Raw genomic sequence first — 216,713 nt, forward strand, 5'->3', positions numbered from 1 at the left:
CTGGTCAGCCGTTCGACGCGCAAGCTGCAACTGACGCCGGAGGGGGCGGCGTTCTTCGACAGCGGCGTGCGCGTCCTTGCCGACATGGCGGCGGCCGAGCGCGAGGCAGCGGCGGGTGCCGCGCCGCGTGGCCGGCTGCGGATCAACAGCTACGTGCCTTTCGGGCAGCATCGGCTGATCCCGCTTTTGCCGCGTTTCCTGGAGCGCTACCCCGAAATCTCGGTCGATCTGGTGTTGACCGATGATGTCATCGACCTGATGGAGGAGCGCGCTGACGTCGCGATCCGCGCCGGGCCGCTCGGCGAATCACGGCTGGTGGCGCGCAAGCTTGGGCAGAGCCGGGTGGTCGTCGTTGCGGCGCCATCGTATCTCGAAGCGCGTGGCACGCCCAAGACGCCCGCCGATCTCGATCGTCACAACCGGATGGGCTTCCGTTTCGTTCGTCACCTCGAGGGCTGGCCTTTTATCGACGCGGCCGGCAAGCCGATCACCCTGTCGATCATAGGAAATACGCTGGTCAGCGACGGCGAGGCGATGCGGCTGATGGCGCTCTCGGGGGCGGGCATCGCCCGGCTGGCACGCTGGCATGTGGAGGCCGACATTGCCGCCGGCCGGCTTCTGCCGCTGCTGGAAGATTTCAACCCCGGCGACGAGGAACTCACCCACGCCGTCTATGTCGGCCAAGGCAAGCATCTGCCGGCGCGGGTGCGGGCGTTTTTGGACTTTTTGGTCGAGACTGTCCGGCTGACCTGAGCCAAAAAAATCGGGAGCCTGCTGGCTCCCGAAGCATCGAATCGAAGGTAAATTGAACTACTTGTTCGGCACGAAGGGCGCCGGACGCCGGCCGGCCGCCTGACGCTCCAGCATCCAGCCGGGGTATTCGGCGGGCAGGGCACTGACTTCGTCGAGGCGAACAAGATCATCGGCATCGAGCTGCAACTCGGTGGCTGCAAGGTTCTGTTCCAGCTGCTCCATGCGGCTGGCGCCGATGATGACGCTCATCACGAATGGCTTGGCCAGGACATAGCCGAGCGCCACCGTGGCGACGCTGACGCCGTGCTTGACGGCGATCTCGCGCATGACAGCGACCGCTGCCCAGGCACGGTCCTCATTGACCGGCGGGAAATTGAAGCTGGCGCGGCGGCCCTCGCCATTGCCGGGGGCGCCCGGTCCGTATTTGCCGGAGAGCAGGCCGCCAGCCATCGGCGACCAGACCATCAGCCCGAGTTTCTCCTCGTTGAGCAGCGGCACGATTTCGCGCTCGAGATCGCGGCCGGCGATCGAATAATACGACTGCACGGTCTCGAAGCGGGCAAAGCCTTTGCGCTCCGCAATACCCAGCGCCTTGGCGATGCGCCAGGCCTGCCAGTTCGAGACGCCGACATAGCGGACCTTGCCGGCGGCAACCAGGTCGTCGAGCGCCCGCAGCGTTTCGTCGATCGGCGTCACCGTGTCGGTGCCGTGCAGCTGGTAGAGATCGATGTGATCGAGCTGTAGCCGCTCGAGGCTGCTCTCGACCGAATCCATGATGTGGCCGCGCGAGGAACCGCGCTGGTTCGGGCCGCCGCCCATGGCGCCATGAACCTTGGTGGCGATGATCACGTCCTGACGGTTGACGCCAAGGTTCCTGAGCGACTGGCCGAGAAGCCGTTCCGAGGCGCCGAAGGAATAGACATCCGCCGTGTCGAAGAAATTGACGCCGGCGGCGAGGGAGCGGGCAACGATCTCGTCGACGCCCTTCTGGGAGAGGCTGGCGATCAGGCCCCATTGGGCATTCTCGCCGGCCGCGCCGAACGTCATCGTGCCGAGGCAAAGTTCGGAGACGAACATCCCCGTATTTCCAAGTTGATTGTAACGCATGGTGGCTCCAGACGGGTTGAGAATAACTCGACCCATATAGGAACGAAACGTTCCGTTTCTATACGCTGGCTTAGTCAATGTCAGCCTGTGGCCTAAGGTCGGCTGCGCCTCATCTGGCGCCGAAAATCGCCGATCCAACCCTGACACTGGTCGCGCCGAAGGCGATCGCGGTTTCGTAGTCGCCGGACATGCCCATGGAGAGCTTGTCGACGCAGGCCTCGAGCCCAAGCTTTTCCAGCAGCGCGAAATGCGGACCGGGGTTCTCGTCGGCCGGCGGAATGCACATCAGCCCTTCGATGGCGAGGGCGTGAACCGAGCGGCAGCGGGCGACGAAGGCGACAGCCTCGCGTGGCTCGATGCCGGCCTTTTGCGGCTCGGAGCCGGTGTTGACCTGGACATAGAGCCTTGGCGTCCTGCCCTGCCTGGCGATTTCCTTGGCCAGCTCTGCGGCGATCTTTTCACGGTCGATGGTTTCGATGACGTCGAACAATGCCACCGCTTCCTTGGCCTTGTTCGATTGCAGCGGACCGATCAGATGCAGCTCGACGTCGGGAAACGCCGTCCGCAGTGCCGGCCATTTGGCTTGTGCTTCCTGGACGCGGTTTTCGCCGAAGACGCGCTGGCCGGCCTCGATGACGGGGCGGATATCGGCGGCGTCGAAGGTTTTCGAGACCGCGACCAGCGTCACCGCTCCGGCCTCACGGCCTGCCTCGCGCTCGGCGGCAGCGATCCTTGCCTTGACCGTGAAAAGCTGTTCGGCGGCGCTCGCCATGCCTATATCCTGCCTGTGTTTGGCTTTTCGCCGGATCGCCGCAGTTGACGGGTCCGGCAATCCATGGTGAACACCGCGACGACATTTCCTGAGCCGCCCGGGCATTGTCCGGCGGCTCGCGCATGCTTTTAAGTGAAAAACACCCGATGGCAACCGAACGATACAATCCGCGCGCGTCAGAGCCCAAATGGCAGAAGGCCTGGGACGCCAAGAAGCTGTTCGAAGCCGACAATGACGACCCGCGCCCGAAATACTACGTGCTGGAGATGTTCCCCTATCCGTCGGGGCGCATCCATATCGGCCATACCCGCAACTATACGATGGGCGATGTGGTGGCGCGCTACAAGCGGGCCAAGGGTTTCAATGTGCTGCACCCGATGGGCTGGGACGCCTTTGGCATGCCAGCCGAAAACGCGGCGATGCAGAACAAGGTCCATCCCAAGGACTGGACCTATCAGAACATCGCCGCCATGCGCGAGCAGCTCAAGGTCATGGGCCTGTCGCTCGATTGGGCGCGCGAGTTCGCCACCTGCGATGTCGACTACTATCACCGCCAGCAGATGCTGTTCCTCGATTTCGTCGAGAAGGGGCTGGTGACGCGCAAATCCTCCAAGGTCAACTGGGATCCGGAGGACATGACGGTGCTTGCCAACGAGCAGGTCATCGACGGACGCGGCTGGCGCTCAGGCGCGCTGGTGGAACAGCGCGAGCTGACGCAGTGGTTCTTCAAGATCACCGATTATGCGCAGGATCTGCTGGATTCGCTCGATCAGCTCGACGACTGGCCGGAAAAAGTGAAGCTGATGCAGGCGAACTGGATCGGCCGTTCAGAAGGGCTGCTGATCCGCTGGCCGCTGGTCAAGCCAATCGCCGGCGAGCATGAGCTCGAAGTCTATACGACAAGGCCCGACACGATCTTCGGCGCGTCCTTCATGGCGATTGCGGCCGACCATCCGCTGGCCAAAAAGGCCGCCGAAGACAATCCGGCACTGGCAAAGTTCATCGACGAAGTCCGCCATATGGGCACTTCGGCGGCGGCCTTGGAGACGGCCGAGAAGAAGGGTTTCGATACCGGCACTCGCGTCGTCCATCCGTTCGACGAGAGGTGGACGCTACCCGTCTACGTCGCCAATTTCGTGCTGATGGACTATGGCACCGGCGCCATCTTCGGCTGCCCGGCACATGACCAGCGCGACCTCGACTTCGCCAACAGATACGGCCTTCCGGTCATTCCGGTGGTGATGCCGGAAGGCGAGAATCAAGGAAGCTTCCAGGTCATCGACGAGGCTTACGTCGATGATGGCGCGATGATCAATTCGCGCTTCCTCGACGGCATGAAGCCGGATCAGGCATTCGACGAGGTGGCGAAGCTGCTGGAACAAAGGACCATCGGCAACCGGCCGATGGCAGAGCGCAAGGTGAATTTCCGCCTGCGCGACTGGGGCATTTCGCGCCAGCGCTATTGGGGCTGCCCGATCCCGATGATCCATTGCGAGGATTGCGGCGTGGTGCCGGTGCCGAAAGCCGACCTGCCGGTCAAGCTGCCGGACGACATCGAGTTCGACCGGCCGGGCAATCCGCTCGATCGCCATCCGACATGGCGGCACGTCAAATGCCCGCGTTGCGGCAAGGATGCGCGGCGCGAAACCGACACGATGGACACATTTGTCGATTCTTCGTGGTATTTCGCTCGCTTCACCGCGCCGTGGGCAAACGATCCGACCGATCCCGAGGCCGCGACTGAATGGCTGCCGGTCGACCAGTATATTGGCGGTATTGAGCATGCGATCCTGCATTTGCTCTATTCGCGCTTTTTCACCCGCGCCATGCGCGAGACCGGCCATGTCGATCTCGCCGAGCCGTTCAGGGGCCTGTTCACGCAAGGCATGGTGGTGCACGAGACCTATCGGGTTGGTGGCGCCTCGAACGGCCGCTGGCTTGCGCCAAGCGAGGTCAGGCTGGAAGACGCCGACGGCAAGCGCCGCGCCTTCGAAATCGCCACCGGCGAAGAGGCGGTGATCGGTCCGCTCGAAAAAATGTCGAAGTCGAAGAAGAATACGGTGAGTCCGGAAGAGATCACCGACGGCTACGGCGCCGATACGGCGCGCTGGTTCATGCTGTCGGACTCGCCGCCCGAGCGCGATGTCGAATGGACCGACGAGGGTGCGGCCGGCGCGCACCGCTTCATCCAGCGCATCTGGCGCCTGGTGTCGACGGCTGCCGAATCGCTCGCCGGAGTCCGGCCAGAGGCGGCGAAGGACGGCGAGGCCGGGACAGTGTCCAAGGCCGCGCACAAGATCCTGAAATCGGTCGGTGAGGATATCGAAAAGCTCGCCTTCAACCGCGCCATCGCCCGCATCTATGAGCTCGCCAATGCCTTGACTGTACCGCTCAACGAGGCGGCAGAGGGCAAGGCCGGTCCGGCGCTGCAAGCGGCCTGCCGTGAGGCCGTCGAGATCCTGGTGCACCTGATCGCGCCGGTCATGCCGCATCTGGCCGAGGAGTGCTGGCAGACGCTCGGCGGCACCGACCTTGTCGCCGAACGGCCCTGGCCGGTCTACGATCCCTCGCTTGTCGTCGACGCCGAGATCGTGCTGCCGGTGCAGGTCAACGGCAAGAAGCGCGGCGATTTGACAATTGCCCGCGACGCGGACCAAGGTGCGGTCGAAAAAGCGGTTCTGGCCCTCGACTTCGTGCAGAGAGCGCTCGAAGGTAAGGCGCCGCGCAAGGTGATCATCGTGCCGCAGAGGATCGTTAATGTCGTTGCCTGATCCGCGAAAGACAGAGCTGACGCTGCGCCGCGTCGTGCTTTGCGGGCTGCTCGCCTCGGTGGCGCTGGTTTCCGCCTGCACGGTGCGGCCGCTCTATTCGAGCGCGCCGCTGATCGCCGGCTCGCAGGTCGGCGCTGCTGCCGAGCTGGCATCGATCTCGGTCAAGCCGGTCAAGACCCGCTACGCCCAGCAGGTCCGCAACAATTTGATCTTCGCGCTCGGCCGGGGCGCCGGCGAGCCGGCTTCGCCGGTCTATTCGCTTGATCTCGGCGTCTCCGAACTCGTCGAATCGGCGGCAATCGAGCAGGTCACGACAGACGAGGACGAGCCGACCGCCGGCACTGTAACGCTGACCGCCAACTATGTGCTCAGCGATGCCAAGACGGGCACGGTCATAGCGAGGGGCAAGCGCTCGATTCCGTCGTCATACGACAGGCCGCGCCAGGAATTCGCGTCATACCGAGCCCAGATCGACGCCGAGAACCGTGCGGCGCGCGAGCTGGCAGATGTGCTGCGGCTGTCGATCGCTCAGGATCTGATCAAGCACGGCAAGCCGGCGGCAAGCTAGGTCTTTCCGGAGTGCGCAATCTGCAAAAAAAGGCCGATTGCTCGGCCTTTTTTTGTTCGTAGGATAATCGCTTCAGCCGATCTTCTGCCCGGTCTTTGCCCAGTCGGCGAGGAACAGTTCCAGGCCCTTGTCGGTCAGCGGGTGTTTGACCAGTGCCTTGAGCGTCGCCGGCGGCGCGGTGATGACATCGGCACCGATCAGCGCCGCCTGCTTGACATGGTTCACGGTGCGCACAGAAGCGGTCAGGATCTCGGTCTGGAAGTCATAATTGTCGTAGATGGTGCGGATATCGGCAATCAGCTCCATGCCGTCCCAGCCGCTGTCGTCGATGCGGCCGACGAAGGGCGAGATGAAGGAGGCGCCGGCCTTGGCGGCGAGCAGCGCCTGGGTGGCCGAGAAGCACAGCGTGACGTTGACCATGCGGCCGTCCGACCGGATGTCCTTGCAGGCTCTCAGGCCATCGAGCGTCAGCGGCACCTTGATGCAGACATTGTCGGCGATCCTGGCCAGGATCTTGGCCTCCGCCATCATGTCCTTGTATTCGGTGGCGACGACTTCGGCCGAGACCGGGCCCTTGACGATCTCGCAGATCTCCCTTGTGACGTCGGCGATCTTGCCGCCGGATTTCAGGATCAGCGACGGATTGGTGGTTACGCCGTCGAGCAGCCCCAAATCGTTCAGCTCGCGGATTTCCTTGACATCGGCGGTGTCGACAAAAAATTTCATGGCGGTCTCCTGAAGATTTTTCATGTGCACGTCATGCACATTTGGGGTCGGACTTTGATCTAGACCAAAGTCGGGGCAAGGTCACGCCTCATGATGGAAGATTCGCCCTTTGTCGCGGCCGCACCGGTGCTGGTGCCGATGCCCGCCGAGCGCCCCTACACCTATGCCGTGCCGGCTGGCATGCGCGTGGTGCCGGGCTCGATCGTGCGCGTTCCGCTTGGGCCTCGCCAGGTCGCCGGCATCGTCTGGGACGGCGCCGTCGAAAAGGTCGACGCGAAGAAATTGCGGCCGATCGAGCAGGTTTTCGACTGCCCGCCGATCGACCGCGCGATGCGGCGTTTTGTCGATTGGGTGGCGCAGTACACGCTGTCGCCGCCCGGCATGGTGGCGCGCATGCTGCTCAGGGCGCCGGAGGCGTTCGATCCGGAGCCGTGGATCGAAGGGCTGCAGCGCACCTTCGCCAAGCCCGACCGGATGACGGAGGCGAGGATGCGCGTGCTGGAGACAGCCGAAGGCGGACTTGCCTGGACGCGATCCGGCCTGGCGCATGCGGCAGGCGTGTCGTCGACGGTGGTGGACGGGCTGCGGGCGCAGGGCGTATTCGAGACGGTGATGATCCCGCCGCGGCCGGTGGTCGCAGCACCCGATCCCGGCTACGCCGTGCCTTCACTGATGCCGGACCAGAGCGAAGCAGCCGAGACGCTGCGCACCAACGTCGCGACCGGCACATTCGGCGTCACCCTGCTCGATGGTGTAACCGGATCCGGCAAGACGGAGGTCTATTTCGAGGCGGTTGCGGCCGCGCTCGATCGCGGCAAGCAGGTGCTGATCCTGCTGCCGGAAATTGCGCTGACCCACGCTTTTCTCGAACGCTTCCAGGAGCGGTTCGGTGCCAAGCCGGCGGAATGGCACTCGGATCTGCCGCCAAGGATGCGCGAAAAGGTCTGGCGGCAGGTGGCGGAAGGCGGCGCGCGGGTCGTCGCCGGCGCGCGCTCGGCGCTGTTCCTGCCGTTCAGGGAGCTTGGACTGATCGTCGTCGACGAAGAGCACGACCCCGCCTACAAGCAGGAGGATCGCGTCTTTTACAACGCGCGCGACATGGCCGTGGTGCGCGGCCATATCGGCGGTTTTCCGGTCGTGCTCGCTTCGGCGACACCGTCGGTCGAAAGCCGGGTCAATGCCAGCCAGGGCCGCTACAGCAGGGCGGTGCTTTCGGCGCGCTTTGCCGAGGCGGCACTTCCCGATCTCAAGGCGGTCGACATGCGCCGCGCGCCGCCGGCACGCGGCGGCTTCCTGTCGCCGGTGCTGCTCGGCCATATGCGGCAGACGCTGGAAAGAAAGGAACAGTCGCTGCTGTTCCTCAACCGGCGCGGCTATGCGCCGCTGACGCTCTGCCGGGTCTGCGGCCACCGCTTCGGCTGTCCGGTCTGCTCGGCCTGGCTGGTCGAGCACCGCTTTCGCGGCCAGCTCGTCTGCCACCACTGCGGGCACAATGAACGCCGGCCCGAAGCCTGTCCGGAATGCGGCACGCTCGATCATCTGGTCGCCTGCGGGCCAGGCGTCGAGCGCATCGCCGAGGAGGTCGTCGCGCATTTCCCCGATGCCCGCACCATCGTCTTGTCGTCGGACCTGATGGGCGGCGTGCGGCGGCTGCGGCTCGAGCTTGAAGCCATCGCCAATGGCGAGGCCGACATCGTCATCGGCACGCAACTCGTCGCCAAGGGCCACAACTTCCCCAATATGACGCTGGTCGGTGTGGTCGATGCCGATCTCGGCCTTGCCAATGGCGACCCGCGCGCCGCCGAGCGCACCTTCCAACTGCTCAGCCAGGTGACCGGCCGCGCCGGTCGCACCGGCAAGAAAAGCCTCGGCCTGCTGCAGACCTTCCAACCCGACCACCCGGTGATGCGCGCGATCGTCTCAGGCGATGCCGAGGCCTTCTACGAGCGCGAGATCGCCGAGCGTGAGCGGGCGGGGCTGCCGCCCTTCGGCAGGCTCGCCGGCGTCATCGTCAGCGCGGTGACACGGGCCGAAGCCGAAGGGCACGCCCGTGGCCTGCGTCGCGCCGCGCCGCAAGCCACCGACCTGTTCGTGCTCGGCCCGGCCGAGGCGCCGCTGTCATTGATCGGCGGCCGCCATCGCTTTCGCCTGCTGATCCAAGGCGAACGGCGCGCCGACATGCAAGGGTTCATTCGCACCATGCTGGCTGAGGGACCGAGGATAAGGGGCTCGGTGCGAGTCCAGGTCGACATCGACCCGCAGAGCTTTTTGTAAGCTGTCGAATTACCCTTTCGAGGCGCGTTCGGTGAATGGGTTCAGGTAAGGCACGTCGAGAATCGCAAAATGCCGGGTGTTGGCCGTCAAAACTGACAGGCCGTGCAAACGGGCAGTAGCTGCGATCAGAACGTCCGCCAGACCCGGATTGGCGCCTCTGGCGATAGTGGCGTCTTCCAGTTTTCCGGCTTCTCGCGCGATTGCTAAATCGATGGGAAGGATGCGCTGGTTGAACTCTAGAAGCAACCTTTCGAACCACTCATTGATGCGCTCTGCCTTCATATGCCCGCCCGCCCGCTTCAGTTTCGCGATTCCTCGTTCCACCTCCAAGATGACGATCGACGAGAGCTGCCAAGAGCCGCGTTCTCCTTGTTCGGCAACCCAGTTCTGCACGTGTGCCGGAAGCAGAGGCCGACCAGGTGCAAATGCCGAGAGAAAAGACGTATCAAGCAGATAGCCGGTCAAAACTCCACTTCCCGCGACGGCGATTCGTTTCGCTCAAGCTCGATGCCGCCTGGATACTGAAGCAGGAAATCCACGAAGTCTTTTTGGCTGTTCTGCGGATAAAGTTTCCGTCCCTCACCGATTGGCACCACCATGACTGCGGGCTTGCCGTGCTTGGTGATAACCGTGGGCTCACCGTTCTCAGCAGCCTCCACGAGCGCGGAAAGGCTGGCCTTTGCCTCTCGTAGTTGCATCGTCTTCATGCGCGGAACCTCTTGTGGTCTCATGTAGTCACAATATAGGAATTGTGCAGAAAAAAACAGCCCGTTGTGTAACGTCCTGTTAGCCCGGTCGATACAACGGCGCTCGCGTTGGGCTGACGCCCCGTAAATTGCGACGGCCCATCTGGCGCATGTCTCTTGCTTCGCTAGAATGCCCGAAAATTTTGAATATCCATTTACGAGGGGACAAGGATGGAATTTGCGTTTCCATGGCCGATGAGCCAGGGCGAGTGGCTGGCATGGTCAAGCGCCGTCGTGACCTTGCTTTTCGGGCTGCTGCTGTTCCTGGCGCCAGGGCTGGCCTTCCGGATTCTCAGGCTGCAGGTCAAGCCCGAGAAGGCGGCGGCGATCGCCGAAGGTCGCGGCAGGATGTCGGGCTTCTATCTCGGTGTCAGCCTGTGCTGCATCCTCTTGGCGCAGCCGCTGCTCTATATGGCGCTCGGCTTCTCCTGGCTGTTCACCGCCTTCGGCCGGCTGCTATCGATGATGTCGGACGGCGCCAACACGCCGTTCAACTGGGCTTCCATCGTCGTCGAGCTGGTGCTGGCGGCGCTGCCGCTTGCCTTCGCCTTCGGCTTTTTGCCCTGAATCAGGGATCAATCCGGGGTTGGTTGCTGAACTCGCCCGGCGGATGCGACAATAGTGCCTGAAAACCATGCCGGACGACGCATTGCGGTCTGAAAATGCCTGTGCTAGACGGCAATCGACTTTCGACCGGGGATAGCGGAAGCCGCGCCTCCGTGCTTGGAAAAATGCAGTAAGGTCAAAGATTTAGCCAGAGTTTTTGCTCGCGCCAACAATCTGCGGCCTGTCAGACAAGAGAAAAGACGGTCCGTGGCCCAATCGTCATCGCCAACCTCAGGTGTCGCAGAACGCTATGCGGGTTCGCTGTTCGAACTCGCGCTGCAGGCCAATTCGGTCGCCAGCGTCGAGGCCGACCTCAACAGGTTCGAAACGATGCTCGAAGGCAGCGCTGACCTTTCGCGGCTGATCAGGAGCCCTGTCTTCTCCAGCGAGGACCAGGCCAAGGCGATCGCCGCGATCGCCGACAGAGCAGGGATTACCGGCCTCACCGGCAATTTCCTGCGCGTCGTTGCCCAGAATCGCCGGCTGTTCGCCGTGCCCGGCATGATCAAGGCGTTCCGCCGGATCGCCGCCGAACACCGCGGCGAGACCGCTGCCGAGGTCACCTCGGCGCATGCGCTGACGCCTGCCCAGGAAACCGAGCTGAAAGCAGCGCTGAAAAGCGTCGCCGGCAAAGACGTGGCGATCACGGTCACCGTCGATCCGTCGCTGCTCGGCGGACTGGTGGTCAAGATCGGCTCGCGCCAGATCGATACGTCGCTCAAAACCAAACTCAATTCGCTCAAGCTTGCACTGAAAGAGGTCGGCTGATGGACATCCGCGCCGCGGAAATTTCCGCAATTCTGAAAGACCAGATCAAGAATTTCGGCAAGGAGGCCGAGGTCTCCGAAGTCGGCCAGGTGCTGTCCGTCGGTGACGGTATCGCCCGCGTCTACGGCCTCGACAATGTCCAGGCCGGCGAGATGGTCGAGTTCCCCGGCGGCATCCGCGGCATGGCGCTCAACCTCGAAGCCGACAATGTCGGCGTTGTCATCTTCGGCGCCGACCGCGACATCAAGGAAGGCGACACCGTCAAGCGCACCGGCGCCATCGTCGATGCACCCGTCGGCATGGGTCTGCTCGGCCGCGTCGTCGACGCGCTCGGCAACCCGATCGACGGCAAAGGCCCGATCCAGGCCACCGAACGCAAGCGCGTCGACGTCAAAGCGCCCGGCATCATCCCGCGCAAATCGGTGAACGAGCCAATGTCGACCGGCCTCAAGGCCATCGACGCGCTGATCCCGGTCGGCCGCGGCCAGCGCGAGCTGGTCATCGGCGACCGCCAGACCGGCAAGACCGCGATCATCCTCGACACCATGCTCAACCAGAAATCGGTGCACGACAACGGCCCTGAGAAGGAAAAGCTGTACTGCGTCTATGTCGCCGTCGGCCAGAAGCGCTCGACCGTGGCGCAGTTCGTCAAGGTCCTGGAAGAGCGCGGCGCGCTCGACTATTCGATCATCATCGCCGCGACCGCCTCCGATCCGGCGCCGATGCAGTTCCTGGCGCCGTTCACCGCCTGCACCATGGGCGAATATTTCCGCGACAACGGCATGCACGCGCTGATCAGCTACGACGATCTGTCGAAGCAGGCCGTCGCCTATCGCCAGATGTCGCTGCTGCTGCGCCGTCCTCCGGGCCGCGAGGCCTATCCCGGCGACGTCTTCTACCTGCACTCGCGCCTGCTCGAGCGCGCTGCCAAGCTCAACGACGAAAACGGCGGCGGGTCTCTGACGGCGCTGCCGATCATCGAAACGCAGGCCAACGACGTTTCGGCCTATATCCCGACCAACGTCATCTCGATCACCGACGGCCAGATCTTCCTGGAAACCAATCTGTTCTTCCAGGGCGTGCGCCCGGCGGTCAATGTCGGCCTGTCGGTGTCGCGCGTCGGCTCCTCGGCGCAGATCAAGGCGATGAAGCAGGTTGCCGGGTCAATCAAGGGCGAGCTCGCGCAGTACCGCGAAATGGCTGCTTTCGCGCAGTTCGGCTCCGACCTCGATGCCGCCACGCAACGCCTGCTCAACCGCGGCTCGCGCCTGACCGAGCTGTTGAAGCAGCCGCAATTCTCGCCGCTCAAGGTCGAGGAGCAGGTCGCGGTGATCTTCGCCGGCGTCAACGGCTATCTCGACAAGCTGACGATCAACCAGGTCGGCAAGTTCGAGCATGGCCTGTTGTCGCATATGCGCTCGGCCGGCAAGGACGTGCTCGACGGCATCCGCAAGGAGAAGGCGCTGTCCGACGATCTGCGCGCCAGGCTGAAGGCAGAAATCGACGCCTTCGCCAAGACCTTTGCTTGAGCAGGACGGACGGGATCAGGTTTGAAGCATGCCTTCGTTAAAAGACCTTCGTAACCGTATCGCCTCGGTCAAGGCGACGCAGAAGATCACCAAGGCGATGCAGATGGTCGCCGCGGCGAAGCTGCGTCGCGCGCAGGAAGCGGCGGAAGCGGCGCGTCCCTATTCGGAGCGCATGGGCGCGGTGCTGGCCAATATCACCCAGGCGATCGGCGGCGGCGGCGATGCCCCGGCACTGATGACCGGCACCGGCAAGGACGACGTGCATCTGCTTGTCGTCTGCACGGCCGAACGCGGTCTGTGCGGCGGCTTCAATTCGCAGATCGCCCGCTTTGCCCGCGACCACATCCGTAAGCTTCTGGCAGACGGCAAGCAGGTCAAGATCATCTGCGTCGGCAAGAAGGGGTTCGACATATTGCGCCGCGACTACGGGGCGCTGATCATCGAGCGTGTCGACCTGCGCGAGGTCAAGACGCTGGGCTTCGTCAATGCCGATGCCATCGCCAAGAAGGTGATCCACCTGTTCAACGAAGGCGGCTTCGATATCTGCACGCTGTTCTATTCGCAGTTCAAGTCGGTGATCAGCCAGATCCCGACGGCGCAGCAAATTATCCCGGCGGGCGCGCCTGCGGCTGGCGCGGAAGTGAGGGATGGCGGCAGCGCCGTCTACGAATACGAGCCGGAGCCGGGCGAGATCCTCTCCGATCTCATCCCGCGCAACATTTCCGTGCAGGTTTTTCGCGCGCTGCTCGAGAATGCTGCCGGCGAGATGGGCGCCAAGATGAGCGCCATGGACAATGCGACGCGCAACGCCGGCGACATGATCAACAAATTGTCGATCACCTACAACCGCCAGCGGCAGGCGCAGATCACCAAGGAATTGATCGAAATCATTTCGGGCGCCGAGGCGCTCTAGGCACGCCCACAAGGAGGTCATCGACCTCAAGCGTGTGAGAAACAAAGAGACGAAAAGGGTAAGGACGATGGCGAAAGCAGCGACCCCGAAGACGGCAGCCCCTAAGGCCGCGGCACCAGCGAAGGCTCCGGCAGCAGCAAAGGCCGCTCCGGCCAAGAAGGCGGCAGCAACCAAGGCCGCCGCTGTAAATGCGCCGGCCGCCACCATCAAGAAAACCGGCCTGGCAGGCAAGGTTCGCCAGGTCATCGGCGCCGTTGTCGACGTCCAGTTCGGCGAACATCTGCCGGCGATCCTGAACGCGCTTGAGACGATCAATGTCGGCAATCGCCTCGTGCTCGAAGTGGCCCAGCATCTGGGCGAAAACACCGTGCGCTGCATCGCCATGGACTCGACCGAAGGTCTGGTCCGCGGCCAGGACGTCTATGACACCGGTGCACCGATTACCGTGCCGGTCGGCCCGGGCATGCTCGGCCGCATCATCAACGTCATCGGCGAGCCGGTCGACGAGGCAGGCCCGGTCGACGGCATCGAGATGCGCTCGATCCACCAGCCGGCGCCGACCTATGTCGAGCAGTCGACGGAAGCGCAGATCCTGGTCACCGGCATCAAGGTGCTCGACCTGCTGGCCCCCTATGCCCGCGGCGGCAAGATCGGCCTGTTCGGCGGCGCCGGCGTCGGCAAAACGGTGCTAATCCAGGAACTGATCAACAACGTCGCCAAGGCGCATGGCGGCTTCTCGGTGTTCGCCGGCGTCGGCGAGCGCACCCGCGAAGGCAACGATCTCTATCATGAGTTCATCGAGTCCGGCGTCAACAAGAAGGGCGGCGGCGAAGGCTCCAAGGCAGCGCTCGTCTATGGCCAGATGAACGAGCCGCCGGGCGCGCGTGCCCGCGTCGGCCTGACCGGGCTGACGGTTGCCGAATATTTCCGCGACCAGGGCCAGGACGTGCTGTTCTTCGTAGACAACATCTTCCGCTTCACGCAGGCGGGCTCGGAAGTGTCGGCGCTGCTCGGCCGCATTCCTTCGGCCGTGGGCTACCAGCCGACGCTGGCTACCGACATGGGCGCGCTGCAGGAGCGTATCACCACGACGACCAAGGGTTCGATCACCTCGGTGCAGGCGATCTATGTGCCGGCCGACGACCTGACCGACCCGGCACCGGCGACCTCGTTCGCCCACCTCGACGCGACGACCGTGCTCAACCGCGCGATTTCGGAAAAGGGCATCTATCCGGCGGTCGATCCGCTCGATTCGACCTCGCGCATGCTCGACCCGATGGTTGTCGGCGAAGAGCATTACCAGGTCGCCCGCCAGGTGCAGTCGATCCTTCAGCGCTACAAGTCGCTGCAGGACATCATCGCCATCCTGGGCATGGACGAGCTGTCGGAAGAGGATAAGCAGACGGTGGCCCGCGCCCGCAAGATCGAGCGCTTCCTGTCGCAGCCCTTCTTCGTCGCCGAAGTGTTCACCGGCGCACCGGGCAAGCTGGTCGACCTCGCCGACACCATCAAGGGCTTCAAGGGCCTTTGCAACGGCGACTACGACCATCTGCCAGAAGCCGCCTTCTACATGGTCGGCGGCATCGAGGAAGCGGTCGAGAAGGCACAGCGCCTGGCCGCTGAAGCGGCCTGATGGTGAATGGTCAATAGTGAATTGTGAATGGGGAGTAGCGGATAGGAAATCGGGGCTGAGTGAAGGTCATTCTTTCTGACCGTTCACCATTCACCATTCACCAGTCGCTAGATTGATCATGCCTGAAGCTTTCAAATTCGAACTGGTCTCGCCGGAGCGCCTCTTGGTTTCCGAGCAGGTCGAATCCGTCGTCATCCCGGGCGCCGAAGGCGAGATGACTGTCATGGCGCATCACGCACCGGTCATGACCACAATCAAGCCGGGCGTCGTTACGCTGAAGACCGCGCAAGGCAAGGAAGAGCGCTATGTGGTGTTCGGCGGCTTTGCCGACATCGTTCCGGCCGGCTGCACGCTGCTCGCCGAATCGGCTGTGGCCGTCGGCGACATCGACCGCGCCGACCTTGCCCGCCGCATCCAGGAGGCGAGGGAAGACGCCGCCGACGCCAAGGACGACCAGACCCGCAGCAAGGCCGAGCAGTTCCTCAACCAGCTCACCACGCTCGAAGGCGCCATCCTGCCGGCTTGAGGTTCGCTCAAATGACTAACTGAAAAAGCGGGCTTGCCCCGCTTTTTTGTTTGGTGGACAGTCTGGCTGCCTTGGCGTGGGGGGTGGCCGATGACAAAACAAGCAGTGCAACAAGAAACTATCTCGCGATCCAGATGGTCGACGGCCCTGGTGTCGGCCTTTGGCGGCCCGTTTGGCGGGTTCCTCTGGATCGGCAGCGGCAAACTGGCGGTCGCTAGCCTGGTGGTGATCAGCGCCGTCGTTTTCGCGCTTGTTTACATTGGCTTTCCGGTATTGCCTGGCGTCGATCTTGCTTGGTGGGCCAATTTTTCAGGGATCGGTTTGATGGCCCTGTGGGCAGCGATCGTTGTTCCCTTCGCGCACCGGTTCAAGCCGGACAGATGGTACGCGCGTGGGCTTTCGGTGCTGGTGCTCGTCTTTCTGACTTCGTATCCGGCTGCATTCGCAATACGCGCGTTCCTGCTCCAGCCTTTTTCGATTCCCTCCAGCAGCATGGTGCCGACGTTGCAGGGAGGCGACTATCTCTTCGTCTCCAAAATGGCATACGGCTACAGCCGCTACAGCGTGCCGTTCAACTTGCTTCCCGTTGATGGACGTATATTCGGCGCGGAACCCAAAAGGGGAGATCTGGTTGTCTTCAAGTTCCCGCCCGATCCGAGCGTGGACTACATCCAGCGGATCGTCGGCCTTCCCGGCGAGAAGATCCAGATCATCGGCGGGGTGCTTCACATCAACGATGTCGCAGTGGGACTCGACGATATCGGCACTTTTTCGTCCGACGAGTTCTCGAAAGCCAAACTTCAACGCGAAACTCTGCCGGGGGGCGTCACCACCCATTCCGTCCTCAACCTTACCGACAACTCGATCGGCGACAATACGCGTGTGTTTGAGGTGCCCGAAGGCCACTACTTCGTGCTTGGTGACAATCGCGACAATGCCTCCGACAGCCGGTTCAGTGTCGGGTTTGTTCCCTATGAAAATCTGGTCGGCAAGGCCGTGCGGCTGTTCTGGAATTCCAAAGGTACCGATTATTCGTCTCGACAGACGCTGAACGGCCAGGCGAGCAAGTAGCTCAAACTGTCAGTGCCTCTACTGCGCGCATGACGCCGCGCAGTTCGGCGAGGCCCTTCAGGCGGCCGATGCAGGAATAACCGGGGTTCACCTTCTTGCCGATGTCGTCGACGATGGCGTGGCCATGGTCCGGACGCATCGGCACCTGCCAGTCCGCCCTGCCTGCCGCCTTGCGCCGCCGCTCTTCGCCAATCAGCGCCGACACGACCGCCACCATGTCGGTGTCGCCGTCGAGGTGCTCGGCTTCGTGGAAAGAGCCGTCTGGCTCCTTGGTGACGTTGCGCAGATGGGCGAAATGGATGTTTTCGGCGAAGGCCTTTGCCATTGCCGGCAGATCGTTCTGCGCGCCCGCGCCATAGGAGCCGGTGCACAGTGTCAGCCCGTTGGCTGGCGAAGCGACGGCGTCGAGCAGCGCGCGGGCATCGGCTGCCTTGGAAACGATTCGCGGCAGGCCGAACAGCGAAAAGGGCGGATCGTCGGGGTGGATCGCCATCCTGAGGCCGGCCTCTTCGGCCACCGGCACGATCTCGCGCAGGAAGGCAAACAGGTTTTCGCGCAGGCCTTCGGTGGAGACGTCCTTGTAGAGGTCGAGGGCGCGGCGGAAGCTTGCCCGATCGAAGATGAATTCGCGCGCAGGGACCCAGCCGATCAGGTTGCGCTCCAGCCTTGCCTTGTCGCTGTCGCTCATCCCTTGCAGTCGCACACGCGCGGCCTCGACGCGGGCCGGTGGGTGATCGGCCTCCGCCCCTTCTCGCTCAAGGATGAAGACGTCATAGGCGCAGAGCTCGACGACATCGAAGCGCAGCGCCGTGCCGCCATGCGGCATCGGGTAATCGAGGTCGGTGCGCGTCCAGTCGGTGATCGCCATGAAATTATAGCAGACGGTGTTGATACCGGCGGCGGCGACGGCGCGGATCGAGGCCTTGTAATTGTCGATCAGGCTGCGCCAGTCGCCGCTGCGGGTCTTGATGTCCTCGTGCACGACGATGCTCTCGACCACGTCCCAGGTCAGCCCTGCTGCCTCGATCTCGGCCTTGCGCCTGGCGATCTCGTCTGCCGGCCAGGCGCGGCCGTCGTTGAGGTGGTGCAGCGCGCTGACGATGCCGACGGCGCCGGCCTGACGGACATGGGCAAGCGTCACCGGATCGTCTGGCCCGAACCAGCGCCAGGTCTGTCTCATGGCTTCTCACTCCCTATGCCAAGCGCCGCGAAGGCAGCGGCAGGTCCGCCCCGCCGCAGGCGCTCGAGATGGGCTGCCGTCAGATCGATCAGTGTCATGCGGTGGGAATGGTCCTTGGCGAAGCCGGCGAGATCGAATATCGCTGTCACCGTTTCATCAGCCGGCCGGCTGCCGAGCGCCGTAAGCCGAGTGTCGATCGGATCGGTAAAATGGGCTTCCGGCAAGGTTTTGCCGCGCGCCTCGCAAGCGGCGATCCAGGCCGCCACCACCAGCATGAGATGCGCGGGCGGGTCGCCGGCGCCCAGTCGATCGAGGGCCGAGGCGACGATGCGCTGCGGCAGCTTCTGGCTGCCGTCATTGGCGATCTGCGCCGTGCGATGGGCGAGCGCGGTGTTCGAATAGCGTTCGGCGAGCTGGGCCGTGTAGCCGGCCGTATCGAGCCCGGCGTCCTGCGGCAGCGTCGGGATGGCCTCGGCCCATAGTCCGTCCACGAATTGCCGGATCGCCGGATTGGCAAAGGCGCGGTCGACCGTGTCGTAGCCGCTGAGCAGGCCGAGATAGGCGATTGCCGAATGCGAGCCGTTGAGCAGCCGCAGCTTCATGTCCTCGAAGGGCCCGACGTCGCCGACCATGGTGACGCCGAACTTTTCCCAGGCCGGCCTGCCTGCCGGGAAATCATCCTCGACCACCCATTGGCAGAACGGCTCGGTCATCACCGGCCAGGCATCCTCGACGCCGAGCTCGACGGCGATACGCGCCCGGTCGGCATCGGTGGTCGCCGGCACGATGCGGTCGACCATGCTCGACGGGAAGGCGACGCCGTCGGCGATGTGTGCGGCGAGCCTGGCATCGCCCGAAGTGGCGAGCCTGGCATCGCGCAGTGCGGCGAATTCGACCAGCAGGCGGTGCAGCGTGGCACCATTGGCCGGAAGGTTGTCGCAGCAGAGCACGGTGAAAGGCTGGATGCCGGCGGCACGGCGGCGCGACAGCGCCTCGGTCAGGAAACCATGCGCCGTCCGTGGCATTTGCGGGTTGGCCAGATCATGGACGATGTCGGGGTGGGTATTGTCGAGGCCGCCGCCGGCTGCCCTCAAATAGGCCTTTTCGGTGATCGTCAGCGTGACGATGCGGGTGCGCGGATCGGTCAGGGCGGCGAGCACCGCAGCCGGATCTTCCGGCGCCACCAGCAGCGACAGGATCGAGCCGACGACGCGCAGCTCTTCGCCGACGCTGCTCCTGATCGCCAGCGTGTAGTGGCCATCCTGCGGCGCCAGTGCGTCGCGCGTGTCTGGACTGCGCAAGGACACGCCGACAATGCCCCAGTCCGCCTCGCCCGCCGCCAGGCAGTCGTCGACATAGGCCGCCTGGTGGGCGCGATGGAAGGCACCGACGCCGAGATGGACGATGCCCGGTGCAATAGCGCCGCGGGCGTAGCGCGGGACCGCGACCGAAGCCGGCAGTGCCTTCAGCGTGCTGTTGGAAAGGCGTCTATTGGTCATTGCGCCACGTGTCTGATCGAGATTGTTGGGTCACTGCTGGCAGGCGGCGTAACACCCGATGCCGTCACGCACAATGGGCAATGGCCGACGAAAAGTCATCATACAACAACCCAGTTTTTGTATGTTGACATTATTTCTTTCCAACCCTACCGATGTCCGGATTGGGAGGATTCACGTGGCCGCATTGACGGATCCGGACTTGCTGTTTGCCGCCGAGGCGCGGCCGCGTTCGCTGGCCCGCGATCTCTACGCCGCGGTCAAGGACCTGCCGATCGTCAGCCCGCACGGCCACACCGATCCGCGCTGGTATGCGCTCAACGAGGCGTTTCCCGATCCGGCGCAGTTGCTGATCGTGCCGGACCACTACATTTTCCGCATGCTGTTCAGCCAGGGCGTTCGGCTTGAGGAGCTTGGTGTGCCGACGCTTGACGGCTCGCCGGTGGAAACCGACGGCAGAACGATCTGGCGGCGCTTTGCCGAGCATTATTACCTGTTCCGGGGCACGCCGACCCGGCTGTGGTTCGACCACGTGCTTGCCCACCTGTTCGGCATCGACGAGCCGTTGACGGCCGCAACCGCCGACCGCCATTACGACATGATCTCGACCTTGCTGCAGTGGGAGAATTTTCGCCCGCGAGCGCTGTTCGAGCGCTTCAACATTGAAGTCATCGCAACGACCGAAGGCGCGCTCGACGATCTCCGATGGCACCAGATGATCCGCGACAGCGGCTGGGAGGGCCGCGTCGTCACCGCCTATCGGCCGGATGCGATCGTCGATCCCGACTTCGAAGGCTTTTCGGCCAATCTCGACCGGCTTGGCGAGATCACCGGCTGCGACACCGGCAATTGGGCCGGCTATCTCGATGCGCATCGCCAGCGGCGCGCCTTCTTCAAGAGCTTTGGCGCGACTTCCTCCGATCACGGCCATCCGACGGCCGAAACCGCCAATCTCTCGGATGCCGCCGCGCAGGAGCTGTTCAACCGCATCCGCCGGGGCTCGGACGACGAGCGCGAGCGAAAGCTGTTCCGCGCCCAGATGCTGACCGAGATGGCCAAGATGAGCCGCGACGACGGGCTGGTCCTGCAGATACATCCTGGCTCCTGGCGCAATCATTCGCCTTCTATCTTTCACAAGTTCGGCAGGGACAAAGGCTTCGATATCCCGACCCGCACGGATTATGTGACGGCGCTGAAGCCACTGCTCGACTGTGTCGGGCTGGAGCGCGACCTCACCATCATCCTCTTCACCCTCGACGAGACCAGCTATGCGCGCGAGCTGGCGCCGCTCGCCGGCGTCTATCCGGCATTGAAGCTCGGGCCGGCCTGGTGGTTCCACGACAGCCCCGAAGGCATGCGCCGGTTCCGTGAGATGACCACCGAAACCGCCGGTTTCTACAACACCGTCGGTTTCAACGACGACACCCGCGCCTTTCCATCCATACCGGCCCGCCATGATGTGGCGCGCCGGGTCGATTGCGCATATCTGGCGCGTCTCGTCGCCGAGCATCGGCTCGCCGAGCACGAGGCGCACGAGTTGGCGCAGGAACTTGCCTATACGCTCGCGAAAAAGGCGTACCGGCTCTAACGGCGCTTGCCGCCATCGTTCAAAAAGGGAGGAAACCAATGCTGCATTTTTCGAGACTGGCGGGAGCTACGCTACTTGCCGCCGCACTGCTGGCCGGATCGGCAAGCGCCCAGACGGTCCTGCGCTCGTCCGACACCCACCCGGATGGCTATCCGACGGTCGAGGCGGTCAAATATTTCGGCGAGCTGGTGAAGGAGCGCACGGCCGGCCGCTATGTGGTCGAGATCTATCCTTCCGCGCAACTCGGCGAGGAAAAGGACACGATCGAGCAGGTGCGCACCGGCGTGATCGATCTCAACCGCGTCTCGATGGCGCCGTTCAACGGGCTCATCCCGGAGACCACCGTGCCCTCGCTGCCCTACATCTTCCGTTCGGAAGAGCATATGCACAAGGTCATGGACGGGGCGATCGGCGACCAGATCGCGGCGGCGTTCGACCAGGTCGGGCTGGTGCTGCTCGCCTTTTACGACGGCGGCTCGCGCTCCTTCTACAATTCGAAGAAGCCGATCAACACCGTGGCCGACATGGCCGGCATGAAGTTCCGCGTCATCCAGTCCGACATCTTCGTCGACATGGTGGCGGCACTCGGCGCCAATGCGACGCCGATGCCGTATGGCGAGGTGTATTCGGCGATCGAGACCGGGGTGATCGACGGCGCGGAGAACAATTTTCCGAGCTACGACACCGCCAAGCATGCGGAAGTCGCCAAGTACTATTCACTCGACGAGCACACGATGGTGCCGGAAGCCTTCGTCATGGCGAAGTCGAGCTGGGACAAGCTGACGCCGGAAGACCAGGCGATCTTCAAGGCGGCCGCCAAGGAAAGCGTCGCCAAGCAGCGCGAGCTGTGGACCGCCAAGGTCAAGGAATCGCGCGCCAAGGTCGAGGCGGCCGGTTCGCAGATCACGACGCCGGACAAGCAGCCCTTCATCGACGCGATGGGGCCGGTCTACGAGAAGCACGTCAAGGACGGCAAGCTGAAGGCCATGGTCGAAGCCATCAAGGCCGTGCAGTGATCAAGCGGCGGCGCGGACATTCCGTGCCGCCATCCTCCTGGGGAGAAAACCGGTGACTTCCAGCCCAAAACCAACACCGCTCCTGTCCGGCGTCGCGCAAGTGATGTCGCGCGTCAGCACGGCGGCGCTGTCGATCGCCGGCATCGGGCTGGTGCTGATGACCGCCTTCGTCGCCTGGCAGGTGTTCGGCCGCTATGTTCTGAACCGCTCGCCGAGCTGGACCGAGCCCGGCTCGGTGATGCTGATGAGCTGGTTCATTTTCCTCGGCGCTGCCGTCGGTGTGCGCGAGAACTACCATCTTGGCTTCGACGTACTGCTCTACGTGCTGCCGAAAGGCGGCAAGCGCTGGCTGCGGATGATTTCGGACCTCGTCGCGCTCGCCTTCGGCATCGGCATGATCTGGTATGGCAGCCAGCTGGTCGCATTGACCTGGGGCTCCGTCTTGCCGTCACTCGGCATATCGGGGGGCTGGGACTATGTCCCGCTTGTCGCGGGAGGCGCGCTCATCGTGCTCTTCACGCTGGAGCGCATCGTGCTTCGCCTCTCCGGCGCGCCGATCGACGATGCCCTCGATGAACTGCCGCCGGCCGAAGTCGCGGCCGAACTCGACACCGCCAACGTGAAGGTCTGACGCCATGGAACTGTGGATTCTCTTCGGCGTCTTCACCCTGCTGATGCTTATCGGCACGCCGATCGCTTTCTGCCTGGGCGTCGCAAGCCTCGCCACCGTCCTCTATATGGGCCTGCCGCCGCTCATCGTGTTCCAGCGCCTGAATTCCGGCATGAGCGTCTTTTCGCTGCTGGCCATTCCGTTTTTCATCTACGCCGGCGACTTGATGGTGCGCGGCGGCATCGCCAGCAAGATCGTTGCCTTCGCCGGCTCGCTCGTCGGCCATTTGCGCGGCGGCCTCGGGCAGGTCAACATTGCAACCGCTACACTGTTCGGCGGCATTTCCGGCTCAGCGGTGGCGGAGGCAGCGGCGGTAGGCGGCCTGATGATCCCGCAGATGAAGGCGCGTGGATATGGAGCGGACTACGCCGTCAACGTCACGTCGATGGCGGCACTGATCGCGCTGCTGCTGCCGCCGTCGCACAACATGATCATCTACTCGATCTCGGCAGGCGGAAAGATCTCCATCGCCGATTTGTTCACGGCCGGCATCATCCCGGGCCTGCTGCTGGCCCTGTCGCTGATGGTCACCGCCTATATCGTGGCGCGCTCCCGCGGCTATCCGACCGAGGCGTTTCCGGGCTTCACCGCGGTCGCGCATCTTTTCGCCGTCGCCGTGCCCGGCCTGCTGCTGATCGCGATCATCTTCGGCGGCGTGCGATCGGGCGTCTTCACCGCCACCGAGAGTTCCTGTATCGCCGTCATCTATGCGCTGCTCGTGACCGTCTTCGTTTACCGGCAGATGACCTGGGAAGGGTTCGTTCATGCCACCCATGGCGCCGTGCGCACCACGGCCATGGTGCTGCTCATCATCGGCATGGCGGCGGCGTTCTCGTGGCTGATGGCCTTCCTGAAAGTGCCGGCAGCGTTGATAGCCTCCATGAACGCGATCTCGGACGATCCGCTGGTTGTGCTTCTCCTGCTCAACCTCCTGATGCTGTTCCTCGGCACGTTCATGGACATGGGGCCGACGATCATCATTTGCACGCCGATCTTCCTGCCCGTGGCGCAGGCCTACGGCGTCGATCCGGTGCATTTCGGCGTCATCATGATCCTCAATTTCGGCATTGGGCTGAACACGCCGCCGGTGGGCGCAGTTCAGTTCGTGGCATGCGCAGTGGGCAAGATATCCGTCTGGGAATCGATGCGCTCGATCTGGCCATTCTATGGCGCAGGCCTCGTGGTGCTGGCGCTCGTCACTTACATTCCGGCCATTTCGCTATGGCTGCCGAGCGTCTTCAAATAGGGGGTGCGAAATGGCATCGGACACTGCCGTCGGGCTCCGCGTCGAACGAAGACCGAAGCTTTCGGAAACCGTCGTCGCGGCGATCCGCAAGCAGCTGCAGGCGGGCGAGATCCAGCCTGGGCAAAAGCTGCCGACCGAGGGCCAGCTGACGGAAACCTTCGGGGTCAGCCGCACCGTGATACGCGAGGCGCTGGCCAAGCTTGCCGCGGACGGCCTGGTCGAGCCGCGCCAAGGCGCCGGCGTTTTCGTCACCGAACATATCTCGACAGCGTTCGGTGCTCTGGCAGCGGAGATGGGCAGCAAGGATTCGATTGCCCTCAACGTGCTCGAAGTCAGGTTGGCGATCGAGATCGAATCCGCCGGGCTCGCCGCCATCCGGCGCAATGCCGCGCAGGAAGCGGCAATCCAGGAAGCGTTCTTCGAGTTCGAACGGCTGCTCCTCAACAGCGAGCCGACTGGACCGGCCGACCTTGCCTTCCACCGCGCAATCGCCAGCGCCACCAACAATCCGTTCTATGTCGAGATGCTCGACGTGCTCGGCCGGCGCGCTATTCCTTGCGATGTGACCTCGCCCTGGTCGACCGAGTTCGCGCAGTCCGACACCTACCAGCGCGGCCTGCAGCGCGAACACCTGATGATCCTCAACGCCATCTCGGCAGGCGATGCCGAGGCGGCGCGGGAGGCGATGCGCGCGCATCTCGGTGCCAGCCAGCAGCGCTATCGCGAGCGTCTGCACGCGCGCCAGGTTTTTTATGCCGACTCGGTCAAGGCCGCGGCAACCGAATGAGCAATAAGGCAGCCCCATGGGACAGCAATGAATCACACTGACAATCACACGGATTTTACCTCGCGCTTCGCCATCGATCCTGTTTCTGCTGCGGCTATGGGCACAGACGAACTGCGTCACAATTTCCTCATCGAGGACTTGTTCCAGCCCGGCCGCATCGGCCTGACCTACACCCATTACGACCGCATGATCGTCGGCGGCGCCATGCCCGCCGGCGCACCCCTGCCGCTGCAGGCGATCAAGCCGACCGGGACCAAGAATTTTCTCGACCGCCGTGAGATGATCATCGTCAACATTGCCGGTGCCGGCATCGTGAAAGCCGGCGGTCAATCCTACGAGCTGCAGGCGCGCGACATGCTCTATCTCGGCATGGGCACGGATGAGGTATCGTTCGCTGCGAGCAATCCGGCTGAGCCGGCTAAGTTCTACCTGCTCAGCGCGCCGGCGCATCAGAGCCATCCCAACCGGCTGATCCGCATCGGCGATGCCAAGCGGCTCGATCTCGGCAGCCAGGCAACCTCCAACGAGCGCTCGATCTTCCAGTTCATCCATGCCGATGGGGTAAAGACCTGTCAGCTTGTCGTCGGCATGACGCAGCTTGCCTCCGGTTCGGTCTGGAACACCATGCCATGCCATGTGCATGACCGGCGCATGGAAGCCTATCTTTATTTCGATCTGCCGGAGGCGGCGCGGGTGTTTCATTTCATGGGCGAGCCGGACGAAACGCGCCATCTCGTCATGCGCAACGAGGAGGCGGTGCTGTCGCCGGGATGGTCGATCCATTCGGGCGCCGGCACCTCCAACTACGCCTTCATCTGGGCGATGGCCGGCGATAATGTCGACTATACCGATGTCGACCTGGTGGCGATGGAGGAGCTCAAGTGAGCGATCTCTCGGCCTTCAGCCTTGCCGGCAAGCGCATCCTCGTCACCGGCGCCAATACCGGCATCGGCCAAGGCATCGCCGTGTCGATCGCGCGCGCAGGCGGCGCGGTCGTCGGCGTCGGCCGGTCGGCGATGGACGAGACGGCGGAGAAGATTGCGGCTGTCGGCGGCCGCTTCGAGGCGGTCCTCTGCGACCTTGGCGACGATGCCGCCGCCCAGGCGATGCTTGACCGCGTCTGGGCGGATACGGGGCCGCTCGATGGCCTGGTCAACAATGCCGGCATCATCCGGCGTGCCGACGCGGTCGACCTCACCGAAGCCGACTGGGACGACGTCATGGGCGTCAATCTGAAGACGGTGTTCTTCCTCAGCCAGAGTTTTGCCAGGCGCGTGCTTGCCGAGCCGGGACGGCGCGGCAAGATCGTCAACATCGCTTCGGTGCTGAGCTTTCAGGGCGGCATTCGCGTCGCCTCCTACACCGCCTCCAAACACGGCGTGCTCGGCATTACCCGGCTGCTGGCATGCGAGTGGGCGGCAAAGGGCATCAACGTCAATGGCATTGCGCCAGGCTATATCGAGACCAACAACACCGAGGCGCTGCGCGCCGATCCCGACCGCAGCGCCTCGATCCTGGCGCGCATTCCGGCGGGGCGCTGGGGCGCGCCGGAAGACATCGGCGACGCAGCCGTCTTCCTGCTGGCGCCGGCGTCGAACTATATGCATGGCGCGGTGATGCCGGTGGACGGCGGCTGGCTGGCGCGATGAACAGCGACGATGAGAGTCTGACGATGACCGGAACCAAAATCTTCTCGCATGCCGGCGAGGGTGCGTGGACGCCGACGCCGGATGGCAACCGCAGGCGCGTTCTCCTGCACACCGATGAACTGATGATGGTCGAGTTTGCCTTCGACAAGGGCGGCGTCGGTGCATTGCACTCGCACCCGCATGTCCAGGCGAGCTACGTCGCCGAAGGCCGCTTCGAAGTCACCATCGACGGCAGGACCGAGATCCTGGAAACCGGCAGCAGCTTCATCGTTCCTTCCAACCTTGTCCATGGCGTCAAGGCGCTGCAGGCGGGACGGCTGGTCGACAGCTTCACGCCGCACCGCGCCGATTTCCTCGACTGAGCTGCGGGCCCGAAGATCAGGCAGCCGGTTCTCAGAAAAAAACCCGCGCCTCCGGAGAGACGCGGGCGTGTTGCCTGGGCGCTTGTGGCGCCGCGGTACTCAAAACATCACCGCAGAACCTGAACCTGCCGAATGATGGTGAAGATAGGATTAACCGCTCCGAGGCGGTGCAATATTCACAGCCAAAGCGAATAGGGGCTGGAACGACGGTCTGATATCGGCCAATGAGAGAGAAGTTCGCCTCAGGCGGTGCCGCGGACAGGACCAGAGGGGTCGATAAATGTTCGAATCTGCTGTCCAGGCAATCACCTGGCGATTCGCCGGGGAATTTCGGCAGGTCGTATCCCCGAAAGTTCTGTAATGCAGGTAGCAGCGAGCATCCCGGCAGAGGATTCCAAGCGGCGCGTCCTCAGGGATGTATTCGGTTTCGATGATTTTCGTCCCGGCCAGGCGCCTGTTATGGAGGCGCTGCTGGCCAGGCGCCATGTGCTGGCCGTCATGCCGACCGGCGCCGGCAAATCGCTCTGCTACCAGGTCCCGGCGCTGGTGCTGGGCGGGCTCACCATTGTCGTTTCGCCGCTGGTGGCCCTGATGCAGGATCAGGTCGCCGCATTGCGCCTTGCCGGCGTGGCGGCCGATACGATCAATTCCTCGCTCGACCGCGATGCCAATGTCGCTGGATGGCGCCGTGTCGCGGCAGGCCAGACGCGCCTGCTCTATCTTGCACCGGAGCGGCTAATGACCGTGCGAATGCTCGAGGCGTTGACCAAGCTCGATGTCCGGCTGATCGCCATCGACGAGGCGCATTGCATCTCGCAATGGGGACCGGCGTTCCGGCGCGAATACGAAGAATTGTCGAGACTACGTGATATCTTCCCGAAAGTGCCGATTATTGCGCTGACGGCTACGGCGGACGAGACCACGCGCACCGACATTGCCGCGCAGCTGTTCGACGGGCGCGTCGATACCGTGGTGCTCGGCTTCGACCGGCCGAACATCAAGCTAGGCATTGAGCCCAAGCAGGACAGCAAGCGCCAATTGCTAAACTTCGTGCAGCGCCATGTGGGCCGCAGCGGGATCGTCTATTGCCTGTCGCGCAAAAAGACCGAAGAGATGGCGGCGTTCCTCGAGCGCAGCGGCGTACGCGCGCTCGCCTATCATGCCGGCATGAGCAAGGACGCGCGTGAAGCGAATCAAAACGCTTTCATGACCTTGTCCGGCGTGGTGATGGTGGCGACCATCGCCTTCGGCATGGGGATCGACAAGCCGGACGTCGCCTATGTCTTCCACACCGACCTGCCGGGCAGCTTGGAGGCTTATTACCAGGAAATCGGGCGCGCGGGCCGCGACGGGCGGGCGGCCGAGGCACATATGCTGTTCGGTCTCGGCGATATCCGCATGCGCCGGCTTTTCATCGAAGACGAGGACGCACCGGCTGAGCACAAAAGGCGCGCGCATGGCCGGCTCGAAACGCTGATCGGTTATTGCGAGACGACGCAGTGCCGGCGCCAGATCCTGCTTGGCTATTTCGGCGAAAGTGCTTCGCCTTGCGGCAATTGCGACAACTGCCTCGACCAGGCGCCGCATGCGGATGGTGAGGCGGAGGCACGGCTCATCCTGGCGGCGATCGCACAGACCGGCGAGCGCTTCGGCGCCGCCCATGTCGTCGATGTCCTGCTCGGCCATGAGACCGAGAAGGTCCTGGACAGGAACCACCACAGGCTTGCCAGCTTCGGCACCGGTGTGGCGCATAAGAAGAATCTCTTGCTGTCGCTGCTCCGCCAACTCGTCGCGGGAGGGTTCCTGACATTGGACTCAGCCGGCCATGGCGGCCTCGCCATTGCCGAGAAGGGCCGTGCGCTGGCTCGGGGCGAGGCTTCATTCCGGTATCGCTTCGACGCGCGCCAGTCATCGCGAGGCAAGATACGTCCTGAGGATACCGCAGCAGGCACGGAAGGTCTGGATTCGGCGCTGCTGGCGGCGCTCAAGGCTGTACGGCTGCGTCTTGCCCGGGAACGCCAGGTGCCGGCCTTCGTGATCTTTTCGGATCGTACACTGATCGATATGGCCGAACGCTGCCCGCGTGATCTGGACGCCTTCGCCGCGGTCAACGGCGTCGGCGCCGCCAAGCTCAAGGATTTCGGCGAGATATTCCTCGGCGCGATCGCTGCGCATCAATCCGGGGTGGCGGGCTGAAGACCCACTTCAGTGACGCAATCAGCACCGGCTTCGTCTCGCCGCGGCAATCGCAGCCTCCTGCTGCCGCAAGCGCTCGATCTTCGCACTCTGGCGGGCAGCCACGGTCGAGGCGACACGCTGCCCTCCCAACAGCCAGCCCGGAATGTTGGTGTGGACGACTTTGCCACGAGCGATGGCTGTCGCCGACATTTCGTCGGCGACCGCGCCTATCGCCACGTTGAGCTCGACGCAACTCATCTTGTCGTATTTCGCAGCATCAAAGGATGCCGGCAAAGGCGATGCGCAACTTCCGACAAACATGAGGCTGCATATCAGAGGCGTGGCCGTGGAGATCGCCTTCATTCCCTTATCAAGCACGTTGATGCCGGACGGGCGGATTTTCGGAGGGTTCTCGATCTCAGGCCGCGAAGCGCTCCCGAGGTTCCGCGTAACTGAAGCATGTGACCTCTACAATACTCTGTGCTGACCGACCTGTTTGTCGTCAAAGAATTCCGAGAGAGCCGCTGCCGTCTTGTCGGGGTGCTCTTCCGGGAAAAAGTGCCCGCCTTGGACAGCGCGTCCTGCCACTCTGTCGGCCCATTTCCTCCAGATGGCCAGCGGCCCGCCTTCTTGCGCATACCAGTTCTCCAGGGCGCCTTCGCCACTCCATAGCGCCAGTAGCGGACTGTCGATGCGACGACCGTTTGCGCGGTCCAACGCGTCATGTTCACGATCGATCGTCGCAGCGGCGCGATACTCTTCGCAGATGGCATGAATATGCGCGGGATCGCGAAGCGCATCAACATAGGCGTTCCTGACCTCTTTGGAGACCATTTTCGCCGACGATCCCCACTGCGTTATTGCATCGTCGACGACGGCATCGGGAGCCGCGCCGATCAGACGCTCCGGCAGGGGCTCCGGCTGGGCAAGAAGGCTCCAGGGCCAGAAGCCAAGCACCAGTCTGGCATCCGCCCGATCCCATGTTGCGGCGGTGGGGATGATGTCGAGGACGGCGATTTTGAGCACGTTGTCGGGATGGTCCAGCGCCAGGCGATAGGCAACCCGCCCGCCACGATCATGCCCGGCAACCATGAACCGCTCAAACCCCATTTGCTTCATGGCCTGAACCATGTCGCCGGCCATGGCGCGTTTGGCGTATGGGCTATGATCGGCAGAGGAAACCGGACATCCGCTTTGCCCATAGCCTCGAAGGTCGGCGGCGACCACCGTGAAGCGGAGCGCCAAGGCTGCGGCGATATCCCTCCACATCAGATGCGTTTCTGGAAAACCGTGAAGAAGCAGCAGCGGCGGACCGGTGCCTCCGACCCTTGCGAAAATCGTCGTATCGTCCAGTCGTAGGCTGGTGGCTCTGAAACCTGCAAACACCGTCAGCTTCCTCCGCGCCCTTAGGAAAGCTGCCTAAGGGCGCTAACGGCCGCCTGAGGCGAAAACCCCGGCCGCGATGGCCAGGGTTCAAGCCGGCCAGTTGCTAAAATCGAAACCAGACCCAGACGCGCCTGCGGAAGCACCGCCTGCGCCGATAGCCGTTTCGCCAGTAAACGCGACAGACCCTTCTCCAAGCGCGCCGGCGGCGCCGGCGCGGCATGTGCCACCGGCGATGATAGACTGGTTGCAACTCTGCTTGAGTTTCATCGTCGTCGAAGGTCTCGACATCCGGCGCCTCGAGTTCATCGAGAATGCCGCTTCTGGCAGTTGGAACGCCGGCCACTGCGTTGATTGGCCGAACCGTGCTTGCAAGGGCCGCGGCCCCGGCAATGCCAAACATTCCTGTCAAAAATAGTCGCCGATCCATGGAAACCTCCCAGTCTTCAACCAGCGATAGAACAAGCTAACGATGGGGAGATAGCGCAGTCGGTGCAGACGCCTAGTGCCGCACGGCTATTAGCGGTGGTCCGGTCGGCCGGAGGGTGTTGCCTCGTCCTCGAAGTGGGATGGCTACCTCGATCGACAAACACCCGGAGCTTTTTGAATTGATGGAGGGCCGAAAACAATGAAGATCGAATGAGGTCTACGCCATCGCCACGCAATTCACGCTACTCGCGGTGCAAGGAGGCTTGACTGCCATCCTACCAGAAGGTAGGTAAAAGCATGAGCAACTTGTCTACCACCTCTGACGACATCCTGGCTTGTGCACGTTCACTGATCGTGGCTGGCGGCTACAACGGTTTCAGTTATGCCGACATTGCTGAAGTGGTCGGGATCCGTAAGGCGAGCATTCATCACCATTTCCCAAGCAAGGTCGATCTGGTTCGGACGCTGGTTGCGCGGTATCGCGAAGAAACTGAAGCGGGGATGGCAAATGTCGAACTTCACGAATCCGATCCGCTCGAACAGTTGCGGATCTATGCCGGGTATTGGGAAGCCTGCATCGCGAACGCCAGCGCCCCGTTTTGTATCTGCGCGCTGTTGGCAAGCGAGCTCCCCGTGCTGCCCGAGGAAGTTAGCCTTGAGGTCCGGGCGCATTTCCGCTCGCTGTCAGGGTGGCTTACATCGGTGATGGAGCGCGGCGTGCGGCACGGCCAATTTCGACTGATGAGCACCCCTCGTGCCGAGGCTGAAGCGTTCATGGCGACCGTTCACGGCGCGATGCTTTCAGCACGGGCCTATGGCGATCCGAAGATATTCGGCGTCGTGACAGGCCCACTCCTGGAGCGGCTCGCTCTGCGTTCCCTCCAAATACGACCCTAAGACCTCAACTAACCATAGCCGTAACGACTCTGCGACATTCGTCGAGAGCCCTACCTACTAGTCGAAAGGATGATCCAATGACGATTCACGATGGCGATCTTTCCCGCGCCAGCCAGGAACAATGGCTCAAGCTCTATTACTTCGCTCGGACGGCATTCTCGGCTGTCTGGGTGGCGGCTGCCTTTACGGTGGGACAGCATTCCGGGGTGGTCGCGGCGGTTTTGCTCGTGGCTTATCCTGCATGGGATGCCCTGGCCAATTTTGTCGACGCATCGCGCAGCGGAGGATTGGGACAGAATCGCACCCAGACCATCAACGTCGTGGTCAGTGTGGCGACAACGCTCGCGGTCATTGTTGCGCTGAAGATGAGCATGAATTGGGTGCTCGGCGTGTTCGGCCTATGGGCGATCCTGTCCGGCCTGCTTCAACTCGGCACCGCCGTCCGCCGTTGGAAGAGCTCTGGTGCGCAGTGGGCGATGATCCTGAGCGGAGGGCAATCAGCACTGGCAGGCACGTTTTTCATCGCGCAGACGCGGATGCCGATGCCGCCATCGATCTCCAACGTGGCCGGCTATGCCGCAGTAGGCGCCCTGTATTTCCTGGTTTCGGCGGTGTGGCTGAGCGTGAGCCAGCGGCGGAAGGCTGCATAGCGTGCCATCTTAAGCCATTACCGGCGCGATGAGAGATGCTGTTACCTATGGGTCCGGAATGGACACATTCCGAAGTGGCGGAGAGGGAGGGATTCGAACCCCCGATGGGCTTGCACCCATGCCGCATTTCGAGTGCGGTGCATTCGACCACTCTGCCACCTCTCCGCGGTCATGGTCCGCCGTTGCCGGCGCGGCGCACTAGATAACGGCTGGACAGGCAGGTTACAAGGGCCAATCTGCCCCGGCGCCGCAGCTTCTGTCCATGCTTCTTCGAGGCTCCGGTGGCCGTTGCTCGATATTTGCAAGGTCTGGGCTTAACCCATTCGCAGCTTGCCCGCGGCGCTTGCCTTGACTCAAGCCGAACCTTCGGTTAGGGACAGCGCGCAATCGGCGTGGAGGGGTCTTCCGCGCCGCTTGTTTTTTGAACCCGCAGACTGACAAAAAGACGGCCGAACCGCCTGAAGCGGTTCATCAAGGCCGACCGAACAGCGAAAGGCAAAAAATGTTCGCAGTCATCAAAACGGGCGGCAAGCAGTATCGCGTTGCCGCCAACGATCTCCTGAAGATCGAAAAACTCGAAGCCAATGTCGGCGACATCGTCGAGATCGGTAATGTGCTCGCGCATGGCGAAGGCGAAAACGTCACGTTCGGTGCGCCGTTCGTGGATGGTGCGATGGTCACCGCCGAAGTCGTCGAGCAAGGCAAGAACCGCACCGTCATCGCCTTCAAGAAGCGCCGTCGGCAGAATTCGCGCCGCAAGATCGGCCATCGCCAGCTTTTGACCACCGTCAGGATCGCCGAGATCCTGCTGGGTGGCGCCAAGCCGGCGAAGAAGGCCGCCGCCAAGACCGAAGCGAAGGCCGAGGTCGCCGCCAAGACCGAGGCGAAGGCTGAAGCCGCGCCGAAGGCCGAGGCGAAGGCTGAAGCCGCGCCGAAGGCCGAAGCGAAGGCAGAGGCTGCGCCGAAGAAGGAAGCCAAGGCCGAGACGACCGAGGACAAGGCTGCCGAAGCCGCTGCGCCGTTGTTCAAGGCGCCGAAGGGCGAGCCGAACGACCTGACCGTGATCAAGGGCATCGGCCCGGTCGCGGCCGGCCAGCTCAACGAACAGGGCATCGCCACCTTTGCCCAGATCGCCAAGCTGTCCGACAAGGATGTCGCCAAGATCGACGAGCACATGCCGTTCAGCGCCGACCAGATCAAGGACTGGCGCGAGCAGGCCAAGGAATTGGCGAAGAAGTAGAACGAACCGGCGCAATCGTCGCCGGATCGGACTTGAAACGGAACGCGAACGCGTTCATAAGATCGTTTAGGCGCCTCGCGGCGCATCGGAGTAGTTAGATGGCACACAAGAAAGCTGGCGGATCGTCGCGCAATGGTCGCGACTCCCATTCCAAGCGGCTCGGCGTGAAGAAGTTCGGCGGCGAAGCCGTGATTCCGGGCAACATCATCATTCGTCAGCGTGGCACGACGTGGCATCCCGGCACCAATGTCGGCATTGGCACGGACCACACGCTGTTTGCGCTCGAAGCTGGCGCAGTCACCTTCAACAAAAAAGCCAATGGCCGAACCTACGTATCGGTGAACCCGATGACGAAGGCAGCGGAGTAGCCGGTTCCGCACGAGAACACCGGCACCCATCTCGGGAACCGGTGTCTGGCCAAGCCAGGAAATGGATCAGGGGAGATGGGTTTCCATCTCCCCTTTTTCTTGTGCCTGGAGGACTTTGATATGGTTGCCGAAGCGGAAGCGACAGACGACGAAAGTTACACGATAGATTGCCCGGTCCTGGTCACCGAGCGGCTGGTTATGCGTGCCCCGCGTGAGAGCGACATCGAGCAATTGGTGGCGCTCGCCGACAACCGCCATGTCGCGGAAATGCTGGCTCGCATGCCGCATCCCTATGGCGAGGCGGAGGCACGCGCTTTCCTGGCCATGACTGCATCGCGCCGGGCCGGAATCGCCTATGCGTTGACGCTGGCCGGCACCGAGACCTTCGTCGGCTGTGCCGGGCTCAACACCACGGATCGTGGGCTGGAGCTCGGCTACTGGATCGGCGAGCCGTACTGGAAACGCGGCTACGCGACGGAGGCAGCGCACGCACTGGTCGACCTTGCCTTCCAGAGAACCACGATCCAGGTGCTGCACGCCTCGACGCGGGTTATCAATCCGGCCTCGCGCCGGGTCATCCACAAATGCGGCTTCCAGTATGCCGGCCAGGGCATGCTGAACTCGATCGTTGCCGGTCAGGTTCCGGTCGAGCGCTACCGTCTCGATCGCAAGACCTGGACCAGCCTGCGGAACTGGGTGCATTTTTGATGGATGCGGCTCACGTCATCTCGAGCCAGACCGGCAAGTGATCCGAACCGGCCGCTTGCCGGTCGACCCACAGGCGCCTCAGCGATTTGGCAAGCGAGGCGCTGGTGAAGACGTAGTCGATGCGCTTGTAGCGGCTGGTATCGCCCGGCCGCTTGGGGTCGACCCAGGTGACGAGATCGGCGCCGGCGGCGCCGAGGCGCGTGGCAGCATCGATGGCGAGGTCGGCGGTCACCGGCATGCCGAATTCATGGTCAGGCTGGCCGGCGAGTTCGACATGTTCCGGCGATCCAGCCAGCATGTTGAAGTCGCCCATGACGACGAAGGCGTCGGGACAAGGCAGGTCCGGCAAGCCGATCTCGGCGACGCCGGAGAGCCCGCCGCCCTCGAGCGGGTATTTCAACAGACGCTGGCGCAGAAAGCGGATCTGGCTCAGGCGTTCAACCGGGCTGCGGTGGTCGAGATGGGTGGAATAGAAGCGGATCGGACCAAGCGGCGTTTCGATCAGCGCCTCCAGCGCGCCGCGCTGGAAGTTCATCGCCTCGACACTGCGGCTGCGCGGCAAAAGGAGATTGCGCGACAGATGGATCGGCGTCCTCGACAGCACCATGTTGCCGAGCTGGAAGGTGGTCGTGATGGCGCGGCCGTTCTCCAGGCGCGAGCCGGCGTCGGCTTCGAAATTGCTGCCGTAGACGGCAAAATAGTCGGGCAGCGCCTCGCCGAGGTCGGCCACCATGTCGCGGCCGCCATTCTTCGGGTTAGCGCGGGTGACCTCCTGCAGCGCGATCACGTCGGCGCCGCGCACGGCATCGGCGATACGGCCGATATCATAGCGGGCGTCGAGGCCGACGCCGTAGTGGATATTGTAAGTTACCAGCTTCATTCCGACATCTCGCGCTTGGAAAGCCGAGGATCGATTTTTCGGCAAGGGTCAACCAAATGGTACGCGTCCAGAGCTACGCGCGACGTTACAGTAGCAAAAACGGCCCTCGCCCTTCGACCCGCCTTGGTTTAGAGCAATCCCGCAAAGCCAATAGCAGAAACCATACAATCCGATGAAATTTCTCGATCAAGCCAAGGTCTACATCCGCTCCGGCGACGGCGGCGCCGGTTCGGTGTCGTTCCGGCGCGAAAAGTTCATCGAGTTCGGCGGCCCGGACGGCGGCGACGGCGGTCGCGGCGGCGATGTCTGGGTCGAGGCGGTCGATGGGCTGAACACGCTGATCGACTATCGCTACCAGCAGCATTTCAAGGCCAAGACCGGGACGCACGGCATGGGCCGCAACATGACCGGCGCCAAGGGTGCCGACGTAACGCTGAAAGTGCCGGCCGGAACACAGGTCTTTGCCGAGGACAATGAGACGCTGATCTGCGATCTGACGGTCGTCGGCCAGCGCTTTCTTTTGGCCAAGGGCGGCAATGGCGGCTTCGGCAACCAGCACTTCAAGACCTCGACCAACCAGGCGCCGCGCCGCGCCAATCCCGGACTGCCGGGCGAAGAGCTCAACATCTGGCTCAGGCTGAAGCTGATCGCCGATGCCGGCCTCGTCGGGCTGCCCAACGCCGGCAAGTCGACCTTCCTGGCGGCGGTCACCGCGGCCAAGCCGAAGATCGCCGACTATCCCTTCACCACGCTGCATCCCGGCCTTGGCGTGGCCCGCATCGACGGTCGCGAATTCGTCATTGCCGATATCCCGGGCCTGATCGAAGGCGCGCATGAAGGTGTCGGCATCGGCGACCGCTTCCTTGGCCATGTCGAGCGCACGCGTGTCCTTCTGCATCTTGTCTCGGCGCAGGAAGAAAATCCGGGCAATGCCTACAAGACCGTGCGTGCCGAGCTCGAAGCCTACGGCAATGGGCTGACCGACAAGGTCGAAATCGTCGCGCTTTCCCAGGTCGACATACTCGATGCCGACGCACGCAAGAAAAAGACCGCCTCGCTGAAACGTGCGGCCGGCCGCGCGCCGATGCTGCTTTCGGCGGTCACCGGCGAAGGCGTCGAGGCGGTGTTGCGCGCGCTGATGGCAGTGGTGGCCGATGCACGCGAGGCTGTCGCTGCGCCGGTCGAGACGCGCTGGAACACATAGCCATGGCCGCGCAATCGCTGAAAAATTATCGGCGCATTGCCGTCAAGATCGGCTCGGCGCTGCTTGTCGACCGCACGACGGGCCTGAAGCGCGACTGGCTGGCCTCGCTTGCCGACGACATCGCCGTGCTGGCCAGTGGCGGCGCCGAAATTCTCGTCGTGTCTTCCGGGGCGATTGCACTCGGCCGCACCATCCTCGGCCTCGGCAAGCGGGCGCTGAAGCTCGAGGAGAGCCAGGCGGCGGCCGCCGTCGGGCAAATCGCGCTGGCCGGCGCCTGGTCGGATGCACTCGGCAAGAATGGCTTGAAATCGGGCCAGATCCTGCTGACGCTCGGCGACACCGAAGAGCGCCGCCGCTATCTCAACGCGCGGGCGACGATCTCGACACTGCTCAAGATGAAGGCGGTGCCGGTCATCAACGAGAATGATACGGTAGCCACCTCCGAAATCCGCTATGGCGATAACGACCGGCTGGCGGCGCGTGTCGCCACCATGATGGGCGCCGACCTTTTGGTGCTGCTCTCCGACGTTGACGGGCTCTACACGGCACCGCCGGCGCGTGACCCGCAAGCTCGATTCATTCAGGTCGTCGACCGCATCACTCCCGACATCGAAGCGATGGCGGGTGCCGCTGCTTCGGAATTGTCGCGCGGCGGCATGCGCACCAAGCTCGACGCCGGCAAGATCGCGACCGCCGCCGGCACCGCCATGATCATCACATCGGGCACGCGGCTGTCGCCGCTGCTGGCAATCGAGCGCGGCGAGCGTGCCACCTTCTTCCGGCCGAGCGCCAATCCGGTCAAGGGCTACAAGACCTGGATCGCCGGGCAGCTCGAACCTGCAGGACGGCTGACCGTCGATGCCGGCGCCATCGGCGCGCTGCTCTCCGGCAAGTCGCTGCTGCCGGCCGGCGTCAAACTGGTCAGCGGCAATTTTGCGCGTGGCGACACGGTGGCGATCCTGTCGCCGGAGGGCCGCGAGATCGCGCGCGGGCTGGTTGCCTATGATGCCGCCGATGCCGTAAGGATCGCTGGCCTGAAGACGGCCGAGATCGAAACCGTGCTCGGCTACGAGGCGCGTTCGGCGATGATCCACCGCGACGATCTTGTGGTGAGCCATGCCGGTGGCGAGCAAGTAGTCGGTGACCAGGTTACATAGCGGAGGATGAGCCATGCTGACGCTGCATGAAAAATCCCGGGATGATACCGTGGCGCTGATGGCCGATATCGGCCGCCGCGCGCGTGCCGCGGCCCGCCCGCTGGCCATAGCTGCGGCCGAGCGCAAGCACGCGGCGCTGTTCGGCATGGCTCAGGCGATCCTTCGGCATGAGCAGGACATCCTCGACGCCAATGCCATCGACATCAGAAATGGCAGGGAGGCTGGCCTATCGGCAGCGTCGATGGATCGGCTGAAGCTCGATCCCGCCCGCATCCGCGCCATGGCAGACGGTATCAGCGAGATCGCCGGGTTACGCGATCCGGTCGGCGATGTCATTGCCGCATGGGACCGGCCGAACGGGTTGCATATCGAACGGGTGCGCACGCCGCTCGGCGTCGTCGGCGTCATCTATGAGAGCCGGCCTAACGTGACCGCCGATGCCGGCGCGCTCTGCCTCAAGGCGGGCAATCCGGTGATCCTGCGCGGCGGCTCGGATTCGGCGAATTCTTCCGCCGCTATCCATGCCTGCCTGGTCGAGGGGCTGAAGGCAGCCGGGCTGCCGGAGGATGCCATACAATTGGTGCCGACCACCGATCGCGCCGCCGTCGGCGAAATGCTGAAAGGACTTTCCGGCAATCTCGAGGTCATCATTCCACGCGGCGGCCGCAGCCTGGTCGAGCGTGTGCAGAACGAGGCGCGGGTGCCGGTCTTCGCGCATCTCGAGGGCATCTGCCATCTCTATATCGACCGATCGGCCGATCTCGACATGGCGGTCAAGATCGCGGTCAATGCCAAGATGCGGCGCACCGGGGTGTGCGGTGCTGCCGAGACGCTGCTGGTCGACCGTGCCGCCGCCGGCACGCACCTGGTGCCGATCCTCGAGGCCTTGCGGGCGGCAGGCTGCGAGATCCATGCCGATGCCGAGGCGCTGAGGCTTTATGCCGATGCCCAGCCCGCGACCGATGCAGACTGGGTGACCGAGTATCTCGATGCCATCATTGCGGTGAAGCTGGTCGACGGCATTGGCGGCGCCATCGAGCATATCGAGACGTTTTCCTCGCATCACACCGAGGCGATCATCGCCGAGGACGCCACAGCAGTCGACCGGTTCTTCAACGAGGTCGATTCGGCGATCCTTCTGCACAACGCCTCGACCCAGTTTGCCGATGGCGGCGAGTTCGGCATGGGCGCCGAGATCGGCATCGCCACCGGCAAGATGCATGCACGCGGGCCGGTCGGCGTCGAGCAACTGACCTCGTTCAAATACCGCGTACGCGGGTCGGGACAGGTGAGGCCTTGAGCGCCGGTCTTACCCTCCCCCTTGTGGGGAGGGTGGCGAGCATCGCGAGCCGGGTGGGGGTGCGACGCTGAACTCTGCAACACCCCCACCCCGCTCCGCTTCGCGGATCGACCCTCCCCACAAGGGGGAGGGTAAGGAATCCGTATCCTCCCACTATCTGCACATGCCGCATGCCGGGAAAGGCGTGGCGGTCGGGCTGTTCGGCGGTTCATTCAACCCACCGCATGCCGGCCATGCGCTGGTCGCCGAGATCGCGCTCAGACGGCTTGCGCTCGATCAGTTGTGGTGGATGGTGACGCCGGGCAACCCGCTCAAGAATGCCGGTGACCTGGCGCCGCTGGCCGAGCGGCTGCAGCTATCCGAAAAGATCGCCAAGAACCCGAAGATCAAGGTCACCGCCTTCGAGGCGGCCCACCGCGTCCGCTTCACCGCCGACACGCTGGCGCTGGTCAAGGCGCGGAACCCGGGCGTCGATTTCGTCTGGATCATGGGCGCCGACTCGCTTCGCGACTTCCACCGCTGGCAGCGCTGGCGCCGCATCGTGATGACGTTTCCGATCGCGGTGGTCGACCGGCCGGGTGCGACGCTGTCGTTCCTGTCGTCGGTGGTCGCCAAGACCTTCGACTATGCCCGCGTCGACGAAGGCGACGCACCGCGGCTCGCCCGCATGACGGCGCCGGCCTGGACCTTCATCCACGGCCCGCGTTCGTCGCTGTCGTCGAGCGCGATCCGCAAGGTGGCAAAGGGCTGAACCGGCGCGGAAGGCAAGTCCGGTGATGTCGCTTTTGCCGCTGCCTTGACCTGCTTGATGGGCGATCCTCGGTCATGACGATTCTCGAGCGCGACCAGGACAAGAACGGTCTAGGGCAGCCGGCGCCGTCAATCGCCATTGCCAGCATCCTCTTGTCGATGGCGCTGATCGCCGTCGGCAATGGGCTGATGTTCGCCTATATCCCAGTCCGGCTCGGCGCCGAGGGCTTCGATCCGACATGGGCGGGGCTGATCGTCACCGGCCTTTCGGCTGGCGGCCTTGCCGGCTGCATCCTGACCGGGCCGCTGGTGCGGCGTGTCGGCCATGCCCGCGTGTTCATGGTGCTGTCGGCACTGATCGTGCTGTCCAACGCCGCGGTCGGCGCCGGGCCGCACCCCTTGCCATGGATCGCTGCACGGGCACTCTACGGCTTTGCCATATGCGGCCTGTTCATTGTCGCGCAGAGCTGGCTGAACGATGTCGTCGCCAACGCCATCCGCGGCCGGGTCATGGCTATCTTCTACGTTGCCTATGTCGCCGGGCTCGGCGTCGGCTACTCGACGCTGGCGTTGATCGATATCCGCGCGGCCGACGCGCCGCTGATCGGCATTGCCTTCACCGCGCTGTCGATCCTTCCCGTCGGGCTGACGCGGCTTGCGCAGCCGCCGGCGCCGCAAGCGGCGTCCGTGGCGCTCGGCCGCGCCTGGCGGATCTCCCCGGTCGGAGTTGCCGGCATGCTTGCCGTCGGCGGCCTGTCGATGACGATCTCGGGTTTTGCGCCGATCCATGCCACGGCCAAGGGCTACAGCCAGGCCGACGTCGCCTTGCTGCTTTCGGCAATGCCGGTCGGCACGCTGATCCTGCAGATTCCGCTCGGCTGGATTTCCGACCGCACCGACCGGCGCTTTGTGCTGATCGCGGCGTCGGCGCTTGCCGCCGCGGCGGGCCTGTTTGCCCTCGGTTTCGACGGCGGCGCGCTGGCGGCGCTGCTCGTCATCTATGTGGTCTGGGACGGCGCCTCGGAATCGATCTATTCGCTTGCCAGCGCCCATGCCGGCGACCGCGCCGGCAAGGACGACATGGTGGCGTTGTCGAGCTCGCTTTTGTTTGCCTGGTCGCTGTCCGGCTTCGTCGTACCCGGCATTGTGACCGGACTTTCCGCCGTCTACGGCACGCAGGCCTTCATCTATGTGGCAATCGTCATTGCCACCGCCTACTGCCTGTTCGTTCTCTGGCGCGTCGTCATGGTTCGGCCGGTGCCCGCCACCGAGACCGGGAGTTTCGCGCCAATGACGGCGCAGGCGCCGTTGCCTGTCGATCTCGCCTTCGCGCCCGAAGATCAGCGCGGGCGCGGAGGACTTTGAACACCCTCCAGCTGGTTTCAAATCCTCTATTGCCGCGTGGCTGAGGCATCCGGCTGAGGCGCTTTCGGTGCCGGCGCCGGGACCGAAAGGCCTTCGGCATCGAACGCCTGCTTGACCCCTTTGGTGAGGTCGATCTGGGCGGCGAAGAAATCGGCAGCCGCCGTCCAGTAGCGCAAGCTGATGGCGACGGTGCTGTCGCCGACGGTCGCGACAAAGGCGATCGGCGCAGGCTGCCGCCTGACGCGCCGGTCGGCGGCGGCAACGCCAAGCATGGTCTTCTGCGCAAAATCGATGTCGTTCCAGGAGCCGATGCTGAGCGTGATGTCGCCGCGACGCACACCGTTGCGGGTGAAGTTGCGGACCGGCTGGTTCCACAGGGTCGAGTTGGGTGCAAGCACGTAGACGCCTTCGACCGTCCTCAGCGTTGTGGCAAACAGCCCGATCTCCTCGACGGTGCCGGATATCGCGCCGACTTCGACATATTCGCCGATGCGGAACGGCCGCAGCGCCAGCAGCATGATGCCGGCGGCAATGTTCTGCAGCGTGCCTTGCAGCGCCAGGCCGATGGCCAGGCCGGCGGCACCGATAGCGGCAATGATCGAAGCCGTCTGCACGCCGAACTGGCCGAGAACCATGATCACGACCAGTCCCAGGATGGCGTAGCGGACGACCTGCGAGAAGAAATGGCGGAGCGTTTCGTCGAAGCCGCTGATATGGCCGAGGCCGGCATAGATCGAACGCTCGGCGAGGCCGGCGACGATGTAGCCGATGACCAGCAGGATGACGGCGCCGACCGCCGAAAGCGAGTAGGAGACGATCAGCGTGCTGAGTTGCGCAAGGCCGGATTGCACGGTGAGGAGGGCGTTCTGGGGATCGATCTGCATGTCGGGATTCCGGTTCGTGGATGAGCCGATAACCGCTGCGGGACGAGGCGGTTCCGAATTTCTGGTCCGGAAAAGCCGCAAATTCGGCCGTTACCGGGTGCCTGCTTGCGAGCGGTGTCTTGAAACTGCAACCTAACTCTGCCTATCTAAGCAGTGTCACCTGATTTCAGAGGTGATTTGGTTGTTCTTGCTGCGAAAGGAAATACACTGAGAACAGCACTGCGGAAGAAGGCCGACATCGTGCCTTCGCCGGCCGGGATCAGCGTAAACGACGCCGTGTCCCGCGCCATCAAGACAGTCCTTGCCAGTCTGGAAGACTCCAAGGCCGATAACATCGTCTCAATCGACATTCAGGGGAAATCGAGCCTCGGCGACTACATGGTCGTCGCGTCTGGCCGATCGCACCGTCATGTCTCGGCTGTTGCCGATCATCTCCTTAAGGCGCTCAAGGATGCCGGGCTCGGCACTGCGCGCGTCGAGGGGCTGGCTGGCGCCGACTGGGTCCTGATCGATTCGGGCGACATCATCGTCCATGTCTTCCGTCCCGAGGTCCGCGACTTCTACAATCTCGAAAAGATGTGGCAGGCGCCCGATCTCGAGGAGGAGACCCTCCACTGAGCCGTATTCGTCTTGATGCATGTCGTTGTCAGACATGCATCAGCGGCTCTTCGAGGCAGGGATGAAGATTACGGTTCATGCCGTGGGCCGAATGAAAGCCGGCCCCGAGAAGCAGTTGGCCGACCGCTATTTCGAGCGTTTTGCCAGGAGCGGTCCTGCCGTAGGCCTCGAATTCGCTGGGATCGTCGAGATTGCCGAAGGTCGCGCGCAGACGGCCAATGAGCGCCGGCGCGAGGAAGGCCAGAAGCTGCAGACGCACTTGCAACCGGGCACGGCGCTGATGCTGCTCGATGAGCGCGGCAAGAACCTTTCCTCCGAGGATTTCGCCGGCCGCATAGGTTCGCTGCGCGATGGCGGGCGCAAGGCGCTGGTGATCGCCATTGGCGGCGCCGACGGCCATGACCAGTCACTGCGCGACCTGGCTGATCTGACGGTGTCGCTCGGCGCGCTGACCTGGCCGCATCAGCTGGTCCGCGTGATGCTGGGCGAGCAGCTTTACCGGGCGGCCACGATCCTTTCCGGTCACCCCTACCATCGTTCATGAACTCGGCTCCGTCGGCGAATTGATGCCAGCCGCCCGGATTTTTGCCCCAATGCTCATCGACAGTTTGGGCTCATGGGGTTTGTCGATGACGGCCGGGGCTCGAACATGGTTGATGGTTCGTTAACGAAGCCGCGCATAGAGTTGAGCTTCAATGTCTGAAGACTGGAAATCACGAACGGGCTCCTGGCGCGTGCGCTACGGCATCGCCGTGGCGACGATCGCGCTTTCGCTCGGCGTCGCGCGGGCCGAGAACACGCTCGACCTGGCGCCCGACCCGGACCAGAGCCGCGCCGAATACGAAAAAGTATCGAAAGAGATCACGCTGTCGTCCGAGCGGCTGGCCAAGCTCGCCGCCGACATAGCGGCTGTCAAGAAGGACCACGCCTCGATCACCGCGGCGCTGATCCAGTCGGCGATGACCGAGCAGAAGCTCGGCCAGGACATCGAGGACATTGGCGGCAAGCTGGAAGGGCTGAAGGCGCAGGGGCAGAAGATCCGCGCCTCACTGGCCGCCAGACGCGACGTTCTGGCCGAAGTGCTCGGCGCGCTGCAGCGCATGGGGCTCAATCCGCCGCCGGCGATCCTGGTCAAGCCGGAGGACGCATTGTCGTCGGTGCGCAGCGCCATCCTGCTCGGTGCCGTGGTGCCGGAACTGCGCCAGCAGACCGACATGTTGCTGGCCGACCTCAAGGAGCAGTCGCGGGTGACGGCCTCGATCGAGGCCGAGCGGGCGCGGCTGACGGCAGCTGTCGGCGAGCAGGCGGCGGAAAAAAAGCGGCTCGGCATGCTGCTCGAAGCCAAGCAGAAGCTCGCCGCCGATACGCAAACCGCGCTGGCCGTCGAAAAGCAGCGGTCCGCGACGCTGGCGGCCAAGGCCGGCAGCCTGAAAGAACTGATCGCCTCGCTCGAGGCCGACAGAGCCCGCAAGGCGGCGGATGCGGCCAAGGCAGCCGAGCAAAAGACGGCCGACGCCGACAAGGGCCCGGTATCGGCTGCGGCGCCGACGGAATTGGCCTCGCTGCCGGTGCCGGAGAGCAACAGGCTCACCGCTGCCGCGCCGTTTTCCGCGCTTCAAGGGCAGATCGCGCTGCCGGTCACCGGCAGGATCAAGCGGCGCTTCGGGGCCGACGACGGTAACGGCGCGATGATGCTCGGTGACATGGTTGCGACACAATCGGGAGCCATCGTCACAGCGCCGGCGGATGGAAATGTGCTTTATGCGGGGCCTTTCCGCTCTTACGGTCAACTCTTGATCCTGAATGCGGGTGACGGCTATCATGTCGTCCTGGCGGGGATGAGCAGAATCAGCGTCGCGTCTGGCCAGTCGGTGCTCGCAGGTGAGCCGGTCGGCGCGATGGGAGAGGCCCGGGTGGCGAGCACCTCGGCATCGAAGAATGGAAATGCCACGCCGGAGCTCTATGTCGAGTTCCGCAAGGATGGAAAACCCGTCGATCCGGCCCCATGGTGGGCGGACCGTTTTTCTGGAAGGACGTGAATGATGCGGAAACTGTCGCTTCTGTTTGCCGGTGCGCTGATGGGTGCATCGGCGATGAGCCTGGTCTATGGCGCGCCCGGCTCGACAGCGAAAGCTGCGGGCTCCGAGACCTATAAGCAACTGGCGATCTTCGGCGATATCTTCGAACGGGTACGGGCGAATTATGTGACGCCGCCCGACGACAAGTCGCTGGTTGAAAATGCCATCAACGGCATGCTGTCGTCGCTCGACCCGCACTCCTCCTACATGAATGCCGAAGAAGCGCAGGACATGCGCGTGCAGACCAAGGGCGAATTCGGCGGCCTCGGCATCGAGGTCACCATGGAGAACGACCTGGTCAAGGTGATCACGCCGATCGACGATACGCCGGCCGCCAAGGCAGGCGTGCTCGCCGGCGACTATATCGCCAAGATCGACGGCGAGGAGGTCCGCGGTCTGACGCTCAACGACGCCGTCGAGAAGATGCGCGGGCTGGTCAATACGCCGATCAAGCTCACCATCTTGCGCCAGGGCGCCGACAAGCCGATCGAACTGACCGTCGTGCGCGATATCATCAAGGTCAAGGCGGTCAAGTTCCGGGTCGAAAACGACATCGGCTACATGAAGATCACCTCCTTTACCGAAAAAACCTATGACGACCTCGAGAATGCCATCGACACCATCAAGAAGCAGGTGCCGAACGACAAGCTCAAGGGCTACGTGCTCGACCTGCGTCTCAATCCGGGCGGTTTGCTCGACCAGGCGGTGAGCGTGTCGGATGCCTTCCTCGACCGTGGCGAGATCGTCTCGACGCGCGGCCGCGACCCGAAGGACGTCACCCGCTTCGACGCGCGGGCCGGCGACGACATCGGCGGCAAGCCGCTGATCGTGCTCGTCAATGGCGGCTCGGCCAGTGCCTCGGAAATCGTCGCCGGCGCGCTGCAGGATCTGCGCCGCGCCACGGTGGTCGGCACGCAGTCCTTCGGCAAGGGTTCAGTGCAGACCATCATTCCGCTTGGCGAGAACGGGGCGCTGCGGCTGACGACGGCGCTCTATTACACGCCGTCCGGCAAGTCGATCCAGGGCAAGGGCATCACGCCCGACATCAAGGTCGACCAGCCGCTGCCGGCCGAACTGCAGGGCAGGGACCTGACGCGCGGCGAATCGGACCTCAAGGGCCATATCAAGGGCGCCGACGAAAGCACGACCGGTTCGGGTTCGGCAGCCTATGTGCCGCCGGAACCGAAGGACGATTTGCAGCTCATCTATGCCGAGCAGCTGCTGCGCGGCCAGAAGACCGATCCGGCGTTCCCGCCGAATCCGCAAAAGGCCGTGTTGAACCAGTAAGGGCAGGCAAGCCGGGCCAAACAGGTCTGGCTGCCTGAGCGAAGCGATGCGATGCTGCCGGGGCCGCGAGGCTCCGGCAGTTTGATTCGGGGGCCGCGGCCGGCATGCTGCGCGTCCAGTGATGCAAGGGGACGCGCCGACATTTTGGATTTTGCGCCTCCGGAGAAGGTTTACTTCGGGGATGCACGCCGGAGGGTGCGGGCTTGGCTGATATCGGCAAGGACATAGAACGACCTCTCGGACAGGCGATTCGGCTGCCGCGCTCAGGCAGCCAGATCAGCGCCGGTACGGTCGCGGCCGCGCTTGTCGTGCTGTCCGTGGTCGGCGTCTCCAGCGCGATCGCCTTGCGAGACAAGCCGTTCCGGAAGCTGCAAGAAGTAGCCGTTTCGACGCCGAAGACGCCGGCGGCGGATACCGCCGCCGCGCCCGCCAAGGCGACGCCCGAAATGGCTGCGCAAAGCAACGCAAGCGGGGCCAACATAAGCGGGCCGAAGACGGGCGGTCCGCAGATCATCCATGTCCAGACCGAGGGGGGCGCCGCTCCACCCGATGCGGCCATAGTCATTCGCGACCCTTCGACGATCGGCCAGAACCTCAGGATCGCGCATATTCCCGACAAGGCGCTGGTCGAGGCCAGCGAAACCGGTCCGTTGCCGATCCGCGCCGCCGACGGCAGGCGCCCGTTCGATGTCTATGCGCGGCCGTGGTCCGGGGCTCGCGGTGCACGCGTGGCGCTCGTCATCGGCGGGCTTGCCGTGTCGCAGACCGGCACGCAGGCAGCCATCGCCAAGCTGCCGGCGGAAGTGACGCTGGCCTTCGCGCCGCAAGGCAACAGCATCGGCCGCTGGATGCAGGTGGCGCGGCAGAGCGGCCATGAGGTCATCATGCAGGTACCGCTTGAGCCGTTCGACTATCCGAACGTCAATCCCGGCCGTAACACGCTGACCGTGGCTGCAACGCCGGACGAGAATTTGAAGAATTTACGCTGGGCGCTGTCGCGAACGACCAACTACACCGGCGTCATGAACTATATGGGCGCCCGCTTTTCGGCCGACGCGACGGCGATGGGGCCGTTGATGGCCGAGCTTGGCAAGCGTGGTCTGGCCTATGTCGACGACGGTTCGTCGGCGCGCAGCCTGGCACCCGAACTGGCGCTGAAGGACGGCGTGCCGTTCGTCGGCGGCGATACGGCGATCGATGCGGTGCAGGACCGCGGCGCCATATTGAAGAAACTGGATGGGCTGGAAGCGACGGCACGGGCGAAAGGCTTTGCCGTCGGCATCGGCTCGGCTTTCGACCTGACGGTGGATACGGTGTCTTCCTGGGTGACCGAGGCCAAGAAGCGTGGCATCGAGATCGTGCCGGTTTCGGCGGTGGCCATAGATCCGGAAAAAGGCTGAGATGGCAAAGAACAAGCTCGTTGAGCCCGAGACGCTGCCCTACCGGCCCTGCGTAGGGGTGATGGTCCTCAATGAAGCCGGCCTGGTTTGGGTCGGCCGTCGCATTGCCGAGCCGGACAGCGAATTCGCTGGAACGACGCAGCTCTGGCAGATGCCGCAGGGCGGCATCGATGATGGCGAGGAGCCGCTGCCCGCGGCGGCGCGTGAACTTTACGAAGAGACCGGCATGCGCTCGGTGTCGCTGCTGGCCGAGGCGCCGCGCTGGATCAAATACGACCTGCCGGCGCATCTGGTCGGCGTCGCCTTCAAGGGACGATATCGCGGCCAGACGCAGAAATGGTTTGCCTTCCGTTTCCATGGTGACGAAACCGAGATCGCGATCAATCCGCCGCCGGGTGGCCACAAGGCCGAGTTCGACCGGTGGGCGTGGCGGCCGATGCTGGAACTGCCGGGCCTGATCGTGCCGTTCAAGCGCAAGGTCTACGAAGACGTGGTGGCGGCGTTCCGGCACCTGGTGGCGTAGCCGCCGGCCTTCCGTTAAAACAGGTCGGCATGAACGACATCTCCAGCAAATCTCTTCCGCCGACCGTCACCCTGGGCGAACCGATCAGCGAAGCCGCGGCAGGGGCGATCCTGACCATCGATCTCGGCGCCGTCCGTGAGAACTACCGGCGGCTGAAGGCGCGGCTGGGCGGCGTCGGCTGTGCTGGAGTGGTCAAGGCCGACGGCTATGGGATTGGCGCGGCGCCGGTGGCGGCGGCGCTGATGGGTGAGGGCTGTAATACTTTCTTTGTTGCGCATTTGGCCGGCGGCATCTTGCTGCGCAAGGCGCTCGGCTCAGACCCGGCCATTTATGTGCTGAACGGCATTCCGCCGGGTGCGGAAACGGAAGCGGTTGCGGCAGGGCTTTGCACCGTACTCAACAGCGCCAGCCAACTCGCGGCATGGCGCGAGATGGCCGGGCGGGTGGGCCGTAAGTTGCCGGCCGCCCTCCAGGTCGACAGCGGCATGTCGCGGCTCGGCATGACGCCATCCGAGGTGAAGGCAGTCGCGCAGGATCCGCAGGCTTTCGACGGTGTCGAACTGACGTTCGTGATGAGCCATCTCGCCTGCGCCGATGAACCCGAGCAGCCGGCCAACGAGCGGCAGCGGCTGGAATTCGAACGGCTGCGCCGGATGCTGCCGGGAGCGCCGGCTTCGTTTGCCAACTCATCAGGCATTTTTCTCGGACAGCGCTATCACTACGACCTCGTTCGTCCGGGTGCCGCTCTCTATGGCATCAATCCGACGCCGGCGAAGGAAAACCCGATGCTGCCGGTGGTGCGATTGCAGGCCAAGGTCATCCAGACGCGGATATTGGAGGCCGGCGCCGGTGTCGGCTACGGTCACACTTTCCACGCCAAGGCCCCGCTTGCTGCGGCGACGATTTCGCTCGGCTACGGCGATGGCTGGCATCGTCGCGCCGCTTCCGCCGCCTGGCTCGAAAATGTGCGGCTGCCCTTCGTCGGCCGGGTTTCGATGGATACGATCATCCTCGACATTTCCGCACTGCCGCCCGGCAGGCTGAAGGCCGGCGACCTCGTCGAACTGATCGGACCGTCGTCGCAGACGGTGGATCAGGTAGCCGGCCAGGCCGGCACCATCGGCTATGAGGTCTTGACCAGCCTCGGCCACCGTTTCCACCGGCGCTATGTGAATGGCTAGGACGCAAGGTTGTTGTCCTCACGCATGTCTTTTCCCTAAGCATCGGCACTTGGCTGACGCCACAGAATCCGGCAGACATGAGGCGGCGATGATCCCGGTCTCGAATCCCGACGAGATGCCGCCGCGGAGAACCAAACGATGAAGATCTTCGTGCTGGGCGGCGGCGTAATCGGGGTCACCACCGCCTATTTTCTTGCCGAGGCCGGTCATCAGGTGACGGTGATCGATCGCCAGAAAGGCCCGGCGCTGGAAACCAGCTTTGCCAATGCCGGCGAGATCTCGCCCGGCTATGCCTCGCCCTGGGCCGGGCCCGGCGTTCCGCTGAAGGCCATCAAATGGCTTTTGATGAAGCACGGTCCACTGGTGGTGCGACCGGCCCTCGATCCGCATATGTGGATATGGCTGGTCAAGATGCTGCGCAATTGCACGGCTGAACGCTACGCGCTGAACAAGGCGCGCATGGTGCCGCTGGCCGAATACAGCCGCGACACGCTGAAGGCGCTGCGCGAGGCGACCGGCATCGCCTATGACGAGCGCGCCAAGGGCACGCTGCAGCTCTTCCGAACGCAAAAGCAGCTCGACGGCGTCGGCGGCGATGTCGAGGTGCTGAAGGCCTATGGCGTCCCCTACGAGGTCCTCGACCCCGACGGCTGCATTGCGGCCGAGCCTGGGCTGGCCGGCGTGCGCGAAAAATTCGTCGGTGGCCTGCGGTTGCCCGGCGACGAAACAGGCGACTGCAAGATGTTCACCGACAGGCTTGCCGAGCTTTGCGCGGCACGCGGCGTCACCTTCGAATACGACACGGAGATACGGCGCGTCGTCAAGAAGCGCGATCGCATCACCAACATCAGCACCAGCAAGGGCTTGATGGTCGCCGATGCCTATGTGATGGCGATGGGCAGCTATTCGGCACGGTTCATGCGCATGCTGAAGCGGCCCATCCCGGTCTACCCGGTCAAGGGCTATTCGATCACCCTGCCGATCAAGGACGCCGCCGCTGCACCGGTCTCGACCGTGATGGACGAGAGCTACAAAGTAGCGATTACCCGGCTCGGCGACCGTATCCGGGTCGGCGGCACGGCGGAGATTTCCGGCTTCGACCTGCGGCTGCATGAATCGCGGCGCCGCACGCTCGAACATTCGGTCGGCGACCTGTTTCCGGGCAGCGGCGACATGCGATCGGCGACCTTCTGGTGCGGCCTGCGGCCGATGACACCGGATGGGCCGCCGCTGATCGGCCGCACCGATTTCTCCAATCTCTATCTCAACACCGGCCATGGCACACTCGGCTGGACCATGGCCTGCGGCTCGGCCAAAGTTCTGGCCGACATCATCTCCAGCCGGGTGCCCGACATCGACGTCGGCGATCTCGGGCCCGGACGATACGCCAAGTAAGACGCCCACCAGCTAAGACAGCCAGCGGCCGGCAGGCTCACGCGAACAAACCCCTGTCCCGTTCGACGGCCTTGGTAATGAAGCTCGCGACGACCTGGACGCGGCGCAGCGGCCTGACCGATTCATGATAGACCAGCCAGTAGGCGCGGCGGATGGGTGCGACGATATCGAGAGGCACTAGCTCCGGCATCGAGCGGGCAACGAAGGTGTGCAGGATGCCGATGCCGGCGCCGGAACGCACCGCTTCGGCCTGGCCGAGCGCGGAGGAAATGGCGAAGCTGGTGCGCCAGTCGGGGCTGAATTCGGCCGCGTAGTCGAGCGAGGGACTGACGATCAGGTCCGGCACGTAGCCGATCAGCGTATGCTGGCCTAGCTCGGCGGCGGTTCCGGGCAGGCCTTGGGTGTCGGCGTAGGCACGCGACGCGAACAGGCCGAGCGTGTAGTCGACCAGCTTTCCCGCCACTAGGCGGCCTTCCGTCGGCCGTTCGACGGTGATGGCAATGTCGGCCTCGCGCCGGGACAAAGAGAAGGAGCGTGGCACCGGCACCAGCTGGATGGTGAGCTCACGGTGCAGAGCGGTCAGCGCGCCGAGGCGCCTGGCCAGGAAGGCGACGCCAAAGCCGTCCGGCGCGCCGATGCGCACAGTGCCCGAGATGTCGTCGCCTTCGCCTGAAACGGTCGAGCGCGCGGCGATCATGTCGCCCTCCATGCGTTCGGCAATCTCGAGGAAACGCTCGCCCGCCGGCGTCAGCTCGCTGCCGGTGGTAAGCCGGCGAAACAGTTTTGTCCTGAGCGCTGCCTCGAGGGCGGCAATGCGGCGCGAGACGGTCGCGTGATTAAGCTCCAGCCGCCTGGCGGCGCCGAGGATCTGGCCGGCCCGCGCTACGGCAAGGAAGATACGGGCATCATCCCAGTTCATGAGGGTCCTGGCGATAACGATCAAAACCGCGTTCCTTCGCGCCCCCCTCTGTCCTGCCGGACATCTCCCCCTCAAGGGGGGAGATTGGCAGTTTCGCCGCAGGCGTCTTTCTTGCCGCGGTGAAGATTTCCGAAGGCGGGCGTGACAGCCAATCTCCCCCCTTGAGGGGGAGATGTCCGGCAGGACAGAGGGGGGCGGTGAAGGAACTCAATCTCAATCCTTGCTGCTGGGGACCTGCATTCTTCCTATTTGCGAGAATTGATGCTCTGCCGTCAACCGCTATCTATTTTCTGCACAACGGTTGCGTTTTCGCTCGCGTTGCCATCGCTCCCGCAAAGGCGGACAATGCCTCATCACGAACCAGGGAGAGAGACCATGATCGAATACGGTCATTTCATCGGCGGCAAGCGCGTCGCCGGAACCAGCGGCCGCAAGCAGGACGTCATGCAGCCGATGGACGGCACGGTGCGCGGCACGGTGGCGCTGGCTTCGCAGGCGGAATTGCGTGCGGCGGTCGAAAACGCCAAGGCCGCACAGCCCGGCTGGGCGGCGACCAATCCGCAGCGGCGCGTACGCGTCCTGATGCGGTTCCTCGAGCTGGTCGCCAAGGAGTATGACGCGCTGGCCGAGATATTGGCGCGCGAACACGGCAAGACCATCGCCGACGCCAAGGGTGACATCCAGCGCGGCCTCGAAGTGGTCGAGGTCTGCATCGGTGCGCCGCATATGATGAAGGGCGAGTTCACCGATGGCGCCGGCCCCGGCATCGACGTCTATTCGATGCGCCAGCCGCTCGGCGTCGTCGCCGGCATCACGCCGTTCAATTTTCCGGCGATGATCCCGCTGTGGAAGATCGCGCCGGCCATCGCCTGCGGCAATGCCTTCATTCTCAAGCCGTCCGAACGCGACCCGGGCGTGCCGATGCGCATTGCCGAACTGTTTATCGAGGCCGGTCTGCCGGCGGGCATCCTCAATGTCGTCAATGGCGACAAGGAAGTGGTCGACGCCATCCTCGACGATGCTGACATCAAGGCCATCGGTTTCGTCGGCTCGACACCGATCGCCCAGTACATCTATTCGCGCGGCTGCGCGGCCGGCAAGCGCGTGCAGTGCTTCGGCGGTGCCAAGAATCACATGATCATCATGCCGGATGCCGACATGGACCAGACCGTCGACGCGCTGATCGGCGCCGGCTACGGCTCGGCCGGCGAGCGCTGCATGGCGATCTCGGTGGCCGTCCCGGTCGGCAACGACACCGCCAACCGGCTGATGGAAAGACTGGTGCCGCGCGTCGAGAGCCTGAAGGTCGGTCCGTCGACGGATTCTTCCGCCGATTTTGGCCCGCTGGTCACGGCGCAGGCGTTGGAACGGGTCAAGTCCTATGTCGACACCGGCGTCAAGGAAGGCGCCAAGCTGGTCGTCGACGGCCGCGGCTTCTCCATGCAGGGCTACGAGAACGGCTACTATATGGGTGGCTGCCTGTTCGACAACGTGACCGCCGACATGCGTATCTACAAGGAAGAGATCTTCGGGCCGGTGCTGTCGGTGGTGCGCGCACCGACCTACGAGAACGCCATCAAGCTCGCCAACGAGCACGAGATGGGCAATGGCGTCGCCATCTTCACCCGCGACGGCGACGCGGCGCGCGACTTCGCCTCGCGGGTTCAGGTCGGCATGGTCGGGATCAACGTGCCGATCCCGGTGCCGATCGCCTACTACACCTTTGGCGGCTGGAAGGCGTCCTCCTTCGGCGACCTCAACCAGCACGGGCCGGACGCGTTCCGCTTCTACACCAAGACCAAGACGGTAACGTCGCGCTGGCCGTCCGGCGTGAAGGACGGTGCCGAGTTCGTCATCCCGACGATGAACTGACCGAACGGTTTCCTGTCAGCGCGTCCTCGCCTTCGGCTTGGGGCGCGCGGGCCGGCGTGAAGGATGGCGCCGAATTCGTCACCCCGACGATGAACTGATCCAAATCGCAGAAAGCAAGAAAAGGCCCGGGCACCAAGCTCGGGCCTTTTTGCCGCGGTCTTCATCGGCATGAACACTAATGTGATGGAACCAAGAAGGCAGCAATCTTCTTAGGTTGCAGTCCTGCCGCGAAGGAGATGCTGGCAGATCAACCAACGGCGCTGGTGACGGCTCCGGGGGATATCGTCCGGCGCAAAGGAGGTGTCAGATGGCACGTCTCATGGCGACTATAGCTTGCGCTGCGATGGCCCTTTCCGCCGTCCCGGCAATGGCTGCCGAGCAATGTGCGGCACGCGCCGATATGGTCAAGGCGCTCGGCGAGAAGTTTCATGAAAACCCGAGCGCGGTCGGCGTCGTCAATCCGAATGTGGTGCTTGAAGTCTTCGTTTCCGACAAGGGCACATGGACCATCCTCGCCAGCGACACAAAAGGTCAAAGCTGCGTGATTTCAGTCGGCGAAGGCTGGGAGAGCGCGATGACGAAAGCGGCGCTGCCAGGCACCTGAACGATTTATCACGGGTCTGCGCGCCTCGGCATGGCCGCGCGGCCTGTGGCTCATTCTTTCGGCGACAGCCGTAAAACGGATCTGCAGGCGCCCGCTTGGGCGCCTGCTTGCGCTTTTCCATTATCGATACCATATATCGAGAACATAATGGGAACATCTGAAATCGTTCCCACCAATGGCAGACCGGAACACAGAAAGGAACGACGCGATGATGATGACGTCGGAACCGGCCTGGATCGCTCCGACAAAATGAGGCCGTCAAACCCCTCCTTTGCCGGAACGTGATGGCAAAGGAGGTGCCCTATGGCACGCAAATCGCTGTTGAGATGGGTGAAAACCCTGGTTCTTGCTGGCGCATTGGCGGTGGGTACGAACACCGCAGGCGCGCAATATCAACACTGCGTTGAACATGGCGAGCTCGTCGCCCATTTGAGCGAGAAGTTCCAGGAAAGGCAGTTTGCTTTGGGGCTGATCGGTCATGAGGCGGTCATGGAAGTCTTTGTCGCCGAGACCGGAACCTGGACCATCGTCGTCACCGATATCGCCGGCAGAAGCTGCATCGTCGCGGCCGGCGACAATTGGGAAAACGTGATGGCCCTGCCCGGCCAGGGGGCATGACGAAATGGCAGGCTCAGCGTGTGGCAGCTGCCTCGGCATGGCCGCGCAAAAGCGCCATCAGGCGCTTGGCGTCCTTGGCCGCGGCATCTTCGTCGCCGGCGAGGATCGAACGGATCAGTGCGACATGATGCTCGGCGGATTCGGCCAAGCCGGTATCGGCCTTGTAGCGGAACCAGAAGCGACGGCTATGGGTTTGCAAGGGTGCCGCCAGGCGCGCGGCGAACGGGTTGTCGGCAGCCAGCGCCAGCGCCTCGTCGAGCGCCTTGTCGGCCTGGATAAAGTAGAACACATTTTCCGAAATCACCGCCTTTTGCATGGCAAGGGCAGCGTCATGGAACAGGTCGGCGGCCTCGCGGGTGACGAAGCGGGCGGCCGAGCGGGCAAGCACCACCTCGACGCCACGGCGGGCGTCGAGGACACGCAGCCAGTCGCCGGGGTGAAGCGGCGCGATGGCGATGCCGGCGCGCGGCCGGACCTCGAGCAGGCCCTCCCAGGCCAGCCGCTGGATTGCTTCGCGAACCGGGGTGCGGCCGAGGCCGAGCCTGTCAATCAGCGCCCCCTCGGTGATGAAGCTCGCCGGCGCCAGTTCGAGAGTTACGATCATGTGCTCGAGCCTGCGGTAGGCCTTCGCAGTTGCCGGCTCGGAGCCCCGGCTGTCATATACCAATGCGGCATCTCCTGATATATTGTTGATATATCATATCAGATTCAACGTTGACAGCCGGCTTCTTAAGAAATATACGACTGATATATCAGATGGAGCGATCGACATGTGGGCCGGAGTCTTCCCCGCCGTTACGACCAAATTCACCGAGGACGACGGCCTCGACCATGCCGAGATGGAGCGCTGCTTTGCGCTGCAGATGGAGGCCGGCTGTGACGGCATCATCGTCTGCGGGTCGCTCGGCGAAGGCCCGATGCTGTCGCACGACGAGAAGATCGCGGTGCTGAAGACCGCGCAGAAGATCGCCGGCAAGAAACCGGTGCTGTTGACGGTCAACGAGGCCGGTACACGCGAGGCGGCGGCGATCGCGCGCCGCGCCGCCAAGGAAGGCGCCGACGGTTTGATGGTGGTGCCGAGCCCGATCTACCATACCAATGCCGAGGAGACGGTCGCGGCACTCAGCGCCGTCGCCGCGGCCGGCGACCTGCCGGTGATGATCTACTCCAACCGGCTTGCCTACCGCGTCGACGTCACCGTCGACCAGATGGAGGAGTTGGCGAAGGACCAACGCTTCGTCGCCATAAAAGAGTCCTCCGACGACATCCGCCGCTCGACCGAGATCATCAACCGCCTCGGCGACCGCTACGACCTGTTCACCGGCGTAGACAATCTCGCCTTCGAGGCGCTGTCGGTCGGCGCCATCGGCTGGGTGGCGGGCCTGGTCACCGCGTTCCCGCGCGAGACCGTCGCCATCTACCAGCTGATGCGACAGGGCCGCCGCGAGGAGGCGTTGAAGATCTACCGCTGGTTCCGGCCGCTGCTCGACCTCGACGTTTCGACCTATCTGGTGCAGAACATCAAGCTTGCCGAAGTGCTGGCGATCAACACCAACGACCGCGTGCGCATGCCGCGCCAGCCATTGTCGGGCGAGCGGCGCAAGGCAGTCGAAAAGATCGTCAGGGATGCGCTGGCGGTGCGGCCAGAGCTGCCGACATTCTGATCCAGTCGCTTTGAAGGCATTTGCAGATGTGCAGCGCGGCGCACGGCAATGAATGATAATGCTACGCTCGATGTCGCCATCATTGGTGGCGGCATCATCGGCATCTGCGCCGCCGCCTTTCTGGCAGAGGCGGGGCGAAACGTGACGATCTTCGATCGGACGGGGATCTGTGAGGAAACCAGTTCCGGCAATGCCGCTGCCTTTGCCTTCTCCGATGTGCTGCCGCTCGCCCACAAGGGCATGATCAAGCAGTTGCCGAAATGGCTCGCCGACCCGCTCGGCCCGCTCAGCATCCCACCCGCGTATCTGCCGAAGCTGCTGCCCTGGCTGGTCCGCTTCTGGCGCGCCGGCAGAAGCGACCGCTATGAAGGCGGCCTTGCCGCGCAGGCCGGGATGATGAAGCTCGCCGAGGCGGAATGGATGGGCTTGCTCGACCGTTCCGGCACACGGCCGATGCTGCGTGAGGACGGCTCGCTCGAACTCTACGACAGCGGGACCGAGTTCAAGGCTTCACTGCCCGGCTGGGCGGCAAGGCAGCGCTTCGGCATCGGCTTCAGCCATGTCGAGGGGAGCGCTCTCACAGCCCTGCAGCCCGGTCTGTCGCCGCGCTTCGTCAAGGGAACGTTCGTGCCGGGGTGGAAAACCGTTGCCGATCCCAAGCTGCTTGGAAAGGCCTTGTGGGCCTATGCCGAGAGGTTGGGCGCCGGGTTCGAAAGGGCCCGGATCGAGCGTGTCGAGGCGGGACAGGACGGCGCGATCCTGACCACGGCCGACGGCACGCGGCGACGGGCGAAGCACGTCGTCATCGCTGCCGGGGCCTGGTCGCATCTGCTGGCGAGACATCTCGGCGACGGAATCCCGCTGGAGACCGAGCGTGGCTACAACACGACGTTGCCGAAGACTGCCTTCGACGTAAAGCGGCAATTGATCTTCTCCGGACATGGCTTCGTCATCACGCCGCTCGAGACGGGCCTGCGCGTCGGCGGCGCGGTCGAACTCGGCGGCCTTGAGAGGCTGCCCAATTATGCGCGCTCGAAAGCGCTGCTCGAAAAGGCGCAGAAATTCCTGCCGGGACTGGATCCGGCCAATGGACGCGAATGGATGGGGTTCCGGCCGTCGCTGCCGGATTCGCTGCCGGTGATCGGGCGGTCGCAACAAACGCCGTCGGTGGTGTATGGTTTCGGCCACGGTCACCTCGGCCTGACCCAGGCCGCGGTGACCGGGCGCTTGATCCGCGAGCTCGTTCTCGGGCAGAATCCATCGCTCGATCTCGGCCCGTTCAGCCCGCAACGGTTTTGAGTTCGAAGACAGTCAGTTGGGAGCCGGCATGGCCAAGAATTCCTTCTTCTGCATAGACGGCCACACCTGCGGCAATCCGGTGCGGCTGGTCGCCGGCGGCGGGCCTTTGCTCAAGGGCTCGACGATGATGGAGCGGCGAGCGCATTTCCTGGCCGAATATGACTGGATCCGCACCGGGCTGATGTTCGAGCCGCGCGGCCATGACGTGATGTCCGGCTCGATCCTCTATCCGCCGACGCGTGAAGATTGCGACATCGCCATCCTGTTCATCGAAACCTCGGGCTGCTTGCCGATGTGCGGCCACGGCACCATCGGCACGGTAACTTTTGCCGTCGAGCATGGGCTGATCAAGCCGAAGACACCGGGCGTGCTCAGGCTGGATACGCCGGCGGGCTTGGTCGTAGCGGAGTACAGCCAAGTCGGCGACTATGTCGAGGAGGTGCGCATCACCAATGTGCCTTCCTTCCTCTATGCCGAGGCTCTGACGGTCGAATGCCCCGGGCTCGGCGAGATCAGCGTCGATGTCGCCTATGGCGGCAATTTCTACGCCATCGTCGAACCGCAAAAAACCTATCGCGACATGGCCGACCATTCGGCCGGCGAACTGATCGCCTGGAGCCCGGTGATGCGGCAGCGGCTCAACGAGAAATATTCCTTCGTCCACCCGGAGAATCCCGGCATCGATAAGCTGTCGCACATATTGTGGACCGGGGCGCCGACCAACCCGCAAGCCGATGCCCGCAACGCCGTCTTCTACGGCGACAAGGCAATCGACCGCTCGCCCTGCGGCACCGGCACCTCGGCGCGGATGGCGCAGCTTCACGCCAAGGGCAAGCTTGGGGTCGGCAACGACTTCGTCCACGAATCGATCATCGGGTCGCTGTTCAAGGGCAGGGTGGAGAAAGAGGTCACCGTCGCCGGCAAGCCGGCAATCATTCCGTCGATCGGCGGGTGGGCGCGGATGACCGGATTGAACACGATCTTCATCGACGACCGCGACCCGTTCGCGCACGGCTTCGTCGTCAAATAGAGAAAACGCTGACGCAAGCGAAAGAAAGAGAGCGCAAACGGATTGCCTTCGACGGCGCAACGATCCCGCTCATCAACTTATTTTGACGGCGATTTCTTCGAAATGGGTCGCATGCTGCGATTGAATCGTCAAAGACATTGCGTTAGGCCAATGGTAGGGTCCGCGATGGTCCAGGGGGCGGACGGGAACAAAACGGGCAATCGGACGACGTGCGGCGAAAACACGCGTAATGATCGAAAAATCACGTTGCAATCCGGGCTCGAAACTTTACGACTAGGGAAAATACGAAAAGGAATGCGTCTGCATGGGCGACATTCCAGGGGAGCCACGACAGCATGCAGTATTTTGTCCAGCAGCTTATCAACGGGCTGACGCTGGGATCGATCTATGGGCTGATAGCGATCGGCTATACGATGGTCTACGGCATCATCGGCATGATAAATTTCGCCCATGGCGACATTTTCATGATCGGCGCTTTCACCGCGCTCATCGTTTTCCTTATCCTCGGTGCATTGTTCTATTCGCTGCCGATCGTCGTTGCGCTGCTGATCATGATGATCGTCGCGATGCTGCTGACCAGCCTGTATAACTGGACAATCGAGAAGGTGGCCTACCGGCCTTTGCGCGGTTCATTCCGGCTGGCGCCGCTGATCACCGCGATTGGCATGTCGATTGCGCTGTCCAATTTCGTCCAGGTGACGCAAGGGCCGCGCAACAAGCCGGTCCCGCCAATGGTGTCCAAGGTCTACAACATCGAAGGCATCAGCGTCTCGCTGAAGCAGATCATCATCGTCCTGGTCACCATAGTCCTGCTGGCGCTGTTCTGGTACCTGGTCAACAAGACCTCGCTCGGCCGGGCACAGCGCGCCTGCGAGCAGGATCGCAAGATGGCCGCACTGCTCGGCGTCGACGTCGATCGCACCATCTCGATCACCTTCATCATGGGCGCCGCCCTTGCCGCCGTCGCCGGCACGTTGTTCCTGATGTATTACGGCGTTGTGGTGTTTTCCGACGGCTTTACGCCCGGTGTGAAGGCGTTTACTGCCGCGGTGCTCGGCGGCATCGGCTCACTGCCCGGCGCCGTGCTCGGCGGGCTGATGATTGGCTTCATCGAAAGCATGTGGTCGGCTTATTTCTCGATCGACTACAAGGACGTCGCCGCCTTCTCCATCCTGGCGATCGTGCTGATCTTCCTGCCTTCCGGCATTCTCGGCCGGCCAGAAGTCGAAAAGGTCTGAGATCATGGCGGTTACCGTGTCTCCGGAAAGCACCGTCGTCGCCACCCCGGTCCAGCGCGCTTTTCGCGAAGCGCTCTATGCCGGCGCCATCTCGCTTGGCCTGTTCGTGCTGTTCATCGGCCTGAAAACCGACCAGAATATCTCCAACGAACTGATCCTGGTGCAACGCTGGGGCTTGCTCGCCGGCGTCGTGATCGCCACCATGGCAGGACGCTTCCTCTATGTCGCCTATGGCCAGCCCTTCCTGGCGAACCAGAAGATCGTCGACGTCGCCACCGGCCTGCTGCCGGTCAGCCTGGCTTCGCGATTCTTCCGCCTTCCCGCGTTCATCGTGGCGCTCGCCGTCGCCGTTATTCTGCTCGCGCTCAGCGGCTTTCTGACCGAGGCCTTAGGGCCGGAACTTTCCGATTTTGTGCGGTTCCTGCGGGCGCTCGCAATCATCTATGCGCTGGCTTGGCTGATATATCGGTTCCGGGCCTTCATTCACGCTCATTTCTCGGCATTGGGCATAACCGCACTGGCGCTCTACCCGATTATCGTGGTGTTGGTGCTGGCTCTATATGCCGGGTCGATGGCCGCCGGTTTCCAGGGCTCGCTGAAATATGTCGACAATTACGGCATCCAGATCCTGATCTACGTGATGCTGGCTTGGGGGCTGAATATCGTTATCGGCTTGGCCGGCTTGCTCGATCTCGGCTATGTCGCCTTCTACGCCGTCGGTGCCTACGCCTATGCGCTGCTCGGCACGCATTTCGGCCTCTCCTTCTGGATCCTGCTGCCCGCCGCTGGCCTGATGGCTGCGTTCTGGGGCGTGATGCTCGGCTTCCCGGTGCTGCGCCTGCGCGGTGACTATCTGGCGATCGTGACGCTCGCCTTCGGCGAAATCATAAGGCTGGTGATCATCAACTGGCGCGAGGTGACCAACGGCTCGGCCGGCATTTCCGGCATCCCGAAGGTGTCTTTCTTCGGCCTGATGTCGTTCAACGTCTCCGATCCGAACTACATCTCGAAGGTGCTCGGCATCGCCCAATCGGGTGCCTACTACAAGATATTCCTCTACTATTTGATCCTTGGGCTCTGTCTGCTGACGGCCTTCGTCACCGTGAGGCTCAGGCGTCTGCCGGTCGGCCGCGCCTGGGAAGCGCTGCGCGAGGACGAGATCGCCTGCCGCTCGCTCGGTATCAACACCACCACCACCAAGCTCACGGCCTTTGCCACGGGCGCGATGTTTGGCGGCTTCGCCGGCTCGTTCTTTGCCGCGCGGCAAGGCTTCGTCAGCCCGGAATCCTTCGTCTTCCTGGAATCCGCGATCATCCTTGCCATCGTCGTGCTTGGCGGCATGGGCTCGCTGGTCGGCATTGCCGTCGCCGCGATGGTGATGATCGGCGGCACCGAAATCCTGCGCGAACTGGATTTCCTCAAGACCGGCCTGAGTTGGGGCAACATCAAGGTTATACCCGGGTTCGGCCCCGACTTCACGCCGGAGCTTTATCGCATGCTGTTGTTCGGCATGGCCATGGTCATCGTCATGCTGTGGAAGCCGCGCGGCTTCGTCGGCAGCCGCGAGCCGACAGCCTTCCTCAAGGTGCGCAGGGCGGTGTCGGGGTCCTTCACCAAGGAGGGACACGGCTGATGAACGCGAGCCCCTCCGTGAACGATGCCATCCTGCAGGTCGATCATTTGTCGATGAAGTTCGGCGGTCTCGTCGCCATCGGCGACCTGTCGTTCCGGGCCAAACGCGGCGAGATCACCGCGCTGATCGGTCCCAACGGCGCCGGCAAGACCACCGTGTTCAATTGCATCACCGGTTTCTACAAACCGTCGGAAGGCATGATCACGCTCAATCGGCGCGACGGCTCGACCTTCCTGCTCGAACGTTTGCCGAACCATGAAATCCCGGCGCGGGCCAAGGTGGCGCGCACCTTCCAGAACATCCGCCTGTTCTCGGGCATGACGCTGCTGGAGAACCTGCTGGTGGCCCAGCACAACAAGCTGATGAAGGCGTCCGGCTATACCATTCTCGGCCTGTTCGGTTATAGCGGATACAGACAGGCTTCGGCGGAATCGGTTGAACTGGCCGAGCACTGGCTGGAAAAGGCCGATCTCGTCGACCGCGCCGACGATCCTGCCGGCGATCTGCCATATGGCGCGCAGCGACGGCTCGAAATTGCTCGCGCCATGTGCACCGGCCCTGAGCTTCTGTGCCTCGACGAGCCGGCCGCCGGCCTTAATCCGAAGGAATCGGCGGCGCTCAATGCACTGCTGATGGACATCAAGGACAACACCGGCACGTCGATCCTTTTGATCGAGCATGATATGGCGGTGGTTATGCAGATTTCGGACCATGTCGTCGTGCTCGAATACGGGCGCAAGATCTCCGACGGCAACCCGCAATCGGTGCGGACCGACCCGCGCGTCATCGCTGCCTACCTCGGCGTCGAAGACGAGGACGTCGAGACGGTGCTGACCGAAGTCGGCGACGAAGACGTCATCGAGCAATTGGATACGGGTCCGGATGCGGCCCATGGCCCAGGCACATCGTCTTCGTATCTCGCCGGACCGGTTGTCGACACGGTTGGCCACAGCGAGGGCGAACGCGTCACCGTGTCAAAGGGCGCTTCGAAAGCCGGGCAGATCGATGCAAGGTCGAGTGCCGCGGCAAAGTCCGGATCGCCGGCCAAAGCCAAATCGGCCGCGAAATCTTCTGCCGCAAAATCTTCCACTGCAAAGCCGGCCTCCAAGGCTCCGGTGAAGTCAAAAACTCCCGGCACCTCTAATCGGCGTGGAGGGCGGAAATAATGGCCGGCACAACGCTGCTCGATATCAAGGGCGTCCAGACCTACTACGGCAACATCAGGGCGCTGAACGGCGTCGATGTCACGGTCAAGCAAGGTGAGATCGTAGCGCTGATCGGTGCCAACGGCGCCGGCAAGTCGACGCTGATGATGACCATCTTCGGTGCTCCCCGCGCCCGCGCGGGTACCATCACATTCGCCGGTACCGACATCACCCAGATGCCGACCCACGAGATCGCGCGCATGCGCATCGCCCAGTCGCCGGAAGGGCGCCGCATTTTCCCGCGCATGACGGTGATGGAAAACCTGCAAATGGGCGCCAGCCTCGACAACCTCGAGCATTATGACGAGGACGTCGAGAAGGTGTTCACGCTGTTTCCACGCCTGAAGGAACGCATTGCCCAGCGTGGTGGCACGCTGTCCGGCGGCGAGCAGCAGATGCTGTCGATCGGGCGCGCGCTGATGGCGCGGCCGAAGCTGCTTTTGCTCGACGAGCCGTCGCTTGGCCTGGCGCCGCTGATCGTCAAGCAGATATTCGACGCTATCCGCGAGCTGAACCGCACGCAGGGACTGACCGTGTTCCTGGTCGAGCAAAACGCCTTCGGCGCTCTGAAGCTCGCCACGCGCGGCTATGTCATGGTCAACGGCAATGTGACGATGAGCGGCACCGGCAAGGAGTTGCTCGCCAATCCGGAGGTGCGCGCCGCCTATCTCGAAGGCGGCCATCACTGAGTTTCAGGAGACATCAATCATGCAGGGCATTGTCTATGAGGAACCCTCGATCTGGCAGTTCTTCTTCGTCACCTGCCTGCTCGGCGGCTGGGCGGCGTGGATGACGGGCAAGGCATGTGCGCAGACGTGGCGCAGCTTCGCCCAGTTGTTCGCCTACATGCTGGGGCTCGGCATCGGCGTAAGATTCATCCATCATGCGCTGTTCGGCGGAACGATGTTTTCGCTGCATTACTACGTGGTCGACACCATCGTGCTGATGATATTGGGCTTCATTGGCTACCAATACACGCGCACCAACCAGATGGTAACGCAGTATAATTGGCTTTACGAAAGAGCCTCTCTTTTGAGCTGGAAACCAAAAGGTTGACATTTATCATTAACGGCGCTTCAGGGATGAATCGGCGTGACAAGTGCCTGAAAATCGGCAAAGTACTCTTTCTGCGAGCAAGAGTGGGCATCGCATGAAAGCAACATCCACGCCCACTCGGTAAATGGGAGCGTTTCAATGAAAAAGTCACTTTTGTCCGCCGTCGCCCTGACCGCGCTTGTCGCGTTCAGCGGCAGCGCGTGGGCTGACATCCTGATCGGCGTTGCCGGTCCGATCACTGGCCCGAACGCAGCATTCGGCGCGCAGTTGCAGAAGGGCGCCGAACAGGCTGCCGCCGATATCAACGCGGCTGGCGGCATTAACGGCGAGCAGATCAAGATCAAGGTCGGCGACGACGTGTCGGATCCGAAGCAGGGCATCTCGGTCGCCAACAAGTTTGTCGCCGATGGCGTCAAATATGTCGTCGGCCACTTCAATTCGGGCGTCACCATTCCGGCGTCAGAGGTCTATGCCGAGAACGGCATTCTCGTCATCACGCCTTCCGCGACCAACCCGAAGCTGACCGAGCGGGGCCTGTGGAACACGTTCCGTACCTGCGGACGCGACGATCAGCAGGGCAAGGTTGCCGGCGACTACCTCGCCGCGCACTTTAAGGACGGCAAGATCGCCGTCGTCCACGACAAGACGCCTTACGGCCAGGGTCTCGCCGACGAAACCAAGAAGGCACTCAATGCTGATGGCGTGACCGAAGCCATGTATGAGGGCATCAATGTCGGCGACAAGGACTTCTCGGCGTTGATCGCCAAGATGAAGGATGCCGGCGTCAACGTCGTCTACTATGGCGGCCTGCACACCGAGGCCGGCCTGATTATGCGCCAGCTCGCCGATCAGGGTCTCAAGGCCCAGTTCATGTCCGGCGACGGCATCGTGTCGAACGAATTGGCCTCCATCGCCGGCGATGCCGTCGACGGCACGCTGATGACGTTCGCTCCCGATCCGCGCAAGAACCCGAACGCCAAGGAACTCGTGGAGAAGTTCCGCGCCGCCGGTTTCGAGCCTGAAGCCTATACGCTCTACTCCTACGCCGCGCTGCAGATCGTCGCCGCCGCCGCCAACAAGGTCGGCTCTTCCGACGACGCGCAGAAGGTTGCGGAAGAGATCAAGAAGAGTGGCCCGTGGAAGACCGCCATCGGCGACATCGGCTATGACGCAAAGGGCGACATCACCCGTCCCGACTACGTCATCTACACTTGGAAGAAGGGTGACGACGGCAAGTACACCTACTTCGAACAATAAGCCGGCAACGCCTGCAGCCCAAAAAATGCCCGGCGCCTCGCGCCGGGCATTTTTCATTTGTCTTTTGCTTCATCGCATAGGCGCAAGGATTTAAATCGGTTTAGCCGACCTCTCCATTTTTGTTTGCACTGCAGCATTTTCGCGCTAATCATGTCCGGCAGTTCCCTTTCCCGCGTCCGGAGCCCTGTCCTTGGCAATCTCGAAGATCCTTGTCGCCAACCGCTCCGAAATAGCCATCCGCGTCTTCCGCGCGGCCAATGAGCTCGGCCTCAAAACCGTGGCGATCTGGGCAGAGGAGGACAAATACTCCCTGCATCGCTTCAAGGCCGACGAAAGCTACCAGGTCGGGCGCGGGCCGCATTTGGCCAGGGACATGGGGCCGATCGAAAGCTATCTGTCGATCGAGGAGGTTATCCGTGTCGCCAGGCTTTCGGGCGCCGACGCCATCCATCCAGGCTACGGCCTGCTGTCGGAAAGCCCGGAATTCGCCGAGGCCTGCGCCGCGGCCGGCATCATCTTCATCGGGCCAAAGCCGGATACGATGCGCAGGCTAGGCAACAAGGTCGCCGCTCGCAACCTCGCGATCGAAGTCGGCGTGCCGGTAATTCCCGCCACCGATCCCTTGCCGGACGACATGGCGGCGGTAAAGGAACTCGCCAAGACGATCGGCTACCCGGTGATGCTCAAGGCATCCTGGGGCGGCGGCGGCCGCGGCATGCGCGCCATCCGCTCCGAGGCCGATCTCGCGCGCGAGGTCATGGAAGGCAAGCGTGAGGCGAAGGCGGCTTTCGGCAAGGACGAGGTCTATCTCGAAAAGCTGATCGAGCGCGCACGCCATGTCGAGGTGCAGGTGCTGGGCGACACTCATGGCAACGCCGTGCACCTGTTCGAGCGCGATTGTTCGATCCAGCGCCGCAACCAGAAAGTGGTCGAGCGGGCGCCGGCGCCCTACCTCGAAATGTCACAGCGCGAGGAGCTTTGCGGCTACGCGCTGAGGATCGCGCGCGAAACCAGCTATATCGGCGCCGGCACGGTCGAGTTCCTGCAGGATGCCGATACCGGAAAATTCTACTTCATCGAGGTCAATCCGCGTATCCAGGTCGAGCACACGGTCACCGAACAGGTGACCGGCATCGACATCGTCAAGGCGCAGATCCATATCCTCGACGGCTTTGCCATCGGCACGGCGGAATCGGGCGTTCCGGCGCAGAAGGACATCAGGCTCAACGGCCACGCGCTGCAGTGCCGCATCACCACGGAAGATCCCGAGCATAATTTCATCCCCGACTATGGCCGCATCACCGCCTATCGCGGTGCCACCGGCTTCGGTATCCGCCTTGATGGCGGCACCGCCTATTCGGGCGCGGTCATCACCCGCTTCTACGATCCGCTGCTGGAAAAGGTAACGGCGTGGGCGCCGACGCCGGCCGAGACCATCGCCCGCATGAACCGGGCGCTGCGCGAATTCCGCATCCGCGGCGTGGCGACCAACCTCACGTTCCTCGAGGCGATCATCAATCACCCGAGCTTCGCCGACAATTCCTACACCACCAAGTTCATCGACACGACGCCGGAACTGTTCGCCAGTGTGAAGCGGCAGGACCGCGCGACCAAGCTGCTCAACTACCTTGCCGACGTTTCGGTCAATGGTCATCCCGAGACGCGCGGCCGGCCGCAGCCAAAGGCCGATGCGGCGCCACCGGTAGTGCCATATCTCAACGGCAATGTGCCTCAAGGCAGCAAGCAGAAGCTCGACGTGCTCGGGCCGGAGAAATTCGCCGCGTGGATGCGCGAGCAAAAAGAGGTGCTGGTCACCGACACGACAATGCGCGACGGGCATCAATCCTTGCTCGCGACGCGTGTGCGCACCTATGACATTGCCGGAATTGCCGGCACCTATGCGCGTGCTCTGCCGCAGCTTTTGTCGCTCGAATGCTGGGGCGGCGCCACATTCGACGTCGCCATGCGCTTTCTCACCGAAGACCCATGGGAGCGGCTGTCGCTGGTGCGCGAGGCAGCACCCAACCTTCTGCTGCAGATGCTCCTGCGCGGTGCCAACGGCGTCGGCTATACCAACTATCCCGACAATGTCGTCCAGCATTTCGTCCGCCAGGCCGCTGCCGGCGGCATCGACCTGTTCCGGGTCTTCGACTGCCTGAACTGGGTCGAGAACATGCGCGTGGCCATGGATGCGGTCGGCGCCGAGGGCAGACTGATCGAAGCGGCGATCTGTTATACCGGCGACATACTCGATCCGGCGCGGGCGAAATACGATCTGAAATACTATGTCGGCCTGGCCAGGGAATTGCAGGCGGCAGGCGCCCACATCATCGCCGTCAAGGACATGGCTGGGCTTCTAAAGCCGAGCGCTGCCCGCGCGCTGTTCAAGGCACTGCGCGAGGCGACGGACCTGCCGATCCACTTCCACACCCACGACACATCCGGCCTGTCGGCGGCAACCGTGCTGGCGGCGGTGGAGAGCGGCGTCGACGCCATCGACGCGGCGATGGATTCGCTATCGGGCAACACCTCGCAGCCGTGCCTGGGTTCGATCGTGGAGGCGCTGAAGGGCACCGAGCGCGATCCGGGCCTCGACCCGCAGTGGATCAGGAACATCTCGTTCTACTGGGAGGCGGTGCGCAACCAGTATTCAGCCTTCGAAAGCGACCTGAAGGGGCCGGCATCGGAGGTCTATCTGCACGAAATGCCGGGCGGTCAGTTCACCAACCTCAAGGAACAGGCGCGCTCGCTCGGGCTGGAGACACGCTGGCACGAAGTGGCGCAGACCTATCACGACGTCAATCTGATGTTCGGCGACATCGTCAAGGTGACGCCGTCGTCCAAGGTCGTCGGCGACATGGCGCTGATGATGGTGAGCCAGGACCTGACCGTCGCCGACGTCGAGAATCCGGCGAGGGACATCGCCTTCCCGGATTCGGTGGTGTCGATGTTGCGCGGCGATCTCGGCCAGTCGCCGGGCGGCTGGCCAAAGCCATTGCAGAAGAAGGTGCTGAAGGGCGAAAAGCCGATCACGGTGCGGCCGGGTTCGCTGCTCAAACCGGCGGACCTCAAGGCCAGTCGCGCGGAGGTCGAGGAAAAGCTCGAGCGCAAGCTCAGCGAGTTCGAGTTCGCGTCGTGGCTGATGTATCCGAAGGTGTTTTCCGATTTTGCCGCCGCGCAGGAGACCTACGGGCCGGTCAGCGTGCTGCCGACGCCGACCTATTTCTACGGCATGAAGCCGGAAGACGAGATTTTCGTCGACATCGAAAAAGGCAAGACGCTGGTGGTGCGCTGCCTTGCCATCGGCGATGTCGACGAAAAGGGCATGGTCACCGTGTTCTTCGAGCTCAACGGGCAGCCGCGCCGGGTGAAGGTGCCGGACCGGGCGCATGGCGCGTCCGCTGCCAAGGCACGGCGCAAGGCGGAGCCGGGCAATGAGGCGCATGTCGGCGCGCCGATGCCTGGCGTCGTCTCGGCGCTTGCGGTCGCTGCCGGCCAGGCGGTGAAGGCCGGCGACGTGCTGCTGTCGATCGAAGCGATGAAGATGGAAACGGCGTTGCATGCCGAACGCGACGGCACCATAGCCGAGGTGCTGGTCAAGGCCGGCGACCAGATCGATGCCAAGGATCTGCTGATCGCGTTCGGGTGAAACAGGCCGGCATCAGAGAGACTTGTCGGCGCCTGGCAGCAGCCCTTCATGCCGCATCGATAGTACCTTGACCCGCCGCGCCCGGTCGGGCATCGAACCGCTGCAATTCGCCGCTCGGGTCACCCCGAGTCGCGGCGAGAAACGACGCGGAGAGAAGAATATGGCCGACGACATCACCGAGACCAGCCAGACTGTTGCCGCCGGCCAGCTGCGCGCCTTCATCGAACGAATCGAGCGGCTCGAGGAAGAGAAGAAGACGATTGCCGACGACATCAAGGAAGTGTTCGCCGAGGCCAAGGGCACTGGCTTCGACACCAAGGCGATGCGGTCGATCATCCGGCTGCGCAAGAAGGACCAGGCCGAGCGGCAGGAAGAGGAGTCCATCCTCGATCTGTACAAGGCTGCGCTCGGCATGGTGTAAAGGCCGGCCTCGGCGCCGGAGACGATCGCGGGAGAAGCGGTTCTGACCATGGAATCCAGCCATGAGTGAATTCGACTTCGGCGCCCGCCGCGCCTCTGAATTCCGCCAACGCAGCTTCTGGACGCTGTTCGCGGAACGGCATCCGGATGAAAGGGCTCTGTTGGCGAGGCGCGGACCGTGGTTCTGGCAGCGTGGGCTGCCCGATTTCGCATTGGTCCTTTCCATGTATGTCGCGCCTGCGCACAATCATGTCGGCGTCTTCTTCGGCCGCAACGAGAAGTTCGGTGCCACGCAAGCCTGGTCGCGGTTGAAGCCGTTCCAGCCGGCCATCGAAGACAGGCTGAAGCTCAGGCCAGAACAAAGTTGCGACGGCCTCGGCATCAATTCGATGTGGCGGGTGAATTGTTTTGCCGAGGACAATTGGCCGGCGATGACCGACTGGCTGGTGACGGAAGCCTCACGTTTCGAGCGCGCGATTGCCGACGTTCTGGGTCAGGAATAAAGCAGGGTTTCCAGACGCAATCCTTGTGGAAGGGTTGCTCTGGTGAGCAGCCAGGGAGCCGGTCGATCGATGACGATCATGTCGCGCGTTGCCGCTTTCTTCCGCTCACGCTGGTTCGGCGGCGTGCCGCTCGATCGGCTGTTCTGGCGCGACCTGGTCGTTGTCGGCACAGCGATCAACGTCGCGTCGTCGGTGGCGGCGCTCATTCTGCTAGGATTGAAGCTGCCGCTTGCGCTCGTCCTGGCGGTGCATTTCGCGCCGGTTCCCTACAATATCTTCCTGACCTTTGCCGTTTGGCGAACTGCCGGAAAATCGAGTGGCGTCATGGCCTCGCTGATGACTCTTGGCGCCACGTTGTGGCTGATCCTGGTGGTTGTGGCCTGACGATCAGGCGGCCGGCTCGAATTTGAGCGCCACGCCGTTGATGCAATAGCGCAGACCGGTCGGTGGCGGGCCGTCCTCGAAGACATGGCCGAGATGGCTGCCGCAGCGGGCGCAATGGCATTCGGTGCGGACCATGCCGTAGCTGCGGTCGACGGTGGTCTCGACCGAACCCGGCACTGGGTCGTTGAAGCTCGGCCAGCCGGTGCCGCTCTCGAATTTCAGCTTGGATTCAAACAAGGGCTGGTCGCAGCCGACGCAGGAGAAGGTGCCGGCGCGCTTCTCGTGCAGCAGGGCGCAGCTTCCCGGCCGCTCGGTGCCGTGGTTGCGCATCACCGCATATTGCTCAGGCGTCAGCCGGGCGCGCCATTCGGCATCGGTGCGGGTAACGGGGTAGGTGTGGCTGTCCATTTTTTCCTCTTAGCTTATGTCGCTATTTGGGTTGCCTTCGCAACTTCGCCTGAAATAGGCATTTGTTACGGCGTTTGCTCGTATTTCCTGTCCTGCTGCGAAGAATCCCTCAGGCGATGGCCGCGAGATAGCGCGCAACCGATGCTGAAAATGCTGCCTTTGCATCTCCGATGACGTTCTGGTTCCACCATGCGCCGTAGATATGGTCGAACGCGAAAGGCTCCAGCGCGGCCTTGATGCCGAGCACTTTCGTCGCGTTGAGCGGGATATAGTTCGGATAGCTGTACATAAAGCTGACACGACGGCGGGTCGGCGTCACCTGCAGGATGTCGCCGGCCAGGATGGCATTGCCGCGGTCGCGCTTCCAGTGCAGTACCTGGCCACCGGCAAAGTGGCCGCCGCAGCGGATGAGCGTCAGCGACGGGTTTATGGCGTGCATCTCGCCTTCCCAGCTGATGATTGCCGGATGCGGCCGCATGATCCACTGACGATCATCGGCGTGCAGATAAATCGGCACGCCGCCAAACGCCGCGCTCCACTCGACCATCACCGAATAGTAATGGCAGTGCGAAATGGCGATGGCGGCCAGGCCGCCCCGGCGGTGGATCTCGGCCACCGCCTCGTCGCTGACCATCGAGATGCAGTCCCACAGCACATTGCCGTGCGGCGTTTGCGCCAGCAATGCGCGCTGGCCGATAGCGAAGCGTGGCTCGATGCCGAAGGCGAGCACGCCGGCATCATCCTTGATCACGACCCGATGGCCGGCGGCGAGCTCTTCCGGCGTGGTCCAGGCCTGACCTTCCCAGCGCACATATTGCCGCTCGTCCTCGCAGATCGGGCAATGTCGCGGCGGCGTCGCTGTCGCCGCGAACTGGACACCGCATTGCAGGCAAAGGAAACAGGTCGACCGTCCTGTATTGCGTGGATCCATTCAGTGCTTCCTTGAAAGTTGCTTCGTCGCGGCTTCGAGGCCGGCGAGCGTCAGCGGAAACATGCGGCCGCCAAAAATATCGCGGATCATGGCAATCGAATGGGTAAAACCCCAGTTCTTCGCGTCTTCCGGATTGAGCCAAATGGCGTTCGGCCATTGCTGCAGCAGCCTGCCGAGCCAGACGGCGCCGGCCTCCTTGTTCCAATGCTCGACCGAGCCGCCGGGTTGAGCGATCTCATAGGGGCTCATCGAGGCGTCGCCGACGACGATCACCTTGTAGTCGGGGCCATATTTATGGAGGAGATCGAAGGTCGGAATCACCTCGGCATGGCGGCGGCGATTGTCCTTCCACACGCCCTCGTAGAGGCAGTTGTGGAAATAGAAATATTCGAGCTGGCGGAACTCGGCGCGGGCGGCCGAAAACAGCTCCTCGACACTCCTGACATGGTCGTCCATCGAGCCGCCGACATCGAAGAACATCAGCAGCTTCACGGCATTGCGACGTTCGGGTTGTGTCTTAACGTCAAGATAACCGTGCTCGGCGGTGGCGTGGATGGTGCCGGGCAGGTCGAATTCCTGTTCGGCGCCTTCGCGCACCCAGCGGCGCAAGCGCTTCAGCGCGACCTTGATGTTGCGGGTGCCGAGTTCGACGGCGTCATCGAAATTCCTGAACTCGCGTTTGTCCCAGACTTTTACCGCGCGGCGGTTGCGGCTTTCGTGCTGGCCGATGCGCACGCCTTCGGGATTGTAGCCATAGGCGCCGAAGGGCGAGGTGCCGCCGGTGCCGATCCATTTCGAACCGCCCTGATGCCGGCCGTTTTGCTCCTCCAACCGCTTCTTCAGCGTCTCCATCAGCTTTCCGAAGCCGCCCAGCGCCTCGATCAGCTTCTTCTCCTCGTCGGTCAGGTGCTTTTCGGCGAGCCTCCGCAGCCATTCCTCCGGGATGTTTGCGACATCGACCGCGTTTTCGCCAGCTTGCGCCTCGACACCTTTGAAGATGTGCGAAAAGACCTGGTCGAAGCGGTCGATGTGGCGCTCGTCCTTCACCAGAGCGGCGCGGGCGAGATAGTAAAAGCCCTCGACATCATAGTCGACCAGCCCGGCCTCCAGCCCCTCCAGCAGCGACAGATATTCGCGGAGCGAGACCGGAACCCGCGCTGCCTTCAGTTCGAGGAAGAAGGGGATGAACATGGTCCGACTTTATCTGTGTCCCTCGATCTTCTCCCGTGCGGCGCTGGCGATAAAGGCGGAACGCGTCAGACCACGCCGACCCGCTTCTTCGTCGATTGCCGCCAAAAGACCTGCGTCGAGCGACAGATTGGCCCGGACAGGCCGTCCGGAATCGATCAGCACAGGGATCATCACGGCGGATTCACCGGCAGCGCTATCGACTTCGCCCAGTCGGAGCAGATCTGCCACAGTGCGCGCCGCGGGCAAGGGCAAGTTCTTCGCCATTCGTGTCTCTGCCCATTCGCGAACGGCAGAAGTCGCATCGGCTATCGCCTCTTCGGGACTTGCGCCACCGCCGTGACATCCGGGAAGATCAGGCACCCGCACTCCCCAGACTTCATCTGCGCCGTCAAGAATTCCGACATAGTGCGTCATGATTCGTCCTTAAATCCATCCAGCAAGCCGGGCGATCGACCGCGCAACACCCAGAGATTGTTCGCGATGCCGCGGCACGATAATCATGATCTCCGGCCTTTCCGGATGCTCGTACTTCTCGTGTTTGCCGCCGCCTACGTTCACCCAGCCGTCACGTAAAAGCCTCGTGACAATCTTGCGCGTGTTGGTCTCGATCAGCGGCACTGTCGCCCCTGATCATGCGCAATATATTGCGCACAGGTGATTATTTCAATCGTTGGCCTCATCATAGCAGATTGTATTCGATGAAGCCGGTCCTGCGCGCCACGTGGTCGTAGAGCTTGCGCGCGGTGGTGTTGGTTTCGTGGGTCATCCAGTAGACGTTCTTGACGCCGATCTTGCCGGCTTCCTGCTTGACCGCTTCGATCAGGGCGGCGCCGACGCCCTTGCCGCGTACATCGGGGTCGGCGAACAGGTCCTGCAGGTAACAGTTGTTTATCTGCGACCAGCAGGAGCGATGGTAGAGATAGTGCGTCAGGCCGACGGCCTTGCCGTCGAGGGTGGCGATGAAGCCTTTCGGCTCGAACTCGCCCGCCGTGAACAGCCGCTTCCAGGTGACGGCGTAAACCTCTTCCGGCAGCTTGGTTTCGTAGAAGGTGAGATAGGCGGTCCAAAGACGCCGCCAATCGGCGTGGTCGGATTGCACAAGCGGGCGGACGGTGATCTCGGTCATTTCATTTCCCTCTGAAGTCGGCAACCCGAAGCTGCCTTCACGCCTCGCCGGCGGCAACGGTCCAGCGACGGGAAAGCGCTGTCCGGCGGCTTTCGTCGGCCCCTCACCCCTGCCGTCTCGCCATGAAGGCCAGGCGCTCGAACAGATGCACGTCCTGTTCGTTCTTCAGCAAGGCGCCGTGCAGTTTCGGCAGCGCGTTCTTCGGGTCGGCGCGCAGGTCCTCGGGCGCGATCTCGTCGGCGACCAGCAGGCGGATCCAGTCGAGTGCCTCGGAGGTCGACGGCTTCTTCTTGAGGCCCGGCACGTCACGGATTTCATAGAATTGCGTGAGTGCGGCGCGCACCAGGTTCTGCTTGATGCCGGGATAATGCACGTCGACGATTTTGTGCAGCGTCTCGACGTCGGGAAAGCGGATGTAGTGGAAGAAGCAGCGGCGCAGGAAGGCGTCCGGCAGCTCTTTTTCGTTGTTGGAGGTGATGATGACGATCGGCCGGACGGTGGCACGGATGGTCTCGCCGGTCTCGTAGACGAAGAACTCCATCCGATCCAGTTCCTGCAACAGATCGTTGGGGAACTCGATATCGGCCTTGTCGATCTCGTCGATCAGAAGCACGACTTTCTTGCCGGCAGCAAAGGCGTCCCACAGCTTGCCGCGCTTGATGTAATTGCGGATGTCGTTGAAGCGCTCGTCGCCGAGCTGGCTGTCGCGCAGCCGCGAGACGGCATCATATTCATAGAGGCCCTGCTGCGCCCGCGTGGTCGATTTGACATGCCATTCGATCAGATCGAGGCCGAGCGCCGCCGCCACCTGGCGGGCAAGTTCGGTCTTGCCGGTACCGGGCTCGCCCTTGACCAGCAACGGCCGCTCGAGCGCGATCGCCGCGTTGACCGCCACCATCAGATCCTTGTCGGCGACATAGGCTGCCGTGCCTTCAAAACGCATTTTTGCTCCCGGGTTCATCGCGCGACCCTAAGGAGGCGGCCTTCGCTGTGCAAGGCGCTGCTGGCAAAGCGGGGATCTTGCCGGCGCGACCCTCGTCGAGCGGTTCCGCGTCGATTTAAGACTCGAAACATGTCGTCTCTCTGGCGCTTGGTCTGCCGTCTGCCTATATTGGCGAAGACGGTCTGCGCTTCCCGGCAGGAGAACATTTTCCCCGGGGCCTTAATGATCCCTAGGGAGCTGTCCCTGGGAAGACCCGTGGGTTTTCTCATACGGCGCCCACCTACTTTGTAGGTTCCCGGGATCGCTCTCTCCACCGGTTGTGTGGATCGTCACCTATCGAAACGGCCATGTCTGGCGATCTTGTCGTCGCGCCGCTTTGTGCGGTGCTCTCACGAACGAAAAGTTCGCCCCGCTCCTCCAAAACGTCGCTCGTAAAACGCCATCCAAATCTGATCTTTTCTACCGTCGGCGCATGAACTCCTCGAAAGACCTGAAAAAGAATCTCCGCAACCAAGCCCTCGGCCGCCGCGATGCGCTCGATTCGTTCTGGCGGGTGGAGGCAGCACTCGAAATGGCCGAGACGGCGCGCGACCGGATCACCGTCGCGCCGGGCCAGATCGTCTCAGGCTTCTGGCCGATGCGCTCGGAAGTCGACGTCCGGCCGCTGATGTTTGCCTTGCGCGAAAAGGGGGCAAGGCTCTGCCTGCCGGCCATTCTCGACAAAACCATCATCGTCTTTCGCGAACTGGTGCGCGGCGCGCCGATGGTCGACATGGGCTTCGGCACCGTCGGGCCACACGAGGAAGCCGAGGTGCTCGATCCCCAAATGATGCTGGTGCCGCTTGCCGCCTTCGATGCGCGCGGCCACCGCATCGGCTACGGCGCCGGCTATTATGACCGGGCGATCGCGCGGCTGGCCGACAAGGGGCAGCAGCCGCGGCTGATCGGCATTGCCTTCGACTGCCAGGAGGTGGCCGTGGTGCCTGACGAGCCGCATGACGTGATCATTCCGGAAATACTCACCGAGAGCGGGTTGCGTCGCTTCGCGCCGAAATTGTAGATAAGTTCCTGGACGCATGGTCTTTTCCGAAAGTCATGCAGCTTTTTGCTTCGCTGACCTTCGGTTCGGGATCACGCTTATATGAGACTTCTCTTCCTCGGCGACATGGTCGGCAAGACAGGACGTACGGCGGTGTGGGAACAACTGCCCGGCCTGATCTCGGATTTCAAGCTCGACTTCGTCATCGTCAATGGCGAGAACGCCGCCGGCGGCTTCGGCATCACCGAGGAAATTTTTCGCGAGACGATCTCGGCCGGCGCCGATGTCGTCACCACCGGCAACCATGTCTGGGACCAGCGCGATGCGCTGATTTTCGCGCCGCGCGAAGAGCGCTTCCTGCGTCCGTCCAATTTCCCCAAGGGTACGCCGGGGCGCGGCTCAGGCGTCTACATCGCCAGGAACGGCGCGCGCGTGCTGGTCGCCAACATCATGGGCCGGGTGTTCATGCATCCCGAGCTCGACGATCCGTTCCAGGCCGGCGAGCGCGAACTTGCCGCTTGTCCACTTGGTGAGCAGGCCGATGCAATCGTCATCGATTTCCATGCCGAGGCGACCTCGGAAAAAATGTGTTTCGCCCACTTCGTCGACGGCCGTGCCAGCCTTGTTGTCGGCACCCATACGCATCAGCCGACCGGCGATCACCAGATCCTCAATGGCGGCACCGGTTATATTTCCGATGCCGGCATGTGCGGCGATTACGATTCCTCGCTCGGCATGGACAAGGAGGAGCCGCTCAACCGGTTCTTGTCCAAGGTGCCGAAAGGCCGCTTCGAGGCGTCGACCGGACCGGCGACATTGTGCGGCGTCGGCGTCGACATTTCCGACCGTAGCGGCCTGACCGAACGGATCGCGCCGTTTCGCCGCGGCCCGCGGCTGGAGGAAACGGCGCCATCCTTCTGGTCGTGACATTGATATGGACGCTTGCAATACCCAATTGCCGGCGAAACTGCTCTAGATCGTAGAGGGGACGACCTCCATGCAGCTAGTCGAATTCCTGGCGCCGCATTTCGCCTTTGTCTCCGACCCGACGGCATGGGTCGCGCTGCTGACTCTGGTCGTGCTGGAGGTCGTGCTCGGCATCGACAATCTGATCTTCATCTCGATTTTGACCAACAAATTGCCGGTAGCGCAGCGGGCCCGCGCCCGGCGGCTCGGCATATCCGCCGCGCTGGTGATGCGGCTGATCCTGCTGGCCACCATCTCGATCATCGTCCAACTGACGACACCGATATTCACCGCCTTCGGCCACGGGTTTTCATGGCGCGACCTGATCCTGATCGCAGGCGGCCTGTTTCTCGTCTGGAAGGCGACCAAGGAGATCCACCACACGGTTGATCTCGATGATCACCAGGACACCATGATGGGCGAGACGCTGCAGCTTTCGCTGGCCGGCGCGATTTTCCAGATATTGCTGCTCGACCTCGTCTTCTCGATCGACTCGATCATCACCGCCGTCGGCATGACCGACGAAATCGCGATCATGTACATCGCGGTGATCGTGGCGGTGAGCGTGATGATGCTGGCGGCCGGGCCGCTGGCCGACTTTATCGCCAGGAACCCCAGCATCGTCATGCTGGCCCTCGGCTTCCTGCTGATGATCGGCACGACGCTGATCGCCGACGGCATGGGTTACCACGTGCCGAAAGGCTACATCTACGCCGCCATGGGTTTTTCGGCACTGGTCGAAGGGCTCAACATGCTGGCGCGGCGGCGGAAGAAGGCAAAAGGCGGCGGGCACTGAGGATGGCCCACCGCGGCTGACCTAATTCCCCGGCACGCCCTTCGGATGACGGTCGCCGATCAGGCCAAGCGTCAGGCCTTGCTCCAGCCACGCCTTGGCGCCGGCGAGCACCAGCGCAAAGCCATCGGTCGAGCCGCCTGCTTGACCTGCTCATCGGGGCTGCCGACAAAGCCGAAATTGCGGACCTCGACAAAGGTCGTGCCGCCCGGCATCTCGGCGAAAGTCCACACTACGGTGGTCGGCGGATCGCTCCATTGCATGACGATCTTCTTGTTATCGACGATCTCACTGACATTGACCGCCGTCGAGGCGCCATACATGCGCCATTCCCAACTGATTTCCTTGCCGCTGTCCAACCTGTCGCTGCCATGGGTGAGCCAGAATTTCGTCGTGATCGCCGGATCGACGAAGGCGTCGAATACGTCGGCGACCGGCCGCCTTATCAGCATGCCGGCCTCGGCGGTCGGTGTTTCGCGGATTTCCATTTCGTCCTCCTTTCCACGGCGCCGCCCTGTTCACCAGGCATCGGGTTCGCGCACCAGGTGAATGATGCCGGCCGGGTTGGTGATCCAGCCGCCGCGAAAGCCTTCACCCAGTGCCTCGATGGCATCGCAGCGCACGACACCGGCCTCGGCGAGACGCTCCGCAGCGGCCGGAAAATCATCGGTGAACAGTTCCAGCCAGATCTCGGCCTGGCTCATCATCGGCGCCTCGTCGATCCACAGTCGATTGGGACCGAGTTCGAAGCCGACGGCCGGCGGCTTGGCCGTGAATGGCTTCAGGCCGATGACGTCGCGATAGAAGGCGACCGTTGCCTGGTATTGATGCGGCGGGACCTTCATGGCGATGTTGATGCCGCCGGTGATCTTCGCGGTCATTCTTACTCCATTTGCTCTCAGATGTTGTTCTCGTTGGCCGGCTCGCCCTTCATCTCGCTGCGGTAATAGCCGTCGCGCAGATTGATGCCGTATTCGACATAGGCCTTCATGCAGGCCAGCATCTGCGACCAGCCCTCGCAATTGAGGTAGGATTTCTTCAGGCCGACCGCGTCCTCGTGCCAGCCGGTTTCGGCGATGGTGACGAAGGTGCCGCCATCGTCGAGCGGCTCGAAATTCATCTCGATGCGAGTCTTGTAGGCTGGCTTGCCGTCGGCGTCGGTGGCATCCCAGCGCAGCACGATGCGGCTGTCTTTCTTCACCTCGTCGACCTCGACGGGAACCTTGCCCCACCAGATGACGGTGGCGCCCGCCACCAGCAGTGCGCTGGCGCCGCCGATCGTGGTGAAGTAGCCGCTAAGTTTCTTCGGATTGACGACCGCATCGAAGACTTCGGCGACGGGTTTGCCGATGCGGCCAGAAACCCTGAATCCAAGAGACATATCCACAGCTCCTTCCTTGAATGGCTCAATGATATGTTATAGAAATATAACATGTCAAGCCAATCGCGGGACGACAATGTTTTCAAGGCGCTGGCGCATCCGCGCCGGCGTGCGTTGCTGGACCGGCTGAAAGATGCGCCGCAGACCACCGGCATGTTGTGCGATGCCTTCCCCGACATGGACCGTTGCACGGTCATGCTGCACCTGAAGGTGCTGGAGGAGGCCGACCTGGTCGTGGCGCGGCGCGAGGGGCGCGAACGCTGGAACCATCTCAACGCGCTGCCGATCAAACACATCCACGACCGCTGGATCAGTCAATATGCCACGCACGCGATCGGCATCCTCGACCGGCTGAAATCCGATCTTGAGGGATGAAAGGTTTGCCGAAGCCTGCCGATTTTCGGATCTTGAAAGCCTTGCGTGCCGGCAGCAATGGCGCGGCTGGACGAATTGAGCCGATTTATCTATAAGCCGGCCATTCCGACAGCGAGCGCCGTCCGTCCGTCAGGGACGCAGCAGGACGTTCTGAAATTTTGAATTCGAGCATTTTGCAAGATTCCGGGTGGTTCACCAGGCGGCAGATGCTCTAGCCGAGAAGATGACAGGGGTGCCATGGCTGGCCATTCACAGTTCAAGAACATCATGCACCGCAAGGGCCGCCAGGATGCGGTGCGGTCGAAAATGTTTTCCAAGCTGGCGCGCGAAATCACCGTCGCCGCCAAGAGCGGCACGCCCGATCCATCGATGAACCCGCGCCTGCGCCTTGCGGTGCAGAACGCCAAGGCGGTGTCGATGCCGAAGGACAATATCCAGCGCGCCATCAACAAGGCGTCGATGGGCGATGCCGAGACCTACGAAGCCGTGCGCTACGAGGGTTACGGGCCAGGCGGCGTCGCGCTGATCATCGAGGCGCTGACCGACAACCGCAACCGCTCGGCGTCGAATGTGCGCGCTGCCTTCACCAAGGCGGGCGGGGCGATGGGCGAGACCGGCTCGGTATCGTTCATGTGGGACCGCGTCGGCGAGATCTACTATCCGGCATCGGCCGGCAGCGCCGAGAAGGTGATGGATGCGGCGATCGAGGCCGGCGCCGACGACGTCCAGTCGGACGAGGACGGCCACACGATCTACTGCGCCTTCGAGAATCTCGGCGAGGTGTCGAAGGCGCTGGAAGGCGCGCTCGGCGAGGCTGAATCAGTGAAGCCGATCTGGAAGCCGCAGACCAATATCGCGGTCGACGAGGAGCGGGCACAATCGCTGATGAAGCTGGTTGCGACGCTCGAGGACGACGACGACGTGCAGAGCGTCTACGCCAATTTCGAGGTCGACGAGGAGACCTTGGCAAAGCTCAGCGCGGCGTAAGTTCAGAACGCCGCGCACCGATCACGTATCTTTCTTCTAGAGCTGTCAGTTACTGATGGGGGACGGATGACTGACACTGATGAGGCTCGTTTTGCTGACGCGATGTCCTGGCCTCGCCAGGGTGGCATATGGCGCCGGCTGTTCGCTTCGATCATCGACTATCTTATCGTCCTGATACCTCTTTACGCACTGGTAGCGGGTTTGTTTCTGCTGACTGACGGCGGAGTCAAAGGCAGCTTTTGGTTGAACTGGAGAATATGTCAGGCGGCTTCGTTAAACGGAGCAAGTGATCCATCACTTGCCCGTTACGATTGGCAGGTATGCAGAACGTCGCTGTTCGGTTTGACGGTCGCCGAATGGGCCCTGGGAACGGCTTCGGTCTCACAGTCTGAAGGAAATCCTTCCATCTCATTTGATTTGGATTCGCAGGGCAATTTCCGACCGGCAGCGTTGGATTTGGGTTTCCTCGAACTGATCGTTCTCGCGTCTTATCTCCTTGTCATGGAGTTGACCTCCGGCCAGCCAATCGGCAAGCGCTTCGCGGCGCTCATAGTGCATGACCAGGATGACAAAAACAGAATCGGACTACCCGTACGAAAGGCTGTTCGGCGGCAGGGAATGAAATTTCTCGGCGCTTTGCCTATAATGCTCACAGGAGGGTGGTATGCTTTTCAGGCTTGGGGCAGCGCTCCTGGGGTCGCGCAGGACTTCTCCCAGCTGGAGATTGTCGGTGCATACGCCGCGTTGGTCTTGGTTATGGTCTGGCCGATCTGGATTGCAATATCCATAGCCCTTGGCAACGACCCGATACACGATCGATTTGCCGTAACCACAGTCCGCGCAGATGAGACCGAGACATGAGCGAACAGGCGCCCACCGTCCGCATCACCTATTGCATCCAGTGCCAGTGGCTGCTCAGGGCCGGCTGGATGGCGCAGGAGCTGCTGTCCACCTTCGGCACCGATCTGGGCGAAGTGACGCTGGTGCCCGGCACCGGCGGCATCTTCACCATCTCCTGCAATGATACGCTGGTCTGGGACCGCAAGCGTGACGGCGGTTTTCCCGACGCCGCAAAGCTCAAGCAACTGGTTCGCGACGTCATCGATCCGGATCGCGATCTGGGCCATGCCGACCGCAAGGGCCATAAGTCAAAAGACCCTGCCTGACGGCCTTTTAGGACTTCCGTCCTGCATTCACCGCCATGCGAAGATGAAGCAGCCCAGCGCCACGATGGCGGTGATGGTGCGGACATGGTTCCACATCACCCAGTCCCTGAGATAGGTGGCCCATACCGCGGCGCCGTTGGCGCTTGCCGGATCGACCGCGGCCAGGGCGTTGTTAAGCGGCACGTTGAACATCATCGTCACGATTGGGTTGCCGACGAGGTAGATCAGGGCGCCGGCGAGGAGCCAGAACGAACCCGGTTGGCTCCAGCCGATAAGAGCGCCGGCGGCAAGGACAAGACAGACCAGCCCGGTGCCGAAAAGCGCGGTCATGAATGCCGGCGTAATCACGGTGATGTTGATCGAATTCATGGCGGCGATGCCGCCTCCGGCAGGCAAGCGGGCGAGCGCCGGCATGATAAAGTTGGAGAAGGCGAAGAAAACGCCGCCGGCAACGCCTGAGCCAATGGCAGCGACGAAGGTGAGGGTGGGAAGCAGTTTCATGATCATGTCAGTTCCTCCGGTTTCGGGGTTCGAGCAATTTGATTGGCACGCCCACCAAATGTGAATAATCCTCATGTTTGCAAAACGTGATAAACCCTCGTATTTTGCGAGTCAAGGCAATTTGTCGATTGTTCGTCTGGAGACAGTGATGGGAGGCTCTGCCGTATCGGATTCACAGAACGGCCAGATCGCATCGCCGCGCCGGGCGCCGAGCCAGCAGCGCAGCCGCGAGCGGGTCGAGCGCATGCTGGCCGCCGCCTCGGCGTTGATCGCCGAGCAAGGCAGCGACGCCATGCGCATGGGCGAGGTGGCCGAGAGGGCCGGCGTGTCGATTGGCTCGCTCTACCAGTTCTTCCCCGACAAGAGGGCGATCATCTGGGCGCTGGCCGAACGCTACACCGCCGAAAGCCAGGCCTGCATTGCGGCAGCGCTAGCCGAGGTCAATGACGCCGAAGGCCTGCGCCGGGCATTTTCGGAACTGGTGGATATCTACTACGGAATGTTCCTGGCGGAGCCGGTGATGCGCGACATCTGGTCGGGCACGCAGGCCGACAAGGCGCTGCGCGAACTCGAGCTTGCCGACAGCCGGGCCAACGCCGAATTCCTTACAGCCGTGCTGAAACGGCTGCGGCCATCCGCCGATCCGGAAGCGCTCGAAACGACGGCGTTTCTCATCTGGCAGATGGGCGAGGCCGCAATGCGGCTGGCGATCTCGGTCGGGCGGCAAGAAGGCGACAGGCTGGTCGCGGCCTACAAGCGGATGGCCCTGCGCGAGTTGCTCGGCGAGTAGGGCCGTATTTTCCCAACAAAAAACCCGCCACGAAGGCGGGTTTCTCGATCTGCGAAATGCCAATGCGGCTTAGAGGCCGAAGCCTTCGAAACGCTTCTTGAACTTCGACAGGCGGCCACCGCGGTCGAGCAGGGTCTGCTGGCCGCCGGTCCAGGCCGGATGGGTGGTGGGGTCGATATCGAGGTTCATCGTATCGCCTTCCTTGCCCCAGGTCGAACGGGTCATGTATTCGGTGCCGTCGGTCATGACGACCTTGATGGTGTGGTAGTCGGGATGGATATCGGTCTTCATGGGTCTGTTCCTGGCTTGCCGGGTGCTGCCGACGGGCTGAAGCCTGCGTCGATGCGCCCCTTTTTAAAACTCGAAGCCGCAGCTATTGAGGAGCCACGGCTTCTAAAACGGTCGGCGAGCCTATACATCAGCCGGAATTGAATCACAAGGCCGCGGCAAGCGCATATTGATGGCGCAAGCCTCAAAGGGCCAAAGGAAACGGTCATGGCGAACATCAGCGGCGATGCAGACGAGCGCAGGCGCTCGCTGAGGCCGCTGCAGCGCCTGTTTCCCTACATTACGCATTACCGCAAAATGGTCATCGGCGCGATCGTCTCGCTGGCCGTCGCTGCGGCGACGACGCTGGCGCTGCCGCTGGCCGTGCGGCGGATGATCGACCACGGTTTTTCCGCTTCCGATTCCAGCTTCATTGCCGAATATTTCGCCATGCTGGTGGTGATGGCCGCCGTTCTGGCGGCGGCGTCGGCCAGCCGCTACTATTTCGTCATCACGCTCGGCGAGCGCGTCGTTGCCGATATCCGCCGCGATGTCTTTGCCCACGTCACAACACTGTCGCCATCCTTTTTCGACACGGCCCAGTCGGGCGAGATCGTCTCGCGGCTCGCCGCCGACACGACACAGGTCAAATCGGCCGTTGGTGCCACCGCCTCGGTGGCTTTGCGCAACGTCATCCTCGGCCTTGGCGCCGTGGCGATGATGGTCTTCACCAGCCCAAAACTGTCCGGCTTGGTCATCGCGGCCATTCCGCTAATCGTGCTGCCGCTGGTCGCCTTCGGCCGCTCGGTGCGGCGCAAGTCACGGCTGGCGCAGGATACTCTGGCCAATGCCACCGCCTACGCCAGCGAGCAGATCGGCGCGGTGCGCACCCTGCAGGCCTTCACCAACGAGAAGCTTGTAACCGGGTATTTTTCATCCGCCGTGGAAGCAGCGTTCGAAGCGGCGCGGGCCTCGATCTTTGCCCGCTCCTTTCTGACCTTCTTTGCCATCTTCATGATCTTTTCCTCGGTCGTGGCGGTGCTGTGGTTCGGTTCGCGCGACGTGCTCGACGGCACGCTGTCGCCAGGCACGCTTGGCCAATTCCTGCTCTATTCGGTGTTCGCCGCCGGCGCGCTCGGCGCCCTGTCGGAGGTCTGGGGCGAACTGTCCCAGGCAGCGGGCGCTGCCGAACGGCTGACCGAGATCCTGGCCGAGAAACCCGCGATCCAGGCGCCCGCCGATCCGAAGCCGCTGCCGGCAAAGGCGAGAGGTGCGATCAGCTTCGACGATGTCTCCTTCTCCTATCCGGCCCGGCCCGACCGCGCCGCCGTCCATGGCCTGAGCTTTCAGGTCAAACCCGGCGAGACGGTGGCGATCGTCGGGCCCTCGGGCGCCGGCAAGAGCACCGTGTTTTCGCTGCTTCTGCGCTTCTACGATCCGGAGGCCGGCAGGATCGTCATCGACGGGGTCGATCTGCGCGAGGCCGATCCGGCGGCGATCCGCGCGCGCATCGCCATCGTGCCGCAGGACGTCACCATCTTTGCCGCAAGCGCGCGCGACAATATCGGCTTTGGCCGGCCTGGCGCCAGCCAGGCCGAGATCGAGGCGGCGGCGAAGGACGCGCTTGCCGACGAGTTCATCCTGAAACTCGAAAAGGGCTATGACAGCCAGGTCGGCGAGCGCGGCGTGACGCTGTCGGGCGGCCAGCGCCAGCGCGTGGCGATCGCCCGCGCTATTTTGCGCGATGCGCCCATCCTGCTGCTCGACGAGGCGACCTCGGCGCTAGATGCCGAAAGCGAGACGCTGGTGCAGACAGCGCTGGACCGGCTGATGAAGGGCCGCACCACGATCGTCATCGCCCATCGGCTGGCAACCGTGCTGAAGGCCGATCGCATCCTGGTCATGGATGGCGGCCGCATCGTCGAGGAAGGCACGCATCAGAGCCTGGTCGCCAAGGGCGGCATCTATGCGCGGCTGGCCAAGCTGCAGTTCGACACCGGGGCGAGTGCTTTCAGGGGCGCGGCCGAGTAGCATCGCTCCATCCCGAAGAAATCGGGATAAGGCTCCATCTTCTTGTTTGACCATGATCTTTTCCGAAAACCGGCATCCACTTTTCGGGATCATGGTGCCCCGCGGCGGCCGAGATTCTTCAGCTACCGAAAGCTCGGCGTTTGCCGCGTCGATAGGCGATGAACAGGGGAACGCCGACAAGCAACGACAACAAAAGCATGCTGGCGACGGTCTGTCGCTGCTCCTTTGCCGGATCGCTGAGCTGCACATCGGCAGGCGGCTCTTCATAGGTAAAATCGTACTGCCAGCGAACCTGGTCTGCGAGGTCATCGACGGTTTTCAGATAATCGGCAATCGCCTTGGCCGGTACTTCAGTCGCCAGTGTCTGAAAGTTCCATTCAACTTGAAATTCGGTAGGCGTGTTGGACCAGGATGCCTTGAGAGACAGATAGGGCGTCACGACGTTTTTCATCGACTCGCCGGAAAACCTCGCCTTGAGGTTGCGCACGGTCACCTTGTGGCGGCGGTAGAACTGGGGGCCGAGGGAGACGGGCCCGGTTCGGTCGACGATTGTCGGGGTTGGAAGAGAGTTGTTGCCGAGATCGGCCGCGCGGATCGGGAAATTCTTTGCCAGATCGTTGGCCGTCAGCGCTTCCGCCGGCAAGCGATAACTTTCCTTCACGCTCACTATGTTGCCGTCGCGGCGATCCACGATTTCCGGCTTGGCGATGGTTTGGATGCCCGGATATTGCTTGTTGTAGTATTTCAGGTAGGCGTCCGACACCTCGCTCAGCGACCGGCTGGCGAAATTGCCGCGCATCCAATCGGCATCGGCGTCCTCATATGTCGAGAAGACCGTCAGCACGAGGGGATCGCCCGGTTTCCGCGGAAAGTCGAATTCCTCGGCGATCTGGATTGATGGGCTGGTAAGCACAGGGCTCGGCATCTTCTCCAACCCGCCGGTGCTGGAAAGCGGCAGCGCGAAGCCGTAGTCGGGCTGTGCGAGATTGTGCGCCCCGCCGCCCTGAAGATAGTTCGTGGCGTCCAGCCAATATGTCTTTGCTCCGATCCTTGCCTTGACGATGGCATGGTCGAAATCGCGGAGCGCCGGCAGATGCTGGTCCAGGGCCCGTCCCTCGTCGAGATCGGCCAAGGCGACCTCGGCAGCAATGCCAAGCCGCACAAGCGACGAAACCAGCAGCAGGGCCTTGTCCTTGCAGTCACCGAACCCGCTCAGGATGACCGTCGCGGGATCACGCGGAACGTAGGAACCGGCACCCATCGACAGGCTTACATAGCGGATCTGGTCCTGCACCAGCCGCATTGCCTCGACCATCCGGTCTTCGGGCACCGGATGCCGCAGAGCGATGTCGTCGAGCTTTGCGGCAAAAGCCGGGGGAAAAACGGTCGCTGGCTTGTAATAGGGCGCAACGGCATCGACCACACTTTGCCAATTCGCGGTAGACGCGACATCGATGGAGCCCCAGCCTGGATAGGTCACGGGCAGGTTGTCCTCGACATTGACCGGTTTCGGATTTGGAATCTCCCATAGATAGGTGGTGTCCGGTCCAGTCGGGGAGATTGAGGGCTTGAGTCGGGTTCCCCGTGTCTTGATCTGGAGCGGCTGGTCCGAAGGCCAAATGATGCTTGTGCGGATAAGCGCTACCGGCTCTTCCCATTCGGTGGAGAAATTCTTGAAGAAAAGGTCCTTGCCGACCAGCGGCGTTATCTCATAGGTCGACCCGTAGTCGACGATGTCGCCGGTGCGCACATCATCGATGTTGACATGTGCTGTCAGCCAGCCGTCGAAGACACCCTTCTCGGCGTCTCTTTCCCTGCGGAAGATGTCGAATTCGACACCTTCCAGCCGGTCCAGAACGGCGCCATCGCGGATGATGTGAAGATGGTTGAGCGTGACCTTGTGCCGGGACGGATCGAACTGCAGATCGATACTCGCGCCACGATCCAGGCCGGGACGGTCGACGATTTTATAGACGGTGCGCGAGTACTCGACATAGCCGCCGGCGCGATGCGTGATCTGGTCGTCCGAGAGCAGCCATGAAACGCCATTCTTGATTTGATCCGATCGGGTGGGATCGGCAGCCGGAATATCAAGCTGCTTTACCCAGCTTTCTGCCGGCCCCTTGAGAACCATGTCGTCGGCCATGGCCGGAGAACTCAGGCCGATCAATAAGATGAAAAATACCAAGCGGGGCCAGAAAGACTTCATCCTATGAAAACTGTAACAGACAGACATCTACGCTCGCCCAACTTGGAAGAACTCCTTTTTCAGAGGCTTTCCCACCAAAGTAAAGGCCAGTTTCGCGGATTTCTGCAGTCACCGCGGCAAGAACCTAGAATAGACGAAGCGGCTCAGTTCCCGTACCGCTTCTTCAGGTGATCGGTGAAATGCACGGCATTGAGCTTTTCGCCGGTAGCGCGTTCGAGCAGTTCTGGCGTCGACCAGCGCGAGCCTTGCGACCAGATCCTTTTGCGGCGCCAGTCGTTGATCGCGGCGAAATCTCCCTTGGCGAGGTCTTCGTCGGCTGAAGGATGATCCCTGGTCAGCGCCGCCCATTGCTGCGCCGCCATCATGGCGCCCAGCGTGTAGGAGGGGAAATAGCCGAAGGCGGCACCCGGCCAGTGGACGTCCTGCATCGGACCGTCAGCCGGATTGTCTGATGTCGACAGGCCGAGATAATCGCACATCTTGGCATCCCAGGCTTCGGGCAGGTCGGCTGCTTCCAGCCGTCCCGAGACAAGCTCCTGCTCCAGCTCGTAGCGCAGGATGACGTGCAGCGGATAGGTGACCTCGTCGGCATCGACGCGGATCAGGCCGCGCTCGACCCGGTGCACATGCGGCAGGATGTCGTCGATCGTCCAGCGCTCGCCGAGGTGTCTTTCGACCACCGGCAGCGCCCAGCGCCAGAATTCTGGATTGCGGCCGATCTGCTTTTCGACGAACAGGCTCTGGCTTTCATGCACCGCCATGCCGCGCGCTCTGCCCAGAGGCCAGTGCGCCCACGCCTTCGGCAGGTTCTGCTCGTACAGCGCATGGCCGGTCTCGTGCAGCACGCCCATCAGCGCCGACAGGAAATCCGAGGTCTTGTAGCGGGTGGTGATGCGCACGTCGCTCGGCACGCCGCCGCAGAAGGGATGGTGCGAAACCGACAGCGAGCCGTGGGTGAGGTCGAAGCCGACTGCCGCCATCATGGCGAGGCCGAGCTCGCGCTGCTTGTCCAAGGGGTAGCTGCCGGAAAGCGGCTTCAGCGGATGTTTCGCCAGCCGCTCTTCCTGCACGGCCAGTGCCTCCGGCACGAAGCCTTTCAGGAAGGTCTTCAACTCGACAAACACAGGCGTGATGTCGGCGGTGCGATTGCCCGGATCATATTGCTCCATCAGCGCGTCGTAAGGCTCGAGCCCGAGCACCTCGGCGCGAAGGGCCGCCTCCTCGCGGACCAGCGCCACGACGCCTTCCAGCGCCGGCAGGAAGCCGGCCCAGTCGTTCTTGGCGCGCAGGTCGCGCCACAGCTGCTCGGAGCGCATGCGCGCGGTCGTCTGGCGCTCGACGAACTCGACCGGCAGGCAGGTCAGGTTGGTATATTGCCGGCGGAATTCCCTGACCGCGGCCTGCTGCTCTTCGTTCAGCGCCTCCTGCTCGGCCGCCGCGATCCAGTCGGCAATCTCCGGCGCAGTCGCCCGGGCATGGTGCATGCCGGCAAGCACCGACATTGCCTCTGCGCGCTTCTCGCCGCCGCCGACCGCCATATGGGTCGCCTCGTCGGCGCCGAGGATGGCGAGGGCGTGTTCCAGTGCTTCGAGCTTGTGGCCGAGGTCGTCGAGTTTTTGAAAGGACATTGTGGGTTCCGCTGATTTGACGGCGGGAAAAGATACCAATGCAAAACTGTTGGCAACCCCTGAAGACCGTCCGCGACCGATGCATCGACTGCCGGCCGCAACGGTCGAAAGGCACCTCGCGGAAGCGGTGGCGTGCGTGATCAATGTCGTCCGGCGGCGGCAGACCGCGATGGGGGAGACGAAACGTGATCGCCAATGTGCTGGTCGGGCTGGTGGCCGTGATCCACCTCTGCATCGCCTATCTGGAGATGGTGCTGTGGGACACGCCGCGCGGCCATATGGTATTCAGGCTGACGCCGGAATTCGCCAGTGCCTCGAAAGTCCTCGCGGCCAATCAGGGCTTTACGACGGCTTTCTCGCAGCCGGCCTGACCTGGGGCTTTACCTCGGCGAAGCCGGTTTTCAGTAGTCTTCTTCTTGCTCTGCGTCGCCGTCGCCGGCCTTTACGGCGGCAACGGCGGGCGCAAAATCCCTGTTCATCGAGACAGTGCCGGCAGTACTGGCGCTGATTGCGCTGGCGTTGGACTAGCGCATGATCCCTGAACCGAAAGCTGGAAAAGGATCATGGGCAAAATCAATTGCCACAGCGCCCGGCACTGCGGCCGATTTCAGCCGCCTGGATAAGTTGGGCCATAGCCGTTGGGATAGTATCCGCCATCGGCGCCGTTGCCGATGAGGAAGGCACTGCCGGTGTCAGCGCGCAGCTTTTGGCTGATATCGTCGAGCTGCGCCATCAACTGCTGATATTGCGTGCTCGGCATCGTTCCACGGCGAGCGGCCCTCTGGGCGGCCCGATCGAGTTGAGCGACCTGCGTGCGCAAGTCACGTGCCTCGCCCGGCTCGAGCTTGTTCGCCCGGATGGCGCCCTGGATACCCGTCTCCACACTCTGGATCTGATTGATCAAGGCCGTCTCACGCGGGCCGGCGTAAGCGCCAGCAAATGGAACGGCGAGGAAAAGTGTGGCGAGCGTAGCAGTCCTGAGATTCCTGGGAGCGAAGAAGCGCATGGTTGCGTCTCCTTTACTGGGGAAGGCGGTGGTTGGGAGGGTCCTGCCTTCCGGCCGCGGGCCGTCAGGTTCCGTCGCGTCGCGATGAGCGGTTCCACCGCCGGCGGTTCTCGGCCCATGACCAAGGCTAAAGGCCACGGCGGCAAAGTGTAATTAAAAAATGGTAATTTTTTCAGCTCTTGCCGCTGCCGCACCAGTGCCTAAATGCCGCCGACTTGAGCCGGCTCGAGCCGGCCCGACCTGGCGCATGATACAAGCCAAAGGCTTGCAGATCACCGCTCGGTCAGCTTCAACTCGATGCGGCGGTTCTTGTTGCGCGCCTCTTCGGTATCGGCGGGGTCGAGCGGCTGGAATTCGCCGAAGCCGGCCGCGACCAGCCGGTTGGCCGGCACGCCGTTCTCGATCAGGAACTTGACCACCGATGTCGAGCGCGCCGTCGACAATTCCCAATTGTCGCGGTAGCGGCCGGTGCCGGAGAGCGGCTTGTTGTCGGTGTGGCCGTCGACGCGCAGCACCCAGCTGATCTCCGGCGGGATTTCCTTTTGCAATTCGATGATGGCATCGGCAAGCTTCTTCATCTCGAGCTTGCCGGCATCGTTGATCACCTCGGAGCCGGTCGGGAAAAGCACTTCCGACTGGAAGACGAAGCGGTCGCCGACGATGCGGATGTTCTCGCGGTCGGCAAGAATTTCACGCAAGCGGCCGAAGAAATCGGAGCGGTAGCGGTTTAGCTCCTGCACGCGTTGCGCCAGTGCGACGTTGAGGCGGCGGCCGAGATCGGCGATCTTGGTGTTGGATTCGCGGTCGCGCGTTTCGGACACGTCGAGCGCTTGTTCGAGCGCTGCGATCTGCCTGCGCAGCGCCGAAATCTGCTGGTTGAGGATCTCGACCTGGCTCAGCGCCTGCTGGCTGATCTGGCGCTGGCTGTCGAGTTCGCCGGAAAGTGCCGTCGCGCGCTGGTTGGCGGCATCGCCGGCACCAGCGCCTTGCGCCAGCAATTGCTCGAGCCGGCTCTTTTCCGCCTCCGATGCGGACAGCGATGCCTGCAAATTGGCAAGGGTGTCCTCCTTGTCCTGCGTCGTCGAGCGTTCCAGCGCCAGAAGCTGGGTCAACTCGTTGATCTGCGAATTGAGGCGGTTGAGCACCGTGTCCTTGCCGGAGATCTCGCGGCCGAGCAGGAACTGCGCCAGCACGAAAACCGTCAGCAGGAACATGATCGCCAACAGCAGCGTCGACAGCGCATCGACGAAGCCCGGCCAGTAATCGATGCGGCGGTCGGAGCGCCGGCCTCGTGCCAACGCCACGTCAATGCACTCCAGGCTTCTTCAAGGCGTCGGCGATCTTCTCCAGGGTGTTGCGCATCGCCTTCTGCTCGTCCGACTGGGCCTCGACCCAGTCGCGCATGATCTGCTGTTCCGAGCGCATGTTCTTGACCAGGCCGGAAATGCCGTCGGCGAGATTGGCCATGGCGGTGGCGACGCGCGGATTGGAGCCGCCGCCATTCTCCTGCAGAGTGCGCAGCTTTTCCGACAACAGCCGGATTTCCTCGGAGGGTTCGGTCTTGGCCGTGTCGGCAACGACGATGTCGGAGGACAGGTCGGTGACCGAGGACAGCCAGTTTTCGAGTTCGGTATAGAAGCGCGTCTGGGCGCGGCCGGCCTGCAGGTCGAGGAAGCCGAGCACCAGCGAGCCGGAGAGGCCGAACAGCGAGGACGAGAAGGCGGTGCCCATGCCGGCCAACGGAGCGGAAAGCCCCTGCTTCAGGGATTCGAGCACGGCCGCGGCATCGCCGGTGCCGGGATCGAGCGACTCGATGGTTTCGCGGATCGAGCCGATCGTGTTGAGCAGGCCCCAGAAGGTGCCGAGCAGGCCGAGGAACACCAGCAGTCCGACAAGGTAGCGCGACGTGTCGCGGCTTTCGTCGAGCCGGGTGGCGATCGAATCCAGCATGGTGCGCATCGAACTGGTCGAGAAGGCAATCCTCGAGGAGCGGCCGATCATCGCCTTCATCGGCGCCAGCAGCACCGGTTCGGTGGTTTCGGAACCGGCGCGGAACGAGTTGACCCAGCGCACCTCGCGGAACAGCCGGCCGACCTGGACGAAGGCCAGCAGGATGCCGACCGCCAGCACGCCGATGATCAGGCCGTTGAGGCCGGGATTGGTGACGAAGGCGGTCGAGATCTGGCGGGTCAGGATGGCGGCTATGAAGGCCACGATGAACAGGAAGATCACCATGGTCAGCAGAAACACCTGCGGGCTCGACAATTTGTGCGGGTCGTAGATCAGAACGTCGGAGCGCCTGCCCATGCCGAAGGATCTGAGAAGAGTCATCCGTGCCCCGTTTCCGATGCCGTCGCCGCCGATCAATTTGTGTTTGCGACTCTAAACGGAATTGTGACGAAATTGAATGGCGCTTGGCAATATTGCCACTGTCCGCGACCGGAGGTCAAAGCCGGTTGATGACCAGGCAGTCGACCATGGCGGCCAGATGCAGGCCGGCGCCGATGACGACAAAGCCATGCCACAGCGCATTGTGGAAACGCAGGCCCTTCCAGGCGAAGAAGATCACGCCACAGGAGTAGACGATGCCGCCGGCAACGATGAGCGCGATCGATGTCGCCGGCAGCGTCCGCACGAGCGGCTCCACCAGAACGATGCCGCTCCAGCCGATGGCTAGGTAGAAGACGATCGCCAGCCGGTCGAAACGGCCGGGAAGAAAGACCTTGATGGCGATGCCGACCGCCGCGGCGGTCCAGACCAGGACGATCATGGAAACGGCCAGCGGCGAGCCGCCGAGCTGGGCCAGGAAAGGCGTGTAGGTGGCAGCGATCAGCAGATAGATCGCGGCATGGTCGAAGCGCCGCAATATCCATTTTGCCGGCGACGACACCGGCCAGACATTATAGGCCAGCGAAACCGACAGCACGGTGAGCAGCGAGACTACATAGAAGGCGGCGGCGACGTATTCGCCGGGGCCGGTTCGATAGGCGGCCAGTGCCAGCAGCGTCGAGCCGGCAGCGATCGCCAGCACGATGCCCACGGCGTGGACAATGCCGTCGGCGATGATCTCGGCGCGCGAGTAATGCCAGCGCCCCATGAAGGGAATGTCGAGCTGGGAGAGTTCGCTCTGGGGTTGGGGCCGGCTGTTCGTCATCGATGATCCTGCGCCACCTTATCTGGGCGGCCGCGGGACAGTATTTCAAGCTTTGGTTGCGGTTTTGCGACTGCGGCGGTTCAGCGCGGCGTGCCTCTATCAGCCGGCTGAGAGTGGCCTTTTGATAGTCTTCAACAGCGCGCGCTGGATGAGTTCGTTGCCGGCGACCAGTGAACCGGCGTTCAGCACATCCTGTCCCCCGGCGAAATCGGAGACGAACCCGCCCGCCTCGCGGATCAGCAAAATGCCGGCGGCGACATCCCAGGCCGACAGGCCGGTTTCCCAGAACCCGTCCATGCGGCCAGCGGCGACGTAGGCGAGATCGAGCGAGGCGGAGCCGAGACGGCGGACGCCAGAGACCTCGGCCATGACATTGCGCAACTCGATGAGGAAATTGCCGTGCTGGCCACGCCCGAGATGCGGCATGCCGCAGCCGATCACCGCATCGACCAGCTTGGTGCGGCCGGCGACGCGCAGCCGGCGGTCGTTCATGAAAGCGCCGCCGCCGCGCTCGGCGGTATAGAGCTCATCCATCGCCGGATTGTAGACAACGCCGGCGACGATCTGGCCCTGGCGCTCCAGCGCGATCGAAACGGCAAAGAGCGGAATGCCGTGCAGGAAATTGGTGGTGCCGTCGAGCGGGTCGACGATCCAGCGGTGCTGGCCGTCGTCGCCCTCGATCACGCCGCGTTCCTCCATCAGGAAGGCGTAGCCGGGCCGCGCCTTGGAGAGTTCGGCAAAGACGATGTCTTCGGCCTTGCGGTCGGCCTGGCTGACATAGTCGCCCGGCCCCTTCATCGAGACCTGCAGGTTCTGCACTTCGCCGAAGTCACGCGACAGCGAGCGGCCGGCCTTCATTGCGGCCTGGACCATGACATTGAGGATCGCGGAACGCGCCATTGCTGTTCTTCCTGTCGCTGCGCCTATCTGCCTTGACGCATGATCTTATCCAAAGAGTCTGCAACTCTTTGGGATCACGCCTCAGTCGGCGCGGCGCACGTAAGTGATTTCGTTGGTATCGACGATGATGCGCTCGCCCGAGCCGATGAACGGCGGCACCAGCACGCGGATGCCGTTTTCGAGTATCGCCGGCTTGTAGGACGAGGCTGCCGTCTGGCCCCTCACCACCGGGTCGGCCTCGGTGATGGTCAGCGTCACCTGGTCGGGCAGCGAAATACCGATCGGCCTTTCGTCATAGAGCTGGACCGTCACCATCATGCCGTCCTGCAGGAAGGCGGCGCGATCGCCGACGAACTCCTTTTGCAATTCGAGCTGCTCGTAGCTTTCGGTGTCCATGAACACCAGCGCGTCGCCCTGCTCGTAGAGGAAAGAAAAATCCTTCAGATCGAGCCGGATCTGCTCGACCGTCTCGGCCGAACGGAAGCGCTCGTTGAGCTTGGTGCCGTTGATCAGGTTCTTGAGTTCGACCTGGTTGTAGGCGCCGCCCTTGCCCGGCTTGACGGTGTTGGTCCTGACCGCCACCCAAAGGCCGCCATCGTGCTCGATGACGTTGCCGGGACGGATTTCGTTGCCATTGATCTTGGCCATGGTGAGGTGATCCGGAAATGAGATGATCGCCGCAAAGGGCAATTTGGCGCCTCCAAGACCACAAATCGCCAGCAGAGGCAAGGAGCGCCTTCCGATGAAGCGGGAACGAAGCTGGCCCGGCAGCGCGGCGTGGCGGCCTCAGTCCGTCCTGACAGTCGCGGTGACGGCCTCGGTCACTGCGTCGGCGACCTCTCTCAAAAGATGCAGGTGCGGCGAACGCAGGACGACAATTCGCAGCGACAGCTCGAGGCCGGGAGCGTCGACCAGGGCAATGCCCTGCGGCAGCTTTTCCCGCAGCAGCCGCGTGGGCAGCAGGCCAAGGCCTTGGCCTCGACGAACCCAGTCGATCTGCAGCGCGCTGTCCTGAATCTCGGCGCCGACCATCAACCTGTGGCCGCCCTCGGCCAGGGCAGCCGCCAGCCGCCGGCGCGCGTCGCAGGGTTCAGGGCTGAGGACCCAGGGCATGGTCTTGACGTCGGCTTGCCGACTGGTGTTTTCGGCAGCGATGATGCCGAGGGGCTCGGTTCCGACAACGCCGTCTCCAGTTTTGGAATTGCTGCCGTCCAGGATGAAGGCGAGGTCGAGCTGTCCGCGCTTGTGCTGGTCGGCCAGCTCAAGACTCCAGCCGCTCTTCAGACGCAGCGAAACCTTCGGAAACCGCGCCACGGCATCAGCAATGGCGGCGGCCACGGCTTTGTCGCAAAGTCCATGCGCGAGGCCGAGCCGCAGCAGGCCTTCCGGCTCGTTGCCCTTGGCGAATGATCTCAGCGCGTCGACGGCGGCGAGAATTTCCTTGCCGCGTGCCAGCACCTCTACGCCGGCCGGGGTCAGTCGCGACGGCTTTAGCCGGCGGTCGAGCAATTCCGTGCCGAGCACCTCCTCCAGCCGCTGGATCTGGCGGGTGACGGCCGGCTGCGTCAACGGCAGGCGTCGAGCCACCTTCTGAATCGAACCCTCCTCGGCAAAGAGGGCCAGTGTTTTCAGTTCTTCAAGCACGACACACCCGAACATGTCACATAAGCATAATTATGCTGAACATTATGAATTTGAAATCCGGTGGATGGCAAGCGATTTTCCTCTGGCAGGACCCAGCTGAAAAGGAACGACGATGAAAGCGATCGAATTGCAGAGCCCGGGCGGCCTCGAGAACCTCAGAATGGTCGAGCGGCCGATGCCTGAGCCAGGGCGCCAGGAGATGATTGTGAAGGTCAAGGCGACGGCGCTGAATTACCGCGATGCCGAGATCGTCCGCGGCGGCTATCACACGAAGTTTGCATTGCCGCAGGCGGCGACGCTGCCATGCGCCGGCGTGACGGCATGGCACGCGCTGTTTACGGAAGGCAGCGTCAAACCCGGCGACACCGTGCTTTGCCTCGGCACCGGCGGCGTTTCGCTGTTTGCGGTGCAGTTCGCCGCCGCTGCCGGGGCGCGCGTCATCGTGACGTCGAGCAGCGATGAGAAGCTTGCGCGGGCAAAGCAACTTGGCGCGCAGGATGGCGTGAACTATCGCAGCGTCCCCGATTGGGCATCGGCCGTGCTGGGATTGACGGATGGCCGCGGCGCCGACCATATCATCGAGGTTGGCGGACCGCAGAGTTTTGCACAATCGCTGAGGGCAGCGGCGCGCGGCGCCCAGATCAACGTCATCGGCTATCTCGGCGGCAGTGACGGCGCCATCAACCCGCTCGACATCTTCCGCCGGCAGGTCAGGGCGCGAGGCATACCGGTCGGCTCACGCGAATCCTTCGAGGCGATGAACCGAGCCATTGTCGTCAACCGGTTGAGACCGGTGATCGACCGGGTCGTGCCATGGAGCCGGGCCGCCGAAGCCTTTCGGTACCTTGAACACGGCTCGCCCTTCGGCAAGGTCGTGCTCGATCATACCCAATGAGCCCGCCTGACGAGCCCGGTGCGATGAGTCTCGAGACCGCGGTCAGGGCAGGCGGTTGGCCCGTTGCAGCGCCTGCTGCGTCTGGTCGTCGGTCAGGCCCTGCAGGAAATCGTCCATCTCTTGGTCGATCAGCCCGGCGCGGCGGGCGACAACATACCAGGCGCCGGCGAGGATCAGATCCGGGTCGGTGCCGATGCCGTTCATGTAGAGCTTGGCGAGACGGTTCTGGGCGGCGACATTGCCGCCCTCGGCGGCCTGCTTCATCCAGTTGAAGCCGGATTTCAGGTCGCGGGCGCCGCCGCGCCCCTCGATCATCCAGGTTGCGAGATCGATCTGTGCCGTGTCGTAGTTCTGCCGCGCGGCCTGTGCCAGCAGGCTGCGGGCGCGGACATCGTCGCGCGGCTTGCCGCCGGCGCCATTGGCGTAGACCTGTGCCATCGCATATTGTGCGTCGGCAAGCCCGGTCGCGGCAGCGCGCTCGTAATAGGATACGGCTTTGGCAATACCGGCATCGCCGGGCTCCTGTTCGACCATCAGCTGCGCAAAATTGAACTGCGCCAGGCGGTTGCCGGCCTCGGCGGCGGCCTGCATCAGCGCATAGGCCTCCTTCTCGTCCTTTTTGACGTAGCGGCCGTCGAGCAGCATCAGCGCATACTGGAATTGCGATTCCGGGACGCCCTGCTCGGCGGCAAGCGCATACCACTTCGCCGCCCCTGCCGCGTCGACCGGCACGCCGAGGCCGCGCGACAATATCTCGGCCACCAGCGTCTGTGCCGCCGGATCGCCGTTTTGAGCGCGCGAAAGCGCAAGGTTGTAGGCCGTCTTGTAGAGCCCGCGCTGAAAGGCGCCGTAGGCAGCATCGGACGGCTTTGCGCCGAAGCGGTCGGGGTTGATGGTATCGGCCGACGGCAACGGGGCGGTGGTGGCGGGCTGCGGCAATTGTGCGGCGATCGGCTTGTCGGCGGGTTCGCTGGAATCCGGCCTGGGCTGCGGCAGCGGAACGGGTTCCGCCGCTATCGCCTGCGTCACGGCCGTTGCGAGAAAGGCGCTGAAAAGGATTTTCCGCGAGAGCACGTCAGTCCTCGAAGCGCGGCGCGGTTTCGTCGAGCAGCGCGTTGGCGGCGGCGACCGCCATCTTCGGATCGACGCCGTCGGCGAAAACGGCGCTGGACAGTGCCACGAATTCAGCGCCGGTGGCGGCGACCGCTTCCACCGAGGCAAGATCCGATCCGGCCATGACGATGCAGGGGATCTGGATGACGTCCGCCCACCATTGCCCGAGCGACAGGTTGCGGGGGTGCGGCTCAGGCTTGTTGTCGTAACCGAAACGGCCGAAGAAAATGTAATCAGGCCTGACCTCGCCGAGTTCCAGCGCATCGTCGCGGGTCTTGGCGCCGCCGGTGCCGACCATCATCCTGGCCTGGAAGTGTTCGATCGTTTCGGCGAGCTCGTCCTTGCCGACCTCGACATGAATGCCGTCGGCCTGGACGCGGCCGGCGATGCGGGTGTCGCCGGCAATGATGACCGCAATGCCGGCCGCTTGCGCCACCGGCACGATCTGTTCGGCAAAGGCTTGGAAAGAGGCCTCGTCCATACCGTTTTCCGGCAGGATAAGCGAGGCGACGTCACCGCCGTCGAAGGCCGCGGCGATGCGCTCGGCCGGCACGTTCGGCGGCGCGATCAGCACGATGCGGCAGCGGTTGGGCGGCGTTGCGTCATTCATTGGTGTTCGGTCCCGGTTATCGCCTATGCCGGGCGAAGATGGTTGCATTGCGGCATAGAGCAAAGTGCGGGAGTTGAACAGGCGGCAGGGGGATCACGTTTGCCGTCAACGATTTTATGGGGCTCGGCGCATGGCTGCCGTTGGCCGAAATTCTCCCCGCCGGTCGCTTGCGGCCCCTACGCAGGCACCTTCGATTTCCACAGCGACCAGCCGAGATTCATGCCGGCGGCGGCGACCAGGATGGCGGCGGCGCCGACGATCTGCGCCGGCTGCAGCCGATGGCCGAAGGCGACGACATCGACGAGGATGGCGACGACTGGGTAGATGAAGGACAGCGACCCCTGCAGATGCGTCGGCAGCTTCTGGATGGCACCGTACATGAGGATGTACATCAGGCCGGTATGGACGATGCCGAGTGTCGCCAGCATGACCCAGCTCCGCGCATCGGCGGGAAGGTGGGTGAGATTGGCGACGGGTGCCAGCATGAGAACGCCGACGCAGACCTGGATCAGGGCGATCAGGTGCGGCGGCGTGCCTTTGAGCTTCTTGGTGACGATAGCCGCAACGGCCCAGAAGAAAGCCGCGGCCAGCGCCATCGCAATGCCGGTAAAGTAATCCGTACCATGATCGCCTGCATCGGGCGCGGCCTGCACGATCAGCAGCATGCCGGCGAAGGCGATGCCGAGCCAGGTCAGCTTGGTCACCGTCAGCCGTTCGGAGAAGAAGAGCGCGCCAAAACCCACCAGCATGAAGGGCTGCGTGTTGTAAACGGCCGTGGCGATCGAGATCGACGCGCGGGAAAACGCGCTGAACAGCAACAGCCAGTTGATAACGATGGCAGCACCGCCGAGAGCCGCGATCGCGACGATGCGAAGCGACAGCCTGCCACGCAGCAGTCCCAGCGCCGCGCAGATGATCAGCAGCGTTACCGCCCCGAAAGCACAGCGCCAGAACACCACGTCCATGATGGGCTGGCCGGAAAGGACGACGAACCAGCCGATCGTGCCGAGGATCGCCATCGCCGCCGTCATTTCGATCGTGCCGCGTACCGTGTTGTCCATGGATGCTCCTGAAACCCGTTGAGATTTTATAATCCCACAGCGGATCGGGTCTTTCCATGGCTTCTAGCTGGTGATATGCAGGACGAACCTCATTAAATTAGGTAAACATCGGCTTTTTCTTGGAATTGTAAAATGCTGGACGAGCTCGACAGAAAGCTCCTCGATATCCTGGTCAAGGATTCACGGACCTCGCTGAAGGAACTGGCGCTGCAGGTCGGGCTGTCGTCACCAAGCGTTTCGGAGCGGCTTCGCCGGCTTGAGGATCGCGGCGTCATCCGCGCGTTCACCATCGACATCGATCCGCAGGCGCTCGGCTACGCCTTGCAGGCGATCGTTCGCATCCGGCCATTGCCGGGCAAGCTGCACATCGTCCAGAAGCTGATCGAGGAAATCCCGGAATTCGGCGAATGCGACAAGGTGACGGGCGATGACTGCTTCGTTGCCCGGCTGTTCGTCCGCTCGATCGGCGAGCTCGACGGGATTCTCGATCGCATCGCCGACAAGGCCGAAACCAGCACCGCCATTATCAAGGCGCAGCCGATCCGGAGACGCCCGCCGCCGCTCGACATGCCAAACATGTGACGGGTGCGGGTGGCGTGGCCCACATATTTGCGGTCGCGGTCTGGCCATTTCTGGTCTATTCCAGAGTTCAACTTTCCCTCCAGCGTCCCTTCCCCATGTCAGGCCTGCTCGTCGATCCCTGGTTCTATGCCGCGGCCATTCCGGCCGTCATCCTCGTCGGCCTGTCGAAAGGCGGCTTCGGCGGCGCCGTCGGCTTTGTCGGCGTGCCGTTGATGGCGCTGACCATGCCGCCGGTTCAGGCTGCCGCAATCCTTCTGCCAATTCTGTGCCTGATGGACATTGTCTCGGTGTGGACATGGTGGGGCATCTTCGACCGCAAGATGCTGGCCGACATGATGCCGGGCGCCGTGATCGGCATCGCCCTTGGCTGGCTGACGGCGGCACTTGTAACCGAAGAGATGGTGCGGCTGATCGTCGGCGCGGTTGCCCTGATCTTCGTGCTGCGCTGGCTCTATTTGCAACTCCGCCACGGTGCCGGCCACGCGGCGGAGCCCAACCGCGTCGCCGCCGGCTTCTGGGGTACTGTTGCCGGGTTCACCAGCTTCGTCGCCCATGTCGGTGGGCCGCCTTTTCAGTTCTATGCGCTGCCGATCAGGCTCGATCCGAAGGTGCTGTCGGGCACCGCGGCGATCTTCTTCGCCGTCACCAACGCTCTGAAGCTCATCCCTTATTTCGCGCTCGGCCAGTTCGACACCACCAATTTGACCGCGTCGGCGGTGCTGATGCCGCTGGCGCCGCTGTCGACCATCGCCGGCGCCTGGCTGGTGCGGCGGATGCGGCCGGAGCTGTTCTATCCCTTCACCTATGCGACCGTGGCGGTCGTCGCGGTCAAGCTTCTGTGGGACGGCATCGCCGGCCTCCTGTAAGACGGCGGCCCCATTCGGCCGCCGCCGGATTCCTTACACCTCAGGCGGCACTCGGCAGCAACTGCCGCGTCCTGCCAAGCGCCAGGGCAATGCCGGTTGCCAGTACGAGCGCCATGCAGCCCAGAATGGTGATGTCGTGCAGCGTCGGCTTCAGCACCATGTCCGCGATGATCACCAGCATCACCGAATAGTCGAAGCGCGCGGCGCTGAGGACGCGCTGGCCCTGGGCAAGCACCGCCGGCGTCACACCATCCTTGGCGATCATGCCTGCCATGCGGTCGGCAGTCGGCTTGAAGACGAACATGCCGATGCAGAAGGTCGTCGCATAACCGGCAAGGCCGATCAGCACCCACAGATCGGAAAAGCCGACCCAGAAGCCGCACATGATGAGGCCGAAGAGCAATGTCAGTATCGACATCGGCGCGAAGAACCGGTTGCCGAGCTCGCCGGTGGCGCGCATCGCCTGCAGCATGCCTTCGACGTTCCCAGCGCGGTCGGCGCGTACCGCGAGCAGCATCAGCGTGAAGCCGCCGCCGACCCAGAGGATCGCCGAGACGATGTGCAGAAATTTAACGGCCGAGTACCAGTCCATTATTCGCTCCTTGAGAGATTTGATGATTTGCCGGAGCGCAAGGTTTGCTCCGCCTCGTTGCGAGGAACGGGCGTTTAGCGCGGCGCCTGTTTCGGAACGATGTCGCGCGCAGTGCCGTTTTGTTTCGGTAAGTCGGTCACCATTTGGAGGAAACCATGGCGCAAGCGTCGCCCCTACTTTCCAGCCGGTGGTGTGAACGGGTGCCGTGGCCAGTCAGCTGTGCTGTTACGGCACAGATGCTGGGCGCTTGATCAAAAAATATGCCCTGCGTTAAGGGTTCGTTAAGCTTTACAGGCGTTTACTATGTCCATCCAGTGATCTGGATTCTTACCGAGTGGTTGGAGCCACTTTGTTTGACGCCTCCCTGTTAAACTCCTGAGAGCCGCCTTATCCGCGGCTCTTTTTTTGTGCGCCGGCATGGGCGTCCTTCCGGCTAAATGCGGCCGTTAACCGTTTGTTAAACATGTGCTTGCCTTCGCTGGCAGCGAAGCGCATTTTCAAGCTTCAGTCGTTTAGGCTGCCGGATATGGCGGCCAAGAGCCGAATCGGCCGGCTGTCAGGCAAGTGCAGGGGCGTAGCGATGAACGAGCCTTCGAAGGCGAGCGCGAAAACCATCAAGCTGGCGGAGCGCCGGGTTTTCTCCCAATCCTTCAAGCCGCTCTATCAGGAAGGCATGGGCCTGGTCGAGCAGGCGGCCGAATATCTCGACGGCAAGGGCCGCGCCGAGGCCAAGAGGCTTTCCAGATTGGCGGCGACGCTTTATGCGGCCGAATCGATGCGACTGACCACCAGGCTGATGCAGGTCGCCTCGTGGCTGCTTTTGCAGCGGGCGGCGAATTCCGGCGAGATGACCCGCGATCAGGTGGCCTCAGAAAAATCCAAGGTGCGTCTCGACACTGCCTCGGCGCATGACGAGGCGCCCGGCTGGGCCGAGCTGCCGACGGATTTCATCGATCTCGTCAACCGCTCGCTGCGGCTGCAGGCGCTGGTGCGCCGGATGGACGAGGAGATCTATGGCGGCCTTGCCGAGGTGCCGCCGTCGAGCCGTCGCCTCAATCCGGTCTCCGACCAGATCACGCTGCTCAACACGGCTTTCGCCCGCGGCTGAGAGAACGTTTCATAATTCTACTCCGGCGGCCATCTAGACTAACCGCGAAGGGATGGGCCCGCGATCATCAGGCGGGGAGAATCACGCAGCAGCAGGCGCGATCCGACCTCCACGATAGACCTGATCGCTGGGAGCAGCTCCTGCCCCAATGACGTCAGCTCATACTCCACGGTCGGCGGCGATGTCGGCATCACGTGGCGTGCGAGGACGCCACGCTCCTCGAGATCGCGCAACCTGCCGGTCAGCACCTTCGCCGAAATGGCTGGGATATCGCGGCGCAATTCGGAGAACCGGCGCGGGCCGTCGCTCAAGGACCAGAGCACCTCGGGTGTCCAGCACCCGCCAAGCAGCGCCATGCACCTCGACATGGGGCAGCCGGGAAGCGCCTTCACCTTCGTTCGCATCCTGAGGACCATGGCGCATCTTCCATGAGAGTTTCCAGTTGGTTACCGGAAAATGATGGTAACTACAAGATACGTGGTTTCCGATGGTAACGAGAGCCGCTATCTGAGGCTCTCAATCCATCCAACCACGAAATGGACAGAACGATGTACGCAATAACTGGAGCAACAGGACAGCTTGGCCGTCTCGTGATCGACGCACTGCTGAAGACAGTTCCGGCCAGCCGGATCGTTGCGGCGGTTCGTGATCCGGCAAAGGCCAGCGATCTTGTCCAACGCGGCGTAGTCGTGCGGGAGGCGGACTATGATCGTCCCGACACGCTCCCGATGGCGCTGGCCGGCGTCGATAGACTGCTGCTGATTTCCTCGACCGAAGTCAGCGGCCGCTTGCCGCAGCATCGGTCAGTGATCAAGGCCGCCCAACGGGTGGGGGTTTCGCTGATCGCTTACACAAGCATGCTGCATGCGGACACGTCTCCCGCGAGGCTCGCGGTCGAACATCGGCAGACGGAGGAGGTCATCGCGGCCTCCGGCCTACCCGCCGTCATCCTGCGCAACGGCTGGTACATCGAGAACCATCTGATGGCGCTCCCGGCGGCTCTGGAGCACGGCGCCTTCATCGGCGCCGCAAATGAGGGGCGCTTCTCGTCCGCGGCGCGGCAGGATTATGCCGAGGCCGCGGCCGTGGTGCTGACGAGCGAGGATCAAGCAGGGAGGACTTACGAGCTCGCCGCGGACCAAGCCTTCACGCTCGCCGAGCTTGCGGCGAAGGTCTCGCGGCAATCGGGCAAAGCGATCGCCTACAACGATCTTGCCGGGGCGGCCTATGAGGGTGTGTTGACAGGCGCCGGGCTGCCCGCCGATCTCGCCGCTATCCTGGCCGATGCCGACATTGCAGCCTCACGCGGAGCGTTGTTCGATGACGGCGGCGCCATGAGCCGGCTGATCGGTCGACCGACAACGCCACTGGAGAGCGTCGTTGCGGCAGCATTGCGCGGCTGAAACCGAGATGGCTGTCACATCCGCCAAAGGATCAGAGGACCGTCTGTCGCTCGCGCCAACAGTTATTCAAACGACTAGACTAGCGCAGCTTTCTGCGCTTCCGGTGCTCGCGTACTTATGTACGCTCCGCTCCGGTTCTCGAAAACCACGCTATCTGTCTCGCCAGAGCGATTCTCAAACATTCTCTAAACAGACTCGGCTTGCTGTTTCTGGTTTGTTCACATTTCGCTGGCATCGCTGTCCCCCGAAGGTAGACTTGACGGATGGGAGAAGCGATTCGCATCATCGGCATCGATCCGGGGCTGAGGCGCACCGGCTGGGGCATCGTCGAGAGCCTCGGCAATTCGCTGCGCTTCGTCGCTTCCGGCACGGTGCGGTCCGACGACAAGGCCGCCCTGGCGGTGCGTCTTTGCCAGTTGCATGACGGGCTCGCCGAGGTCCTGCATGCCGCGATGCCGCAGGAGGCGGCGGTCGAGCAAACTTTCGTCAACAAGGACGCCGCAGCGACGCTGAAACTCGGCCAGGCACGCGGCATCGCCATGCTGGTGCCGGCGCGTGCCGGCCTTGTCGTTGCCGAATATGCGCCAAACGCCGTCAAAAAGGCGGTGATCGGCGTCGGCCATGGCGACAAGAAGCAGATCCACATGATGGTCAAGGTGCTGATGCCGAAGGCGACTTTCGACAGCGATGACGCCGCCGACGCGCTGGCCATCGCCATCTGTCACGCGCATCACCGGCAGAGCATCGCCTACAGGATGGCGGCGCTGGCCGGATAAGGTTGTTCTTGACTTGTTCTCCAGCGGTCAATAAGTAATACCAACGAGGTATTACCATGCGCGTTACCACCAAGGGCCAAGTGACCATCCCGAAGGAAATACGGGATCATCTGGGTATCGGCCCGGGCTCGGAGGTGGAGTTCGTCCCCACCGAGGACGGGGCTCATGTCATAGCCGTCGACAAAAACATGTCGGAGGAGGAAGCCTCGCGCAGATTCAGCCAGATGCTCGATCGTATGGCCGGTACGCTGGATCTGGGAGGCATGACGACGGATGAATATGTGGAATGGCTGAGGGGCCCACGTGAAGATCTCGACATTGATTGACACAAATGTCCTGATCGACGTTTGGGGTCCTGCCGGACGGGAGACGAAATGGTCGGCATCCGCGATTGCCGCATGCCGGCGCGACGGCGCACTCGTAATCAATGCAATCGTCTGGTCCGAACTCGCGCCGTTGATTGCGACCGAACAGGCCCTTCGCCAAGCAGTCGACATGCTCAAGATGGATCGCGAATTCCTGCCGTGGGAAGCAGCCTTCCTCGCTGGTGTCACGCATTCCCGCTATCGCCGCGCCGGCGGCATTGGCGAACGAACCTTGCCGGATTTCTTTATCGGCGCCCATGCGGTTGTCGCCGGGCATCGCCTGCTGACGCGCAATGCTGCGCGCTATCGCGGCTATTTCCCGAACCTCGATATCATCTCTCCGGAAACCCACCCGGCATGATCGGCACGCTCAAATGATCGGCAAGCTAAAAGGCACGCTGGATGAGATCGACGAGGATTTCTGCATCGTCGACGTGCATGGCGTCGGCTATGTCGCCTACTGCTCGGCGCGCACGCTGGCGGCATTGCCGCGGCCGGGCGAGGCGGTCGTGCTGTTCATCGAGACCTATGTGCGCGAGGACATGCTGCGGCTCTATGGGTTCCAGTCGGTGCTGGAGCGCGAATGGTTCCGGCTGTTGATGAACAATGTGCAAGGCGTCGGCGCCAAGGTGGCGCTGGCCATCCTGTCGACTCTGGCGCCGGCCGATCTCGCCAATGCGATTGCGTTGCGCGATATCGCCATGGTCAGCCGTGCGCCGGGCGTCGGCAAGAAGGTGGCGGAGCGCATCGTCACCGAATTGAAGAACAAGGCGCCTGCCTATGCGGGCACTGCCTCCGGCACCATCGGCCTGAAGCAGGAGCTCGGCGAGGGCGTCGCCTCGGCGCCGATCACCGACGCCGTCTCGGCGCTGGTCAATCTCGGCTATTCGCGCGACACCGCCGCCAATGCGGTGGCGGCGGCGCTGAAGACGGCAGGCGAGGAGGCGGACGCCTCGAAGCTGATCCGCTTCGGCCTGAAGGAGCTGGCACGGTGAGACGTTGCTTGTCCGGTCCCTTGCCATATGCAAGGAAGGCGGCATGAGCCTTTCGCCACGCCTCATTGCTCCCGACAGACGCGGCGAGGACGCCGAGCAGACCTTGCGACCGCAGACGCTCGGCGACTTCGTCGGCCAGGCGGCGGTGCGGGCCAATCTCAAAGTGTTCATCGAAGCCGCCAAGGGGCGTAGCGAAGCGCTCGACCATGTGCTGTTCGTCGGGCCGCCCGGCCTCGGCAAAACGACGCTGGCGCAGATCATGGCGCGCGAGCTTGGCGTGAATTTCCGCTCGACCTCGGGTCCGGTCATCGCCAAGGCCGGTGATCTCGCGGCGCTGCTCACCAACCTCGAAGACCGCGACGTGCTGTTCATCGACGAGATCCACCGGCTCAACCCGGCGGTCGAGGAAATCCTCTATCCGGCGATGGAGGATTTCCAGCTCGACCTGATCATCGGCGAGGGGCCGGCGGCGCGCTCGGTCAAGATCGACCTTGCCCGCTTCACGCTTGTCGCCGCCACCACCCGGCTCGGCCTGTTGACCAACCCGCTGCGCGACCGCTTCGGCATTCCGGTGCGGCTCAATTTCTACTCGGTCGAGGAACTCGAGCAGATCGTGCGGCGTGGCGCCCGCATCCTTGCCATGCCGCTCGGCGACGACGGTGCCTTGGAGATCGCCCGGCGGGCGCGCGGCACGCCGCGCATCGCCGGCCGGCTGTTGCGCCGGGTGCGCGACTTCGCCAGCGTTGCCGGCGACGGTCATGTCGACCGCAAGGTCGCCGACGAGGCGCTGACGCGGCTGGAGGTCGACGGGCTCGGCCTCGACGCGCTCGACCGCCGTTATCTGTCGATGATCGCCCGGAATTTCGGCGGCGGGCCGGTCGGCATCGAGACAATCGCTGCCGGGCTTTCCGAGCCACGCGATGCCATCGAGGACATCATCGAACCCTTTCTGATCCAGCAAGGCTTCATCATGCGTACCCCGCGCGGCCGCGTGCTGGCGGCCAATGCCTGGCGGCATCTCGGCCTCGACGCCCCGAAGGACCTGGCGCAGCAGCAGATCAGCCTGTTCCAGGAAGAACCGTAAAGTTCCGCTGCTTATGGCTTCGGTGCTGGCAGTCCCCGGCCCAGCCCTCCAGGTCTTGATCATCGCCGGTCTATGCGCAAAACAGGTGTTGCTTGAAACAGGGCCTGTCGGGCCAAAAGGACAGCGCAATGGACGATCACGGTGAATCGGCATTGTCCGCGGGACTTTCCGGCGCGCTGACGGAATTCGGCCATCGACTGATGGCGCGGGTCTATTATGCAGACACCGATTTTTCCGGCGTCGTCTACCACGCGCGCTATCTCGAATTCTTCGAGCGCGGCCGTTCCGACTATCTGCGGCTGACCGGCGTCCACCACACCGAGCTTGCCGACGGCAAGCATGGCGAGAAAATAGTCTGGGTGGTGCGGCGCATGGAGATCGATTTCCGCGGTTCGGCCCGCATGGACGACATCCTGACCATCGACACGCGCACCGACGAGATTTCCGGCGCCCGCATCGTCATGGCGCAGCAATTGAAGCGCGGCAGCGAAGTGCTGGTCGAGGCGCGTGTCGAAGCGGCGATCGTCGGCGAGAATGGACGGCCGCGGCGCTTTCCCAAGGACTGGATCGCAGCCTTCATGCCCAGAACGCGCAAATAAAGGTTCAGAGGCAACGATCCCGGAGCTCCCGTCCGGGCCAGCATCACCGGGCGGCTCGTCGGGGCGCGGCAATGCGCCGCGCTGTACGTCCTAACCCATCCTTAACCATAACGGTCCATGAAGGGATTGGTTAAGATTGGAAGAATCCAAGCGCCTTCCTTTCACCAATATTTGCCCCGAAAAGGCCGCCAACGGTGCATTTGGGGTTATTCCGCAAGCTTAACGCGAACGGACCACAAGGGATGCCCATGGGCCAGCCGCCAGCCACGCCCGGAAAATCTTTAAGGACGTAACATGGAAAACATCGCTCTCGCCGACCCGGGCGCGCATTTATCGATTTGGGCCTTGTTCATGCAGGCCGGTTGGGTGGTCAAGCTGGTCATGATCGGGCTGCTTGGTGCCTCGATCTGGACCTGGGCGATCATCGTCGACAAGCTCGTCGCCTATGCCCGCATGCGGCTGGCGCTCAATCGCTTCGAACAGGTGTTCTGGTCGGGGCAGTCGCTGGAAGAGCTTTACCGCACGCTCGCCGACCGCAAGACGACCGGCATGAGCGCGATCTTCGTCGCCGCCATGCGCGAATGGAAGAAAAGCTTCGAGAAGGGCGCGAAATCGCCGCTCGGCCTGCAGACCCGCATCGACAAGGCTATGGATCTGGCGTTGACCCGCGAGATGGAAAAACTTGAAGGGCGGCTCGGCTTCCTCGCCACCACCGGCTCGGCGGCGCCCTTCATCGGCCTGTTCGGCACCGTGATCGGCATCATGACCTCGTTCCAGGCGATCGCCGCTTCGAAGAACACCAGCCTGTCGGTGGTCGCGCCCGGCATCGCCGAAGCGCTGCTGGCGACGGCCATCGGCCTGCTCGCCGCCATCCCGGCCGTCATCGCCTATAACAAGCTGTCGTCCGACGCGAGCAAGATCGCGGTGCGCATGGAAGGGTTCGCGGATGAGTTCTCCGCCATACTCTCGCGCCAAATCGATGAAAAAGTCGCGCAGAAGGCCTGAGGGACGATCATGGGAATGTCCGTAAGCGCAGGTGGCGGAGGACGCGGCGGGCGCGGCCACAGGCGGCGCGGCCGCCATCACGCCTTGATATCGGAGATCAACGTCACGCCGATGGTCGACGTGATGCTGGTGCTGCTGATCATCTTCATGGTCGCGGCGCCGTTGCTGACGGTCGGCGTGCCGATCGACCTGCCGGATACCCAGGCCAAAGCGATGAACGCCGATACGCAGCCTATAACCGTGTCCATCAACTCGGCCGGTCAGATCTACCTCCAGGAAACCGAGATCCCGATCGAGGAGCTGGTGGCAAAGCTGCAGGCGATCTCGAAGACCGGCTATGACGAGCGCATTTTCATCAGGGGTGACAAGTCCACCGACTATGGCACTGCCATGAAGGTGATGGCCCGCATCTCGGCTGCTGGCTACAAGAATATCGGCCTGGTTTCACTGCAGGAACAGGATCAGTAGACGCAAGATGAGGACCGGCCTCACCACATCGGTGATCTTGCATACGGTGGCGATCGCCTTCGGGCTGTTCACGTTGTCCTCGCCGCCCGCGATGCCTGCGTCCGATGCGGAATCGGTGTCGGTCGAGATCGTGCCGATGGAAGCGACGGCACAGGTCCTGCAAGGCGACAAGAAAGCTGTAATGCACGACAAGCCGGCGCCGGTACCGACGCAGCGTCCCGACATCGTTCCCGATGCCCAGAAAGTCGGCGATAACAGCGTCGACACCGACAAGCCGCCGACACCTGAGCCCAAGCCCCAGCCAGTCGACATGACGGCGGCTCCGCCACCCGCGCCGACGCCGGTCGAAAAGCCCAAGCCCGAGGACGTGCCGAAGCCGAAGGAAGAGCCGAAGCCTATTCCTGCTACGGAGGTGGCGCCGGTGCCGCAGCCGAAGGAAGAGGTCAAGCCCGAACCTGTCAAGCAGACCGAGCCCAAGCCGACGCCGGCCAAGGAGCCGACGCCCACGCCGCCGCAGGACAAGACTGCCGCGATCGATCCGCAGCCCGAGGTCAAGCCGGATGCCGTCGCCGAGGCGATTGCCAAGCAACCGCCAACCGAGGAGGCGCAGCTTCCCGACTCGGCGCCGGCACCCGAGGCTCGGCCAAAGCCGCAGCCGGCCCAGGCCGAGAGCGCGAAGGCACCGGAGCGCAAGGACGCCGACAAGCCGGTCAAGGAAGCCTCATCCAGGCCGAAATCGGACGACAAGCAATTCAACGCCGACGAGATTTCGGCTCTGCTTGACAAGCGGAAGCCGTCCGGCGGCGGCGCCAAGCGCTCGACCCAGCAGGCATCGCTCGGCGGCGAGAAGGATCAGGGCCAGAAGCTTTCGAAATCGGAGCAGGGGGCATTGGAGGCCCAGCTTGGTGGTTGCTGGACGCTTCCGGCAGGGCTCGAGGGTTCGGAGAATTTCGTCGTCGTGGTCCGGTTTAATCTGGACGCCTCCGGCAAGCTGGATGGCCGGCCGAGCGTTGAAAAGTCGAGCGGAAACCGCCCGTTTGACGAAAGTGCAGTGCGCGCGGTTCAGAAATGCGATGTGGCCGGCTTGCAGGTTCCGGCGGGCAAGCAAGACATCTGGTCCGACGTTCGGGTCACTTTTGACCCCAGGGAGATGCTCGGTCTTTAGGCCTGGCGCTCACAGAATCAGCGAAAGAAGCGAGAAGACATGAAATCCATCCTCAAGCCGCTCCTGACGATCGCAGCGATGGCGCTGGGTATGACCGTTGCTGTCACCCTGCCGGCGCGGGCGCTCGTTGAGCTCAACGTCAATAAGGGCAATGTCGAGCCGTTGCCGATCGCCATCACGGACTTCCAGGGCGGCGATGCGCTCGGCGCCGAGATTTCTGGCATCGTCAGTGCCGACCTGAAACGCTCCGGCCTGTTCGCGCCGATCGACAAAAGCGCTTTCATCGAAAAGATCTCGAACCCGGATGCCACGCCGCGCTTCGAAGACTGGAAGGTGATCAATGCGCAGGCGCTGGTCACCGGCAGTGTCGGCAAGGAGGCTGACGGCCGCATTCGCGCCCAGTATCGGTTGTGGGACACGTTTGCCGGCCAGCAGATGTCGGGCGAGCAGTTCTTCGCCAACGACGCCAATACCAGGCGCGTCGCCCATATCATCGCCGATGCGATCTACGAGCGGCTGACCGGCGAGAAGGGCTATTTCGACACGCGCGTCGTCTTCATCGACGAGTCCGGTGCCAAGAATGCGCGCAAGAAGCGGCTAGCCATCATGGACCAGGACGGCGCCAACGTCCGCTATCTCTCGAACGGCAAATCGATCGTGCTGACGCCGCGCTTCTCGCCGAACCGGCAGGAAATCACCTACATGTCCTATGAAAGCGGTCAGCCGCGGGTGTACCTGCTGCAGATCGAGACGGGGCAGCGCGAGCTGGTCGGCAATTTCCCCGGCATGACGTTTGCGCCGCGCTTTTCGCCGGACGGCCAGAAGGTGATCATGAGCCTGCTGCGCGATGACGGCAATTCCAACATCTTCGCCATGGATCTGAGAAGCCGCTCGACGACCAGGCTCACCAATTCGACCGCCATCGACACCTCACCGTCCTACTCGCCTGACGGCAGCAAGGTGGTGTTCACCTCGGATCGCGGCGGCCGCGCGCAGATCTATGTGATGGGCGCCGACGGCTCGGGCCAGACCCGCATCTCGTTCGGCGACGGCGTCTATTCGACGCCGGTGTGGTCGCCGCGCGGCGATCTCATCGCCTTCACCAAGCAGACCGGCGGCGAATTCCAGATCGGCGTCATGCGCACCGACGGTTCGGGTGAGCGCATCCTGTCCACCGGCTTTCAGCAGGAAGGGCCGACCTGGGCGCCCAACGGCCGGGTGCTGATGTTCTTCCGCGATTCCAATGGCGGACCAAAACTTGTTTCGGTCGATCTCACCGGCCGCAACGAACAGTCGATCCCGACGGCGAACTTCGCCTCGGATCCGGCCTGGTCGCCGCTGCTGGAGTGATGGAAGAAGAACTGAGGAATTGAAGAACTGAAGAACTGAGGAGTTGAAGAACTGAAGAGTTGAAGAACTGAAGAATGGAGAAGGCAGGGGTCTACATCGAGCACGCGAGGGATTTAGAAGTCTATAAGCGTGCCTATGCGGTTTCCCTTGGGGTACACAGAGCCACGCTTGCTTTTCCGAAAATGGAGCAATACGCGCTCGCCGATCAACTACGTCGTTCCAGCAAGGCGATCTGCGCCAATTTGGCCGAAGGCTTTGCCAAACAGACTCACTCCAAGCCCGAATTCGCACGCTTCATTTCGATGGCCATAGGATCATGCAGTGAGGTGGAGACCTGGATTTCGTATGCGTTCGACCTCGAGTACATCACACAGGCGCAACGCGACGATTGGTTGCAATCCTATGCCCGCATCTACGGAATGCTGGTCAATCTCAGAGAGAAGCTGAGGTGATCTCTTTCCTCAATTCCTCAGTTCTTCAGTTCCTCAATTCTCTCTTTTTCATGTTTTGGCCGCATTTCCGCCTACGGTCCGCGCTCATTGTCGCCCCTCGGCAGAACGGTTGCGGACGGCAGCCGAAAACCAAATTTTAACCGTGTTTCTTGAGCGTCGGTTAACCCAAACGTGGTTACTGGACGATCAATGAAATCACTCGAATTGCGAAGGAGAGGCGGCATGGGCCGTATCGCAGCACTTACCACAAACCCGGTCATGATCGCGCTGGTCGCTATGCTCGCGATCACCGGTTGCGCCTCGAAGAAGACGCCGAACAGCGCCGCCGATCTTGGCCTCAACGGCGCCGGCGCGGCAACGCCAGGGTCGGCCCAGGACTTTACCGTCAATATCGGCGACCGCATCTTCTTCGATACCGATTCGTCCTCGATCCGCGCCGATGCGCAGACGACGCTGTCGCGCCAGGCGCAGTGGCTGAACCAGTACAAGCAGTATGCCATCGTCATCGAAGGCCATGCCGACGAGCGCGGGACGCGCGAATACAATCTGGCGCTCGGCGCCCGCCGTGCTGCCGCCACACGCGACTTCCTGGTCGCCAAGGGTGTTTCGGCGCAGCGCCTGAAGACCATTTCCTACGGCAAGGAGCGTCCGGTCGCGGTTTGCGACGACATCTCCTGCTGGTCGCAGAACCGCCGCGCCGTAACCACGCTGGGCGGCGCCGGTTCTTGATCGGCATAAATGCAACACTTGGTGTGAAAGGCGGCCAAAAGGCCGCCTTTTTCATATCTGCCCGCTCCAAACAAAATTTGGCCGAAGTCTCACGTCCTGTTAAGAGCCGAGAGCGTCTGGCTAGTCCCCAGTTGACTGGTCTACTTCGAATGAGAGGCGCGCAACAATGGTTTCACGGCGAGAGGCACATGCATTTCAGATCGGTCTTGAGCGGCACGCTTGCGCTGCTGCTCGTATCAAGTATCGCGGCACTTGCTGACGGGGCAAACGGCACCGGGCCGTCATCGGAAAGCGGTTTTTCCTTCCACCTGCCGACGATCAAACTGCCCGGCATTTTCGGCGAAAAGAAAAAGCCGGATCAGGTTCAATTCGCGCAACAGGATGGCACCGGCACTCCGGCGCTGGAGGAACAGCTCCGGCAGATGAATGGCAAGATCGAGGAACTCAATTTCCAGGTCCTGCAGATGCAGGAGCAGATCCGCAAGCAGCAGGAAGACAACGAATTCCGCTTCCAGCAGTTGGAAGGCGGTCCGCAAGGCGCGCAGCAGCCGGCCGAGCAGAAGAAGTCCGAGGCGGCGCCTAGCAGCGACAGCCCCAACGGCGACAGTAACGTGGCGGAGGCGCCGGGGACGCCGGCTCCGGCCGATGCGGGCAAGGCCGCAGACGGCGACAAGAGCGTCGAGGACGTCATCGTCGAATCGCCCAACGGCGATCCCGGCAAGCTGATCCCCGGCGCGCCGCCCAAGACGTTCGGCACCATCACCGTCGACAAAAACGGCAATGTCGTCGAAGCCGACGGCAATGCCCAAGCGAATGCGCCGCAGCAGAATACGGCCCCAGCCAACGGCGCCAGCGCAGCCGGCAACAAGGCCGGTAAATCCGATGATACGGTGGTCGCGGCACTCCCGTCGACCAACGATCCGGAAGAGCTTTACCGCAATTCTTACCAGTTCATCCTGTCGGGCGACTACAGCACCGCCGAACAGGGCTTCCGCGACCATATCGCCCGTTTTCCCAAGGACGCCAAAGCGGCGGACGCGCATTACTGGCTTGGTGAATCGCTGCTCGGCCAGCAGAAATACCGCGATGCGGCCGAGACTTTCCTCGCTGCCAGCAAGGACTATCCCAAGGCCAAGAAAGCGCCAGACATGCTGCTGAAGCTCGGCGTTTCACTTGTCGGGCTGAAGCAGCGCGACGTGGCCTGTGCCACCTTCAGCGAGATCGGCAAGCGCTACCCCGATATTTCCGGCGCGCTCAAGGAGCGGGTCAAGCAGGAAAGGGCGCTCGCGGCGTGCTAGTTTTTCTGTTGCATGTCGTAGCCCCAAAACCGGGTCCACTTTTGGACGACATGCATGACGCTCGACACCGAGCCTGACCTTTCGGATTTTTCGCAGATCGACTTTTCCAACGGCGCTGTTGCGGCCGTGTCCGGCGGCAGCGACTCGACCGCCCTTCTCCTCCTCCTCAAAGCCCATCTCGACCGTAACGCCCCGGCAACGAAATTGCTGGCGGTAACGATCGATCATCAATTGCGGCCGCAAGCGGCAGCGGAAGCGCAAGCCGTGGCCAGGCTGTGCGCGGCGCGCGGCATTGCCCATCGCATCCTCGCCTGGTCGGGGCACAAACCATCGACCGGCCTGCCCGCCGCCGCGCGCGAGGCGCGCTACCGGCTGCTCGCCGAGGCCGCCGAAGCGGCAGGCATCGGCCTGATCCTGACCGGCCACACCGCCGACGACCAGGCCGAGACCGTGCTGATGAGGCAAGCACGTGACGACGGGCCAGGTGAGGAGAGGCCGCGCGAGGAAGGGCGGGGCCTTGCCGGCATGGCGCCGGCAACCCTCTACGAGTGGCGGCACTGGATCGTGCGGCCGCTGCTCGGCGTAAGGCGTGCTGAGCTGCGCGAATTCCTGCGGCGTGAACAGGTTGTCTGGATCGAAGATCCGACCAATGCCGACACCGCTTTCGAGCGGCCGCGCGTCCGCGCAGCACTTGTTGAAGGCGACGATGCGCCTCGCATGGCTGAAGCTATGGCGCTGGCCAGAAAGGCGGCGGTCGAGCGTGAGCAGCTGGGACATCGCGCGGCCATGCTGATCCGCAGCTTGGCCTCCAGGCCGGCCGCCGGCCTCGTCCGGCTCGATCGGGATTTTGCGACGGCCGCCGACAGCCGGTCGGCCATTTATGCGCTGCGCATCCTGCTGGCGGCGACCGGCGGCACCGCCTTCCTTCCCGACCAGGCCCGCAGCGAAGCCCTTTTCGGCCGGTTCCGCACCGGGCCGCTTTGTGCCACATTGTCGCGGACCGTGGTCGATGCCCGGCGTACCGGCATCTTTCTGCACCGCGAATTGCGCGATCTGCCGCCCGCTGTTGCGGTTTCCGGCAATGCCCTGTGGGACGGCCGCAGACGGATCACATTGGGCGACAGCCCAGGTGCATTGTTGATCGCGCCGCTGTTGGTAGCACCGCTCGGGGCGGCTCTTGCCGCAAAGCGGGCAATTGAAGGGCATGGCACGCCGGCAAGCCTTGTGCGTGCCGCCTTGGCCGCCGAGCCGGCGCTCTGGCGGGACGGCGAATGCCTCGGTTTGCTCGGGGAAGGCCGGGGTTTGCCCGGGGAAGGCCCGATGCCGGCGGCTGTCGCCGCATATCCGGCAGTCGCGCCCTTCGCCCGTTTCCTGCCGTCCTTCGATCTGGCGCCGGCCGATGCCGTCGCCGCGTTGCTTGGCGCGGCGCCCGTTCCAGCCGTGCCGTTCGGCGGCCACAATGCCGGCCTACCACGGGCGAAAGCTTAACCGAGACCTGCTGTTATGCTTGGCAATGGGAGACGCTCTCCCTATGTTAGGGCCAAGTTTCCTCTCACGACGCGTGTCCGCCCAGCGGGCGCCAACGGGACAATTGATGAATCCGAATTATCGCAACCTCGCGCTCTGGGCGATCATAGCGGTCCTGCTCATCGCTCTCTTCAATCTTTTCCAGACGCCGCAGACGCGTGGAGCCTCGAGCGATGTTCCCTATTCGCAGTTCCTGCAGGAAGTCGCGGCGGGACGGATCAAGTCGGTGACCATCGCCGGCGCCCGTATCTCCGGCAACTACACTGACAGTTCCAACGGCTTCCAGACCTATTCGCCTGGGGATCCGTCGCTGGTTTCGCGGCTGCAGGACAAGAACGTCACCATCAATGCGCGTCCTGAATCCGACGGCTCCAATTCGCTGTTCGGCACCCTGATCTCCTGGCTGCCGATGATCCTCATCCTCGGCGTCTGGATATTCTTCATGCGCCAGATGCAGTCCGGTTCCGGCCGCGCCATGGGCTTCGGCAAGTCGAAGGCCAAGCTTTTGACCGAAGCACATGGCCGCGTCACCTTCCAGGACGTCGCCGGCGTCGACGAAGCCAAGGAAGATCTGGAAGAAATCGTCGAGTTCCTGCGCGACCCGCAGAAATTCCAGCGGCTCGGCGGCAAGATCCCGCGCGGTGTGCTGCTCGTAGGTCCTCCCGGAACCGGCAAGACGCTGCTCGCCCGCTCGGTCGCGGGTGAAGCCAACGTGCCGTTCTTCACCATTTCGGGCTCGGACTTCGTCGAGATGTTCGTCGGCGTCGGCGCAAGCCGCGTCCGCGACATGTTCGACCAGGCCAAGAAGAACGCGCCTTGCATCATCTTCATCGACGAAATCGACGCGGTCGGCCGCCATCGCGGCGCCGGCCTGGGCGGCGGCAATGATGAACGCGAGCAGACGCTGAACCAGTTGCTGGTCGAGATGGATGGCTTCGAATCCAACGAAAGCATCATCCTGATCGCCGCCACCAACCGGCCAGACGTGCTCGATCCGGCGCTGCTGAGGCCGGGCCGCTTCGACCGCCAGGTGGTGGTGCCGAACCCCGACATCGTCGGCCGCGAGAAGATCCTGAAAGTGCATGTGCGCAACGTGCCGCTGGCGCCCAATGTCGACCTCAAGGTGATCGCGCGCGGCACGCCGGGCTTTTCCGGCGCCGATCTGATGAACCTGGTCAACGAATCCGCCCTGATGGCGGCGCGGCGCAACAAGCGCCTCGTCACCATGGCCGAATTCGAGGACGCCAAGGACAAGATCATGATGGGCGCCGAGCGCCGCTCGTCGGCGATGACACAGGCCGAGAAGGAGCTGACCGCCTATCACGAGGCCGGTCATGCCATCCTGGCGCTCAACGTGCCGTCGGCCGATCCGCTGCATAAGGCGACCATCATTCCGCGCGGCCGGGCACTCGGCATGGTCATGCAGCTGCCGGAAGGCGACCGCTATTCGATGAGCTACAAATACATGATCTCGCGCCTCGCCATCATGATGGGCGGCCGTGTCGCCGAGGAGTTCAAGTTCGGCAAGGAGAACATCACCTCCGGCGCCTCCTCCGATATCGAGCAGGCGACCAAGCTGGCGCGTGCCATGGTGACGCGCTGGGGCTTCTCCGACAAGCTCGGCCATGTCGCCTATGGCGACAACCAGGAGGAGGTGTTCCTCGGCCATTCGGTGGCGCGCACGCAGAACATCTCGGAAGAGACGGCGCAGATCATCGACGCCGAAGTGCGCCGGCTGATCGACGAGGCCTATTCGACGGCAAGGTCCATCCTGACCAAGAAAAAGAAGGAATGGATCGCGCTGGCGCAGGGCCTGCTCGAATACGAGACGCTGTCCGGCGAGGAGATCAAGCAGCTGATCGCCGGCAATAAGCCCGCGCGCGACCTTGGCGACGACACGCCGCCGAGCCGCGGCTCGGCCGTGCCGAAGTCCGGCCGCCGCAAGAAAGGCCCCGAGCCCGAAGGCGGCATGGAACCTCAGCCGTCAAGCTAGGCTCCGGCCCGGCACAGATCGACTTCGAAACGCCGCGGCTCTAACCGCGGCGTTTTCTCTTGGGGAATGCGACCCTTCCTGCATCGCTGGAAATTGGCGAAAGTGACGATGACGGCCAATCTCCCGCCTCGTGGGGGACATGTCCGGCAGGACAGAGAGGAGCGCGAAGGGAATGGGGCCTTCTATCATCCTCGTTGACGATTTCGGGAAGATCGACAAGGCGCGCCGGAGAATGAAGCTCGCATTTTTTGCCGGCGGCGCCACATTTTGTTCTTGCTTTGTGCCGGCAGCTATGCTACTAATCTGAGTATGGTGCCAATTGGCGCTGATGACCCGCCCGCCGAGGCGGGTTTTCTGCTTCTGGCTGTGAAAGTTCGCGGTGGTGCCGAGATCGATGTCGGCCGGACAGAGCCAAAAAACGCGATCTGACAGTTGGTTCGACCTCGGAAGGCCCTCTCACTTGTTCGGCAATAACAAAAAGCCCGCGAACCTTGCGGCTCGCGGGCTCATGTCGTCGGATGGTGGCGCCGGTCAGCTCTTCAGCTTGGCGTTGCAGAGGCTGTAGAAGCCGCCGCCCTTCTGGATCCACCTGAGGCCGCCCAGCGTGTTGGCGTCCTTGTTGGCGTAATAGAGGTCGAGGCAGGTGTGCATGCGGCCCTTGGCCGGGGTCTCGGTTGCATACTTCTTGGAGATCGCCGTCGGGAATTTCACGCCCTGGGGGGCGGTGATGGTCGGCGGTTGCGGATCACCGGTGTATTTGGCATCGGGAGCCGGGAGGGTGTCGTCGTCGGCTGCGCCGGCGCCGCATTGGCTCTTGCGGAAGTCGTTCCACTTCATGCCATTCAGCGTGTTGCCGGCCTTGGCAGCCTGATATTTGGCGCTGCAATCCGCCATGCTGAGGCCTTTGCCGGTATCGGTCGCGGCGGCTGTCGTCGCCTTGGCAGGTGCCGCGGCGGGTTGTGCAGCTGCACTTGCGCCGGCGGCGCATTCACTCTTGCGGAAGTCGTTCCATTTCATGCCGTTGAGCGTGCCGGCAGCCTTGGCGGCCTGATATTTGGTGCTGCACTCCTTGGCCGTCAGCCCAGGCGCTGCGTCATCGCTGCTGGCCGCCGCTGCTTTGGTCGTGGCGGCGGGTTGTGCGGCTGCCGTCGCGCCGGCGGCGCACTGGGTCTTGCGGAAGTCGTTCCACTTCATGCCGTTGAGCGTGCCGGCAGCCTTGGCGGCCTGGTATTTGGTGCTGCACTCCTTCGCCGTCAGGCCCGGCGCCGCATCGTCGGCGGCGGCTGCCTTGGTCGTGTCGGCGGCCTTGGCCGTGGCTTTGGCTGGCGCGGGTTCGGTTGCAGCGGCGGAAGCATCGGTGCCGCATTGGGCCTTGCGGAACTGGTTCCAGTTCTGCCCGCCAAGCGTTCCCGCGTCCTTGGCCGCATTATACTTGGTGCTGCACTCGGCCATGGTCAGCGCGCTGGCAGGCGCCGCCAGGAATAAGGTCGCGACGGCAAGACCCGTCAAAGTGGCAAGTCGGTGGATGAGCATGCGTTTTCTCCCTGCGGCGGTTCATGATATGTCCCAGTGCAGCAATAGCGCTCAACGGCTGGTTGCGCCAGATGCTAAGTAGCGTAGAGACAAATTTAGAAGTGCATTCTTTTCTTTAAGGTGATGAATTCGTTGCCGGGACCGTCTCCCCGCCAAGTTCGTCCGGGTGCATTGCACGGAGCGCGCGCCTATGGCTGGTTCCCAGCGAGGACACTGCGTCGAATGACAGCCAGTCAAATCGGCGGCTGCGGCGGACCTGAGCCACCGCTGTCTGGAGCAGCACGATGCGGATTCGGGTTCAAGGCCACACTGCCACAGCCAAAAGGATCCAGATGAGGTTTGAGTTGACGTTTCTGATGCTGCTGCCGCAACAAGGGCTCGGAACTTGAAAATCAACACACTAGCGTGACGTAAAACACACAAAACAACAATTTTCTAAGGATTGGTCGTCCATAATCATACAATGTGATGACGGGGCTTGGGCCATTTTATGGCATGAGATGCTCGGAAAGAACCATCGGGAAGCTGGCGAACATGGCAGGACATTATTTCGGTACGGACGGCATTCGTGGGCGCGCCAACAAGTTTCCAATGACGGCGGAGGTCGCCATGCGGGTCGGCATGGCCGCCGGCCTCTCGTTCCAGCGCGGCAGCCACCGCCACCGCGTCGTGCTCGGCAAGGATACCAGGCTTTCCGGCTACATGATCGAGAACGCCATGGTGTCCGGCCTGTGCGCCGCCGGCATGGATGTCTTCCTGCTCGGCCCGATCCCGACGCCGGCTGTTGCCATGCTGGTGCGCTCGCTGCGCGCCGATATCGGCGTGATGATCTCTGCCTCGCACAACCCCTATTACGACAACGGCATCAAGCTGTTCGGCCCCGATGGCTACAAGCTGTCCGATGAGATCGAGGAGCGTATCGAGGGGATGCTCGACAAGGATATCGAACTGGCGCTCGCCGATTCCGATGGGCTCGGCCGCGCCAAACGCGTCGACGGCGTGCATGACCGCTATATCGAATTCGCCAAGCGCACGCTGCCGCGCTCGATGTCGCTGTCGGGCCTGCGCATCGTCGTCGATTGCGCCAATGGCGCCGCCTACAAGGTGGCGCCCGACGCGCTGTGGGAACTCGGCGCCGAGGTCGTTGCCATCAATGTCGAGCCGAACGGCTTCAACATCAACAAGGAATGCGGCTCGACTCATCCGGCCGGTCTGCAAAAGAAGGTGCACGAGGTGCGCGCCGATATCGGCATTGCGCTCGACGGCGATGCCGACCGTGTCGTCATTGTCGACGAGAACGGAGCGATCGTCGATGGCGACCAGATCATGGCGCTGATCGCCGAATCCTGGCAGCAGAGCGGACGGCTGGCCGGCGGCGGCGTCGTCTCGACGGTGATGTCTAATCTCGGCCTCGAACGCTTCCTCGGCGACATGAACCTGCAGTTGCATCGCACCAAGGTCGGTGACCGCTATGTCGTCGAGCACATGCGTGCCCATGGACTCAATGTCGGCGGCGAACAGTCGGGCCACATCGTGCTGTCCGATTTCTCGACCACCGGCGACGGCCTCGTCTCGGCGCTCCAAGTGCTCGCCTGCATCAAGCGGCATAACCGACCGGTCAGCGAACTGTCGAAGAAATTCGAGCCGGTGCCGCAGCTTTTGAAGAATGTGCATATTTCCGGCGGCAAGCCGCTGGAGGAGGCGCCGGTCAAGGCGGCGATCGAAGATGCGCGCAATCGCCTCGGCAAGGCCGGGCGCCTGGTCATCCGGCCATCCGGCACGGAGCCGCTCATCCGCGTCATGGCGGAGGGCGACGACCCGCAGCTTGTCGAGTCCGTGGTCAACGACATCGTCGAGGTCATTTCGGAAACGCGCAGCGCCGCCTGATCTCCCTCCAACATCGGTTCAAAAGCCCGCCTTGCCGGCGGGCTTTTTTATTGGGTCGCGGCCAGCTCCGCCTGCAGCAACGGCCGCCAGATTGCTCGACTTTTAGAGATTCGTGGTTAATCAATACGGTTAAACGCCTTTTAACCTTTCCGATTCATTATCCACAACTGAGGTCAATCACATTTCGGGCGCGTTCGCCGTTCGAGGGTTCTCAGGGGTGATAAGCATGTTCAACACAGCTAGAATGGCTCTTCTGGCCGCGCTGTTTGCCGGCGTCGGACCGGCATTCGCCGCCGATTTCGTCGAGCCGCCCGTCGTCGAGGAGGCACCGCCACCGGTTGCCTATGAGCAGCCGGCCGAATTCGGCGGCTGGTATATCCGCGGCGACATCGACTATCACTGGTCGAGGTTTCGTGGTGGCGACTACATCACCTACGGTGTGGCGCCCCAGAATCCCGGCAAGTTCGATACAGGCAAGCTGGATGGCGCCTTCTCGGCCGGCGGCGGTGTTGGTTACCAGATCGACGAGCATTTCCGCACCGATCTCACCCTGGACTGGATGAGCAAGTCCAAATTCCGCGGCTCGACCAACGGCTTCTGCGGCCCACAGCAAACGCCTTGCACGTCCGTCGATACCTCGTCCTATTCGGCGCTGCTGCTCTTGGCCAACGCCTATGTCGATATCGGCACCTGGCATGGGATCACGCCTTACGTCGGCGCCGGCATCGGCGGTGCCTGGGTCAAGTGGGATGAACTGCACAACGTGGACAGCGACGGTTCATTTGATCATGCCGGTGGCAAGGGCTGGCGGTTTGCCTATGCTGCCATGGCGGGCGCATCCTACTGCTTGACTGACCGCGTCAAACTAGATGTCGGCTACCGCTTCAGCCACATCAACGGCGGTAAGATGTTCGACTATGCCTCCCTCCCCAATGTCGGCCCCGGCTATGACAAAGGTATCAACGTTCACGAAGTGCGCGGCGGCCTGCGCTACCAGTTCGGCAGGTCGGACTGCGCGCCGCCGGAGCCTTACGTCCCGGAACCCGAGCCGGTCTACACGAAGTAGTCGCTTCGAAATCGAGGAATTCGTCGACCGCCCGGCTGATGCCGGGCGGTTTCGTTTGGCTGCCTAAAGATGCTGCGTTGCCTTGTAACACCGTCCGGCTCGAGGAGCGAAAACGGATCAAATCAATTGCTAACGCCTTGTTATCCTTAACCCGCACTTAACCACTATGGTTAACAATGCTGTCTGAAACGGCGCGCGCGATCGCGAATGCGCCAAGTTCGGGAGCCGGGACCATGACATCCAAATCGCCTGTAGTGCTGGCGCTTGCAGCAATCGTCCTGATGCCGCTGACGCCGGCACTTGCCGCCGACTACGATCCGCCGGTCTATGTCGACCAGGCGCCCGACTATGTACCGGTCGAGGTTGGCTCGGGATGGTATCTGCGCGGCGATGTCTCCTATCTGGTGCAGAAGAGCTTCAAGGATGAGGATTTCGCCTTCACACCCGCGAGCTTCGACGAAAAGGAAGATCCCATCTTTGCCAGCATTGGCTTCGGCTACCATTTCAACGACTATCTGCGCGCCGATCTCAATGTCGGCTATCTTCCCGGCAACAAGATCGACGTCGGCTATAACGACGGAACGACCGTGGCATCGGCGACCCCGAAGAACTATGCCTTCTCAGGCATACTCAACGGCTATGTCGACCTTGGCACCTATGTCGGAATCACACCTTATCTCGGCGCCGGTGTCGGTATCCTGCAGAGCAAGCGTCGCCTGTCGGCGAGCTACTTCACCGACAACGCCGACCCCACCGACGATTTCGTCCGGCATGACAACAAGACCCAGTACTCCTTCGCCTACACGCTGAATGCCGGGCTTGCGTACCAAGTGTCCAAGAACGTCTCGGTCGATCTGGGCTATCAGTATTTTTCCGCGCCAGACGCCGAATATGTGACTGCCGAGAGTCTGACTTCTTTTCCGATCCGCAAAGGGATCAACAATCATCAAGTCAAAGTCGGACTACGCTACGATCTCTGGTAGGCTCGATCGAAGCCGAGGCGTTGACAATGGCGGGTCGCAGGCCCGCCGTTTGCGTTTCGCCCCCGGCAATATCCTGACAGCGACAAAAACTTTCCCCTTGACGCCGAAAGTCTGAACGCATATCGCCATCCGTGGGCCACCCCTCCCCAACGAGGGGCCACTATCTGGAAGGATAGACCACGATGACCACGCATGCGAAGCCCGGATTCCGTCCGGCAAATCCCAATTTTTCCTCAGGTCCCTGTGCAAAACGCCCCGGCTGGTCGGTCGAGGCGCTCAAAAATGCCGCGCTCGGGCGCTCGCACCGCGCCAAGATCGGCAAGACCAAGCTCGAACAAGCGATCGAGCTGACCCGGGAAATCCTCCAGGTTCCGGCGGATTACCGCATCGGCATCGTGCCGGCCTCGGATACCGGCGCGGTCGAAATGGCGCTGTGGTCGCTGCTCGGCGAACGCGGCGTCGACATGGTCGCCTGGGAGAGCTTCGGCTCCGGCTGGGTCACCGATGTGGTCAAGCAGCTGAGGCTCGCCGATGTTCGCAGGTTAGAGGCGGACTACGGCGCACTGCCGGACCTGACCAAAATCGACTTCGACCGCGACGTGGTCTTCACCTGGAACGGCACGACGTCGGGTGTGCGCGTGCCGAACGGCGATTTCATCCCGGCCACCCGCAAGGGCCTGACCATCTGCGACGCGACTTCGGCGGCCTTTGCGCAACAGCTCGATTTCAGGAAGCTCGACGTCGTCACCTTCTCCTGGCAGAAGGTGCTGGGCGGTGAGGGCGCGCACGGAATGCTGATCCTCAGCCCGCGCGCCGTCGAACGCCTGGAAAGCTACAAGCCGGCCTGGCCGTTGCCGAAAATCTTCCGCCTCACCTCGGGCGGCAAGCTGATCGAAGGCATATTCAAGGGCGAGACCATCAACACGCCGTCGATGCTGTGCGTCGAGGACTATCTCGACGCGCTGCGTTGGGCGAAGTCGATCGGCGGCCTCGACGCGCTGGTCACCAGAGCGGATGCCAATGCCGCCGTTCTCGATCGCTTTGTCGGAAAATCTTCCTGGCTCGGCCATCTTGCCGTAGACCCGGCGACGCGTTCGAACACATCGGTCTGCCTTTCCTTCACCGACCGGCAAGTCGCTGCACTCGACGCCGATGGACAGGCTGCGTTCGCCAAGGCAATTGTCTCGGTGCTCGACAAGGAAGGCGTCGCCTACGACATCGGCGCCTACCGCGATGCACCGCCCGGCCTGCGCATCTGGTGCGGCGCGACAGTCGAGACCTCCGATCTCGAAGCGCTGCTGCCCTGGCTCGACTGGGCCTTTGCGGCGCAAAAGGCGTCGCTCAAAGCGGCGGCCTGACTCCCTCCCCCTCGAGGGGAGGGTGGCCCGAAGGGCCAGGTGGGGTCGCCTCCACCCGCTCAACGATCCGCCATCCAGAAAGAAAAAGATTTGGCCGCATCCGGCCGCAACGACCCCACCCCGGCGCTTCGCGCCGACCCTCCCCTCAAGGGGGAGGGACGCCAATCGCAAAGGACCAAGCCAATGCCCCGCGTTCTCGTCTCAGACAAACTTTCCACCACCGCCGTGCAGATCTTCAGGGATCGCGGCATCGAGGTCGACTATTTGCCGGATCTCGGCAAGGACAAGGAAAAACTGCTCGAAGTGATCGGCCAGTATGATGGGCTGGCCATCCGCTCGGCGACAAAGGTCACGGAGAAGCTGATCAATGCCGCGACCAGGCTGAAGGTCGTGGGCCGCGCCGGCATCGGCGTCGACAATGTCGACATCCCGGCGGCGAGCCGCAAGGGCATCATCGTGATGAACACGCCCTTCGGCAATTCGATCACCACCGCCGAGCATGCCGTCGCCATGATCTTCGCGCTGGCCCGCCAGATACCGGAGGCCAACGCCTCGACCCACGCCGGCAAATGGGAAAAGAACCGCTTCATGGGTGTCGAGATCACCGGCAAGACGCTGGGCATCATCGGCTGCGGCAATATCGGTTCGATTGTCGCTACGCGCGGCGTCGGCCTGAAGATGCATGTCATCGCCTTCGATCCATTCCTGTCGGACAGCCGCGCCGAGGAGCTCGGCGTCGAAAAGGTCGAGCTCGACGAACTGTTCGCCCGCGCCGACTTCATCACGCTGCACACACCGCTTACCGACAAGACGCGCAACATCATCGACGCCGCGGCGATCGCCAAGATGAAGACCGGCGTGCGTATCATCAACTGCGCCCGTGGCGGGCTGATCGTGGAGGCCGACCTGATCGCGGCGCTGAAGAGCGGCAAGGTGGCCGGCGCCGGCATCGACGTGTTCGAGGTCGAACCGGCGGACAACAACGCACTGTTCGGCATGGAGAATGTCGTGGCGACGCCGCATCTCGGCGCGTCGACCACCGAAGCGCAGGAGAATGTCGCCCTGCATGTCGCCGAGCAGATGTCCGACTATTTGATCAAGGGCGCCGTTTCCAACGCCATCAACATGCCGTCGATCACCGCCGAAGAGGCGCCGCGGCTGAAACCTTTCGTCAAGCTTGCCGAAGTGCTCGGCGCCTTTGTCGGCCAGGTCACCGAGGATCCGATCAAGGAGGTCGAGATACTGTTCGACGGCTCGACCGCGACGATGAACACGCGCGCGCTGATCAGTGCCACCCTTGCCGGGCTGATCCGGCCGCAGGTCTCCGACGTCAACATGGTGTCGGCGCCGATCATGGTGAAGGAGCGCGGCATCATCGTCGCCGAGGTCAAGCGCGACAAGTCGGGCGTGTTCGACGGCTATATCAAGCTGACGGTCAAGACCGAGCACAGGACGCGCTCAATCGCCGGCACCTGTTTCTCGGACGGCAAGCCGCGCTTCATCCAGATCAAGGGCATCAATCTCGACGCAGAGGTCGGGCAGCACATGCTCTACACGACCAATGCCGACGCGCCCGGCATCATCGGTCTGCTCGGCACGGTGTGCGGCGAGAACGGCGTCAACATCGCCAACTTCCAGCTCGGCCGCAACCGGCCGGGCGGCGATGCCATCGCATTGCTCTATCTCGATGCGCCGTTCCCGGAAAACGTGTTGGCGCAGGTGCGCTCGCACAAGTCGATCGACTCCGCCAAGCGGCTGCATTTCGATGTGGGGATAGCCTGAAATTCGGTCGCCCCGTGTGCAGCAGCACGCGGGGCGGCGGAACGTCGCGGCAAGCGACTTCATTCAGCAGCGGATGCCGCCATCTTCCGTCCGCTGTATTCGGCGAGGCTGATGCCACCGAGCACCAGCGCGAGAGCCAGCGCCTGATAGAGCTGGAATGTCTCACCGACAATCAGCACCGATAGCAGCGTACCGAAGATCGGCACCAGATTGATGAACAGGCCGGCGCGGTTGGCGCCGATCAGCTCGTTGCCCCTGATGTAGAAGATTTGCGAGATGACCGAAGCACCGATGGCGGTATAGAACGCGACCGCCCAGCCGCGGGCATCGGGGACGATGACTTCGCCGGCGGCAATCTCCCACAGGAAGAAAGGCAGCGATGTGACGAGTGCGGCAACCGACAGCGCCAGCATCAGGCTCTGCCAGCGGATGACCGGCTTCAGCCGCAACCCCACCGAATAGAAGGAGTAGCAAAGCACGGCGACCAGCATGATCGCGTCGCCAAAGTTGAGATCCAGCTTGAGAAGCTGGCGCAGGTCGCCATGGCTCGCCGTCACCGCGACGCCAATGATGGTCAGCACGACGCCAGCGATCTGCACCCGGTTCACCCGCAGGCGAAACAGCACGAAATTGGCGATGATGATCACGATCGGTATCGCCGCCTGCTCGATCGAGACGTTGATCGCCGTGGTGTAGTTGAGCGCCGTGTAGAAGATCGCATTGAAAAAGGCGAAGCCGCAAGCGCCGAGCCCGCCAAGCAGCAACCAGTGCCTGCGCACCACCGGCCAGTCTTGGCGTAGCGTTCCCCAGCCGATCGGCAGCAGAATCAGAACCGCCAGCAGCCAACGCAGGAAGACCAGCGTCATCGGCGAGATATGACCGACCGCCAGCTTTCCCGCCACAGAGTTGCCGCCCCACAGCAAGGTGGTGAACAGCAGGAACAGATAGGCGGCTCGATGCATCGTGAGCTCCCGGCCAGGCAGAGGGAATTTGACGGTCGGTGTGGGCGTATTGCGACCGCCAGCCCAAGTAAATGATGTCAAAGGCGAAAATTGTTGTGCCTCGGAGCGTTTTGGGCGGCAAAGAGTGGTCGCGCTCGCCGGGTCTTGACGCTATAGAACGACGTGCGTGCAATTGGACGCTACAAAGTACGCGTCGGAAGGCTTTAATCCTCGCGTCGTGCTTTCCGAAAATCGATTCCGATTTTGGGGGCCGATGCGATAGAGGCCCGTCGTTTCGAACTGTTTCAAGCTGCTCGTGCGGCGTCTCAAGGGAAAAGAAATATGGCCAATGTGGTGGTCGTCGGCTCGCAATGGGGCGATGAGGGCAAAGGCAAGATCGTAGACTGGCTGTCGGAGCGCGCCGATGTTGTCGTGCGCTTCCAGGGCGGCCACAATGCCGGCCATACGCTGGTCGTCGACGGCAAGGTCTACAAGCTGTCGCTGCTGCCGTCCGGCGTGGTGCGGCAGGGCAAGCTGTCCATCATCGGCAATGGCGTCGTCTTCGATCCGCACGCTTTCGTCGCGGAGGTTGCGAAATTGAAGGCACAGGGCGTCGAGGTGACGCCAGACCGCCTGAAAATAGCCGAAAACACCGCGCTTATCCTGTCCTTGCACCGGGAGCTGGACGGATTTCGCGAGGACGCCGCTTCCAATTCCGGAACGAAGATCGGCACGACCCGTCGCGGCATCGGTCCCGCCTATGAAGACAAGGTGGGCCGGCGCGCGGTCAGGGTGATGGATTTGGCGGATTTGGAAACGCTGCCCTTGAAGGTCGACAGGCTGCTGACGCACCACAATGCGCTGCGGCGCGGGCTCGGCCATGCCGAGGTCACGCATGAGGCGATCATGAGCGAGCTGATCTCGGTGGCCGACGAGATCCTGCCCTATATGGACCGCGTCTGGAAAATCCTCGACGACAAGCGCCGCGCCGGCGAGCGCATCCTGTTCGAGGGCGCGCAAGGCACGTTGCTCGACATCGATCACGGCACCTATCCGTTCGTCACCTCGTCCAATACGGTTGCCGGTCAGGCCGCCGCAGGCTCCGGTGTCGGCCCGGGCGCCATCGGCTATGTGCTCGGCATCACCAAGGCCTATACGACGCGCGTCGGCGAAGGCCCGTTTCCAACCGAACAGAAGAACGAGATCGGCGAGTTCCTGGGCGCGCGCGGCCATGAATTCGGCGTCGTCACCGGCCGTAAGCGCCGCTGCGGCTGGTTCGATGCCGTGCTGGTCCGCCAGGCCGTCGCCGTCAACGGCATCAAGGGCATTGCGCTGACCAAGCTCGATGTGCTCGATGGGCTGGACGAGATCAAGGTCTGTACCGGCTACCGACTCGACGGCGAGGCGATCGATTACCTGCCGGCCAGCCAGGGTGCGCAGGCCCGCGTCGAACCGGTCTACGAGACGCTGGAGGGGTGGAAAGGCACCACTGCCGGCGCACGCAGCTGGAACGACCTGCCGGCCCAGGCGGTGAAGTACGTCCGCTACATCGAGGAGCTGATCGGCGCGCCGGTCGCACTCCTTTCCACCAGCCCTGAACGGGACGACACGATACTTGTGACCGATCCGTTTCAAGACTAGTTTCTCAGCCTTTCCGGGCATTGCGGCTGATTTGCGGGGGCCGGCCCAGAAACAAATGCAGGTCGACTGACGTATGGTAGATTTTGTTCCTATTCTGAAAAAGGCGCTCGATAAACTCGGTGAGCCGTCGGCGGAAGTGCGCGCCAAGGTCTATGACAGGGCCCGTTCGTCAATCGCGAAACAACTCGCAGAGAAGGCCACGATGACGCCTTCCGATGTCGACCGGCAGATGCGTGCACTGGAAGACGCCATCGCCAAAGTCGAGCGGGACTATGCCAAGCCTGCGCCGCCACCCGACCCGCTGGCGGAACTGGAGGACATCTTCTCCTCCATCGACCGCAACAAGAACCAGTCCAGCCATATCCGACAGCCGGCAAAGACGGAGCCGGCATGGCAGCCGGCCAAGACCGAGCCGGCAAAGACGGAGCCAGCAAAGACTGGGCCGGCCTGGCAGCCCACGCCCGCCAAGGCGGCGCCGAACTGGCAAAAGCCGCAGCCCGTCGCTCTTTCTCAGGAGCGCGCTGGTCCGCCGCCGTCCGATATGGAACTTCCGACGGCTGACGGCCAAGACGGCGTTTTTCCGGGCGACGACTTTTCCAACGACGGCGGCCCCGCGGAGGACAGGTTCCAGCGGCTCTATCCTGCGGAGCGCAGGCGCAGCTATGGCGGTGTGATCGCCGCCGCCATTGCTTTGCTCGTCATTGCCGGTGGTGGCTATGGCATCTGGCTGAACAAGGATGCGTTCGGCAGCATGCTCGGCCTCGACTCGACCACAGCCGTCGCCACCGAACCGCTGGTAAAACCAGCCCCGGCCAAGCCGGTGGCCGATGCGGCCGTACCGGCCGCCGCGCCTCCGACGGATTCCGGCGAGGGCGCGAAGTTCACGCAGCGCCTGACGCCCGAGGGCCACGAAGTCGATCCCGGCCCCGCGGCCGGGCAGGCGGGCATCGGCGAAGGCGAATCCGTCGCCGCACTGACCACGCCGCCATCGGCCGCACAAGCGCCGACCACCCCGGCACCGGCCGCGCCGGCTCCGGCCGCACCCGCCGACACGCAAGCCACGGCCAATGCTCCAGCAGTCGATGGGTCAGCTGCACCAACTCCCGCAACGCCGCCCGCCAACGGGGCAGCAGCGCCTGCAGCGGCCGCCCCGCCGCCAGCACCGGCAGCGGCACCAACGGCAGTTCCGCCGCAAGCCACGTTGGCCGTCGGCCAGAAGGCGATCTTCTACGAGGAGCGCACCAGCACCGCTCAAGGCTCGGCCGAGCCCGGCAATATCGTCTGGTCGCTGGTGCAGGAATCGCCCGGCGGCGACTTGCCGCCCGAGCCGGCGATCCGCGCCGAGGCGACCATTCCAGGCAAGGATATCCAGTTGCGCATGACGATCCGTCGCAACACCGACCAGACGCTGCCGGCCAGCCATATTATCGAGATGATCTTCCTGACGCCTGACGGCTTCGAGGGCGGCGGCGTCGACAACATCCTGCGTGTCGCCATGAAGGGCTCCGAGCAGGATGCCGGAAGCCCGCTGATCGGCATCCCGGCCAAGATCGCCGACGGTTTCTTCCTGGTTGCGCTCAACGATACCAAGGCGGATGAAGACGCCAATCTGACCTTGCTCAGAGGTCAGGACTGGATCGACGTGCCGGTCGTCTACAAGACCGGGCGGCGGGCGCTGCTCACCATGGAAAAGGGCATTCCAGGCGAGAAGGTGTTTGACGAGGCGCTAAAGGCCTGGCAGACAAAGACGGCGGGGTGAGGTCGGCTCACCAGCCCAACGCCTCTCTGGCTCAGAAGCCCTGGAACAGCATATCGAGCGCGGCCACGATCTCGTCGTGATGCCTCGTCAGATTCAGTCGGCTCTCGCCCAGTTCCGTCGCCGCAACCGTGGCGATCAAATGGGTGGCCATGACCAATTTCCGACCATTGATCTCGAAAATCGGATGGAGCTTTCGCATTGGTGATGGCGCCATCGCAGCCGGCAGAAGCGGGACGACCACCCGGGTCTTGAAATGGTCTAGCAGATCGGCCTGGACGTCGAGGAGATAGCCGCCTTCGATGCTACCCGCGAAGACGTCGTAGCGCGCCATCAGAATTGCCGATGTTCTGCCAGCGGAATACCGTGTTTTTCGACATATTCGTTCCACGCATCTATCGTCGCGCGGTTCTCAAGCTTCCACAGCCGCGTCTTTTCGGCGGCCACGGCCTCGGCGATGCCGGCTTCAGCGGCGCGCGAGACATTCACATCGAGCCCCTTGGCTTCCTTCATGAGCTTTGAGTCGATCGACAGATTTGCCGGCTGGCGAACCGCATTCACAGCTATCTTGCGCATGATCACCTCCACAGTATGCGCATAACATATGCGCATTCCTCTCTAGTCGCAATGACAAGGTGCTTGAACTCGCGAATTACCCCTCCATCTCCTCGCGCAGCATTTCCAGTTCCAGCCATTCCTCCTCGAGCGCTGCCAGTGTGACGCGCTCCTTGTCGAGCGCGGCAATCGTCTTCTGGAACGAGGCCGGGTCGCGCTCGTAATAGGCCGGATCGGCGATGTTGTTCTCCAGCCGCGAGATCGAGGCCGACACCGCCTCGATCTTCTTGGGTAAGGTTTCCAGCGCGAATTTCTGCTTGAACGACAGTTTCTTGGCCGGGCCCTTCGGTGCGGCCGCTTCGTTCCTGCTTGCCGCCGTCGCGTCGCCCGTCTCGGCCTTTGGTCGCGCCTTGCGGTCGTCCAGCCTGGTGCCGCCGCGCTGCGCCAGCATGTCGGAATAGCCGCCGGCAAATTCGATCCAGCGGCCGTCACCATCCGGCGCGATGATGCTGGTCACGGTGCGATCGAGGAAATCGCGATCGTGGCTGACCAGGATCACCGTGCCGGCAAAGCCGGCGACCAATTCCTGCAGCAGCTCCAGCGTCTCCATGTCGAGGTCGTTGGTCGGCTCGTCGAGCACAAGCAGGTTTGCCGGCCGCGCCAAAACGCGGGCGAGGATCAGCCGCGCCCGCTCGCCGCCCGAAAGCTCGCGCACCGGCGTGCGCGCCTGTTCCGGCTTGAACAGGAAGTCTTTCATGTAAGAGACGACGTGGCGCTGCTCGCCATTGATGACGAGGTTCTCGCCGCGCCCGTCGGTGAGATACTGCGCCAATGTCTCCTGCGGGTCGACGGCTTCGCGCTTCTGGTCGAGCGTGGCGATCTCCAGATTTGTGCCGAGCCGCACCGTGCCCGCGTCCGGCTTCAATTCGCCGGTCAGCATCTTCAACAGCGTCGTCTTGCCGGCGCCGTTCGGCCCGACCAGACCGACGCGATCGCCGCGCTGGATTCGGGTCGAGAATCCCTTGACCACGGTCAGATCGCCAAAGGTCTTCTCGATGTTCCTGGCTTCGATCACCAGCTTGCCGGATTCGGCGGCGTCGCTGGCTGTCATCGTCGCCGCACCCTCGGCGCCGCGATGACCACGAAAGCGCTGGCGCATGGTCTGCAACTCACCGAGCCGGCGCATGTTGCGCTTGCGCCGCGCTGTCACGCCATAGCGCAGCCAGTGCTCCTCGCGCACGATCTGGCGACCGAGCTTGTGCTGCTCGCGCTCTTCCTCCTCCAGCACCGTGTCGCGCCATTCCTCGAAATAGCCAAAGCCCTTGTCGAGACGGCGGGTCTGGCCGCGGTCGAGCCAGATTGTGGCGCGTGACACGCGCTCGAGAAAACGGCGGTCATGCGAGATGACGACCAGTGCCGAGGAGGTGCGGGCAAGCTCCTCCTCCAGCCATTCGATGACCGAAAGGTCAAGATGATTGGTCGGCTCATCGAGGAGGAGAATGTCGGGCTCCGGCGCCATGACGCGGGCGAGGGCGGCGCGCCGCGCCTCGCCGCCGGAGAGGTCGTTCGGCCGTTCCTCGCCGGTCAGGCCGAGATGCTCCATCAGATAGGTGGCGCGGTAGGGATCGTCGGCCGGCCCGAGCCCCGCCTCGACATAGGCGCGGACAGTCGCAAAGCCGTCCATGTCGGGCATTTGCGGCAAGTAGCGCACGGTCGCCGAAGGCTGGCGGAAGACTTCGCCGTCCTGCGGTTCAATCAGCCCGGCGGCGATCTTGAGGAGCGTCGACTTGCCAGAGCCGTTGCGGCCAACCAGGGCGATCTTGTCGCCAGCAGAGGCCGTCAGGGCGGCACCGTCGAGCAGCGGCGTGCCGCCAAAGGTCAGCTTTATCCCGTCGAGATTGAGAAGCGGCGGCGCCATGTCAGCTTTCTGGGCTCAGCTTTCCGGAAGAGGGTAGGGATGCGCGAGCAGCAGCGCGCGGCCGCTGGCCAGCGCGATTTCGAGCCGGCCATTGACCTCGTTGGAAATGGTCAGCGACGAGCCGAACGCAACCTCGACATGGTCGAGCGGCCATTTGGCGCCGGTGACGCTCAGGCCGGCGAGATCGGAGAAGCCGAGCACCGAAAACAGCGTGCCGTCGGCATAGTCGAAGCCAGTCTTTCCCGGCAGCAAGGGAATGCCTTCCTGTACGCCACTGGTCAAAAGCACTTTCGTCCCGCCTTCCGCCAGCCGGACGCTCAGCGCCAGATGCAGGAAGATGTGGTCGGTACGTTTGCCGCCGAAGGCGCCTGCGAGCACAAGGCTGGTCGCACCGCGTTCGAGCGCGGCGGCGATAGCGAGTTCACCGTCGGTCTTGTCTTTTTCGGCAGGAAACACCTGCCGTGGCACGGCGGCCAGATCCTCCGGCAACTCGGCAGGCACGGAATCGAAATCGCCGACCCAGAGTTCCGGCCTCAGGCCCAGCATACGGGCATGGCCGATGCCGGCGTCGGCGGCGATGACGCGCGAGCCTTCGACCTGGCGGTCGAGCAGCGGTGTGCGGATGAGATCGCCGCCAAGCAGGATGGTGAATGTGCTCATATCTCGTGGCCCTTACCAGCCCTGCCCCGGAAACGGAAGATGAAACGGCAGACGAAACGGAAGGCTGGGCTTTGGATGCCCGGCAAACTTCCGCTTGCGCAGCACTTCGGCCGGGCCTATGTGTCGCAACGCTCTAACGGGGTGCCGGACGCGATTTTCGCGGACCGGCTGAGAGGCAAGACTGCCAACCCGCTGAACCTGATCCGGTTTGTACCGGCGGAGGGATTAGACGTTTCGGACAGCCCGACGCCTCAATTCCTTTCAACGCGAACGAAGGAGGCGCCGATGCGCAGTTTTTTCCACTCTCTTGTCTCAATTGTCCTGCTTGCGGCATCCGCGGTCGCCCTGCCGGGGCAGGCATCGGCACAGGATAGACTGACGGTCTATACCTATGAAAGCTTCACCGCCGATTGGGGTCCGGGACCGGCGGTGAAGAAGGCCTTCGAGGTCGAATGCAGCTGCGTCGTCGAATTCGTCTCGGTCGCCGACGGCGTGGCGCTGCTCAACCGTGTGAAGCTGGAAGGCGCCGCGACCAAGGCCGATATCGTACTTGGCCTCGATACCAACTTAACCGCCGACGCCAAGGCAACCGGCCTGTTTTCGCCGCACGGCGCCGTCTCGGGCGTCAATGTACCGGGCGGCTGGAGCGACGATATTTTCGTGCCGTTCGACTATGGCTATTTCGCCGTCGTCTACGACACCGAAAAACTGAAGAGCCCGCCGAAGAGCCTCAGGGAATTGGTCGAGGGCGATGCCGGAGAGAAGATCGTCATCCAGGATCCGCGCACCTCGACGCCGGGCCTTGGCCTGCTGCTGTGGGTCAAGTCGGTCTATGGCGACAAGGCGCCGGAAGCCTGGGCCAAACTCAAGGCGAAGGTGCTGACGGTAACGCCGGGCTGGAGCGAGGCCTACGGCCTGTTCACCAAGGGCGAGGCGCCGATGGTGCTGTCCTACACGACCTCGCCGGCCTACCACATGGTCGCCGAAAACACCGAGCGCTACCAGGCGGCGTCCTTCGAGGAGGGCGAATATCTGCAGATCGAGGTTGCGGGGATCACCACCAAGGGCGCGAAGAACCCGCTGGCGGAAAAGTTCATTGCCTTCATGACCGGACCGAAATTCCAGGATGTCATTCCCGAAACCAACTGGATGTTCCCGGCCGGCAAAACCGACAAGCCGCTCAACCCGGCGTTCGACAAGCTGGTCAAGCCGACCAAGACCTTGCTGTTCAGCCCGGAAGACGTCGCGGCCAACCGCAAGGCCTGGGTCGATGAGTGGCTTGCGGCGATGAGCAGGTAGGGCTCAAGCCTCGTCGGATGTTTGCGCCAAGCCACCCCCCTCCGGCCTGCCGGCCATCTCCCCCTCAAGGGCACGGCTATCGCAGATGGAACGCCGAGGCTTTCGCTCTACGACGTACCCCCACCCCTAACCCCTCCCCACAAGGGGGAGGGAGACTTCCGTTGGCACTGACCTCGGCAAATTGTCTGCCTTTCGGCGCCAAAAGGGGAAGTAAGGGCATGCGGCAGCGTTCCCTCCCCCTTGTGGGGAGGGTTAGGGTGGGGGTCCAACTTCGTAAGAATCCAAATGCGATAGCCCTGCCCTCAAGGGGGAGATCGGCAGCTTTGTCGCCTCTCCTCGTCCTGCCACTTGTGAGATTGGCGAAGGCGGCTGAGTGCGCAATCTCCCCCCTTGAGGGGGAGATGGCCGGCAGGCCAGAGAGGGGTGGGCTCGGCCTTTGCCAGGTATTTCCTTCGATCTACGCCTGTCGTAGTGTCGGGTAGCGCGACATGCCTACGCGTCATCCGGCCGATCCCCGCGTCACTGCCGGCATCGTCGCGCTCGCCGCCATCGCGCTGCTGATCGGCGGTGCATTCGCCGGGCTCGTCGTCGAAGCCACACGCGACCTGTCCGGCGCCGCCTCCGCTTTCGATTCCTATCTCTTGCGCGTCGTCCGTTTCACGCTCTGGCAGGCTCTGCTGTCGACCCTGCTCTCCGTCGCACCGGCGCTGTTCGTCGCGCGCGCCCTGTCGCGGCATCCGCGTTTTTTCGGGCGAGGCTTCATCCTCCAGCTTTTCGCCGTGCCGCTGGCGCTGCCGGCCATTGTTGCCGCACTCGGTGTCTTGGCGCTCTATGGCCGCGCCGGCTATTTTGCCGGCACGCTCGGCGCGCTAGGCGGCCAGAGCTGGCCCGGCATCTATGGCCTGTCGGGCATACTCGTCGCCCATGTCTTCTTCAACCTGCCGCTGGCGGCGCGGCTGTTCCTGGAGGCGTTGCAGACCGTGCCGGCTAACCAATGGCGGCTGGCGAGCCAGCTTGGCATGGGTGCTGCGCCGGCCTTCCGGCTGATCGAATGGCCGCCGCTGCGTGCGGCCTTGCCGGGCGTTGCCGGGCTCGTTTTCATGCTGTGCATCACCTCCTTCACCATCGTGCTTACGCTCGGCGGCGGGCCGCGCGCGACGACGCTCGAGGTTGCCATCTACCAGGCGCTGCGTTTCGACTTCGACCCGGCGCGGGCGGTGACGCTGACCCTGCTGCAGATTGCCCTGACCTTCGTCGTCGTGCTGGCCTTGACGCGGCTTGGCGCCAATATGACCGGCGACGCCAATCTGCCGGTGGCGCCGCGCCGGTATTTTTCAGCCGGTGCGGCCGAGACCGTGCTGAACGCATTGGCGATCGGGCTCGCACTGCTATTTGTCGCCGGGCCGATGGCGGCCACGCTGGCGGCCGGGCTTGGCGCCGATCTCGGCCGCCTGGCCGGCGAGAGCGCGGTGCGGCAAGCGACGGCGACCAGTGCCGTGCTCTCCCTCCTGTCGGCGCTGCTCTCTGTGGCGTTGTCGCTGTCGCTGGTGATGGCGCGCCGGGCGCTGGCGCTCACCCGGCGGAGCGGCAGGAGGACGCTGCTCGAACACCTGGCCGACACCGGTGCGGGGTTCGTCCTGGTGGTGCCGCCCATCGTCATCGGTGCCGGCTGGTTCTTGCTCCTGCGCACCGTCGGCGATGTCTTTGCGATCGCCCCTGTCATGGTCGTTGCGGTCAATGCAGTGATGGCGATGCCGTTCGCCATCCGCGCCATCCGCCCTGCCTATGACGCGGCGAGCGAACGCCACGAACGGCTCTGCGCACAGCTTGGCATCTCGGGCTGGAACCGGTTGCGGCTGGTCGACTGGCCGTCGCTGCGGCGGCCGCTCGCCACCGGCTTCGCGTTCGCCATGGCGCTGTCGCTCGGCGATCTCGGCGTCATTGCGCTGTTCGGCAGCGATTCCGTGCAGACCTTGCCCTATCTGCTGCTGGCGCGCATGGGCAGTTACCGCACCGAGGATGCCGCCGGCCTGGCGCTGCTGCTCGGCCTTGTCTGCCTGGCGCTGGTGTTGGCCGCGGACTGGCTGGGAAGGAGGGAGAAATCATGATGCCGATCAGCCCGGAACGGTCCATTTCGGTGGAAAAAGGCGCGGCCGTGCGGCTCGATAATGTCTCGTTCAGCTATGGTGAAACGCCGCTTATATTCGATGTCGATTTCCCGGTGTCGGAAATCACCGCCATCATGGGGCCGAGCGGTTCGGGAAAGTCGACGCTGCTCAATCTGGTGGCCGGGTTCGAGACGCCGCGGTCGGGCCGCGTGCTGATCGGCGGCGCCGACGTCAGCACTGCGCCGCCATCAGCGCGGCCGGTATCGATGGTGTTCCAGGAAAACAACCTGTTTGCCCATCTGTCCCTCGAGCAGAATGTCGGGCTCGGCCGCTCGCCTTCGCTCAGGCTGAGCGAGGCTGACCGCGCCGCAATCGCCGCAGCGCTGAAGCGCGTCGGTCTTGCCGGCAAGGAAAGCCGGCTGCCGCGCGAACTCTCCGGCGGCGAGCGGCAGCGCGTCGCGCTCGCCCGGGTCCTGGTGCGCGACCGGCCGGTGCTGTTGCTCGACGAGCCGTTCGCTTCGCTCGGACCGGCACTGCGCGACGACATGCTCGACCTGGTGGCCGACGTCCATTCGGAGCAGCGCATGACGGTGCTATTCGTCACGCACCAGCCGGACGATGCGCGCCGTATCGGCCAAAACATGGTTTTCCTGGATGGTGGCACGGTTGCCGCGACGGGCACCGCGGCCGATTTTTTCGTCGGGTCTGGACCGGAGGCATTCCGACGCTATATCGGCTCGGGTCCGTTTGCGGCTGGATCACGAGATGTTGCCCGGAAGCGGACATAATTTATGGTCAAACCGGCGGAAGGCGAAGCGGCGCTTGCTTGCCATGGTCGAGGTAGTGTGGCTAGGTCCGCCAGGAGCTGGTCCGGCTTAGACCGTGATTTGCCCTTGCTGCCTCGTATCTGTCGGACGCACGAAGGACGCCATAGCACTTGACTTTGCGCGTGATGCTTTTCGGAAATCGCGCCCGATTTTCGCGGTCACGTGCCAGGACTTGAAAGGAAGCCGATCTGCCGACCGGCATCGACAATCGGAGGGTGAAACCGCTGGCGCGCTTTCTGGCGCTGGCCGGTCTTGCCGTGGCGCTGGCAAGCTGCCAGATGTTCACGCCTCCCGACGTGCAGGAATCGGGCTTCCAGCCCTCCGACAAGCCGATCACGGTCGACAATGTCGCCGCCAACAGCAAGCTCGCCCAACTGGCGAAGGCGCAGCACCCGCGCATCCTCGCCACCTATGGCGGCGAGTATTCCGACCCCAAGCTCGAGCGCATGGTGGCCAAGGTCGTCGGCAGACTGACCGTGGTGTCGGCCAACCCGACCCAGACCTACCGCATCACCATCCTCAACTCGCCCAACGTCAATGCCTTCGCGCTGCCGGGCGGTTATCTCTACATCACCCGCGGGCTGCTGGCGCTGGCCAACGATTCCGCCGAGCTGGCCGCCGTCATTGCGCATGAGATGGGCCACGTTACAGCCAACCACGGCCTGCAGCGCCAGCAGCTGGAAGCCGAGGAGGGGTTGGCGACCAAGGTTGTTTCGGATGTGCTCGGCGACAACCCGACGGCCAAGGCGGCGCTGATCCGCGGCAAGCTGAGGCTGGCCCAGTTCTCGCGCAATCAGGAGCTGGAGGCGGACGCCATCGGCATCAAGTCGATCGGCGAAGCCGGTTTCGACCCCTACGCCGCCGGCCGCTTCCTGCAGTCGATGTCGGCCTATACCGATTTCCGCTCGATCAGCGGCGCCACCGACGCCAGCCTCGACTTCCTGGCGACGCACCCCAACACGCCGCAGCGTATCGATCTCGCGCAGCGCCACGCCCGCCAGTTCGGCGCGCCCGGTGTCGGGTCGCGCGACCGCGATTCATTCCTTGCCGGCGTGGACGGGCTGCTTTACGGCGACACGCCGGAGGAAGGCTATGTGCGCGGCGAAACCTTCCTGCATCCTGGCCTCGGCGTGTCGTTCTCGGTGCCCAACGGCTTCATCATCGACAATTCGGCGGCGGCGGTGACGGCCACAGGCCCGGGCGACATGGCGATCCGCTTCGACGGCGTTTCGATCGACAAGAACCGCTCGCTGACCGACTACATCCGCAGCGGTTGGGTTGCCGGCCTCGACGACAGCAGCGTGCGCCAGGAGACGATCAACGGCAACGAAGCGGCAACCGCGCATGCCGGCGCCGATGGCTGGCAATTCGACATTGCGGTGATCCGCGCCGGCGGCCAGGTCTACCGCTTGCTGACTGCTGCGCCGTCGGCCAGCACCTCGCTGAGCACGGTGGCGCGCTCGGTCAGCGGCTCGTTCCGCATCCTGAGTGCTGCCGAGAAGGCAGCACTGAAGCCACTGCGTATCCGCATCGTCACGGTGCAGCCCGGCCAGACGATGGGCTCCCTGGCCGCACAGATGGTCGGCGTCGACCGCAAGCTGGATTTGTTCAGGGTGCTCAACGCGCTGTCGCCGGGTGCCGCGGTTTCGGCCGGCGACAAGGTGAAGATCGTCACCGACAAATAGCAGGCGACGCGATTCAGGCTGCGAGAAATTCCGGATTCTGCTTTACCAGCGCCGCCTTGAGCTTTTCCATGGCGCGCGCCTCGATCTGCCGGACACGTTCCTTGGAGATGCCGAGCGTCTCGCCGAGCGCTTCGAGCGTCGCGCCCTCGTCGCTCAGCCGGCGTTCCTCGATAATCCTGAGCTCGCGCGCATTGAGAGCGCCGAGTGCCGTCTTCAGCCACACCGAGCGGCGTTCGACGTCGATCGTATCGCCGACGACCTCATCGGGCAGCGGGTCATCCGAAACCAGGAACTCCATCCGCTCGGTTGCGCCCGCATCGTCGGCTAGCGGCGTGTTGAGCGAGCTGTCCGGCGCCGAAAGGCGGGAATCCATCATCGCCACATCGGCCTCCGATACCCCGAGAGCCGCCGACACTTCGCGGTAGAGCGTGGCATTCGACGTCTGCTCGGCGCCGTTTGCCAGGCGGGCGCGCAGACGCCGCAGGTTGAAGAACAGCGCCTTTTGCGCCGAGCTGGTGCCGCCGCGCACGATCGACCAGTTGCGCAGGATATAGTCCTGCATCGAGGCGCGAATCCACCAAGTCGCGTAGGTCGAGAACCGCACCTCGCGCTCGGGTTCGAAACGGGCCGCGGCCTCCAGCAGCCCGACATGGCCTTCCTGGATCAGGTCGCCCAGCGGAAGGCCGTAGTGGCGAAACCGCGACGCCATGGAAATGACCAGCCGCATATGCGCGACGGTGATGCGGTGCAGCGCGTGCTGGTCATTGTTTTCCTTCCAGCGCAGCGCCAGGAGATGCTCTTCGTCACGTTCCAGATAAGGGGCTTTCATCGCCGCGCGAACCATGGTCCGTCCTGCACTGTCTTCCATCATGCCGCGCTCCTGCTTCAGGCGTTGCGGTGCGATCGAATCGTGAGTTGGCGCCGATGGTTGAAATGGCGGCGCCGCGCCCTACAACAGCGAAGAACGTGCCATGCGGGGGAATGTTCCCCCGGACTGTCATGTCGATTGCGCTGTTCCAGGCGATTCGCCACCGGCCTTGACTCAGCCGGATGGCGCCGGAAGATGCTGGTTGAGAATTGGATTTCAAGGGCGCGGGATTTTTGAAATTCAGTTTCTTATTCTGGCATCGCGCATCTGTCATTTTCCGGCACTCGCAATGACGCCGGACACCGGCCAAGGACGGATCACAGAAAAATGAAATGGCTCAAATCGCTCATCATCGCCGGAACGCTGCAGGTTCTGGCCATCGCCGCCGGTCACGCCGGCGCCAATCTCGACCAGATCAAGCAGTCCGGCGTCTTCAAGGTCGGCACAGAAGGAACCTATGCGCCCTTCACCTATCATGATGCTTCCGGCGCGCTGGTCGGCTTCGACGTCGAGATCGCGCGGGCCATCGCCGAGCGCCTCGGCGTCAAAGCCCAGTTCCTCGAAGGCAAATGGGACGGGCTGATCGCCGGTCTCGATGCCAACCGCTACGATGCCGTCATCAACGAGGTCGGCATCACCGAGGCGCGCAAGGCCAAATATGCTTTCTCCGATCCCTACATCGCCTCCAAGGCGGTGCTGATCGTGCGCGGCGACAACACCGACATCAAGGGTTTCGCCGATCTCAAGGGCAAGAAGGCGGCGCAGTCGTTGACTTCGAACTTCGGCAAGCTGGCTGAAACCAACGGCGCCGAACTCGTCGGCACCGACGGCTTCGACCAGTCGATCCAGCTGCTTCTTACCGGCCGCGCCGACGCCACCATCAACGACAGCCTGTCCTTCCTCGACTTCAAGAAGCACAAGCCCGACGCCAATGTGAAGATTGCCGCCCAGGAAGAAAACGCCGACTATTCCGGCGTCATCGTGCGCAAGGGCGATCCGGAACTGGTGGCCGCCATCAATAAGGCGCTGGCCGACATCAAGGCCGACGGCACCTACAAGAAAATCGCCGACACCTATTTCGGCCAGGACGTTTCGAAGTAAAACGGCTTTCTCGTGTGGGCCGAATGCCGGCCCGCGTCGTTCGTATCGCGGCGAGCTGTCTTTCGACGGCCCGCCGCTTTCGCGTGATATGAGCGACGGCAATCTGGCAAGGAGGAGCCTTCGTGCCGCACTGGCTGCAATTGATGCTGGAATCCCTGCCTACGCTGCTGTGGGCTGCACTGATCTTCACCGTGCCGTTGACGCTGCTGTCGTTTGCATTCGGTCTTGTCCTAGGACTGGTTGTAGCGCTTGTCCGGCTGTTCGGTCCCAAACCGCTGGTCGCCGTGGTCCGCTTCTACGTCTGGATATTCCGCGGCACGCCGCTTCTCGTGCAACTGTTCCTTATCTTCTACGGCCTGCCATCGGTCGGCATCCTGCTCGACGCCTTTCCAGCAGCACTGATCGGCTTCACCTTGAACATCGGTGCTTATTCGTCGGAAATCATCCGCGCCGTCATCGGTTCGGTGCCCAAGGGCCAGTGGGAAGCGGCCTATTCGATCGGCATGACCTGGGCCCAGGCAATGCGGCGCACCATTCTTCCACAGGCGGGCCGCGTCGCCGTGCCGCCGCTGTCCAACACCTTCATCTCGCTGGTCAAGGACACTTCGCTCGCCGCCGCCATCACGGTGCCGGAGATGTTCCAGGCAGCGCAGCGCATCGTCGCCACCACCTATGAGCCGCTGATCCTCTATGTCGAGGCAGCGGCCCTCTATCTGATCATGAGCTCCGTGCTGTCGGCCTTGCAGGCGCGGCTGGAAACGCGGCTCAACCGTTATGGCGGCTTCCTGGAGGCGCGCGCATGATCGGCCTCACCAACATCGAAAAGCGTTTCGGCGACAATCTTGTGCTGAAGGGCGTGACCGTCACCATCGAGGAAGGCAGCGTTACGGCGCTTGTCGGACCGTCGGGCGGAGGGAAGAGCACGCTTTTGCGCTGCATCAACCTGCTCGAGCTCCCGACTTCAGGCACGGTACGGATCGGCGACGATGCACTCGAATTCCGCCCCGGCGGCAGGGTCTCGACCAGGGATATCCAGCGGCTGCGGCTGCAGACCGGCATGGTGTTCCAGAATTTCCAGCTGTTTCCGCATCGCACCGCGATCGAGAACATCATGGAGGGGCTGGTGACGGTGCTGAGATGGCCCAAGAAGAGGGCGCGCGAACGGGCGCTGGCCCTGCTCGAAAAGGTCGGCATGGCGCACAAGGCCGATGCCTGGCCGGCGACGCTGTCAGGTGGCCAGCAGCAGCGCGTGGCGATTGCCCGGGCTCTGGCGCCTTCGCCGAAAGTCCTGCTCTGCGACGAGCCGACCTCGGCACTCGATCCGGAACTGGCGCAGGAGGTGGTCGATGTGCTCGGCAAGCTCGCCAGCGAGGGCACGACCATGGTGATGGCGACGCATGATCTGCGGCTCGCCTCCAAGATCGCGCGGGAAGTGGTGTTCCTCGATGCCGGCAACATCGTCGAACAAGGGCCGGCCGCGGTGCTGTTCAGCAATCCGGAGCGCCAGCGGACCAAGCGGTTCATCGCCACGCTGAAGCACGAGGCGGAAAGGGAAGGCGGCGGCGAAGGTTAGATATGCCTCGTCGCCGGTCAGCTAAGACAAAAAAACCCGGCGCAAGGCCGGGTTTTTTGTGAATTCGAAGACGAGAAAAGCTCAGGCGGCTTCTTCCTGCTCGGCTTCCTCGTTGTCGGCCTTGGCGCCGCGCTTGGGACCCTTGTTGAGGTTCACCTCGATGAGGCGGACCGCTTCGGTCTCCGACATTCGGTTGACGGCCGCGATCTCGCGGGCCATGCGGTCGAGGGCCGCCTCGTAGAGCTGGCGCTCGGAATAGGACTGCTCCGGCTGGTTATCGGCGCGGTAAAGGTCGCGCACCACTTCCGAGATCGAGATCAGATCGCCGGAGTTGATCTTGGCATCATATTCCTGGGCACGGCGTGACCACATGGTGCGCTTGACGCGGGCGCGGCCCTGCACGACCTTCAGCGCGCGCTCGACATAATCCTCTTCCGACAGCTTGCGCATGCCGATCGAGGTCGCCTTGGCGACCGGCACCTTGAGGCGCATCTTGTCCTTCTGGAAGTCGATGACGAACAGCTCCAGCTTGTGGCCCGCGACTTCCTGCTCATCAATCGAGACGATCTGGCCGACACCATGCGCCGGATAAACGATGTATTCGCCGGTCTTGAAACCGTGGCGCGCTGCGGTGGACTTCTTCTGCGGGGTGATCGTTGCCATTACGCCCTGAACTCCTTGTTGTGGTACCGGCATCGTGCCGGCCCGAACTCGTGCGACCGGGGTGACCGGTCCTTAGCCACACAACGATGAACTCACCGGAAAGGCCAGGACCGGCAAATCGCAACATTGCGACCGCCTGCCCCAGATCGCTCTGGTCCGGATTGAGAAATTCACCTTTCAGTGATTTGGGGCGTTTGCGCCATAAATCGACGTTGTGTCACCGGCATGTTTGGCTCATATAGCACAAAAAGTCGGAAGAATCAAGGTTTTGCTGCACGCGCGAAGGCCGCGCGCCGTCGCCGCCTGTCAAGGCAGTTAATGTATCACGTCTGTTACGCGGCGTCAGGCCGCCGCAGCCGGCAGGCTCGTCAGTCGCCTTCGCCGGGCTCCGGGGAGAAATATTTCTCGAACTTGCCAGTTTCGCCATCGAAATTTTTAGCGTCGGCCGGCGGCTCCTTCTTGGCGGTGATGTTGGGCCATTTCTCGGCATATTCGGTGTTGATCTGCAGCCATTTGTCGAGACCCGACTCGGTGTCGGGCTTGATTGCGTCGGCCGGGCATTCCGGTTCGCAGACACCGCAATCGATGCACTCGTCCGGGTGGATGACGAGCATGTTCTCACCTTCGTAGAAGCAGTCGACCGGACAGACCTCGATGCAGTCCATGTATTTGCATTTTATGCAATTGTCGGTCACGACATAGGTCATTGGTCGGCTCCGGGACGTCCCATTTTATTGGGCTTTTTTGGTGAGGTAACGCCTTTGTCCGCTGGTGGCAAGGGCGGCCCCTGCCAGCGGTGCCGCGGTTTCCGGAATGGAATTCCGGAAGGCCGGCAAAGCGGGCGTTCGACCTTGCTCAATCGTCGCCGAGCAGGTGGTCGGTCTGGCGGCGTTCCTTCTTCGTCGGGCGACCGCTGCCGGCCTCGCGCAACGGCGGCACCGCATCCGGAAGCGCCTCGCCCTTGGGCGCGGGGGGCGGCGACATGTCCTCGTAGAGCAGGCGGGCCTCTTCGGCTGGGCCACGCCGTACGCCGGTGCCAAGGACTTTCCAGACGAAGATCCGCCGCTCCAGCGTGATGGTCAAAACGTCGCCCGGCCGGACCGTGTCGGAGGCCTGCGCTGCTTTGTCGCGATTGATGCGGACACGTCCGGCGACGACCAGCCTGGCTCCCAGCGTGCGCGATTTTACCGCGCGCGAGAAGAACAACCACTTGTCGATGCGCTGGCGGGCATCAGTGACCATTGGACGAGCAGCTTACTTCTTCAGCTGGTCGCGCAACGCGGCGAGCTTGGCGAAGGGCGAGTCCGGGTCGAAGCGGACGGGGCGTTCCTCACGCGGCTTTGGCTGGAAGGCGGGTTTTGCGCCTTGGGCGCCGCCTTTGCCGTCCTGCCGGCCAGCCTTCCAGTCGGGCCGGTTTTCGCGCCGGTCCGGGCGTTCACCTTGCGGCTTGCCGGCGCGCTGCTCTGCCGCCTCGCCTTGCGGCCTGGGCTTGAACTTGCTGCGATCGAAGCGTGGCTTGCCGGCGCCGTCGCGCTGGTCGTGGCGCCCCTGACGGGCGGGCCGGTCGCCCGGCGTCGCTTGCCCGCCGGCATCTGTCGGCGCATCGCTGCGGCTGTCCGGCGCAGCTTGACCACTGCGCGCGCGATTGTCCCGATGATTGTCCCGGGGGCGGTTGTCATGCTGGCGATGACGCGGGCGCTGGTCGAAACGACCCTGCCGCCACAACAGGACAGGTTTTGGCTCCTCGGCTTCTGGAGCAGCTTCGCCGGAGACGGCTTCCGTCGTTGCTGCAGGTTCGGCCGGCGATGCTTCCGTAGTTTCGAGAACCGGCGGCTCTGCCGGTGCCGCAGCCTCAGTTTCCGCCCCAGGTTCCGCCGTTGGCTCGGCCGCTGGTTCCGCAGGCGCTTCAGCAGTCGCCTCCGCGGCGGGCCGGGTCTCTAGCGTGACTTCTGCCGCAGCTTCAGGGGCTGGAGCTTCCGCGACAGGCTCTGCCGTCGCTTCGGTCACAGCTTCGGCTGCCGCCTCCGCAACAGGAGCCGCATCCGACACAGGTTCCGAAGCCTCCGCCGGCGGCTCTGCCGCGGCAGATGCTTCCGCCATCCTCGCCTGCTCGACTCGCGCAGCCTCTTCCGCCGCCTGCTTTGCAGCGGCAGCTTCACGCGCGGCATTGTCCTGTGCTTCGAGCCGCGCCTTGACCTCGGCCGCCGGTTTGGCATCGGCGCGATAGCCGAGTCCCTTCAGGATTTCCTCCATGTCGTCGGCGGTGGCGCCGAGAATCGACATCATCGGCGGCGTCACCATGAAGGACTGGCCGTCATAGGCGCCGTCGGGGCGAGGGCCGAGGCCCGGCTTCCAGTTGGTCGCCGGCCGGATCAGGTCGGCCAGCCGTTCGAGAATATCGACGCGTACAGCACGCCGGCCAAGATTGCGGTAGCCGGCAAGCTTGTAGAAGGTCTTGTCGAAGGTCGGATCGATGACCACCGAGGTGCGGCCGGAGGCCAGTGCGTGAACGACATCGCCGAAGCCGGGCTTGTCCTTGCCGTCGTTTCTCAGCGCCCACAGCAGCGTTATCAGCCCGGCCGGCGCCGGTTTGATCAGCGCCGGCACGAAGACATGGTAGGCGCCGAAGCGCACTCCGAGACGGCGAAGCGCCGCGCGGCCTTCCTGGTCGAGCGACTTCATCTCGTCGGCGATGTCGCGACGGTTGATGAGGCCGAAATGCTCGACAAGCTGGAAAGCGATGCCGCGGCCGATGCCGGTGATCTGCTCGGCATTCTTGAGATCGACCAGCGGCTTCAGCAGGGATTCGATCTGGAAGTTGACGAAGCGCTCGGCGCGCGCCGCAACCTTGTCGCGTGCCGGGCCGGTAAGTTGCTCGTCGGCCAGCAGAACCAGACGCGGCTTCAAAGCGTCTTCGCCGGCGACCAGCGTGCCGATCGGCGCGCCGATCCAGCGCAGCGTGCCATCCGAACCCAGCGCGATGTCGCCATTGGCCGAGGCGCCGAAGCGCTCGGCCCGCGCCTCGAACTCGGCGGCAAGCGCCTTCTGCGCCGCCGCCCGCACCGCCTTGGCGTCTTCGCCGCCGGCGCTCTGGTCGGCGGTGAAGCGGAAACCTTGCAACTCGCCGACGTGATGGCCTTCGACGAGGACGGTTCCGGTTGGGCTGATTTCGGCTTCAGGCATCGTGTTTTCTCTAAGGCGCCGCATGAGGACGGAAGTCCTGCGGTCTACAAAACGTTTCGTCAACCGCTCATGCAGCGCATCCGACAATCTGTCTTCGATTTCGCGCGTCTTTTCCTGCCAGTGTGCCCGATCGGCCAGCCAGCCGGGCCGGTTGGAAACGAAGGTCCATGTGCGGATCTGGGCAATCCTGTGCGACAGCGTGTCGATGTCGCCTTCGGTTGTGTCGGCACGGCGCACCTGCTCGGCCATGTAGTTCTCGTCGACATGGCCATGCCTGGCAAGGTCCATGTAGATGGAGGCGATCAAGTCGGCGTGCTGGGCCGGCGCGATCTTCCTGTAGTCGGGCAGCGCGCAGGCTTCCCAAAGCAGCGCCACGCGCCTGGCATCGGTGGTGAGTGCCCGCACGTCCTCGTCGCGCGACAGATGCTCGAGCGCCTGCGCGTCCACGGCCGGCAGCGCGCGCGTCAGGCCTTCGACCGGGGCGTTGGTCTCGATCGAGCGCTTCAGCGCATCGAGGCTGGCGAAATCGAAATGCGCGGTACGCCACTGCAGCACTTTCACCGGATCGAAATCATGCGCCTCGATCTTGTTGACCAGTTCATCATCCAGCGGATCGACCTGGCCGGTGACGCCGAAGGTGCCATCGCGCAGATGCCGGCCGGCGCGGCCGGCAATCTGGCCGAGCTCGGCCGCCGTCAGGTTGCGGTACTGGTAGCCGTCGAATTTGCGGTTCTGGGCGAAGGCGACGTGGTCGAGGTCGAGGTTGAGGCCCATGCCGATGGCGTCGGTGGCGACGAGGTAGTCGACGTCGCCCGACTGGAACAGCGCCACCTGGGCGTTGCGGGTGCGCGGGCTGAGTGCGCCGAGCACGACGGCGGCACCGCCCTGCTGGCGGCGGATCAGCTCGGCGATGGCATAGACCTCGTCGGCCGAAAAGGCGACGATCGCCGTGCGCCGCGGCAGGCGGGTCAGCTTCTTCGAGCCGGCATAGGCAAGATGCGACAGGCGTGGCCGGGTCACCACCGACACGCCCCGCAGCAGGCGCTGCAGGATGCCGTGCATGGTGGCCGCGCCCAGCAGCAGCGTCTCCTGCCGGCCGCGCAGATGCAGGATGCGATCGGTAAAGATGTGGCCGCGTTCGAGATCGCCGGCGAGCTGGACCTCGTCGATGGCAACGAAGGCGGCGTCGGTCTCGCGCGGCATCGCTTCCACGGTGCAGACCGAGTATTTCGCGCCAGCCGGCTGGATCTTTTCCTCGCCGGTGATGAGCGCCACCTTATGGGCGCCGACCTTCTCGCAGACGCGCGTATAGACCTCGCGGGCAAGCAGCCTGAGCGGCAGGCCGATGACGCCGCTTTCGTGCGCCACCATGCGTTCGATGGCGAGATGGGTCTTGCCGGTGTTGGTCGGGCCGAGCACGGCCGTCACGTCTCGACCCGACAGGATCAGCGGTTCAGTGTGTTTCGGATGGATGTTCATCGGCCTGGAAATAAGGCTCTCTGCCTCGCATTGTCGGGAGCGCGCCCATATTGGCCGCGTATGACAGGCGACACATAGGGATTTCGGGCGCGAAGCGAAAGCGGAATATGCCGAGGGCAGGCCGATTGATTGGTTCGAAGCCAGAAAATCTGTTCCCGATTAACAGTTGGAACGAGTCTGGAACGAATCAGCGACGAATCACTGACTCGCGCTGATTCAGGGTTTGTTCACGGCTACATCTGGGTTTTCTGCCGGCGTATCTCACCACATGCTGAATCACGGAAACTGGCCCGATTTATGCAAGCGGCATCCAAGCGAGCACTGCGGTTAACCTTTTGCCGGCGAATGGTCGTGGCCGGCCAATCTGCTTCGCACAACGTTATGAAATTATTGATGTTTCCTAACGCGCTTTAATCATTTCGCGGGTGTTTTCAGCTCTCGCCGTTAACGTTCCGCTCAAAGCCGGAACGAATCGGCGACGAATCAGAGATAGCCGAAGTTTCTTGGTTTGTTCACCGCAACATGTTGTGTTGTGAACAGCTTTTCCACCGAGAATCCACAGGCTGCCGGGCGGCTTTTGCACAAGCTGCGAGTTTGCCGTTAACCTTTGCGTGCCGGATTGGGGCAGCGTGCTGCATCGAGATCTTGCAACGGGAAGACCGCTATAGAAACGGGCCGTTTTGCAGGCCCGTTCGTCCAAGCGCGGATCTGTCTCAACGTAAAGACAAACGATCAGGCGACGTACTGGCCGCCATTGGCTGATATGGTCGAGCCGGTGATGAAACCGGCATCGTCGGAAGCGAGGAAGACGACGCAGCGCGCGATCTCCTCCGGCTCGCCGAGACGGCCGACCGGGATGTGCGGGATGACGCGCTCGTTGAGGACCTTCTCGTCCATTGCCTTGACCATCTCGGTGGCGATGTAGCCGGGGCAAATGACGTTGACGGTGATGCCGGCGCGCGCGCCTTCCTGGGCCAGTGCCTTGGTGAAGCCGATATCGCCGGCCTTCGAGGCCGAATAATTAACCTGGCCGACCTGGCCTTTCTGACCGTTGATCGAGGAGATGGTGATGATGCGACCGAACTTGCGGTCGCGCATGCCGCCCCACAATGGATGCGTCATGTTGAAGACGCCGGAAAGGTTGGTGTCGAGGACCTCTTTCCATTGCTCGCGGGTCATCTTGTGGAACATCGCGTCGCGAGTGATGCCGGCATTGTTGACCAGCACCGAGACGGGACCGAGATCGGCTTCGATCTGTTTGATGCCGGCGGCGCAGGCCTCGTAGTCGGCGACCGACCATTTATAGACCGGGATGCCGGTCGCGGCCTTGAACTTTGCCGCCGCTTCTTCATTGCCGGCGTAGTTTGCGGCGACCGAATAGCCGGCGCTTTTCAAGGCGACCGATATCGCCGCGCCGATGCCGCGCGACCCGCCTGTGACGATTGCTACCTTTGTCATATGTCCTCCCGGGAAATGCAGATGACTGAGCGTTGAAGCGGTGGGGTTTGCCCTCTATTCCCTACTCGCTTTGCGCCAGCATCCTATTCGTATCGCTTATCTCATCACAATGCTTCCACGCACATGGCAACACCCATGCCGCCGCCGATGCACAGCGTGGCAAGGCCTTTCTTGGCACTTCTGCGGCGCATCTCGTAGACCAGCGTGTTGAAGATGCGGGCGCCCGAGGCGCCGACCGGATGGCCGATGGCGATGGCGCCGCCATTGACGTTGACGATGGCCGGATCCCAGCCCATGTCCTTGTTGACGGCGCAGGCCTGCGCGGCAAAGGCTTCGTTGGCTTCGACCAGATCGAGGTCGCCAACCGACCAGCCGGCCTTGGCCAGCGCCTTGCGCGAGGAGGGGATCGGTCCCGTCCCCATGATCTGCGGGTCGACACCGGCGGTCGCCCAGGAAACGATGCGCACCAGCGGTGTGATGCCGCGCCTTGCGGCTTCCGCTTCGGTCATCAGCACCACGGCGGCGGCGCCGTCGTTGATGCCGGAAGCATTGGCAGCAGTTACCGTGCCTTCCTTGTCGAAGGCGGGCCTGAGCTTGGTCATGGCATCGATTGTCGCGCCGTGGCGGATGTATTCATCCTGGTCGACGACGGTGTCGCCCTTCCTGCCCTTGACTGTAAAGGCAACGATCTCGTCCTTGAATTTCCCGGCTTTCTGCGCGGCCTCGGCCTTGTTCTGGGAAGCCAGTGCGAACTGGTCCTGGTCGTCGCGGGTGATCTGGAACTGGCGGGCGACGTTCTCAGCGGTGTTGCCCATATGATAGCCATAGAAGGCATCGGTCAGGCCGTCCTTGATCATGGTGTCGATCAGCTTGAAATCGCCCATCTTGACGCCACCGCGCAGATGCTGTGCATGCGGAGCCATCGACATCGATTCCTGGCCGCCGGCAACGATGATCCTCGCGTCGCCCTGGGCGATCTGCTGCATGCCGAGCGCGATGGCGCGCAAGCCCGAGCCGCAGAGCTGGTTCAGGCCCCAGGAGGTCGCCTCCTGCGGTACGCCGGCAGCCATTGCCGCCTGCCGCGCCGGGTTCTGCCCTTGAGCCGCGGTCAGAATCTGGCCGAGAATGACCTCGTCCACCTCCTTGCCGTCGACGCCGGCACGGACCAGCGCTTCCCTGACGGCGACGGCACCCAATTCATGGGCTGGGGTGTTGGCGAAGGCGCCGTTGAAGGAGCCGACGGGCGTGCGCGCTGCACTGGCGACAACGATGGCGTTGGAAGCGGACATGTTCTTCTCCAGGCTTTCGGGGAACGATTTCGGGTGTCGTCGGGGACTTTTCTTGCCCTTTCCACAACCCGAGTCAAACCCGAAATGGGCATGGCGTCCCACTCCCGCAAGCATGCCGCCCGTCGCTGCGACGGCGGCCCGTCCGTGCTGCGCAGCATAAAATGTTCCCGCACTGCACAAACTGCTTGGATTCATGGCGCTTTTGCGCATATCCTTTAAAAAGGCGCAATCGTTACCGGCGGCTTACTTAAGCTGCCCGGTGTCCGGGGAGGATGCAGATGGCCGCAAAAGACGAACCTATTGTTATCAAGAAATATGCCAATCGCCGTCTCTACAATACGGGCACCAGCACCTATGTGACGCTCGAGGATCTCGCTGAAATGGTCAAAAGAGGCGAGGACTTTACTGTCCAGGACGCCAAGACCGGTGACGACATCACGCATCCGGTACTGACCCAGATCATCTTCGAGCTGGAGAACAAGGACGGGCAGAACATGCTGCCGATCCCGTTCCTGCGTCAGCTCATCGCCTATTATGGCGACCAGATGCAGATGATCGTGCCGAGCTTTCTCGAGCAGTCGATGCTGGCCTTCTCGAAGGAGCAGGAGCGCTTTCGCGAGCAGATGAAAGATGCCCTCGGCAAGTCGCCGATGGACATGATGAAGATCGCGACACCAATCAAGGTGCTGGAGGAGCAGACGCGGCGTAACATGGAAATGTTCCAGAACGCCATGCGGCTGTTCACGCCGTTCCCGCCCGCGGGCTCGGCGCCGGCAGCGGCGCCGGCCGAACCGGCCAGGAAGGAAACACCGGAAAAACCCGACGACCTCCAGGAGCTGAAGGAGCAGATCGCCGCGATGCAGCGCAAGCTCGACACGATGTCCTGACTGCCGGCTGGCGAAGTGCAGCGTCGGAACTTCCTTCAGGTGCTGCTGAGACTTCGCAAGCAGCGCGGCTAGACTAGAGCTGCTCCGGCAGCGGTCCCTGGTAGCGGGCGCGTGGCCGGATCAGGCCGTTGCTCGTCACCTGCTCCACGGCATGCGCGGCCCAGCCGACGCTGCGGCCGAGCGCGAACAAGCGGAACGGCGCATCGGACGGCAAACGGAGACCGCGCGTCAGCGCGGCCAAAGCGAAATCGACGTTCGGGCGCATGCCCGTTGCCGCAAAGGCCGCATCGCAAAGCCGTAACAGCCCATCATCGACATCTATCGCGGCCAGCAACGGTTCCGCACGCGGATCGCCGTCGGGATAAAGCGGATGGCCAAATCCGGGCAGCGGCCTGTCGTGACCGAGCCAGCGTCCGACAGCCGCGTCCGGCCCCAATCTCTGCGCATCTTCCGCCAGCATCATGACCGCCTCCGCGGCGCCGCCATGACGCGGCCCGGAGAGCGTGGCGAGGCCGGCAAGCAGGCAGGCCGAAACAGGTGCGCCGGTGGACGCGGCGACCCGTGCGGCGAAGGTCGATGCGTTCAATTCGTGATCGGCCAACAGTACCAGTGAGCGGCGGATCAAGTCTGCGCCGGCCGCATCGAGCGACCATCCCCGCGCCAGCCTTTCGTGCACGGCACCAGTTCCGGGAATCGCGCCGAGCGCCTGGGCCAAAGCGGCGATGGCGCCGGCCGCATCGTGGTTGAGCGAAGCCGATCTTCGGCCGAGCGAAGGCCGGCCGTTGGCCGCCAACGCGGCCAATTCCGCGAAGGCAGCCGGCCGGCCAGTTGCGCCGTTGCCATGGCGGCTCGCCGAGACGAACGACACCGGTGCGTCAGATGCCCAAAGCAGGTTTGCCGTCTGCTCCAGCGTGGCAGCCTCGCAGAGAGCAACCGCATCCTGGCCGCGATAGACAAGGCGGCCATGCAAAACGGTCGAGATCGTGGTGGCGATCGCCGGCTCACCCCAGGCAATTGCACTTTCGGCGATTGCCTGCGGATTTCGGCCACGAGCCCGGCGACTCGCCAGCGCCGCGATGTCGTCGGCGCGATACTGGCTGCGGCGTGGATCCGCCCGGTCCGGCCGCACGCCGATGCGCCCGCGGCTGACATAGGCATAGAGGGTCTGGGCTCGCACCTTGAGACGCTTCAGGGCTTCGTCCCGCGTCAGCCACTCCGTCATGTCAGCCTTGTCATGTTGATTCCATTGATCAAGATTGATGGTCCAGTCACCAACCCTTATCTACCACCCGGAAAGGGTCAAGGAGAAAACCGATGGCGAATGGGCTCGATGATGTTGTGGCGGCGGAAACGGTGCTCTCCGCTGTCGACGGTCTTGGTGGCCGCCTGACCATCCGGGGCCATTCGTTGCCCGAACTGGCAGGTCGCTGGAAATACGCCGAGGTGGTTCATCTGCTGTTCGACGGCTTTTTCGACGATCTTCCCGACGGCAGGGAGCTGGCGAACGCGATCGGTCGGGCGCGCAGCGAAGTGTTCGAGCAGATCAAACCCTTGCTGCCGTTTCTCACATCCGTCGATATCTACAGCGCGATGCGCGCCGGTATTGCCCTGCTGCCGGATGGTGACAAATTGTCGGACGCGCTGCGGCTGGTTGCGGCACCTGCCGTGCTGACGCCGGCCTTGCTGCGCTTGCAGCGCGGCGAACGCCCGATTGCGCCCGATAGCAAGGCCGATCATGCCGCCGACATGCTGCGGATGCTGACCGGCATTGCGGCCTCGCCTAAATTGGCGAAGGCGCTCGATGCCTATTTCGTGACGGTTTGCGACCATGGCCTCAACGCATCGACCTTCGCCGCGCGCGTGGTCTCTTCAACGCAGGCCGGGCTTACTTCGGCGGTGCTGGCCGGGCTCGGAGCGCTCAAGGGGCCGCTGCATGGCGGCGCGCCAGGTCCGGTGATCGAGATGCTGGATGCGATCGAGGCGCATGGCGACGCCGCCGGCTGGCTGCGTAGCGAGATCGCGCGTGGCCGCCGCATCATGGGCTTCGGGCATCGCATCTATCGCGTGCGCGATCCGCGTGCCGACGTGCTGAAAGCGGTGGTGCGCCAGCTCGGCGCCAGGGGCGAAAGCGGCCACCGGCTGGCCTTTGCCGAAAGCGTGGAGCAGGCGGCGCTCGAAGTGCTCCGCATCGCCAAGCCGTCGCGCTCGCTCCAGACCAATGTCGAGTTCTTCACAGCGCTCCTGCTGGAAGCGGCGGGCTTTCCGAAAGAGGCGTTCACCAACGTCTTTGCTGCCGGGCGCGTCGCCGGCTGGATTGCCCATGCGCGCGAGCAGCAGACGAGCGGACGGCTGATCCGGCCGCAGTCGCGCTATATCGGGCCGGTGCCGGACCTCGTCGCCTGAGGATTTTTCCCTCGCATACTTGCGAAAACCGGTCGCAACAGCCGGTGCCGAACACCTCTCTCGTCGGGACGAGAGAGGTCTACATGACAAAAATTTCATGTCATTGCTCCACACATCCGCTGTTCTTGGGTGACAGAGAGCCTATATGTTGCAGTGCAGCATGGTTCACGGGAGCCCGCCTCGAAAGGAATAAAGCCGCCTTGACCGCCAGAAAAACCGCCATCGTCACCGGTTCCACCTCGGGCATCGGCCTGGCCATTGCCCACGCGCTCGCGGCCGAAGGCTGCAACGTCGTCGTCAATTCCTTTTCCGACACCGCCGACGATCACGCCATCGCCGACGCGATCGCGAAGCACCACGAGGTGAAGACCGTCTACGTCAAGGCCGACATGTCGAAGCCGGCCGAGTGCCGGGCTTTGGTGGCGAAGGCAGCCGAGGCATTCGGCTCGGTCGACATCCTGGTCAACAACGCCGGCATCCAGCATGTCGCGCCGGTCGAAAGCTTCCCGATCGAGAAATGGGATGCGATCATCGCCATCAACCTGTCATCGGCCTTCCACACCATCGCAGCCGCCATCCCGTTGATGAAACAGGCCGGTGGCGGCCGGATCGTCAACGTCGCCTCGGCCCACGGCCTTGTCGCTTCGCCGTTCAAGTCGGCCTATGTCTCGGCCAAGCATGGCATTATGGGCTTGACCAAGACTGTCGCCCTGGAGCTGGCGCGCGACAAGATCACCTGTAATGCCATTTGTCCGGGCTATGTGCTGACGCCGCTGGTCGAGGCGCAGATCCCCGACCAGATGAAGGCCAACAAGATGGACCGCGAGACGGTGGTCCGTGAGGTCATGCTCGACAGGCAGCCTACCAAGGAGTTCGTCACCGTCGAGCAGGTTGCGGCGGCCGCGGTGTTCCTATGCTCGGATGCGGCGGCGCAGATCAACGGCACGCACATCTCTGTCGACGGCGGCTGGACCGCTTAGTGAGGCTTCCAGCGGTCAAGGGCCACGCCATGCCGAAAAACGGCAAGGCGGAAGAGCCAAAGAAGATCAATGTCGCGCTGCAAGGCGGCGGCTCGCACGGGGCGTTTTCCTGGGGCGTGCTCGATCGGCTGCTCGAGGACGGGCGCCTCGACATAACGGCGGTTTCGGGCACCAGCGCCGGCGCCATGAATGCCGTGGCGCTGGCCGACGGCTTTGTCCGCGGCGGTGTCGAGGGCGCGCGGCGGAAGCTCGACGATTTCTGGCGTGCGGTGGCGGCAAAGGGCCGCTTCAGCCCGGTACAGCGCATGCCCTGGGACGTCGCCTGGGGCAATTGGTCGATCGAGAACACGCCCGGCTATTTCCTGTTCGATACGATGTCTCGGGTATTTTCGCCCTATGTCGCCAATCCGCTCGCAATCAATCCGCTGCGCGACGTGGTCGAACGTGAGATCGATTTCGACAATGTGCGCGCCTGCAAGTCGATGGAACTGTTCATTTCCGCTACCAATGTCGAGACCGGCCAGTTGCGGGTCTTCTCGGACGGCGAGATCGACCTCGACACAGTGATGGCGTCGGCCTGCTTGCCGCAATTGTTCCGTGCCGTCGAGATCAAGGGCGTGCCCTATTGGGATGGCGGTTATGGCGGCAACCCGGCACTGTTCCCGTTCTTCAAGACGGCGGCCACCGAGGACGTGCTTTTGGTGCAGATCAATCCGGTGGTCCGCGAGGGAACGCCGAAGAGCGCCAATGAGATCCAGAACCGCATCGACGAGATCACCTTCAACGCCGGGCTGTTGCGCGAATTCCGCTCGATCGCCTTCGTCAAGGAACTGATCGCCGCCGGCCGATTGCCGCACGGCGAATATCGCGACATCCGCATGCACCGCATCGATGCCGACGAAGCGTTCAAGGATCTGTCGGCATCGTCCAAGGTCAATGCCGAATGGGCGTTCCTTGCCTATCTGCGCGACCTCGGCCGCACCGCAGCCAGTGATTGGCTGGAAGAAAATTATGACGCCGTCGGCAAGCGGCCGACGATCGATCTGTCCGGCGAACTCGACGACGGCTTGAAGCCTTTGCGCGGGCCGGCGCCGGGTCGGCGGGTCAAGGAGTTTCTTGCGGCGCGCAAGCAGCCCTAGGCCGCCCGCCGTCCGGCCTAGCTGCTTCGCAAAGCAGATGGCATTCGCAATCTGTCCAATCATCCTGACACTTGCTGCCATGCCGCTGTTTTGGCAATCAACAGCCGATGCTGCGGCCGCATCTTTGCGGACAAAGCAACAATCCATCAACTTTTCTGACTATATTGCGATGCAACTTTGAGGTAGAAGCGCGCTTCGCCGATCACGGCAATTTGAATACGGCCTCGCGCGCACCCATATCGGCGACGCGCCCCAAGTAGAAGATGCGGCCTGGCCGAACCCCGCGCACTGGAAAAAATGACGATGCCGAAATTCAGGTTTCACAAGCTTGCAGCCATTGTTGTGCTCATCGGGTTCGCCGGCTGGATGGCGACAGGCGAGTTCTCGTCCGTCGGCAGCGCGTCCGCCGACAACAAGCCCAAGGCAGGAGAGGTCGAGCAGCCCAAGGCAGCCGACGCAGGCAAGCCCCAAACTGGTAAACAGGGGGCTGCCAAGCCGGGGACCGCCGAGGCGGAACAGCCCAAGGCGCCGTTGCGCACGGTCGCGGTCATAGCCCCGCCGCGGCGCACCTATGCACGCGCTATCCGCATTTCCGGACTGACCGAAGCCGACAAGCGCGCCGTCCTGGCGACACGCGTCGCCGGCGTCATCGACAAGCTGCCGGTCAAGCAGGGCCAGCACGTCAAGACCGGCGACCTGATCCTGATGCTTGCCGCCGAGGAAAAAATCTCGGCGGTCGACAATGCCAAGCAGCTTGTCGTGCAACGTGAGGCAGAGCTGGCTGCGGCCCTGGGGCTGATGAAAACCGGCAATCTGCCCAAGTTGCAGCTCGACACAGCCCGCTCCAACCTGACGCTGGCCAAGTCGCTACTGGACGCAGCGCAAGCCGAACTCGACCGCAACGAGGTGAAGGCGCCCTTCGACGGCGTTATCGACCGGGTACCGGTGGAGCTTGGCAGTTCCGTGATGCAGGGCGGCGAGGTGGCGACCATTCTGAAGCTCGATCCGGTGATCGCCCGCGGCGAAGTCAGCGAACGCGATCTCGGCTATCTGAAGATCGGCGACAAGGCCGATGTGCGTCTGGTCAGCGGCCAGAATGTCGAGGGCACGGTGCGCTACATCAGCCGCGATGCATCTTCGGCAACCCGTACCTTCCGCGTCGAAGTCGCCATCCCCAACGCCGATGGTTCCGTACCGGCCGGCATGACGGCAGAAATTGCGCTCAGCGCCCAGCCGACCGACGCCGTCATGCTGCCGCGCTCGGTGGTGACGCTCGGCGACAAGGGCGATCTCGGCATTCGCGCCGTCGACAAGGACGACAAGGTCGTGTTCTTCCCGATCGACCTGGTCGACGACACGCCGACCGGCCTGGTGCTCGGCGGCATTCCGGCCGACGCCCGCATCATCGTCGCCGGCCAGGAACTGGTGAAGGAAGGCGAAGTGGTCAAGCCGGTCGAAGCCGACCAGGCGACCATTCAAAAGCTGTTGGGCGAAGCGACGACCGGGACGCAGTAATCATGGACATCGTCAAACTTGCAATCAGCAATGCCCGGCTGACCATTTCGGTCCTGGTCTTTCTCATCCTTGCTGGTGCGGTCGCTTACCAGTCGACGCCGAAGGAAGCGGAACCCGACGTTCCGATTCCGATGATGTATGTCAGTCTGATCTACCAGGGCATCTCGCCGGAAGACTCCGAGCGCCTCCTGCTGCGGCCGATGGAAGCCAAGCTGAAGAGCCTGAAAGGCCTCAAGGAGATGCGCTCGGCCGCCTTCCAGGGCGGCGGTTATGTGCTCGTTGAATTCCAGCCACAGACGGATCTCGCCACGGCGCTGCAGGACACGCGCAGCAAGGTGCAGGACGGCAAGGCCGACCTGCCGCAAGCGGCTGAGGAGCCCGTGGTCTCCGAGGTCAACATCTCCGAGTTCCCCGTCCTGGTCGTGACGCTGTCGGGCGAGGTGCCTGAGCGTGTGCTGACGGCGGCGGCGCGCGAGCTGCGCGACCGCATCGAGGAAGTGCCTGGCGTGCTCGAGGGCTCGCTGCAGGGTGCGCGCGACGACCTCGTCGAAGTGGTCATCGATCCGATGAAGCTGTCTTCCTACGGGCTGCAGCTCGACCAGTTGATCGGTGCGGTCGGCGCTTCCAACAGTCTTGTCGCCGCCGGCAACATCGAAGGATCCGAGGGCAAATACGCGGTCAAGGTGCCCTCGCTTATCGAGACACCACAGGATGTGGCGGCGCTTCCGGTCGTCGCCGGCCCCAATGCGGTGGTGCAGGCCAAGGACATTGCCACCATCCGCTCCACATTCAAGGACGCCGAGACGGTCACCCGCCTCGACGGCAAGCCGGCGATCGCCATCGAGGTGAAGAAGCGCATCGGCTCCAACCTGATCGATACGATTGGCAAGGTCAGGGAGGTGTCCGACGCCTTCATCAAGACGATGCCGGAGGGCATGCACGTCACCTACACGCAAGACAAGTCGGTCTTCGTGAACCAGTTGCTCGGCGACCTGCAGAACCACGTGATGATCGCCGTCATCCTGGTGTTCATCGTCATTCTCTACGCGCTGTCTGGCCGTGCCTCGCTGCTGATCGGATTGGCCATCCCCTCGTCCTTCCTGATCGGCATCCTGTTGCTGGCAATGATGGGCTACACGATCAACATGATCGTGCTGTTCAGCCTCATCCTGGCGGTCGGCATGCTGGTCGACGACGCCATCATCGTCACCGAATTCGCCGAGCGACGCATGAGCGAGGGCATGCCGAAGGAGCAAGCGTTCGCGCTTGCCGCCAAGCGCATGGCCGGCCCGGTCATCGCGGCGACGATGACGCGCATTGCCGCCTTCTCGCCGCTGTTGTTCTGGCCGGGCATTATCGGCGACTTCATGAAGTACATGCCGATCACGCTGATCGTGACGCTCTCGGCCTCGATGCTCTATGCGCTGGTCTTCGCGCCGACGCTGGGCGCGATATTTGCCAAGGCGCCGGCCCATCACCCCGACGACAATCGCGACGGCTGGTACATGGCCGTGGTCAAGCAGGCGGTGCATTATCCCATCACCGTGCTTGTCCTCACTGTGGCGCTGTTGTTCGGCGTCGGCTACGCCTATTCGAAATTCGGCGCCGGCGTCGAATTCTTCCCGAATGTCGAGCCTGACTACGGCCTGCTCTACGTCCACGCCCGCGGCAATCTTTCGCTTGCCGAAATGGACTCGGCCACCAAGACCGCGGAAAATCGCCTGCTCGGTTGGCCGGGCGTGAAGTCTGTCTATACCCGCGTCGGCAAGACGCAGGGCGGCGGCCAGGATGTTCCGGAAGACGTGGTTGGCGTGATCCAGTACGAATTCGTCGACTGGCGCGAGCGTAAATCGGCGAACTCAATCCTGGACGAACTGCGCGGCGTTATGGCCGGCATTCCCGGTGTTGACGTCGAGGTTCGCGTGCCGGAAGCCGGCCCGCCTACCGGCAAGCCGATCCAGATCAGGCTTTCGGCCGTCGATCCGAAGGGCCTTGACGACAAGGCCCGCGCCGTCGCCGCGCGCATAGCCAAGGTGCCCGGCGTCATCGATATTTCCGACGGCCTGGCGCCGCCCGGCGTCGACTGGGCGCTCGAGGTCGATCGCGCCAAGGCGGCGCAGTACGGCATCAGCCCAACCGCGGTCGGGACGGTCGTGCAATTGGTGACCAACGGGCTGAAGCTCAGCGAGTACCGGCCCGCCGGCGCCGACGATGCAGTCGACATCAGGCTGCGCCTGCCCGAGGATCGGCGCACGCTGTCGACGCTCGACGAACTCAGGGTGCAGACCGCGCAAGGCTCGGTGCCGATCTCGAACTTCGTCGTGCGCAAGCCGGAGCCGACGGTCGGTTTCCTCAACCGCATCGACGGTGCGCGAACGGTCGTCGTCCAGGCCAACGTCGCCGCCGGCGCCCAGGTGGCTGCCGTCCAGCAGGAGGTCACCAAAGCTGTCGCCGACATGAACCTCGGCAGCGGCATTCGCTGGAAGCTTGCCGGTTCGAATGAGGACAGCGCGGAGGCTGGTGCCTTCCTCAGCAAAGCCTTCGGTGCGGCGATCTTCCTGATCTTCATCGTGCTTCTGGCGCAGTTCAACAAGTTCACCAGCGTCTGGCTGGTGCTGTCCTGCGTGGTCATGGCGACGATCGGCGTGTTCCTCGGGCTGCTGCTGACGGGAGAGGCATTCGGCATCGTCATGTCGGGCATCGGTGTCATCGCGCTGGCCGGGGTGGTGGTGAACAACAACATCGTGCTGATCGACACCTATGACCGGTTGCGCGAAGAGGGCTGGGACAAATACGAGGCCGTTCTGCAGACCTGCCGCGAGCGTGCCCGCCCGGTGGTGCTGACGGCGGTGTCGGCGATCCTCGGCGTGCTGCCGATCGCCTTCGGCCTCGGCCTCGAAATCTTTCATCACGAGACGACGATCAACGCGCCGTCGACGCAATGGTGGATTTCGCTGTCCTCGGCGATCGTCTTCGGGCTGTCCTTCGCCACCGTGCTGACGCTGGTGGTGACGCCGTCGATGCTGATGGTGTTCACTCGCGCCAAGGTCAAACCCGGTGCGCGTCGGGGCTGGTTCAGCCGCCTGTTCGGGCGTCGCAAGGCCGAAACCCCGTCGAAAGGCCTGGACGCCGATCTGGGCGCCGAACCGGCGATCGCCTTCCCGAAGGCCGCCGAATAGAGTCCGGATCGCGGTCCTGATCAAGCAAGGCCGCCCGGGAACAATGGGCGGCCTTCTGCATTGTTCCGTCATTGCAACCTCAAAGCGAGGATTTTCTGATGACGATCAGCACCATTCTCATCATTATCCTTATTCTTATTCTGATCGGCGCGGTTCCGGCGTGGCCGCATTCGCGGTCCTGGGGTTACGGACCATCAGGCATCGTCGGCGTCATCCTGATCGTTGTCCTGGTGCTGCTGTTGATGGGCCGGATCTGAGCGCAACCTTCCTCCCCGACCAGCGGCGGATGACCGTGAGGCCATCCGCCTTTTTTTTGGTTTGTTGTCAGGCAACTTTTTGCGTCGTTTTGATCGTGGCGATGCCGATATCCTCGAGCGCTTTCGACACTGCATTTTCCAGCGGCGTGTGCGGGATCGTACCGATAACGCTTTCCAGCCTGCCTGAAACCAGCCGGTGCGGCTCGAAGCGGAGATAGGACATCGAAACGATCTCGCGCCACATCGCCACGAACGGGCCGCCGGCACGCAGCACCCACCACGGCATCGACGTCAGTTTCAGCGAGCGCCCGAGCGCCTTCTCCGCGGCCGCCTTGATCTGCAGGTCGGTCACCGCATGGCCGGGAAAGTTCAGCGCCTCGTAGAAGCCGAGTTTGTCGAGATTGTCAGCCAGCCCGACGAAGGCCTTGGCCAGGTCGGGCAGATAGGCCCATTCATGCACGAGATCGACCGGCCCTGGGGCGGTATAGACGCCCTTGGTCATCTTGGCGGCAACAACCAGATCGAACCACGATCCGCTGCCGGTGCCGCCGAAGAAATCACCAGCGCGCAGCAGGATCGTGCGCACCAGACCCGCGTCGGCCTCGCGGCGAAACAGATCTTCCATGGCGACGCGGATACGGCCCTTTTCCGTCGTCGGGCGAAACGGCGTGTCTTCGGCGATCACCGCCGGCATCTGCGAGCCGTAATAGTAGACGGTGCCCGGGAAGAGATGCAGCGCGCCGTTCGCCCGGCAGGCAGCCATCACATTCTCGGCCATCGGCAGGCATTTGCTCCAGTCGGTGTAGAGCGGGTTGAGGCCGTTGAAAATGATATCGACGCCTTCGGTCGCGCGGATCAGCGCAGCACGGTCGAGCGCGTCGCCGGCGATCGCCGTGGCGCCTTTGAGCTCGGCCGGCACCTTGCCGCTGCGGGTGATGGCACGGACATCGTAGCCGGCATCGATGAAGGCCTTGGCCACCGTGCGGCCGAGGCGGCCATTGGCGGCGGATTTCCTCTACGAAGAGTTCAAGCGCTATTCGGCCGGTGCGGGCTCGGCAGCGAATTCGGCGCGGTGAGCGAGGCCGGCCATCAACAGCACGACGACCAGCAGCCCGGACAGAGCGACGAAGATCGGGCCGAAGCTCGAGTGCTCGGCGATGAAGCCAATCGCCGACGGCGCCACCAGAATGCCTGAGTAACCCATTGTGGTGACGACGCTCATGCCGGTGCCGGACGCCATGCCCTCCTGGTTGCCGGCGGCCGAAAAGATGATCGGCACCATGTTGGCAATGCCGAGGCCGCAAAAGGCAAAGGCGGCAATGGCCAGCCAAGGCGAGGGAGCCAGCCCGGCCACCAGCATGCCGGCAGCAGCGGCAAGGGCCGAGGCGCGCAACGTCGTAACGGCACCGAAACGGTTGCGGACGCCATCGCCGAGAAAGCGCATAATGGCCATGACGCCGGAAAAGGCGGCATAGGCCAGGCCTGCGATGGCAAGATCGGCGCCGAGCTCCTGCCTGAGATACAGCGCCGCCCAGTCGAGTACCGCACCTTCGGAGATCATTGTCAGCAGCGCCATGAGCCCAACCAGATAGACCAGCGGGTTTGCCGGCAGCGCGAATTTGTGGTGCTCGGCGACTGGGTGCTTGTCCTCGGCGATCAGGTAGCGGATCGCTACGGCGATTACGGCAAAGGCAAGAGCCGTCACCACTGTCGCATGGGCGAGGTGACCGTAGTTCTGGATGGCGAAACCGCCCAAAGCGCCGCCGGCGAAACCGCCAAGGCTCCAGAAGCCGTGCGAGGACGACATGATGGCACGGGACAGCCGCCGTTCGACTGCCACTGCATTGGCATTCATGGCGACGTCCATGCCGCCGATCGAACCGCCGAAGATGAACATGGCGATGGCTGCAAGGGGCACGTTGGGGGCCAGAGCCACAACCAAAAGGCCGAAGCTGCCGGCAAGTCCGAACCAGCGCAGCACCGTGCGCGAGCCATGCTTCGAGATCAGATGGCCGCACCAGGTCATGGCAGTGACGGCGCCGGCACCGAACAACAGAATCAGCAAGCCGAGCGTGAACCTCGAAATGTCGAGTCGCGTCAGGAACACCGGGATCTGCGGCGCCCAACTGCCGGTCAAGAAGCCGTTGGCGAGGAAGATGCCGGCCACTGCCCAGCGTCCACGAATCGCGATCTGCGTGATTTTCTGCGCGTCCATCGGGTAGAATCCGGTCCGGAAATGGCGTTGCGCGGCAAATTAGATCGATTCAATTCACAGTCAAGCGCTCTTCGCCGAAAGTGCTTGGACCAGACGCTACGTCCTCTCGCGTCGGCCAACCATCTCGGCGGTCCACTCCGAAATCCCTACGGCTCGAGATAAGGCGCGCCATCCTTGTGCACAAACCGGCCGTCAGCGTTGGTGCTCATCATGTCGATGTCGGAGCAGGTGGCGACGTCGTCGGGCCAGCGCGAACCGACTTCGAGATAGATCGCCATCGCGCCCGATTTATTGATCATGTGATGGCCGTTGCCTGATCCTTTCGGAAAGGCCGCGCAATCACCGGCGCGCAGCACCGTCTCGCCGGCATCTTCGACGAGCGTCAGCTCGCCTTCAAGCACGTAGACGAATTCGTCTTCGTGCGAATGCCAGTGGCGCTGGCTCGACCAGTTGCCCGGCGGCAGGCGCATGAGATTGATGCCGAAGTCGGTGAGCCCGCCTGCGTTGCCTAGCCGCTGGCGCACGCGTTCGGCACAGGGTGCATCGAACGGCGGTGGATAGGATGAGCCCTTGCGTCCGGGCACGTCGGCAACGTCAATCTTAGGCACGGCGTCCTCCCTAGTGATCCCTAGGGCGCCTTGCCTCGAACTCGGCCTTCTTGGCGTCGGAGGCTTCGACCTGGTTCAGTGCCTGCCACTCGGCATAGGGCATGCCGTAGATGATCTCGCGCGACTGTTCCTTGCTGAGTTCGACACCTTCGGCTTGCGCCGCATCGCGGTACCAGTTGGACAGGCAGTTGCGGCAGAAGCCAGCGAGGTTCATCAGGTCGATGTTCTGCACGTCGGAATGCTCGCGCAGATGCGCGACCAGCCGGCGGAAGGCAGCGGCTTCGAAATCGCGCTTTTGTTCTTCGCTGAGTTCGGTCATGTCATGTTGGCCTCCCTTGGGCCTCATCATACCGGCCCGGTGCGCGAGCCGAATATTTTCACCGCATGTATATCGGCACGTCGGTCTATCGCGTCAACGATCGGCGCCAGCCGTTCGGCCCAGGCGAGGGCACCCTTGCGGTCGGCGATCAGGTCCTGGCGGACCTCGAGCAACGCATGGGCAAAGCCGTTGACGATGGCGTGCCTGAACATGGTATCGCCGCGCAGTGCGCCGTCATAGGGTTCGTTGTCGCCGACGATGAGGCTCTTGTCCTCGGCGAGCATGTCGATCAGCGGCCGCGCAACGCGGTCGTCCAGGTCCCACAATATGCCGACGTGCCACGGCCGCACGGAGCCCTGCATGGTCGGTGTGAAGGAATGCACCGAAAAGATGAAGGGTGCCTGCGCGGATGCTCGCGCCACAGAGGCGATCATGGCGCCGACGGCATCATGATAGGGGCGGTAAAAGCGGTCCAGCCGTCTTTCGCGCTCCTCCGGGGCCATGGGATGATTTCCCGGGATGATGGTGCCGTCATAGAGCTGACGAATCAGCGTTGGATCGTCTTCGCCGCGATTGGGGTCGATCAGCAGTCGCGAAAAATTGGCAAGCACCGCCGGAACGCCGAGCAGACTTGCGAGTTCGCGGGTTACAGTCTCGACGCCGATGTCGTAGGCGATGTGGCGGTCGAACTCCGCCGCCGGCAGGCCGAGACTGCCATACTCCTCCGGCAGGTCGCGGCGGGCGTGATCGGCCAGAAGCACCATGCCGCGCTTGCGATCGCCTTCGACGATATCGAAAGGCGCGAAAACTGTGGATCGGGTCATTGGCGGGAAAGGTCTGTTCGCTGGCTTTCGGGGAGGGTGGTATCGTCATTCCACGAAGAGAACGCTTGCGCAATGCCGTTGTTTGGCCACGGTTTCTGCCAAAAAACTGAGCAGGGGCGACCGCAAGCGCGCCAGAGCCTTCTAAATCGATTGGAATTGGACAGATCGGCGCGTTGACATGCGTACGGACTTTTCCGAAAAGGGGCGTTGAGAGATGCAAATGTGGTTCTTGAGGGGTTTCAGGATGGGTTTCGCCGGCAGGCTGCGTGTGCGCCACGCCTTGGCCATGCCGCTCCTGGTACCGGCCATGGCTCTTTTCGCGGTGATTTCGGCCTCGCCGGCACGGGCCGATTTCCGGGTCTGCAACGCCACGCAGAACCTGGTCGGTGTCGGCATCGGCTATCGCGCCAAGGCCGGCTGGATCACCGAAGGCTGGTGGCACATCGAAGGATCGAGCTGCAAGACGCTGATCGAGGGACCGTTGTCATCAAGGTTTTACTATCTTTATGCAGAAGACGCCGAGCGCGGCGGACGCTGGGATGGCCCGATCAACATGTGCGTGGCCGAAAAAGAGTTCAAGATCGCCGGCGTTACCGATTGCGTCGCCCGGGGCTTTCAGCGCGCCGGATTCCAGGAATATGACACGGGCGAGCAGGCAAGCTGGATGGTCCAGCTGACTGACGAGCCCGCAACGGATGGCGCTCCAGCCGCCCCGGGAACAAACAGTCAATGAGACGCAGCCGCAAGGTCAAGATCCTCGCCACCATCGGTCCGGCCTCCTCGTCCGAGGAGATGCTGAAGAAGCTGTTCGAAGCCGGCGCCGACGTGTTCCGCATCAATATGAGCCACACCGACCATGAATTGATGCGTACGCTTGTCGGCCGCATTCGTGCCGTCGAGGAGGCGGTCGGCCGGCCGATCGGCGTTCTCGCCGACCTGCAAGGGCCAAAGCTGCGCGTCGGCAAATTCGCCAACGGCAAAGAGGTGCTGACCGTCGGCCAGACCTTTACGCTCGATGACAATCCGGAGCCCGGCAATTCGACGAGGGTCTACCTGCCGCATCCCGAAATCCTGCGTTCGGTCGAGGCTGGTCATCGCCTGCTGATCGACGACGGCAAGCTCGAGCTCAAGGCGGTCAGCAGCAACGGCAAGGCGATCGTCTGCACCGTCGTCGCCGGCACCACCATTTCCGACAAGAAGGGCGTCAGCCTGCCCGACACCGACCTGCCGGTCGGCGCGCTGACGGAAAAGGACCGCCGGGATCTCGACGCGGTTCTGGCGACCGGCGTCGACTGGGTGGCGCTGTCCTTCGTGCAGCGGCCCGAGGACCTGGCCGAAGCGCGCAAGATCGCACGCGGCCGGGCGCTGATCATGGCCAAGATCGAAAAGCCGCAGGCCGTCGCCCGGCTGGCCGAGATCATCGAGCTTTCGGATGCGCTGATGGTCGCCCGCGGCGATCTCGGCGTCGAGATGCCTCTCGAAGCCGTGCCTGGCATTCAGAAGCAGATCACCCGCGCCGCGCGCCGTGCCGGCAAGCCGGTGGTGATCGCCACGCAGATGCTGGAATCGATGATCACCGCGCCGGTGCCGACGCGGGCCGAGGTGTCGGACGTGTCGATCGCCGTGTTTGAAGGCGCCGACGCGATCATGCTTTCGGCGGAGTCCGCCGCCGGCGCCTATCCGGTCGAGGCGGTGGCGATGATGAACCGGATCGCCACCAAGGTCGAAACCGACCCGACCTATGCCGGCATCATCAACGCGCAGCGCTCGGAACCGGAAGCGACCGGAGCCGACGCGATTTCGCTCGCCGCCCGCGAAATAGCCGAGACGCTGAAGCTGTCGGCGATCATCACCTATACCGCGTCCGGCACGACCGGCTTGCGCGCCGCGCGCGAGCGGCCGCAAGTGCCGATCGTGGCGCTGTCGCCGATCCTCAACACGGCGCGGCGGCTGTCGCTGTTGTGGGGCACGCATTGCGTCGTTTCCCCCGACGCCAGCGACCTCGACGACATGGTCGACCGCGCCTGCCGCATCGCCTTCGATGAAGGTTTCGGCAAGCCGGGCGACCGCGTCATCATCACGGCCGGCGTGCCGTTGAGGACGCCGGGCTCGACCAACATGCTGCGCATCGCCTATGTCGGATCGGAAGTCGGCCGCTAATGTCGGCCGCGGCTGCCGGATAGGCCGGCTGCATGGCGCGTCGTAAACGCGGCGGCCCGGTGCATTGACGGCAGTTGGGCTGCGATCAACGCCGAACTCCGCCAGCTTGCATCAGCCTGTGGCCGGCCGTGAAGCGGTTCGAAGGCCCTATCCGATCTTGAGCTGGAAGTCAGTTAAGGTAATCTCTCCTGGGAGAAAGAGGAGGGTGATCCAATGTGGATGCGCACTGATCTTCTGGAACTCCTCGGCATTGAGCACCCGATAATCCAGGCGCCGATGAGCGGCATCACCACGCCGGAACTGGCGGCGGCAGTCAGCAATGCCGGGGCGCTTGGCTCGCTCGGATGCGGCATTCTGCCTGCGGCGGCTATCCGCGAGCAGCTCACGGCGACACAGCACGCCACCAATCGTCCGATCAACGTCAACTTCTTTGCGCACCCGGCGCCGATACACGATGATGCGGCAGCCCAAAGTATGCGAGACCGCCTTCGCGGCTGCTATGAGGAGGTCGGTCTCGGACCGGTGCCCGAGCCGGGCGAGCCCTTCCCCACCTTCGATCGTGAGCGTCTCGAAATTGTGCTCGAGCTGCGCCCCAAGGTGGTCAGCTTCCACTTCGGTCTACCCGACACCGCAATTGTGCAGCAGTTGAAAGCGGCCGGCTGTACCGTCTTGTGTTCGGCCACCACCGTCTCGGAAGCGCGCCAGCTTGAGGCAGGAGGGGTGGACGCCATTATCGCCCAGGGATACGAGGCGGGTGGGCATCGCGGCACATTCACCGGCGACCCTGCTATCGGCACAGCCGGCACTATGGCACTCGTACCGCAGATTGTTGATGCCGTGCGGGTGCCTGTAATTGCCGCTGGCGGTATCTTCGACGGTCGCGGCATTGCTGCCAGCTTTGCACTTGGTGCATCTGGTGTGCAGATCGGCACGGCTTTCCTGGCCTGTCCTGAAGCCAATGTGCAGCCAGTCTATCGCGTAGCATTGCGCTCGGCCAACGACGAGAGCACGTCGGTGACTCGCTGCTTCACTGGCCGCCCAGCGCGCGTGGTGCGCAACCGGTTTGTGATGGAAATGGCTGGTGAGGAAGATGCAGCGTTGGCGTTTCCGCTGCAGGCGAGTCTGGTCATGCCGCTTTCGATGGCAAAGGATGAAAGCAAGCGGGCTGACTTTTTGCCTATTTGGGCCGGGCAGGGCGTTGCGAAGCTGCGGGAGATGCCGGCCGCCGCCCTTGTGGAGAAACTCGTCACGGAAGCAAACGGCATAGATCGGGCCTATAGGGGAGTAGGGGAGTAGGGGAGTAGGGGAGTAGGGGAGTAGGGCGCATGTGTTCCACAGTGCAATCTGCACCTCTCACATACTACCCTATTCCCCTACTCCCTTACTGGTCTCAAATGCCTTCGCCGGCAAGCTCCTCGGAAAGTGCGGCGACCTGGTCCTGGGCGCTGCGCATCATTGGGTAGATGCCGAGCACGCGCTGCCAGGCCTCAAGTGCCGACTGCTTGTGGCCGGTTTCGGCCATGATCTGAGCTAGGCCCGAAAGCGCGCCGAAATGGCGTGGTTCGAGCTGCAGGGTGCGGTCGATGTCCGCCATCGACTTCCCGTAGTTCTTCATCATGAAATGAACAGTGGCGCGGCGGTTCCAGCCTTCCGCATAGGTCGGCTGCAAAGTCACCACCTGATCGAGGAAATCGAGTGCAACATCGAATTTCTGGTTTTCGATCGCCTTCTGCGACCATTGCATCATCAGGTCGATAGAGGCGCTGCCCGACTGGGACCACTCGCTGCCGATCCGTCCGGCGATGCGCTCGGCCGCCTGTTCATTGCGTTCGCGCTTGAGATCGGCAAACAGCTGATCGAGCCGCGCCTGTTTCGTCTTGACGACCGGAGGTGCTGCCGGCGGAGTTGTGGTCGGATCTTCAGCCCACGCCGGCAGCGAGACAGCGCCGGAAACGAGGAAGGCCGTGAAAAATGCAAAAAGAATCCGCATCGCGGGAATCTAGCCCCCGACGCCGGATCGTCAAACTGAATTTAGCGTGAGAGTCGTATCATGCGAACGGAGGCGCGCAGCCTCCGTCGAAAACTCAACCCTGGCGCGCCTTGTAGCGCGGCGCGGTCTTGTTGATGATGTAGACGCGGCCCTTGCGACGAACCAGCTGGTTGTCGCGGTGACGCGCCTTCAACGCCTTGAGCGAATTCTTGATTTTCATGGTCTTGCCCGTCGGTCTGGGCCCGGTCACGGGCCGAATTATTAAGGCGCGCCCACAGACGCGCCTTTGAACTGTGCGTGGCTCATAGACGAGGAGCGTTGCCCGTGTCAACCGCAAGCGCGTTGCCTAAACGATACGGACCGTTTCGTATCATCAAATATCCGTCACTGGCGTTGCGCAGGCTTGAGACGGCTGGAATGATGCGGTTGCGAATTGGAGATCGTCATGCGCCGAATTCTTGTGTCCGCCTGTCTTGTCGTCCTCGCGGCAGGTTCTGTTGCCTATGCGCAGGAATGCGACCGCAACGACGACAGCCAGCAGATGATGAACATCTGCGCCGACGCGGACTACAAATCCGCCGACGCCAAGCTCAACAAGGCCTACCAGGAAATCATCGGCGGAACTGACGCAAAAGCCAGGAAGCTGTTGCAGACGGCGCAGCGCGCCTGGATCGCTTTTCGCGACGCGGAATGCAGCTATTCGGCCGCGGACAGCGAAGGCGGCTCGATCTATCCGATGCTGATATCGGAATGCCTGACGCGGCTGACCGACGATCGCACCAAGCAGCTCACCGCCGATTCGACCTGCGCGGAAGGCGATGTTAGCTGCGCCAGCCCCGACGAGGACGAGAGCGGCGAAATCCAGTAAGCGTAGGTTCTAACTTTGTGTTTGAGCATGATCTTTTCCGAAATCCGGATTCCACTTTTCGCTAGCGCGGACCTTCGGTTCGGGATCATGCTCTAGCTGCGGCGGCTCACGCGCGTAAAATGGCCCATCTTGCGGCCGGGCCGCGCCTCGGCCTTGCCATAGAGGTGCAGCATCAGATCGGGCTCGGCGAGCAGATCAGGAACGCGCCTGACATCGTCGCCGATCAGGTTTTCCATGACGCAGTCGAACTGCCGGGCGGGATTTCCCAGCGGCAGGCCGGCGACGGCGCGGATGTGCTGCTCGAATTGCGAGATGGTGCAGGCGGCCTCCGTCCAGTGGCCGGAATTGTGGACGCGCGGCGCTATCTCGTTGGCCAACAGCGAACCGTCGGCAAGGACAAAGAATTCGACGCCGATGACGCCGACATAGTCGAGCGCTGCAAGGATCTCCGCCGCCGCCGTTTGAGCCGCAGCCGCCGTCTCGGATTTTACTCCGGCCGGCAGTGTCGAGCTGTGAAGAATACCGTTGCGATGGACATTCCACGCTGGATCGTAGGCGGCGAGCGAGCCGTCGCTGCCGCGCGCGGCGATCACCGAAATCTCGCGCTCGAAGGTGACGAAGGATTCCAGGATCAACGGCACGTTGCCCATCGCCTCGCAAGTGCCGGCAAAGCCGCCTGTTTCCATGTTGCGGAAGACACGCTGGCCCTTGCCGTCATAGCCCATGCGGCGCGTCTTCAATATGCCGCTGCCGTTGAACTTTTTCAGCGCAGCCGTCAGTTCCTCGTCATTGTCGACGGGGCTGAAATCGGCGGTCGGTATGCCGATGCCGTTGAGGAATTTCTTTTCCGCCAGCCGGTCCTGCGCCACTTCCAGTGCGCGTGCCGGCGGATAGACCGGCACCGTAGAGGCAAGTGCCGCGGCGGCCGCGACCGGTACGTTCTCGAATTCATAAGTAACGACGGCACTGGCCGCAGCCAGCTCGCTAAGCGCGGCCGCGTCGTCATAGGCGGCGACGATCTGCCGGTTGGCAACCTGTGCCGCCGGGCAATCCGGCTGCGGCTCCAGCACGACGATGCGGTAGCCGAGGCGGGCCGCGGCCATCGCCAGCATGCGGCCAAGCTGGCCGCCGCCGATGATGCCGATGCTCGATCCCGCCGGCAGGCTCACGGCGCGTCCGTGGGCTCGGCGGCCACCTTGGCGGTCTGCGCGGCGCGCCAGCTATCCAGCCGGGCGGCGAGCTTTTCGTCGCTCAGCGCCAACACCGCGGCGGCCAGAAGGGCAGCATTGGCAGCGCCGGCCTTGCCGATGGCCAAAGTGCCGACCGGAATGCCGGCCGGCATCTGCACGATTGATAGCAGCGAGTCCTGGCCCGACAGCGTCTTTGATTCCACCGGCACGCCGAACACCGGCAGCGGCGTCATCGCCGCCGTCATGCCGGGCAGATGCGCCGCACCGCCGGCACCGGCGATGATCACCTTGTAGCCGGCCGCCTTGGCGCCCTTGGCGAAGTCATAGAGCCGGTCGGGCGTGCGGTGGGCCGAGACGATCAGCCGCTTGTGCGGAATTCCAAGCGCCTCCAGCGTTTCGGCGGCGTGGCGCATCGTCGCCCAGTCGGACTGGCTGCCCATGATGATGGCGACGTCGGCGCGGTGATCGTCCAAGCTTCTGCTCTCCGGCGGCAAAAGCGCGCATTAGCTGAAATCGAGGGGAGCCGCAAGGATGGCTGGAAACGGCAAAGCCGCTTGTGCCGTCTCCGTGGCTACGCACATGGACAGGGTCGGTCTGTCATCGGGCGGCCGCTGCTCGGAAGCGGTTGACGAAGTCGTCAAGTTCAGGCCGTTCGGTATCGGAAATCGCCCAATAGGAAAAGGCGCTGTCGCTCCAGTGCACCAGCGAGAAGCCACCGGTAGAAAGATCGACCGGCGCGGTTGTCGAGCCGGTTTCCTCGGGCGCCGCGACGAGAGTGATCAGGTGCTCGCGGTGCCTGTAGACCAGTGCCGGCACTGGCTGGTCGGCGATCACCTCGACCCGGCCGCCGAGCAACGCGAAGCCGTCACTGGCAAGGTCAGGTGCCGGCGGCGACAGGCCGACCCTGCCATCCAGCCAGGGTTTGACCGTGTGCCGGTCCGACGAGACGACGTCCACGGGGCTGGCTGCCAGCAGGCTGCGGCGATGGCCGCTGGCGACTGCGGCGGCAAAGCTGTCGGGCGCCCCGCTGAGCATCACCCATTGCGTCACGCCGCTGGCCAGCACGGCGGTGACGAGGATCGATGCCGCCATTGCGCGCCAGTCGAACGCGCCGAAGCGGCCCGGCCGCGTTTGGGTTGGCCGCATGTGGGTTGGCACGGTTTGCGGCGGCCGCGTCGGCGCCGGCCGAGCCTGTGCCTCGCCAGTCGCGCCGATCGCCGCGATGCGCGCATTGAGGGCGTCGCTGACCTGTGGCAGCGCCAGCCTGCCGACAGCGGACTGCAGCGCCACGATGCGGGCATGCTCGGCCGCGAGCGCCGGATCGGCGGCAATGCGCCGCTCGACCGCCAATGCTGCCGCTGCGTCGAGCTCGCCATCGACCAAGGCATGGATCATCAGTTCCACGCCCGCCGGGTCATCGGGCAGTCCATCGTTGTGCGCGCTCATGGCGCCCTCCCAAGTTGGGATATCAGCAGACCGCGCGCTCTCGCCAGCCGCGACATCACCGTGCCTAGCGGCACGCCAAGCAGCGTCGCGATCTCGCGATAGCTGAGGCCGTTGATGTCGCGCAGCACCACAGTCTCGCGAAATTGGTGCGGCAGCGCGGCGATCGCCGCCTCGAGTGCGGCCGTGTCGGCCTTGGCGATCAGGCTTGCCTCAGGACTATCCGTATCCGGCAGGCCGGCGCCATATGCAGCCGTCATGTCATCGAGGTCGCTCAGGTCGCCGACGGCGACGATACTGCGCGGCCGGTTGCGCGCCAGCCAGGAGTAAGAGGCGTTGCGCACGATCGCCAGCAGCCAGGCGCGCGCATTGCCGCCGGCATAGCCGGCGATGCCCGCATGCGCCTTCAAACAGGCCTCCTGCACCACATCCTCCGCGTCGGCGGCGTTGCCGGTCAGCCAGCGGGCAAGCGCAAGCGCATCCGCGAGATGAGGCAGAACCACCTCGCGAAAGCGCTCGGTCGCGGCCTCTTGGTTCAACACCGTCGCATCGCCCGGCATCCCGGGCAGAACCTTCCGAAAATCCTCATGGAGCGACGGTGATCCTGCCCTGCATGTGCGGGTGAAGCCCGCAGAAATAGGCATAGTCGCCCACTTTGGTGAAGGTGAAGGCGTATGTGTCACCGGTGTCAAGCGCCTTGGAGCGAAACGAGGCATCGTTGGCGACCACCAGATGCGGGATGTCGTCGTCATTCTCGAAGGTCACGGTAGTGCCCTGCTTTACCGTCAGCACCGCCGGCGTGAAGGCAAAGTTCTCGATCTTGACCATTGGCTGGCCTGCTGCGTTCAGTGGCATGGCAACCATTATCAGGATCGCCGCCAAACCGAACGTGACAGGGGATACGACCAAGACGCGGGATGGGAAGCGGATCATCGCATTTCCCCTCAGGCCAGCGTGCTGTCGATGATGGCGAGGTCCTGCCCGCCTTGCTTGACTGTCACGCTGCTTGTGCCGAGCAGGCTGCGCAACTGGCCGGCAGGTACCGTCATCGGCCCGGGTGAGGCTGCGGTGCCCGGCGCCGGTTGCGGGAAAGCGGTCGAGCGCGCGGTATGAAAGGTAACGTTGCCTTCGACCTTCTGCATGATCTGGTGGATATGGCCGTTGAGTACGGTGACAGAGCCGAAGCGCTTGAGCAGCGCCAAGGCCTGCGCCGCGTCGTCGGTGCCCCAGCCCCATTCGGGATAAACAGCCCATAGCGGGATATGGGCAAAGACGACGATTGGCGTCGAGGCGGTGACCGCCTTCAGATCATCGGCCAACCATGCCAACTGGTCGGCGCCGAGATTGCCCAGCCCGCCAGCCTTCAGGTTGACGACGTTGACCAGCCCGATGAAATGGACGCCGTTCTGGTCGAACGAATACCAGCCAGCGCCCTTGGTGCCCTTGCCGTAGCGGTCGAGATAGGCCTGGCCATTGCCGTCATCGATCAGGTCGTGCTCACCGGGCACATAATGCACGTCGAAGCCTGCGCCGCCGATGATCTGGGCAGCGTTGTCGAACTGCGCGGCTTTCGACAAATGGGTGATGTCGCCGGTGTGGATCATGAAAGCGGGCTTTTGCGGCAACGCCTGGATCTTGCCGATGGCCTCCTTCAGCGTGTCGATGGCGTGCGGGTTGGCAGCCTTGTCGAAGCCGATGTGGCTGTCGGAGATCTGGAGGAAAGTGAAGCCGGTGGCCAAGGCCTCGGCGGCTTGCGACGCACCGAGCAGGCTGAGCGAGACCGGCACGCCGGCCGAAATTGTCCACAGCACTCCCGTGCCGGCCCAGATCATGCATTCCAGTGCATGACGGCGGCTGATGCCGTCAGCTTCATTGTCGTGGTGGTGGATCATACCGGTCTCCTGCACGCCGGAAATGGCGTCTGTTTGGGAGACCAATGGGCGGGGTGGTTTATTCCGCCCGAAGACTAAAAGTTCATTCACACTGCCGTGATGGCGCACTGGCCCGATGCGAAGCCGGTGCTGGAAGGCACTGGCTCGACCACGCTCTGGCGATGTCTAGTCCGGCCAGCGCAGCGCTCCGGCGGACTGCTTGCGAGCGGGTTTCATCGCATCGGTGGGCCGATCGGCAGCACTCAATACCGCCCGCAGGCGTTCGGCAACGATCTCCGCCTCGCCGGGATGGAGATTGCACGGATCAAGGAAGAAGTGACCGCGCTCGACCTCGTGGTTGCGCACGATCACGGGCGGCGAACCCGCCGCAAGCGCCGAGGCGAGGCCGGCGGCGGTGAAGCGGCTTTCCGGCGCAACAAACACCTGCAGGCGGTCGAGAGGATTTCCGGTCGGATCTGGAATGATACGTGCCTCGATGCCAGGCAGGTCCTGCAATGCGGTTTGCCACAGATGCAGTGCGGCTTCTTCCCGCTGGCGAATGCCGGCATGGTCGCGCCGCTCCCAGGCTTCCAGGGCCGCCATGGTGCCGGCAATGCTCTCCTTGCCGACCTTCATGGCGCGCGCAACGCCGCGGTTCTGGAGATAGGCGGCCCGTACCAGATCCTTGCGGCCGGCAACGATGCCGCTTGTCGGCCCTGAGAGAAATTTGTGCCCGCTGTAGACAACAATGTCGGCGCCGCGCGCCAGAAAGCCACGCAAATCGTATTCCGAGGCGGCGTCGACGATCACCGGCACGCCCTTGGCGTGGCAAATCTCGCAGAACTCCTCAAGCGAGAGCATGCCGTATTGCACGGTGTGGTGCGCAACGACGTAGAGGGCTGCCGCCGTCCGGTCCCGGATCGCCTCGGCAACATGATAATCCTGGGTGACGCTGACCGTGCCGGCAGGCACTGCCTTGGCTCCGGCAAGCCGGATCGACTGGTCGATCGGCGCGCCGTAATTGACGATGTGACCAAGCTGAACGATGACCTCCGATTTGAGGCCCTCGGTGTCGTCCGGCAGCCGCTCGATCGCAAGAAGGCTGGTCCCGGTCATCGCGCCGGCAATTGCCATTGTTATGCCGCTGGCGCAGCATGCGGTGATGAAGCCGGCCTCGCCGCCGGTAAGGCGTGCAATCACCCTACTTGCGGCGCGCTGCAGATCGTCCATCTCGACCCATTGCGAGGCCATTTCCGACATTGCGGCAATCGCTTCTGGCACGATGATCGAAGCACCGAGTGCCGTCATCGTGCCGGAGACATTGATGATTGGGCGAAGGCCAAGTCGTTCGCGGATTGTCGTGTTGGAACGGTCAGCGGCATAGGTCGTCATCTCTGTAGATCCTGTTTAAGATTTCAGGCGGCGATCTCGACGACCGCCTCGATTTCAACTGTGATGTTGCCCGGCAGCGAGCCGACACCGATCGCGGAACGGGCATGTCCGCCAAGCGTATCAAAGACGGCCGCGAAAAGATCGGAACAGCCGTTCACCACCTTGGGGTGCTCGCTGAATGTCGGCGTCGCATTGACAAAGCCAAGCAGCTTGACGACGCGCACGATGCGGCCGAGGTCGCCGGCCGCCGCATGCATGACGGCGAGCAGGTTCAGGCCGGTCAGACGCGCATGCCCGTAGGCCTCTTCAACGCTGACATCCTCGCCGACCTTGCCGGTGCAGAGCGCGCCATCGGCGCGCAACGGCCCCTGGCCGGAGAGGAAGATCAGCCGTCCGCTCTCGGCATAGGTGACGAAGTTGGCGATGGGCTTCGGCGGCTCGGGCAGTGTCAGGCCCAATTCCGCGAGCCGGGTGTAAGGCGTCATAAAAGCTCCTTGCGACAGCTTTCGCCGTCCGATGTCAAAAATGCGAGGCGCGAAACCGCGCCAGAAAACTGCGAAGGCGTTCATTGTCGAACCCCGCCGCCAGAATCTCGGCGGGTGGTCCGACGGCACTGACGCCGCCATCCGCCATGAAAACGATGCGGCTCGATGCGTCGCGCGCAAAAGCCATTTCATGTGTGACCATCAGCATCGTCATGCCGTCTTCGGCGAGGCTGCGCACGACCTCGAGCACCTCGCCAACCAGTTCGGGGTCGAGCGCCGAGGTTATCTCGTCGAGAAGCAATATCTTCGGCTCCATCGCCACGGCGCGGGCGATGCCGACGCGCTGCTGCTGGCCGCCGGAAAGCTCGGCCGGCAGACTGTCGGCTTTGTGGGCGAGGCCTACGCGGCTGAGCCAGTGCTCGGCAATGGTGCGGGCCTCGGCATTGCTCTTGCCGCGCACCTTGCGCAGGCCAAGCATGATGTTGCCGGCCGCAGTCAAATGCGGAAACAGATTGAAGCTCTGGAACACCATTCCGGTCTCGGCTCGCATCGCCGCCAGGTCGCGCTCGCTGCGTCGCTGGCGTGTTCCCGTCTCGCGATAGCCGACTTCTTTGCCGTCGATACGGATCGAGCCGCTGTCGTAGCTCTCCAGGAAGTTGACGCAGCGCAGTAGCGTGGTCTTGCCGCTGCCGGAGGGGCCGATGATAGTCACGACCTCGCCGCGCGTCACTTGCAGGCTGACGGAGCGCAGGACCTCGACGGATCCAAAGGCTTTGGAAACCTCGGTGACATCGAGAAGTGCCGGATTCTGGTGCGAGGCGTTGGACATCGTGCTATTCCCGGATGAAGGAGAAACGCCGCTCCAGCCGCCGGCTGGCCAAGGAGAGGGCGTAGTTGACGGCGAAGTAGACGAGCGCACCGAGAATGTAGAGTGGCATCGCCTCATAGGTGCGGCCGATGACCTGGTTGATTGCCTGCATGAGGTCGGTGATGCCGAGCAACGAGACCAGCGCGCTGCCCTTCACCGCGTCGGTGACGCCATTGATCCAGGGTGGCAGGAAGCGCCTGAACGCCTGCGGAAAAATGACGTAGGCCAGCCGCTGGCGAAAGGTCAGTCCGATCGCCATCGCCGCCTCGGACTGACCCTTGGGAATCGAGCCGACGGCGCCCCTGAGATACTCGACGACTTGTGCGGTCTTGAAGAGGGTGAGGGCGAACACGGCCGCCCAAAAGGATTCCAGATGCAGCCCCACCGCGGGCAGGCCGTAATAGACGAAGAAGATCAGCACCAGGATCGGAATGCCGCGTATGGTGTCGCTGAAAATGCGCACTGCCCAGCGCAGCGGAAAAGGACCATAGACAAGGCCGACGCCCATCAGCACGCCGGCGATGAGCGATAACACCACGACCAGCAGCGACACCCACAAGGTTACGGCAAAGCCTTCGGCGAGGAACGGCAAGGCGTAGATGATCTGGCTCAGCATGTCAGCGCGCCGCCTTGAACCGGCGCTCGACGAGCCGCAGCGCGAAAAGCAGCGTGTAGCCGGTCAACAGGTACATTGCCGTCACCACCAGATAGACTTCGACAATGCGGAACGTGTTGAAGTTGATCCACTGGGCGCCATAGGTGAGTTCGGGTACCGAGATGACCGACGCCACGGACGTATCCTTGAAGAGCGATATGAATGTGTTGGAAAGCGCCGGCAGGGTTATGCGCAGCATCGTCGGCAGGCGCACATCGAGCAGCCTTTGCCATGGTGTCAGGCCGATTGCCTTGCCGGCGTCGAGCTGACCGCGCGGCACCGCCTCGAGCCCCGAGCGAAACACCTCGACCAGGTAGGCGCCGCTGTAGAGCGACAGCGTGGCAATGAATGAGGTTTGCGCGCTGTAGGCAATGTCGACCACCGTCGGCAAGCCGTAGAAGACCAGATAGACGAGCAGGATCAGCGGCACGTTGCGGATGAACTCGACATACCCCGCGATGATGGTCCGCACCGCACGTCCGGCCGACACGTACCAGACCGCCAGAACGAGCCCGATGACGATGCCGATCGCGATCGAGATGACGGCCAGTTCGAGGCTTAACAGCAGTCCGCCCCAGAGCTTGTCGAAATGCCGCCAGATAAGGTTGAAGTTGAGAGTATAACCCATGCGTCCTCGTCATGGAGGGCTGTGATGAGAGAAGGCGGAAGGACGTTGTCCTTCCGCCTGCTTGCATCAAATGACCGGGAAACCGGGATGGCGCGCCGGCGGCTCCTGTCCGAAATAATCCTTGAACGCAGCGTCGTAGAGTGCCGTTTCATGGCCGAACATGGCGATGGTGAAGGTCTGGTTGACGAAGGTCAGCCAGTCGAGGTCGCCCTGCCGCAGCGCGGCACCATAAAGCATCGAGAACCAGTTCTTGCCGGCATCGAAGTATTTGTCCGGATTGCGCGAGGCGAGCCAGCGCACCGTTGACAGGTCGACCGCGGCGGCGTCGACGCGCTTCGATTCCAGGGCCTGCAGCACGTTGGCCTGCGTGTCTATCTGCATCACCTGCGACTCCGGCAGGACGATATGCACGTTAGCCTCGGCATCGACATTTTGCAGGATGGAAATCCGCGTCGCCGAACCGCCGGCAAGCAGCTTGTCGAAGGTCTTGTTTTCGGCGTTCGGAAGGGTCAGCAAGGCGATGCCTTCGACGTAGTAGGGTCGGGAGAAGTGGATCAGCTGCGAGCGCTGGGCGGTCATGGTCATGAACTGGATGGTGATGTCGACCTTGTTGGTGGTCACGTTCGGAATGCGCTGAGCCGGATCCTGCATGACGAATTCCACTTTGGTCGGATCGTCGAAAAGCCCCTTGGCGAGAATGCGACCCATGGTGATGTCCATGCCCACCAGTTCGCCGGCGTCGTTCTCGAAATGCCAGGGCGCATTGGTACTGCCGGTGCCGACGATCACCTTGCCGCGCTCGAGGACGGTGCGCAGCAGGCTGTCCGGCGCTGCCTGGGCCGCCGCTTTCTGAACGTCGACCGCGGTAGCGGCGCTCATCACTCCGGCCGTTGCAAGCCCGGCCATTCCCAGTTTCAGAAATTCACGCCTTTTGGATGTGTCGTTCACGGCGACCTCCTTTCGTGTTGAGTTCCCCTTTGGACCAGCAGTACAGGCATCGGTTGCAACTGACATCATTGTCCCTTACAAGAGACGCCTGTACTCTGTACAAGACAGATTAACATCAGGGATCGATAATGCAAGAAGGTAATGCCTTGGCCGCTCGACCGGACGCCGGTCTGGACGAAGACAAGAACTCGGGTTCTCGGGAGAAGGGCCTCAACCGGGTCCTCCAGATTTTGGAGTTTCTTCACGCGACCCAGCGCGCGATCGGCATCGGCGATCTTGCCAAGGGGGTAAACGCGCCGCGTTCGACGACTTATACGCTTGTGCGCTCGCTGGTCGACGCAGGTCTGCTGGAAATGGCCGGAGACGGCAATCGGGTTTATTTCGGAAAGAAGCTCTATCTCTACGGAATGGACTATGTGCGGGGCAACGACCTGCTCAGGCGAGGGCGCCAGGAAGTCGACCATCTGTCACGCGAGACCGGCGAGACCTCGGAGTTGTGCATGCTGCAAAGCGGCCGCTACACCATCGTCCATTCAAGCCCGGGAACGAGGCCATTCCGGATCAGCTCGGCGACCGGTCTGCAAATACCGCTCCCCTGGACAGCTTCCGGGCGACTGCTCCTCGCCGGCTTCGACAGGGCAGCGATCGAGGATATGGTCTCCGAGGACGATCTCGTGCTGCCGGACGGCCGCAGATTGCAACTCGACGATTTCATAGACGACATCGCGGTCGCCAAGTCGGCCGGCTACTGCGTCACCTCCGGCCTTGTCGATGCCTACACGAAATGCCTGGCCGCGCCGGTCTTTTCAGCGCCGGGCAGGGTCGAGGCGACGATGTGCCTGGTGGTTCCGATCGATACCTCGACCGAAAAGACCGACGACCTGATAGCGTTGTTGCGCGAGCGCGCCGCACGGCTTTCGATCGCGGCATAACCGCTTTTCCAGCAAGCCGGCGCCGGCGTTCGTTCAAGCAATGGCGTTCGTTCAAGCAATAATGTCTGGAATGATCTTGTCTTCCAGCGCCATCAGCCTGTCCTTCAGGAAAAGCTTCTTTTTCTTCATGCGCTGGATTTGCAGCGGGTCGCAATTCATGGCGATCATCGCATTGATGGCCGCGTCGAAATCGGCGTGTTCCTGCTTCAGCCGGGAATATTCGAGGCGGATATCTGCCTGTTCCTGATCGGACATTTTTTACCGTCTGCACGTCTGCGGCGCCCAAACTATGGGCCTGATTGGGCGGGACCGGGCCTTCTTGCACCGGCGCGCAGCCCATATCACATTTCATATTGGCGTGGAATGCTACCACGCAGCATTCGACATCGGTGCGCGATGGTGGCACACTGTCATCATGCCGTCATAGAAGCGAGCCTGCGGTGGACGTGCCATGACGGCTGCAATCCGAGGAAACCATGAAAGGGAGAACCAATCATGTCTCTTGCATCCCATCTTGATGAGCTGCAGCGGAAACACGGCGACATCGAACGCGAAATCGATGATGCGATGACCCATCCATCGGTAGACGACCTCGAAATCGTGAATCTCAAGCGGCGCAAGCTGGCGCTCAAGGACGAGATTGAAAAACTGAAGGCGAAACCGACGACGCACTGAAGCCCTTCCAGGACTAGAAGCGCCGCCCGGCGCGCGATCTTTCCGGTGGCATCGCTATGCTGCCGGAAACGTTCGTGGATTTGCGGCAAGCTGCCGTCTTGTCATTTCCGATTTGCTGGGCCTGCGCGCCAGTCGCCATTGACAAGCCATCTTTGCTCCTCCACCTCATGCCCGGACCTTCAAGATTAAAGGCAGCCGGCATGACCGGATATTTTTCCTCACCCTTCCCACGCCGCAGGTCGGTCGGTGTCGATGTCGGCGGCGTGATGGTCGGCGGCGGCGCGCCGGTCGTCGTCCAGTCAATGACCAACACCGATACGGCCGATGTCGACCAGACGGTCGCGCAAGTGGCGGCGCTGCATCGTGCCGGCTCGGAGATCGTGCGCATAACCGTCGATCGCGACGAAAGCGCTGCGGCCGTACCGGCTATCCGCGAGCGGCTGGAACGGCTCGGCATCGACGTGCCGCTGGTCGGCGATTTCCATTATATCGGCCACAAGCTCCTGGCCGACCACCCGGCCTGTGCCGAGGCACTGGCCAAATACCGTATCAATCCCGGCAATGTCGGGTTCAAGGACAAGAAAGACCGGCAGTTCGCGGCGATCGTCGAGATGGCGATCAAATACGACAAACCGGTGCGCATCGGCGTCAATTGGGGTTCGCTTGACCAGGAGCTGCTGACCCGGCTGATGGACGACAACCAGGCCCAGGGCTTTCCGCTGACGGCGCAGGAAGTGACGCGCGAGGCAATCGTGCAATCGGCGATCCTGTCGGCCGGAATGGCCGAAGAGATCGGCCTTGCGCGCGAGAAAATCATCCTGTCGGCCAAGGTCAGCGGCGTGCAGGATCTGATCGCCGTCTACACCGAGCTTGCCACCCGTTCCGACCACGCGCTGCACCTCGGTCTGACGGAGGCCGGCATGGGCTCGAAAGGCATCGTCGCCTCGTCCGCGGCCATGGGCATCCTGCTCCAGCAAGGCATTGGCGACACCATCCGCATCTCGCTGACGCCGGAGCCGAACGGCGACCGCACACGCGAAGTGCAGGTGTCGCAAGAACTGCTGCAAACCATGGGCTTCCGGCAGTTCGTGCCGATCGTCGCTGCCTGCCCGGGCTGCGGCCGCACGACCTCGACCGTGTTCCAGGAGCTTGCCCAGAACATCCAGGCCGACCTGCGCAAGAACATGCCGGTGTGGCGCGAACAATATCCCGGCGTCGAGAACCTCAAGGTCGCGGTGATGGGTTGCATCGTCAACGGTCCGGGCGAATCCAAACATGCCGATATCGGCATTTCGCTGCCCGGCACCGGCGAGACACCGACCGCCCCGGTATTCGTCGACGGCAAGAAGGCGGCGACGCTGCGCGGCCCATCGATTGCCGCGGATTTCGAGAAGATGGTCGCCGACTACATCGAACGGCGGTTTGGGCAACACGGCAAAGCCGCGGCGGAGTAGTTCGATGCGGCGTTTGCTTGGGGCGACGCTGGTTGTCATTTGCGGGCTGGGCTGGGCGACAGCCGTCCAGGCCGATCCGCCGCGGCCCGCCAAGCAGAAGCTGATCGATCGAGTTTGCGATCTTATCGAGACGCATGCCGACCAGAACGGCCTGCCCCGGGATTTCTTTGCCCGGCTGATCTGGAAGGAAAGCCGTTTCGATCCCAATGCGGTCAGCCCCGTCGGCGCGGAGGGTATCGCCCAATTCATGCCGGGCACCGCCAAGATGCGCGGGCTCGCCAATTCCTTCGACATCGAACAGGCGATCCCGGCCTCGGCAAAATACCTTGCCGAAATGAAATCCGGTTTCGGCAATCTCGGCCTCGCCGCCGCAGCCTACAATGCCGGCGAGAGCCGGGTGACGCGCTGGCTGAATTCCGGCGGATTCCTCCCGTTGGAGACCGAAAGCTACGTCCTGGACGTCATGGGCGAGCCGGCCGACAAGTTCACCGATGCCGCGTACGCCGGCGTCATCCGGCCGCTCGACAAGAAGGCGAGTTTCGCTGCCGCTTGCCGCGAGCTGCCGGTGATCATGTCCAGAACCGTGCCGATGTCGTCGATCAACATCAAGCCGTGGGGCGTGCAGGTGGCCGGCAATTTTCGCCGCGCCGCGGCGCTCAACCAGTGGCTGAGAGTGAAAAGCCGGTTCCCGGCACTGCTTGCCGGCCACGATCCGGTGGTCAGCCGGGTCCGCACACCGATCGGCAGGCGCGGCATCTATGCCGTGCGGATCGGCGCCGATAGCAGAGCCAAGGCCGACACAATCTGCGACAAGCTGCAAAGCGTCGGCGGCGCCTGCATCGTGGTGCGCAACCGGTAAAGCCATATGTCGGTGCGTTTTGCGCCATTGCTGCCCATCTCGCTCCCCGTGGGCACTTCGTCCTCGATACGTGAATCATATTTTCGGTGAACCGTTAGGCAGGTCTTGCATCGTCGTCGATGCGGGGTAAGGTCCCCGCGATTTTTCGCGAAAGGGATCAGCATGGCCGGCTTCAAGACACTGGACGACATCGGCAATATCAGCGGCAAGCGTGTGCTGGTGCGTGTCGACCTCAACGTTCCCGTCGCCGAGGGCAAGGTCACCGACGCCACCCGCATCGAGCGCATTGCGCCGACCATTGCCGAGCTCTCCGGCAAGGGCGCCAAGGTCATCCTGCTTGCCCATTTCGGCCGGCCGAAGGATGGACCGGCGGCGGAATTCTCGCTCGAGCCGATCGCCAAGGCGACGGCGGAAGTGCTCGGCCGCCCGGTTGGCTTTGCCGCCGACTGCATCGGCGACAAGGCGGGAAATGCCATTGCTGCCATGAATAATGGCGACGTGCTGCTGCTCGAGAACACCCGCTTCCATAAGGGCGAGGAGCAGAACGATCCGGCCTTCACCGAAAAGCTCGCCGCCAACGGCGACATTTTCGTCAACGACGCCTTCTCCGCTGCGCACCGCGCCCACTCGTCGACGGAAGGGTTGGCGCATGTGCAGCCTTCCTTCGCCGGCCGCACCATGCAGGCCGAGCTCGACGCGTTGGAAAAGGGTCTTGGAAATCCCGTCCGTCCGGTTGTCGCCATCGTCGGCGGCGCCAAGGTCTCGACCAAGATCGACCTGTTGATGAACCTGGTGAAGAAGGTCGACGCGCTGGTCATCGGCGGCGGCATGGCCAACACGTTTCTCGCGGCACGCGGCACCGATGTCGGGAAATCCTTGTGCGAGCGTGATCTCGCGACCACCGCCAAGCAGATCATGATCGAGGCGGCCGAGGCCGGCTGCGCCATCATCCTGCCCGCCGACGGCGTTGTCGCCAGGGAGTTCAAGGCCGGCGCCGCCAGCGAGACCGTCGCCATAGCAGACGTGCCGGCCGACGGCATGATCCTCGACGTCGGCGCAAAGACCGTGAAAACCATTGCCGAATGGATCGACCGCGCCGCGACGCTGGTCTGGAACGGGCCGCTCGGCGCCTTCGAGATCGAGCCATTCGACCACGCAACGGTGGCGACGGCCAGGCACGCGGCAGCGCGCACCAAGGCCGGCAAACTGGTTTCCGTCGCCGGCGGCGGCGACACGGTAGCGGCACTCAACCATGCCGGCGTCGCCGACGATTTCACCTATGTCTCGACGGCCGGTGGCGCTTTCCTGGAATGGATGGAAGGCAAACCCTTGCCTGGCGTCGACGTGCTGAAGCGCTGAGATCGGCCGCAATAACAGCGCGAAAGAGGGCGCCCGCGACTTTCAATCGATTCGCGCTTACCCGGCGAAATTGTTCGACTTGAACCTGCGCTGCTCTGGTGGTCTGCTGGGCACGGATCAATTCTTTCAGGAGAAGCACGATGAGCGAACGTCTCGAGGACATTGCCGCCGCGATTGTGGCCAATGGCAAGGGCCTGCTGGCTGCCGACGAGAGCTCCGGCACCATCAAGAAGCGCTTCGACGTCATCGGCGTCGAGTCGACCGCCGACAGCCGCCGCGACTATCGCGAGATGATGTTCCGCGCCAGCGATGCAATGACCAAGTACATTTCCGGCGTCATCCTCTACGACGAGACCATTCACCAGAAGGCCGCCGACGGCACACCGCTGGTCGACATCATCAAGGCATCAGGCGCTATCCCCGGCATCAAGGTCGACGCCGGCGCCAAGCCGCTGGCCGGCTTTCCCGGCGACACCATCACCGAGGGCCTGGACGGCCTGCGCGAACGCCTTGCCGACTATTACAAGCTCGGCGCCCGCTTCGCCAAATGGCGCGCGGTGATCGACATCGATGTTGCCAAGGGCGTGCCTTCCGCCACCTCGATCGGCTCGAACGCCCATGCGCTGGCCCGTTACGCCGCGGTTTGCCAGGAGGCCGGCATCGTGCCGATCGTCGAGCCGGAGGTGCTGATGGACGGCGCCCACGACATCGACACCTGCTACGAGATCAGCAAGGCGACACTGACAAAGTTGTACACCGAGCTCTATGCGGCTCGCGTCGTGCTCGAAGGCACCATCCTGAAGCCGAACATGGTGCTGGCCGGCAAGAAATCAGGCAAGGTCAGCAGCCCCGACGAAGTCGCCGAGAAGACAATAAAACTGTTCCGCGAGACGGTGCCGGCCGCTATTGGAGGCATTGCCTTCCTTTCGGGCGGACAATCTGACGAGGAGGCGACCGCCAACCTCAACGCCATCAATGCCATTGGCCCGCATCCGTGGAAGCTGACCTTTTCCTACGGCCGCGCCTTGCAGGCCGCTCCGCAGAAGGCGTGGGGCGGCAAGGCGGCGAATGTCGCCGCCGCACAGGCTGCCTTCGCCCATCGCGCCCACATGAACCATCTGGCAGCGCTTGGACAATGGCAGCCGACCCTTGAGCAAGCCGCCTGACTGAATTCAGGTTGCGTTCCTCCGACCCGGGCCATGTGCCCGGGTTTGTTTGAAAGCAGCAAGGTCTGCAATTTCCTGCAACTGAAATGCAGCTCTGTGTCGGCATTCCTCGCTGCCGATCGTCCTCCGTGAAAAGAGGAGCAGACCTATGCCAAACAACAAGACCGTATCGCAGGAAAAATGGTTTCAGGCGCACAAGGCGCATCTGGCGCGAAAAGGAATTGACGCGCTTTCGCGACCGCGTCGCCGCCCAACGCCGCGAATTGCCGTGGCTGAAGATCCGCAAGGACTATGTCTTCGAGACCGAGCAAGGGCCAAAGAAACTGCCCGACCTGTTCGGCGGCAACAGCCAGCTGATCGTCTACCATTTCATGTTCGGGCCGGGCGCCGATTATCGCTGCGAAGGCTGCTCATTTCTTGCCGACCACATCGACGGCGCCAACCAGCATCTCAGGCATCACGATGTCTCACTTGTCGTGGTAGCGCGCGCGCCACTGGCTGAATTGCTGCCCTACAAGCAGCGCATGGGCTGGAAATTCGACTGGGTGTCGTCCTACGCCTCGGACTTCAACTTCGACATGCAGGTGTCATTCACCGACAAGCAGATCGCGGCCGGCGACACCACCTACAATTTCGAGCAGTGCGCGCTGAGATCGAAAGACCTTCCCGGCACCAGCGTGTTCTATCGCGACGAGAAAGGCGACATCTTCCTGACTTTTATCTCGCGCTCCAGAGGCGGCGATCCGCTGATCGGCGCCTATCACTATCTCGACCTGACGCCGAAGGGTCGCAACGAAACCGGTCCCCACCATAGCCTGGTGGACTGGGTGCGGTTGCATGACGAGTATGAAGACCAATCCGGGACGCATGACGGTTGCCATTGAGGCGACAAGGGTGTCGCTGCAAGGTCGTTCACCTTCAGTGCAACATGCGCTAAGTGCTGTTCGCTATGCCCTAAAAGGGACTTGCCATGCGGCGCTTTCCGACCCTTCTCACCTGGCTCGCCTTTCCGGTTTATGTCTGGCAAGGACTTGGCGTGCGTCGCCGCACCGCCCGCATGCTGCCGGCACAAGGTCCGGTCATGCACGAGATATCTGGCCTGGTGCCAGCAATCTCGGTTCTGGTGCTTGGCGATTCCTCCGCCGCTTCGGTAGGGATCGGCAATTCCGAAAACGGATTGGCCGCGCAACTGGCAGTTCTGATTGCGCAACGCACCGGCCGCACCGTGCGCTGGCGGGCGGCCGGCTTCAACTCGGCAACCTCTGGCCAGATCCGCGATCATGTGCTGCCCAATCTATCGGCCGATCCGTGGACGCATATCGTGCTGGCCATCGGTACCAACGACACCAAGAATTTTCATTCGGTACCGCGCTTCAAGCGCGAGTTTGGCGGCCTGCTCTACGCGCTGCGCGCCAAATGGCCGGAAGCGCGCGTCGTGTGGTCGCCGGTGCTGGAGTTCACCCGGGCTCCGGCAATGCCGCCGCTGCTCGGCAAGATCCTCGAAATCCGCGCCGTCAAAATGAACCGGATGGGCGAGCGCCTTTGCCTCGAACGCGGCGCCATACCGGCGCCCCGGCTGCCGATCACGGATGCCGATGCCGGCTTCGCATCGGATGGATTTCACGCTTCGGAAGCCGGCTACCGAGCCTGGGCGGAACATCTGGTCAGCCTGGTGCTCGCCAACGAACCGGGCGTCGCGTAGCGGGCCGCCCGCACTACGTCCAGTGCCCGAGCACCGCCGTAATCGAAATCGCCGCCATCGCCAGCAGCGCCAGCTTCCAGAAATCGCTGCGCCGCTTCAGCCCGGGCCAGCCAAGCGGCTTGATGAGCTGGATGACCATCATGGCGATGATGACGAGCGCGAGAAGTTTCGACATGCAGCCTTTGATCAGCATCGCGGCTGGCTGTCAAAGCGGCTCCGGAATCGCCGTCTTTCCAGTGCAGCAGGCCTCTTTTCAGCACTGCCTGATCACTTCGGTCGACAAATCGGAACGCCGGTCAGGAGAGACGCACCCTCCTGACAGACTGCTGTCAGCAGGGGTGTGCGATAGTGCCTGCATCGAAAGAGAGGAGACCAGCCATGAACGGTATTACCATTCTGCGTAGCGTGCAGCACTATGTCGGCAAGATCCGGACGATCCGCAATGAGATCCGCACCCAGCGATTCATGAACACCCTGCCGGCGGACATCCGCAAGGATATTGGTTGGCCGGACATGTATGGCGACCGCCGCAATGGCGGCAATTGAGGCAAGCTTTCCGCGTGGCGTTTGGATGCAACCTGGCGACGAGCTGAAATGGGCATGCTGAAGCCTCCTGACAGTATGGTGTCAGGAGGCTCGTGCCATAGTGCAATGGCCGCCGGAGCCGGATGGCCGAGAGGACGATCGATGAAAAGCTGGAACGACAGGCTGAACACGCCTGGCATCAACGGCATAACACCGTCGCCACGCACCATCGGCGACGTCGTCGAAGGCCAGCCGATGCTGGTTCCTACAGCTCGCCAGGTCCATGCATTCATCCGCTCTATCCCCGAAGGCATGGACATGAATATCCGCGCTTTGCGCACCGCTCTCGCCATCGAGCACGGTGCCGAGATGACATGTCCGGTCACCATCGGCTATCATCTGCGCACCGTCGCCGAGGCCGCCAACGAGGATCTTGAGCGTGGCATGGCGCTGGGCGACTTTGCGCCGTTCTGGCGGGTGGTCGACGCAAACACGCCGACAACGAGGAAACTGTCCTTCGGCGCGGCCTTCGTCGCCGCGCAGCGCAAGCGCGAAGGGCTGGAACGATAGACGCCGAGGGACCATACGATGCGCCGCGCCGACAGGCTCTTCCAGATCGTGCAGCATCTGCGTGGTGGTCGTCTGGTCACCGCCCAGAAGCTGGGCACGTGGCTCGAGGTTTCCGAGCGGACGATCTATCGCGACATCGCAGACCTGCAGTCGACCGGCGTGCCGATCGACGGCGAGGCCGGTGTCGGCTACATGATGAGGGAGGGTTTCGATCTTCCGCCGCTGATGTTCACGCGTGACGAGATCGTCGCGCTGGTCGCCGGCGCCCGCATGGTGCGCGCCTTTGGCGGCGCGGCCATGGCGCGAGCCGCCGACGAGGCGCTGGTCAAGATAGGCGCCGTGTTGCCCGACGCCGAAAAGGACCGCATCGCCCGTACCGAGATCCACACGCCGATGTGGGTGGTAAGCGATGCCGCCCGCGAAGCCATCGACCTGATCGAGCGGTCCATCGAGAAACGTCAGGTGCTGACCATCGACTATTCGGATGAGGCCGGCCGCAGCACCGCGCGCGACATCCGCCCGCTCGGCCTGTGGTTCTGGGGCAAGGTGTGGACCTTGGTCGCCTGGTGTGAGATGCGCGGCGATTTCCGCGCTTTCCGCATCGACCGCATCGCCTCGGTGGTCATCGCCGGCCGCACCTTCAAGCCGGAGCGCGGCAAGCAGCTCGCTGATTTCTATCGCGCGGTGGAGCGCAGCGAGGATTACGGCATGGCGCCGGACCGGGCGGCGCGAAGCTGACACGGAAGATCACAAAAAAAGCCCGCTTGAAAGTGGGCTTTTAGTTTTGGATGCCAGACCTATTCCTCTTCGTCGGCGTCCTTGTCCTTCGACTTCAGCGCCGAAAGCTTGGCGAAGACGGCGTTGGCGTCAAGTTCGCGGTCCTCGTCCTTCGGCTTTTCGGGCGCCGGCACCAGCCGTTCGGTCAAGGCGGCCGGCAGCAGCGTATCGCCGACCGGCTGCGCCTGCTCGCGGCCGCGCGAGGCGCGGTTGATTTCCATATCGAGGTCGATCTGCGACGTCAGGCCGAGCGTCACCGGATCCATCGGCTGGAGATTGGCGGAGTTCCAGTGCTTTCTGTCGCGAATCTGGTCGATCGTCGACTTCGTTGTGCCGACAAGGCGGGCAATCTGCGCATCCTTGAGCTCGGGATGGTTGCGCACCAGCCAGAGGATGGCGTTGGGCCGGTCCTGGCGCTTCGACAGCGGCGTGTAGCGCGGACCCTTGCGTTTGGATTCCGGCACCCGCACCTTGGGATCGGAGAGCTTCAGCCGGTGGTTGGCGTCCTTCTCGGCGCGCGCGATCTCGTCGCGAGTGAGCTGGCCGGTCATGATCGGGTCCATGCCCTTGATGCCTTGCGCCGACTCGCCGTCGGCGATCGCCTTGACCTCAAGCGGATGCAATCCGCAGAACTGCGCAATCTGCTCGAAGGAAAGCGCTGTGTTGTCAACCAGCCAGACGGCGGTCGCCTTTGGCATCAGCAGCGTATTGGCCATTACAAAAATCCTTCTCGTTCGCCCGCGTTCCCGCGCGGGCGGTGGTTTAGAGCCACCAAAATGGGAAAATCGCGGTCTATATAACCGCTCGCTCGCCGTTTCGCAATGTTTTTGGCAGGCGCGCGTCAAGGACGGCACGGCAGCGCGACCAGCAGACCGCGAAGGGTCGGCAGATGACGCCATGCAGTCGAAACCTTCAAAAAGACAAAGCCCGCCAGACCAAGGTCGGGCGGGCTCGGAACCGGCGACGGAAATCCGTCTGCTGCGGCTCTGGCTTCTAAAGCTTGATCCCGAACCGCGGCTCGGCGTTGCCGAAAAGCGGCGCCCGGTCTTCGAGCGGGATCGTGCTCGAGATCAAAGCCCTTTGCGGGCGATTCTCTCGATGTCGCCGCGGTTGATGCCGAGGTCGTTGAGCTGACGAGCATTCAGCCGGTTCAGTTCGCGCACGGTTTCGTTGTACATGCGCCAGTTACGGAAAGCGCGGATCGGGTTCATGATAGTCCTCCATCGTTTTGATGCCGCGTAAATAGGCATCGGCGATGAAAAATTGAACAGACGCTTTTGCATGGCCGCAATGCGTTTGTTGCATTGCACCATTAAGCTTTCGTTCAGCCTGCTTGCGGGCCGTCAGGCGACATCGAGCACAATCTTGCCGATGTGCTCACCCTCCTCCATCCGCTCATGCGCCCGCCACGCTTCCTTGAGCGGGAAGATCGTATCCATCACCGGCGCAACCTTGCGCGTGCCGAGCAGCGGCCAAACCTGCGCCTCGAGCGCAGCCGCAACTGCCGCCTTGAACTCCACGGTGCGTGGCCTGAGCAGCGATCCTGTGTGCACGAGCCGCTTGGCCATGATCTTGAAGAAATCGGCGCTCGCCACTGCCCCGCCCTGCGTCGCGATCTGGACGATGCGGCCTTCCATGGCTGCAGCCTCATAGTTTCGCGCCACATAGTCGCCGCCGACCATGTCGAGGATGACATTGGCACCCTTGCCGCCGGTTGCCTCCTTGACTGCGGCGACGAAGTCCTCCTCGCGGTAGTTGATCGCCCGGTCGGCGCCGAGCTTGAGGCAGGCGTCGCATTTCTCCTTGCTGCCGGCGGTGGTGACGACATAGGCGCCGAAAGCGGCAGCAAGCTGGATCGCCGTGGTGCCGATACCCGACGAGCCGCCATGCACGAGCAGTGTCTCGCCGCTCTTCAGGCCGCCGCGCTCGAAGACATTGTGCCAAACAGTGAAGTAGTTTTCCGGCAGCGCCGCCGCTTCGGTGTAGGTAAAGCCGGCGGGCAGCGGCAGCACGCTGCCGGCGTGCACTCTGACATATTCGGCATAGCCGCCGCCCGCCGTCAGCGCACAGACCCGGTCGCCGACGCGCCAGCGCGATATCTCGTCACCAAGGGCAGCGACTTCGCCTGCTGCTTCCAGGCCCGGCAGATCCGACGCTCCCGGCGGTGGCGGATAGGCGCCCTTGCGCTGTTGCACGTCCGGCCGGTTGACGCCGGCGGCCCGCACCCGGATCAGGATCTCGCCGGGACCGGGAACCGGTACGTCGCGGGTTTCCGGTTTCAGCACCCGCGGCCCGCCCGGTTCCGATATGGCGATCGCCATCATCTTCGCCGGAATTTTCTGTGCGTTCGCCATGAATTTTCCCGTCGTGCTCCGCCGGTTTCTCGTGCCAGCTCTTGCCCGCCATTTGCATCCATACCCTTGCCCTATGTATGCTCATTGGCAAATCAGGCAAATGGGCAATCACGGAGGAGCGACGATGGCGATCTTCGACGACGAACCCAAGAAGAAGGCGCGCCCGCACGAGATCGGGCAGGATCTGTCGCTGCTTTCCGTCGATGAATTGTCCGAACGGATCGGTATCCTGCGCGACGAGATCGCCCGGCTGGAAGCCGAGCTCAAGACCAAGGGCTCGACCAAGTCGGCGGCAGAGGCGCTGTTTCGCCGCGGGTAGTTACTGCGGGTAATTCCAAAAGCTCGGGCACGCCGCCGAAAAGCCGAATGCCGCTGTCTCCAGACTTGTGCCCTAAACCCCAGCCGGATTGAAAAATGTTCGCAAGCTACAGACCGATCCTCTCGCTGCTGCGCGGCACCGCGTTCCTGTTGGCGGCATCCGGACTGCACGGTCTGCTGTTGCCGCTGCGTGGCCAGGTGGAGGGCTTCTCGACGGCATCGCTCGGCCTGATGGGCACGGCTTGGGCCGGCGGCTTCGTCACCGGCTGCTTCTTTGCGCCACGCATCGTGCGCCGCGCCGGTCATGTCAGGGCTTTCGGCGCCTTTGCCGCATCGGGAGCGATCGTCGCACTGCTCACCGGCCTGATCATCGACGAATATACCTGGATCCTGCTGCGCGCCTTCACCGGCTTCACCATGGCCGGCGCCTTCATGGTCATCGAAAGCTGGCTCAACGAGAAGGCCACCAACGAAAACCGCGGCACCGTCTTCGGCCTCTACATGATGGTCACCTATGCCTCGATCATGGGCGGTCAGATGATCGTTGCCGGCGGCGATGTGAGATCGGCGTCGCTGTTCATGATCACCGGCATTCTGTTCTGCCTGTCGCTGATCCCGACGGCGGTCTCGACGGCGTCTCACCCCAAGCCGCTGCAGGACGTGTCGCTTGACGTCAAGGGGCTCTACGTCAATTCGCCGGTGTCGGCGATCGCTTGCGTGCTGATCGGCATCGCCAACGGCGCCTGGGGTACACTTGGTGCCGTCTATGGAGCGCGCATCGGCATCTCGACAGCCGAGATCGCGCTGATGATGAGCCTCGTGGTCATCGCCGGCGCCGCCATGCAGCTTCCGGCCGGGCGGCTCTCCGACACGACGGACCGTCGTTTCGTGCTGGCGGGCGCGGCCTGCGGCGCTGCGCTGTTTGCCATCGCCATCTTCCTGTTCGAACCGCGCTCCGGCGTCTTCGTCATCGTCTGCACCGCCGCCTACGGCGCCTTCGCCTACACGCTCTATTCGATCGCGGTGGCGCATGCCAATGACCATGCGCGATCGGAGGACTTCGTCAAAGTGTCGGGCGGCCTGCTGCTGCTTTATGGCTTCGGCACGATGATCGGTCCGCTGGTGGCCGCCGGCCTGATGGGCTGGATGCGCCCTGAGGGGTTGTTCCTGGCCACTGCGCTCGCGCATCTCAGCCTGGCTGGCTATACGCTGCTGCGCATCAGCCGTCGCGCGCCGGTGCCGATCGAAGGCCGCGATGCCTTCAAGACCCAGCCGGCCGATCGTTCGGTGACGCCGGAAGCGTTGCGGCTCGACCCGCGCAGAAAAGCTGAAGCCGACAGTTGAGATTCGAGGCGCTTTGCCCCACAAATAAGGCATGATGCTTTCCGACGCCTTCATGGCGATTGCCGATCCCAACCGGCGCCATCTCTTGGAAGAGCTCCGGCGCGGACCGAAGACCGTCAACGAATTGGCATCCGGCTTGCCGGTGTCCCGCCCGGCCGTTTCGCAGCACCTGAAGGTGCTGCTTGATGCGGGGTTGGTCAACGCCAAGCCGGAAGGCACCAGGCGCGTCTATACGGTCAGCAATGCCGGCTTCCTGAAGCTCAACATCTGGCTTGACCAGTTCTGGGATGCGGAGCAGCTCGGTTCACCCGGAAGCTGAGAGGCATCGTCAGCGCGTCGAGCAACTAGGCAGCATCGGGCCTAGAGCAATTCCAGGAAAAGTGTGAAACGGTTTTCCGTACGGAATTGCGCAAAAACAAAGAGATAGAGCGGTTCGGCGTTTCCGTGAAACGACAAACCACTCTAGCCATTGTTGTAGGGGAAGAGCTTGAAATACGGCTGCGCTTCCTCGATCACACGGGCAACCGAGGGGCGTTGCAGCAACCGGTCGTGATAGCGCCTGACCGCAGGATATTCGTCTCCGAACGGCTCGACCTTGTTGGCGTAGAACAGCGCGGGGGCGGCAGCGCAGTCGGCCATGGTGAAGCTCGCACCCACCGTCCATGTCCTCGACCGCATGTCCTGTTCAATGATGGCGTAGGAGCTGCGCAGCTGGGCGCGGGCCTGCTCGACGCCGAACGGATCGGTCTTGCCCTCCGGCCGCAGCCGGTCGCCAACGATCTTCTGCATCGGTTCCTGGACGTAGAAGTCATAGAAGCGGTCGGCGAGCCGGGTCTGGCGAGCGAGATCGAGATCGGCGGGGATCAGTTCGACCGGCCCAGGATAATACGCGTTGAGATATTCGATGACGATCGTCGATTCCGGCACGGTCCGGTCAAGCGCTTCATCGCGCAGCACCGGCATCTTGCCGAGCGGCCACAATTTCAGAAACGCCGCGCGCGATTGTTCATTGCCGAGATCGACAACGACGGATGTGAATGGCGTGCCGTTCTCATAGAGCGCGATCAGCGGCTTCCAGCAGAAGGAGGCCAGTGGATGAAGGTGCATAATCAGGGACATTTTTGCTCCTATCTTTGGTGCTTCGTCTCGCGGGCATCCGGTGTCAAGGTTCGGCCCGCTGCTACGTGGCCCGGCTGTGGGCGACGATGGCATCGATGATCGCGGCCCAGTCGTCGGGATGCAGCTCGTGGCCGCCGCCCTCGATCCGGAGCAGCCTTGCACCGGCGACCGCGTCGGCAAGAGCGGCGCCATGCTCGACTGGAAAGATGGGATCGTCGGTGCCGTGGATAACGAGGAGCGGGATTTTCATGTTGCGCAGCCGACCCGTCCAGTGCTCGCCGCTCCCATCTTCGCCACTCTTGAGCATGAAATGATTGGTCGCACTTAGAAAACCGCCGGACCGGTCATAATCCTGTTCGACGAAAGCCCGTGTTCGCTGCTCGTCGAAAGAGTTCGCCGCACCGGTGAGCGCATGCGCGTCCTTGACGATGAAATCGACCACTTGGCCCCGGTCCGCCCAATCGACCTTGGCGCCTTCGGCCGAGTGGTTCCTATAGGCCTGGGTGGTTCCGGGCAGATGCGAAGTATCGATGCCCAGGGGCGAGCTGCTGATCACCGTCAGCGAAGTGACACGCGCCGGGTATTTCAACGCAACAAGCTGCGCGATCATGCCGCCCATCGACATGCCGACCACGTGCGCCTTTCGGATTCCATGGTCGTCAAGGACGCGGATAGCATCGTCCGCCATGTCGTCAAATGTATAAGGCGGCTCGCCCGGCGCGTACTTGGTCGAACGGCCGGTATCGCGATTGTCATAGCGGATCACGAAGCGACCCTCGCCGGCCAGCTTCCGGCAAAACGCTTCGGGCCACCAAAGCATGGAAGCCATCGCGCCCATGATCAACAACACCGCAGGATGGGCCGGATCGCCGAACGTCTGGGATGCGATTTCGGGGTGTTCGGCGTTTTTCATGGCTTTCCTCCCTGGGCTTCCAACTGATTGCATTTTGCAATCAGTTGCACGATATTAAAACCGATACGATAATGCAACCGGTTTTGGAGATTCGCATGAACATCGATCGTCGGTCCGGATGCCCCATCAACCTGTCGCTCGAAGTGTTCGGTGACCGGTGGAGCCTGATCATCCTTCGCGACATCATCTTCGGCGGCAGACGCCACTTTCGCGAACTGCTCAACGGCTCGGTGGAGGGCATCGCCTCCAACATCCTCGCCGACCGGCTGAAGAGGCTGAAGGAGCTCGGCATGCTGACCAAGGCGGACGATCCCTCCCATAAGCAAAAAGCGATCTACAGCCTGACCGAAATGGCGATTACGCTGGTGCCGATCCTGGCGCATCTCGGCGCCTGGGGTCGCGTCTGGCTGCCGGTCAGCGAAGAGCTCTCTATCCGTGCCGAGCTTCTGGAAAAAGGCGGCCCGCCGATGTGGGACAAGTTCATGAACGAGTTGCGCCACGAGCATCTGGGTGCGTCTCCCGCCCCATCTGGACCCACCGTCCGCGCGACTTTGCAGGCCGGATACGATGCGGTCGTCGCCCGCAAGGCGGAGCGAGTCGGCTGCGACCCGGCGCCATGACCAACTTATTTTCCCAATTGCGGGCTGGCTCTGCTATCAAGGGACTGAAGATAATTTACGGATTGGATAACGCTCTTGGTCGAGAACTCTAAGGACACTGCCCGTGCGCGGGCCGATTTGCGTTTCAAGAAACAGGAAGAGGCAGCCACGGTTCGCCAGAAGGCGATGGCGGAATATGTCGCCGAGAGCGACGCTCGCCAAGCCAAGACCAACAAGCTGCGGGCGCTGCGCCTCGCCAAGGAAGCGGAAGACCTGGCCAATGCGCCTCCGGCCCCGGTGAAGAAGCCTCGGGCCAAGAAGAAATAGGCCGGCGCTCCCAGAATCCATGCTTCCTTCCGCACGCGAAACAGTTCACTCGGAGTCTGTTCTGACGGCTGATAACTGGCGCGTTCAGGAGACGGCCATGACCGCACTGACGCTCGACAAAGCCCTTGAAATCATCGCCGCCGCCTTTGCCAAGGGTGCCGAGCTCAAGCTCAGGCCGCTTGGCGTCTCGGTGCTCGACGCCGGCGCCCATCTGGTCGCGTTCCAGCGTCAGGACGGCGCCTCGTTCCTGCGTCCGCAAATGTCGGCCGGCAAGGCCTATGGCGCGCTCGCTATCGGAATGGGCTCGCGCCGGGTGGAAGCTTTCGCCAAGGAGCGCCCGCATCTGATCGCCGGCGTCTCCGACGTGTCGGGCGGGCGCGTCCTGCCGGTCGTCGGCGGCGTGCTGATCCGTGACAACGCCGGCACGATCATCGGCGCCATCGGTATTTCCGGCGACACGTCCGACAATGATGAAACGGCGGCCATCGCCGGTGTCGAGGCGGCTGGCTTCTCCGCTGACCCGGGCTGAGTCGGGATCCTTAACTCATATTGATGTCGCGGGTGGCCGACCGCATCGACACCGAAAAGCCGGCCAGCACGTCGATCAGCGCTATGACCATCAGTGTGAAGAAAACGGAATGGGCGGCGCCCTTCACCAGCAGGAACTCGACCAGATAGGCCACAAAGACGAAGGTCGACAAAAGATGGTCCATGATCGAGGCATTTGTCGTGCGCGTCGACTTCACCACTTCGACGAACAAGAAGATCAGTGCGATCAGCACGATGAGGTCGCCGAGGGTCATCGAGAACACGCCACCCGACATCATCCGGACCGAAAACATTTCGGTGGCCCACGGATCGTCGCCGCTGCCGAATATTCCCAGAAGCCCGAGATTGTAGAGGATGAAAGGCACGATCAGCAGCGGGATGGCACCGAACATGTGGCGGCTCCGGTTGGACTGATCTTTGTAGAGTGCGCCCGGCGTTCGCCGTCAAGAATTTTCGTGCGGCCGATAAACACGGACAAAGACGGCGTGAAACAACAATGTCAGGCCCGGCTGATACGATCAGTTGTCGCAAACGCAAAAAGACCGGCCAATGGCCGGTCGCTTCGCAACCCAATAAACCGTCGAAAGCTCTATCAGCTTTCCTTCGGCTCCAGAACCTGGCGACCGCGATACATGCCGGTCTTCAGGTCGATATGGTGCGGACGGCGCATCTCGCCGGAGTTCTTGTCCTCGACATAGGTCGGGGCCTTCAGTGCGTCGGCAGAACGGCGCATGCCGCGCTTCGACGGAGAGGTTTTTCGTTTCGGAACGGCCATGGATATGCTCCACTACATGGTCAAAACGCCCCGGCGGCCCTCGTGAAAGGGCCACATCAGGGGCCGGAATCTGAGAAAGTCGGGTGCCTATACACGCCCGACGGCGTTTTGGCCAGCGTCGCCGTGTTTTTTTTTGACACTATCGCAGGCAACCGACATAGGCGCCGGCGCGGCCGGCGCGCCGTTCGATCAACGCGGCAAGCCGCCTCAGTCCCGGCCCGGGCTTCGCCGGATTGCGCACGATCGGATTCGGCAAGGTGACGGCAAGCAGCGCTGCCTGCCGGCGCGACAGCTGTTTAGCCGAGACGCCGAAATGATGCTGGGCGGCGGCCTCGATGCCGTAGATGCCCGGTCCCCATTCGGCGATGTTGAGGTAGATCTCCATGATCCGCCGTTTCGACAGCACCGCATCGAAATAGACGGCCAGCGGCAGTTCGACGACCTTACGGACCGAGCCCAACGGCCGCGACCATAGATAAAGATTCTTTACCGTCTGCATGGTGATGGTCGAGGCGCCACGTGTCATCTCGCCGGCGAGCGCATCGTCGACGACGCCGCGCAACTCGCCCAGATCGACGCCGCGATGGAAACAGAACTGCCCGTCCTCCGACATGATTATCGAATATGCCAGCACCGGCGCGACATCGTCGATGGAAACCCAGCGCCGATCGTAGCCGGAAAACGTCGCCAGGTCCTTCAGCATCAATGTCGACACCGGATGCACGAATGACGGCAGATACAGGAAGGTCAGCACCACCGGCACCAACGCCAGCACGACGGCGACGGCAATGCCGCGCCGGACCCAGCGTTGAAGACCGATGCGGCTGCCGCGTCTCGGTCTCGCCATGTCCAACCCTTCGGTTTCGTGATCGACGATCGGTTCCGCCAAGCCACCCAGTCCGCGCTACTCCCTGCCCCCGGCATAATGGCGCTTGGCTTCTTGCGCAATGTCTGAGTGTCGGCTACCGCTCCCGACCATGACGAAAGACGACCAAATGGCGTTCGAAGCTGCACTTATTGCCCGGGCAGTTCCGCTCGAGGCGCTGCTGAGGCGGTTGCTCGACGGACGGACGCTTTCGGGCGAGGTCGCGCGGCCCGAACGCCTGATGGCGGCAATGCGACATGGCGTGCTGAACGGCGGCAAACGACTGCGTCCCTTCCTGGTCATGGAAAGTGCTGCACTGTTTTCAGCCGACGGCGAGGCGGCGCTGCGCGTCGCGGCGGCGCTCGAATGCGTGCACTGCTATTCGCTCATCCATGACGATCTGCCGGCCATGGACGACGACGATTTGCGCCGCGGCCAGCCGACCGTGCACAGGGCTTTCGATGAGGCGACCGCCATTCTTGCGGGCGACGCCTTGCTGACACTTGCCTTCGACATCCTTGCCGACGAGGCGACAATGCTGCCGGCCGAGCGCAGGGCAACGCTGGTGCTGGCACTGGCCCGCGCCGCCGGGGCGGGAAGCATGGTCGGCGGCCAGATGCTCGATCTCGAAGCCGAACAAAGCCGGCCGGACGAGGCCGGCATCATCCGGCTTCAGGCGATGAAAACCGGTGCGCTGATCCGCTTTGCCTGCGAAGCGGGCGCTATCCTTGCCGGCGCGCCGTCGGGCGACCGCGAAAGGCTGGCCGAGTTCGGCTCGGCGATCGGGCTTGCCTTTCAGCTTGCCGACGATCTGCTCGACCTGACCGCCGACGCGCATCAGATGGGCAAGGCGACCGGCAAGGATGCCGCGGCCGGCAAGGCGACGCTGGTCGCGCTGCACGGACCGGACTGGGCGCGGGGCCAGCTCCATGGCCTCGTTGACCAGGCTCATGCGTTGCTCGAACCTTTTGGCGAGCAAGCTGCGCTTCTGAAACAAGCGGCGCAGTTCGTAGCGGCCCGCAACAATTAAGCGCGCCCCTATGGCGCGCCGGAGAATTGGCGACTGATCGGCCGAACGTCCTCGCAACCGGCCGATCGGGATCATTTCCGGCGATGTCGGACCACATGGACCCGCCACACCAGTTGCCGAGCCATTCTTCAGCCTCGCGGCAGGGTTCCGCGGCTCGGGTGGACAGCGGTCAGCCTTCGCCAGTTGTCTTTTCCACCACGGGCTGCGGAACCGGTTCCATCTCGGCCGCCGCCTCGACCGCCCGCGCCTCGGCCGGCTTGCGCCGGTTGCGGATGAAGGCGGCGATGCGGTCGCGGATTTCGCCGGCGCTGAGAAACACCGGAACGCGCGCCACCGGCGCGGTCGGCTCAAAGGACAGGCCAAGGCCGGTGATCCTGCCCTTGTCGTCGACGTCGCGGACGATCAGCTCGATTGGACCGAGCAGCACGCGGTCGGCATATTCGGCGTGGCCGCCGAGCCGCGTAGTGACCAGGTCGCCAATGCTGAGCTTGCGTTCCGCTTCGGTCAGGCCCGGCGCGTAGGCGGTTTCCAGTTCCTCGGCGGGGCGTGACGGATCGACGGCGAAGGCGCCGAAGAAATCCGCGTCCTCGGGATCGACCACGGCACGGCTGGCGAACAGCTTGTCGAGCAGGCGCGGATAGCGGTCCGGCACGAAGATGTAGACATGGTCGCCGGCCGCGAGCCGGCCCATATCCTGGAAGCGCATCGAGCGTCCGTCGCGCAGCACCAGCGACGGCCGCGCCCAGCGCGGAATGCGTTCGCCGCGCGCCACCGGGCTGCCAGGTGACACGCGGTAGGCGAGAAGCTCATGATGGGCGGAGCCCGGCAGTTCCAATTCGACCTTGTCGAGCGGTCCCAGGCGGGCCGGCACGATAAGGCCGAGACGGCGCGCCAGCGGCCCGACGGTCCATCCCTGGATGATCAGCGAGACCAGCACGATGATGAAGGCAGTGTTGAAGATGAGGCGGCCGTTCTCAAGACCGCCGAGCAGCGGCGTGATGGCAAGCAGGATCGACACGGCACCGCGCAGGCCAACCCACGAGACGAAGGCGACTTCCGGGCGTGGCAGACGGAACGGCACCAGGCAGAGCCAGACGGCGATTGGCCGTGCCACAAATACCAGGAACAGGCCGAGCAGCACTGCCGGCACCAGGATCGCCGGAAATTGTGAAGGCGTCGCGAACAGTCCGAGGATCAGGAACATGATGATCTGCGCCAGCCACGACATGCCGTCCTGGAAGCGCTTGAGGATGGTCACGGCCCGGATATCGGAATTGCCGGCAATCAGGCCTGCGAGATAGACCGCCAGGAAGCCGGAGCCGCCGACGGCACCGGCGGCAGCGAACACCATAAGCGACAGCGTCAGCACGAAGATCGGCAGCAGGCCGTGATCGAGATTGAGGCGATCGACAAGGCGCACAATGGCCATGCCGCCGAGAATGCCGATGACCGCGCCGAGCCCCATGTTGACAAGGAAGCCGACGGCAAGATCGGTGACCAGCACCTTGGCCTCGGGGTGGGTATTGGCGGCGATGACCTCGACCAGCGTGATGGTCAGGAAGATGGCGATCGGGTCATTTGTGCCGGATTCCACCTCGAGCGTGGACCGCACGCGCTCGCGCAAATTGATCTCGCCGGCGCGCAGCAGGAAGAACACCGCCGCGGCGTCGGTCGAGGCGACGGCGGCACCGAGCAGGAAGGATTCCAGCCAGGTCAGGTCGAGCAGATAATAGGCGGCGGCGCCGAAGAGCCCGGTGGTCAAAAGGACGCCGAATGTGGCCAGCGACAGCGCCGGCCCGGCCGCCTGCCGCAAGGCGTTGAGCGGCGTGCCGAAGCCGGAATCGAAAAGGATGACCGCCAGCGCCAATGAGCCGGCAAAATAGGCAACTCGGGCATTGTCGAAATGGATGCCGAGACCGTCGGTTCCGGTGGCGAGGCCGATGCAGAGAAACAGCAGCAGGAGAGGGGCGCCGAAACGGAAGGCGATCAGGCTTGAAAACGCGGCGGCAACGACAAGTGCTGCGCCAACGAGCGTCACAAGATAGATACCATGCTCCATTCGTTGGTCGCCCCTAGTCGATATGCTACGGCATCACGGGAGAGTGGGGCGAAGACATGGCCGCTGCAAGGCAGCAGCGTGGCTTTTTGCCCCACGCTGCCGATCGTCGAAAGTTTTGGCACCCCCGAGCAGCGGAGCGTGCCTCGGCGGTTCGTGCTGCAATGAAAAACGCCCGGACTGAGCCGGGCGTCTCCAAGTCGAGAAGCTGGCTCTGCGATCAGGCGATGGTCTTGCCGAAGGCGACGGCGGTATCGCCCATGCGGTTGGAAAAGCCCCACTCATTGTCGTACCACGACAGCACCGAAACGAAGTTGCCGTCCATGACCTTGGTCTGGTCGAGCGCCACGATCGAGGAATGCGGATCATGGTTGAAGTCGATCGAAACATTGGGGTGACGGGTAACGGCGAGGATGCCCTTCAGCTTGCCGTTCGAGGCGGCGATCACCGCGTCATTGATCTCCTGGACGGTGGTCGGCCGCTTGGCGATAAACTTGAAATCGACGAGCGAGACGTTCGGGGTCGGCACGCGGATGGAGATGCCGTCGAGCTTGCCCTTGAGTTCGGGCAGTACCAGGCCGATGGCCTTGGCAGCACCGGTCGAGGTCGGAATCTGCGACAGCGCGGCGGCGCGGGCGCGGTAGAGGTCCTTGTGCATGGTGTCCAGCGTCGGCTGGTCGCCGGTGTAGGAATGGATCGTCGTCATCATGCCCTTCTCGATGCCGACCGCCTCATTCAGCACGGCCGCCAGCGGCGCCAGGCAGTTGGTGGTGCAGGAGGCGTTTGAGATGACGATGTGGTCCTTGGTCAGCTTGTCGTGATTGATGCCATAGACGACGGTGAGATCGGCGCCCTCCGCCGGAGCGGAGACGAGAACGCGCTTGGCACCGGCGGTCAGATGGGCGACGGCCTTGTCGCGGGCGGTGAAGATACCGGTGCATTCGAGCGCGATGTCGATGCCAAGCTCCTTCCAGGGCAGTTGCGTCGGATCCTTGATCGCGGTGACCTTGAATTTCTCCTTGCCGACGATGATCTGGTCGCCGTCAACCGTCACCTCATGCGGAAAGCGGCCATGCACGCTGTCGAAGCGCAGCAGATGCGCGTTGGTCTCGACCGGGCCGAGATCGTTGACCGCGACGACGTCGATATCCTTGCGGCCGGATTCATGGATGGCGCGCAGGATGTTGCGGCCGATGCGGCCGAATCCGTTGATGGCAACTCTGACGGTCATTGTTCTCTCCCTGGGAGTTGGAGGCCGAAGATCAAGTCCGCAGCTTCATAACGGCGGACGGGCAAAGAATCCAGCCGCCGAGGCGTGGATTTAAATCGATTAGTGCTCCACCGTCCGGCAAAACCGCTATGCCAGCCTTTGCCGGGCGGGGCTCACTTTCATTTGCCATGCAGACGGGCTTCCGCCGCCTTCACCGTTGCCTCGGCTGTGATGCCGAAATGCGGGTAGAGCTGTTCGATGGTGCCGGAGGCGCCGAAGCCGGTCATGCCGACAAAGATGCCGTCGGTGCCGATGAAGTGATCCCAGCCCTGACGGATGCCGGCTTCGATGGCAATCTTGAGCGGCGCATTGCCGATCGTCCTGCTGCGATAGTCGGCGCTCTGCTTGTCGAACAATTCGAAACACGGCACCGAGACGACGCGGGTCGCGTGGCCGTGCTTTTCCAAGGCCTCGCGGGCGGCCAGCGCGATCTCGACCTCGGAGCCCGAAGCGAAGATCGTCACCGCCGCCTCGCCACTGGCGGCGGCAAGTTCATAGGCGCCGCGGCTGGAGAGGTTTTCCGCAACGAAGTCGTTGCGTACCGTCGGCAGGTTCTGCCGGGTCAGCGCCAATGTCGAAGGCGTCTTTTCCGACTCAATGGCCAACTGCCAGCATTCCGCGGTTTCCATCGCGTCGGCGGGGCGGAAGACATTGTGGTTCGGAATGGCGCGAAGTGCTGCCAGATGCTCGACCGGCTGATGGGTCGGGCCGTCTTCGCCAAGGCCGATGGAATCATGGGTCATGACGAAGATCGAGCGGATGCCCATCAACGAAGCAAGCCGCATCGCCGGACGGGCATAGTCGGAAAAGCACATGAAAGTGCCGCCATAGGCGATAATGCCGCCATGCAATGTCAGCCCGTTGAGCGCGGCCGCCATGCCGTGCTCGCGAACGCCGTAATGAACGTAGCGCTGGCCGTAATCGTCGGCGGTGATGTTCTTGGTCTGGCTGGTCTTGGTGTTGTTGGAGCCGGTCAAATCGGCCGAGCCGCCGATGGTTTCGGGCACGGCGCCGTTGATGACCTCCAGCGCCATTTCCGATGACTTACGGGTGGCGACCTTCGGCTTGTCGGCGGCGAGCTTCTTCTTGTAATCGCCAATGACGGCGTCGAAGTTGGCCGGCAGCGTGCCACTGATGCGGCGTTCGAACTCGCTGCGCAATTTGGCATCAGCCTTGGCAAGGCGGCTTTCCCAGTCGGTGCGCGCCTTGACGCCTGTCCGCCCGGCGGTACGCCATGCGTCGAGGATATCGGCCGGAACCTCGAAGGGCGGATAATCCCAGCCGAAGAATTTTCTGGCGCCAGCGATTTCCTCGGCGCCGAGCGGCGAGCCATGCGCCTTGTTGGTGCCGGCCTTGGTCGGCGCGCCGAAGCCGATGGTCGTCTTGCAGGCGATCATCGTCGGCTTGTCGGAGTGGCGGGCCGCTTCGATGGCATAGGCGATCGCTTCCGGGTCCTGGCCGTCGATATGGCTGGCATTCCAGCCGGACGCCTGGAAGCGGGCGACCTGATCGGTGTTATCGGCGAGCGACACCGGGCCATCGATCGAGATGTTGTTGTTGTCCCAGAAGACGATCAGCTTGTTCAGCTTCAGATGCCCGGCAAGCGCGATGGCTTCCTGGGATACGCCTTCCATCAGGCAGCCGTCGCCGGCCAGCACATAGGTGTAGTGGTCGACGAGATCTTTGCCGAAAGCGGCATTCATGATGCGCTCGCCGAGCGCGAAGCCGACCGAATTGGCAAGGCCCTGGCCGAGTGGGCCGGTCGTCGTCTCAATGCCCGCGGCATGGCCGTATTCCGGGTGGCCCGCCGTCCTCGACCCCAATTGGCGGAACTGCTTGATCTGGTCGATGGTGATGTCTTCGTAGCCGGTCAGATAGAGCAGCGAGTAAAGCAGCATCGATCCGTGGCCGGCCGACAGGATAAAGCGGTCGCGGTCCGGCCAATGCGGGCTTTTCGGATCGTATTTGAGAAAGCGGGTGAACAGCACCGTGGCGATGTCGGCGCAGCCCATGGGCAGTCCGGGGTGGCCGGAATTTGCCTTCTCGACGGCGTCCATGGCGAGAAAACGGATCGCATTGGCCATCCGGTCATGTTGTTCGCGCGAGGTCATGCTTCCTCCAAAATGGGGGTTTGGGCCTTGGGAAAGCCCTTGAAAAGGGTGCGCGACACATAGCAGGCGCGGCCTTTTAGTCAACAAATCGGTGTGCTTTTGCCGGTCTTGTGATGGCCGTGCGCGACTTACATTAGCGTTAGCAGGGGACAGTCGCGACAGCTTTATTGACGTGCGGTTCACACGACGCGTAATGTTTCAGGGATAACGCGTTCTGAACGTGGATGATTCGGTGATGGGCAGGGCGCAGGACGAAAGCCATGACCGGGGAAACGACCCTCAAGGAAGTCATTGCCAGGCTGGGTAAGGCCATCGAAGGGCTGGAAAACGCCGTCGCGGCCAAGCTTGAGCATGAGCGGGACTATTCGGAAGCCGAGGCCGAAGTGCAGCGGATGAACGCCGACCGCTCGCGGCTGGCGCAGGAGCTCGACAATTCCGAGGCCCGCGCCGAACGGCTGGAAGATGCCAACAAGGAAGTGTCGCGAAGGCTGGTGACAGCTATGGAAACCATCCGCGCGGTACTGGACAGGTAGGCCAATGGCACAAGTCACGGTTTCCATCGACGGCAAGCAGTATCGGATGGCCTGCGACGAGGGCCAGGAAGAGCATCTGATCGATCTTGCCGAGCGCTTCGACCGCTATGTCTCGCATCTGAAGGATTCTTTTGGCGAGATCGGCGACCAGCGGCTGACCGTGATGGCCGGCATCATGGTCATGGACGAGCTTTCGGAACTGCAGAAGCGGGTCAAGGGCATGGAAAGCGAAGTGCTGACGCTGCGCAAGACGCGCGACGACGCACTGACCAAGGCCGACAAGAACGATTCCGTGCTGACCGGGGCGCTCGGCGCACTGGCCCAGCGCATGGAAGACCTGGCGACGACGCTGGCAGTGAACAAGGCCTGAACCAGCGCAGCGAAAATTCCTGCTGCATTTGCCGAGAAGCAATGAAAATATTTCGCCGCTGGCCTTGATGCCGGCGCAACAGGCGTTTGAAGGATGACGCCGGAGTGATAGAAAGGCAAAAGCAGCGCCGGGCAACGCCGGCTGCGATCTGCACGCACAGGGTAAGGGACACGTCATGAGCCTTCGCATCAACGATATCGCACCGGACTTCACCGCTGAGACCACGCAAGGACCGATCAGCTTCCATGAATGGATCGGCGACGGCTGGGCGGTATTGTTCAGCCATCCGAAGAACTTTACGCCGGTTTGCACGACCGAACTCGGCACAATGGCCGGGCTCGAAGGCGAGTTCAGGAAGCGCAACGTCAAGATCATCGGCATCTCGGTCGATCCCGTCCAAAGCCATGAAAAGTGGCAGAACGACATCAAGACCGCGACCGGTCATTCGGTGAACTACCCGCTGATCGGCGACAAGGATCTCAAGGTCGCCAAGCTTTACGAGATGCTGCCGGCGGGTGCCGGCGAGAGCTCGGAAGGCCGCACGCCCGCCGACAATGCCACGGTGCGTTCGGTTTACGTCATCGGGCCCGACAAGAAGATCAAGCTGGTTCTCACCTACCCGATGACGACGGGCCGCAACTTCGACGAAATCCTGCGCGCCATCGATTCCATGCAGCTGACCGCCAAGCACCAGGTGGCGACGCCGGCGAACTGGAAGCAGGGCGAGGACGTCATCATCACCGCTGCCGTCTCGAATGAGGATGCCATCAAGCGCTTCGGCGCCTATGAGACGATCCTGCCATATCTCAGGAAAACCAAGCAGCCTTCCGCCTGAGCAGGCAGAGGCGGCACAGAGAGTTTTCGGTTTTCCTGGCCGTGTGAGCATGGGGTGCTTGACGATGCCTGGTTGACGGACAACCATGCCTTTAATTTGCCGTGGCAGAGAAAATCCTTCCTGCCGTGGTGAGGGGCGAAGGAGGCTGGATTGGACGCATTATCGGCCAGGTCGCAGGTCACCGGCTTCTATGACAAGCCGAGCGGGTCCGTCCAGTATGTGGTCGCCGACATGGCGACCCGCAAATGCGCCATCATCGATCCGGTGCTCGACTTCGACGAAAGGTCCGGTGCAACGGCAACGAAAAACGCCGACGCCCTGCTCGACTTCGTCAGGGAAAGCGGGCTGGAGGTCGAGTGGATCCTCGACACGCATCCGCATGCGGATCATTTCTCCGCCGCCCATTATCTGAGGGGGAGAACCGGAGCGCCGACGGCAATCGGCGAGAAGGTCATCGACGTCCAGAAATTGTGGAAGGTGATCTACAACTGGCCGGAATTCCCCGCCGACGGTTCGCAATGGGACAGGCTGTTCGCCAACGGCGCAACTTTTTCGGTCGGCGGCATTGCGGCAAGAGTGCTGTTCTCGCCGGGCCACACACTGGCCTCGATCACTTACGTCATTGGCGACGCCGCCTTCATCCACGACACGCTGTTCATGCCGGACAGCGGCACCGCAAGGACAGACTTTCCGGGCGGCAGTGCCGAGCGGCTCTGGCGTTCGATCGAGGACATCCTGGCGCTGCCGGACGAGACACGTCTGTTCGTCGGTCACGACTACCAGCCGGGCGGTCGCGAAGCGCGGTGGGAAAGCACGGTCGCGGAGCAGAAAGCCGGCAACATCCATGTTGCCGGCTGCAAGACGGAAGCCGACTTCGTCGCGCTCCGCCAAGCCCGCGACAGGACGTTGCCGATGCCGCGGCTGATCCTGCACGCGCTGCAGGTCAATATGAATGGCGGACGCCTGCCGGAACCGGAATCCAACGGGCAGCGCTATCTGAAGTTTCCGCTCGATTGCCTGTGAGAGGATGGGTCGCTGGCACTACAATGCCATTCAGACTCGGCGCCGCCCTCATCGTTCTGCGATGGTCATCCAAGCTATTGATCCTGATTCGATTTTTGCGATGTTTGAATCCGATAGGTCTATGCGGGACGACGGTGGCGGCAGCCGGATGAGGAGCAGCGCAGACGCCAGCCAGTCGAGCGTCAGGGTTTTGTTCGGCGGGCTAAATGTTCATACGTGATTTGCCAAGGATCGCTCTCGGAAGATCTTTCCTCGCCGATCCAATGGAAGCTGGTGGCAGTGATCTCGGTGAAACGCCATCGAGTTTGCAGACCGCGCGAGTCATTGCCGAGCTGGACAATGTCCTTACCCTCGGCCCGCCCGATCTGGCGCGAGTGATCCCGGTTGAGCGGGTCGTTCCATATGATATGCCAGCCATCGATCCCAGGGTCGAAGATGCGCAAGGTTGTGCCATACATCGCGGACGGAGCAGGGCGCTTGGGCCTGATCCAAACGTCCTGAATCGCGCGGCCTTCGAGCACCCAGCCAAAATGGCATTCGCCATCCCATTTCTGGATTGTGCCGTCGTCGAGGTAGTGGACCGAGTTCATCTCCCAGCTTCCAATTAGCCATCCATACAGGGCCATGTCTTTCGCTCGATCGGCTGGCGGACCGTCGGATCCGAGGGCGGCCAGAAACGGAGAAATCGTCATCATCACACTGCCTTTCGTTTCCAATAGACGAACTCAACTGCCCGACGGACCGTTGTCGCGCCCGCCTGCCGCAAGCGCCGGGTTGTGGAATGCCGCGGTCGGCGCCGCAACATTGCCGCCACAGCTTGCAGCCTTGCGGTTTTCAGGGCTTGGGGAAAATTGCGACAATGCCGCTATCAATGAGATCGTCTGGGGACGCCTGGCAAGGCTACTGAGCAGTTAGGGCGACGGATCGGACATCCGCGAAGGCGCCGCGGAACCGGCAACCCGCTAATGCATGTCGCGCAAGTGTGCAGCGGTTTTGCGATAACGACATGCATAAAAACAAGAATCTAAAGCGCGTCGCACAAGGCCGGCCCGAACGCGACGCGCTTTAGAAAAAAACGGCGGCGCCAGTTACCTGACGCCGCCGTTATTTGTTTCTACCGGAAGGCCTTACGCCGCCGGCTGCGCCTCGATGGTGCGCAGCGCCTGCGTCTGGCGCTTGGCTGCGGCCTTGACCGCGTCCTGCACCTTCTCGAAGGCGCGCACCTCGATCTGGCGCACGCGCTCGCGGCTGATATCGAACTCGGCCGACAGCTCTTCAAGCGTCAACGGCTCATCGGCGAGGCGGCGCGCCTCGAAGATGCGGCGTTCGCGGTCGTTGAGCACGGCAAGAGCGCCCGACAGCATGCCGCGCCGGTTTTCCAGCTCGTCCTGCTCGATCAGCATCTCTTCCTGGCTTTCGTGGTCGTCGACCAGCCAGTCCTGCCATTCGCCGGACTCGCCTTCACTGGCCCGGATGGGCGCATTGAGCGAGGCGTCGCCCGACAGGCGGCGGTTCATCGACACGACTTCCGCTTCCGAGACGTTCAGCCGGGTGGCAATCTCGGTGATCTGGTCCGGCTTCAAATCGCCTTCATCGAGCGCCTGGATCTTGCCCTTCACCTTGCGCAGGTTGAAGAACAGGCGCTTCTGGTTGGCGGTGGTGCCCATCTTGACCAGGCTCCACGAGCGCAGGATGTATTCCTGGATCGAGGCCTTGATCCACCACATCGCATAGGTGGCGAGACGGAAGCCGCGCTCCGGTTCGAATTTCTTGACGGCCTGCATCAGGCCGACATTGCCTTCCGAGATCACCTCGCCGATCGGCAGGCCGTAACCGCGATAGCCCATGGCGATCTTGGCGACGAGCCGAAGGTGGCTGGTGACGAGCTTGTGCGCAGCCGTCGTGTCCTCATGCTCGGCGTAGCGCTTGGCGAGCATGTACTCTTCCTGCGGCTGAAGCATCGGAAAGCGGCGGATTTCTTCCAGGTAGCGGCTGAGACCGCCTTCGCCGGAAACGATACTGGGTAATGACTGGGCCATGATAGCGCCCCCTCTCTATTGGAGTGATGCCCCCGAAACGCGGCGGGCATGTGGCGCGAATGCCAAAGGCACATTCGCGCCAACCGACATATATAGGAACAAAACCAGAAAGACAGGCATTTGTTCAACACGAAACAGTGTGTCACGTTGAAGTGAACAACGCCGGTCAGGTTTTCAGGTGGCTGGTTCAGAGCTTGCGGAAGCCGTCGACGAGTTCCTCCATGTCCCACGGTATCGGTGCTTCGAACCTCATCGTTAGATGGGTATCGGGATGGCGAAATGCAAGGAGGCGGGCGTGCAAAGCTTGTCGCGGAAACGCCTTTACCTTGCTTCTTAGCGGCTCGGGCAACCGATTGGCCTTGGTGCGGAAAGCCTGACCGTATTCGGGGTCGCCAATCACCGGATGGCCGATATGGGCCATGTGGACGCGTATCTGGTGAGTGCGACCGGTTTCCAGCCGGCATTCGACCAGGCTCGCCATGGCGAATTCCTGCTGCTGCTCGCCAAAGCGCTCAACGACGGTGAAATGCGTGACGGCGTGGCGGGCATCGTCGCGGCCTTGCGGCACCACGGCGCGGCGTACCCGGTCGGCGGCGCGGCCGAGCGGCGCGTCGACGGTCCCGGTCGGCCTTGCCGGTATGCCCCAGACCAACGCCAGATAGGCCCGCTCGAGATCGCCGGTCAGGCCGTGGTCGGCAAAGGCCTCCGACAACGCCTTGTGGGCGCGATCGGTCTTGGCGACGACCATGACGCCGCTGGTCTCCTTGTCGAGGCGATGGACGATGCCCGGCCGTCTCACCCCGCCGATGCCAGACAGGCTGTCGCCGCAATGATGGATCAGCGCGTTGACCAGCGTGCCGGTCCAGTTGCCGGCGCCGGGATGAACGACCAGCCCGGCCGGCTTGTTGATGACGATCAGCTCGCTGTCCTCGTAGAGGACGTCCAGCGCAATATCTTCGCCTTGCGGCGCCGCCGGTTCCGGCTCCGGCATATCAACCGACACGCTGTCACCTTGCGCCATCTTGCGCTTCGTTTCGCTGGCTGGCTTGCCGCCGATCCTGACGGCGCCCTGCTTTATCAGCATCTGTACCCGGCTGCGCGACATGTCGGGGCCGAGCCTGGCCGCCAGCCATTGGTCGAGCCGCTGGCCGGCCGCATCAGCGCCCGCCTCCAGGACGATCGGTCCGGCCCCTATTAATTGTCTGACCACTTCGTTATGAGCGCTCATCGAAAACAGTTCCGGAATCTGCTGCCATGGCCCGGCCGCTTGCCGACGAAGACGAGGAAAAGCCGCTCGACCCCGAGGTCGAAAAGGTGCGGAGGAAGCTCGTCCGCTTCGTCGCCATCAATCTCGGCCTGCTGTTCCTCGCCCTTATGGTGGTGATCGCGGCACTTGTCTACAAAGCGCGCAACGCGCCGCCTGCCGCCCCTCCGCTAAGCAGCGACATCCAGGTGCCGATCGGCGAGACGGTCAACGGCGACATCGTGCTGCCGGTCGGCGCCAGGGTGATCAGCCAATCGCTGTCCGGCAATCACCTGTCGATCGACGCAGAGCTGCCCGACGGCAGCCGCGCCATCTTCGTCTATGACATCACCGAGCGCCGCATCGTTGGCCATTTTTCGATCAGGAACAAATGACCGGTTTTGCCGAATACCGCAGCATTGCCACGGTCGCGCTTGTCGTCGCAAATTATGACGAGGCGATCTCGTGGTATGTCGACCGGCTGGGTTTTGTGCTCGCCGAAGATGTCGATCTCGGCGGCGGCAAACGCTGGGTCACGATCACGCCGTGCAACGGACAGGGTGCGCGGCTGCTTCTCGCCGAGGCATCCGGCGATGCGCAAAGGCACGCCATCGGCAACCAGACCGGCGGCCGGGTCTTTCTGTTCCTCGAAACCGACGATTTTGCCCGCGACTATGCGCTGATGCTCGAAAAGGGCGTTGAGTTCCGTGAGGCGCCCCGGCACGAGACCTATGGCACTGTGGCGGTTTTCGCAGATCTCTATGGAAATCTCTGGGACCTGATCGAGCCAAAACGCTAGGCTTGCAGCGGATACTTCACCGGCGCGATCGGCAGCCTTAAGCCTAGTTGCTTTTTGCCAGCCGTCAGCCTATATCGCCGGTTCTTGAACGCGCCCATCGTCTAGCGGTCAGGACACCGCCCTCTCACGGCGGTAACAGGGGTTCGATTCCCCTTGGGCGTACCAAGCATTTCAAAGCCTTAGCTGGTCGGCAGTCAAAACCGTCAAATAACGGTCAAATAAGTGTTCCGCACGGTCCAATTTTTTGATTTGGTTTCGGCAGCAAACAGGTGCCGCACACGGGTGATTGGCCCGAGATGGAATGTATGACCGCCTATCCGAATTCAGAGGGGATCGATCCACGTCCGGAGGACTGTAGACCAACAAGGTGCATTCTGCTCCCAACATGAGTGATGAGGGAGCGAGTAAGTAGCGGCGAACGTGATGCGATCAGGCTGCTCCCCCAGGCCGTTGCCTGATTAACTTTGCGAATTTGGTCGCCATCCCAAAGCGCCACATGCTGCGACTTCCCGCTTCCTGTGAAGGCTATCGCAACATCCGAAGCTACCGGCAACCACAGCTCCGTTCGAGCGCCATTAAGCTGCGCCTCACCGGCTGGATGGAGCTTCGACACTGGGTGGCTACCAACGATAAATGCCTTTTTTGGATTGCGGATATGGACCACGTTGAAAACAAGACCTGAAAGCACTTGCATGATGGCCGTGCTGCCCCTCGCAATGGTGTCTCGTCGGGCGTTCTTCATAATGCGCTCCCAAGTGGCTGGGTCCTCGAACTTCTCCTTCTCGTCCTCGGTCAGCGGGCGCGTTGTTTCCTCGAACTCCTTCAACCTCGCAATGCCAAATGCCTTGAGATCGGAGCGGGACACAACCCTGTTGATACTGTCCGGAACCCGCTTCCATTGAAAATAGAGGAAAGCATCAAGCAGGTTCCTATCGTCGAGTGACAGACGGTGAACCACGCCCTGTCGGGCGGCGTCAATGATGGTCCTGATAAGTATTGAAGCGGCATGCTCAAGCGGGCGGAACCCTGTTTCGAGATCCACGTTGCGAGTGCCATCTTCTTTGATGGCTGTGTACAGGTTCTTCTCAAAAAAGACCTTTGCCGGAGGCGTTGAGAAGACGCCTCGTGGGGGCGATCTACGATCGTAGGCATGCAATTCGCCATTCCCGTCCATGAAGTTCCGTAGAATGAATTGTGGTACGAAATGGTGGTCTGTCGGCAGCTTCTGCTTGCGTGATGCCATAAATTTGTTTGCCCCTTGGGAGATAGTGTAGACCAGATCGGGGAACCGCCGATACTGTCCGATAAACGGGTCGCCTCGTCTGTTTCGCGTCTGTTTTCAGGAGGGCGGCCGGGTCCCGTTTCCTTCCCGTTATTTCGGGGGGGCATCCATCGGCTGAACCCCCTTGAGGGGCGAAAGCTTGCGCGCCCACCAGAGCTGCGTCACTTTCAGCCGAAAGTCAGCGAGGAAGGAGACCCGATGGCCGCAACGATAGACCAGTGGAAGGCTTTCCGAGAAGAACTTAGCCAGCAGCTCGAAGAGGAGCGCCGGTTCATCGCCAATGCCGAAGCAGGGCAAACCGGCATTTGGACCGTTCAGCCAGGCAAGGGAAAAGTCGATACCACGGCTGCTCATGTTGAGATATCGAGGCGTGCAGTCCAGGCCCTTGAGGGGGTAATTGCGAAGATCGATCAGGACCATCTGGCAGAATAACTCTTGCGGTCGAATTAGGAATATGGTCCTCATTGTGCCGGTGCGGTGCGGCGATCCACTTAACGGAGATCGCACAATGGCCAGAACCAAACCATCCAAGCAACTTTCACAGGCCGAGATCGACCGCTTCATGGCGGCTGCGGAAGAGCTTCACAAAAGCATTGTCCGGCCGCTGCTATCGCCTACCTGCGACCACTATCGAGCGCTTCGAGCGGTCCATGAAACCCTGTTGAAATCGGTGAAGGACATTACCGGCCAGGATGCAGCTTTCATCCGATGGCACGGCACGGGGCCAGCGAACTAGCGGGCAGCGGGGAATCGCTGCATTCAGCACCGACCAACGCGCCAAGGTTCAATCGTCTTCGCGGAAATCCTGCAGCGAGGCGTGGCGCAAGTCTTCCTCGCCTCGAAGGTGCTTCACGCGGCCGATCAGTCCCGGCTTGACCCATTGCGTGGCCGGCCGCTTCATGCCCTTCGGCGCCGGTCCGGCATGCTCCTGGACGCGCTTCCATAGCCGCTCGCGGATCTCGCGGCTTGAATTGATAAAGGCAGACCCGACATATCTTCGCGTGCCGATCTGCCCCATGAGGGCGAACGCCGGCTTTCCGGCCTCGCGCTCGACGCCGAGCAGCTCGAATTCGTCAACGGCGTAGCACTTCGCCTTCACCCAGTTGATCGACCGCCCACTGCGATACTTGCTCTTGCGGCGCTTCGAAACCATCCCCTCCATCCCGGCCTGATCGAGCAGGTGAAAGATTGCTTTGGTTTCGCCCGGAAGAGATATGCTGGCGCCGGGTAATCGCCTTCCGCAGAGCCGCGAAGTCGGCAAGGCCAGCTTCATTCGGGACAATGATTTCCCCGTCGACGATGGCGCTGTCGACGTTGAGCACTTTGGCCGTTTCGACCAAATCGGGATATTTCGCCGTCCAGTCCATCCCGTTGCGCGTGAAGATGCGCGTGCCGGCTTCGTCTATGACGATCTGCGATCGGTAGCCGTCGAACTTGACCTCGTGAATCCAGTCGTCGCCCGCGGGAGGCTTGTCTACCAACGTCGGCATCAGCGGCGGGATGAACTTCAAACGCATGAACGGCACTCGCGGAACGCGATTCAATCCGCTGAGTTACATTAGGTTCACTAATGCAGGAAGCCTTTGCGGTGTCGCCAGATCTCATCAAGGAAAATTTCGCCCATAGCGGCGATCGAACATGCCTCAATCTGATCCGCATGGCTATCGAACAGACATGCCCGGCCGGCGTATTGCCCAGCGAGGAAGCGGTATTGATGCTCTACGGTCCCGAGCCGATCCATGAGGCAGAAGCCCTTGCCAAGGCCATCATTGAAACCGTGGAACGGCTATCTCGATAATTCCGGCCGTTCCTCGCGAAATCCGGTAGCGATTTTTTCATATAAGCCCCCTCAGCCAACACTAAAAAGGTTCAAAAGGTCAGCCGCCGCTGCTGTTCCGCCGCTGTTTTCAGCGAGCCGTTAGCCTGTTTCCTGCAGCCCAGGACCCAACGCATAACCGGCGGCCGTAGCTGATCCGTCGCTGTTTTCAGTGGGGATTAAACTGGCCTAAGCGCATAGAGCGCAATGGAATTTCCGAGCTGACTTGTCCCTGTTTCCCGTCTGTTTTCAGACGCTCCCTTTTAGAGGCCTATGGCCGTACGCTGAAAATGTCACCGGCAATGGCCGCCGGCCTCTCGCAGACGCTTTGGTCAATGGATAATCTGTGCGAGAAGACGGATGCTGTTGCGCCGAAGCCGGGCAAGCGTGGACCGTACGAAAGAGGTACAGGCCTAAAAAGACTGACCCCGGGAGCATGCTTTGCAGCAGAGGCCGGCCCGGGGTATACGGATGGTGTTATAGCGCAAATTCTATGAACGGCAAGTGAACGATTTGAGAACAGATGCAATTAACGCGTCGTTGGTTAAAACCCTAAGTCTCAGCCGGCTTCGGAAATATTTAGCCGTCTGCGGCGATGACGTTTCTGGCGCACTATCGAGTTACGAACGGAACGCGCGACTTTCAGAAGCCTTTTACACGCCTTTGCAGTGCGTGGAAATCTGCCTGCGGAACACGATCCATTTCCGAATGTCAGAAGTTTATGGGTCAGACTGGATGACGAATGGTGGCCCGCCGCTGGCTGAGGCTTCACTTAGGATGATCGGCGACGCGATAGCTGAGCTACAGAAAGGGGTCGATTGGCCATCCAATGACGCGATTGTCTCTGAACTCAAGTACGCGTTTTGGGTCGGCCTCTTAGGTACGGGGTACGACGACACCATTTGGCGCAAGACACTATTCGATGGTTTTGCCGTAGGGGGAAGACGAAAACGGACTGTTGTACACGGTCGCTTCAACGCAATTCGCCGGTTTAGGAATCGCATCGCGCATCACGAGCCAATTTTTCAACGTGACTTGCCGAAGCTCCATGCTGAGATAATCGAAGCTATTGGCTGGATGTGCGCAGACACATCCGCTTGGACGACGCACGTAAGCCGTCTTTTGATCGTTCACGCGGAAGTCTGAATTTCAAACATGGGGTAATCGCGGAGCGAGTCGCCCTGAAGCCGGAAACGGTCACATATTGAAGAGCGGGTGGTTGTTCCCCGATA

223 protein-coding genes, 2 tRNA genes, 1 other RNA gene, 5 pseudogenes and 1 riboswitch (1 of these 232 only partly in view) are annotated in these 216,713 nt (G+C 63.0%); of the genes and pseudogenes, 139 read left to right on the forward strand and 92 right to left on the reverse strand.

Annotated elements, in window-relative coordinates; translation table 11 throughout:
* A protein-coding gene (locus NKH90_RS04100) for a LysR family transcriptional regulator (RefSeq protein WP_352817516.1) crosses the window boundary here: on the forward strand, nt 1-753 show its 3' portion. The gene continues 156 nt to the left of window position 1, outside the view; 753 of the gene's 909 nt are visible here — the last part of the coding sequence; its start codon lies beyond the left edge, outside the window; it ends in the stop codon at nt 751-753.
* A 57-nt stretch (nt 754-810) separates the two neighbouring features.
* Here the strand turns inward: NKH90_RS04100 and NKH90_RS04105 are convergent, their stop codons facing one another.
* Together NKH90_RS04105 and NKH90_RS04110 are read right to left on the reverse strand one after the other, a co-directional pair.
* On the reverse strand, nt 811-1,860 hold the full coding sequence (locus NKH90_RS04105) for an aldo/keto reductase (protein ID WP_352817519.1): 1,050 nt from the start codon (nt 1,858-1,860) through the stop codon (nt 811-813).
* A 109-nt stretch (nt 1,861-1,969) separates the two neighbouring features.
* A complete protein-coding gene (locus NKH90_RS04110) occupies nt 1,970-2,632 on the reverse strand; it encodes a YggS family pyridoxal phosphate-dependent enzyme (RefSeq protein ID WP_352471288.1) in 663 nt (220 codons plus the stop codon).
* Between the two features lie 146 nt (nt 2,633-2,778).
* On the opposite strand from NKH90_RS04110, the gene leuS reads away from it, so the two are divergent.
* Together leuS and NKH90_RS04120 are read left to right on the forward strand one after the other, a co-directional pair.
* Nucleotides 2,779-5,403 carry a leucine--tRNA ligase gene (gene leuS / locus NKH90_RS04115; protein WP_352817523.1) on the forward strand — a complete coding sequence of 875 codons (2,625 nt, stop codon included), beginning with the start codon at nt 2,779-2,781 and terminating at the stop codon, nt 5,401-5,403.
* A complete protein-coding gene (locus NKH90_RS04120) occupies nt 5,390-5,971 on the forward strand; it encodes an LPS assembly lipoprotein LptE (protein ID WP_352504883.1) in 582 nt (193 codons plus the stop codon). The genes leuS and NKH90_RS04120 overlap by 14 nt, the downstream gene beginning before the upstream one ends.
* Nucleotides 5,972-6,043: 72 nt before the next feature.
* On the opposite strand, the gene fsa is transcribed toward NKH90_RS04120, so the two are convergent.
* A complete protein-coding gene (gene fsa / locus NKH90_RS04125) occupies nt 6,044-6,697 on the reverse strand; it encodes a fructose-6-phosphate aldolase (RefSeq protein ID WP_023678103.1) in 654 nt (217 codons plus the stop codon).
* A gap of 90 nt (nt 6,698-6,787) precedes the next feature.
* Between fsa and NKH90_RS04130 the strand changes: the two genes are divergently transcribed.
* Complete coding sequence (locus NKH90_RS04130) at nt 6,788-8,971, forward strand: primosomal protein N' (protein WP_352817526.1); 2,184 nt, start codon at nt 6,788-6,790, stop codon at nt 8,969-8,971.
* A 9-nt stretch (nt 8,972-8,980) separates the two neighbouring features.
* Here NKH90_RS04130 and NKH90_RS04135 read toward each other — a convergent pair whose 3' ends face one another.
* The gene (locus NKH90_RS04135; RefSeq protein ID WP_352471284.1) at nt 8,981-9,436 is read right to left on the reverse strand and encodes a type II toxin-antitoxin system VapC family toxin; all 456 of its coding nucleotides are present in this window, start codon (nt 9,434-9,436) and stop codon (nt 8,981-8,983) included.
* Nucleotides 9,433-9,678, reverse strand: a complete 246-nt coding sequence (locus NKH90_RS04140; protein WP_254018681.1) for a type II toxin-antitoxin system Phd/YefM family antitoxin — start codon at nt 9,676-9,678, stop codon at nt 9,433-9,435. Before NKH90_RS04140 ends, NKH90_RS04135 begins: the two co-directional genes overlap by 4 nt.
* 210 nt (nt 9,679-9,888) lie before the next feature.
* Here NKH90_RS04140 and NKH90_RS04145 point away from each other — a divergent pair, with 210 nt between their 5' ends.
* The 7 genes from NKH90_RS04145 to lepB all read left to right on the forward strand — a co-directional run bounded on the left by NKH90_RS04145 (nt 9,889) and on the right by lepB (nt 16,763).
* Nucleotides 9,889-10,284 (forward strand): AGROH133_08824 family phage infection protein, encoded by a 396-nt coding sequence (locus tag NKH90_RS04145; protein WP_352500793.1) that lies wholly within the window; start codon nt 9,889-9,891, stop codon nt 10,282-10,284.
* A gap of 246 nt (nt 10,285-10,530) precedes the next feature.
* The gene (locus tag NKH90_RS04150) at nt 10,531-11,091 is read left to right on the forward strand and encodes a F0F1 ATP synthase subunit delta (RefSeq protein ID WP_352817529.1); all 561 of its coding nucleotides are present in this window, start codon (nt 10,531-10,533) and stop codon (nt 11,089-11,091) included.
* Nucleotides 11,091-12,620, forward strand: a complete 1,530-nt coding sequence (gene atpA, locus NKH90_RS04155) for a F0F1 ATP synthase subunit alpha (RefSeq protein WP_352471281.1) — start codon at nt 11,091-11,093, stop codon at nt 12,618-12,620. The genes NKH90_RS04150 and atpA overlap by 1 nt, the downstream gene beginning before the upstream one ends.
* Before the next feature lie 28 nt (nt 12,621-12,648).
* On the forward strand, nt 12,649-13,533 hold the full coding sequence (locus NKH90_RS04160; protein ID WP_352471280.1) for a F0F1 ATP synthase subunit gamma: 885 nt from the start codon (nt 12,649-12,651) through the stop codon (nt 13,531-13,533).
* Between the two features lie 67 nt (nt 13,534-13,600).
* Nucleotides 13,601-15,166, forward strand: a complete 1,566-nt coding sequence (gene atpD, locus NKH90_RS04165) for a F0F1 ATP synthase subunit beta (RefSeq protein WP_292656451.1) — start codon at nt 13,601-13,603, stop codon at nt 15,164-15,166.
* A gap of 118 nt (nt 15,167-15,284) precedes the next feature.
* The gene (locus NKH90_RS04170) at nt 15,285-15,692 is read left to right on the forward strand and encodes a F0F1 ATP synthase subunit epsilon (RefSeq protein WP_352489184.1); all 408 of its coding nucleotides are present in this window, start codon (nt 15,285-15,287) and stop codon (nt 15,690-15,692) included.
* Nucleotides 15,693-15,782: 90 nt separating this feature from the next.
* Entirely contained in the window at nt 15,783-16,763 is a 981-nt protein-coding gene (gene lepB / locus NKH90_RS04175) for a signal peptidase I (protein ID WP_502896518.1), read from the forward strand.
* Nucleotide 16,764: 1 nt separating this feature from the next.
* On the opposite strand, the gene uxuA is transcribed toward lepB, so the two are convergent.
* Complete coding sequence (gene uxuA / locus NKH90_RS04180) at nt 16,765-17,943, reverse strand: mannonate dehydratase (protein WP_352678070.1); 1,179 nt, start codon at nt 17,941-17,943, stop codon at nt 16,765-16,767.
* Complete coding sequence (locus tag NKH90_RS04185) at nt 17,940-19,442, reverse strand: mannitol dehydrogenase family protein (protein ID WP_352817534.1); 1,503 nt, start codon at nt 19,440-19,442, stop codon at nt 17,940-17,942. Before NKH90_RS04185 ends, uxuA begins: the two co-directional genes overlap by 4 nt.
* A 175-nt stretch (nt 19,443-19,617) precedes the next feature.
* On the opposite strand from NKH90_RS04185, the gene uxaC reads away from it, so the two are divergent.
* The 9 genes from uxaC (at nt 19,618) to recQ (ending at nt 28,953) form a co-directional block, all read left to right on the forward strand.
* On the forward strand, nt 19,618-21,027 hold the full coding sequence (gene uxaC / locus NKH90_RS04190) for a glucuronate isomerase (protein WP_352817537.1): 1,410 nt from the start codon (nt 19,618-19,620) through the stop codon (nt 21,025-21,027).
* A gap of 38 nt (nt 21,028-21,065) precedes the next feature.
* Nucleotides 21,066-22,043: a TRAP transporter substrate-binding protein gene (locus tag NKH90_RS04195; protein ID WP_352817539.1), complete on the forward strand. Its 978-nt coding sequence runs from the start codon at nt 21,066-21,068 to the stop codon at nt 22,041-22,043.
* A gap of 103 nt (nt 22,044-22,146) precedes the next feature.
* A complete protein-coding gene (locus NKH90_RS04200) occupies nt 22,147-22,674 on the forward strand; it encodes a TRAP transporter small permease (protein WP_023719697.1) in 528 nt (175 codons plus the stop codon).
* 4 nt (nt 22,675-22,678) lie between these two features.
* The gene (locus tag NKH90_RS04205) at nt 22,679-23,959 is read left to right on the forward strand and encodes a TRAP transporter large permease (protein WP_023678089.1); all 1,281 of its coding nucleotides are present in this window, start codon (nt 22,679-22,681) and stop codon (nt 23,957-23,959) included.
* A 10-nt stretch (nt 23,960-23,969) separates the two neighbouring features.
* Nucleotides 23,970-24,746: a FadR/GntR family transcriptional regulator gene (locus NKH90_RS04210; RefSeq protein WP_352817542.1), complete on the forward strand. Its 777-nt coding sequence runs from the start codon at nt 23,970-23,972 to the stop codon at nt 24,744-24,746.
* A gap of 27 nt (nt 24,747-24,773) precedes the next feature.
* Complete coding sequence (kduI, locus tag NKH90_RS04215) at nt 24,774-25,631, forward strand: 5-dehydro-4-deoxy-D-glucuronate isomerase (RefSeq protein ID WP_352817545.1); 858 nt, start codon at nt 24,774-24,776, stop codon at nt 25,629-25,631.
* Complete coding sequence (gene kduD / locus NKH90_RS04220; RefSeq protein WP_352814822.1) at nt 25,628-26,395, forward strand: 2-dehydro-3-deoxy-D-gluconate 5-dehydrogenase KduD; 768 nt, start codon at nt 25,628-25,630, stop codon at nt 26,393-26,395. The genes kduI and kduD overlap by 4 nt, the downstream gene beginning before the upstream one ends.
* A gap of 23 nt (nt 26,396-26,418) precedes the next feature.
* Nucleotides 26,419-26,757 carry a cupin domain-containing protein gene (locus NKH90_RS04225; protein WP_352814824.1) on the forward strand — a complete coding sequence of 113 codons (339 nt, stop codon included), beginning with the start codon at nt 26,419-26,421 and terminating at the stop codon, nt 26,755-26,757.
* 360 nt (nt 26,758-27,117) lie between these two features.
* Nucleotides 27,118-28,953 (forward strand): DNA helicase RecQ, encoded by a 1,836-nt coding sequence (recQ, locus tag NKH90_RS04230; protein ID WP_352817549.1) that lies wholly within the window; start codon nt 27,118-27,120, stop codon nt 28,951-28,953.
* A 21-nt stretch (nt 28,954-28,974) separates the two neighbouring features.
* Here the strand turns inward: recQ and NKH90_RS04235 are convergent, their stop codons facing one another.
* On the reverse strand, nt 28,975-29,229 hold the full coding sequence (locus NKH90_RS04235; RefSeq protein WP_352594357.1) for a hypothetical protein: 255 nt from the start codon (nt 29,227-29,229) through the stop codon (nt 28,975-28,977).
* Between the two features lie 174 nt (nt 29,230-29,403).
* The gene (locus NKH90_RS04240; protein ID WP_352817552.1) at nt 29,404-30,321 is read right to left on the reverse strand and encodes an alpha/beta fold hydrolase; all 918 of its coding nucleotides are present in this window, start codon (nt 30,319-30,321) and stop codon (nt 29,404-29,406) included.
* A 723-nt stretch (nt 30,322-31,044) separates the two neighbouring features.
* On the opposite strand from NKH90_RS04240, the gene NKH90_RS04245 reads away from it, so the two are divergent.
* Nucleotides 31,045-31,644, forward strand: a complete 600-nt coding sequence (locus NKH90_RS04245) for a TetR/AcrR family transcriptional regulator (RefSeq protein ID WP_352817555.1) — start codon at nt 31,045-31,047, stop codon at nt 31,642-31,644.
* Between the two features lie 77 nt (nt 31,645-31,721).
* Entirely contained in the window at nt 31,722-32,294 is a 573-nt protein-coding gene (locus tag NKH90_RS04250) for a DUF308 domain-containing protein (RefSeq protein WP_352817558.1), read from the forward strand.
* Between the two features lie 75 nt (nt 32,295-32,369).
* Here NKH90_RS04250 and NKH90_RS04255 read toward each other — a convergent pair.
* A tRNA-Ser gene (locus NKH90_RS04255) sits at nt 32,370-32,459 on the reverse strand.
* A gap of 337 nt (nt 32,460-32,796) precedes the next feature.
* On the opposite strand from NKH90_RS04255, the gene rplU reads away from it, so the two are divergent.
* From rplU to NKH90_RS04270, 3 genes are all read left to right on the forward strand, one after another.
* Complete coding sequence (gene rplU, locus NKH90_RS04260) at nt 32,797-33,534, forward strand: 50S ribosomal protein L21 (RefSeq protein WP_352817559.1); 738 nt, start codon at nt 32,797-32,799, stop codon at nt 33,532-33,534.
* A gap of 98 nt (nt 33,535-33,632) precedes the next feature.
* Nucleotides 33,633-33,902, forward strand: coding sequence for a 50S ribosomal protein L27 (rpmA, locus tag NKH90_RS04265; RefSeq protein ID WP_023678077.1), 270 nt, complete (start codon nt 33,633-33,635; stop codon nt 33,900-33,902).
* A gap of 120 nt (nt 33,903-34,022) precedes the next feature.
* On the forward strand, nt 34,023-34,610 hold the full coding sequence (locus NKH90_RS04270) for a GNAT family N-acetyltransferase (protein WP_023678076.1): 588 nt from the start codon (nt 34,023-34,025) through the stop codon (nt 34,608-34,610).
* Nucleotides 34,611-34,620: 10 nt separating this feature from the next.
* Here NKH90_RS04270 and NKH90_RS04275 read toward each other — a convergent pair whose 3' ends face one another.
* Nucleotides 34,621-35,490, reverse strand: a complete 870-nt coding sequence (locus NKH90_RS04275; RefSeq protein WP_352683292.1) for an endonuclease/exonuclease/phosphatase family protein — start codon at nt 35,488-35,490, stop codon at nt 34,621-34,623.
* Between the two features lie 172 nt (nt 35,491-35,662).
* Between NKH90_RS04275 and obgE the strand changes: the two genes are divergently transcribed.
* The 5 genes from obgE (at nt 35,663) to NKH90_RS04300 (ending at nt 41,266) form a co-directional block, all read left to right on the forward strand.
* Entirely contained in the window at nt 35,663-36,694 is a 1,032-nt protein-coding gene (obgE, locus tag NKH90_RS04280; RefSeq protein WP_352817564.1) for a GTPase ObgE, read from the forward strand.
* Between the two features lie 2 nt (nt 36,695-36,696).
* Nucleotides 36,697-37,851, forward strand: a complete 1,155-nt coding sequence (gene proB, locus NKH90_RS04285) for a glutamate 5-kinase (RefSeq protein WP_352504903.1) — start codon at nt 36,697-36,699, stop codon at nt 37,849-37,851.
* Between the two features lie 13 nt (nt 37,852-37,864).
* Nucleotides 37,865-39,151, forward strand: coding sequence for a glutamate-5-semialdehyde dehydrogenase (locus NKH90_RS04290; RefSeq protein ID WP_023678072.1), 1,287 nt, complete (start codon nt 37,865-37,867; stop codon nt 39,149-39,151).
* 163 nt (nt 39,152-39,314) lie between these two features.
* Nucleotides 39,315-39,902: a nicotinate-nucleotide adenylyltransferase gene (locus NKH90_RS04295; RefSeq protein WP_031212055.1), complete on the forward strand. Its 588-nt coding sequence runs from the start codon at nt 39,315-39,317 to the stop codon at nt 39,900-39,902.
* 74 nt (nt 39,903-39,976) lie between these two features.
* Nucleotides 39,977-41,266 carry an MFS transporter gene (locus NKH90_RS04300; RefSeq protein WP_352817567.1) on the forward strand — a complete coding sequence of 430 codons (1,290 nt, stop codon included), beginning with the start codon at nt 39,977-39,979 and terminating at the stop codon, nt 41,264-41,266.
* Between the two features lie 26 nt (nt 41,267-41,292).
* Here NKH90_RS04300 and NKH90_RS04305 read toward each other — a convergent pair whose 3' ends face one another.
* On the reverse strand, nt 41,293-42,150 hold the full coding sequence (locus NKH90_RS04305) for a mechanosensitive ion channel family protein (RefSeq protein ID WP_352817570.1): 858 nt from the start codon (nt 42,148-42,150) through the stop codon (nt 41,293-41,295).
* A 240-nt stretch (nt 42,151-42,390) separates the two neighbouring features.
* Here NKH90_RS04305 and rsfS point away from each other — a divergent pair, with 240 nt between their 5' ends.
* From rsfS to NKH90_RS04345, 8 genes and pseudogenes are all read left to right on the forward strand, one after another.
* Complete coding sequence (gene rsfS, locus NKH90_RS04310) at nt 42,391-42,768, forward strand: ribosome silencing factor (RefSeq protein WP_352817572.1); 378 nt, start codon at nt 42,391-42,393, stop codon at nt 42,766-42,768.
* 61 nt (nt 42,769-42,829) lie between these two features.
* The gene (gene rlmH, locus NKH90_RS04315) at nt 42,830-43,312 is read left to right on the forward strand and encodes a 23S rRNA (pseudouridine(1915)-N(3))-methyltransferase RlmH (protein WP_023678067.1); all 483 of its coding nucleotides are present in this window, start codon (nt 42,830-42,832) and stop codon (nt 43,310-43,312) included.
* A gap of 151 nt (nt 43,313-43,463) precedes the next feature.
* Complete coding sequence (locus NKH90_RS04320) at nt 43,464-44,807, forward strand: murein hydrolase activator EnvC family protein (RefSeq protein WP_352817575.1); 1,344 nt, start codon at nt 43,464-43,466, stop codon at nt 44,805-44,807.
* A complete protein-coding gene (locus NKH90_RS04325; RefSeq protein ID WP_023678065.1) occupies nt 44,808-46,133 on the forward strand; it encodes a S41 family peptidase in 1,326 nt (441 codons plus the stop codon).
* Between the two features lie 203 nt (nt 46,134-46,336).
* On the forward strand, nt 46,337-47,533 hold the full coding sequence (locus NKH90_RS04330) for a divergent polysaccharide deacetylase family protein (protein ID WP_352817578.1): 1,197 nt from the start codon (nt 46,337-46,339) through the stop codon (nt 47,531-47,533).
* 1 nt (nt 47,534) lies between these two features.
* Nucleotides 47,535-48,056 (forward strand): RNA pyrophosphohydrolase, encoded by a 522-nt coding sequence (locus tag NKH90_RS04335; protein ID WP_352817580.1) that lies wholly within the window; start codon nt 47,535-47,537, stop codon nt 48,054-48,056.
* A 29-nt stretch (nt 48,057-48,085) separates the two neighbouring features.
* Nucleotides 48,086-49,237, forward strand: coding sequence for an alanine racemase (gene alr / locus NKH90_RS04340; RefSeq protein ID WP_352817583.1), 1,152 nt, complete (start codon nt 48,086-48,088; stop codon nt 49,235-49,237).
* 117 nt (nt 49,238-49,354) lie between these two features.
* Nucleotides 49,355-50,632: pseudogene (locus NKH90_RS04345) on the forward strand (D-amino acid dehydrogenase); the annotation flags it as partial.
* Nucleotides 50,633-50,669: 37 nt separating this feature from the next.
* Here NKH90_RS04345 and NKH90_RS04350 read toward each other — a convergent pair.
* Nucleotides 50,670-51,551, reverse strand: coding sequence for a LysR family transcriptional regulator (locus NKH90_RS04350; RefSeq protein ID WP_352817811.1), 882 nt, complete (start codon nt 51,549-51,551; stop codon nt 50,670-50,672).
* A 375-nt stretch (nt 51,552-51,926) separates the two neighbouring features.
* On the opposite strand from NKH90_RS04350, the gene NKH90_RS04355 reads away from it, so the two are divergent.
* The 3 genes from NKH90_RS04355 (at nt 51,927) to NKH90_RS04365 (ending at nt 54,645) form a co-directional block, all read left to right on the forward strand.
* Nucleotides 51,927-53,423: a CoA-acylating methylmalonate-semialdehyde dehydrogenase gene (locus tag NKH90_RS04355; RefSeq protein ID WP_352613323.1), complete on the forward strand. Its 1,497-nt coding sequence runs from the start codon at nt 51,927-51,929 to the stop codon at nt 53,421-53,423.
* 307 nt (nt 53,424-53,730) lie between these two features.
* Nucleotides 53,731-54,027, forward strand: coding sequence for a hypothetical protein (locus NKH90_RS04360; RefSeq protein WP_352471247.1), 297 nt, complete (start codon nt 53,731-53,733; stop codon nt 54,025-54,027).
* Between the two features lie 303 nt (nt 54,028-54,330).
* Entirely contained in the window at nt 54,331-54,645 is a 315-nt protein-coding gene (locus tag NKH90_RS04365) for a hypothetical protein (protein ID WP_352471246.1), read from the forward strand.
* A 13-nt stretch (nt 54,646-54,658) separates the two neighbouring features.
* Here the strand turns inward: NKH90_RS04365 and NKH90_RS04370 are convergent, their stop codons facing one another.
* Nucleotides 54,659-55,249: a GntR family transcriptional regulator gene (locus tag NKH90_RS04370; protein ID WP_502893709.1), complete on the reverse strand. Its 591-nt coding sequence runs from the start codon at nt 55,247-55,249 to the stop codon at nt 54,659-54,661.
* Nucleotides 55,250-55,415: 166 nt separating this feature from the next.
* On the opposite strand from NKH90_RS04370, the gene NKH90_RS04375 reads away from it, so the two are divergent.
* The 13 genes from NKH90_RS04375 (at nt 55,416) to NKH90_RS04435 (ending at nt 69,983) form a co-directional block, all read left to right on the forward strand.
* Nucleotides 55,416-56,309 carry a dihydrodipicolinate synthase family protein gene (locus tag NKH90_RS04375; protein WP_352817589.1) on the forward strand — a complete coding sequence of 298 codons (894 nt, stop codon included), beginning with the start codon at nt 55,416-55,418 and terminating at the stop codon, nt 56,307-56,309.
* Between the two features lie 48 nt (nt 56,310-56,357).
* On the forward strand, nt 56,358-57,608 hold the full coding sequence (locus NKH90_RS04380; protein WP_352817592.1) for an NAD(P)/FAD-dependent oxidoreductase: 1,251 nt from the start codon (nt 56,358-56,360) through the stop codon (nt 57,606-57,608).
* Between the two features lie 28 nt (nt 57,609-57,636).
* A complete protein-coding gene (locus NKH90_RS04385; protein ID WP_352683322.1) occupies nt 57,637-58,638 on the forward strand; it encodes a 4-hydroxyproline epimerase in 1,002 nt (333 codons plus the stop codon).
* A 335-nt stretch (nt 58,639-58,973) separates the two neighbouring features.
* The gene (locus tag NKH90_RS04390; protein WP_352454929.1) at nt 58,974-59,876 is read left to right on the forward strand and encodes a branched-chain amino acid ABC transporter permease; all 903 of its coding nucleotides are present in this window, start codon (nt 58,974-58,976) and stop codon (nt 59,874-59,876) included.
* Between the two features lie 4 nt (nt 59,877-59,880).
* A complete protein-coding gene (livM, locus tag NKH90_RS04395; RefSeq protein ID WP_352471241.1) occupies nt 59,881-61,509 on the forward strand; it encodes a high-affinity branched-chain amino acid ABC transporter permease LivM in 1,629 nt (542 codons plus the stop codon).
* Nucleotides 61,509-62,675: an ABC transporter ATP-binding protein gene (locus NKH90_RS04400; protein ID WP_352817595.1), complete on the forward strand. Its 1,167-nt coding sequence runs from the start codon at nt 61,509-61,511 to the stop codon at nt 62,673-62,675. The genes livM and NKH90_RS04400 overlap by 1 nt, the downstream gene beginning before the upstream one ends.
* Complete coding sequence (locus NKH90_RS04405) at nt 62,675-63,403, forward strand: ABC transporter ATP-binding protein (protein ID WP_352471239.1); 729 nt, start codon at nt 62,675-62,677, stop codon at nt 63,401-63,403. The genes NKH90_RS04400 and NKH90_RS04405 overlap by 1 nt, the downstream gene beginning before the upstream one ends.
* Before the next feature lie 19 nt (nt 63,404-63,422).
* Complete coding sequence (locus NKH90_RS04410; protein ID WP_352471238.1) at nt 63,423-63,770, forward strand: DUF6867 family protein; 348 nt, start codon at nt 63,423-63,425, stop codon at nt 63,768-63,770.
* A gap of 138 nt (nt 63,771-63,908) precedes the next feature.
* Nucleotides 63,909-65,027 (forward strand): branched-chain amino acid ABC transporter substrate-binding protein, encoded by a 1,119-nt coding sequence (locus NKH90_RS04415; RefSeq protein ID WP_352817598.1) that lies wholly within the window; start codon nt 63,909-63,911, stop codon nt 65,025-65,027.
* A 190-nt stretch (nt 65,028-65,217) separates the two neighbouring features.
* Nucleotides 65,218-68,676 (forward strand): pyruvate carboxylase, encoded by a 3,459-nt coding sequence (pyc, locus tag NKH90_RS04420; RefSeq protein ID WP_352817600.1) that lies wholly within the window; start codon nt 65,218-65,220, stop codon nt 68,674-68,676.
* A gap of 160 nt (nt 68,677-68,836) precedes the next feature.
* Nucleotides 68,837-69,097, forward strand: a complete 261-nt coding sequence (locus tag NKH90_RS04425) for a DUF2312 domain-containing protein (protein ID WP_023719653.1) — start codon at nt 68,837-68,839, stop codon at nt 69,095-69,097.
* A gap of 61 nt (nt 69,098-69,158) precedes the next feature.
* Nucleotides 69,159-69,599: a hypothetical protein gene (locus NKH90_RS04430; protein WP_352683328.1), complete on the forward strand. Its 441-nt coding sequence runs from the start codon at nt 69,159-69,161 to the stop codon at nt 69,597-69,599.
* A gap of 69 nt (nt 69,600-69,668) precedes the next feature.
* Nucleotides 69,669-69,983 (forward strand): hypothetical protein, encoded by a 315-nt coding sequence (locus NKH90_RS04435; RefSeq protein ID WP_023678043.1) that lies wholly within the window; start codon nt 69,669-69,671, stop codon nt 69,981-69,983.
* Nucleotides 69,984-69,986: 3 nt separating this feature from the next.
* On the opposite strand, the gene msrB is transcribed toward NKH90_RS04435, so the two are convergent.
* The 7 genes from msrB to NKH90_RS04470 form a co-directional block, all read right to left on the reverse strand.
* On the reverse strand, nt 69,987-70,391 hold the full coding sequence (msrB, locus tag NKH90_RS04440) for a peptide-methionine (R)-S-oxide reductase MsrB (RefSeq protein ID WP_027152870.1): 405 nt from the start codon (nt 70,389-70,391) through the stop codon (nt 69,987-69,989).
* 109 nt (nt 70,392-70,500) lie between these two features.
* Nucleotides 70,501-71,322, reverse strand: coding sequence for an MBL fold metallo-hydrolase (locus tag NKH90_RS04445; RefSeq protein ID WP_352817602.1), 822 nt, complete (start codon nt 71,320-71,322; stop codon nt 70,501-70,503).
* Nucleotides 71,323-72,513: a vWA domain-containing protein gene (locus NKH90_RS04450; RefSeq protein WP_352471231.1), complete on the reverse strand. Its 1,191-nt coding sequence runs from the start codon at nt 72,511-72,513 to the stop codon at nt 71,323-71,325.
* Nucleotides 72,514-72,522: 9 nt separating this feature from the next.
* The gene (locus NKH90_RS04455; protein ID WP_254816428.1) at nt 72,523-72,927 is read right to left on the reverse strand and encodes a type II toxin-antitoxin system HicB family antitoxin; all 405 of its coding nucleotides are present in this window, start codon (nt 72,925-72,927) and stop codon (nt 72,523-72,525) included.
* A gap of 9 nt (nt 72,928-72,936) precedes the next feature.
* Nucleotides 72,937-73,131 carry a type II toxin-antitoxin system HicA family toxin gene (locus tag NKH90_RS04460; RefSeq protein WP_126104508.1) on the reverse strand — a complete coding sequence of 65 codons (195 nt, stop codon included), beginning with the start codon at nt 73,129-73,131 and terminating at the stop codon, nt 72,937-72,939.
* A gap of 61 nt (nt 73,132-73,192) precedes the next feature.
* Nucleotides 73,193-73,639 carry a GNAT family N-acetyltransferase gene (locus NKH90_RS04465; RefSeq protein ID WP_352817606.1) on the reverse strand — a complete coding sequence of 149 codons (447 nt, stop codon included), beginning with the start codon at nt 73,637-73,639 and terminating at the stop codon, nt 73,193-73,195.
* A gap of 103 nt (nt 73,640-73,742) precedes the next feature.
* A complete protein-coding gene (locus tag NKH90_RS04470; protein WP_352817609.1) occupies nt 73,743-74,582 on the reverse strand; it encodes an AAA family ATPase in 840 nt (279 codons plus the stop codon).
* Between the two features lie 176 nt (nt 74,583-74,758).
* Here NKH90_RS04470 and ssrS point away from each other — a divergent pair.
* The 4 genes from ssrS to NKH90_RS04490 all read left to right on the forward strand — a co-directional run bounded on the left by ssrS (nt 74,759) and on the right by NKH90_RS04490 (nt 77,383).
* A non-coding RNA gene (gene ssrS / locus NKH90_RS04475) (6S RNA) lies at nt 74,759-74,914 on the forward strand.
* 140 nt (nt 74,915-75,054) lie between these two features.
* A complete protein-coding gene (locus tag NKH90_RS04480; RefSeq protein WP_352471228.1) occupies nt 75,055-75,642 on the forward strand; it encodes a 5-formyltetrahydrofolate cyclo-ligase in 588 nt (195 codons plus the stop codon).
* A gap of 81 nt (nt 75,643-75,723) precedes the next feature.
* Nucleotides 75,724-76,548: a TIGR00282 family metallophosphoesterase gene (locus NKH90_RS04485; RefSeq protein WP_023678036.1), complete on the forward strand. Its 825-nt coding sequence runs from the start codon at nt 75,724-75,726 to the stop codon at nt 76,546-76,548.
* A gap of 70 nt (nt 76,549-76,618) precedes the next feature.
* Nucleotides 76,619-77,383 carry a TerC family protein gene (locus tag NKH90_RS04490; protein WP_352471227.1) on the forward strand — a complete coding sequence of 255 codons (765 nt, stop codon included), beginning with the start codon at nt 76,619-76,621 and terminating at the stop codon, nt 77,381-77,383.
* Nucleotides 77,384-77,404: 21 nt separating this feature from the next.
* Here NKH90_RS04490 and NKH90_RS04495 read toward each other — a convergent pair.
* The 3 genes and pseudogenes from NKH90_RS04495 to NKH90_RS04505 all read right to left on the reverse strand — a co-directional run bounded on the left by NKH90_RS04495 (nt 77,405) and on the right by NKH90_RS04505 (nt 78,761).
* Nucleotides 77,405-77,868: pseudogene (locus NKH90_RS04495) on the reverse strand (SRPBCC family protein).
* Nucleotides 77,869-77,898: 30 nt separating this feature from the next.
* Nucleotides 77,899-78,261 (reverse strand): VOC family protein, encoded by a 363-nt coding sequence (locus NKH90_RS04500; RefSeq protein WP_352471225.1) that lies wholly within the window; start codon nt 78,259-78,261, stop codon nt 77,899-77,901.
* Nucleotides 78,262-78,278: 17 nt separating this feature from the next.
* Nucleotides 78,279-78,761, reverse strand: a complete 483-nt coding sequence (locus NKH90_RS04505) for an SRPBCC domain-containing protein (protein ID WP_352471224.1) — start codon at nt 78,759-78,761, stop codon at nt 78,279-78,281.
* A gap of 51 nt (nt 78,762-78,812) precedes the next feature.
* Between NKH90_RS04505 and NKH90_RS04510 the strand changes: the two genes are divergently transcribed.
* From NKH90_RS04510 to NKH90_RS04525, 4 genes are all read left to right on the forward strand, one after another.
* The gene (locus tag NKH90_RS04510; RefSeq protein ID WP_352471223.1) at nt 78,813-79,136 is read left to right on the forward strand and encodes an ArsR/SmtB family transcription factor; all 324 of its coding nucleotides are present in this window, start codon (nt 78,813-78,815) and stop codon (nt 79,134-79,136) included.
* Between the two features lie 237 nt (nt 79,137-79,373).
* Complete coding sequence (locus NKH90_RS04515) at nt 79,374-80,123, forward strand: YebC/PmpR family DNA-binding transcriptional regulator (RefSeq protein WP_352471222.1); 750 nt, start codon at nt 79,374-79,376, stop codon at nt 80,121-80,123.
* Between the two features lie 66 nt (nt 80,124-80,189).
* Nucleotides 80,190-80,984 carry an RDD family protein gene (locus NKH90_RS04520; protein ID WP_352471221.1) on the forward strand — a complete coding sequence of 265 codons (795 nt, stop codon included), beginning with the start codon at nt 80,190-80,192 and terminating at the stop codon, nt 80,982-80,984.
* Nucleotides 80,981-81,289: an Rdx family protein gene (locus NKH90_RS04525; protein ID WP_352471220.1), complete on the forward strand. Its 309-nt coding sequence runs from the start codon at nt 80,981-80,983 to the stop codon at nt 81,287-81,289. Before NKH90_RS04520 ends, NKH90_RS04525 begins: the two co-directional genes overlap by 4 nt.
* A 27-nt stretch (nt 81,290-81,316) precedes the next feature.
* Here NKH90_RS04525 and NKH90_RS04530 read toward each other — a convergent pair whose 3' ends face one another.
* On the reverse strand, nt 81,317-81,796 hold the full coding sequence (locus NKH90_RS04530; protein WP_352613351.1) for an anthrone oxygenase family protein: 480 nt from the start codon (nt 81,794-81,796) through the stop codon (nt 81,317-81,319).
* Between the two features lie 142 nt (nt 81,797-81,938).
* On the opposite strand from NKH90_RS04530, the gene NKH90_RS04535 reads away from it, so the two are divergent.
* Nucleotides 81,939-82,580 carry a TetR/AcrR family transcriptional regulator gene (locus NKH90_RS04535; protein WP_352540318.1) on the forward strand — a complete coding sequence of 214 codons (642 nt, stop codon included), beginning with the start codon at nt 81,939-81,941 and terminating at the stop codon, nt 82,578-82,580.
* A gap of 69 nt (nt 82,581-82,649) precedes the next feature.
* On the opposite strand, the gene rpmE is transcribed toward NKH90_RS04535, so the two are convergent.
* On the reverse strand, nt 82,650-82,871 hold the full coding sequence (gene rpmE / locus NKH90_RS04540; protein ID WP_006327661.1) for a 50S ribosomal protein L31: 222 nt from the start codon (nt 82,869-82,871) through the stop codon (nt 82,650-82,652).
* Nucleotides 82,872-83,075: 204 nt separating this feature from the next.
* Here rpmE and NKH90_RS04545 point away from each other — a divergent pair, with 204 nt between their 5' ends.
* Nucleotides 83,076-84,878, forward strand: a complete 1,803-nt coding sequence (locus tag NKH90_RS04545) for an ABC transporter transmembrane domain-containing protein (RefSeq protein ID WP_352817614.1) — start codon at nt 83,076-83,078, stop codon at nt 84,876-84,878.
* 118 nt (nt 84,879-84,996) lie between these two features.
* Here NKH90_RS04545 and NKH90_RS04550 read toward each other — a convergent pair whose 3' ends face one another.
* On the reverse strand, nt 84,997-87,024 hold the full coding sequence (locus NKH90_RS04550) for a DUF3857 domain-containing protein (RefSeq protein ID WP_352817616.1): 2,028 nt from the start codon (nt 87,022-87,024) through the stop codon (nt 84,997-84,999).
* 206 nt (nt 87,025-87,230) lie between these two features.
* Complete coding sequence (locus NKH90_RS04555) at nt 87,231-88,715, reverse strand: carboxypeptidase M32 (protein ID WP_352817619.1); 1,485 nt, start codon at nt 88,713-88,715, stop codon at nt 87,231-87,233.
* Nucleotides 88,716-88,900: 185 nt separating this feature from the next.
* On the opposite strand from NKH90_RS04555, the pseudogene NKH90_RS04560 reads away from it, so the two are divergent.
* Nucleotides 88,901-89,243: pseudogene (locus tag NKH90_RS04560) on the forward strand (DUF1304 domain-containing protein).
* Nucleotides 89,244-89,322: 79 nt separating this feature from the next.
* Here the strand turns inward: NKH90_RS04560 and NKH90_RS04565 are convergent.
* The 7 genes from NKH90_RS04565 to NKH90_RS04595 all read right to left on the reverse strand — a co-directional run bounded on the left by NKH90_RS04565 (nt 89,323) and on the right by NKH90_RS04595 (nt 95,419).
* Nucleotides 89,323-89,721, reverse strand: a complete 399-nt coding sequence (locus NKH90_RS04565; RefSeq protein ID WP_352540314.1) for a hypothetical protein — start codon at nt 89,719-89,721, stop codon at nt 89,323-89,325.
* 272 nt (nt 89,722-89,993) lie between these two features.
* A complete protein-coding gene (locus tag NKH90_RS04570; protein WP_352471213.1) occupies nt 89,994-91,025 on the reverse strand; it encodes a peptidoglycan -binding protein in 1,032 nt (343 codons plus the stop codon).
* 1 nt (nt 91,026) lies between these two features.
* Complete coding sequence (locus NKH90_RS04575) at nt 91,027-92,052, reverse strand: MotA/TolQ/ExbB proton channel family protein (protein WP_352817623.1); 1,026 nt, start codon at nt 92,050-92,052, stop codon at nt 91,027-91,029.
* Between the two features lie 115 nt (nt 92,053-92,167).
* The gene (gene trhA, locus NKH90_RS04580; protein ID WP_352471211.1) at nt 92,168-92,875 is read right to left on the reverse strand and encodes a PAQR family membrane homeostasis protein TrhA; all 708 of its coding nucleotides are present in this window, start codon (nt 92,873-92,875) and stop codon (nt 92,168-92,170) included.
* Nucleotides 92,876-92,974: 99 nt separating this feature from the next.
* Nucleotides 92,975-93,775: an inositol monophosphatase family protein gene (locus NKH90_RS04585; protein WP_023678017.1), complete on the reverse strand. Its 801-nt coding sequence runs from the start codon at nt 93,773-93,775 to the stop codon at nt 92,975-92,977.
* An 81-nt stretch (nt 93,776-93,856) separates the two neighbouring features.
* Nucleotides 93,857-94,423, reverse strand: coding sequence for an elongation factor P (gene efp / locus NKH90_RS04590; RefSeq protein ID WP_023678016.1), 567 nt, complete (start codon nt 94,421-94,423; stop codon nt 93,857-93,859).
* A 138-nt stretch (nt 94,424-94,561) separates the two neighbouring features.
* On the reverse strand, nt 94,562-95,419 hold the full coding sequence (locus NKH90_RS04595; protein ID WP_352817627.1) for a LysR family transcriptional regulator: 858 nt from the start codon (nt 95,417-95,419) through the stop codon (nt 94,562-94,564).
* 112 nt (nt 95,420-95,531) lie between these two features.
* Here NKH90_RS04595 and NKH90_RS04600 point away from each other — a divergent pair, with 112 nt between their 5' ends.
* Nucleotides 95,532-96,314, forward strand: a complete 783-nt coding sequence (locus tag NKH90_RS04600; protein ID WP_352817630.1) for a zinc-dependent alcohol dehydrogenase family protein — start codon at nt 95,532-95,534, stop codon at nt 96,312-96,314.
* A 42-nt stretch (nt 96,315-96,356) separates the two neighbouring features.
* Here NKH90_RS04600 and NKH90_RS04605 read toward each other — a convergent pair whose 3' ends face one another.
* The 3 genes from NKH90_RS04605 to NKH90_RS04615 form a co-directional block, all read right to left on the reverse strand.
* Complete coding sequence (locus tag NKH90_RS04605; protein ID WP_352814895.1) at nt 96,357-97,388, reverse strand: tetratricopeptide repeat protein; 1,032 nt, start codon at nt 97,386-97,388, stop codon at nt 96,357-96,359.
* Between the two features lies 1 nt (nt 97,389).
* Nucleotides 97,390-98,037, reverse strand: a complete 648-nt coding sequence (locus NKH90_RS04610; protein WP_352450837.1) for a thiamine phosphate synthase — start codon at nt 98,035-98,037, stop codon at nt 97,390-97,392.
* Nucleotides 98,038-98,213: 176 nt separating this feature from the next.
* The gene (locus tag NKH90_RS04615) at nt 98,214-99,098 is read right to left on the reverse strand and encodes a DMT family transporter (RefSeq protein WP_352817635.1); all 885 of its coding nucleotides are present in this window, start codon (nt 99,096-99,098) and stop codon (nt 98,214-98,216) included.
* A 132-nt stretch (nt 99,099-99,230) separates the two neighbouring features.
* On the opposite strand from NKH90_RS04615, the gene NKH90_RS04620 reads away from it, so the two are divergent.
* Together NKH90_RS04620 and NKH90_RS04625 are read left to right on the forward strand one after the other, a co-directional pair.
* On the forward strand, nt 99,231-99,680 hold the full coding sequence (locus tag NKH90_RS04620; RefSeq protein ID WP_023678010.1) for an Lrp/AsnC family transcriptional regulator: 450 nt from the start codon (nt 99,231-99,233) through the stop codon (nt 99,678-99,680).
* A gap of 95 nt (nt 99,681-99,775) precedes the next feature.
* Nucleotides 99,776-100,546 carry a sulfite exporter TauE/SafE family protein gene (locus NKH90_RS04625; RefSeq protein ID WP_352817814.1) on the forward strand — a complete coding sequence of 257 codons (771 nt, stop codon included), beginning with the start codon at nt 99,776-99,778 and terminating at the stop codon, nt 100,544-100,546.
* Nucleotides 100,547-100,586: 40 nt separating this feature from the next.
* On the opposite strand, the gene NKH90_RS04630 is transcribed toward NKH90_RS04625, so the two are convergent.
* Nucleotides 100,587-101,138: a DUF2269 family protein gene (locus NKH90_RS04630; protein WP_352817639.1), complete on the reverse strand. Its 552-nt coding sequence runs from the start codon at nt 101,136-101,138 to the stop codon at nt 100,587-100,589.
* A gap of 580 nt (nt 101,139-101,718) precedes the next feature.
* Between NKH90_RS04630 and rcdA the strand changes: the two genes are divergently transcribed.
* Entirely contained in the window at nt 101,719-102,246 is a 528-nt protein-coding gene (rcdA, locus tag NKH90_RS04635; protein ID WP_352817642.1) for a protease adaptor protein RcdA, read from the forward strand.
* A 38-nt stretch (nt 102,247-102,284) separates the two neighbouring features.
* Here the strand turns inward: rcdA and NKH90_RS04640 are convergent, their stop codons facing one another.
* Complete coding sequence (locus NKH90_RS04640) at nt 102,285-102,602, reverse strand: winged helix-turn-helix transcriptional regulator (protein WP_352540307.1); 318 nt, start codon at nt 102,600-102,602, stop codon at nt 102,285-102,287.
* 192 nt (nt 102,603-102,794) lie between these two features.
* Between NKH90_RS04640 and NKH90_RS04645 the strand changes: the two genes are divergently transcribed.
* From NKH90_RS04645 to ftsH, 16 genes are all read left to right on the forward strand, one after another.
* The gene (locus tag NKH90_RS04645; RefSeq protein ID WP_352817645.1) at nt 102,795-103,649 is read left to right on the forward strand and encodes an SDR family oxidoreductase; all 855 of its coding nucleotides are present in this window, start codon (nt 102,795-102,797) and stop codon (nt 103,647-103,649) included.
* A gap of 263 nt (nt 103,650-103,912) precedes the next feature.
* Nucleotides 103,913-104,425 (forward strand): crossover junction endodeoxyribonuclease RuvC, encoded by a 513-nt coding sequence (ruvC, locus tag NKH90_RS04650; protein ID WP_352767615.1) that lies wholly within the window; start codon nt 103,913-103,915, stop codon nt 104,423-104,425.
* Between the two features lie 56 nt (nt 104,426-104,481).
* Nucleotides 104,482-104,751, forward strand: coding sequence for an AbrB/MazE/SpoVT family DNA-binding domain-containing protein (locus tag NKH90_RS04655; protein ID WP_352817648.1), 270 nt, complete (start codon nt 104,482-104,484; stop codon nt 104,749-104,751).
* Nucleotides 104,729-105,151, forward strand: a complete 423-nt coding sequence (locus tag NKH90_RS04660) for a type II toxin-antitoxin system VapC family toxin (RefSeq protein WP_352817651.1) — start codon at nt 104,729-104,731, stop codon at nt 105,149-105,151. The genes NKH90_RS04655 and NKH90_RS04660 overlap by 23 nt, the downstream gene beginning before the upstream one ends.
* 13 nt (nt 105,152-105,164) lie before the next feature.
* Nucleotides 105,165-105,785, forward strand: a complete 621-nt coding sequence (gene ruvA / locus NKH90_RS04665; RefSeq protein WP_023678001.1) for a Holliday junction branch migration protein RuvA — start codon at nt 105,165-105,167, stop codon at nt 105,783-105,785.
* 43 nt (nt 105,786-105,828) lie between these two features.
* Nucleotides 105,829-106,869 (forward strand): Holliday junction branch migration DNA helicase RuvB, encoded by a 1,041-nt coding sequence (gene ruvB / locus NKH90_RS04670; protein ID WP_023677999.1) that lies wholly within the window; start codon nt 105,829-105,831, stop codon nt 106,867-106,869.
* 128 nt (nt 106,870-106,997) lie between these two features.
* Complete coding sequence (gene ybgC, locus NKH90_RS04675; protein WP_352817654.1) at nt 106,998-107,468, forward strand: tol-pal system-associated acyl-CoA thioesterase; 471 nt, start codon at nt 106,998-107,000, stop codon at nt 107,466-107,468.
* 294 nt (nt 107,469-107,762) lie between these two features.
* Complete coding sequence (gene tolQ, locus NKH90_RS04680) at nt 107,763-108,473, forward strand: protein TolQ (RefSeq protein ID WP_292665206.1); 711 nt, start codon at nt 107,763-107,765, stop codon at nt 108,471-108,473.
* A gap of 9 nt (nt 108,474-108,482) precedes the next feature.
* Nucleotides 108,483-108,941 (forward strand): protein TolR, encoded by a 459-nt coding sequence (tolR, locus tag NKH90_RS04685; protein ID WP_352522864.1) that lies wholly within the window; start codon nt 108,483-108,485, stop codon nt 108,939-108,941.
* A gap of 7 nt (nt 108,942-108,948) precedes the next feature.
* The gene (gene tolA, locus NKH90_RS04690; RefSeq protein WP_352768348.1) at nt 108,949-110,106 is read left to right on the forward strand and encodes a cell envelope integrity protein TolA; all 1,158 of its coding nucleotides are present in this window, start codon (nt 108,949-108,951) and stop codon (nt 110,104-110,106) included.
* 78 nt (nt 110,107-110,184) lie between these two features.
* On the forward strand, nt 110,185-111,456 hold the full coding sequence (gene tolB / locus NKH90_RS04695) for a Tol-Pal system beta propeller repeat protein TolB (protein ID WP_245274748.1): 1,272 nt from the start codon (nt 110,185-110,187) through the stop codon (nt 111,454-111,456).
* Between the two features lie 74 nt (nt 111,457-111,530).
* Nucleotides 111,531-111,908, forward strand: a complete 378-nt coding sequence (locus NKH90_RS04700) for a four helix bundle protein (protein ID WP_023677993.1) — start codon at nt 111,531-111,533, stop codon at nt 111,906-111,908.
* 222 nt (nt 111,909-112,130) lie between these two features.
* Nucleotides 112,131-112,637: a peptidoglycan-associated lipoprotein Pal gene (pal, locus tag NKH90_RS04705; RefSeq protein ID WP_023677992.1), complete on the forward strand. Its 507-nt coding sequence runs from the start codon at nt 112,131-112,133 to the stop codon at nt 112,635-112,637.
* A 188-nt stretch (nt 112,638-112,825) separates the two neighbouring features.
* The gene (ybgF, locus tag NKH90_RS04710) at nt 112,826-113,935 is read left to right on the forward strand and encodes a tol-pal system protein YbgF (protein WP_352677940.1); all 1,110 of its coding nucleotides are present in this window, start codon (nt 112,826-112,828) and stop codon (nt 113,933-113,935) included.
* 54 nt (nt 113,936-113,989) lie between these two features.
* On the forward strand, nt 113,990-115,423 hold the full coding sequence (tilS, locus tag NKH90_RS04715) for a tRNA lysidine(34) synthetase TilS (RefSeq protein ID WP_352817658.1): 1,434 nt from the start codon (nt 113,990-113,992) through the stop codon (nt 115,421-115,423).
* A 106-nt stretch (nt 115,424-115,529) separates the two neighbouring features.
* On the forward strand, nt 115,530-117,455 hold the full coding sequence (ftsH, locus tag NKH90_RS04720) for an ATP-dependent zinc metalloprotease FtsH (RefSeq protein WP_023677989.1): 1,926 nt from the start codon (nt 115,530-115,532) through the stop codon (nt 117,453-117,455).
* Nucleotides 117,456-117,986: 531 nt separating this feature from the next.
* On the opposite strand, the gene NKH90_RS04725 is transcribed toward ftsH, so the two are convergent.
* Complete coding sequence (locus NKH90_RS04725; RefSeq protein ID WP_502898803.1) at nt 117,987-118,649, reverse strand: hypothetical protein; 663 nt, start codon at nt 118,647-118,649, stop codon at nt 117,987-117,989.
* A gap of 873 nt (nt 118,650-119,522) precedes the next feature.
* Between NKH90_RS04725 and glmM the strand changes: the two genes are divergently transcribed.
* The 5 genes from glmM to serA all read left to right on the forward strand — a co-directional run bounded on the left by glmM (nt 119,523) and on the right by serA (nt 126,064).
* Complete coding sequence (glmM, locus tag NKH90_RS04730) at nt 119,523-120,875, forward strand: phosphoglucosamine mutase (protein WP_352471193.1); 1,353 nt, start codon at nt 119,523-119,525, stop codon at nt 120,873-120,875.
* A 226-nt stretch (nt 120,876-121,101) separates the two neighbouring features.
* Nucleotides 121,102-121,941, forward strand: coding sequence for an outer membrane protein (locus NKH90_RS04735; RefSeq protein WP_352471192.1), 840 nt, complete (start codon nt 121,102-121,104; stop codon nt 121,939-121,941).
* Nucleotides 121,942-122,174: 233 nt separating this feature from the next.
* Nucleotides 122,175-122,924, forward strand: coding sequence for an outer membrane protein (locus tag NKH90_RS04740; protein WP_352817661.1), 750 nt, complete (start codon nt 122,175-122,177; stop codon nt 122,922-122,924).
* A 182-nt stretch (nt 122,925-123,106) separates the two neighbouring features.
* On the forward strand, nt 123,107-124,282 hold the full coding sequence (locus NKH90_RS04745) for a phosphoserine transaminase (RefSeq protein ID WP_352817662.1): 1,176 nt from the start codon (nt 123,107-123,109) through the stop codon (nt 124,280-124,282).
* A gap of 183 nt (nt 124,283-124,465) precedes the next feature.
* Complete coding sequence (serA, locus tag NKH90_RS04750; RefSeq protein ID WP_352450817.1) at nt 124,466-126,064, forward strand: phosphoglycerate dehydrogenase; 1,599 nt, start codon at nt 124,466-124,468, stop codon at nt 126,062-126,064.
* A gap of 59 nt (nt 126,065-126,123) precedes the next feature.
* Here serA and NKH90_RS04755 read toward each other — a convergent pair whose 3' ends face one another.
* On the reverse strand, nt 126,124-127,026 hold the full coding sequence (locus tag NKH90_RS04755; protein ID WP_352817665.1) for a DMT family transporter: 903 nt from the start codon (nt 127,024-127,026) through the stop codon (nt 126,124-126,126).
* A gap of 321 nt (nt 127,027-127,347) precedes the next feature.
* Here NKH90_RS04755 and NKH90_RS04760 point away from each other — a divergent pair, with 321 nt between their 5' ends.
* Both NKH90_RS04760 and NKH90_RS04765 read left to right on the forward strand, forming a co-directional pair.
* Nucleotides 127,348-128,646 (forward strand): adenylosuccinate synthase, encoded by a 1,299-nt coding sequence (locus NKH90_RS04760; protein WP_352817669.1) that lies wholly within the window; start codon nt 127,348-127,350, stop codon nt 128,644-128,646.
* Nucleotides 128,647-128,719: 73 nt separating this feature from the next.
* Nucleotides 128,720-130,405, forward strand: a complete 1,686-nt coding sequence (locus NKH90_RS04765) for a hypothetical protein (RefSeq protein ID WP_352817672.1) — start codon at nt 128,720-128,722, stop codon at nt 130,403-130,405.
* Nucleotides 130,406-130,436: 31 nt separating this feature from the next.
* Here the strand turns inward: NKH90_RS04765 and NKH90_RS04770 are convergent, their stop codons facing one another.
* From NKH90_RS04770 to NKH90_RS04785, 4 genes are all read right to left on the reverse strand, one after another.
* Entirely contained in the window at nt 130,437-130,736 is a 300-nt protein-coding gene (locus tag NKH90_RS04770; RefSeq protein WP_352450813.1) for a CcdB family protein, read from the reverse strand.
* The gene (locus NKH90_RS04775; RefSeq protein ID WP_254816484.1) at nt 130,736-130,978 is read right to left on the reverse strand and encodes a type II toxin-antitoxin system CcdA family antitoxin; all 243 of its coding nucleotides are present in this window, start codon (nt 130,976-130,978) and stop codon (nt 130,736-130,738) included. Before NKH90_RS04775 ends, NKH90_RS04770 begins: the two co-directional genes overlap by 1 nt.
* A gap of 76 nt (nt 130,979-131,054) precedes the next feature.
* A complete protein-coding gene (locus tag NKH90_RS04780; protein ID WP_352817675.1) occupies nt 131,055-132,875 on the reverse strand; it encodes an ABC-F family ATP-binding cassette domain-containing protein in 1,821 nt (606 codons plus the stop codon).
* Between the two features lie 15 nt (nt 132,876-132,890).
* The gene (locus NKH90_RS04785) at nt 132,891-133,535 is read right to left on the reverse strand and encodes a thiamine diphosphokinase (RefSeq protein ID WP_352540290.1); all 645 of its coding nucleotides are present in this window, start codon (nt 133,533-133,535) and stop codon (nt 132,891-132,893) included.
* Nucleotides 133,536-133,662: 127 nt separating this feature from the next.
* Nucleotides 133,663-133,777, forward strand: a riboswitch (TPP riboswitch).
* Nucleotides 133,778-133,820: 43 nt separating this feature from the next.
* Between NKH90_RS04785 and thiB the strand changes: the two genes are divergently transcribed.
* The 4 genes from thiB (at nt 133,821) to NKH90_RS04805 (ending at nt 139,454) form a co-directional block, all read left to right on the forward strand.
* Nucleotides 133,821-134,834 (forward strand): thiamine ABC transporter substrate binding subunit, encoded by a 1,014-nt coding sequence (gene thiB / locus NKH90_RS04790; protein WP_352817678.1) that lies wholly within the window; start codon nt 133,821-133,823, stop codon nt 134,832-134,834.
* 488 nt (nt 134,835-135,322) lie between these two features.
* Nucleotides 135,323-136,942 (forward strand): thiamine/thiamine pyrophosphate ABC transporter permease, encoded by a 1,620-nt coding sequence (gene thiP, locus NKH90_RS04795; protein WP_352817681.1) that lies wholly within the window; start codon nt 135,323-135,325, stop codon nt 136,940-136,942.
* Nucleotides 136,939-137,730 carry a thiamine ABC transporter ATP-binding protein gene (thiQ, locus tag NKH90_RS04800; RefSeq protein WP_352817684.1) on the forward strand — a complete coding sequence of 264 codons (792 nt, stop codon included), beginning with the start codon at nt 136,939-136,941 and terminating at the stop codon, nt 137,728-137,730. Before thiP ends, thiQ begins: the two co-directional genes overlap by 4 nt.
* A 254-nt stretch (nt 137,731-137,984) precedes the next feature.
* Complete coding sequence (locus NKH90_RS04805; RefSeq protein ID WP_352817687.1) at nt 137,985-139,454, forward strand: M48 family metalloprotease; 1,470 nt, start codon at nt 137,985-137,987, stop codon at nt 139,452-139,454.
* A gap of 13 nt (nt 139,455-139,467) precedes the next feature.
* Here NKH90_RS04805 and NKH90_RS04810 read toward each other — a convergent pair whose 3' ends face one another.
* Nucleotides 139,468-140,325 (reverse strand): RNA polymerase factor sigma-32, encoded by an 858-nt coding sequence (locus NKH90_RS04810; protein WP_254816490.1) that lies wholly within the window; start codon nt 140,323-140,325, stop codon nt 139,468-139,470.
* 324 nt (nt 140,326-140,649) lie between these two features.
* On the opposite strand from NKH90_RS04810, the gene NKH90_RS04815 reads away from it, so the two are divergent.
* The 3 genes from NKH90_RS04815 (at nt 140,650) to NKH90_RS04825 (ending at nt 142,996) form a co-directional block, all read left to right on the forward strand.
* A complete protein-coding gene (locus NKH90_RS04815) occupies nt 140,650-141,423 on the forward strand; it encodes an amino acid ABC transporter substrate-binding protein (protein ID WP_352768306.1) in 774 nt (257 codons plus the stop codon).
* 122 nt (nt 141,424-141,545) lie between these two features.
* A complete protein-coding gene (locus tag NKH90_RS04820; protein ID WP_352471183.1) occupies nt 141,546-142,226 on the forward strand; it encodes an ABC transporter permease subunit in 681 nt (226 codons plus the stop codon).
* Nucleotides 142,223-142,996 carry an amino acid ABC transporter ATP-binding protein gene (locus NKH90_RS04825; protein ID WP_352817690.1) on the forward strand — a complete coding sequence of 258 codons (774 nt, stop codon included), beginning with the start codon at nt 142,223-142,225 and terminating at the stop codon, nt 142,994-142,996. The genes NKH90_RS04820 and NKH90_RS04825 overlap by 4 nt, the downstream gene beginning before the upstream one ends.
* A gap of 81 nt (nt 142,997-143,077) precedes the next feature.
* On the opposite strand, the gene NKH90_RS04830 is transcribed toward NKH90_RS04825, so the two are convergent.
* The 6 genes from NKH90_RS04830 to NKH90_RS04855 form a co-directional block, all read right to left on the reverse strand.
* Nucleotides 143,078-143,659: a CarD family transcriptional regulator gene (locus tag NKH90_RS04830; protein WP_006327799.1), complete on the reverse strand. Its 582-nt coding sequence runs from the start codon at nt 143,657-143,659 to the stop codon at nt 143,078-143,080.
* A gap of 368 nt (nt 143,660-144,027) precedes the next feature.
* A complete protein-coding gene (gene fdxA / locus NKH90_RS04835) occupies nt 144,028-144,366 on the reverse strand; it encodes a ferredoxin FdxA (protein WP_292664799.1) in 339 nt (112 codons plus the stop codon).
* A 148-nt stretch (nt 144,367-144,514) separates the two neighbouring features.
* Complete coding sequence (locus tag NKH90_RS04840) at nt 144,515-144,901, reverse strand: RNA-binding S4 domain-containing protein (protein ID WP_352817691.1); 387 nt, start codon at nt 144,899-144,901, stop codon at nt 144,515-144,517.
* Between the two features lie 12 nt (nt 144,902-144,913).
* Nucleotides 144,914-148,321 (reverse strand): helicase-related protein, encoded by a 3,408-nt coding sequence (locus NKH90_RS04845; protein WP_352817695.1) that lies wholly within the window; start codon nt 148,319-148,321, stop codon nt 144,914-144,916.
* Between the two features lie 732 nt (nt 148,322-149,053).
* On the reverse strand, nt 149,054-149,779 hold the full coding sequence (gene phbB / locus NKH90_RS04850) for an acetoacetyl-CoA reductase (protein ID WP_352767641.1): 726 nt from the start codon (nt 149,777-149,779) through the stop codon (nt 149,054-149,056).
* Nucleotides 149,780-149,883: 104 nt separating this feature from the next.
* Nucleotides 149,884-151,068 (reverse strand): acetyl-CoA C-acetyltransferase, encoded by a 1,185-nt coding sequence (locus NKH90_RS04855; protein ID WP_352817698.1) that lies wholly within the window; start codon nt 151,066-151,068, stop codon nt 149,884-149,886.
* A gap of 278 nt (nt 151,069-151,346) precedes the next feature.
* Between NKH90_RS04855 and phaR the strand changes: the two genes are divergently transcribed.
* Nucleotides 151,347-151,955, forward strand: a complete 609-nt coding sequence (gene phaR, locus NKH90_RS04860; protein WP_023678449.1) for a polyhydroxyalkanoate synthesis repressor PhaR — start codon at nt 151,347-151,349, stop codon at nt 151,953-151,955.
* A 73-nt stretch (nt 151,956-152,028) separates the two neighbouring features.
* On the opposite strand, the gene NKH90_RS04865 is transcribed toward phaR, so the two are convergent.
* Nucleotides 152,029-153,177, reverse strand: coding sequence for a citrate/2-methylcitrate synthase (locus NKH90_RS04865; RefSeq protein ID WP_352452507.1), 1,149 nt, complete (start codon nt 153,175-153,177; stop codon nt 152,029-152,031).
* A 92-nt stretch (nt 153,178-153,269) separates the two neighbouring features.
* Between NKH90_RS04865 and NKH90_RS04870 the strand changes: the two genes are divergently transcribed.
* The 7 genes from NKH90_RS04870 to NKH90_RS04900 all read left to right on the forward strand — a co-directional run bounded on the left by NKH90_RS04870 (nt 153,270) and on the right by NKH90_RS04900 (nt 161,428).
* On the forward strand, nt 153,270-154,358 hold the full coding sequence (locus NKH90_RS04870) for a citrate synthase/methylcitrate synthase (RefSeq protein WP_352817701.1): 1,089 nt from the start codon (nt 153,270-153,272) through the stop codon (nt 154,356-154,358).
* A gap of 200 nt (nt 154,359-154,558) precedes the next feature.
* Complete coding sequence (locus NKH90_RS04875; RefSeq protein ID WP_352452505.1) at nt 154,559-155,338, forward strand: 3-hydroxybutyrate dehydrogenase; 780 nt, start codon at nt 154,559-154,561, stop codon at nt 155,336-155,338.
* A 29-nt stretch (nt 155,339-155,367) separates the two neighbouring features.
* Nucleotides 155,368-156,477 carry a patatin-like phospholipase family protein gene (locus NKH90_RS04880; RefSeq protein WP_352817817.1) on the forward strand — a complete coding sequence of 370 codons (1,110 nt, stop codon included), beginning with the start codon at nt 155,368-155,370 and terminating at the stop codon, nt 156,475-156,477.
* A gap of 37 nt (nt 156,478-156,514) precedes the next feature.
* Nucleotides 156,515-156,658, forward strand: a complete 144-nt coding sequence (locus NKH90_RS04885; RefSeq protein ID WP_352452504.1) for a hypothetical protein — start codon at nt 156,515-156,517, stop codon at nt 156,656-156,658.
* A 122-nt stretch (nt 156,659-156,780) separates the two neighbouring features.
* A complete protein-coding gene (locus NKH90_RS04890; protein ID WP_352817707.1) occupies nt 156,781-157,992 on the forward strand; it encodes an efflux RND transporter periplasmic adaptor subunit in 1,212 nt (403 codons plus the stop codon).
* 2 nt (nt 157,993-157,994) lie between these two features.
* Nucleotides 157,995-161,171, forward strand: a complete 3,177-nt coding sequence (locus NKH90_RS04895; protein WP_352817709.1) for an efflux RND transporter permease subunit — start codon at nt 157,995-157,997, stop codon at nt 161,169-161,171.
* Between the two features lie 98 nt (nt 161,172-161,269).
* Nucleotides 161,270-161,428, forward strand: coding sequence for a DUF3309 family protein (locus NKH90_RS04900; RefSeq protein ID WP_023678456.1), 159 nt, complete (start codon nt 161,270-161,272; stop codon nt 161,426-161,428).
* 67 nt (nt 161,429-161,495) lie between these two features.
* Here the strand turns inward: NKH90_RS04900 and NKH90_RS04905 are convergent, their stop codons facing one another.
* The 5 genes from NKH90_RS04905 to NKH90_RS04925 all read right to left on the reverse strand — a co-directional run bounded on the left by NKH90_RS04905 (nt 161,496) and on the right by NKH90_RS04925 (nt 165,394).
* Nucleotides 161,496-162,407 carry an SDR family oxidoreductase gene (locus NKH90_RS04905; RefSeq protein ID WP_352817712.1) on the reverse strand — a complete coding sequence of 304 codons (912 nt, stop codon included), beginning with the start codon at nt 162,405-162,407 and terminating at the stop codon, nt 161,496-161,498.
* A gap of 54 nt (nt 162,408-162,461) precedes the next feature.
* Entirely contained in the window at nt 162,462-163,643 is a 1,182-nt protein-coding gene (locus tag NKH90_RS04910) for an MFS transporter (protein WP_352817715.1), read from the reverse strand.
* A 146-nt stretch (nt 163,644-163,789) separates the two neighbouring features.
* Nucleotides 163,790-164,251 carry a cupin domain-containing protein gene (locus NKH90_RS04915; protein WP_352613450.1) on the reverse strand — a complete coding sequence of 154 codons (462 nt, stop codon included), beginning with the start codon at nt 164,249-164,251 and terminating at the stop codon, nt 163,790-163,792.
* 10 nt (nt 164,252-164,261) lie between these two features.
* Complete coding sequence (locus NKH90_RS04920) at nt 164,262-164,570, reverse strand: DUF1244 domain-containing protein (protein ID WP_352471171.1); 309 nt, start codon at nt 164,568-164,570, stop codon at nt 164,262-164,264.
* 26 nt (nt 164,571-164,596) lie between these two features.
* Nucleotides 164,597-165,394, reverse strand: coding sequence for an N-formylglutamate amidohydrolase (locus NKH90_RS04925; protein WP_352817717.1), 798 nt, complete (start codon nt 165,392-165,394; stop codon nt 164,597-164,599).
* 286 nt (nt 165,395-165,680) lie between these two features.
* Here NKH90_RS04925 and NKH90_RS04930 point away from each other — a divergent pair, with 286 nt between their 5' ends.
* From NKH90_RS04930 to NKH90_RS04940, 3 genes are all read left to right on the forward strand, one after another.
* Complete coding sequence (locus tag NKH90_RS04930) at nt 165,681-166,127, forward strand: DUF1036 domain-containing protein (RefSeq protein WP_352489443.1); 447 nt, start codon at nt 165,681-165,683, stop codon at nt 166,125-166,127.
* Entirely contained in the window at nt 166,124-167,554 is a 1,431-nt protein-coding gene (pyk, locus tag NKH90_RS04935; protein WP_352613456.1) for a pyruvate kinase, read from the forward strand. The genes NKH90_RS04930 and pyk overlap by 4 nt, the downstream gene beginning before the upstream one ends.
* Before the next feature lie 213 nt (nt 167,555-167,767).
* A complete protein-coding gene (locus NKH90_RS04940; protein WP_352489293.1) occupies nt 167,768-168,850 on the forward strand; it encodes an NAD(P)H-dependent flavin oxidoreductase in 1,083 nt (360 codons plus the stop codon).
* Between the two features lie 94 nt (nt 168,851-168,944).
* On the opposite strand, the gene NKH90_RS04945 is transcribed toward NKH90_RS04940, so the two are convergent.
* Nucleotides 168,945-169,544 carry a tetratricopeptide repeat protein gene (locus NKH90_RS04945; protein ID WP_352817720.1) on the reverse strand — a complete coding sequence of 200 codons (600 nt, stop codon included), beginning with the start codon at nt 169,542-169,544 and terminating at the stop codon, nt 168,945-168,947.
* A 94-nt stretch (nt 169,545-169,638) separates the two neighbouring features.
* Nucleotides 169,639-169,764, reverse strand: coding sequence for a type B 50S ribosomal protein L36 (gene ykgO, locus NKH90_RS04950; RefSeq protein WP_006327841.1), 126 nt, complete (start codon nt 169,762-169,764; stop codon nt 169,639-169,641).
* Nucleotides 169,765-169,989: 225 nt separating this feature from the next.
* Between ykgO and NKH90_RS04955 the strand changes: the two genes are divergently transcribed.
* Complete coding sequence (locus tag NKH90_RS04955; RefSeq protein ID WP_352817722.1) at nt 169,990-170,412, forward strand: lysozyme inhibitor LprI family protein; 423 nt, start codon at nt 169,990-169,992, stop codon at nt 170,410-170,412.
* A 92-nt stretch (nt 170,413-170,504) separates the two neighbouring features.
* On the opposite strand, the gene NKH90_RS04960 is transcribed toward NKH90_RS04955, so the two are convergent.
* From NKH90_RS04960 to NKH90_RS05015, 12 genes are all read right to left on the reverse strand, one after another.
* Nucleotides 170,505-171,581: a 5-(carboxyamino)imidazole ribonucleotide synthase gene (locus NKH90_RS04960; protein WP_352817724.1), complete on the reverse strand. Its 1,077-nt coding sequence runs from the start codon at nt 171,579-171,581 to the stop codon at nt 170,505-170,507.
* Complete coding sequence (gene purE, locus NKH90_RS04965; protein WP_023678468.1) at nt 171,578-172,075, reverse strand: 5-(carboxyamino)imidazole ribonucleotide mutase; 498 nt, start codon at nt 172,073-172,075, stop codon at nt 171,578-171,580. The genes NKH90_RS04960 and purE overlap by 4 nt, the downstream gene beginning before the upstream one ends.
* Before the next feature lie 124 nt (nt 172,076-172,199).
* The gene (locus NKH90_RS04970) at nt 172,200-173,048 is read right to left on the reverse strand and encodes an anti-sigma factor family protein (protein WP_352540269.1); all 849 of its coding nucleotides are present in this window, start codon (nt 173,046-173,048) and stop codon (nt 172,200-172,202) included.
* Nucleotides 173,045-173,605, reverse strand: coding sequence for a sigma-70 family RNA polymerase sigma factor (locus NKH90_RS04975; RefSeq protein ID WP_352817726.1), 561 nt, complete (start codon nt 173,603-173,605; stop codon nt 173,045-173,047). Before NKH90_RS04975 ends, NKH90_RS04970 begins: the two co-directional genes overlap by 4 nt.
* A gap of 25 nt (nt 173,606-173,630) precedes the next feature.
* Complete coding sequence (locus NKH90_RS04980; RefSeq protein ID WP_502896695.1) at nt 173,631-173,873, reverse strand: cupredoxin domain-containing protein; 243 nt, start codon at nt 173,871-173,873, stop codon at nt 173,631-173,633.
* A gap of 116 nt (nt 173,874-173,989) precedes the next feature.
* On the reverse strand, nt 173,990-174,934 hold the full coding sequence (locus NKH90_RS04985) for a metallophosphoesterase family protein (protein WP_352452518.1): 945 nt from the start codon (nt 174,932-174,934) through the stop codon (nt 173,990-173,992).
* 168 nt (nt 174,935-175,102) lie between these two features.
* Complete coding sequence (locus NKH90_RS04990) at nt 175,103-176,308, reverse strand: aminotransferase class V-fold PLP-dependent enzyme (protein ID WP_352540267.1); 1,206 nt, start codon at nt 176,306-176,308, stop codon at nt 175,103-175,105.
* Nucleotides 176,309-176,331: 23 nt separating this feature from the next.
* The gene (locus tag NKH90_RS04995; protein ID WP_352817731.1) at nt 176,332-176,793 is read right to left on the reverse strand and encodes a RidA family protein; all 462 of its coding nucleotides are present in this window, start codon (nt 176,791-176,793) and stop codon (nt 176,332-176,334) included.
* Nucleotides 176,794-176,827: 34 nt separating this feature from the next.
* A complete protein-coding gene (locus NKH90_RS05000; RefSeq protein ID WP_352767659.1) occupies nt 176,828-177,622 on the reverse strand; it encodes an amino acid ABC transporter ATP-binding protein in 795 nt (264 codons plus the stop codon).
* Nucleotides 177,623-177,626: 4 nt separating this feature from the next.
* Nucleotides 177,627-178,277: an amino acid ABC transporter permease gene (locus tag NKH90_RS05005; protein WP_352589866.1), complete on the reverse strand. Its 651-nt coding sequence runs from the start codon at nt 178,275-178,277 to the stop codon at nt 177,627-177,629.
* 1 nt (nt 178,278) lies between these two features.
* Nucleotides 178,279-178,944 (reverse strand): amino acid ABC transporter permease, encoded by a 666-nt coding sequence (locus NKH90_RS05010; protein ID WP_023678477.1) that lies wholly within the window; start codon nt 178,942-178,944, stop codon nt 178,279-178,281.
* A gap of 66 nt (nt 178,945-179,010) precedes the next feature.
* Entirely contained in the window at nt 179,011-179,892 is an 882-nt protein-coding gene (locus tag NKH90_RS05015; protein WP_352817733.1) for a transporter substrate-binding protein, read from the reverse strand.
* Nucleotides 179,893-180,020: 128 nt separating this feature from the next.
* Between NKH90_RS05015 and NKH90_RS05020 the strand changes: the two genes are divergently transcribed.
* Complete coding sequence (locus NKH90_RS05020; RefSeq protein WP_352817736.1) at nt 180,021-180,824, forward strand: IclR family transcriptional regulator; 804 nt, start codon at nt 180,021-180,023, stop codon at nt 180,822-180,824.
* 51 nt (nt 180,825-180,875) lie between these two features.
* Here NKH90_RS05020 and NKH90_RS05025 read toward each other — a convergent pair whose 3' ends face one another.
* Nucleotides 180,876-181,079 (reverse strand): YdcH family protein, encoded by a 204-nt coding sequence (locus NKH90_RS05025; protein WP_023678480.1) that lies wholly within the window; start codon nt 181,077-181,079, stop codon nt 180,876-180,878.
* Between the two features lie 240 nt (nt 181,080-181,319).
* On the opposite strand from NKH90_RS05025, the gene NKH90_RS05030 reads away from it, so the two are divergent.
* From NKH90_RS05030 to NKH90_RS05060, 7 genes and pseudogenes are all read left to right on the forward strand, one after another.
* Nucleotides 181,320-181,499 carry a YdcH family protein gene (locus NKH90_RS05030; protein WP_023678481.1) on the forward strand — a complete coding sequence of 60 codons (180 nt, stop codon included), beginning with the start codon at nt 181,320-181,322 and terminating at the stop codon, nt 181,497-181,499.
* 200 nt (nt 181,500-181,699) lie between these two features.
* A complete protein-coding gene (gene ispG, locus NKH90_RS05035) occupies nt 181,700-182,953 on the forward strand; it encodes a flavodoxin-dependent (E)-4-hydroxy-3-methylbut-2-enyl-diphosphate synthase (protein WP_352817738.1) in 1,254 nt (417 codons plus the stop codon).
* A gap of 4 nt (nt 182,954-182,957) precedes the next feature.
* Nucleotides 182,958-183,812, forward strand: a complete 855-nt coding sequence (locus NKH90_RS05040) for a transglycosylase SLT domain-containing protein (protein ID WP_352817740.1) — start codon at nt 182,958-182,960, stop codon at nt 183,810-183,812.
* 162 nt (nt 183,813-183,974) lie between these two features.
* Complete coding sequence (locus NKH90_RS05045; RefSeq protein WP_352471156.1) at nt 183,975-185,171, forward strand: phosphoglycerate kinase; 1,197 nt, start codon at nt 183,975-183,977, stop codon at nt 185,169-185,171.
* Nucleotides 185,172-185,311: 140 nt separating this feature from the next.
* The gene (locus NKH90_RS05050) at nt 185,312-186,337 is read left to right on the forward strand and encodes a class I fructose-bisphosphate aldolase (protein WP_352817744.1); all 1,026 of its coding nucleotides are present in this window, start codon (nt 185,312-185,314) and stop codon (nt 186,335-186,337) included.
* A gap of 148 nt (nt 186,338-186,485) precedes the next feature.
* Nucleotides 186,486-187,221 (forward strand): annotated as a pseudogene (locus tag NKH90_RS05055) (DUF899 domain-containing protein).
* An 86-nt stretch (nt 187,222-187,307) separates the two neighbouring features.
* On the forward strand, nt 187,308-188,039 hold the full coding sequence (locus NKH90_RS05060; RefSeq protein WP_352613482.1) for an SGNH/GDSL hydrolase family protein: 732 nt from the start codon (nt 187,308-187,310) through the stop codon (nt 188,037-188,039).
* Nucleotides 188,040-188,052: 13 nt separating this feature from the next.
* Here NKH90_RS05060 and NKH90_RS05065 read toward each other — a convergent pair whose 3' ends face one another.
* A complete protein-coding gene (locus NKH90_RS05065; protein WP_008873884.1) occupies nt 188,053-188,214 on the reverse strand; it encodes a hypothetical protein in 162 nt (53 codons plus the stop codon).
* A gap of 203 nt (nt 188,215-188,417) precedes the next feature.
* On the opposite strand from NKH90_RS05065, the gene NKH90_RS05070 reads away from it, so the two are divergent.
* From NKH90_RS05070 to NKH90_RS05080, 3 genes are all read left to right on the forward strand, one after another.
* Nucleotides 188,418-188,585 carry a hypothetical protein gene (locus tag NKH90_RS05070; protein WP_023678489.1) on the forward strand — a complete coding sequence of 56 codons (168 nt, stop codon included), beginning with the start codon at nt 188,418-188,420 and terminating at the stop codon, nt 188,583-188,585.
* Between the two features lie 141 nt (nt 188,586-188,726).
* Nucleotides 188,727-189,134 (forward strand): hypothetical protein, encoded by a 408-nt coding sequence (locus NKH90_RS05075; RefSeq protein ID WP_352471152.1) that lies wholly within the window; start codon nt 188,727-188,729, stop codon nt 189,132-189,134.
* Between the two features lie 18 nt (nt 189,135-189,152).
* On the forward strand, nt 189,153-189,872 hold the full coding sequence (locus NKH90_RS05080) for a helix-turn-helix transcriptional regulator (protein ID WP_023678491.1): 720 nt from the start codon (nt 189,153-189,155) through the stop codon (nt 189,870-189,872).
* 59 nt (nt 189,873-189,931) lie between these two features.
* Here the strand turns inward: NKH90_RS05080 and NKH90_RS05085 are convergent, their stop codons facing one another.
* The 3 genes from NKH90_RS05085 to NKH90_RS05095 all read right to left on the reverse strand — a co-directional run bounded on the left by NKH90_RS05085 (nt 189,932) and on the right by NKH90_RS05095 (nt 192,265).
* Nucleotides 189,932-190,627 (reverse strand): DUF1013 domain-containing protein, encoded by a 696-nt coding sequence (locus NKH90_RS05085; RefSeq protein WP_023678492.1) that lies wholly within the window; start codon nt 190,625-190,627, stop codon nt 189,932-189,934.
* A gap of 354 nt (nt 190,628-190,981) precedes the next feature.
* Complete coding sequence (locus NKH90_RS05090) at nt 190,982-191,122, reverse strand: DUF1127 domain-containing protein (protein ID WP_023678493.1); 141 nt, start codon at nt 191,120-191,122, stop codon at nt 190,982-190,984.
* A gap of 132 nt (nt 191,123-191,254) precedes the next feature.
* Complete coding sequence (locus NKH90_RS05095; protein WP_352454845.1) at nt 191,255-192,265, reverse strand: NAD(P)H-quinone oxidoreductase; 1,011 nt, start codon at nt 192,263-192,265, stop codon at nt 191,255-191,257.
* 124 nt (nt 192,266-192,389) lie between these two features.
* On the opposite strand from NKH90_RS05095, the gene NKH90_RS05100 reads away from it, so the two are divergent.
* From NKH90_RS05100 to NKH90_RS05110, 3 genes are all read left to right on the forward strand, one after another.
* A complete protein-coding gene (locus tag NKH90_RS05100; RefSeq protein ID WP_023678495.1) occupies nt 192,390-192,584 on the forward strand; it encodes a DUF1192 domain-containing protein in 195 nt (64 codons plus the stop codon).
* Between the two features lie 95 nt (nt 192,585-192,679).
* Nucleotides 192,680-193,927, forward strand: a complete 1,248-nt coding sequence (locus NKH90_RS05105; protein WP_352683429.1) for an MFS transporter — start codon at nt 192,680-192,682, stop codon at nt 193,925-193,927.
* 31 nt (nt 193,928-193,958) lie between these two features.
* The gene (locus tag NKH90_RS05110) at nt 193,959-194,246 is read left to right on the forward strand and encodes an ArsR/SmtB family transcription factor (protein ID WP_023678497.1); all 288 of its coding nucleotides are present in this window, start codon (nt 193,959-193,961) and stop codon (nt 194,244-194,246) included.
* A gap of 143 nt (nt 194,247-194,389) precedes the next feature.
* On the opposite strand, the gene NKH90_RS05115 is transcribed toward NKH90_RS05110, so the two are convergent.
* Both NKH90_RS05115 and NKH90_RS05120 read right to left on the reverse strand, forming a co-directional pair.
* Nucleotides 194,390-195,046 (reverse strand): glutathione S-transferase family protein, encoded by a 657-nt coding sequence (locus tag NKH90_RS05115; protein ID WP_352771901.1) that lies wholly within the window; start codon nt 195,044-195,046, stop codon nt 194,390-194,392.
* A gap of 61 nt (nt 195,047-195,107) precedes the next feature.
* Nucleotides 195,108-195,959: an alpha/beta fold hydrolase gene (locus NKH90_RS05120; protein WP_352817749.1), complete on the reverse strand. Its 852-nt coding sequence runs from the start codon at nt 195,957-195,959 to the stop codon at nt 195,108-195,110.
* 95 nt (nt 195,960-196,054) lie between these two features.
* Here NKH90_RS05120 and NKH90_RS05125 point away from each other — a divergent pair, with 95 nt between their 5' ends.
* The 3 genes from NKH90_RS05125 to NKH90_RS05135 all read left to right on the forward strand — a co-directional run bounded on the left by NKH90_RS05125 (nt 196,055) and on the right by NKH90_RS05135 (nt 197,414).
* Entirely contained in the window at nt 196,055-196,579 is a 525-nt protein-coding gene (locus tag NKH90_RS05125) for a winged helix-turn-helix transcriptional regulator (protein ID WP_352540251.1), read from the forward strand.
* 75 nt (nt 196,580-196,654) lie between these two features.
* Nucleotides 196,655-196,885 (forward strand): hypothetical protein, encoded by a 231-nt coding sequence (locus NKH90_RS05130; RefSeq protein WP_023678501.1) that lies wholly within the window; start codon nt 196,655-196,657, stop codon nt 196,883-196,885.
* 97 nt (nt 196,886-196,982) lie between these two features.
* Nucleotides 196,983-197,414 (forward strand): GlcG/HbpS family heme-binding protein, encoded by a 432-nt coding sequence (locus tag NKH90_RS05135; protein WP_352451128.1) that lies wholly within the window; start codon nt 196,983-196,985, stop codon nt 197,412-197,414.
* 10 nt (nt 197,415-197,424) lie between these two features.
* Here NKH90_RS05135 and NKH90_RS05140 read toward each other — a convergent pair whose 3' ends face one another.
* From NKH90_RS05140 to NKH90_RS05150, 3 genes are all read right to left on the reverse strand, one after another.
* On the reverse strand, nt 197,425-197,826 hold the full coding sequence (locus NKH90_RS05140; protein ID WP_023678503.1) for a hypothetical protein: 402 nt from the start codon (nt 197,824-197,826) through the stop codon (nt 197,425-197,427).
* Nucleotides 197,827-198,026: 200 nt separating this feature from the next.
* The gene (gene rpmF, locus NKH90_RS05145) at nt 198,027-198,209 is read right to left on the reverse strand and encodes a 50S ribosomal protein L32 (protein ID WP_006203806.1); all 183 of its coding nucleotides are present in this window, start codon (nt 198,207-198,209) and stop codon (nt 198,027-198,029) included.
* Nucleotides 198,210-198,348: 139 nt separating this feature from the next.
* On the reverse strand, nt 198,349-199,107 hold the full coding sequence (locus NKH90_RS05150) for a biosynthetic peptidoglycan transglycosylase (protein ID WP_352817821.1): 759 nt from the start codon (nt 199,105-199,107) through the stop codon (nt 198,349-198,351).
* A 79-nt stretch (nt 199,108-199,186) separates the two neighbouring features.
* Here NKH90_RS05150 and NKH90_RS05155 point away from each other — a divergent pair, with 79 nt between their 5' ends.
* On the forward strand, nt 199,187-200,104 hold the full coding sequence (locus NKH90_RS05155; protein WP_352457948.1) for a polyprenyl synthetase family protein: 918 nt from the start codon (nt 199,187-199,189) through the stop codon (nt 200,102-200,104).
* 169 nt (nt 200,105-200,273) lie between these two features.
* On the opposite strand, the gene NKH90_RS05160 is transcribed toward NKH90_RS05155, so the two are convergent.
* The 3 genes from NKH90_RS05160 to tkt all read right to left on the reverse strand — a co-directional run bounded on the left by NKH90_RS05160 (nt 200,274) and on the right by tkt (nt 205,541).
* Entirely contained in the window at nt 200,274-202,163 is a 1,890-nt protein-coding gene (locus NKH90_RS05160) for a potassium/proton antiporter (protein ID WP_352817751.1), read from the reverse strand.
* Nucleotides 202,164-202,380: 217 nt separating this feature from the next.
* Nucleotides 202,381-203,391 carry a type I glyceraldehyde-3-phosphate dehydrogenase gene (gene gap, locus NKH90_RS05165; protein WP_023678507.1) on the reverse strand — a complete coding sequence of 337 codons (1,011 nt, stop codon included), beginning with the start codon at nt 203,389-203,391 and terminating at the stop codon, nt 202,381-202,383.
* A 158-nt stretch (nt 203,392-203,549) separates the two neighbouring features.
* On the reverse strand, nt 203,550-205,541 hold the full coding sequence (tkt, locus tag NKH90_RS05170; protein ID WP_352817754.1) for a transketolase: 1,992 nt from the start codon (nt 205,539-205,541) through the stop codon (nt 203,550-203,552).
* 260 nt (nt 205,542-205,801) lie between these two features.
* Between tkt and NKH90_RS05175 the strand changes: the two genes are divergently transcribed.
* The 4 genes from NKH90_RS05175 to NKH90_RS05190 all read left to right on the forward strand — a co-directional run bounded on the left by NKH90_RS05175 (nt 205,802) and on the right by NKH90_RS05190 (nt 208,302).
* Nucleotides 205,802-206,074: a DUF4164 domain-containing protein gene (locus tag NKH90_RS05175; protein WP_006200774.1), complete on the forward strand. Its 273-nt coding sequence runs from the start codon at nt 205,802-205,804 to the stop codon at nt 206,072-206,074.
* 4 nt (nt 206,075-206,078) lie between these two features.
* A complete protein-coding gene (locus tag NKH90_RS05180; protein ID WP_254816554.1) occupies nt 206,079-206,444 on the forward strand; it encodes a cell division protein ZapA in 366 nt (121 codons plus the stop codon).
* Nucleotides 206,445-206,619: 175 nt separating this feature from the next.
* Nucleotides 206,620-207,279: a peroxiredoxin gene (locus NKH90_RS05185; protein ID WP_023678511.1), complete on the forward strand. Its 660-nt coding sequence runs from the start codon at nt 206,620-206,622 to the stop codon at nt 207,277-207,279.
* A gap of 150 nt (nt 207,280-207,429) precedes the next feature.
* Entirely contained in the window at nt 207,430-208,302 is an 873-nt protein-coding gene (locus NKH90_RS05190) for an MBL fold metallo-hydrolase (RefSeq protein ID WP_352471144.1), read from the forward strand.
* Between the two features lie 182 nt (nt 208,303-208,484).
* Here NKH90_RS05190 and NKH90_RS05195 read toward each other — a convergent pair whose 3' ends face one another.
* The 3 genes from NKH90_RS05195 to NKH90_RS05205 all read right to left on the reverse strand — a co-directional run bounded on the left by NKH90_RS05195 (nt 208,485) and on the right by NKH90_RS05205 (nt 211,569).
* Entirely contained in the window at nt 208,485-209,018 is a 534-nt protein-coding gene (locus NKH90_RS05195) for a hypothetical protein (RefSeq protein WP_352817757.1), read from the reverse strand.
* Nucleotides 209,019-209,429: 411 nt separating this feature from the next.
* On the reverse strand, nt 209,430-210,341 hold the full coding sequence (gene rpoH / locus NKH90_RS05200; RefSeq protein WP_023678514.1) for an RNA polymerase sigma factor RpoH: 912 nt from the start codon (nt 210,339-210,341) through the stop codon (nt 209,430-209,432).
* Between the two features lie 187 nt (nt 210,342-210,528).
* Nucleotides 210,529-211,569, reverse strand: coding sequence for an RluA family pseudouridine synthase (locus NKH90_RS05205; protein ID WP_352540247.1), 1,041 nt, complete (start codon nt 211,567-211,569; stop codon nt 210,529-210,531).
* Between the two features lie 26 nt (nt 211,570-211,595).
* On the opposite strand from NKH90_RS05205, the gene NKH90_RS05210 reads away from it, so the two are divergent.
* The 3 genes from NKH90_RS05210 to NKH90_RS05220 all read left to right on the forward strand — a co-directional run bounded on the left by NKH90_RS05210 (nt 211,596) and on the right by NKH90_RS05220 (nt 212,548).
* Entirely contained in the window at nt 211,596-211,979 is a 384-nt protein-coding gene (locus tag NKH90_RS05210) for a fimbrial protein (RefSeq protein WP_352540246.1), read from the forward strand.
* On the forward strand, nt 211,976-212,383 hold the full coding sequence (locus NKH90_RS05215; protein WP_352817759.1) for a VOC family protein: 408 nt from the start codon (nt 211,976-211,978) through the stop codon (nt 212,381-212,383). The genes NKH90_RS05210 and NKH90_RS05215 overlap by 4 nt, the downstream gene beginning before the upstream one ends.
* A gap of 90 nt (nt 212,384-212,473) precedes the next feature.
* Nucleotides 212,474-212,548 (forward strand) — tRNA-Glu (locus NKH90_RS05220).
* A gap of 148 nt (nt 212,549-212,696) precedes the next feature.
* On the opposite strand, the gene NKH90_RS05225 is transcribed toward NKH90_RS05220, so the two are convergent.
* A complete protein-coding gene (locus tag NKH90_RS05225; protein WP_352817761.1) occupies nt 212,697-213,626 on the reverse strand; it encodes a DUF4238 domain-containing protein in 930 nt (309 codons plus the stop codon).
* 129 nt (nt 213,627-213,755) lie between these two features.
* Nucleotides 213,756-214,085 (reverse strand): hypothetical protein, encoded by a 330-nt coding sequence (locus tag NKH90_RS05230; protein ID WP_352817763.1) that lies wholly within the window; start codon nt 214,083-214,085, stop codon nt 213,756-213,758.
* Between the two features lie 88 nt (nt 214,086-214,173).
* On the opposite strand from NKH90_RS05230, the gene NKH90_RS05235 reads away from it, so the two are divergent.
* The gene (locus NKH90_RS05235) at nt 214,174-214,401 is read left to right on the forward strand and encodes a hypothetical protein (RefSeq protein WP_352817766.1); all 228 of its coding nucleotides are present in this window, start codon (nt 214,174-214,176) and stop codon (nt 214,399-214,401) included.
* 48 nt (nt 214,402-214,449) lie between these two features.
* Here NKH90_RS05235 and NKH90_RS05240 read toward each other — a convergent pair.
* A pseudogene (locus NKH90_RS05240) lies at nt 214,450-215,182 on the reverse strand (ATP-dependent DNA ligase).
* A 53-nt stretch (nt 215,183-215,235) separates the two neighbouring features.
* Here NKH90_RS05240 and NKH90_RS05245 point away from each other — a divergent pair.
* Nucleotides 215,236-215,463 (forward strand): hypothetical protein, encoded by a 228-nt coding sequence (locus NKH90_RS05245; RefSeq protein ID WP_352817769.1) that lies wholly within the window; start codon nt 215,236-215,238, stop codon nt 215,461-215,463.
* Between the two features lie 522 nt (nt 215,464-215,985).
* Nucleotides 215,986-216,627, forward strand: coding sequence for a hypothetical protein (locus NKH90_RS05250; protein WP_352817772.1), 642 nt, complete (start codon nt 215,986-215,988; stop codon nt 216,625-216,627).
* Nucleotides 216,628-216,713: the final 86 nt, after the last annotated feature.

The organism is Mesorhizobium sp. M0898, assembly GCF_040319695.1.
Classification (GTDB): domain Bacteria; phylum Pseudomonadota; class Alphaproteobacteria; order Rhizobiales; family Rhizobiaceae; genus Mesorhizobium.

What these genes read in the sequence shown, in the direction of transcription:
- NKH90_RS04455 (WP_254816428.1), bottom strand. Translation starts at nt 72,927, where the DNA reads ATGACGCACTATGTCGGAATTCTTGACGGCGCAGATGAAGTCTGGGGA.
- NKH90_RS04755 (WP_352817665.1), bottom strand. Translation starts at nt 127,026, where the DNA reads ATGCATCGAGCCGCCTATCTGTTCCTGCTGTTCACCACCTTGCTGTGG.
- NKH90_RS04295 (WP_031212055.1), top strand. Translation starts at nt 39,315, where the DNA reads ATGCCGCATGCCGGGAAAGGCGTGGCGGTCGGGCTGTTCGGCGGTTCA.
- NKH90_RS04245 (WP_352817555.1), top strand. Translation starts at nt 31,045, where the DNA reads ATGAGCAACTTGTCTACCACCTCTGACGACATCCTGGCTTGTGCACGT.
- NKH90_RS04630 (WP_352817639.1), bottom strand. Translation starts at nt 101,138, where the DNA reads ATGGACTGGTACTCGGCCGTTAAATTTCTGCACATCGTCTCGGCGATC.
- ykgO (WP_006327841.1), bottom strand. Translation starts at nt 169,764, where the DNA reads ATGAAAATCAAGAATTCGCTCAAGGCGTTGAAGGCGCGTCACCGCGAC.
- NKH90_RS04565 (WP_352540314.1), bottom strand. Translation starts at nt 89,721, where the DNA reads ATGCGCTTCTTCGCTCCCAGGAATCTCAGGACTGCTACGCTCGCCACA.
- pyk (WP_352613456.1), top strand. Translation starts at nt 166,124, where the DNA reads ATGAGACGCAGCCGCAAGGTCAAGATCCTCGCCACCATCGGTCCGGCC.
- NKH90_RS04435 (WP_023678043.1), top strand. Translation starts at nt 69,669, where the DNA reads ATGACGATCATGTCGCGCGTTGCCGCTTTCTTCCGCTCACGCTGGTTC.
- NKH90_RS04890 (WP_352817707.1), top strand. Translation starts at nt 156,781, where the DNA reads ATGCCGAAATTCAGGTTTCACAAGCTTGCAGCCATTGTTGTGCTCATC.
- NKH90_RS04555 (WP_352817619.1), bottom strand. Translation starts at nt 88,715, where the DNA reads ATGTCCTTTCAAAAACTCGACGACCTCGGCCACAAGCTCGAAGCACTG.
- tolB (WP_245274748.1), top strand. Translation starts at nt 110,185, where the DNA reads ATGGCGCTGGGTATGACCGTTGCTGTCACCCTGCCGGCGCGGGCGCTC.
- NKH90_RS05050 (WP_352817744.1), top strand. Translation starts at nt 185,312, where the DNA reads ATGAGCGAACGTCTCGAGGACATTGCCGCCGCGATTGTGGCCAATGGC.
- ftsH (WP_023677989.1), top strand. Translation starts at nt 115,530, where the DNA reads ATGAATCCGAATTATCGCAACCTCGCGCTCTGGGCGATCATAGCGGTC.
- NKH90_RS04645 (WP_352817645.1), top strand. Translation starts at nt 102,795, where the DNA reads ATGTACGCAATAACTGGAGCAACAGGACAGCTTGGCCGTCTCGTGATC.
- NKH90_RS04940 (WP_352489293.1), top strand. Translation starts at nt 167,768, where the DNA reads ATGTGGATGCGCACTGATCTTCTGGAACTCCTCGGCATTGAGCACCCG.
- NKH90_RS05135 (WP_352451128.1), top strand. Translation starts at nt 196,983, where the DNA reads ATGACCGCACTGACGCTCGACAAAGCCCTTGAAATCATCGCCGCCGCC.
- NKH90_RS04470 (WP_352817609.1), bottom strand. Translation starts at nt 74,582, where the DNA reads ATGCGTTTTGAAGGCACGGCAGCCTATGTCGCCGACAAGGATCTGATG.
- NKH90_RS04300 (WP_352817567.1), top strand. Translation starts at nt 39,977, where the DNA reads ATGACGATTCTCGAGCGCGACCAGGACAAGAACGGTCTAGGGCAGCCG.
- NKH90_RS04505 (WP_352471224.1), bottom strand. Translation starts at nt 78,761, where the DNA reads ATGTCTCTTGGATTCAGGGTTTCTGGCCGCATCGGCAAACCCGTCGCC.
- NKH90_RS04865 (WP_352452507.1), bottom strand. Translation starts at nt 153,177, where the DNA reads ATGACGGAGTGGCTGACGCGGGACGAAGCCCTGAAGCGTCTCAAGGTG.
- NKH90_RS04375 (WP_352817589.1), top strand. Translation starts at nt 55,416, where the DNA reads ATGTGGGCCGGAGTCTTCCCCGCCGTTACGACCAAATTCACCGAGGAC.
- NKH90_RS04485 (WP_023678036.1), top strand. Translation starts at nt 75,724, where the DNA reads ATGAGACTTCTCTTCCTCGGCGACATGGTCGGCAAGACAGGACGTACG.
- tolA (WP_352768348.1), top strand. Translation starts at nt 108,949, where the DNA reads ATGAGGACCGGCCTCACCACATCGGTGATCTTGCATACGGTGGCGATC.
- NKH90_RS05120 (WP_352817749.1), bottom strand. Translation starts at nt 195,959, where the DNA reads ATGAAAAACGCCGAACACCCCGAAATCGCATCCCAGACGTTCGGCGAT.
- NKH90_RS04575 (WP_352817623.1), bottom strand. Translation starts at nt 92,052, where the DNA reads ATGACTCTTCTCAGATCCTTCGGCATGGGCAGGCGCTCCGACGTTCTG.
- alr (WP_352817583.1), top strand. Translation starts at nt 48,086, where the DNA reads ATGAACGACATCTCCAGCAAATCTCTTCCGCCGACCGTCACCCTGGGC.
- NKH90_RS04430 (WP_352683328.1), top strand. Translation starts at nt 69,159, where the DNA reads ATGAGTGAATTCGACTTCGGCGCCCGCCGCGCCTCTGAATTCCGCCAA.
- gap (WP_023678507.1), bottom strand. Translation starts at nt 203,391, where the DNA reads ATGACCGTCAGAGTTGCCATCAACGGATTCGGCCGCATCGGCCGCAAC.
- tolR (WP_352522864.1), top strand. Translation starts at nt 108,483, where the DNA reads ATGGGAATGTCCGTAAGCGCAGGTGGCGGAGGACGCGGCGGGCGCGGC.
- NKH90_RS04995 (WP_352817731.1), bottom strand. Translation starts at nt 176,793, where the DNA reads ATGACGCCTTACACCCGGCTCGCGGAATTGGGCCTGACACTGCCCGAG.
- NKH90_RS04425 (WP_023719653.1), top strand. Translation starts at nt 68,837, where the DNA reads ATGGCCGACGACATCACCGAGACCAGCCAGACTGTTGCCGCCGGCCAG.
- NKH90_RS04195 (WP_352817539.1), top strand. Translation starts at nt 21,066, where the DNA reads ATGCTGCATTTTTCGAGACTGGCGGGAGCTACGCTACTTGCCGCCGCA.
- atpA (WP_352471281.1), top strand. Translation starts at nt 11,091, where the DNA reads ATGGACATCCGCGCCGCGGAAATTTCCGCAATTCTGAAAGACCAGATC.
- NKH90_RS04885 (WP_352452504.1), top strand. Translation starts at nt 156,515, where the DNA reads ATGGCATTCGCAATCTGTCCAATCATCCTGACACTTGCTGCCATGCCG.
- NKH90_RS04105 (WP_352817519.1), bottom strand. Translation starts at nt 1,860, where the DNA reads ATGCGTTACAATCAACTTGGAAATACGGGGATGTTCGTCTCCGAACTT.
- NKH90_RS04895 (WP_352817709.1), top strand. Translation starts at nt 157,995, where the DNA reads ATGGACATCGTCAAACTTGCAATCAGCAATGCCCGGCTGACCATTTCG.
- NKH90_RS04535 (WP_352540318.1), top strand. Translation starts at nt 81,939, where the DNA reads ATGGGAGGCTCTGCCGTATCGGATTCACAGAACGGCCAGATCGCATCG.
- NKH90_RS04725 (WP_502898803.1), bottom strand. Translation starts at nt 118,649, where the DNA reads ATGAAGTGGAACGACTTCCGCAAGACCCAGTGCGCCGCCGGCGCGACG.
- NKH90_RS04785 (WP_352540290.1), bottom strand. Translation starts at nt 133,535, where the DNA reads ATGAGCACATTCACCATCCTGCTTGGCGGCGATCTCATCCGCACACCG.
- NKH90_RS04360 (WP_352471247.1), top strand. Translation starts at nt 53,731, where the DNA reads ATGGCACGTCTCATGGCGACTATAGCTTGCGCTGCGATGGCCCTTTCC.
- NKH90_RS04840 (WP_352817691.1), bottom strand. Translation starts at nt 144,901, where the DNA reads ATGGTCACTGATGCCCGCCAGCGCATCGACAAGTGGTTGTTCTTCTCG.
- NKH90_RS04110 (WP_352471288.1), bottom strand. Translation starts at nt 2,632, where the DNA reads ATGGCGAGCGCCGCCGAACAGCTTTTCACGGTCAAGGCAAGGATCGCT.
- tolQ (WP_292665206.1), top strand. Translation starts at nt 107,763, where the DNA reads ATGGAAAACATCGCTCTCGCCGACCCGGGCGCGCATTTATCGATTTGG.
- NKH90_RS05095 (WP_352454845.1), bottom strand. Translation starts at nt 192,265, where the DNA reads ATGGCGAACGCACAGAAAATTCCGGCGAAGATGATGGCGATCGCCATA.
- NKH90_RS04620 (WP_023678010.1), top strand. Translation starts at nt 99,231, where the DNA reads ATGCTGGACGAGCTCGACAGAAAGCTCCTCGATATCCTGGTCAAGGAT.
- NKH90_RS04855 (WP_352817698.1), bottom strand. Translation starts at nt 151,068, where the DNA reads ATGTCCGCTTCCAACGCCATCGTTGTCGCCAGTGCAGCGCGCACGCCC.
- rcdA (WP_352817642.1), top strand. Translation starts at nt 101,719, where the DNA reads ATGAACGAGCCTTCGAAGGCGAGCGCGAAAACCATCAAGCTGGCGGAG.
- NKH90_RS04380 (WP_352817592.1), top strand. Translation starts at nt 56,358, where the DNA reads ATGAATGATAATGCTACGCTCGATGTCGCCATCATTGGTGGCGGCATC.
- NKH90_RS04140 (WP_254018681.1), bottom strand. Translation starts at nt 9,678, where the DNA reads ATGAAGACGATGCAACTACGAGAGGCAAAGGCCAGCCTTTCCGCGCTC.
- NKH90_RS05005 (WP_352589866.1), bottom strand. Translation starts at nt 178,277, where the DNA reads ATGCTGAGCCAGATCATCTACGCCTTGCCGTTCCTCGCCGAAGGCTTT.
- ruvC (WP_352767615.1), top strand. Translation starts at nt 103,913, where the DNA reads ATGGGAGAAGCGATTCGCATCATCGGCATCGATCCGGGGCTGAGGCGC.
- NKH90_RS04815 (WP_352768306.1), top strand. Translation starts at nt 140,650, where the DNA reads ATGAAATGGCTCAAATCGCTCATCATCGCCGGAACGCTGCAGGTTCTG.
- NKH90_RS04640 (WP_352540307.1), bottom strand. Translation starts at nt 102,602, where the DNA reads ATGGCGCTGCTTGGCGGGTGCTGGACACCCGAGGTGCTCTGGTCCTTG.
- trhA (WP_352471211.1), bottom strand. Translation starts at nt 92,875, where the DNA reads ATGACGAACAGCCGGCCCCAACCCCAGAGCGAACTCTCCCAGCTCGAC.
- NKH90_RS04955 (WP_352817722.1), top strand. Translation starts at nt 169,990, where the DNA reads ATGCGCCGAATTCTTGTGTCCGCCTGTCTTGTCGTCCTCGCGGCAGGT.
- NKH90_RS04205 (WP_023678089.1), top strand. Translation starts at nt 22,679, where the DNA reads ATGGAACTGTGGATTCTCTTCGGCGTCTTCACCCTGCTGATGCTTATC.
- NKH90_RS05245 (WP_352817769.1), top strand. Translation starts at nt 215,236, where the DNA reads ATGCAGGAAGCCTTTGCGGTGTCGCCAGATCTCATCAAGGAAAATTTC.
- NKH90_RS04910 (WP_352817715.1), bottom strand. Translation starts at nt 163,643, where the DNA reads ATGGACGCGCAGAAAATCACGCAGATCGCGATTCGTGGACGCTGGGCA.
- uxuA (WP_352678070.1), bottom strand. Translation starts at nt 17,943, where the DNA reads ATGAGACAGACCTGGCGCTGGTTCGGGCCAGACGATCCGGTGACGCTT.
- phbB (WP_352767641.1), bottom strand. Translation starts at nt 149,779, where the DNA reads ATGACAAAGGTAGCAATCGTCACAGGCGGGTCGCGCGGCATCGGCGCG.
- NKH90_RS04980 (WP_502896695.1), bottom strand. Translation starts at nt 173,873, where the DNA reads ATGGTCAAGATCGAGAACTTTGCCTTCACGCCGGCGGTGCTGACGGTA.
- NKH90_RS04320 (WP_352817575.1), top strand. Translation starts at nt 43,464, where the DNA reads ATGTCTGAAGACTGGAAATCACGAACGGGCTCCTGGCGCGTGCGCTAC.
- NKH90_RS04130 (WP_352817526.1), top strand. Translation starts at nt 6,788, where the DNA reads ATGATGGAAGATTCGCCCTTTGTCGCGGCCGCACCGGTGCTGGTGCCG.
- NKH90_RS04385 (WP_352683322.1), top strand. Translation starts at nt 57,637, where the DNA reads ATGGCCAAGAATTCCTTCTTCTGCATAGACGGCCACACCTGCGGCAAT.
- tkt (WP_352817754.1), bottom strand. Translation starts at nt 205,541, where the DNA reads ATGACCTCGCGCGAACAACATGACCGGATGGCCAATGCGATCCGTTTT.
- NKH90_RS04200 (WP_023719697.1), top strand. Translation starts at nt 22,147, where the DNA reads ATGTCGCGCGTCAGCACGGCGGCGCTGTCGATCGCCGGCATCGGGCTG.
- NKH90_RS04145 (WP_352500793.1), top strand. Translation starts at nt 9,889, where the DNA reads ATGGAATTTGCGTTTCCATGGCCGATGAGCCAGGGCGAGTGGCTGGCA.
- recQ (WP_352817549.1), top strand. Translation starts at nt 27,118, where the DNA reads ATGCAGGTAGCAGCGAGCATCCCGGCAGAGGATTCCAAGCGGCGCGTC.
- NKH90_RS04275 (WP_352683292.1), bottom strand. Translation starts at nt 35,490, where the DNA reads ATGAAGCTGGTAACTTACAATATCCACTACGGCGTCGGCCTCGACGCC.
- NKH90_RS04825 (WP_352817690.1), top strand. Translation starts at nt 142,223, where the DNA reads ATGATCGGCCTCACCAACATCGAAAAGCGTTTCGGCGACAATCTTGTG.
- NKH90_RS05160 (WP_352817751.1), bottom strand. Translation starts at nt 202,163, where the DNA reads ATGGAGCATGGTATCTATCTTGTGACGCTCGTTGGCGCAGCACTTGTC.
- NKH90_RS04745 (WP_352817662.1), top strand. Translation starts at nt 123,107, where the DNA reads ATGACCACGCATGCGAAGCCCGGATTCCGTCCGGCAAATCCCAATTTT.
- NKH90_RS04735 (WP_352471192.1), top strand. Translation starts at nt 121,102, where the DNA reads ATGTTCAACACAGCTAGAATGGCTCTTCTGGCCGCGCTGTTTGCCGGC.
- NKH90_RS04445 (WP_352817602.1), bottom strand. Translation starts at nt 71,322, where the DNA reads ATGGATCCACGCAATACAGGACGGTCGACCTGTTTCCTTTGCCTGCAA.
- NKH90_RS04160 (WP_352471280.1), top strand. Translation starts at nt 12,649, where the DNA reads ATGCCTTCGTTAAAAGACCTTCGTAACCGTATCGCCTCGGTCAAGGCG.
- NKH90_RS05125 (WP_352540251.1), top strand. Translation starts at nt 196,055, where the DNA reads ATGAACATCGATCGTCGGTCCGGATGCCCCATCAACCTGTCGCTCGAA.
- NKH90_RS04830 (WP_006327799.1), bottom strand. Translation starts at nt 143,659, where the DNA reads ATGGCAACGATCACCCCGCAGAAGAAGTCCACCGCAGCGCGCCACGGT.
- thiP (WP_352817681.1), top strand. Translation starts at nt 135,323, where the DNA reads ATGCCTACGCGTCATCCGGCCGATCCCCGCGTCACTGCCGGCATCGTC.
- rpmE (WP_006327661.1), bottom strand. Translation starts at nt 82,871, where the DNA reads ATGAAGACCGATATCCATCCCGACTACCACACCATCAAGGTCGTCATG.
- NKH90_RS05045 (WP_352471156.1), top strand. Translation starts at nt 183,975, where the DNA reads ATGGCCGGCTTCAAGACACTGGACGACATCGGCAATATCAGCGGCAAG.
- NKH90_RS04270 (WP_023678076.1), top strand. Translation starts at nt 34,023, where the DNA reads ATGGTTGCCGAAGCGGAAGCGACAGACGACGAAAGTTACACGATAGAT.
- NKH90_RS04775 (WP_254816484.1), bottom strand. Translation starts at nt 130,978, where the DNA reads ATGCGCAAGATAGCTGTGAATGCGGTTCGCCAGCCGGCAAATCTGTCG.
- ruvB (WP_023677999.1), top strand. Translation starts at nt 105,829, where the DNA reads ATGAGCCTTTCGCCACGCCTCATTGCTCCCGACAGACGCGGCGAGGAC.
- NKH90_RS04355 (WP_352613323.1), top strand. Translation starts at nt 51,927, where the DNA reads ATGATCGAATACGGTCATTTCATCGGCGGCAAGCGCGTCGCCGGAACC.
- pal (WP_023677992.1), top strand. Translation starts at nt 112,131, where the DNA reads ATGGGCCGTATCGCAGCACTTACCACAAACCCGGTCATGATCGCGCTG.
- NKH90_RS04760 (WP_352817669.1), top strand. Translation starts at nt 127,348, where the DNA reads ATGGCCAATGTGGTGGTCGTCGGCTCGCAATGGGGCGATGAGGGCAAA.
- rpoH (WP_023678514.1), bottom strand. Translation starts at nt 210,341, where the DNA reads ATGGCCCAGTCATTACCCAGTATCGTTTCCGGCGAAGGCGGTCTCAGC.
- NKH90_RS04530 (WP_352613351.1), bottom strand. Translation starts at nt 81,796, where the DNA reads ATGATCATGAAACTGCTTCCCACCCTCACCTTCGTCGCTGCCATTGGC.
- NKH90_RS05210 (WP_352540246.1), top strand. Translation starts at nt 211,596, where the DNA reads ATGGCCCGGCCGCTTGCCGACGAAGACGAGGAAAAGCCGCTCGACCCC.
- ispG (WP_352817738.1), top strand. Translation starts at nt 181,700, where the DNA reads ATGACCGGATATTTTTCCTCACCCTTCCCACGCCGCAGGTCGGTCGGT.
- NKH90_RS05175 (WP_006200774.1), top strand. Translation starts at nt 205,802, where the DNA reads ATGACCGGGGAAACGACCCTCAAGGAAGTCATTGCCAGGCTGGGTAAG.
- NKH90_RS04780 (WP_352817675.1), bottom strand. Translation starts at nt 132,875, where the DNA reads ATGGCGCCGCCGCTTCTCAATCTCGACGGGATAAAGCTGACCTTTGGC.
- NKH90_RS04350 (WP_352817811.1), bottom strand. Translation starts at nt 51,551, where the DNA reads ATGAACTGGGATGATGCCCGTATCTTCCTTGCCGTAGCGCGGGCCGGC.
- ybgF (WP_352677940.1), top strand. Translation starts at nt 112,826, where the DNA reads ATGCATTTCAGATCGGTCTTGAGCGGCACGCTTGCGCTGCTGCTCGTA.
- NKH90_RS04490 (WP_352471227.1), top strand. Translation starts at nt 76,619, where the DNA reads ATGCAGCTAGTCGAATTCCTGGCGCCGCATTTCGCCTTTGTCTCCGAC.
- NKH90_RS04970 (WP_352540269.1), bottom strand. Translation starts at nt 173,048, where the DNA reads ATGAGCGCGCACAACGATGGACTGCCCGATGACCCGGCGGGCGTGGAA.
- NKH90_RS04170 (WP_352489184.1), top strand. Translation starts at nt 15,285, where the DNA reads ATGCCTGAAGCTTTCAAATTCGAACTGGTCTCGCCGGAGCGCCTCTTG.
- livM (WP_352471241.1), top strand. Translation starts at nt 59,881, where the DNA reads ATGGCGGTTACCGTGTCTCCGGAAAGCACCGTCGTCGCCACCCCGGTC.
- NKH90_RS04120 (WP_352504883.1), top strand. Translation starts at nt 5,390, where the DNA reads ATGTCGTTGCCTGATCCGCGAAAGACAGAGCTGACGCTGCGCCGCGTC.
- NKH90_RS05180 (WP_254816554.1), top strand. Translation starts at nt 206,079, where the DNA reads ATGGCACAAGTCACGGTTTCCATCGACGGCAAGCAGTATCGGATGGCC.
- proB (WP_352504903.1), top strand. Translation starts at nt 36,697, where the DNA reads ATGGCCGCGCAATCGCTGAAAAATTATCGGCGCATTGCCGTCAAGATC.
- NKH90_RS04615 (WP_352817635.1), bottom strand. Translation starts at nt 99,098, where the DNA reads ATGGACAACACGGTACGCGGCACGATCGAAATGACGGCGGCGATGGCG.
- NKH90_RS05085 (WP_023678492.1), bottom strand. Translation starts at nt 190,627, where the DNA reads ATGGCCAATACGCTGCTGATGCCAAAGGCGACCGCCGTCTGGCTGGTT.
- NKH90_RS05070 (WP_023678489.1), top strand. Translation starts at nt 188,418, where the DNA reads ATGAACGGTATTACCATTCTGCGTAGCGTGCAGCACTATGTCGGCAAG.
- NKH90_RS05000 (WP_352767659.1), bottom strand. Translation starts at nt 177,622, where the DNA reads ATGTCCAACGCCTCGCACCAGAATCCGGCACTTCTCGATGTCACCGAG.
- NKH90_RS04550 (WP_352817616.1), bottom strand. Translation starts at nt 87,024, where the DNA reads ATGGCCGACGACATGGTTCTCAAGGGGCCGGCAGAAAGCTGGGTAAAG.
- lepB (WP_502896518.1), top strand. Translation starts at nt 15,783, where the DNA reads ATGACAAAACAAGCAGTGCAACAAGAAACTATCTCGCGATCCAGATGG.
- NKH90_RS04765 (WP_352817672.1), top strand. Translation starts at nt 128,720, where the DNA reads ATGGTAGATTTTGTTCCTATTCTGAAAAAGGCGCTCGATAAACTCGGT.
- NKH90_RS04610 (WP_352450837.1), bottom strand. Translation starts at nt 98,037, where the DNA reads ATGAATGACGCAACGCCGCCCAACCGCTGCCGCATCGTGCTGATCGCG.
- NKH90_RS04325 (WP_023678065.1), top strand. Translation starts at nt 44,808, where the DNA reads ATGATGCGGAAACTGTCGCTTCTGTTTGCCGGTGCGCTGATGGGTGCA.
- NKH90_RS04925 (WP_352817717.1), bottom strand. Translation starts at nt 165,394, where the DNA reads ATGACCCGATCCACAGTTTTCGCGCCTTTCGATATCGTCGAAGGCGAT.
- NKH90_RS05230 (WP_352817763.1), bottom strand. Translation starts at nt 214,085, where the DNA reads ATGGTCCTGATCGATCTTCGCAATTACCCCCTCAAGGGCCTGGACTGC.
- NKH90_RS04990 (WP_352540267.1), bottom strand. Translation starts at nt 176,308, where the DNA reads ATGACGACCTATGCCGCTGACCGTTCCAACACGACAATCCGCGAACGA.
- NKH90_RS05060 (WP_352613482.1), top strand. Translation starts at nt 187,308, where the DNA reads ATGCGGCGCTTTCCGACCCTTCTCACCTGGCTCGCCTTTCCGGTTTAT.
- NKH90_RS05025 (WP_023678480.1), bottom strand. Translation starts at nt 181,079, where the DNA reads ATGTCCGATCAGGAACAGGCAGATATCCGCCTCGAATATTCCCGGCTG.
- NKH90_RS05215 (WP_352817759.1), top strand. Translation starts at nt 211,976, where the DNA reads ATGACCGGTTTTGCCGAATACCGCAGCATTGCCACGGTCGCGCTTGTC.
- NKH90_RS04920 (WP_352471171.1), bottom strand. Translation starts at nt 164,570, where the DNA reads ATGACCGAACTCAGCGAAGAACAAAAGCGCGATTTCGAAGCCGCTGCC.
- NKH90_RS04250 (WP_352817558.1), top strand. Translation starts at nt 31,722, where the DNA reads ATGACGATTCACGATGGCGATCTTTCCCGCGCCAGCCAGGAACAATGG.
- NKH90_RS05155 (WP_352457948.1), top strand. Translation starts at nt 199,187, where the DNA reads ATGACGAAAGACGACCAAATGGCGTTCGAAGCTGCACTTATTGCCCGG.
- NKH90_RS04585 (WP_023678017.1), bottom strand. Translation starts at nt 93,775, where the DNA reads ATGGCGCGTTCCGCGATCCTCAATGTCATGGTCCAGGCCGCAATGAAG.
- NKH90_RS05105 (WP_352683429.1), top strand. Translation starts at nt 192,680, where the DNA reads ATGTTCGCAAGCTACAGACCGATCCTCTCGCTGCTGCGCGGCACCGCG.
- NKH90_RS04525 (WP_352471220.1), top strand. Translation starts at nt 80,981, where the DNA reads ATGAGCGAACAGGCGCCCACCGTCCGCATCACCTATTGCATCCAGTGC.
- fsa (WP_023678103.1), bottom strand. Translation starts at nt 6,697, where the DNA reads ATGAAATTTTTTGTCGACACCGCCGATGTCAAGGAAATCCGCGAGCTG.
- NKH90_RS05205 (WP_352540247.1), bottom strand. Translation starts at nt 211,569, where the DNA reads ATGAGCGCTCATAACGAAGTGGTCAGACAATTAATAGGGGCCGGACCG.
- NKH90_RS05140 (WP_023678503.1), bottom strand. Translation starts at nt 197,826, where the DNA reads ATGTTCGGTGCCATCCCGCTGCTGATCGTGCCTTTCATCCTCTACAAT.
- rlmH (WP_023678067.1), top strand. Translation starts at nt 42,830, where the DNA reads ATGAAGATTACGGTTCATGCCGTGGGCCGAATGAAAGCCGGCCCCGAG.
- NKH90_RS05075 (WP_352471152.1), top strand. Translation starts at nt 188,727, where the DNA reads ATGAAAAGCTGGAACGACAGGCTGAACACGCCTGGCATCAACGGCATA.
- rpmF (WP_006203806.1), bottom strand. Translation starts at nt 198,209, where the DNA reads ATGGCCGTTCCGAAACGAAAAACCTCTCCGTCGAAGCGCGGCATGCGC.
- NKH90_RS04930 (WP_352489443.1), top strand. Translation starts at nt 165,681, where the DNA reads ATGCCGCTCCTGGTACCGGCCATGGCTCTTTTCGCGGTGATTTCGGCC.
- ybgC (WP_352817654.1), top strand. Translation starts at nt 106,998, where the DNA reads ATGGACGATCACGGTGAATCGGCATTGTCCGCGGGACTTTCCGGCGCG.
- NKH90_RS04520 (WP_352471221.1), top strand. Translation starts at nt 80,190, where the DNA reads ATGACTGACACTGATGAGGCTCGTTTTGCTGACGCGATGTCCTGGCCT.
- NKH90_RS04415 (WP_352817598.1), top strand. Translation starts at nt 63,909, where the DNA reads ATGAAAAAGTCACTTTTGTCCGCCGTCGCCCTGACCGCGCTTGTCGCG.
- NKH90_RS04880 (WP_352817817.1), top strand. Translation starts at nt 155,368, where the DNA reads ATGCCGAAAAACGGCAAGGCGGAAGAGCCAAAGAAGATCAATGTCGCG.
- glmM (WP_352471193.1), top strand. Translation starts at nt 119,523, where the DNA reads ATGGCAGGACATTATTTCGGTACGGACGGCATTCGTGGGCGCGCCAAC.
- NKH90_RS04740 (WP_352817661.1), top strand. Translation starts at nt 122,175, where the DNA reads ATGACATCCAAATCGCCTGTAGTGCTGGCGCTTGCAGCAATCGTCCTG.
- NKH90_RS05115 (WP_352771901.1), bottom strand. Translation starts at nt 195,046, where the DNA reads ATGTCCCTGATTATGCACCTTCATCCACTGGCCTCCTTCTGCTGGAAG.
- rpmA (WP_023678077.1), top strand. Translation starts at nt 33,633, where the DNA reads ATGGCACACAAGAAAGCTGGCGGATCGTCGCGCAATGGTCGCGACTCC.
- NKH90_RS04210 (WP_352817542.1), top strand. Translation starts at nt 23,970, where the DNA reads ATGGCATCGGACACTGCCGTCGGGCTCCGCGTCGAACGAAGACCGAAG.
- NKH90_RS04390 (WP_352454929.1), top strand. Translation starts at nt 58,974, where the DNA reads ATGCAGTATTTTGTCCAGCAGCTTATCAACGGGCTGACGCTGGGATCG.
- NKH90_RS04600 (WP_352817630.1), top strand. Translation starts at nt 95,532, where the DNA reads ATGAAAGCGATCGAATTGCAGAGCCCGGGCGGCCTCGAGAACCTCAGA.
- NKH90_RS04365 (WP_352471246.1), top strand. Translation starts at nt 54,331, where the DNA reads ATGGCACGCAAATCGCTGTTGAGATGGGTGAAAACCCTGGTTCTTGCT.
- NKH90_RS04400 (WP_352817595.1), top strand. Translation starts at nt 61,509, where the DNA reads ATGAACGCGAGCCCCTCCGTGAACGATGCCATCCTGCAGGTCGATCAT.
- NKH90_RS05080 (WP_023678491.1), top strand. Translation starts at nt 189,153, where the DNA reads ATGCGCCGCGCCGACAGGCTCTTCCAGATCGTGCAGCATCTGCGTGGT.
- serA (WP_352450817.1), top strand. Translation starts at nt 124,466, where the DNA reads ATGCCCCGCGTTCTCGTCTCAGACAAACTTTCCACCACCGCCGTGCAG.
- NKH90_RS04545 (WP_352817614.1), top strand. Translation starts at nt 83,076, where the DNA reads ATGGCGAACATCAGCGGCGATGCAGACGAGCGCAGGCGCTCGCTGAGG.
- phaR (WP_023678449.1), top strand. Translation starts at nt 151,347, where the DNA reads ATGGCCGCAAAAGACGAACCTATTGTTATCAAGAAATATGCCAATCGC.
- leuS (WP_352817523.1), top strand. Translation starts at nt 2,779, where the DNA reads ATGGCAACCGAACGATACAATCCGCGCGCGTCAGAGCCCAAATGGCAG.
- fdxA (WP_292664799.1), bottom strand. Translation starts at nt 144,366, where the DNA reads ATGACCTATGTCGTGACCGACAATTGCATAAAATGCAAATACATGGAC.
- NKH90_RS04625 (WP_352817814.1), top strand. Translation starts at nt 99,776, where the DNA reads ATGTCAGGCCTGCTCGTCGATCCCTGGTTCTATGCCGCGGCCATTCCG.
- NKH90_RS05185 (WP_023678511.1), top strand. Translation starts at nt 206,620, where the DNA reads ATGAGCCTTCGCATCAACGATATCGCACCGGACTTCACCGCTGAGACC.
- NKH90_RS04515 (WP_352471222.1), top strand. Translation starts at nt 79,374, where the DNA reads ATGGCTGGCCATTCACAGTTCAAGAACATCATGCACCGCAAGGGCCGC.
- NKH90_RS04500 (WP_352471225.1), bottom strand. Translation starts at nt 78,261, where the DNA reads ATGACCGCGAAGATCACCGGCGGCATCAACATCGCCATGAAGGTCCCG.
- NKH90_RS05065 (WP_008873884.1), bottom strand. Translation starts at nt 188,214, where the DNA reads ATGTCGAAACTTCTCGCGCTCGTCATCATCGCCATGATGGTCATCCAG.
- NKH90_RS04845 (WP_352817695.1), bottom strand. Translation starts at nt 148,321, where the DNA reads ATGAACATCCATCCGAAACACACTGAACCGCTGATCCTGTCGGGTCGA.
- NKH90_RS05110 (WP_023678497.1), top strand. Translation starts at nt 193,959, where the DNA reads ATGATGCTTTCCGACGCCTTCATGGCGATTGCCGATCCCAACCGGCGC.
- NKH90_RS04335 (WP_352817580.1), top strand. Translation starts at nt 47,535, where the DNA reads ATGGCAAAGAACAAGCTCGTTGAGCCCGAGACGCTGCCCTACCGGCCC.
- NKH90_RS04510 (WP_352471223.1), top strand. Translation starts at nt 78,813, where the DNA reads ATGTCAAGCCAATCGCGGGACGACAATGTTTTCAAGGCGCTGGCGCAT.
- NKH90_RS05235 (WP_352817766.1), top strand. Translation starts at nt 214,174, where the DNA reads ATGGCCAGAACCAAACCATCCAAGCAACTTTCACAGGCCGAGATCGAC.
- thiQ (WP_352817684.1), top strand. Translation starts at nt 136,939, where the DNA reads ATGATGCCGATCAGCCCGGAACGGTCCATTTCGGTGGAAAAAGGCGCG.
- NKH90_RS04305 (WP_352817570.1), bottom strand. Translation starts at nt 42,150, where the DNA reads ATGCAGATCGATCCCCAGAACGCCCTCCTCACCGTGCAATCCGGCCTT.
- NKH90_RS05225 (WP_352817761.1), bottom strand. Translation starts at nt 213,626, where the DNA reads ATGGCATCACGCAAGCAGAAGCTGCCGACAGACCACCATTTCGTACCA.
- NKH90_RS04900 (WP_023678456.1), top strand. Translation starts at nt 161,270, where the DNA reads ATGACGATCAGCACCATTCTCATCATTATCCTTATTCTTATTCTGATC.
- NKH90_RS04810 (WP_254816490.1), bottom strand. Translation starts at nt 140,325, where the DNA reads ATGATGGAAGACAGTGCAGGACGGACCATGGTTCGCGCGGCGATGAAA.
- NKH90_RS05030 (WP_023678481.1), top strand. Translation starts at nt 181,320, where the DNA reads ATGTCTCTTGCATCCCATCTTGATGAGCTGCAGCGGAAACACGGCGAC.
- NKH90_RS05040 (WP_352817740.1), top strand. Translation starts at nt 182,958, where the DNA reads ATGCGGCGTTTGCTTGGGGCGACGCTGGTTGTCATTTGCGGGCTGGGC.
- NKH90_RS04945 (WP_352817720.1), bottom strand. Translation starts at nt 169,544, where the DNA reads ATGCGGATTCTTTTTGCATTTTTCACGGCCTTCCTCGTTTCCGGCGCT.
- NKH90_RS04370 (WP_502893709.1), bottom strand. Translation starts at nt 55,249, where the DNA reads ATGATCGTAACTCTCGAACTGGCGCCGGCGAGCTTCATCACCGAGGGG.
- efp (WP_023678016.1), bottom strand. Translation starts at nt 94,423, where the DNA reads ATGGCCAAGATCAATGGCAACGAAATCCGTCCCGGCAACGTCATCGAG.
- kduI (WP_352817545.1), top strand. Translation starts at nt 24,774, where the DNA reads ATGAATCACACTGACAATCACACGGATTTTACCTCGCGCTTCGCCATC.
- NKH90_RS04655 (WP_352817648.1), top strand. Translation starts at nt 104,482, where the DNA reads ATGCGCGTTACCACCAAGGGCCAAGTGACCATCCCGAAGGAAATACGG.
- thiB (WP_352817678.1), top strand. Translation starts at nt 133,821, where the DNA reads ATGCGCAGTTTTTTCCACTCTCTTGTCTCAATTGTCCTGCTTGCGGCA.
- rplU (WP_352817559.1), top strand. Translation starts at nt 32,797, where the DNA reads ATGTTCGCAGTCATCAAAACGGGCGGCAAGCAGTATCGCGTTGCCGCC.
- NKH90_RS04405 (WP_352471239.1), top strand. Translation starts at nt 62,675, where the DNA reads ATGGCCGGCACAACGCTGCTCGATATCAAGGGCGTCCAGACCTACTAC.
- NKH90_RS04700 (WP_023677993.1), top strand. Translation starts at nt 111,531, where the DNA reads ATGGAGAAGGCAGGGGTCTACATCGAGCACGCGAGGGATTTAGAAGTC.
- NKH90_RS04450 (WP_352471231.1), bottom strand. Translation starts at nt 72,513, where the DNA reads ATGTTCATCCCCTTCTTCCTCGAACTGAAGGCAGCGCGGGTTCCGGTC.
- NKH90_RS04770 (WP_352450813.1), bottom strand. Translation starts at nt 130,736, where the DNA reads ATGGCGCGCTACGACGTCTTCGCGGGTAGCATCGAAGGCGGCTATCTC.
- NKH90_RS04290 (WP_023678072.1), top strand. Translation starts at nt 37,865, where the DNA reads ATGCTGACGCTGCATGAAAAATCCCGGGATGATACCGTGGCGCTGATG.
- NKH90_RS04465 (WP_352817606.1), bottom strand. Translation starts at nt 73,639, where the DNA reads ATGACCGAGATCACCGTCCGCCCGCTTGTGCAATCCGACCACGCCGAT.
- obgE (WP_352817564.1), top strand. Translation starts at nt 35,663, where the DNA reads ATGAAATTTCTCGATCAAGCCAAGGTCTACATCCGCTCCGGCGACGGC.
- NKH90_RS04185 (WP_352817534.1), bottom strand. Translation starts at nt 19,442, where the DNA reads ATGACCAATAGACGCCTTTCCAACAGCACGCTGAAGGCACTGCCGGCT.
- NKH90_RS05020 (WP_352817736.1), top strand. Translation starts at nt 180,021, where the DNA reads ATGCAAGAAGGTAATGCCTTGGCCGCTCGACCGGACGCCGGTCTGGAC.
- tilS (WP_352817658.1), top strand. Translation starts at nt 113,990, where the DNA reads ATGACGCTCGACACCGAGCCTGACCTTTCGGATTTTTCGCAGATCGAC.
- NKH90_RS05010 (WP_023678477.1), bottom strand. Translation starts at nt 178,944, where the DNA reads ATGGGTTATACTCTCAACTTCAACCTTATCTGGCGGCATTTCGACAAG.
- NKH90_RS04225 (WP_352814824.1), top strand. Translation starts at nt 26,419, where the DNA reads ATGACCGGAACCAAAATCTTCTCGCATGCCGGCGAGGGTGCGTGGACG.
- NKH90_RS04410 (WP_352471238.1), top strand. Translation starts at nt 63,423, where the DNA reads ATGCAGGGCATTGTCTATGAGGAACCCTCGATCTGGCAGTTCTTCTTC.
- NKH90_RS05090 (WP_023678493.1), bottom strand. Translation starts at nt 191,122, where the DNA reads ATGAACCCGATCCGCGCTTTCCGTAACTGGCGCATGTACAACGAAACC.
- NKH90_RS05100 (WP_023678495.1), top strand. Translation starts at nt 192,390, where the DNA reads ATGGCGATCTTCGACGACGAACCCAAGAAGAAGGCGCGCCCGCACGAG.
- msrB (WP_027152870.1), bottom strand. Translation starts at nt 70,391, where the DNA reads ATGGACAGCCACACCTACCCCGTTACCCGCACCGATGCCGAATGGCGC.
- NKH90_RS04870 (WP_352817701.1), top strand. Translation starts at nt 153,270, where the DNA reads ATGGCGAATGGGCTCGATGATGTTGTGGCGGCGGAAACGGTGCTCTCC.
- ruvA (WP_023678001.1), top strand. Translation starts at nt 105,165, where the DNA reads ATGATCGGCAAGCTAAAAGGCACGCTGGATGAGATCGACGAGGATTTC.
- NKH90_RS04975 (WP_352817726.1), bottom strand. Translation starts at nt 173,605, where the DNA reads ATGCCGGGCGATGCGACGGTGTTGAACCAAGAGGCCGCGACCGAGCGC.
- NKH90_RS04480 (WP_352471228.1), top strand. Translation starts at nt 75,055, where the DNA reads ATGAACTCCTCGAAAGACCTGAAAAAGAATCTCCGCAACCAAGCCCTC.
- atpD (WP_292656451.1), top strand. Translation starts at nt 13,601, where the DNA reads ATGGCGAAAGCAGCGACCCCGAAGACGGCAGCCCCTAAGGCCGCGGCA.